This window comes from Thiobacillus sp. (genome assembly GCA_024235835.1).
Lineage (GTDB): Bacteria > Pseudomonadota > Gammaproteobacteria > Burkholderiales > Thiobacillaceae > PFJX01.
Genome location: JACKLQ010000002.1, coordinates 987,501 through 1,196,634, shown reverse-complemented (window position 1 = coordinate 1,196,634; position 209,134 = coordinate 987,501). Strand labels below are relative to the sequence as shown.

The following is a 209,134-nucleotide window of genomic DNA, read 5'->3' as shown; positions in this document are numbered from 1 at the left end:
CGATAAGGTGTTAAGCAGTGCGGAGGCCGAGGACCTGCTATCGGGGCCTGTGGTAGTGGAGGAGAAGCTGGACGGGGCTAACCTTGGTTTTTCGGTTTCGCCCGAAGGAATATTGCGCACCCAGAATCGCGGCCAATATCTGCACACCCCCCATGCCGGTCAGTTTTCCCGCCTAAACGATTGGCTCGAATCACGAGAAGAGGTGTTGTTCGATGCCCTGGGAAGGGATTTGATGGCATTCGGCGAATGGTGCGCCGCCCGTCACTCCCTGGATTACACGGGTCTGCCGGACTGGTGGTTGCTGTTCGATGTTTACGACCGACGGGCGGAACGTTTCTGGAGCACCGCCCGGCGAGATGCCTGGGCGGTAGACTTGGGCCTGACGACTGTGCCCCGCCTGGCGGAAGGTAGGTTCGATCTGGATACGCTACTGACCTGGATTTCCACCCGGGGAAGCGCATTTCGGGATGGTCCCCTAGAGGGCTTGGTCATCCGTCGCGAGGACGAGAAGTGGCTGATGCAACGTGCAAAACTCGTCCGTTCGGATTTTACCCAGCAGATGCAAACCCATTGGCGGCGCCATGCGCTGACATGGAATCGTTTAAATCACACCAGTCATTGATATGACCGACACCCTCTTCAAGGAAGTCCACTACACCCTCGGTGGCCTCATCCACGACATTGGCCTTGGACGCATCGGTCTGCCCGACATCCAGCGCCTCTTTGTCTGGTCCAATGCCAAGGTGCGGGACTTGTTCGACTCCATGTGCAAGGGATACGAACAGCTGGTTGATGATTCGGTGTAGTTGGTGATGCCCATGTCTCCCCTGGACCGCGCCCGCCTGGAAAAGGCCCTGAACGACCACGGTTTCGACCTGACGCCGACCATGGAAGGCGATTGGCTGGTCGGCCGCTCCACCCAGCATCCCATTGAGGCGCGCCTTTTTCAGCATAAAGATGGCGCTATCGCTCTGTCGGCGGATGACCCGACGCTCGCCGCTGCCATGGCGCGGGACGAAGGCTTGAAGATGCTCAAGTCGCCCGCCGGCCCCGGCTGGCAGATCCACTGTCCTGATTTCGAGTCCTTCCATCGCATCCTGGGCCGCTTCGCTGCCCTGGCGCGTAGTCTGCCGAACAGGGTGGCGGAGCGCTTCGCCAAGGCTACCGTTGACTTGCCGAAGAGCACTGAGGCTGAGCGCCTCGTCATTCAGCGCGTGGGTCAAAACCTGTTTCGCGATGCCCTTGTAGATTACTGGCAGGGACGCTGTGCCATGACCGGTCTGGAACTGACGCCCCTGCTGCGGGCTTCCCACATCAAACCTTGGGCCGCCTGCGAGAACGATGAGGAACGGTTGGATGTGTTCAATGGCCTCCTGCTGGCTCCCCAGTTGGATGCATTGTTCGACGGGGGGTGGATTACGTTTCTGGATGATGGGACGATGGTGCCATGCTCGGAGCTGAACCTGGACCATATGCGGCTGCTGGGCGTCCATCTGGACATGCGGCTGGATGGGCTGACAGACCGACACCGTCAGTACATGGCTTATCACCGGAGTACAGTCTTCAGGGGGGGGCGGGACACAATAACCGCCTAAGGGCGAGGTCTGCGAAGCCAGGCGCGGAACAAGGAGGAACTAGTGCTTCGATTTTTCGTGACGATTGCGATGGGCATGGGTGTCCTTGCGATGTCCTCGGCCTGGGCAGATCAGACCCAAGTCGAGGTCGCCGCCTGTAAGCTCTCCCTCCAGGACATGCTGCGCCAGCCCAAGGAAAAGCCCCTCGTGCTGACCGAGACCTTGATGAACTGCGGCAAACATGGCCAGCATTCCCTGGAGGCGTTCTACGGACAGGGCTGGCGGCTGATTCAGATGGTCAACGATGAGGGTGCGGGTGCCCGTGTCGCCATCTTCGAGCGCACCCGACAGTAGTAATACGAGGAATTGAGATCATGACCTTCAAACCGATTACCGTGGCCAGCCTGGTCGCCCTGGTATGGATCGCCCTGGTGGCCTTCTATGTGTTCAATGGTCTGGGCCCTCACGGTTATATCGATGGCGTTGCCGATGCGGTGTGGACGGCACTCGTCTGGCTTGTGGCCGGGGGCTTCGTCCTGGGCTGGCTCGTTCGCCGGCTCCTTCCTGACACCGGAACGCTGCGTGCTGTCGGTCGGGTGAGTGGCCCTGATAAGGAAGCTACGGCGCAAGGCGATGCCGCATCGGCTGACGGGTGGCCCGGCGGACGGGATGAAGCCGGCCAGGAGGAGGATCCCTACTGGAATCCCACCTATGCCACCTCGGTCAACAACGCCTGGCGGCATGGCCACTGAAGGGTGATTACCGTTCCGTGGCTGCTGCCCGGGCCTCGATGTATTCGGCCACACCCTTGATCTGACGCGCGCTTGGCTGCTGTGTGGCCCCCAGGTGCTCGATCTGGGCGCGGACAGTGGGATCGGCGGCCGACAGATGATGGATGCGCTCCATCACTTCCTCCGGGCTCTTGGGGGCCAGGATACTCAGGGCGGTTCGCAACGGCGCCAGGGGACCGTGTTCATCCTTCACCGCCTGGCTGGCCAGAATGGCGACGCCGGCTTGGTATTTCTGCCCCGCCTCGCTGGACTGGTACTGCCTGAAGGCCGCCTGTTCATCGGCGCTCACCCGGGCAATGGTGGGTTTGAGATCTGGAGCGGATCCGGGCGATGCCGGTTGCCGTCCCCGCACATATTGCCCATGGGCGGCGTGCCGGGTATCCAGTTCGGACCCCCCCTCGGTCAGCAACCGATTGCGATCCCCGACCCCCTGACCGAAGACTTCATCCGGCGCACGCGGAGCGCCGATGGCGCCGTCCTGGGTGAGGTGGGCCGAACCCTCCCCACTTGCGGTCCAGGCGGTATGGGCCTCGTTCACCAGGGCGCGGAAGCGGGCGGGGTCGGTCTGGCGGATATCTGCCAGGGCGGCAGGGCTGATGCCCTGGCTGGCCGCGTAGGCCTGCACCCAGGTGTCCAGGTCGTGGCGGGACTGGTCCTGGGCGGATAGGGAGCGTTCCCGCGACTCCGATGCCGCGTCCCGCAAACCCGCTTCCATGCTGCGTGCCTCCTGCACCGTGAAGCCCCGGTCCAGGCGGGCGGTGAAATCCTCGGCCGCCGCTTTCACGCCACGGTCGCCCGACTGGGCCGAAATCGAGCGGGAAGCCTGGCGCAGCACCTCGGCCGCCTGCTCCCGATTGAGGCCGAATCGATTGTTGGCTCCGATGGCCGCCGTGTAGGCCAGCTCCGCCACGCCCGCTGCGTCGATGCCGATCCCCGCCCTGGGCCCGAAGGCCCCTCGGGTGCCCACTGATGTGACCGGTTCGGGCTGAAGTCCAGCCGGCACGCCCTGGGCTGGCAAGGTACTGCCGGGCTTGGGTACCAGGTTGGGGTTGTGGGTCTGGCTTTGGCTGCCCACCGTGCCGGCCTGGGCATCGAACCCGGCCCGGCTGGTCACCTGTCCCCGTTCCGCTTGCCGCGTCAGTTCTTCCGCCCTCATTTCCGCGCCGGCCTGCCCTTGGCTGCCGGCGCCCCAGGTCTGGCCATATCCGGACCGGGTCTGCCAATCCCGGTTCACCGCCTGGGTCAGCTCGCGCATGAAGCGGGCGCTGGCCGACTCGCTGTAGTGGCTGGCATCAGCCTTCGTGATGCTGCCCCCGTAGACCTGGCCGGCCGTGGCGCCATGTTCGCTGCGGCTAGTACTCGCCGCGCCGGTGCCGGCGCTCGCGGACAGCACCCCGCCCAGGCTGGTGGGGGTGGCCTGGACGACGGGCGTGCCGGCGGCGAGGGTGTCGGCGTCCTGGCGCACCGACCCGGTGGCCTTGGTGGCCTCGCGCAGGCTGGGGTCGGTGTGCCGGTAGCCACCCGCGGCCCCGCTGTCGATGCTCGGCCGGGTGCTCCAGCTGTTGGCCATCGAGGTGCGGGCCGCGAAGGTGTCGTAACGCACGTTGCCCATGGCCAGGTTGCCCAGTCCCGCCTCGCCGCCGGCCTTCTGGGCAGCGCTGGTGGCCGGGGCCATGAGCTGGCTGGCCAGGCCCGACATGGCCACCTCGCCGCCCTTGAGGATGGCGTAGGCCATCACCGGGATGAGGAGGGAGAACATCCCGGCCACCGCCTCATCGCGAAGCAGGGTGTCCTCGATGTTGATGCTGTTGAGCAGGCTCAGCCCCGGTCCCGCCGGCACGCCGGCCAGGCCGCCGATGAGACCCGCCGACACCCCTGGCGCGGCGGCCAGGTGGGCGACGTAGGAGGTCACCGCGTACAGCACTGGCCACAGCTCGATCCACACCATGGCCATGACGTAGGACTTGAGTACGATGCCGCCCTTGTGGCCGGCCATCAGCACCAGGATCAGCACGATGGGGAAGATGGCGATGACGATGATCTGCACGACGTTGCGGATCTTGGGCAGCGCCCCTTCGGCCACCGCCGCCATGGTCAGGTAGGCCGAGTTGGCCGAGGCCTGGGCCTGGCTCTGGGCGATGGCCAGTTGCGCTGCCGAGGTGTTCTCCACAGCAGCGGCCAGGGACCCCGGCGCGTCCCGCCAGAAGTTGACCATGATGGCCTGGCGCACGAAGTCCACGGAGTTGGCGGTGGCCACCCGCATCAGCACGTCGGCCGCGGCCGGGATCTGGGCGGCCAGGAGCCCGTTGAGGACGGCCGGTGCGGCGGTGGTCGCCGCCTCGGGGTTGATCAGCCGCGCCATGTTAAGGTGGGCAGCCTGTAGGGCGGCGGGCAGCCGGGTGTTCAGGTTCGTGTAGCCGTCCGGACAGGTCATGGTGCCGCCGTCGATCCACACCGCCCGGGCGGGGTTGGTGTCGCCCATCTCGCCCCAGATGTCCTCGGTCTTCATGAGGGTTTCCAGGCTCTTGTAGCCGGTGAGCAGGTCCGGGGCGACGCAGGTCTTCACGTACTCCATGAGGTCGTTGTTGAAGCCCACGTCCAGCAGGTGGGAGGCCATGGCACCCCGAATGATGCGGCTGCCGAACAGCATGCCGTTGCCGGTGAAGCGCACCTCCTGGGGCAGGGCGAACACCGTCTCGAAACTGCGGGTGAGCCAGTCCCCCACCTTGCTGGTGGCATGGGCGAAGAAGGCCAGGCCCAGGGGCACGTTGGCCACCACCCGGGGGGCGCCGGCCACGGCGGTGCGGTCCACGATGACCACGTCGTCCTTGGGCAGGAACAGCACGCCGTAGAAGAAGGTGAGGAAGAAGATCCAGACCATGGGCTCCTCCGCCCGCAACCGGGCCACGGCCGTGCCCATGACCACGATGAAGCCCAGCAGGACCAGGGTGAAGGTGAGTGTTGCGTAGGCGCCGGCGCCGGAGATGGCGGCCACGCCGTTGAAGATGGCCTCCAGTTGCTCGGCGTTCCAGTAGGCGTAGACCTCCCACATCCCCGATGCCTCACTTCATCTTGCGCAGGGCGTGGGCGAAGCGCAGATTGGCGGCCACGCTGTCGGAGAGGTTGCCGAACAGGGATTTCTCCAAGAACTGGATCTCCGCCATCAGGTTGTAGATGCCGGCGGCCTTGGCGGTGAGCACGGACTTCTCGCTGTAGACGTTGCGGCGCCAGTCCCGGGCCTTGTCGATGAGGATGCGCAGCTCCCGTGCCTCCGCCTCGGTAGCCACCTTGGAGCGGGTTTCCAGGGCCTTCTCCACCTCGTCCAGGGCCTTGAGCATGAAGGTGGCGGCCAGCTCCGCGCCGATCACGTCGGCGTTCTTGACGATCTGCTCATGGGCCACCGACTCCGTGGGCAGCGAGGCGGCACTGGCCAGGATCTTGTAAACCGGCACGCTGGTGGCGTTGATGAAGTCGATCTCGCCGGCATTCAGGGCCGGGCCCCGGTCGCGGATCTTCTCGTAGATGGCGAGCATGTGGTCATAGGCCAGTTTGGAGAAAGGTTCGCTCTCGAAGGCTTCCGTGCCCAGCACCGTGCACTCGTCGGCGCCGGTGCCATCGTTGCAGGTAAAGATTTGGGGCTTGGTGTTGGCGTCGCTGCCGTCCACGTTGCCCAGCAGGCGTTTGAAGCTGATCACCGGCTCGTAGAAGCCCGGGTCCGGGGTGCCGTCGTCATGCTTCCGCACCACCACCGCTCCCAGGGCGGACATGACCATGCGCCGCTCCTTTTCGTTGAGGTAGCCGGGCAGGCTGCCCCGGCTGAGGGCCTTCCACACCAAGTTGCCCTCGATGTACTTCAAGGCCAACTCCTGGTCGGTGGCTTTCAAAGCATCTGCCTTGGCGGCCACCTGGTTGCTGTCCCCGAACATCTTGGTGCGCACCTGGGACCAGTCGTCGTAGAGACCAGCGGCGGCCGCGCCCAGACCGGTGTTCACCTTGTTGGCCTCCATCCACTTCTCAACGCCGCTGGCCGCCATCAGGCCCTTGGCCGCCTCGCAGGAGTTGATGCCCATGGCATTGACGTCCTGGGCGATCTTGTTGAGGTACTTGATGGCCTCCATGATGTCCGGTGCCATGGACTGGAGCGCGGTCATGAAGAACAACCCCAGGGCGTTCTGGCCGATGTTGCGCAGCATGGCCACGAACTGGTCCACGTTGATGAAGGAGAAGGCCCCGGCGAAGGCGTCGATGCCGCCGCAGCCGCCGCGCAGGCTGGGCGCGGCCGCCGAGAGCAGCTGGTAGTTGCGGCTGGGGGTGCGCAGGAACAGGCTGCCGCCGGTGTAGAGGTTCATGGTCTGACCCTCGTAGGCCGCCGGACCGGTGACGTTGTTGTAGGCGGAGACCGAGTCGTAGAAGTCCTCCAGGCCGCCGCCGGTGGCGGCGGGGGCTGCCAGCCCCAAGGTCAGCAGGCAGACGACGGTGATCCGGTTCAGTCGCGGGATGGGAAGACGGGTCATGGCCTACTCCTCAAAAGCTGTCCCCCGGCCGGGTGCGGGTCAGCACGTAAATGCGCTGGACGATCTCGTCCGCCGAGAGCATCCCCTGGCCCAGGGGGATGGGCACGTTGCCGGTGGTGGCGTCACGGGGCATCAGATACAGGGCGGGCACGGTTGATACCCCAAGCAGCCGGGCAATGCCGTTGTCCGGCCTGGGCGTGGGATAGCCGGGCAGCCCGCCCCCATCCAGGCTGATCGGGAAGACCTCCATCCCGTAGGCCGATTCCAGATACTTGAGCACCGGCGCCAGCTGGTGGCAGTAGGGACAGTCACCGCGCAGGAAGAAGTAGAGCCCATGGCTGCGCATGGCCGCCGCCACCGCTTCCACCTCATCGGCCTGGTTTCGGACCTTCCAGGTCTGGATGGCGGCGTTGTGGGTGGGCCTGCGCAGGCTGTAATCGAGCTCGGGACTGGCCCAGACCACCCGGCGAGCCACGTCGGCGAACACGGCGCCCTTCTCCATGACGAACTGCTGGGCGTCCAGGAAACGGTGCACGTTCTCGGGCGTGGGAGTCATCACCGCCACGTCCTTGAGCCGTTCCAGTTCCTCGCGGATCGCCCGGACGGTCTTCAGCTCGCGGATGTCCCGGGGTTCGGGCCTTGCTGGGGGCGAGTGGATGTCCTGCTCTGGTGGCGAATCCGGTGGATACCACTGGTAGGTGCGATCCGGATCAGTCCAGATGGAACGCTCCCACCAGAGAGCGGTGTCGTTACTTTCCTGCGCCCAGGCGCCGGCGGACACCGCCGACAGCAGGCAGACGAGGCTCCATCTCATGACGATGGACATCATCGCCGGCCTTCGCCTTCCGCAGGCCGGGTGCCCTCCCCGGAGGCGGGGGGCCTTCCGCTCTCGCACCAGTTCATGGCGAACTCCGCATGCCGGTCCCTGGGGTGGGTCTCGCCGGGGAGCATCACGCCACGCTGGTCGAGGGAGACCCGGATCCGCGCGCAGCCTGCATCCCGCAGCTGGTAGAGACGTTGCACGGTCACCTCGACCGGCTCGTCGATTCCCACGCCGCTCAGGGTGCCGGAGGCCCGGCCCTCGACCCTGGCAGTCTCCATGAGCGGGGCGAGTTCGCCAGAGGCCCCCGGACCGCGGGCGGATGCCAAGGGCGACAGCATCAGGAGCAGCGCCAGTAGCAAAGTTGGTGTGGAGCGTTTCATGGGTTTGCCGGGTAGTAGCCGCGGGTGGGATCGCTGACGATCCGGTTCTCGATGGCGGTCTGGATGGCGGCGGTGTCTAGGGGGGTGGCCTGGATCTCGGCGTAGAACTCGGAGAGGTCCATTTGCCCGAAGTCCAGGGCCTGCAGTTGCTCCGGTGTGAAGCCCGTGCAATCGGGCGCCTTGGCGCTGCCGAAGCCCTTGCCGATCTGGCCGCGGCCCTGTTCGTTGATGATGCGGGCGAGCCGGGAGTTGAAGCAGCAGTAGCTCTCCCGCTTGCTCAGACACGCCCCCAGAAACTTCTTGGAGCAGTAACTGCCCAGGTAGGTGCACAGCCGGTTTGACTTGCGCATGGCCACCATCTGGTCGGACTCGTCGCAGGACAGCAGCGCGTCCATCACGAACTGGATGGCGATACCCACGGCGAAGCTCACCGGGTCGAAGGCCACCACGAAGTTGCCCGTATCCAGCAGGGTAACGGCGGTGGAGGACAGCGAGGCGGCGTTGAAGGTGCCGGTGAAGCCGTAGTAGCTGAAGCTGGGATTCAGCGACAGGCCGGCGTCCGAGCCGTAGAGTCCCTTCATCACCCAGTCCGCCGCATCGCTGTTGAACAGGGCGTCGTACATGTAGGTGGAACGGGCGTAGTCGTAGCCGGTACCGGCGGCCTGGGCCAGCACGTTGAACGCCTGGGCATTGGTGGGCGCGCCGCCCGCCTTGGCCTTGCAGCAGTTCACCAGGCCGAAGAGCTTGTGGGAACAGGTGCCGGCGCGGCCGTTGAACAAGGTCAGCGCGCCCTCGTCCAGGTACATGCCGGCCTCGCGCATCGCCTCCATGGAGGCCACCACCCGGGCAAAGTCGGCATCGTTGGCATGGCCGGCATCGAAACAGTTGCCGTCCAGGCAGAAGGTCTGTGTGCCGCAATCGGCCACGGTCGAGGTCTCGGCCGGGGTCACCACGCACTGGAAGCGGTTCTCGTAGTAGGAGCAGCCGGTGTCAGAGGTCTCCACGCAGGTGGAGGAGATTTGGCCGCAGCCCCGTGCGCGCAGTGCGTCGCATTCGCTGGTGTCCAGGGCACCGGAGAGGCAGGTGTAGCGGGCCTCGAAGCGCCAGCATTCCCGATTGACCGGATGGCCGGAGATGGTCTTGGTGGACGGGCCGTCGATGCAGACCTCGGAGAGCTTCTGGCATTCGGCCGCCTGCACGGCGACCTGCACGCAGCAGGCGAGCAGCGGCAGAAGCAGACGCAGGAGCCGCCTCATTGAGTCCTGGCCTCCAGCAGCACGCACGGGTTGTCCCAGCTGTCCGCTTCCGTGACGATGCGCCTCGCTTCGGGGAAGGGGTTGGTGGGCAGCACCCAGTGGTGCCCCCAGCGGTAGTCCTGGTACTCGAAGATGTAGGTGCAGGTGCCACCCGTGCAGCCGTGGCTGCCGACCCCGTAGCCGATGTCCACCGGTACGGTGCACGCACCCTTCCAGTGGTTGATCGCTGTGGTCAACAGGTTGTGCTTGACGTATCCGGGACAGTAAAACTCGTCGCAGATCCATTCGAACCAGAAATCCTGGCCGGTCACGATTTGGAACGGCGCCTTGGGAACGGTGACATAGCCGTACTGGCATACCCCATGCAGTCCGTTGGGCGTGAAGCGCAGCTGGAGCTTGCCGTCCATGCGGTCCGGCTCGCAGTAGGCGTCGACCAGGGTGAACAGGCCCGAGCCCACTGCGTACCAGGTGCCGGGGGTGCAGGTCTCACTCACCGTGACGGTCACCGACAGGGTCTTCTGGCACACCTCCTCGCCCACCGTCTTGTACTCGTTGCAGAGCTCCTCCTCGTAGACCGCCGGCCGGGTGACGGTGGTGGTGGTGCACGCCCCGTAGGTGCCGCCGAAGGCGCCGGCCACGCTGGCGGGGTCCGCCTTGACGGCCGCGCCCCTGACCAGGATGGGATCGGCGGGAACGATGGCCAGGGGCGGCCGGGCCGCGCGGTTATTGGCCAGGTCGTTGATGGCATCGCATTCTGCCTGCTGTTTCGGATCGGCGTAGAGGGCTGTGGCGCACTCGGTCACCCGGGCGCCGCCCGGCGTGCGCGGGTCGCCTTCGCCGCCGCCGTAATGGGCGGAGTGGGCGTGGCTCGTTCCGTAGTGGGGCACGCTGTCGGTGGCGCCGGCGCCGGATATCGCTCCCTTCACCGCAGCGGCACCCTGGGGAGACTGGCCGAAGGCCTTGCCCGCGTCGAAGGCCTGGGCGGGGGTCATGTCCGCCCAGGCATGAGGGACGGTGAGCAGCAGGGCCCAGAGGAAAAATCCTGCCCTCATGGCTTCCCCCTCAATCGTGCCAGGCGTGCCTCCGCCGCTCCCGCAAGGGGATGGTCCGTCCGGGCCATGCGTTCCAAGACGAAATCCAGGCTCGCGTCGCCGCTGACGCGCAGACCGTCCGTGCAGGATGTGGCGTCATCGCAGCCGCCGGCCCGGCCCAGCAGGTACACCGGCACCGCCTCCACCCGGTGGCGGCTGAAGGCCTCGGGGTGGAGGATGGCCTTGGCGCCCCGCCGGGCCAGGGGCTCGAAGGCCTGCAGGGTCTTCCTGAGCGAGCCGTCCTTCGGTCCGCGGAAGACCAGCACTGCATCTGCCCTGGATGCCTCCACCGCCAGACGTTCCAGGCTGGCTCGGGGCATGGCGAAGGAGACGAAGACCAGCAGGTCCGGCCCCGTCTCCGCCTGGCCCCTTGTACCTTGCACCTGCCGGTAGCGTTCCGCCAGTGCCAGGGGATCGGCCCCCGCAGTGGGTATCACCACCTGCGGTGCGGACTGCACCGGTCGGCCTGGGTCGGCTTGGAAACTCTCCTCGGCTCGCCGCAGGAGCAGCTCGCCGCGCGCCTTCTGTCGGGCCATCTCCGCCCGGAGCGCCGCCTCGTCCGGCAGGCCCGGGGGCGCACCCCAGGCGGCCAGGCTAAGGAGCCAGGCTGGCAGGAGAGAACACCGACGCACAGCAGTTCCTCTTTCGGTAAATCAGATAGGCGAAGTCCTCGCCCCGGTAGGGAAATTCCTTCCCCGCCCCCCAGATCGCCGTGGTCCGCCCGTAGGGCTGGCAGCACCTGCCGTCGATCTTCTCGGTCTGGGGCACGGGATGGAGCATGGCCATCTTGTAGTTGCGCTTGTCCATCAGCGGCTGGGGGTAGTAGCCGCACTGGCCGGCATTTCCCGCCGCGCCCCAGACCAGCAGCTCGCGATGCATCTTGGCGGTCATGCGCTGGGCGATCAGGGTGGAGGCCTGCACGCCGCCGATATGGGCCGCCACGTTGCCGTTGAGGGGGTACATGGAGCCCTGGCAGCCCGCGCACCAGTACAGCTCGGAGAGGGGGAAGCCCGCCGTGGCCGCCACGCAGTCGGCGGCGCACACCGCCTGGGCGGCGGGGTTGGCGAACAGGGCCACGTCCGGGTTGAGAATGAACGTGAGCTCCGACTCGTTCCACAACGGGTCCACCTCGGTGATGTAGGCGATGTCGAATCCACCCGGCTCCAGGCAGTCGGATTCCAGCAGTACCTCCAGCAGGGTGAGCACCGGGAAGGTGTACCAGTGGGCCTGGTAGAAGCTGGAGCCGTGCGAGTCGTGGGTGCCCTTGCCGCGCCCGTGGGCCGGGGCGTGGATGCCCAGGTCCAGGGACAGGCCGCCCAGGCTGGGGAAACAGTAGGGATGGCGCACCACCTCGGCAATGCGCACCGGCTCCCAGAATCCGATGGAGATGCCAATGCGGGGTGGATTGGCGCAGCCGCAGATCGCGTCCCCCGGGTTGTTGCCATTATCTTCCTGGTCCATGGAGAACAGCGTCGCGCCCCCCAGGGTCATTGGCAGCATGCACGACCAGCAGATATCCGTGATGGGGTTGGGAAACTTGCCCGGACAGGTGGGGCCGGCCCAGGCGGGAATGGCCAGCATGCAACCCGCCAGCAGACGGGTCATGCGGCGAAGCCAACCAAGCCGGTTCATCACGCCCCCGCCTTCAGCTCGTCGATGCGCAGCATCCGGCCCTCCTGGGTCACCAGGGCCGGCACCTGGCGGATGCCAAGGCGACGCACCAACAGGCCCTGCTGGTCGTAATACACGCGCATGTCATGACGCCGCATGAAGTCGATGTAGCTGCCGCCGGTGAGGATCAGATGCGCCCGGCTCTGGTGGCGCCGGCGCAGGGCCAGGGCGGCACTGACCTGACCCTGGTCGCGGGCGTCAAAGAAGATGAGCGGCCGGGACAGGGAGACGTAGTCCAGGGGATTGACCCGGGTGCTGGCCTCCACCAGCACACGGCCCTCGTGGTCGCGTACCGGTTCCGTAGCAGTGACCGTGGGATCGAACAGGAAACTCCGTGGCGTGCGGGTCCGGACCAGGCCCGCCACCGGCGCAGGCGATTCCAGGGTCCGGCGTGAACGGGCCTCGAACTCGGCCTGGATGCGGGCCAGTTCGCCACTTCTCTGCTTCGCCTCCAGCCGGGACTGGATGAGGGCCAACAGGTCCGGCTCGGCGACCGGCCAGACCGGGCCCACCCGGCCCAGGTCCAGGGCGTGCACGGGCGCGGCGAGCAGCAAGGCAATGAACGCCACCCGGATCGGGAACGACCGCTCAGAAGAGGCCATAGGCCCTGCCCAGGATGCGTTCATGGGCCACGTAGCCCGTGGCCGCGTAGCGGGAATCCAGGGAATCCCGGTGGGGGGCGTACAGGTAGTAGTGTCCCGCCGGCACCACGCCGGGCTGGTTGGCCGTCAGCGTTTGCCCCAGCCGGGACACCGCCTTGGCCCGGCCCACGTACTCGCCGTGGACAAAGAAGTCCCGGCCAACGACGCTCACCCGGTCCCCCGGCAGGCCCTTCACCACCTTCAGGAACACCGCCCCCTCCGGGTAGATGAGCCCACCCGGCCAACGCCAGGCCACCAAATCGCCCCGCTTCAGGCTGCCCGGCGCCGGTAGAGCCTTCTCCACCAGCACCAGGTGCCAGGGCATGCTCTCGGTGAGGGTGAAGCGCAGCCAGTAGTAGTGGCTGAAGACGAAGCCGGCGCAGGCGACGAGGACGAAGGTGGCCCAGGCCAGGGGATGGCGCCGGATCGCGGTCCAGACCAGGCCGGCATACGCCTTCAGGCCCACCCTGGGCCGCAGGGCGAAGATCAGGCGTTCAATCCGTGGCATGGAGGAGCTCCCTGAGTCGGGGTGTCAGATCCTTGGCGCCGGCCACCACGGCGTCGGCCACCAGGATGACGCAATCGCATTCCCGAGCCAGGCGTTGTACTGCTCGGTTCAGGCCCTGTCCGGCGCGGGCGGCTTCGTCCAGGGCCGCCTGGGTTTCCCCCTTGGCCACCCGATCGGCGAAACCGCGCTGGGTTTCCGCCACCACGCTGGCCAGGTCTACCCGGCCGAAGTGGGGACCCGGGGGCGGCAGGAGGAAGTGATAGCCGGCGATGAGCGCGGCGCTGACGGTGAAGGCCAGGGCAGTGGCCAGTCCCCAGCCGATGCCCGGGCTCCCGTCTCCAAACGGAGGCCCATCCGTTACGGCTTCCTGGACCATCGCCTTGTCCTCAGCCATGGGCCAGCCCCCGTTCCTTCAGCACCGCCCGGATGGCCTGGTCCACGGTGAGCCCCGCGCCGGTCTTCTCCCGGACAGCATTGAAATCCTCGGCCCGGGTGGAGGCCAGCAGGAGGGAATAGGGGTCCAGCACCAGGCGGCCGATGCCGTGGCCCACCGGGCTGTGCACGAAGACCTCGGAATAGGCCCCCGCCTCGGTGTGCAGGGACTCCAGCAGGTAGCGCAGGCCCGCGCTCACCGCCAGGCGGCTGTTCTTCTCCAGGGCCAGCAGGGATTCAGGCTTCTGGCGCAGCATGAACATCCAGTCGGCGTTGTTGAGTGCCGCCGTGGCCGCCTCGTTGCGGTAGTAGTCGTCCACCCCCTGGGTGCCGGTGACGAAGGCGCCGTTGTACTTGCGCGCCCGCCGGTAGCCCGCCTCGATGAAGCCGCCACTGGTGCCCATCATCAGGCTCCAGGCCTCGTCGATGATGACCAGCTTCCGCCGCCCGTCGGCCCGGTTGAGGGTGATCTCGTTGGTGATGAGGTACATGAGCAGGAGCAGGATCACCCCCTGCAGGTCCTTCTTCGCCTCCAGTTCGTCCAGCTCCAGCACCACCAGGTCGGCGTCGAAGCGCACATTGGCCGGTCCCTCGAACCAGCGGCCATGGGCGCCGTCCTGGGTGTAGGGGAAGAGCTGGATGCCCATGTTGCGCACCCGCACGTCGCACTTGCCCTCGTCATCCTTGCAGGCGGTCTTCAGGTGCTCGGCCAGTTCCGTCAGGGTGGGCAGCCGGGACTGGCTACTCGCCTGGTACCAGACCTGACGCAGGGCGATGTCCAGTTGGGACATCTCGTACTGGGGCAGGGGCTCCTGGGGAGAGATCATCTGGGCGATGACGGGCTTCAGCATTTCCATGTCCTCGTCCAGGTCCGTCACCAGGGAGAAGGGATTCAGGGACAGGTCGGAGGTGGGGGTGAACTCCAGGTACTGCCCGCCCAGGCGCCGGCACAGGTTCTCGTAGGATCGTCCAGCGTCGATCACCCAGACCCGGGCGCCGGTGCCCAGGTAGCCCAGGGCCAGTTCGTTCATGAACACCGACTTGCCCGAGCCCGAGGTGCCCACCACGCAGGCGTTGAAGTTGCCGGATGGGTTGGCGAACAGGTCCACCCCCAGTGCCTGGCCGCGCCGGCCGAAGAGGGCGATCACCGGCTCCCCCAGGCCCGCCCATTCGCCGATGATAGGGGCGAGGTGGATGGCGTTGGCCGAGGTCTTCAGGCTCTCCCGCCCCGCCCGCCTCGCCTCCTGTTGGAGCGAGGGCATATAGGCCATGGGCAAGCCCAACATCAGGCTTTGCAGGTTGAGGTAGGTGTCGGATTGCAGGTCGAAGCCCAGGCCGCGCCACACCCCCCGCGCCGCAAGTTCGTCCCTGGCAGCGTGAGTCGGCAGGGAGAAGAGGGTCAGCTGGTGATACAGGTACACCAGGGCGCCGGCCTCGGAATAGGCGGCCATGGCCGTGTCCCAGTCCAGCTTTTGCTCCTGCCAGTCCGGCATGAAGGCGGCCAGCTTGCTCTGGGCCGCCTGGGTGGCCCGGGCCGACTTCAGGGTGGCGAAGGAACGGGTGGATTCGTAGTCCGGGATGCGCAGCCCCAGGGTGATGAGGAAGGGGCAGGAATAGGCCTGGGCGCCCTGGATGAAGTCGCCGATCAGTCCCCCCATGGCGGCCAGCTCCATGGCCTTGGGATAGTTGCGCACCGACAGGCAGCGCACCACCGCTTCGGCGCTGTCGGCGGGGCTGCCCACCACCAGGCCGTCTCGGGTGACCCGGGTGAGGGTGTCCAGGGCCAGGATCTGGTCGCGGATCAGCCGTCCGTCGTCGTAGGCCGGGCGCTGGGCCTCGCCCTTCAGCAGCCGGTTGGCGTTCAGCACCTGGGCGCACCAGTGGATCAGCTCGTCCGGCCCCCACTCCCCAGCGAACAGGTAGGCCCCCTTCAGCACCGTGGCCAGCGCCTCGCGCAGGGTCTGGGCGCTTTCCATGGCATCCCGGTCGGCCATGCCCTCGGCGGGCAGGGTCACCGACAGGGCGGCCAGGAAGTGGCGCGGCATCCAGGGCAGGCCCGGGAAAGGCGGATGGATTGCGGCCCGGGCCAGATGATCGGCCCGGCGCCGGGCGGCTTCGGTGTGGAGCCCGCCGACCGTGCGCAGTCCCCGGTAGCGGTCGAGGAAGGCGTGGATGTCCGGCGTGCCCAGGAGATGGAATTGCAGGCTCGCGCCGGTGGGCAGGCCGTTGAAGATGGACTTGAGCACCGAGGCCATGCGCGCATCGGCGCCGGTCTGGGGATGCAGGGCCAGCACGAAGCCCACCGCCTCCACCGGATCCTGGCCGTTGCGGCGTGATCCCGGCGGACGTTCCAGCAGGAAGAGCCGCTCCTCCGGCAGCCAGCCGGAATAAGGCAGCCAGTCGGCCAAGCGGTCGAAGACGGGCATGGGCGAGGGCTCTGCCAGGGTCGAGGGCAGGTAGGCCGAATCGGTGAAATCGGTCCGCGCCGGCCGCCAGAGATTGCGCAGGAAGGACAAGGCGTCAGCGCTCATCGTCCTCTGCCTGACGGGGGACGCGGGTCGCATCCAGCACCGTTTCGCGGGCGTCCTGGCGGGTGGCCTCGCGATGAGTTGCGGGGTCGGGAATCCGGACGCCGGCCGGTGCGGTCACGGGGGCGGCGCCTATGGGTGTAATCGGCCCGAATTGCCGCCGGATGTCAGCTTCGGTATGACCGAGCTGCCACGCACCCCGGTGCCACATCACATAGAGGTAGGCCTGGTCATGCAGATCCCCATCCTCGTCCACCCAGGGGGCGATCCACAGGCGCAGCACCCGAGGCGGAGACAAGAGGGGCGTGCCGGCGGCCGGCGCGGTGCTGGCGGGAGGCGTCGCACCGTAAGGCCTGGGGGTATCAACCCGACCCTTCGGCTGGTTCTCGGCGGCCGATTCGGGCACCACGCCTTGTGGGGGGTCAGCCTGCCGGGCCGGCAGCGTCCCGGCCAGAGTATTGGCATAGACGCCGGAAACGGAAGTGCAGACCACGCCATCCGGCGCCTTGCAGGCGAATTCGCTCTTGCCGTCCAGGCCGGCCATGTTGGCGCAGGCCGACAGGGCGGGAAACAGCAGCAGGACGGCCCGTTTCATGGCTGCATCCCTTCAGTGGATGGTTTCCGTTCCCCCTCCGCCAGGAAGGCCTCGATGCGCTGCGCCGGGGCCGCCCCCGCCAGATGCTGGCCCCGGACATCGAACAGGGCGGGCGTGCCCTCCACGCCCAGCTTGCGGGCCAGTGCGATGTTCCGGTCGATGGGGTGGGCGCACTCGGCGGATGGCGGTGCCTTGCCGTTCACCATCAGGGCCTGCCAGGCGGTAGCCCGGTCCGGCGCGCACCAGACGGCGATGGCCCGCTGGCGCGCCTCGGGATGCAGTTCCGCCAGGGGATAGAGGAAGGTGTGGACCGTGACGTTGTCCAGCCGGGCCAACTCCTGCTCCAGCCTGCGGCAGTAGGGACAGTCCGGGTCTGAGAACACGGCCAGCACACGGGCACCGTCGCCGCGCACGATGGTGATGGCATCCGCCAGTGGCAGGCTGGCGAAGTCGATGCGCCGGGCCGCCTCCAGGCGGTCCGCCGTCAGGTCGCGCTGCTCCCGCATGTCATAGAGGTGGCCGAACAGGAAATACCGCGCATCGCTGCCCACATAGGCCAGGTTGCGGCCCATGCTGACCTCGTAGATGCCGGGCAGCGGCGTCGGGCGGATGTCCCGGAAGCTCGTGGCGGGATAGGCCGCCTTGAGGGCAGCCTCGATGTGGGCAATCGAATCCGGATCGCCGGCCCGGGCCAGACTGGTTACGGCGATGCCGGCGAGTAGTGTCAGGGTTGCGGGTTTCATGGTTTAGCGCGCTCCGTAGCGTTTGCCGGTTTCAAAGGGGCCCTCTGGAGAGGCCTCGCCCATGGGCAGCATGGCGCCCTTGGTGATGACCACGTCCACCAGCCGGCCGGCGTCCACTTCCACCACCGGGTAGAGTTTCTCGGCCAGGGAGATGTAGTACTGGGCCAGGCGGTCCATGGCCTTCCCCACCCCGGAGGAGATGCCGGCCTTGAACTCCTCCCCCGACTTGACAGTGCTGGTGGACCCCAGGGGCGAGGTGGAGGTGGTGGTGGCGCTCTGCTGGAAGGCCTGGCCCAGGCCGGAGCCGATGCCGGCGATGAGTGCGTTGGCCAGCACCTGGCCCTGCTTGGTGATGAGCCGGCCCATCACCCCCGCCTTGCCATCCTCCCCGGCCACATAACCCTTGATGGGCAGGTCCAGGGACTCGCCCCGGGGCGAGACGCAGGACAGGGACTCGGTGCGGATGTAGGCCCGCTCCGAGGAGAGGTCGCCATAGCCGGAACCGACGATGAGGCAATCCTTGGCCTTGAGCCGGAACCGGTTGGGCAGCTGGGCGTGGTCCACCAGGCGCAGCAGGACGGGATGGGGGTTGCTCTGGGCCTGGCCTCCGGTGGGGGCGTTGAGACCCGCCAGCAGCACCGCACGGACGAAGGAGCCGGACGGCAGGTAGGTGCCGGGGGTCTTGGCCGCTGGCTTCTTCTTGCTGGCGTCCGGCGCGGATGCCAGGCGGATATCCGGCCCCGTCCCCATCTCGCCGGACTCGATTCCCCGCTCCGGCATGGTGGGCGGAACGCCCACGGGGGCCGGCTGCCCCGGCACCGAGGTGGGGGGCGGCAGGGGCACCACCGTGGCCGGCTTGACGGCCGGAGGCGGCGGCAAAGAAGGCAACCCCGAGGGCAGGCCTGGTGGAAAGCCGGGTAACCGGGCCTCGGCCTGCTTGGCCGCCTCCTGGCGCTTCATCAGGTCGTTGAGCTCCGAGACCGAGCGTTCCAGGCGGTCGATGCGGGTGCCTTCCTGGCCGCGCCAGGCGTCCCTGGGGTCCACCCCGGCTCCGGCCGGCGCCACCGCCAGGGGGACGGGCTTCTCCGGCAGGCCGGCGCCGGTCTGGGATTTGCCCGCGCGCATGAAGGCCACCAGGCTGATGAGCCCCAGGCCCACCACGATCAACACCCCGCCCGCTATCAGGGCCTGCCGGCGCCGGATGGCCGCAGCGGCAGCAGATAGCATGGGTCTGGCGCCCCTTCCGCCTGGGCCGTTCTTGCCACCTAGGATCATTCGTCGCCCTCCCGCTGGCGGATCACGAACACCCGGGTGGTCTCCCCGGGATTCAGGGCATGGCTCTCCACCCCCACGGCCAGTACGCCGGGGCGGAAGAGCTCCGGCTCCGCCACGCGCAGCTCGGCAGTGCCCGTGTTGGTGAGCTGGAACAGGTCGGCCACCACCGCCGCCCCTAGCCAGGAGCGCTGATGCACGAAGCGGCTGTCCTGCCACAGGCGCAGGATCTCGCCCCGCTCCCGCACCTCCATGTCAGCGGGTAGGCGGTCTGCGGCCATCATCAGGGCCAGTTCCTTGACCATCCTCTGACGGGAGTCGGCCTGCTCGACTGTGGAGGGTTTCGTCGCCCGCCGCGTCGGGTCCTTCAGGATCAGGCTCTCGGCTGGGGCGTCCACCGGCTGTAGGGTGAGCGCATAGGTGGCGCCGGATTCGGCGGTCAGGAACAGGGAAGCGGGCTCGCCCCGGTCCAGGGGGCGCACGTAGAGCTGGCCGGTGCGGGGGTTCTTCTCAATGGCCAGCCGGCCCTTGAGGGCATGCCAGGACTGGATGCGGCCCTCTGACAGGGCAATGCGGGTCAGGTCGTCGGCCGCGATACGGGCGAAGGCGGTCTCGCCGTCGCGCACCGGAATGACCTGGAGCGCCCAGGCCGGCGGCGTCAGGCCGCCGAGCACGAGAAGGCTAGTGGCCAGCAGCCGCGGCCTGATCACCGAAGGGATCATCTTGCGTAGTCTCCTTGAGGGTGGTGACGACGGTGCGCCCGCCGTCGTAGCGGAAGGCCACCAGCACGGTGATGGCCCGGGGTGGCGAGGCCTTGTCGGTCACGTAGGTCGTGAGCTCTCCTGTGACGGCCACACGCAGGGCGTCCACCTGGTCGTGCAGGACGCTTCGCGGGGAAAACAGGGTGGTGACCTGGTCACGCTTCACCCGCTCGGCCGCGAGCCGGCCGGCCTTCTCCAGGGCACCGTGGGCCTCGGGGGCGGCATACTTGAGCAGGGCCGCATTCTGGAAATCGACGGAGGAGGGCGTGACGTTGTAGGCCAGTTGCAGGACGAACAGGGCCATCTGGTCCAGGTAGTCCCGGGACACCCGGTCGGCCTCCACCCAGAAGCCCCGCTCAATCTGGGGCGGCAGGAAGGTGACCCGGTCCCGGTCCTGATGCAGGAAAACGTGCAGGGCCAGCAGCAGGCTGGCCAGTGCCAGGACCGCCACCAGCAACTGCATCGCACGACCGATGCCGATGCGGGCCTCCAGGTCGGCGCTGATCTTGAGCGGGTTCATCCGATGAACTCCCGCAGGTGGGAAGGGGGCGTGCGGTTGAACCCCGAGCCGAAGGGCAGATGCCAGTAGGTCCAGTGCAGCAGGAAGCGCCGGTGCCGCCCGCCCGTGAATTTGCCCAGGACATGGGCCAGGGCCAGGCCGGCGGCAATCCAGGTGAGGGGGTCCTTGAGCAGGATGCCCAGGAAGACGAAGGCCACGAGCAACCCTACCTGGCTTGCGTCCCACATGAGGATGCGGGCCGGTTCGTCCAGGCGGGTGGGGATGCGGGTGTCGACCATGGCCTTCGCGGTGCTCAGTCGCGCGTCAGATGACTGCGCCGATGATGCCGGTGATGAGGCCCGCACCCAGGGAGAACAGGATGGCGAACACGATGGAGGTCAGGGCCGGCATGGCGGTCACCCGGGCCAGGCCCACCACGGCGCCGATGATCAGCGCGCCGATTGAGATGGTGATGGCCAGGTTGCCGGTCGCCCAGTTGGTGACCCGGGCGGACAAGGCGGCGAACTCCGGGTCAGCGGGCACGCCGGCCAGGGCCGGGCCGGCGCCGAGAACCAGGCCGCCCAGGAGCAATGCGAGTTTGTGGGTGAGTTTCATGAATGGAATTCCTATGTAAATGAAGGAGTGGTCTCGTCGTCTCGATATCAGCCGGTTTCCAGGTCCAGGCGCACGATGTCCTTCACCAGGGCCAGAAAACCCGCCCGGGCCACCGCGTCGGTGAGGCAGTATTCGATGGCCGCCGTGGCCAGGCGCCTTTCCTGGTTGAGGTCCCGCTCCGGCAGGGCCTTGCGCAGCGCCTGTAGGCGCCGCTTGGTCTCTTCGCGGATCAGCACGGCCTTGTAGCCGGGCTCCCAGTCGCGCTCGCTCATGGGGACGGCCTCACGATCAGGATGTCCAGGTCGGTGCGACGCGCGGGGGGATGAACCGGGGGTGGGTCCTCGATGCAGCACTCGGCCTCCACCCGGACGATCCGGTCCTCCGGGATACCCAGGCCCAGCAGGGCCTGGCGGACGGTCTCGGCGCGGCGCAGGGCCAGCCGATGGTTGAAGGCAGGATTCCCCACCCGGTCGGTGTGGCCGGTCAGGGCGATGGATTTGGCCTCAATGAGCAGGGGACGCAGGCTGTCGAGGGCCTGCCGCGCCCCGACGGTCAGCCGTGACGAGGCGAAGGGGAAGTGGACCGCGCGGGTGATACGTTCCTCCCGCGGGGGTGGCACCAGCTTCGGCTTGGGGACCTCGGCGATCCGGATGGGCGGCGGCACGGTCGCCAGGACCTTGCGGGTAGGCGCCGGGCAATCGGCGCACAACATGAACACCGCCTCCCGGCCGTGGCCGGCCTGTGCGATGCCCAGGGGCTCGCGAGCGGGCACGGCCGACAGGCTGGCCACCGGTTCCGCCGGCTGCACGGTGCATCCGGTGAGTAGGGCGCAGCAGACCAGTTCGGCTCTCACCGCAGCGCCCTTCCGATGGCCTGGTATACCTTCCAGGCGTAATCCATGCGGGCCTTTCGGCAGGCCGGCCCCTTCAGCCGGGTGCATGCGGCGTTATAGGCGCCCACGGCTTCCCAGGTATCACCGTAGCGGTCGAGCTTCTCGCGCAGGATGCGCGCGCCCACCTGCACGCTGGTGCAGGGGTCCCACAGATACTCGGGCGCGACCCCCAGTTCCGCCAGGGCCGGCAGGTTGCGCGAGTTGATCTGCATGAGCCCGATGTCGTAGGAGCCCGTGCGCTGAAGATGGCCCAGGTTCAGGGCGTGGGGATCCAGCCCCGACTCCACCGAGGCGATGCCATAGAGCAGCCACGGGTCCACCCCATGAGCCCGGGCGGCCTCGTCCCAGCAGGCAGACGCCCCGGTCGACAGGGCCAGGGTCATGACCGCAGCCATGCGGACGAAGGGGTCCATATTGTGAAAAGCGGTATTTGCACTCGGGTCTTCCTTGCCGCCGGCAAAAAGAACCCCCCGAAGGGGGCGCGAAGGAGGAGGTGTCAGCGGGAGTGAAGACTAGAGACAGGGGGTCAGTCCGTCGCCCCGAAAAGGGAAATCGATTTGTCGCTTATTGCCGCGACGAAACGGTGGGACTGTGCTGATCCGCGGCCATGCCTCGGTCTCGACGTGGAAGCTCACTCGGCTAACAGCGAAAGGGCCTGCAAAGGCCGCCAAACGACAAGGGGAAGGGCCCTACCCAAAGGGCCTGCCCTCGTGGCCGGGCAGGGGCAAGGGATTAATGGGCAAGGGGAGGCCATGCAATGGGAATGGTAAAAGGCCAGCTGCGCAAAGGGTTGCAGCAACCGGACTTCTGGCACTGGGATCGGGATATGGCGCCATGCGCCCATGAATTTGTCCGTGGAACCCGAGCATCGGGCAGCTGCATGGCTGACAGCAGGCGCTTGTTTTTATCGTTCGCCGTGCAGGGGGCCAGCGGCAGGTTAGTGGGATGGAACAGTCATACAGCGCTGTGAAGGGCAGACGGCAGGTCGGCCAATCCGGTCATTGAGGTGCCACCGCCTGTGGGGCAGCAGTGGCTCGGTTATCTGCCGTTCAACCTTGCACCTGGGGGAACGGCAGCTTTCCCATCCCAGTGAACTCACACTCCCGCCTCAATCCGGTCAATCAAAGCAGAGATGTTTCAGCGGCAGGGAACGAATTCACGGCAGCCTTTGCTCTCATCCAAGCGGAAACGGCATCACATCGAAACAATGGTGGTGCGTAAGCCCAGCAAAGCCTTGACGTGAGCTTTGCAATATATAAGCTAGTAATCAATTACTTTCTTTGTTCCCTTGTCATGGTCACCCACCCAAAGCACCTCCCCGCCGAAGAACGTCGCGCCGTCACGGTTGAAGCCGTGGTGGAACTTGCGGCACAGCAGAATCCGAGCGAGATCACGACCGCAGCCATCGCCAAACACATGGGTGTCACCCAGGGGGCGCTGTTCAAGCACTTTCCCACCAAGGAGGCCATCTTGCAGGCAGTCATGGAGTGGGTGGCCGAACGCCTGCTCGCGCGCATGGAAATGGCTGCGCGCGCTGCCTCTTCGCCGCTCGCGGCCATCGAGGCCATGTTCATGGCGAACGTCGAGTTCGTCACGGAGCACCCGGGTGTCCCGCGCATGCTGTTCGGCGAACTGCAACGCGCCCAGCAAACGGCACCCAAACGCATGGCCCAGACCCTCATCCGACGCTATGGCGAGCGTCTGCAAGCGCTGCTCGAGCAAGGCAAGGCGGCGGGGGAACTGTCGGCCACACTGGATACCGAAGCCGCCGCCACTCTCCTGATCGGCATGGTCCAGGGCCTGGTCATGCAATCGCTGCTGGCCGATGACGTCCAGCGCATACGCCGTGATGCGCCAGCGCTTTTCGCGATCTATCGGCGTGGGATTGAACATGGCATTGGGAGCGGGAAATGAAGATACAGCCTATGCAACGCCGAACCCTGGCGCTCGTCGCGGTGATCGTTCCGCTCCTGGCGCTTCTGATCTATGTCGCGCTGCGCTCCGGGCCCCTGGCCCCCGTGGCGGTGACCGAGGTCGAGGTGGAGTCGCGCGCGATCACCCCCGCCCTGTTCGGCATCGGTACGGTCGAGGCGCGCTACACTTACAAGATCGGGCCCACCCTTGCCGGGCGCCTCAAACGGCTGGATGTTCATGTCGGCGACCGGGTCGAGGCAGGACAGGTGCTGGGCGAGATGGATCCGATTGATCTCGATGACCGGATGCGCTCCCAGGAAGCCGCCATCAAACGGATCGAGGCGACCATCGGCGAGGCGACGGCCAGGCTCAGCTTCGCTAAAACCCAGGCATCGCGCTACGAGCAGTTGTTCACCGTCCGCTCCACTAGCGAGGAAATCCTGCTGGGCAAGCGGCAGGAGTTGCAGATCGCCGAGTCGGTACTGGCGGCGGCGCGCGAAGACCTGACCCGGGCCCGCTCCGACCTTCAGGCCCTGCGCGCCCAGCGCGGCAACCTGAATCTGGTGGCGCCCATGGCCGGCATCGTCACGGTGCGCGATGCCGACCCGGGCACGACTTTGGTGGCGGGCCAGGCCGTGGTGGAGTTGATCGACCCCCACAGCCTGTGGATCAACGTGCGCTTCGACCAGATCAGCGCGGCGGGGCTGGCGGCCGACCTGTCCGCGCGCGTCACGCTGCGTTCCAGCAACGGCGCGGCCCTGAACGGCCGGGTGCTGCGCCTGGAGCCCATGGCGGATGCCATCACGGAGGAAATCCTGGCCAAGGTGGTTTTCGACAAAGTGCCCGCGCCCCTGCCACCCATCGGCGAGCTGGCCGAGGTGACCGTCGATCTGCCCGCATTGGCCGCGATGCCCGCGATCCCCAATGCTGCCGTGCAACGCCAAGGCGATCGGCCGGGCGTATGGCGGATCAAGGATGGTGGGCTGGAGTTCGCTCCCGTCAGGCTGGGGCGTTCTGACCTGGACGGCCGGGTGCAGGTGGCCGAAGGCCTTAAGGCCGGCGAACGCATCGTGGTCTACAGCGAAAAGGCCCTCGGCCCGAAGAGCCGCATCCGTGTGGTGGAAAGCATCCCCGGAGCCCGCAAGTGATCAGCCTGGCCGGCCGCGACATCCTCCACGCCTGGGGCAAGTTCGTCTTCACCGGCGTGGGGCTGGGCCTGCTCATCGGCGTGACGCTGGTGATGGCCGGTGTCTACCGGGGCATGGTGGACGACGGCAAGGCGCTTCTGGACAACAGCGGCGCCGATCTCTGGGTGGTGCAGCAGGACACCCTGGGCCCCTACGCCGAATCCTCCAGCCTCAACGACGACCTGTATCGCGCCATCCTGGCCATGCCCGGCGTGGACCGGGCCGCCAACGTCACCTATCTGACCATGCAGGTGAGGCAGGGTGAACGCGATGCGCGCGATGTGCGCGCCATGGTGGTGGGTGTCGCGGCCGGCGCGCCGGCGGGCACGCCCGGCACGCCGCCCTACCTGGTGGCGGGGCGCCAGATCACCCGGGGGCACTACGAGGCGGTCGCCGACGTGGCCACCGGTTTCAGGCTCGGCGATACGATAAAAATCCGCCGCAACCAGTACACCGTGGTCGGGCTCACCCGCCGGATGGTCTCCTCCAGCGGCGATCCCATGGTGTTCGTCCCCCTCAAGGACGCCCAGGAGGCCCAGTTCCTCAAGGACAACGACGCCATCTGGCAGAGCCGCCGCCGCACCGGCGAAAATCCGGCGTTCAACCGGCCCGGCGCGCCGGGTGTGCTGGACGCCGTGATCGCATCCCAGTCCAGCAACAACTTCGTCAACGCCATCCTGGTGCGCCTCGAACCGGGCGCCGACCCCGATGAGACGGCCCGCAGCATCCACCGCTGGAAGCGGCTGACGGTGTACACCCGCGCGCAAATGGAGGGCATCCTGGTCGGCAAGCTGATCGCTACCTCGGCCAAGCAGATTGGCATGTTCCTGGTCATCCTGGCCGTCGTCAGCGCGGCCATCGTCGCCTTCATCATCTACACCCTGACCATGGACAAGATTCGCGAGATCGCGGTGCTGAAACTCATCGGCACGCGCAACCGCACCATCGCCGCCATGATCATGCAGCAGGCCCTCGCGCTCGGCGTGATCGGTTTCGCGGTGGGCAAGATCACCGCTACCTTCGCCGCCCCCCTGTTCCCCAAATACGTGCTGCTGATGCCCCAGGATTCCATCGTCGGCTTCTTCGCCGTCATGGCGATCTGCGCCCTGGCCAGCATCGTCGCCATCCGCATGGCGCTCAAGGTCGATCCGGCGGAAGCGATCGGAGGCTGAACATGACGACCAAGGGCATACGCATCGAAGGGCTGAGGAAGCGCTACGGCAGCGGCGACACGGCGGTCGATGCACTCAAGGGCGTGGACATGCACGTGGGGCCGGGCGAGGTGGTGGGGCTGATCGGGCCGTCCGGCTCGGGCAAGAGCACCCTGCTGAAATCCCTGGGCGCGGTGATCGACCCCACCGCCGGGCGCATGACACTGGGCGACGAGGTGATCTACGACGAGGGCTGGAAGGTGCCCGATCTGCGCGCCCTGCGCCGGGACAGGATCGGTTTCGTGTTCCAGGCGCCGTACCTCATCCCCTTCCTCGACGTCACTGACAACGTGGCGCTGCCGCCCATGCTGGCCGGCGTATCCAACACCGAGGCGCGCAGGCGGGCGCTGGACCTGCTCACGGCACTCGACGTGCAGCAACGCGCCCAGGCCATGCCCTCACAGCTCTCCGGCGGCGAGCAACAGCGCGTGGCCATCGCCCGGGGCCTGGTCAACCGCCCGCCGGTGATCCTGGCCGACGAGCCCACGGCGCCCCTGGATTCACAACGCGCCATGGCGGTCATCCGCATCCTCAACGACATGGCGAAGAAGTATGAAACCGCCATCATCGTCGTCACCCACGACGAGAAGATCATCCCCACCTTCAAGCGCATCTATCACATCCGCGATGGCGTGACCCATGAGGAAGCCGGTGAAGGACGAGGATTTGATTGACCATGAAAGTAAAGGAGCGGTCACCATGACGAGCGACAGCATGAATCGGTTCGATCAGGAGCACCTCGAGCGATGGTGGGAAACCACGCGCTACTACCTGTTCGCGGACATGGAAAGCCTGCACGGGGCTGTCGCCGAGGCCAAGGATGGATGGTCGCCGCCGCAGACGGACAGCCACGGTGGCCGGAAAAGGTTCATTGCCAGGGTGAGAGGCCGGCTCTTGCGCTCAGTCAAGCGCGGGTGGAAGGATGATCCGCTGCGGGAACTGGAGAGCGTGTTCCAACGGCAGATCACGTTCATCGCCAGGCACCCCGACGTCCCCAGGCGCCTGCTGTCGTGGTTGGCTCACGACGACGATCCCGGCCTTCAGCGGCACGTGCGGATGCTCATCGCTTACTACGCCACCCGCCTGGCGCAAATCATCGCGCGCGCCAAACAGCAGGGCCTGGTCAGAGCTGACATCAAACCGGATGCCGCGGCAATTTCCCTTGTCGGCATCATCCAGAAACTGGTGCTCGAAACCCCTGCCGCCCCGAGGTGGGGGGAATCGTTCCTGCGGAAGGCTGCCGAGGCTTTCGCCCTGTACCGGGCCGCATTGGCTGTTCCTTCGAAATGAAGGCAGGCGGGAAATTTCCGGGGGATGGGAAAAACGTGAGGATATCCATGCAAAGAAACGGATTCCGTATCTGGGCAATGTCCCTGGTCGCTGTCGGCTTCGGCTTGCTGACGATCAAGGAAGGCGGCGCGATCCTGTTCGGTGGCGAAGCGGCTCAAGCCTCTGCCGGGAACTACGTGCCGTTTGTGCTCTGGTTCAACTTCCTGGCCGGCTTCGCCTACGTCATCGCTGGTGCTGGACTGTGGCTGCGGCATCGCTGGGCAGTGTGGCTGGCCGTCGTCATCGCCGCAGCGACTGCGTTTGCCTTTGCGGCATTTGGCGCGCACGTCCATGCCGGCGGGACCTATGAAATGCGCACGGTCATCGCGATGAGCTTCCGAACGCTGGTGTGGGGGGCGATCGCAGCCATTTCCTGGCGTGCTCTGCCGCGCGGAAAGCCCGCCATAACGGCGGGAGATATGAAATGAACCTGAAGAAGCATTTCGCCACCGTGCTGTGGCTCGGTTTGGCATTGGCGGCCGGCGCCACGGGGGCGGCACAGGGGGATGGGGACGCATCCGCGACTCAGGCGATCTGTGACGCGGAATCGCCAAGCGAGTCGGCTGGTGCGGCGCACTGGGCGCTGTATCAGTGTCTTGGAGATCGGCGTGCGCCTGCATCGCCGCCCAGGCCGGATTTCTCCGGCGACTGGGTCCTCAACGCCAAGGCCAGCGACGACCCGCGGGAAAAGGCCAAGGAGGCCATGCAGGCGTCGAGACAGGCCATGGGCGGCCCGGCCGGGAAGGGCCGGGGTGGCGGCATGGGGCGAGGCGGCGGCATGGGCGACGGCGGCCGGGGCCGCGGGGGCGGCATGGGTGGAAGCGGCGGCTTGTCCTCCGGAGAACTGTCCGCGCTGCTGGCTCCTGCGCAAGAACTCCACATCACCCATCAGGACCCCACGCTGCTGATCGCGGACGAAAACGATCAGCACCAGCGCCTCTTCACCGATTTTCGCGGTGCCAGCGTCTCCGCCAGCGGCGGGCTGCAGCAGCGCGTGTCCGTCGCGGGCTGGGAAGGCGAGGCGCTGGTGGTCGAGACGACGATGCTGGGGAAGAAAATGACCCAGAACTACCAGATCGATGGCGGGAATGGACAACTCGTCATCTCCTCCGTGGCGCAGATTTCGGAAGGGCCGCCGGTTTCCTATCGCCTCGTCTATGCCCGGCGCAAGCCCGAGGCAGAGAGAAACCCGGCACAGCAGAATGTCAGCACCGCACCAGAAGATGTGCGATGAAGGGCCATTATCTGCCGCACACGCCGTTCCCCTGCTTCTCCATCCTTTCGATGCTGGCGCTGGCGATGAGTGCTCTCCTTCCCTCGCCGGCCTTGGCGCAAGCCGTCAACGAAGGCGCGGTCGGCGCCGGGGATTGCGCCGTGGACGAAACACTCCGATTCCGCGGCGGCACGGCGAGGCTGGAAAACGACCTATTCACCGGCACCGACCAGAACTACACCAATGGCGTGGCGTTCACCCTGATTTCCCACGACATCCCGGGCAGGCCGAGGCCCGAGTGCTTCCCGGCGCCGATCCGGCTGCACGCGCAACTCATCCAGTTCATGAACCCCGGATTCTGGGCCGATGCGAAGGATGCCGCGGCCACGCAGAACGTGGTGGTCCGATTCGGCCAGTCCATGTACACCCCGGAGGATTACACCCGAACCGACCTGATCCCCGACGATCGGCCCTACGCGGGCCTGCTCTACATGGGATTGGCATGGAACCGGCGAAAACACAAACCCGCGTTGAATCAGGAAATGCTCGACACGCGCGAGGTCACGCTCGGCGTGATCGGCCCTTGGTCGCTCGCGGAGCAAACCCAGAACCTGGTGCACGATGCGCGGAACATCGACAGGTTCCTCGGCTGGGACCATCAGTTGGAAAACGAGCCTGCCTTTCAGGTAGCGATGGACCGCAAATTCAGGGCATTTCGTGGGGCCGGGGCAATCATTCCAGGCTTCTCCGCTGATTCGATACGTTCGGTGGGGCTCAGGCTCGGCAACATCGAGACCTCGGCCACGTTGGGCATCGAGGGTCGCCTCGGCTGGAATCTGCCGAATGATTTCGGAAGCTATCCCATCCGGCCGGGCGCCGAGAACCGCCCGCCATCGGCCGCCTCCATCCACGGCAAGCCCAGCGATTCCGTCCCGGCCGCCAGTCGGCCGCGCCCCGGCGTTCACCTCTTCGGGATCGTGGAAGCGAAGGCTGTCGCCTACGATTTTTCCCTCGACGGCAACCTCTTTCGGTCCAGCCACAGTGTCACGCGCCAGCCGTGGGTTGCCCAGGTGGCGGTGGGTGTCAGCGCTCAGGGCATTCTGGCAGGGCATGGCGTCAGGTTGGCCGTGATGCGCGTTTACCGCACGCGCGAGTTTGAGGAGCAAGGCACGAATCAGGCTTACGGCTCCGTCGCCCTGAGCGTCGAGTTCTAAGGGCAATGCCTGACCATGCGACAAGCCGTTTTACCGAAACAGGACCTGGAGGTTTTCATGCAACACAAACTCATACACGGGAATATCGTCGCTACCGCGATCTTTGGCGCGACCATGGCAACGATCGGCGCACAGGCCTGGGCTGACGGGAATACCACGGCTGAGCCGATGGAACTGCGCCGGATCATGCGGGAACTCGGGAAGAACATGCAGGTGGTAATCGATGCCATCTCCCGCGAGGATTAGGTGCGGGTTACCGATACCGCGCCGCACATCGCCGAGCATCCGCAACCGCCCTTGGGGGAGAAAATGCGCATTCTCGGCTTCGTCGGGAGCGACGCCGGCCGGTTCAAGCGATTCGACGAACAGACCCACCAAGCAGCAAGGGCCTTGGAACAGGCGGCCAAGCGCGGTGACGGTCAATCCGTCATTGCTTCCTTCGCGGCGCTACAGAACAGTTGCCTGGCCTGTCATCAAAACTTCCGCAAGCCGTTCATGGAGCACTTTTATGGCAAACCTTGAGACGAAACCCGGCCCGGGTGCCGATCCCATCGAAACCGGCCGGCCCCATCTCCGGACAGTCGCGACATGGGCCCTGATCTTGGGGCTCGCCGGCTGTGCCGCGGGACCGGACTTCAAGCGTCCGTCCGCGCCGGAGGTGGCGGGTTACACGGCGACGCCGGTCGCCGCCCAGACCGAATCCGCCGCTGTGCGGCTGGGCGAGGCCCAGCGCCTGGTCGATGGCATGGCGGCCGATGCCCAGTGGTGGCGAAACCTGAAATCCGCGGAGCTCGATGCGCTGATCGAATCGGCGCTCAATGCCAACCCCTCGCTTGCCGCCGCGCAGGCCGCCCTGCGCCAGGCGCGGGAGCTCCATGCCGCGCAGGCCGGATCGACGCAATATCCGCAGGTGGATGCGGGGCTCGGCGCCCAGCGCCAGCGCATGAGTCCGAGCGCCCAGGGCCTTGCGGGCGATGCGCGCGAATTCAGCCTCTTCAACGCCAGCGTCGGCGTGCATTACAACCTTGATCTCGCTGGCGGCAACCGCCGCGCCCTGGAGGCCCTGGCCGCCCGCTCCGACTTCCGCCGCTTTGAGTTGGAGTCTGCCCGCCTGACCCTGGCCGGCAACATCGCCACGGCCGCCATCACCCGGGCCAGGCTCGCCGACCAGATCGAGGCCACCGCCGCCATCCTGAAGGTCCAGGAGGAACAGGTGCATCTGGCCCGCGAGCGTGCGCGCCTCGGCCAGGCGACGCCGGACGAGGCGCTGGCGTTGCAGACCCAAGCAGAGCAGACGCGGGCGCAGTTGCCTGCATTGCGCAAACAGATGCAGCAGGCCGAGCATCTGCTCGCCGTACTCGCCGGCCGCGCGCCGGGCGCGGGCGGAATACCTGCATTCACCCTGGCGGACTTCTCCCTGCCGGTTGAACTGCCACTCGTCGTGCCTTCCGAGCTGGCGCGCCGACGCCCCGACATCCAGGCCGCCGAGGCCCTGCTGCACGCGGCCAACGCCGACTATGGCGTGGCCGTGGCCAGGCTTTATCCGCAGATCAACCTGAGCGCCAGCCTCGGCAGCCAGGCGCTCACCAGCGGCGCCCTGTTCGGCAGCGGGTCGGCGGTGTGGAGCCTGCTCGGGCAACTGACCCAGCCGTTATTCAATCCGGGGCTGCCCGCGGAAAAGCGCGCCGCGCTGGCCGCCTTCGACGCGGCCGCCGCCAACTACCAGGGCGTGGTGCTGGGGGCGCTACGCGATGTGGCCGATGCGCTGCGCGCCGTGGAAAACGACGCCCAGACGCTGGCCGCGCTAGCCGCCGCCGACGCCGCCGCGCGGGATTCCCTGCACTCGATGGAGCGGCAATACCAGTTCGGCGCGGCCAGCTACCTACAACTACTCGTCGCCCAGCAACAGGCCCAGCAGACCCGTATTGGCCTGGCCGCCGCTCAAGCCCAGCGTTTAGCCGATAGTGTGGCTTTGTATCAGGCTATAGGCACTACATGACCTGCCAGCAAGAACACGCTGGCCCAGATGGCAACAATGGCCGAGTGAGGTTTTTTGTACTGCCCCTCCACGCCCTTGTTTATTCCTTGCCTAAGCTCAAGCGGAGGGTGGCAGCTCGACCGGAAGGGCTATGTATGCCGTACCTACAAGGTGGTATCGGCCTGGCCGGGAGCAGCATGTAGATTCTCCGGCCATGTTTTCCCTTCCCGACCGCACTCCCGACCGCGCCATCTGCGACTGGCTGCGCAGCGGCATCACCGCCCAGCCCAAGACCGCCCCGCCTTCCCCGAGCAGTCCGACTCGCCGCCGCGGACCCCGCCGCGGCCCGTTCCTGTTTCCGGAGTAAGGCATGTCCACCCAAACCATCCATTTCGCGCCGTCCGTCCCCATTACCGCCCCCGTTTCCGACCCCGACCCCATCGTCGGCGACCGCGTTGAGCTGCAACTGCTCACCACTCTCAAGTGCAACCTCAAGTGCACCTACTGCTCGCTGGGGGTGGGCGAGGTGCTCGGCTCGCAGACCGAACTCGGCTACGACATCGACCAACTCGCCGCCTTCATCGACAGCCACCTGAAGGGCAAGGAGATCTACGTCACCTTCTACGGCGGCGAGCCGACCCTGAACCAGGACATGATGCGGGCGGTGATGGCCCGCTTCCCGGCATTCCGCTACCAGCTCCAGACCAACGGCACGCTGCTCGACGACCTGCCGGGCTGGGTTCTGGCGAAGCTCTCCAACATCCTGGTCTCCATCGACGGCGGCGAGGCCATCACCGACGGCTACCGGGGGCGCGGCATCTGGCGCCAGGTCATCCGCAACCTGAACCACGTCCACGAGCGCGTCGGCGGCACGATCACCGCGCGGGTCACCTGGGGCAACGCCGACACCACCTTCGAGGAGCTCGACGAACTGGCCAGCGCCATCGAGGCCATCGACTACGTCTACTGGCAGTTCGTCGCCGACGAGATGTACGGCGGCGATGCGGTGGAAAAGCGCAAGGCCGTGCTGGTCAAGCTGATCGACCGCTTCTTCGCGCGCGGCGACCGCCTCTACCCACTGGTGCCGATCATGGGCATCGTGCGCAACAAGGTGCTGCCCAACCGCGGCCGCGAGTTGTACGCCGGCCTCACCCAGTGCCGCGTCTCCACCCACCTGATCAACGTCATGCCCAACGGCCAGATCTACCCCTGCCCGGACATGATGTACGCCCACGCCATGCAGATGGGCGAGATCCAGGGCAACTGGCTGAAGCGGAGCCCCTTGCAGCCCACGCCGGAGATGCCCTGCGAAGGCTGCGAGGCCTTCTCCTGGTGCCGCCGCAACTGCATGAAGAACCTCTGGCTGGGCTACGTGAAGAACGACCTGCGCTACCGCGCCAACGTGGTGGAGCCGATCTGCGAGCTGATCCGCTTCATGGGGCGAGAGATTGACCGCCACGACCCCCACGCCTGGTTCGCGAACCTTTCCGTGCCGGCGCGCCAGCGGCTGCTGGGCGCGGAGGTCTATGAATATGTGGAAATCATGCCCTGAAGGACGCAGCAAAACGCCCGCAACACCCGAATAGGAGCGCACCCATGCAAGCCACCCCCCGCCGCGTCGAAATCATCCGCCACCTGGCCTTCGAGGACCTGGGCCTGTTCGCCGAGCCCCTGTCCGGACCGGACTGGACCCTCCGCTACCACGAGGCCGGCCTCGAGGATCTCGCTGCGCCCCTGCGCGACGCCGACCTGGCCGTGGTGCTGGGCGGCCCCATCGGCGTCTACGAGACCGACCGCTATCCCTTCCTGGAAACCGAGCTGGCCGCGCTGAAGGAACGCCTGGCCGCAGGCCGGCCCACCCTGGGCATCTGCCTGGGCGCCCAGCTCATGGCCGCCGCCCTGGGGGCGCGGGTCTACCCGGGCGGGCGCAAGGAGCTCGGCTGGGGCGGGGTGCGCCTGACCGAGGCCGGCCACGCCTCCTGTCTCGGACGCCTCGACGGCCTGCCGGTGCTGCACTGGCACGGCGACACCTTCGACCTGCCCGCGGGCGCCACCCTGCTTGCCAGCACCGATGTCTACGCAAACCAGGCCTTCGCCCTGGGGCGCAACGCCCTGGCCCTGCAATTCCACGCCGAGGCCGACAGCCGCCGCATCGAGCAATGGCTGATCGGCCACACTGGCGAGCTCTCCGCCGCCGGCATCGACATCCCCGCCCTGCGGGCGCGCAGCCAGGCGCTCGGGCCGGGCCTGCGTGCAGCCAGCGCGGGCCTTCTGGCCGACTGGCTGGAACAGCTGTCCTGGTAGGCGGGCGGAGAGGATCGCACCATGACGCCATTCAAACGTTCCCTGATTCTCGTGGCCGTGCTCGGCACAGTTCTGGCGGTCTACGCCGGGTGGCACCTGCATGGCGGGCCGGCCGGCCACGCGGACCACGCCGGGCACGCCGCCCTGAGCCTGGACGACGGCCGCAAATGGGCCACCGACGCCGAGCTGCGCCAAGGCATGACGCGCATCCAGGCCCTGGTGGCGGCACCCGGCGACCCCGGCCGGACCGCCGAGGCCATCCACGGGGAGGTGGCCGCCCTGGTGGCGAACTGCCGCCTGGAGCCCAGGGCGGATACCGTGCTCCATGCCCTGATCGGCGAGCTGCTGGCGGGCGCCGAGGCCATGGCCAGGCCCGAGACCGCAACCGCCGGTCTGGCCGGGGTTCGTGCGGCCCTGGCGCGATACCCTGTCTACTTCGACCATCCGGGCTGGCGGCCGGACACGCCCTGAACCTGTTCAACCCTCCAGGCCGTATTGCTTGAGCTTCTTCCACAGGGTGGTGCGCGACATGCCCAGTCGGCGGGCGGCGGCGGCGCGGTTGCCTGCGCTTTCCCGCAGGGCCGTGGCGAGCAGCGTCTTTTCGTCCTCCACCCTGTCGGCGGGAGGGCGGTAGTAGCGCTGGACCAGGCCGGGCACCGTCTCGGCGGTCGGCCGGGCGACGGCGGCCTGGCGCACCTCCGGCGGCAGATGGCGCGGCAGCAGGACGTCGCCCTCGGCATGCACCAGGGCGTACTCCAGGGCGTTGGACAGTTCCCGCACGTTGCCGGGCCAGGCATAGGCCTGCATGGTGTCCAGGGCTGCGGTGGAAACCTGGAGGTCGCGCCCGCGGTGGCGGTCGCGCAGGTGCGCCAGCAGGCTGTCCGCCAGCAGGGGGATGTCCTCGCGGCGCTCGCGCAGGGCCGGCAGATGCAGGGGCAGCACCCTCAGGCGGTAATACAGGTCGGCGCGGAATTCCCCATTGCGCACCAGGGCGGGCAGGTCGCGGTGGGTGGCGGCGAGGATGCGCACGTCCACCTTGCGCGGCCGGTTTTCACCCAGGCGCTCGATCTCCCGCTCCTGCAGCACGCGCAGAAGCTTCACCTGTACGCTCAGGGGCACCTCGCCGATCTCGTCGAGCAGCAGGGTGCCGCCGTGGGCCGCCTCGAAGCGGCCCTCGCGGGCCGACTCGGCGCCGGTGAAGGCGCCCCGGGCGTGGCCGAACAGCTCGTCCTCCAGCAGCTGTTCCGGGAAGGCGGCGCAATGCACCCGGATATAGGGTCCGTTGGCCCGGCTGGAGTTGTCGTGCAGGGCGCGCGCCACCAGCTCCTTGCCGGTGCCGCTCTCGCCGGTGATGAGGACGCTGGCCTCGCTGGCCGCCACCCGCAGGATCTGGCGGAACAGCTCGCGCATGGGCGCGGCCTGGCCCACCAGGCCGCCCAGCTGCAGGCGCTCGCTGGCCGCCTCCTCCAGGCGCACCTCGCGGCTGCGGTCGCGCAGCACCACCGCGTAGTAGGCCAGGCCCGCGTCGCGGGGCAGCTTCATGGCCCACATGCGCAAGGACACCAGGTCGCCACCGGGCTGCTGCACGGTCAGGTCCTGGGTCAGCCGTTCCCGGTCCGAGGCGGAGCGCAGGGCGCAGCCGCCGCCCTGCTGGCAGTGGCGCGCACAGGGCGTGCCTTGGAACAGGCTGGGACAGAACCGGTCCAGCACCTCCTCCTCGCCCCGCCCGAGCAGGCGCCGGGCGGCGGCGTTCGCCGCCACGACGTGGCGGCGGTGGTCGAGAAACAGGATGCCTTCCTCCAGGTTGTCGAGAAAGCCGGTCAGGCCGGTCAGGGTAATCATTCGGGGGTGTCAATGTGTTAAAGCGAACGCAATGTTAACGTTCAATGTGGACACCTTCAACCCGTTGGTTGGGGCCGCAAGCGGCTGAATCAGGGGGGATTCATGGATGGCACGGTACGTGCTTAGTCAGCCTTGCCTGTTCACCCATTGTTTTCTTACCGGAGACCCCGCATGAAACTCATCCTTGCCCTCACTGCCGCCCTTCTGCCCGCCCTGGCCACCGCCGCCGATAACCAGGATCCCCTGCAATTGAGCTTCGAACGAGACCTGGTGCGCGAACCCGCCGTTCAGGCGATCCGTCCGGCCCTGGCCGAGGAAGACGCCCTGGCCGATGCCATCCAGGCCGCCCTGTACGGCACGGGAAGCACGGACAGGCTGGCGAGCCTGACGCCACGCCCCGGCGCCGCCGCCCACGTGCGCCGGGTTGATTGATGTCAACCCGCGGCCGGCGCTCGCCGGTCACGGGCGGATGCACGCCCAAGGCGAGCGGCGGCGCTTGTCCTTGATCAATGAGCGCGCCAGGGCGAGCCCCTAGACTGCCGGGCTGGCAAACCGCCTCGCATCCATCCCTTCGCCGGAGTCCGCCCATGAACCAGCCGCTGCAGCAATCCAGAGCCATTCCCAGCCCCTTCGACCTCGACGACAACGCCCTCTATCAGCGCTGGCGCGACGCCAAGCTGAAGGACTACCCCGCCGACCTGGTGGTGGAGATCGACGACCCCCGCAAACTCAGCCAGCGCGAGCACGACGCCCTGCTGGCGCGCTGCCGCAAGGCCAACATGGCGCTCTACGCCGGCAAGACCGGCGCCGACCCGGACCCGGAGATCCCCCTCTCCCTCGGGCGCCGCTTCGGCTTGCAGGACATCAACAAGAACTGGCTGGCCGACGAAACCGGCCTCACCTCGCTGACGGTTCGGGACGAGGGCGTCCGCCAGCACTACATCCCCTACACCAACCGCGCCATCAACTGGCACACCGACGGCTACTACAACACCGCGGCCAAGCAGATCCACGCCCTCAACCTGCATGTGGTGCAGCAGGCCGCCAGCGGCGGCGAGAACGCCCTGATGGATCATGAGATCGCCTATATCCTCCTGCGCGAAAAGAACCCGGATTACATCCGCGCCCTCATGGCGCCCAAGGCCATGACCATCCCGGCGCGCATCGACGAGGGTGGCACGGTGGCCCGGCAAGAAGAAGCCGGCCCGGTGTTCGGCATCACCCCGGCCGGCAACCTGCACATGCGCTACACCATCCGCGTCAACAACGTCATCTGGGCCGACGACCCGCTCAGCCGGGAGGCCCTGGCCTGCCTGCAAGGGCTGTTCGACGGCGGCTCGCCCTACCTCTACCGCGGCCGCCTGGAATCCGGCATGGGCCTGGTGAGCAACAACGTGCTGCACGACCGCGCCGCCTTCACCGATGACGCCGGCCACAAGCGCCACTACTACCGCGCCCGCTATTTCGACCGCCTGGCGGGCACCGACGTGGCCGAGGTCTACGGCCTGTAACGCCACGATGTCCGGGGCGCCGGGCGTGAGCATCGAACTGCGCCGGGGCTACTGCGCCCTGTGCGTCTCCCGCTGCGGCTGCGTAGGCCGGGTGGAGGACGGCGTGCTGACCCGGATCGACCCCGACCCCGGCCACCCGACCGGCCAGGCCCTGTGCGTCAAGGCCCGGACCGCGCCGGAATCGGTCTACGCCCCGGAACGCATCCTGCGGCCCCTGGTCCGCACCCGGCCCAAGGGCGACCCCGATCCGGGCTGGCAGCCCCTCTCCTGGGACGCGGCCCTGGACCTGATGGCTGACAAGATGCGCGCCGCCATGGCGGACGGTCCCCAGGCCCTGGCCTTCGGCGTCGCCACTCCGAGCGGCACGGCGGTGGCGGACAGCTTCGCCTGGATCCACCGCCTCGCCCACGCCTGCGCCAGCCCCAACCTGGTGTTCGCCACCGAGAACTGCAACTGGCACAAGGACTTCGCCCCGGCCTACACCTGGGGTGGCGGCATCGGCATGCCGGACTACGAGAACACCGGATGCATCCTGCTTTGGGGTTTCAACCCGGCCACTTCCTGGTTGTCCCAGGCCACGGCGGTCAAGCGGGCGCGCCAGCGCGGCGCGAAGCTGATCGTGGTGGACCCGCGCCGGGCCGGCCTGGCGGCGGGCGCCGACCTCTGGCTGCGGCCAAAACCCGGCACCGACGCCGCCCTGGCCCTGGGCCTGGCCCATGTCCTCATCGACTCGGGCCGCTTCGACCGGGAATTCCTCGTCCGCTGGAGCGACGCCCCCTTCCTGGTGGCGGAGACGGATGGCCGCGTGCTGACCGAGGCCGACCTGCGGCCGGGCGGCGATGCCGGCCGTCCCCTGGCCTGGGACGTGGTGGCGGCCGCCCCGCTGGCCTGTCCGGCCCGGCCGCCCAATGCCGGCGTGGCCGGTCGGCTCGCCCTGACGGGGCGTTTCCGGATCGCCACGCCGGCCGGTCCGGTCGCCTGCCGGCCGGTGTTCGACCGCCTCGCCGAACGCTGCGCCGCCTGGCCGGCGGCGCGGGTCGAGGCGGTGACCGGCATCCCGGCCGACCAGGTGGCGAAGGCGGCGGACCTGATCGCTGGCAGCCTGCCCCTGTCCCTGTTCACCTGGACCGGTACCTGCCAACACGGCAACGCCACCCAGACCGGTCGTTCGATCGCCGCCCTCTACGGCCTCACCGGCTGCCTGGACGCGCCGGGCGGCAACGTCTGGTTCACCAGACCGCCGGTCGCCGACGTGGCCGGCTTCGACTGGGTGGACCCCGCCACCCGGCGCCTCACCCTGGGCCACGCCGAGCGGCCCCACGGACCGCCGCAGAAGGGCTGGATCACCACCCGGGACCTGTTCCGCGCCATCGTCGACGATCAGCCCTATCCGGTGCGCGCCTTCGTGTCCTTCGGCGGCAACTTCCTGCTCTCCAAGCCGAACACGCCGCTGTGCGACGAGGCCTTGCGCAAGCTGGACTTCTTCGCCCTCGCCGAATTGGTGGAGACCCCGACCGCCCGCCACGCCGACCTGCTGCTGCCGGTCTGTAGCGCCTGGGAAAGGGAAGGGCTCCAGGCCGGCTTCCAGGTCGGCGCGGCGGCCGAAGCGCACGTCCAGTTGCGCCCCGCCTTCGTGCCGCCCCGGGGCGAGAGCCGCCCGGACACCTGGATCGTGTTCGAGCTGGCCCGGCACCTGGGCCTGGCGGACCGCTTCTTCGGCGGCGATCCGGAAGCCGCCCTGGCGGCCACCCTGGCCCCCACCGGCCTGACGCCCGAGGCGCTGCGCGCTGCCCCCGGCGGTCTCGCCCTGCCGCTCAAGACACGCTATTGCAAGTACCGAGAGCACGGCTTCGCCACCCCCGGCGGCCGCTTCGAATTTCATAGCGCGCGCCTGGCAGAGGCTGGCCTGGACCCGCTGGCGGACGCCCTCCCCGCCGGCTTTCCGCCGGACCCGCGCTACCCGCTCATCCTGACCACCGCCAAGTGGCCCCAGTACTGCCACAGCCAGCAGCGCCACCTGCCTTCCCTGCGCCGGCGCATGCCGGAGCCGCTGGTGGAACTGCACCCGGGCACGGCGGCGGCCCGGGGCATTGCCGAAGGCGACTGGGTCCAGGTGGCGACCCGCCTGGGTGCCATGCGCGCCCGCGCCCGCCTGGACACCTACCTGGCCCCGGACGTGGTGTGCGCCCAATACGGCTGGTGGCAGTACCCGGATGGCGCTGGCGACGCCAACCGGCTCATGGACGGGGAGTGCTTCGACCCGGTGGCGGGATCGAACTGCCTGCGCCATTTCCCCTGCGAGGTCCGGCCGGCGTCGGGCGAGGCTCAGCCTTCCGCCACGGCGAATTCCCGCAGCAGCTGATACAGCTCGTCCTGGTGCAGCCGGGCGACGCGGTCCAGCCTCTCTTCGCCGGCCGGCAGCAGATGGATCTCCACCACCCGCCGGTCCAGGAGCCCGGGCCGGCGCTCCACCAGACCGAGCCTTTCACATCGGTCGATCAGGGTCACCACGCCATGGTGCTGGGCCTGGAGGCGCTCGGCCAGTTCGCCGATGCTGGCCCAGTCCCGCTCAGGGTTGCCGCGCACATGCAGCAGCAAATGGTATTGCGGGGGGTGAGGCCCTGGTCCTGGCAGATGCGCTCACTGACACGCAGGAACCGGCGCTGGCGATGGCGGAAGCGGGCCAGGCGAACGTAGTCGGCCTTGTCCAGCGGCATCATCTACCACGGCATAGAAGGCTTGTGCCACACCCGTGAAGACATGACCGCGGCGAGCATCGTGCGGACGGTGATCGGCGCCGGCCTCATCGCCTGGGCCCTGCTGCTGATGCTGGTGGTGTCGCTGTAGGCGCCGCATCGTCGCCGCGCGACCGCTCCTCGGCGCCCAGGTCACGCAACGCGTCCAGGGCCGCCGAGAGCGTGTCCTCGCTCCGCCCCATGGGAAACACCATGTAGGCCGGCAGCGTGAAAGCCGGCCGATCTTCCATCAGCCACAATTCCCCCGCCTCCACCAGTTCGCGGGTGATGCGCCAGGGGAAGTAGCCGCTGCCCCCGCAGTGCAGGATTTGCTGCATCACCAGCCAGCCGATGTTGGCGGTGATGGCCGGGGGGGCCAGATCGGGGAAGGCGGTGCCGAACTGGGCGTGGAATTCGACTCCCCAGTCCATGTGGATATAACCCGGGTCCGGCCAGGGTCGGGCCGGGTCTGTCGCCACCAACACCAGTTTTTCCTCGAACAGGCGTTCGATGCCCAGGCCCGGCCGGTTTTCCGGCGTGTACAGCACGCCCACATCCACCGTGCCCTGCACCAGGCCCCGCATGATGTCGTCCTCGAAGCCCACCTCCAGGTGCAGGGAGATGTCCGGATGGGTGGCCCGCATGCGCGCCACCCACTGGGGCAGGAAACCGTCCCACAGGGCTATGCGGCCACGCAGGGTGAGGCTGCCCCTGAAGCCCGCCGGCAAGCCCACCTCGTGGCGCGCCTGTTCCAGGGTGCGCACCAGGGTGTTGGCGTGACGCAGGAAGCGCCGTCCGGCGGGGGTGAGATGGGCGCCACCCCGTCCCCTCTCGAACAGCGAGGCGCCAAGCCGGCTCTCCAGGGCCTGGATACGCATGCTCACCGTGGACTGGGTGACATGGAGGCGCTGGGCCGCGCCGACGAAATTGCCGGCGGCGGCCACGGCGAGAAAGGTCCGGGCGAATTCGATATCCATGGGTGACAGGCCCTATACATCAAGAAAACGAATATTAGAGTTCAATTAATATCGTTTGCCAGATGGAAGGGGGTGGAAATAGCCTGACGTCATGAATTTGTCAGGTAATCCTTGACGCAACCAGGAGCGACGAAATGACCATGACGCAAAACCCCATTTCCAACAAAACCCCGTTGCAGACCCCCAAGGGCAACTACCTCGAGGAGGCCATGGACAGCACCAACCCCTACGCCATCTACACCAGGTCCGTAACGGTGGATGGCAAGGAAATCCTCACCGACCCGGAGGGTTACATCCTGAACATGGACGAATGGAGCCCGGGCTTCGCCCAGGCCCAGGCGGGAAGGGAAGGGCTGACGCTCACCCACGAACACTGGGAAGTCATCCGCTTCATCCGCGACTACTACGAGCGCCACGGCGTGCAGGCCCAGGTGCGCGACATGATCCGGTATTTCCGTGAAGTGTGGGGTCCGGAAAGGGGCAACAACCGCTACCTGCACGACATCTTCCCCATGGGCGGGCCGCAGAAGCAGGGCAACCGGGTCGCGGGCATCCGCAAGACTAAGGGCGAGCATTGATGGCGCCGGGCGGCCGCGACGAGAACGACCTACCGGAACAAGGACAACCATGACGGCTTTCGACAGCTCCCTCCACGCCCTACCCCAGCCCGCCGGCAATGCCCGCGTCCTGTGGATATCGTTCCTGGCGTTTTCACTCGGCTTCGCCATCTGGGGCATGTTTTCCGCCCTCGGCCCCTTTCTCATCAAGTGGTATGCCTTCAGCCCTACCCAGGCCCTCATCCTGGCGGCGATGCCGGCCTTCTTCGCCACCGTGGTCAGCATCCCGCTCGGCATCGTGACGGACAAGTTCGGCGGCCGGCTGGTGTTCACCCTCCTGCTGCTCAGCCTGACCATCCCGCTGTTCACCGGCCTGTTCGTCGACAGCTACCTGTCGTTCCTGTTGCTCGGCATGCTGCTCGGCCTGGGCGGCGCCAGTTTCGTGGTGGGCAACGCCCATGTCTCGTCCTGGTACCCGAAGTCGAAACAGGGCACGGCGCTGGGCCTTTTCGGCCTGGGCAACATCGGCATCAGCCTCGGCATGATCGCCGTCGCCTTCCTGATCACCCAGGTGCTGGGCGGGCCGGCCGGCTACGGCCCGTTGCCGGCCAAGTTCGCCCTCGGCCACTTTTCCGGCTGGCGCCTGGTGTTCCTGATCTTCGCCATCCCCACCCTGCTGATGGCGCTGGTCTACTGGTTCTTCACCTCCGATCCGCCGCATCGGCAGCACAAGGGCGTTTCCCTGCGCGAGGTTGCCGCCGTGTACCGCTCGGGCGCGCTGGTCTGGCTGGTGACTTATCTCTACTGGACGGCCTTCGGCACCCTGACCTTCTTCGCCGCCACCATGCCGACCTATCTGGTCGACCAGTGGCGCGTGGATACCACCCAGGCCTCCATGGTCTACACCGCGCTGCTGGTTGCTTGCGTCGCCGTCACCCGGCCGCTCGGCGGCTGGCTGGCCGACCGCTTCGACACCCTGAAAATCCTGGCCTGGATGTTCGGGCTGGCCAGCGTCCTGGCCCTGCTGCTGGTGTTGCAGATATCCCTGCGGGTCCAGCTGGGCGCCATCTATGCCCTGGCCCTGCTGTCCGGCGCCTCCGCGGCCGCGGTGATCAAGCTGATCCCGACCTACTTCAAGCATGTGGGCGCGGTCAGTGGGCTGGCCAAGGCCGCAGGCGCGGCCTGCGGCTTCACCATGACGGTCACCCTGGCAGCCAGCAAGCACATGCTGGGCGGCTATGCGTTGGGCTTCATCATCTGGGCGCTGATGAACGTGGCCGCCTTCTACGTCGTGTTTTCACGGGCCGGTTTCCGGCACGCCAAGCCCCTGAATTGAGGGCACCAGGCCGTATCACCCCTCTGCCAGGAGGAATTCCCGCAGCGCCCGCGCGTTGTTGTGGGCCTCGTCCTTCGCTGCGTAGAGCAGCGTCACCCGCCCTCGCGCGGCGAGGACGCGCAGGCGGGCCACCGCCACGGACGCCGGCTGGGCCCCCAGCTCGGCCACATAGCGGCGCCGGAATTCGGCCCAGCGCGCCGGATCGTGGCCGAACCACTGCCGCAGTGGGGCCGACGGCGCCGCCTCGCGCAGCCATTCGTCCACCCCGGCGCGTGCCTTGCTCAGGCCGCGCGGCCACAGCCGATCGACCAGCACACGCAGGCCGTCGTCCGGCCCCGCGGGGTCATAGACGCGGCGCAGGGCCAAGTCCATTTCGTGCCCCGTTGCCGGGGGGCATCAGGTGGCGCCGCCACACTCAAAGACCCCCGCCTGGGCGCGCTCCAGTTCCTGCGCGAAGCTGAAATGCCGCGTCGAGGCCTCGACCTCGATGGCCGCCGGGCTGGCATGCCCGTCCTGGAGCAGCAGGGACTTGATGACCGCGTTCGCATCGCTGAGTGGGGGGGCCATGAGCAATTGCAGACGCTGGTAAACGTCGCGGTCAATGGTGATCTGGACGGAGTCGTTCATGATGGCCTCCTGAAAGCGGGAGAGTAGATTCAACCCGGAAACCGCGGCTGGGGATGAACCACGCATCCAAAACCACTTCCAAGCGCGGCTTCCTGAATTCAATGTAGGCGGTATGCCCGACCATTCAAGTCGGGTATGGCGCCTGCTTGCCCGGAGCGCGAGCCCGGCTACGGCGTGGGGACCGGTTGCCGGGACCGGGGTGCAAGCCCAAGACAGCCAGGAGGATGGTTACCCGCCAGATGCGTTCGGCCTCGGCGGCGGAAAAGTCGCGTCGTTCCAGCCTCTTCACCCCGAGGCTGGCCGATGTGCTGGGCGCCTGGATGCTCTCCATCCTCTCGGACTACAAGCGCTACGCCCATGTGGCCGCCATGCGCTGCGATGGCGTCAATTCCTGCCTCCTGGGATGCAAGGCCATATCCGAAGACGTCCTGCGGCGGGCGCTGCCCCGTATTCCCGAGACGGAAGGCGTCGCCTGGCTGGACGGCAACCTGGGCCAAAGTGCCACGTATCTTCTGGACGCCCCCTGGATTCTCGATATCGACACCACCATCAAGCCGCTCCGCGGCCGGCAGGAAGGAGCCGTCGTATCCTAATAACCCACACAAACCGGGTCGTCCCTCGCACAGCTACCACACCTACCTCATGGCCAGCCTGCGTCTGGCGCCGGAGATCGTGGCGGCGATCCTGGACGAGACGTTGCCGGAGGAGGTGACGCTGGGGGCTTTGAGTGTGAATCCGGCTGTGGGATGGGAGGAGCAGCGGCGGGAGATGGCAATGGAAATCCCAGATCCGTAAAACAACTCCCTCTCTGGATGACCGCTTCACCTGACAGGACATCAGGGGCAGCCCACTGAGTTCCAGTGAGACAGATATGCATAGAGTCAGCGCGTCATATCGAATAACTTGTGGAAGTTGGCCACCTCCAGCACCTGGAGTGCCAGGCCTCGCGCCCCAAGGATTCGAACTGCCTTGCCCTGTGCCTGTCCGCGCTCTCTCAACAGGAGCAGCATACCCAGGGCAGAACTATCCAGATACTCCAGCTTGCCCATGTCCAGCTGGATGCAAAGCGTCTCGCTCCGCGCCAGGGCCTGCTCGTAGACTTGCCGGAAATCCCGGTGGTCGTGGAACACGAAACGCCCATCAAGATGGATGACGGAAATATCCCCCTGATGCCGAATCCTGCAGTTCAGCCGGGTTTGATCAGACGGTGTCATGGATGTCCACAGTGGAACTTGCCATCGCCAGCCAGGCAGGTACGGCCCCGACCAGCCTGTTTGGCGGCATAAAGTGCCTGGTCGGCTGCGTTGACCAGCGAGCATGCGTCGCTCACCCCGGTTCCTTTGCAGGCCACGCCTACGCTGAGGGTGACACGCAACATTTCCACGCCTGCCTCGACGCGCAGCAAATCGATGCCTTGGCGCAGGCGCTCCGCGAACTGGTGGGCGGTCTTGAGATCGGCATTGGGACAGATCACCAGGAATTCCTCGCCCCCCACACGGCAGACATCATCTTCCCTGCGAACGGCGGCGCGCAGCGCATGCGCCACCTGCCGTAGCACGGCATCGCCGGCCGCATGGCCATGCTCATCGTTGATGCGCTTGAAATGGTCGATGTCCGCCATCATGACGGCCAGCGGCGTGCCCGAACGGCTGGAGGAACTCCAGGCCTGATCCAGAAACATCATGGCCGCCCGCCGGTTGGGCAGGTCCGTGAGCGCGTCGGTCAGGGCAGCGTGCTCCAGTTTCCTGTTCGAGATGGCCAATTCGGCGGCGAACCGCTTGCGTTGCATGCGGTCCCTGGACCACTCCTCTTGCAGCTTCACCTGTCGCCTCGCGGCCCTCAGGCGCAGATGCAGGTCGCGGCTGATCACCGGCTTGAGGAGATAATCGTCCACGCCGGCATCGAAGGCTTTGTTCAATTGGCTGACGGTCACCACATCGGTCAGGATCAGCACATAAGGGGTTTGCCCCCATTCCGTGCCTCGCAGTGTCCGACAGAACTCCAGGCCATCCATGCCCGGCATGAGCCAGTCCGTGATGACCACTTGGGGCATGACCTCCAGGGCAAGGGCAAGGGCCTCCCTGCCGTTGGCGGCCGTATACACCTTGTGCCCACATTCCTCGCCCAGCCTTTTTTCCAGCGGAAAGCGGGAGGAGTCCTTGCCGTCCACCAACAGGATGCACAGGGGCGCCTCGCCGGTGTTCTCCCTCTGGCTGCAAGCGGGGCAGTCTTCTTTGGCGGCGAGCGAGGGTGGTTGGAATTCCTCTCCCGCGGCAGGACGGGTTTGGGTTTGCTTAGGGGGGCGGGTCTCTTCCTCTCCCCCATTTCCTCCCACGCCTGCGTAGGAAGGGCGTTTTATCAGTTCGCCCCATGAATTCCACTGGTGGATTGCACTCTCGGCCAGCGCGTTGAATTCGTCCGCATCCAAGCCGAGAGCACTCCCCGAGTGCAGGAGTTCCGCATCCAGCTCCTCGCGATCGGATTTGATCGTGTGCCCCCAATCGGCCAGATGTCCAGCCAGGTTGAGGAGCTTGGTCAACAGGTCGGGCCGTGATCCGGGCGTAAAGCCGGATGCCTCTGGCGACTCGTGATGAAAAACCGCCTCCACCAGTCCATGGGGAATTCCCCAGTCGAGCAATAGGGCGGCGGTCAGCTCATTGTGGTCGGTGCCCAGGCCCTGGCGCTCCTGGCCCGTGGGGCTAATCGATGCGGTGGCGGTTTCCAGCAGGGTGTCGTACTCATCCGGATAAGCCGTGGCAAGACCAAGGCAGCCGATCCTGGCCAGGAGCCCGCAGGCGAAGAGATCATCCGGCGCGCCAACCCGGATACGCGCGCCCAATTCCTGCATGACCACAGCCATGAGAAGGGAGTGGGACCAAAAGCGTGCATAACCGAATCGCTTGCAGGCGCCATCGGCATAGTTGTCCAGCAACGAAAATCCCAAGGCCAGCTGGCGTACCGTGCCCAGGCCGATATGCTGGATCGCCTCGGGCACGGAAGCCACCGGCCTCCCCACACGAGCCGCGCTGTTCGCCTGTCTGATCAGGCGCCCGGAGAGGGCCGGATCAGTCTGCACCACGCGGGCCACTTCGGCCAGGCTGGCATCCTCCCGGCGGCAGATTTCCAGAATGGCCAGTGCTATGCCCTTGGGGCTGGGCAGCTCGCCCTGGATATTGAGTTGCTGGAGGGTTCTGATTGTTGCCATGCGGGGTCGATTGGTGTGATCGATCATGGCTGCGGCTTGGCATGGGGGCTGCGGGATCAGCCCCCATGCCAATATCCGCTCGCCCCACCTGCCTACTTGCCCGCGCCGAAGGTGTTATCCACCAACACACCGACCCCCGCCTGGGGAACGTGGCACAGTGTGCAGAAGTGCCGGCGGCCCGACATGGCCATGTCCTTGCCATCCTTGACGTAGTGTGACTCGGGCATGGGCGTGGGTTCGCCCTTCACCTTGTCGCCGATGTCGTCGGGCTCGTCGTGGCATTCCAGACACTTGTTGAGCTTGGCGGTGATGGGAATGAGCTTGTCCACCTTGTGCGGAATCTGCGGCGGGGCGTCTTCCCAGAAGCGCGGCAGTACGCCGGATTTCTTGGGTGGAAGATCGGAGTAGGCGAACTCCGGCGGGGTCGGGTCTTCAAACACACTGGTTTTCGATAAGCCCAGGCTTTCGTCCGGCAGGCTGTCGGCCTGAAGCCAGCCAGCCGCCAGTGTCAGCGCGGCAATGAATGCGATTTTGAATTTCATGGCGTCTCCTTGTCGCTTCAGGCCCGATAGACCTTGACCGCGCATTTCTTGAAGTCGTTTTCACGCGAGATGGGGCAATTGGCATCCAGCGTGACCCGGTTGATGAGCACGCCTTCGTCGAAGAAGGGCACGAACGCATAGCCTTTGGGCATGCGGTTGCGTCCCCCCGTCTCCACCCGGACCCGCACCTTGCCGCGCCGCGATTCCACCCACACCACGTCGTTGCGCTTGAGGTCGCGTTTTTGCGCGTCATCCGGGTGCAGCCACAACACCGCGGCCGGCACGGCGCGGTGCAGTTCGGGCACGCGCCGGGTCATGGTGCCGGTGTGCCAATGCTCGATGACCCGGCCGGTGCATAGCCACAGGTCGTACTGGCTATCGGGCCGTTCCACCGGGGCAGCGTAGGGGCGGAAGAAGATCTTGGCCTTGCCGGGCAGCGGGGTGGGGTTCGGGTCGGTGACGCCGTCCAGGTTGCCCGTTGGGATGGCCTTGGCGAAGTCGCCGTAGAAGTCGAAGCCGCTGCCCTTCTTGGCGTAGGGGTCGTACTGCTCGTTGAAGCGCCACAGGGTTTCCACCCACTTGCCGTCCTTCTCCACTACCGGCCAGCGCAGGCCTCGCACGTCGTCGTGGTGATAGACGTCGAACGGCGCCAGGTCGTGGCCATGGCCCGCGCCGAAGGTGCGGTATTCCTCGAAGATGGCTTTCTCGGGGAACCAGCCGTCGCCCAGCAGATCGGCCACGTGGTTGCCATGGCCCTTGGCCACGGGGTCGGGCCAGGCATGCTTGCGGTTGGCGGGGGTGACGAAGAGGGCTTCATACAACGTGGTGTCGGGGCTGAGGTGATGTTTGGCGGCTTCGTCCAGCACGCTGGGCAGCTTGCCTTCGGGGAAGCCTTCCACCTTCAGGCCGGGCAGGCGCTGCTCGCCCCACACGTCCTTGAGCTTGAAGCGTTTGGCGAAGGCCATCATCTGCCAGATGTCGGCGCGGGCCTGGCCGGGGGGCTGCACCTGCTGGCGCCAGTGCTGGGTGCGGCGTTCGGCGTTACCGTAGGCGCCCCATTTCTCGAAGATCATGGCGGCGGGCAGGATCAGGTCGGCCACCTTGGCCGAGACGCTGGGATAGGCGTCGGAGACGACGATGAAGTTGTCGCCCTTGCGCGCCGCGTTGATGGCGTGGTTGATGTTGGGATGATGCTGGAACGGGTTGTTGACCAGGATCCAGCACCACTTGATGGCCCCGTCTTCCAGGCCGCGCATGATGTCGGTGATGTGGGCGCCCGGCTTGGGGTTCAGGGTTTTCGCGGGCACGTGCCAGAGATGCTCGGTATGCTCGCGGTGCTTGGGATTACCCACCACCATGTCGGCGGGCAGGCGGTGGGAGAATACGCCCACCTCCCGCGCGGTGCCGCAGGCGGAAGGCTGGCCGGTGAGGGAGAAGGCGCCATTGCCGGGCTGGGCGTGCTTGCCCAGGAGCAGGTGGTTCATGTAGCACTGTTCGTTGACCCAGGTGCCGCGCTGGTGCTGGTTGAAGCCCATGGTCCAGAACGATATGGTCTTGCGCGCGGGGTCGATGAACAGGTCGGCCAGTTTGACCAGCTTGGCCTTGAAGGCGTCGAGGCTTTCCTCGGCATCGCCCTTGGCCACCTCGGCCACGAAGTCCAGGGTGTAGGGCTCCAGCGCGGCCTTGAAGTCTTCAAAGCTGATCTTCCAGTGCTGGGCGGCGGCGGCGGCATGCTTCTGTTCCACCGCTTCGCCTGCCTTGCGCCGCTGGGCGACGGCCTCCTGCGCGTCCAGGACATGGCGTTTCTGGTTGCCGACCACGTCCTGTTCGGCGGCATAGGCGTACTTCTCCGCGTTGGCGGTGCGGAAGCCGTAGCCGATGTCATTGTGGCCGGTGCTGAAGATGCAGTGCTTGTTGACGAAGTCCCAGTTCACCACGTTGCGGACGATGATCTCCCGTGCCAGCCAGTTCTGGATGGCCAGGTCGCCGTTGGGCGACATGATGATCTCCAGGTCGGCCAGGTCGGACGAGGCGTTGTGGTAAGTGGTCAGGTTGACCACACGGCAGGCCTTGTGGGTCAGCCGCCGGTCGGTGATGCGCGACCACATGATGGGGTGGCATTCGGCCATGTTGGCGCCCCACAGCACCATGGTGTCGGTGTGCTCGACGTCATCGTAGTTGCCCGCCGGCTCGTCGATGCCGAAGGTCTGCATGAAGGCGGCTACGGCCGAGGCCATGCAGTTGCGGGCGTTGTTGTCCAGGTTGTTGGAGCGGAACCCGGCCTTCATCAGCTTGCTGGAGACGTAGCCTTCCATCACCGTCTGCTGGCCGGAGCCGATCATGGAAACCCCGGCCGGGCCGAGTTCCGCGTAGGTTTTGCGGAACTGCCGTTCCATCACGTCAAGGGCCTGCTCCCACGACACGGGCGCGAACTTTCCGGCCTTGTCGTATTTGCCGTCGGTCATGCGCAGCAGGGGTTGGATCAGCCGGTCCTGGCCGTACATGATCTTGCCGTTGAAGTAGCCCTTGACGCAGTTGAGACCGCGGTTGACCGGGGCCTTGGGGTCGCCCTTGGTGGCCACCACGCGGCCGTCCTTGGTGGCGATCATGATGCCGCAGCCCACGCCACAGAAGCGGCATACTCCCTTGTCCCACTGCCAGTCCTTTTCACCTTCTCTGATCGCAGCCTGGGCCTGTTCCGAAACGGACATGCCCACCGTCGCCGCCGTGCTGGCGGCGATGCTGGATTTCAGGAAATCACGTCGATTGATACCCATGGATGACAGCCTCCTCAAATGAACGCATCGGCCATGACGTTGCGCAGCCAGCCGTCGGCGTATTCCGCCTCCAGCTTGCGGTAGATGGCGGGCACGGGGGACTTGTCCGGCATGGCCATGGGGGACACGCCACTGCCTTCCTTGATGTACTTGAAGGTGCCGCCTTCCACCCGGTACAGGTGCGCCACCGAGATGCCGTAGTCATCGCCCACCACGCTGTAACAGGTGTTTGCGTAGATCGGGTCGACCGGCGCCAGGCCGTTGACCTTGGCCACGATCGCCGCCGCCGCCACCTTGGCCTGGGTCATGGCGATGTGGGCCGACTTGGGCATGTCGAAGGCAGCGTTGGGGTTGCCATAGGTGGACATCTCCCCCGCCACGCAGGCATCGCCAATGGTATAGATGCTGGGGTCCACGGCGCTGGCCATGGTCATGGGCTCCACCTTGCACCAGCCCTGCTCGAAGTTGTTGCCCGTGGCACCGGTCAACCCGGCAACAACGGCGATCTTGCCCGCCTTGTGCGGGGGGATGATGTTGAGCACGTCCGCCTTCACATCGACGAAGTCCGAAGACACGGTCTTGGTCTTGGCGTCCAGCTTGGTGACGTTGCCGCCTTCCGCGCCTTTGACCCATTCGATCATGCCGTTGGGGTTGGCGCCCAGGCCTTCCTTCTCCCAGCCATACATCTTGGCCCAGGCCTGGTTGAACAGACCCTTCTTGGAGTGGGAGTCGTTGGCATCCAGGATGATGACCTTGGATTTCTTCTTGCCGTGGTGCTGGAAGTAGTTGGCCACCAGGGAGGCCCGCTCGTAGGGGCCGGGGGGGCAGCGGAAGGGGCCTTTGGGCACGACGATGACGAACTTGCCGCCATCAGGCATGACTTCCAGCTGCTTCTTCAGGAGCAGGGTCTGGGGGCCGGCCTTCCAGGCATGGGGGATGTCGTTGATCATCGACTCGTTGTAGCCCTCGATGCCGGTGTAGTGGAACTCGATGCCGGGCGACATGACCAGGGCGTCGTAGGGCAGGTTCTTGCCTCCCTGGGTGGTGACCACCTTGCGGGCCCGGTCCACCGCGGTGACGTAGTCGTGCAGCACGTTCACACCGCGCTTCTTCAGCCCGTCGTAACCGACGGAGAGCGTGCCGATGTCCCGGTGGCCGACGATCACCTCATTGGACAGCGGGCAGGACACATAGATGGAGTTGGGTTCGATGAGGGTGACCTCGATGTTGGCGTCCATCAGCCTGACGTACTTGGCCGCGGTGGCGCCGGCATAGCCGCCGCCGATGACTACCACCTTGGCCTTGGCGCCGGCGCGGGCGATGGAGGGAAAACTCAGGGCTGCGGCGGAAGAGGCCGCTGCGGTGAATTGGATGAATTGACGGCGATTGATCTGGTTCATGTTGATTCCTCTGGTCACTTGCTCTGGGCGCCATAGAACTGTGCAGCGGTGGCGACGCCGTCCTCTTCCATCTTGCGGGCGTTTTTGGTCATCTTCTTGTGGGTCATCTGGAAGCTCTCATCGCGGTACTTCATGAGTTCCAACTCCATGTATTTGGCCCACTGGCCGGCAAGCATGGGGGTGTCCTTGTCGTCGGGCTGGCCGCCGCTGGCGCCGTGGCAGGTCTCGCAACGCTCGGTGGCCTCCTTGCCCTTGGCCAGCACGTCGGCGCCCACGCTTTGAGGCGCGGGCTTCCAGGGCAGCTTGCCGTAGTAGGCGGCGATGCCGGCGATCTCGTCGTCCGTGTAGCCTTTGATCAGGCGAGTCATGTTGGCGGAGGCGCGCGCGCCGCTCTTCCACTCCATCATGATGTTCTTGAGGTAGCTCTCGGACAGGCCCGCAATGCTGGGCATGGAATGGCCCACGCTCACTCCGCCGGTACCGTGGCAGTTGTTGCAGTTGAAGACGATCGTTTCAATTTTGGGGTCGGCGTGGGCGGCGCCGGTCAGGGTCAGGCTGAGGATGGCCAACCTAAGGGTGCGTTGCTTCATGTGTGATTCCTCCAGATGGGATTACTTGGCGGGCGCCTGGGCGCCCGGGATGGGCAGCATTTTCATGAGCGCGGCGGGATCCAGCGGGTTGGCCGCCGCGCCCGGAGCAGGGGTGGGAACGGTGGCGCCGACCGCCTGGGCCGGTGCCGCCATCATCTGGCCCCATGAGCCATAGGTGGCGGGATTCATGCCGGCGCCCATCCAGTTCATGTACAGGTTGGGGTTCATGGGGGCCATCATGGTGTTGACCGCCTGGGGGCTCAGAGGCGCGGCCATCCAGTTGGCATACATGGCGGGGTTGAGCGCCTGCATGCCCATTCCCAGCGCCTGAGGGTTGATTGGCAGAGTCATCCAGTTCAGGTAATTGGCGGGGTTCAGGCCCTGGGCCATGAGGGCGGTGTAGAAGTTGGGATTCATGCCCGCGGCCATCCACTTCATGGCCACGGCCGGGTCGGTGAACTGCATGTAGTTCTGCAGGGCGGCCGGGTTCATCATGCCGGTGGCCATCTGGGTCAGGGTATTGGGATCCATGCCCTTTTGCGCCAGAGCCAGGCTGGTGGCGGGGTTCATCATGTCCGCCGTCCACTGTGCGAACGCGGCGGGGTCCTTGAAGGCGGCGGCGTTGCGGGTGGGATCGAGCATGCGCTCGGCCACGGCCTGGGGGGTGTCCGCCGCAAGGCAGGCCTGGGTCAGGCCGAGCGTGGCCAGCAGGATGAGGGTTCGCTTCATGGGAGACTCCTTCGTGGTATCAGAGGTACAGCGGATTACAGATCGCCGTTGGCGGCGGCCTGCATGATGTTGTCCATCTTGTCGCGGATGTCTTTCGCGAACTTCGACAACTCGGCATCGATGCCCATCTTGCCGTTCACGGTGTCCAGCCAGGCCAGGTCCCAGTCCAGGGTGATGACCCAGAGCTGCTTGTTGGCGTCTTCCATGATGGCGATGCGGCAAGGCAGGTAGGCGATGGCCTCGGGCGAGGCCTTGAGCACGGCGCGGCCGGCGGCAATGTCGCAGTAGTGGTAGACCTCCATGCGCGGCGCGTCCATGTCGCCGAGCACGGCCTGGAAGTCCTTCCACATCGGGCTCTCGCCGACCTTCTTGAAGTTCAGCTGGTTGGCGCGCAGTTCCATGGACTGCTTGACGTCGTCGAAGGTGAGCCCGTCCTTGGCCTTGTACTTGGTGGACATGAAACTCATGGCGTCGCGGATGCCCATGCTGGGCATGAGGCCCATCATGGCCTGCATCAGTGCCAGCTTCTGGTCGCGCGGCAGGCTGGCGGCCATGCTGTAGGGCTTGGCGGCCAGGGAGGGTTTGAAGGTGGCCATGGAGCCGATCAGGCCCAGGTAGGCCGGGACGTTCGGTAGGGAAATGCCTGGGACATTCACCAGGTAGGGATTGGCGGGAGGCGTTTGCGCGTGCGCCACGGAAGCGGACAGCAACAGGGCGAGCGCGAGGGCGTTCTTGTTCAAGGGTTGATCTCCTCAGTGAGCCGGATGGGCGTGGGTCGTGGTGGTGTCGGGCGCGGTCGCGGGCGCGACAGTGGTCAGCCCAAGCATCTTCCAGTCCTGCATGCCGCCCCGGTACCACTTGAGCTTGTGGGCCGGGTAGCCCAGGGCCAGCAGTTGCTTGATGTTGGTGGGCGACTGGCCGCACCAGGGGCCGTTGCAGTAGAACACCAGGGTCCTGGCGCTCTCGAAGTTCCACAGGCCGTCCTGGCGCGCCGCGCCGAAGCGCAACAGGAGCAGGTCGGCGATCTCGGCCGCGCTGGCGTGGGCCGGGTGCAGGCGCTGCCAGGGGATGAGCACGGCACCGGGAATCACCCCGGAGCGCAACGGCCAGTCGCTGTCGCGCGAGTCGATGACCAGCACGGCATCATCCCGGCCCACGCGGCGCAGATAATCGATCAGTTCCAACTCGCCAAGGGTCTCCACGCCCGAGGCCAGCCGCATGGGCTGGATGCAGTACGGCGGGCAGGGGCGGGAGGTCAGGGAGAAATCCGGATCCAGTAGGTTTTCCGTATCCGGGTTGCGCTCGATGCGCGCGGCCTTGCCCTCGTGCAATACCTCCACGTGGGGCAGATCATGGGTGATGCGAACCTCGCCGGCGCGGACCGCCCCGCACGCCAGAACGGCTGGCACGCAAAGCAGAGCCAGGAATCTTGAAGCGGGCGCAATTGCAGGCATCGTCTCTACACCTCGATATAGATCGAGCCACACATAAAGCAATAGTCATGCCAGAGACGGAGAGGCCATAACCTGCTGTTTTATTGAAGATTACTATGCGCTTATTGGCTTCAGAGCAGAGCTGGTCTGGTCGTTGTCATGACGTGACGTCATGACGGGGAGAGGTTCAGTGGCCCGCCGGTAATACCAGTGACGCATGGCCCACAAAGGCCTTGCACGACCGGGAATGCGTCAGAAATGGTCCGTTGCCGTCAGGCGGATTTCTTCTTCGAACAAATCCAAAGCCGCCAGCAAGGAGTGAGAAATGCCTACCAGTTGCTCCATGATCCGTGCGGCACGGGCATGGTCGCCCTCTGCCTGCGCATGGTGCAACATCTGGTAGACCTCATGCAGTAGCTCATGGCTGTATTCCACGTCCTGATATATTTGCCAGTGACCAAAGGTCTTGAACCCCTCACCGTAAAACCACTGGCCGAAGTCGCAATCCTTGTGGTGCACGGGCGCGCGTTTCTCCTCGATTTCCAGACCGGCCACCATGGCCTGGACATAGGCGCGCCAGCGGATATGCGCGGACTTGGCATGGCGCAATTGGCTCAAGGCTTCAATCTTGGTCATGGTTCCCTCGCGTATGCATATCCCGTTGTTAGATGAGCCCCCGTGCCTTGAGACGGCGATACAGGGTGCGCTCGGTGATGCCGAGTTCCTGGGCGGCCAGGCGCCGGTTGCCTCGGTGTTTGTGCAGCACTTCGCGCAGATGTTCGCCCTCGGATAGCTCATGCTCCGTGCATTCGACGAAATCGGTTTCCGCGTGCACTGGATGGACCGCCAGTGCGCGTTCCGGGCGCGTGACCTCGGCCGGCAGGTGTTCGATGTCCAGCCGCTCGCCCCTGGCCAGGGCCATGGCCCGGTCCAGGACGTTGCGCAGCTCGCGCATATTGCCCGGGAATGGGTAAGCCAGCAGTGCCTCGTAGGCCGCATCGCTGATGCCGTGGCGGTGCCCGGCGCGATCGAGGAAGTAATTGACCAGCTCGGGCAGGTCGCCCTTGCGGTGCCGCAGCGGCGGCAGTTCGACCTGCATGCAGTTGATGCGGTAATACAGGTCGGCACGGAATTCGCCGAGCTTGACCATGGCCTGAATATCGCGATTGGTGGCGCAGACCAGCCGCACGTCCGCCCGCCGTTCGCGGGTTTCGCCCATTCTGCGGAACTTGCCGGTCTCCAGGGCGCGCAGCAGCTTAGCCTGGCTGACCAGGGGCAACTCGCCGATCTCGTCCAGGAACAGGGTGCCCCGGTCGGCGAGTTCGAACAGGCCCATCTTGTTTTCCACCGCGCCGGTGAAAGCGCCGCGGATGTGGCCGAACAGCTCGCTGACGAACCGTTCCTCGGTGAATTGGGTGCAGTCTATGGTGACGAATTCCCGCTCGGCGCGGCGGGACTTGCGGTGGATGAGTTGAGCAGCCATCTCCTTGCCACTGCCAGTCTCACCCAGAATCAGCACGGGGAAGTCGGTCTCGGCCACGGAGGTCAGATTTTCCAGTACGCGCATGAACGAAGGACAACAACCGCTCACCATCCGCTCCGCGTCGAAGCAGAGATCGCGACCGTGGCTGATGGAGGTCATGCCCTCCCCCATCAAAACCACCTTACCTGCCGCGTTAAAAATCGGCGTGGCATGCACGGTCACATAGTCGGGTTCGTGGTATTGGTCGAAATGGCGGTGCACCACCTGAAAGGGATGGCCCTGGTCAAAGGCCTGACGCAACGGGCACTCTTCATGCACGTCGCAGGGCAGGTCCGAGTCGTGGGAAATCTCGTGACACTTGCGCCCCACCACGGTTTGCTTGTCCAGGCCGGCATACATCTCGGCGTAGCGCTGATTGGCGGCCACGATTCGGTATTGTTCGTCGACCAGGCAGTATGGCTCCTGATGGGCGTCCACCAGGCTTTGCAGGAAGGCTTGTTCGGGAAGTTCGCTGTCTTTCGTCATGTCATGGGGCTGCGGGGACCGGCACGAATGTTGCCGATCCCCGGCGGCGGAATCAACCGACGCTGGCCTCGGTGGAGGTCTTGTCGCCTGTATTGTCCACCCAGCTTACCACCACCTTGTCGCCCACTTTGGCACCCTTGACGCGGATGGCCAAGTAGGGGTTCTTGGAGATGCCGCCGCCCCATTGGGCATCCATCACCTGCTTGCCACCCACTTCGCAGGTGACGTTGGTGATGTGATGAGCCGGCACCACTTGTCCAGACTTTGCGTCCTTGCGAAGGCCGGTCTCCATGACGTGGTTCATCAGACACTTCACTTCCGCCACATCCCCCTTCAGGGTGGCGCGGATCTTCATCGGTTCAGCCATGTCGTTTCTCCAGTAGTCGGTTCGATATCCAGGATAGGGTCGGGGTGGGTGATTAACCGCCGCAGCCGCCGATGGTCACCTTGACCTCCTTGTGCGCCTTGAAGGTCTTGCCTCCGGCTTTGACCACCGCCACCACGTTGGACGTGGCGCCCATCTTGATACGCGTGGAGACATACCCCTCCGCCCCGTTCATCATGTTGAATACCGCGATCAGTGGCAGCGCGTTCTTTTCGCCGATGATGGCAATGGACTCGGTGCCCGCGATGCTGGAGACGATTTCCACTGGCACCACGGCGCCATTTTCGGCGATGTCCGGCGCCTTGACGCTGATGTCACTGGATGGCGAGGCAGCACCGGCGCCAATGGCATTCATGGCACCTGCCAAATCCTTTGATTCAAAACCGGCCTTGTTCCAGGTGGCCGCATGGGCGGCAGAGGGTTTCAGAATGCCAGCCGCTATCGCGATGCTCACGATGCCAGCCCCGCCGGCGCCTTTCAGTAGGTTCCTACGCATTGAGTTCATACAATCTCCAGTTACTTGTGTTGAAATGGAGGCGTCTCTTGCCACACCTTCGCGTCATGTCTTCTGTCAACGACACGGCGCCAACGTGCAGCAACATTCGCGCCAATACGCACAATTACTTTAACGTGCTGTTTCTATTCATGTATTGTGGTGTCGCATACGGCGCAGTTGCAAACAAACAGGCCTGCGGATAGGGCGTCGGTCATGACATGTCATGACATTCCGCAAAGGTGGTCTCGGCCTTGAACGGCGTCTTTTTCGCTCCAGGACGCCGAAGTGGTCACCCTGCCGAGTAAGGCGGTGGGCACTCAAGGGCTATCCCAGTGTGGATCGGGAGGCGAAGCTGAAAGCCGCGGGGCACCGCAACCACATTCAGCGCAAGGGGCACCGGAACCAACCGCTGTCGGCATGCCAGGAGCGGCGCAACCGGCGCATTGCCAAGATGCGGGCGCGTATGGAGCATGTGTTCGGTGCCATCGCGCAGATGGGCGGCAAGTTGCTCCGCATCATCGGCCAGACCCGGGCGACCTTTGCCATGACGATGATGGCGGTCTGCTACAACCTAAAGCGGCTGACCTATCTCAAGAGAGCGGGAATTGAAGCCTCTGACGCCCAAAATGGGCCGGATTGCCCAAGAGATAGGTAATCCAGAGAGGAAATGGGGCGATGTCGCTCGGCAACACCGGCACTGGCCGAAGAAACTGAGGCGGATTCGATTGCGCTCATCGTTTCGTCGCCGGATTCACCGAAAGTGTCGAGTTATTCGAGGTGCCCATTATTGACAGTTCCGAACGGGTTGGTGGCGGGGGCAAATGGAACCTGCCCGCAGGTCAATACTCACTAAACTGGGGGTAGCGCCTTGTATGGACAATCAGGGATCGGAAGCATGGACAAACCCAACGCCCCCGCCTGCGAGCGAAACCGGGAACCCATCCTGGCGGTGCTGGCCGAGCACTTCACCGACCGCCGGCGGGTGCTGGAGATCGGCAGTGGCACCGGTCAGCATGCCGTCTATTTCGCCGCCGCCCTGCCCGGGTTGAACTGGCAGGCCTCGGACCAGGCGGCCAACCAGCCGGGCATCCGCGCCTGGCTGGACGAGGCACCTCTAGCCAACGCCCCGCCGCCCCTGGAACTGGACGTCAACGACCCCTGGTCGGCGGGCCCGTTCGATGCGGTAATCAGCGCCAACACCCTGCACATCATGACTTGGCCGGAAGTGGTGCGGCTGTTCGCCCACCTGCCCGACCTCCTGGCGGCCGATGCCAGGCTGGTGGTCTATGGACCATTCAACTGCGGCGGCCAATACACCAGCGACAGCAACGCCGCCTTCGACGTCTGGCTGACGGAGCGGGGTGCCCACCAAGGCATCCGGGATTTCGAGGCTGTGGATGACCTGGCCCGGCGAGCCGGCCTGCGCTTGGTGGAAGACCGGGCCATGCCGGCCAACAACCGTTGCCTGGTATGGCAACGCGGTTCAACGTCCAGCCAGGGGGCGGTCTGAGCATGTCGGCCGCACACATCACGCTCACGCTGCTGTTCGGTTTGGCTGCTGGCGACGTATCGGCCGACTGCCCGCCCACGCCGACGGATTTCGCGCCGCCCTCGGCTGAGCGCCAGCCGGTGGATTTGGAGCAGGCCTTGGATGCATCTTGGCAGGCCGGGGGCGAGATCGTCCTGACCTGCGCCCCGAACGGCACGCCCCGGGCGGGGCGCCTAACCCGGCCGCCCCGGGACGCGGCCGAGGAACAGGCGCGCCGGGCCGAGCACTTTGCCCTGGCGCGCAAGGTCAACATGGCCGGCAAGGGCGAGGCCCACCCCCTGGGGCTGCCCCTAGCCGCCGAGCCCATGGCCCTGCTGGAGCGTTTTGCCCTGAGTGACGCCGGGGCGGTCTGGCTGCGGGCCGTGGCCGACGACACCCTGCGCCTGTTCAATCAGGGCTATCTGGAATATGACAAGGCCGCGTGGTCCCGGGCGGTGGCCCGGGGTGCGCTGCCACGTCTGTCAGTATTGCTCACCGGCCGGCTGACCGAGGCGGCCAAGTTCGCCGGTGACGTGCAGCCGTTCAAGTTCTCCGGCTATGCCGGACCCGGCGCCATGGCCCATCCCGGAGCCATCGGCCTGGGCGACCAGGGCATGCGCTGCCGCTTTCCCACCAGCGACGAACTGGTGGACCCCTACGCCATCATTTCCCACGAATTCGGTCATACCCGCTACGGCGACCCGGCCAGCGCCGGCACCCTGCTGGGCGAGGCGCGCACGGTGGAGCGCTACGAAAACCCGGTGCGGGTGCGCAATGGTTACGAGCCCCGGGCGGTCTATTTCGAGCGACTGAACCAGGGTCCCCTGGAGGCCAGGAAAGACAGCCTGGTACAGCGCCTGATGGGGCTGGAGCGGGAGCGGGGCATCGCGGTGAAGGAGCAGTCGCCGGTGGACAAGTACTACTGCGACTGCCCCGGGCCCCTGCCCATCATCCTGGATTGCGTGGTGCGCCCGCAGGTAGGGGCACAGGACGCTTCGGCACCAGCGACGGAATGGGACTGCAACCTGAACTGGAAGCACGACAGCTTCAAGGGGACGCTGCCCTCGCTATTGCGCCCGCCTGGTCAGTAACTGCCATGCCCAATGGCCTTGGGTTGGAGATCCGTTCCGGGGCCGAGGCCTTTGCTGACGCCGACTGGCAGGGGCTAGACACAGGGGGCGCCCCCTTCGTCAGCCGGGCGTTCCTCGCACCGCCGAGGCGACCGGCGCCGCCGGCCCGGACCTGGGCTGGCGGGCCATGCACCCGGCTTTACGGGATGGCTGGGGCGACCTGGCCGGCTTCCTGCCTCTATACCTGCGCCATCATTCCTTCGGTGATTTTTCCTACGACTGGAGTTGGGCCCAGGTCTGGCGGCAATTGGGCCTGGACTTCAACTTCTTCGTTTAGGTGGAAGTGTGAATTCGCCGGTTGGGTGGGTAAGCTGCCGTTCGTCCCTGAGCTAGGCTGAGCGGCAGGTAACCGCAGCACTGCGGCCCCAGACGGCCCGACCAGCGACAGTCCGTTCTGGCCGAACAGCACGCCTACGGTGTCTGGCAGGTATCAGATGTAGTCCGGCCGTTTGAATGACCGACTGAAGTAGCCCGCGAGCTTAGACGGGAGCGAATCAAGCCACGTACGGGCGCTGCCCTTTCCTGCATATCCAAGGTGCGGCCAGAGGTGTTCGCCAAGAAGGGGGGGTGAGGCAGCAGACTCGCGGAAGAGGGGAAACAAGTGGACCTGCGGCGCCCCCTCAACTGCCTACGGTGCACTATGAAAATCGGAAGCACGAACTGCTTGGCGGCCACGTCATGGATCCAGGTTTCGAGTCTATTCGGCGAATGCCCGAGGGTCTTGGGGAAAACGACGGTCTGAATCTCTGATTTCTCGCTGTCATGGGATGGCGGCGATCGTTACGGTATCTGCCCACCCCATCGAGCAGCGAGCTTGTGCATGAAGCCGCCTCAGGAATCCGTATTGACGAGGCCACACCCATTCCGGACAGCCAATACCGTCCGTGTGCCCCAACACCGTTTGGGTAGGGTCTTCTCAGCGAAATCCGCAGGTCCCGGTCTGTATGGCCGCAATGGGCAATGATGGAGACAGTCGCCGCCTTGCTCGGTGCCGCCAGCCTGGCAGCAGGGGTGGCCGTGACCTTCACCACGAGAGGCCCGCAAACCCGGCAGAAGCAGGAGACAGAAATCCCGCCGGGCTGGATGCCTGTCCTGCCCGAAGAGGATTTGAAACGGCATCTGGACGCAGGTTCCCTCCTCACCTCCATTCGCGTGAAGACCGGTCTTGCACCGGCCAACTTCGAGCGGGACTATGGCCAGACCATCAGCCGGTTCATGACTTTTGCCCAGTTGCTGCCGGCCTCGGAATCCCACCACCATGCCCAGCCCGGGGGCCTGCTGCTGCATGCCCTGGAGACGGCGAACATCGCCCTGCATCTGCGGCGTGCCCGGGTCCTGCCCCCCGGCGTGGCGCCCGAGGACATCCAGCGCCGGGAACACCGCTGGTCCTTCGGGGTGTTCCTGGCAGCACTCATCCATGACGTGGGCAAGCCCCTCACGGATCTGCATGTGGTCATCGCCAAGCCGCGTGGGGAGGGGCCCTGGTCGCCCCTGGCCGGTGCCATGGCCGAGTGCGGGGCGGTCCGTTACCGCGTGCTGTTCGAAGCCTCGTGCGCCTCTCCGGCCGGCCTGTCGGGTGTGCGGGACTACGCCGCCCATCAGCGCATGAGCATCTTCCTGATGCAGCGGATAGTCTCCCAGACTACCCTCGCCTGGCTGTCGGAGGATGCAGAATTGCTGACCCAGCTCACCGCGTTTCTCTCGGGCGAGGACAAGGCCAGTGCCCTGGCCCGGATCGTGATCGAGGCGGACCGGGAATCGGTGCGCCGCAATCTGCTGGAGGGACCACGTACCCGCTTCGCCAACGCCAGGGCGGTGCCTCTTGTCGAACGCCTGATGGAGGCCCTGCGCCGGATGCTGGCCGAGGGAGGGCGCCTGCCCCTGAACCGGCCGGGCGCAGCGGGGTTCGTCGCGAATGGATGCGTCTGGTTCGTGTCCAAACGTCTGGCGGACGAGGTGCGGGACTATCTCGCCGCCCATGAGTCCGCCAGCGGCATACCCGGGCCGGAGAAGAACGATCGGTTGTTCGACGTCTGGCAGGAATACGGTGCCCTGATCCCCAACCCGGAGACCGGCGGGGCGATCTGGCGGATGCGGGTGCGCATGGAGGGATTCGACCAGGTGCTGACCCTGCTGTGCTTCCCTATCGTGAAGCTCTATCCTGATCCGGAGCATTACCCGGCAGACTTCGTGGGCCAGGTCATTCCTCTGACCGGTGATGCGGAAGCGGCCGGAGAGCCGCTCCAGCAGGGGGCCGGGAACGTCTCCGTCATAGTCCCCACCGACGATGGGGGGCCTAAGGACCGGGCAGGTCCCGTGCCGGAAGGGGGCGACACAATACCTGCCAGCGTCATGCCTTCCCGTCTGCAGTCCATGTCGACCCCCGACCCGGACACGGCACAGGTGCCCATGCAGGAGGAGGAATTCCTGGAATACGAGGATGACGCCACCACCTTCTTGCCCAGGCCACCGGAGGCTCGCCGCATCGCGCCCATGCGCCTGCCGGACAAGCCGGATAATCCAATTACGGCAGCCAAGGCCCGGGAGAAGCAGATGGGGCGGAATGTTCCTCAGCCGCCCTCCGAGGCCGCCCTGCGCTTCATGGCCTGGCTGCAGCAGGGTCTGGCGGGGGGCGCCATCGCCTACAACGAAACCGGCGCGATGGTGCACTTTGTGCCCGAGGGCATGCTGCTGGTCTCGCCGCGCATCTTCCGCCACTTCGCCGAGCGCTTTGGCGAGAAGGGGGACGGCAGCCCCTCCACCCTGGCGGAGGACAAGGTCGGCACCGGTATCCAGCGGGAGGTGATCAAGGCTGGCTGGCATGTGCTCGGCCCACGCAAGACCAACGTACACCGCTACCAGGTGGTACGCCGCAACGGCCGGGGCGGGAGCCCGCTCTCCGTGATGATCATCCGCGAGCCCCGGCGCTTCGTCGAGCCCGTTCCTCCGGCCAATCCCCACCTCATCAAGGTGAATCCCGAACCTGCCCAGGATGCCCTGTCATGACCTCCATTCCCACCCCACTCCAATCCCTGCTGGATCGTATCCTGGCCGGCGACCGGCCGCGCGCGGTGTTCCTGCTCGACGGCGAGATCGTCTCGTGTCCCGCCGATGGGCAGCTGGAAGCCCGCTGGCTGCAACGCCCCGAGGCCGTCTTCGTGGGTACCTATGACTGCGAGGTCAGCGCGGCCATGCTGCTGGAGGATCTGCAGGCGGCGGGGGTGCAGTAGTCATCCATGGCCTATCCCGTAGAGAACCTCCTGCGCCGGCCGGTGGAGTTCATTCCCGTCGGGGTGTTCTTCCTGGCTGCCCTGGGGATCGTCCTCAGCCCGGAGACCTTTATGCTGCCTCCCATCATGGCCTATCTGATTGCTGCCGGCCTGTTCGCCCATGCCGGCTGGCGCCTGGTCCAAGGTAGTAGTCTGTTGCGCTACCAGGCCAATCTGCGACGCCTGCCCCGCTACCGCCTGGCCGCGGAAGCGATCCCCTGGTCGGAGCGGGCGCTGTTCCTGGGCATGGGCTTCGCCTGGGATCGACGCCATTCCCAGCGGCTGCATGACACCCGCAACCCGGCGTACCGGGAGCTACTGAGACCCGGGCTGCTGTACCGGGCGACCCGGCGCCTGGAACGAGGCGTGGAGGGTACGCTGTTCGACTGGCTGGGCCGGCTCACTCGCAGCGAGGCCTGGTGGAACCCAGTCGCCCCCCTGCCGCCCGTGGGGGGCGACCCGGCCATTCACGGCGTGGAACCGGACGAGGACGCGGTCTGGATGGACCTGGGCGAGCGGGTGGGCCACATGCTGGTGCTGGGCACCACCCGGGTGGGCAAGACCCGGCTGGCCGAGCTCCTCATCACCCAGGACATCCGGCGCGGCGACGTGGTGATCGTGTTCGACCCCAAGGGGGACGCCGACCTGTTGAAGCGCATGTACGCCGAGGCCCGGCGTGCCGGACGAGCGGGGGAGTTCCACTTCTTCCACCTGGGCTACCCGGAGCTCTCGGCCCGCTACAACCCGGTGGGCAGCTTCTCCCGGGTGACCGAGGTGGCCACCCGCATCACCAACCAGTTGCCCAAGGAGGGGGAGGGGGCCAACTTCGCTCAGTTCGTCTGGGGCTTCGTGAACGCCATGTCCAAGGCCATGACCGCCCTGGGGCGCACGCCCTCCTACCAGGACATCTACCGCTACGCCAACGACATCGAACCCCTGGTGCTGGACTACTGCCGCTTCTGGCTGGACCGGGAACCGCGGGCGGCGGGCTGGCGCGATGAGGTGGAAGCCCTGGAGGTGGACCCCAAGAGTCTGGACCGGGCCATGAAGAACCGGAATATGGACGTAGTGAAGTTGCTGGAATACATCCGCGCCAACAATCTCCACGACGACTCGGCGGCGAGCCTGATGAAGATCATCAGCTACGAGCAGAGCTACTTCAACAAACTGGTGGCATCCCTGATCCCGCTCCTGGAGAAGCTCACCACCGGCAAGGTGGCAGAGCTGGTCTCGCCGGACATGAGCAATCTGGACGATACCCGACCCCTGTTCGACTGGATGGGGGTGATCAACCGGGGCGGCATCGTCTACGTGGGCCTGGATGCCCTGAGCGACTACGAAGTGGCGGGCGCGGTGGGCAACTCCATGTTCTCCGATCTCACCTCCACAGCCGGGCGCATCTACAAGCACGGGGAGACCTATGGCCAGTCAGGGTCGGCGCCGAAGCGGCGCATCTCCATCCATGCCGACGAGTTCAACGAGCTGATCGGTGACGAGTTCATCCCACTGCTCAACAAGGCCGGCGGTGCGGGTTACCAGGTGACGGTCTACACCCAGACCTGGTCCGACGTGGAGGCGCGCATCGGTTCCCGGGCCAAGGCCCAGCAGATCGGCGGCAACCTGAACACCCTGATCATGCTGCGGGTGAAGAACGCGGACACGGCCAAGATCCTCACCGACCAGCTGGACGAGGTGGAGCTGGTGACCACCATGAGCGCCAGCCAGGCCTCGGACAGCAACGATCCCCTGGATTTCTCTGACTTCACCAGCCGAAACGAGGACCGCTTGAGCGCCCGTGTCGCCCCCATGATCGGACCGGCCGACCTCACCCGCCTGCCCAAGGGCCAGGCCTTTGCCCTGATCGAGGGCGGCCGGCTCTACAAGCTGCGCCTGCCCCTGCCGGATGCTGAGCACGACCCCATGATGCCGGAGGACCTGGAGGCCGTGGCGGAGGACATGCGGGGGCGGTATGTGCGGGTGACGCCGGGGGAGTTTGCGTCGGGGGCCGGCTGGATCACCGGGGAAACGCCCCCTTTCGACGGTCCGGACTGGTTGCGTCCCGTGGTGGTGGAGGGCAAGGGCAGTGGCTTCTAGGCGGGGCGAGGGTCTGGCGGCCCACAACGTGTTCCTGTGGCCGCTGAAGCTGGTCTTCTATGCCTGGCTCACCCTGGCGCTGATGGCCCTGGCGGCTATGGGGATGGAAGTTATCCTGGCCAAGCAGGTGTGGGGCGAGGCTGAGGGATTGGCACAGGCGCAGCAGACCCTGAGTCTCGACCTGGCGCTGACCCACGACCTGCGCCCGGACGCGCCCCTGACCGGACTGGCCCGGACCTGTGCCAGGGGAGTGTACGGATTCTTCTTCCAACTGATCCCCATCGAACGCTGGATGACCAACGCGGCCCTGCTGCCGGCCCAGCCCGACGTCACCTACTATGGTGGTGACATCATCGCCCGGAAGGACTTCGTGTATCCCCTGCAGGACGAGCTCTACCTGGCCATGGTCCGGGCCCAGATCTTCGGTGTCCGGCTGGCCATCCTGATGGGGGCGGCGCCCCTGTTCCTGCTGGTCTGGGCATTAGGACTCGTGGACGGACTGGCCCAGCGCCACATCCGGCGCGCCTGCGCGGGGCGGGAATCCTCCTCCATGTACCACCGGGCCAAGTTCTTCCAGTTCGCGGGCCTGGCCATGGGGGCGATGGTCTACCTCATGTGGCCGGTCAGCATCCGGCCGGAGTGGATTGTGCTGCCCCTGGCGCTGCTCACGGGCTTGCTGGCGCGGGTGCAGTGGACGTATCTGAAGAAGTATCTGTGAGGATCGCGATGACGGTGCGGGTTGTTGTTCTATTCCCTGCACGGTTTCACACGCATCCTCTTCATCAGCGGCTGAAGTATGGGTACATGAGGATAGAGGCGAAAAAAAATCTAGCAGCCTATCCGGACATTAGCCCGGCATTAGCCCGCTAGATTTTTGGATAGGCCACACAATGGTAACCTATTGTATTTATTGGCGCGCCCGGCAGGATTCGAACCCACGACCCCCTGGTTCGTAGCCAGGTACTCTATCCAACTGAGCTACGGGCGCTCAAAGAGGCGCGGATTATATAGCAATCCGGCCTTCTGGCAATGCTCTTGAGTTCAATCGATCAAACAAGAGACTCAACAAGAATTGGCGGAGACGCAGGGATTCGAACCCTGGATCCAGCTTTTGACCGGATGCACCCTTAGCAGGGGTGTGCCTTCGACCACTCGGCCACGTCTCCTGTTTCCGGACAGACCGGAAAAGCCGCGCAAGAATACCCGCGCAGCCCGGCAAAAGCAATTTTGCCTCGACTTCAGGCGGAGGCGGGGGCCTGGTCCAGTTCGAAGGTCTGGTGCAGGGCGCGTACCGCCAACTCCATGTACTTGTCTTCCACCACGACGGAGATCTTGATCTCGGAGGTGGAGATCATCTGCATATTGATGTTCTCGGCAGCCAGGCAGCGGAACATCTTGCTGGCCACGCCGGCATGGGTGCGCATGCCGACGCCGACGATGGAGACCTTGGCGATCTTGTCGTCGCCGGTGACTTCCCGGGCGCCGATGGCGCTCTTCACCATGTCCAGGACGACCATGGCCTTTTTCAGGTCGTTGCGATGCACGGTGAAGGTGAAGTCGGTGGTGTTATTGGCGCCCACGTTCTGCACGATCATGTCCACCTCGATGTTGGCGTCGGCGATGGGCCCCAGGATGCTGGCAGCAATGCCGGGCTTGTCGGGCACGCCCAGGATGGTGCACTTGGCTTCGTCGCGGTTGAAGGCGATGCCGGAGATGATGGGTTGTTCCATGGATTCGTCCTCGAATGTAATCAGCGTGCCTTCGCCTTCGCTGGTGTTGAGTTCATCGAAGCTGGACAGCACGCGCAATTTGACCTTGTACTTGCCGGCGAACTCCACCGAGCGGATCTGCAGCACCTTGGAGCCCAGGCTGGCCAGTTCCAGCATCTCCTCGAAGGTGATGGTGTCCAGCTTGCGGGCCTCGGGCACGATGCGGGGGTCGGTGGTGTAGACGCCGTCCACGTCGGTGTAGATCTGGCACTCATCCGCCTTCAGGGCCGCCGCCAGGGCCACGCCCGTGGTGTCGGAGCCGCCTCGTCCCAGGGTGGTGATGTTGTTGTCGGCGTCCACGCCCTGGAAGCCCGCCACCACCACCACGTGCCCGGAATCCAGGTCGGCGCGCATGGCCTTGTCGTCGATGTCCTCGATACGGGCCTTGGTGAAGGCGTTGTCGGTACGGATGGGCACTTGCCAGCCGGTGTAGCTCCGGGCCTTCAGGCCCAGGTCCTTGAGGGCCATGGCCAGCAGGGCGATGGTGACCTGCTCGCCGGTGGACACCAGCACATCCATCTCCCGGGGGTCCGGCTCCTTGTTGATTTCCTTGGCCAGGGCGATAAGACGGTTGGTCTCGCCGGACATGGCGGAGACCACGACGACGACCTGGTGCCCCAGCATCTTGAATTTGGCCACCCGCTCCGCCACGTTACGGATGCGGTCGATGGAGCCCACAGAGGTGCCACCGTACTTCTGAACGATCAGAGCCATGATGAGGTTGTGATTCGAATTGCCTAAAAGGCAGGCATTCTACAAGTTTCCGACCCAATTCGTATGGGGACCAGAAGAGAAGATTGAAACTCTTTCCGGCTGTTGCTAGTCTCATTCCTCGTTGCCAACCATGGAGTCATCCAACAATGCGATTCGACAACGTTGTCCGCATGGACACCACCACCGTTTCCGTTGAGCAGACCAACAAGGTCCTGCGCAATACTTACATGATGCTCGGCCTGACCATGATCCCCACGGTCATCGGCGCCTTCTTCGGCATGAGCATGAACTTTTCCTTCATGGCCCAGCACCCCATCATGGGTACCCTGGGCATGCTGGCGGTCATGTTCGGCCTGTTCTTCGGCATCTCCGCCACCCGCAACAGCGGCATGGGCGTGGTGCTGCTGCTGGTGCTCACCGGCTTCATGGGCCTGATGCTGGGCCCCATCCTGCAAGTGGCCCTGAACCTGCGCAACGGCGCCGAGATCGTGGGCCTGGCAGCCGGCGGCACGGGCGCCATCTTCCTGACCCTGGCCGGCATCGCCACCACCACCAAGAAGGATTTCAGCTTCCTGGGCAAATTCCTGCTGGTGGGCATCGTCCTGCTGATCCTGGCTTCCCTGGCCAACATGTTCTTCCAGATCCCCGCCCTGGCGCTGACCCTGTCCGCGGTGGCCGTGCTGTTGTTCTCCGGCTTCCTGCTGTACGACGTGAGCCGGGTGGTGAATGGCGGCGAGACCAACTACGTCATGGCGACCCTGGCCATTTATCTGGACATCTACAACATCTTCGTGAACCTGCTGCAACTGCTCATGGCCTTCATGGGCGAGCGGGATTGACGACAAGCCCTGACCTGAGGGGCGGCTTCTGCCGCCCCTTTTTATTTGCATGACCGCCCCCCTCGTCCTCACCGCCGGCGAACCGGCCGGCATCGGCCCGGACCTATGCGTCCTGCTGGCCCAGAACCCGCCTGAATGCCCCCTGGTCCTGATCGCGGACCGTAAGGTTCTTGCAGATCGGGCCGCCCGGTTGGGCCTGGGATTCACTGTGCCGGATTATCAGCAGGGACACGCCAACTCCCTGAGCATCCTGCATATGTCCGCCCCGAGCCCGGTCACCGCAGGCCATCTGGATATAGGCAATGGCGCCTATGTGCTGGATACCCTGCGACGCGCCATTGAAGGCTGCCAGTCGGGCGAGTTCGCCGGCCTGGTCACCGGCCCCGTGCACAAGGGCGTGATCAACGAAGCGGGCATCCCCTTCACCGGGCACACGGAATTCCTGGCGGAAATGACCCACACCCCCAGGGTGGTGATGATGCTGGCGGGCGGCGGGCTACGGGTGGCCCTGGTGACCACCCATCTGCCCATCCGGGAGGTGGCCGACGCCATCACCCCCGCAGCCGTGGAGGAGACCCTGCGCATCCTCCATGCCTCACTGAAACGGGATTTCGGCATCGCCGCGCCCCGCATCCTGGTGGCCGGCCTGAACCCCCACGCGGGGGAAGGGGGCCACCTGGGCCGGGAGGAGATCGAGGTAATCGAGCCCGTGCTGGCCCGCCTCCGGTCCCAGGGCATCGATCTCATGGGCCCCCTCCCCGCCGACACCCTGTTCCAGCGCAAGCATCTGGAGGCCTGTGACGCGGTGCTGGCCATGTACCACGACCAGGGCCTGCCGGTGCTGAAACACGCCAGCTTCGGGGAAGGCGTGAACGTGACCCTGGGCCTGCCCATCATCCGCACCTCCGTGGACCACGGCACGGCCCTGGACCTTGCAGGCCAGGGCCGGGTTAACGACGGCAGCCTGCGGGTAGCCATCGCCACCGCCCTGGAGATGGCCAGACACCGAGCCAGGCAAGCATGAACCCCCCCCTTCCCCGCGCCAAGAAACACCTGGGCCAGCACTTCCTGGTGGACCAGCACTACATCGCCCGCATCGTGGCCGCCATCCGTCCAGAGCCGGACGACCTGATGGTTGAGATCGGCCCCGGCCCCGGTGCCCTGACCCGGCCCCTGCTGGACGCCCTGAGGCACCTGCACGTGGTGGAGTTCGACCGGGACATGGTTGCGCGTCTTCAGGCCGAGTTGCCCGCTGAGCGACTGGCCATCCACCAGACAGACGCCCTGAACTTCGACTTCGGTGCCCTGGGCAACGATTTAAGGGTGGTCGGCAACCTGCCCTACAACATCTCCTCGCCCCTGCTCTTCCATCTGGCGGACTATGCGGCCGGCATTCGCGACATGACCTTCATGCTGCAAAAGGAGGTGGTGGACCGCATGGCCGCCGCCCCGGATACCCCGGACTATGGCCGCCTGTCGGTGATGCTCCAGGCCCGCTTCGCCGTCACCCGGCTGTTCATCGTGCCGCCCGGCGCCTTCCAGCCGCCGCCCAAGGTGGATTCGGCCATCGTGCGCCTGGTGCCCTTGCCTGCCGAAGCCGTGCCCTGCACAAACCACAAGGTCTTCGCCGACGTGGTGGCCCGGGCCTTCGGCCAGCGCCGCAAGACCCTGCGCAACACCCTGAAAGGCGTGGCGGACGACACCGCCTTCGCCGCAGTGGGCATTGATCCGGCGCGGCGGGGGGAGACCCTGTCTGTCGCGGAGTTCGCCGCCCTGGCCAACCATCTGACAAACTGAACTCTGGACCGCCCCAGACAAGACCATCCCCCCATGGAGAACGGAGCCGACCAAGAGTCGGCCCCGGGGGCGCGGTGATCCCCGGCCGGGTAGAATCCGCCGCCATGCCCGACGCAAACGACTTCCCCGCTTCATCCGCCATCTGTTTCCATTGCGGCGAGCCCGTACCCCGGGGCACAAGCTACGTCATCAATTACCAGGGCACTGCAAGGCCCGCGTGCTGCCTGGGTTGCAAGGCCGTGGCCCAAACCATCATCGACTCGGGCAACGCGGATTATTACCGTCTGCGCACCGACATGCCTCCCACGCCGGAAGCGGCCCTGGAGGAACTCAAGAACCTCAAGCTCTATGACATTCCGGAGGTGCAGGCCAGCTTTGTCAGCAGCGCCGGGGAGGACGCGAACCTGCGCGAGGCCAACCTGATCCTGGAGGGCATCGTCTGCGCCGCCTGTGTATGGTTGAACGAGCGCCATCTGCTCCAGCTGCCCGGGGTGCTGGGGGTGGACATCAACTTCTCCACCCGTCGCGCCCGGGTGCGCTGGGACAACGGCAGGATCCGGCTCTCCGACATCCTGAAGAGCATTCAGGAGATCGGCTACCTGGCCTATCCCTTCGACACCAATCGCCAGGAAGAACTATTCCGTAAGGAGCGCAATACCGCCATCCGCCGGCTGGCCATCGCCGGCCTGGGCATGATGCAGGTCATGATGTACGCCGTGCCCGTGTACATGGCCGAAGGCGACACCATGGCGGCAGATATCGAGGCCCTGATGCGCTTCGCCAGCCTGCTGCTCACCACGCCCGTGGTGTTCTATTCCGCCTGGCCCTTCTTTCAGGGCGCCTGGCGGGACCTGCGGCTGTTCCGGGCCGGCATGGACGTGCCCGTGGCCCTGGGCGTTGGCCTGGCCTATGCCGCCAGCATATACGGCACCTTCACCGGCAGCGAGGACGTGTATTTCGATTCGGTTGTTATGTTCGTGTTCTTCCTGCTCACCGGACGTTTCCTGGAAATGAACGCACGCAAGAAATCAGCGGAGGCGGCGGAAAGCCTGGTCAAGCTCATTCCCGCAGCAGCAGTGCGACTGCCAGCCTTTCCCGCCCGCCGGGAGGAGGAAACCGTGGCCGCCGTGAAACTGGTGCCCGGCGACCATGTCCTGGTGGGCCCGGGGGAGAGCTTCCCCGCCGACGGCGCTGTCGCCGAAGGCGTATCCAACGTGGACGAGTCCCTGTTGACTGGAGAGTCCCATCCCGTGGGCAAGCAGGCTGGCAGTCCTGTCATCGGGGGCACCCTCAACCTGGAAAGCCCCTTGGTGGTGAAGGTGGAGAAGGTGGGCGCCGACACGGTGCTCTCCGGCATCGTGCGCCTGCTGGACCGGGCCCTGGCTGAGAAGCCCCACCTAGCCCTCATCGCCGATCGGGTAGCGGCCTGGTTCGTGCTGGCTCTGCTGCTCATCGCCGCCGCAGTGGCCACCGCCTGGTACTTCACCGATCCCTCCAAGGCCTTCTGGATCACCGTCTCGGTGCTGGTGGTGTCCTGCCCCTGCGCCCTGGGCCTGGCCACCCCTGCTGCCCTCACCGCCGCCCTTGGGCGCCTGACCCGCCTGGGCCTGCTTTCCACCCGGGGCCATGCCCTGGAAACCCTGGCCCGGGCCACGGATTTCGTCTTCGACAAGACGGGCACCCTGACCACGGGCGAATTCAGCCTGCGGGATGTGCATGTGCAGCGAGGCGAGAAGAACCAGGCCATGGCCATTGCCCGGGCACTGGAGCAGGGCGCCACCCACCCTGTGGCCGCCGCCCTGCGCGCCGCGATTCCGGGCAACGTCAACCTGGAAGCCGAAGAACTACGCTACATCCCCGGCAAGGGCGTCAGCGGCCGCGTGACCGGCCGGGACTATCGCCTGGGCACACCGGATTTCATTGGCGCCGTACCGGAAGACATTCACGCCCCGGGCCTCACCCTGGTGGGGCTTGCGGACCAGGAAGGCGTACTGGCCTGGTTCGCCCTTGGGGACGCCTTGAGGCCCCAGGCTCGCCAGCTCATCGCCGAACTGAAGACCCTGGGCGTGCGCCTGCACCTTTATTCCGGCGACCGTGGCGAGAACGTGCAGGCCCTGGCCCGGGAACTGGACATCGAGGATGCCCGTGGAGACATGCTGCCCCAGGACAAGCTGGAAGCGGTACGTACCCTGCAACAGGCCGGCGCGGTGGTGGCCATGACCGGAGATGGAGTAAACGACGCACCTGTGCTGGCTCAGGCCCAGGTATCCGTGGCCGTGGACCAGGGGGCCGAAGCGGCCCAGGCAGCAGCGGACATGGTGCTGCTATCCAGCGAGATTGGCCGCCTGGCCGACGGCGTGGTCCTGGCCCGCAAGACCCAGAAGATCATCCGTGAGAACCTGGCCTGGGCCGCCCTCTACAACCTGCTGGCCATTCCTGCCGCCGCCCTGGGTTACATCACTCCATGGATGGCAGGCATAGGCATGTCCCTTTCCTCCCTGTTGGTGGTCCTGAATGCCATGCGCCTGTCCCGCATTGCTTCCCATGACGCTATCAGGGGCGTGGAGCCATAAAGTTTTTTGATTGCATGTTTCCTGAGGCAAGAAATACCATGCGCGGCGACCAATAAAAAAACCTCATGGATATCCTCTATCTCCTTATCCCGCTCAGCCTGGTTTTCGTGGCGGTCATTGCCCTGGTTTTCCTTTGGGCAGTGAAAAGCGGCCAGTTCGAGGACATGGAAGGTCCCGCCCACCGCATCCTCATGGACGACGATTTGCCTGGCCCGTCGCCCAAGGAACCACGTGGAACGCCACATTGACTTGGATCAACTAGTTATTTAGGATTTGAATGTCGTTTTTTGACATTCATTTTTTTGTGACCCAGCCTTAACTGCTAAGGAGACCCGTATGGAAGCAACATACAACTATAAGGTCGTCCGACAGTTCGCCATCATGACGGTTGTGTGGGGAATTGTTGGTATGCTGGTCGGCGTCATCATCGCCACCCAGCTGATCTGGCCGGACATTACCAAGGATCTCGGTCCGCTCTCTGCCATCTTGTCCTATGGCCGACTGCGCCCCCTGCATACCAATGCGGTGATCTTTGCCTTCGGCGGTTCCGCGCTCTTCGCCACCTCCCTCTATGTAGTTCAGCGTACCTGCCAGGCCCGCTTGTTGTCCGACGGTTTGGCCGCCTTCGTGTTCTGGGGCTGGCAGCTCATCATCGTTCTCGCAGCGGTGTCCCTGCCCCTGGGCTACACCACCAGCAAGGAATACGCTGAGTTGGAATGGCCCATCGACATCCTGATCACCGTGGTGTGGGTAGCCTATGCGGTGCTGTTCTTCGGCACCATCATGAAGCGCAAGACCAAGCACATCTATGTGGCCAACTGGTTCTTCGGCGCCTACATCGTCACTATCGCCTTGCTGCATATTGTCAACAGTGCCGAACTGCCCGTGACCCTTACCAAGTCGTACTCAGCCTACGCCGGCGTGCAGGATGCCATGGTGCAGTGGTGGTATGGCCACAACGCCGTGGGCTTCTTCCTGACCACCGCCTTCCTGGGCATGATGTACTACTTCATCCCCAAACAGGCCGGTCGGCCCATCTTCTCCTACCGCCTGTCCATCGTGCACTTCTGGGCCCTGAACTTCATCTACATGTGGGCCGGTCCTCACCACCTGCTGTACACCGCCTTGCCTGACTGGGCCCAGTCCCTGGGCATGGTCTTCTCCCTGATGCTGATCGCGCCCTCCTGGGGCGGCATGATGAACGGCATCATGACCCTGTCCGGCGCCTGGCATAAGCTGCGCACCGATCCCATCCTGAAGTTCCTGATCACCGCCATGTCCTTCTACGGTATGTCCACCTTCGAAGGCCCCATGATGTCCGTGAAGACCGTGAACGCCCTGTCCCACTACACCGAGTGGACCATCGGCCACGTGCACTCCGGCGCCCTGGGCTGGGTGGCCATGATCTCCATCGGCTCCCTGTACCACCTCATCCCGCGCCTCTTCGGCCGCGAGGAGATGTACAGCACCCGGCTGATCAACGTGCACTTCTGGTGGTCCACCATCGGCGTGGTCCTATACATCGCTTCGCTGTGGATTGCCGGTGTGGCCCAGGGCCTGATGTGGCGTGCCACCAATGCCGACGGCACGCTGACCTACAGCTTTGCCCAGTCCGTGAACGCCATGTATCCGTTCTACGCGATCCGTCTGATCGGTGGCTTCATGTTCTTCGCCGGCATGCTGCTGATGGCCTACAACGTGTGGAAGACCATCGCCGCCGGCAAGGCTGTGAACGACGCCCGCATCCCCGAAGCTGTCGCGGCCTAACGGACAAGGAGACTACACATGTCTGCACACAAGGTTCTTGAAAAGAACATCGGCCTGCTCATGATCTTGACCTTCATCGTCGTGTCCATCGGCGGACTGGTCCAGATCGTGCCCCTGTTCTTCCAGAAATCCACCACCCAGCCGATCGAGGGCCTCAAGCCCTATAACGCCCTGCAACTGGCGGGCCGGGACATTTACATCCGGGAAGGCTGCGTAGGCTGCCACTCCCAGATGGTGCGTCCATTCCGCGCGGAAACGGAACGCTACGGCCACTTCTCCGTGGCCGGAGAGTTCGTCTACGACCGGCCCTTCTTGTGGGGTTCCAAGCGCACTGGTCCCGATCTGCATCGTCTTGGGGGTCGTTATTCCGACGATTGGCATTACGCCCACTTGATGGATCCCCGCTCCGTGGTGCCCGAGTCCAACATGCCGGCCTATGCATGGCTGGCTGATGCCCCGGCCGATGCCTCCGATATCCAGGCGAAGATGAAGACCCTCAACATCGTCGGTCACGGCTACACAGACGCGGAAATTGCCGAAGCCCCTGCCATGCTAGACGGCAAGACCGAAATGGACGCCCTCATCGCCTATCTGCAGGTGCTCGGCACCTACGGTCCCAAGGTTAACTGACATGGACGCTGGTCTCTTCGGTTCCATCGCCACCGTGCTGTTCTTCCTGGTGTTCATCGGCATCGTCTGGTGGGCCTTTCACCGGCAGAACAAACAGAAATTCGACGATGCTGCCCAGCTCCCCTTCCAGGAAGACGCTGGCGATGACCATGGGACCGGCAAAGCGCCTAATTGATTAGGAGACACTCATGATTGCTGGATATGCTATTCCCGACTTTGTCAGCGACTTCTGGCATTACTACGTTGCCGTGTTGAGCATCGCAGGCATTCTCTTTTCGCTGTACGTGCTCCAAAGCCAGACCACCCAAAAACTGGCCCCAGGAGAGCAGGCTGAACTGATGGCCCCCACATGGGATGGCGACCTGCAGGAACTCAACAATCCCTTGCCCCGCTGGTGGATGTGGATGTTCTATGGCCTGATTTTCTTCGGCATCATCTATCTGGTCCTGTATCCCGGCATGGGTAAGTTTGAGGGTGTATGGAACTGGTCTTCCGCCAAGGAGTACCAGATTGAGAAGGAACGCGTGGATGCCAAGTTCAATGCCGTGCTGCAGCCCTTCATGGGCCAGGACGTCATGACGGTGGCAGCCAACCCCGACGCCAGAAGCATGGGAGAGAACCTGTTCCTGACCTACTGCTCCCAGTGCCACGGCTCCGACGCCCAGGGCGCCAGGGGCTTCCCCAATCTGGCCGACAACCAGTGGCTGTTCGGCGGCACGCCCGACGACATCAAGGCCAGCCTCACTGGTGGCCGCATTGCCGAAATGCCTGGCGGCATGGCTGGTGACGAGCAGAGCGCCAAGGAAATCGCCAACTATGTCCTGTCCATGGGCGGCAAGCCCCATGACGCTGCCCTGGCCGCCGTCGGCAAGGACAAGTACGCGGTGTGCGCCGGCTGCCACGGCGAGGATGGCAAGGGCATGCCCGCCGCCAGCTTTCCCAACATCGTGGACGACGCCTGGCAGTACGGTGGCAGCGAGGCAGCCATCATCGAGACCATCGTCAAGGGCCGCAAGGGTGGCATGCCCGCCCAGGCCCATCTTGGCGAGGCCAAGATTCACCTCCTGACCGCCTACGTATGGGGTCTGGGTGGTGGCCAGAAACCCGTGGTTGACGCCCCGGTCGCCGAAGCCATGCCTGCCGACGCGGCAACCCCCGCTGACGGCGCCGCGCCCGCAGCGGCAAACTAAGCGGTTCATCCCGGTGGGCCGGTCTACCGGCCCCCGGAAAGCAGGCCGTTCCCCGAGCGGCCTGCTTTCCGGGATCCGCCAAAGCAGTGGATACCCTAAGGATGGATCGGAGAAAAAGACCGCCAATCCGATTGGCGGCTAACGATCTGACTTGAGAGGAAGAGAAATTGACTGATCCCAAGCCCACCGACAGCATCCCCATCATCAAAAAGGGCGAAGAGGAACAATCCCTGTACGCAGTGCACCAGAAGATTTACCCCCGTGCCGTGCACGGCTGGTACAACTGGTGGCGTATCGGCCTGGTGGTGCTGACCCAGGCCCTCTATTACGGCCTGCCCTGGCTGCAATGGAATGACCGGCAGGCAATCCTCTTTGACCTGGGTGCCCGCAAGTTCTATCTGTTTGATCTGGTGTTCTGGCCCCAGGACTTCATCTGGCTGGCCGTGCTACTGATCATATCCGCCCTGGGCCTGTTCCTGTTCACCGCCATCGCCGGCCGCCTCTGGTGCGGCTATGCCTGCCCCCAGACGGTCTATACCGAACTCTTCATGTGGGTGGAAGGCTGGATCGAGGGTGACTACAAGAAGCAGCAAAAGCTCAACACCATGCCCTGGAGCGGGGAAAAGATTCTGCGACGGGGCGGCAAGCACTTGGCCTGGATCATCCTGGCACTGTGGACCGGCTTCACCTTCGTGGCCTACTTCACCCCCGCCACTGAACTGTGGCAGGAACTGCTGACCTGGAACCTGGGCCCCTGGGAGACTTTCTGGATCTTCTTTTACGCCTTCGCCACCTGGGGCTTCGCCGGCTTCATGCGGGAACAGGTATGCAAGTACATGTGCCCCTATGCCCGCTTCCAGAGCGTGATGTTCGACCAGGACACCCTCATCATCACCTACGATTACCGACGTGGCGAGGGGCGTGGCTCCCGTAAGAAGGGATCGGACTACAAGGCCCAAGGCCTGGGGGATTGCGTGGACTGCGGCATCTGCGTGCAGGTCTGCCCCACCGGCATCGATATCCGTAACGGGCTGCAGTACATGTGCATCGGCTGCGCCGCCTGCATAGACGCCTGCGACCAGGTGATGGAAAAGATGGAATATCCCAAGGGCCTCATCCGCTACTCCACCCAGAACGCCATCGAAGGTAAATACGGGGACAAGAGCATCATTTCCCATGTATTCCGCCCCCGCACGATTTTCTACACAGTTGTGCTTTCAGCCATCATCGTTGCCTTCCTGGTTACCTTGGCAGCCCGTGTCCCCCTGCGCGCCGACGTCATCCGCGACCGCATAACCCTGTCCAGGGAAGTGGAAAACGGCCAGATCGAGAACGTGTACCGCCTGCAGATCATCAACATGGACGCCAAGGCCCACCGCTACACCATCAAGGCCACGGGCATCAAGGGCCTGACGGTGCATTCCGGCGCCGAGGTGGATATCCCTGCCCTGGGCACCGCCAACGTCAATGTATCCCTGCGCACCGATCGCCTTAACCTGCAACGCCCCAGCCATCCTGTGTTGTTCAGCATCCAGGCGGAGGACGACGCTTCCATCGCCCGGGAAGCCAAGTCCAGCTTCCTGAGATGAGGTCACGCCATGAATAGCGCAGCGCCCGGCAAACACAACCTGCCCTGGTGGAAGGAGCGCATGGTCTGGCTGATCATCGCCCTGCCGCTGAGCGCCGTGGTGGCGGGCCTCACCACGGTCTACATCGCTGCCAGGGATCCGGATGACCTGGTCAAGGCGGATTACGTCAAGACGGGCATGGCCGTGGTGGCGCCCCGGGAAGCTCTGGCGTCGGCGGCACGCCTGGGCATTTCCGCCCGGCTGGCCCATGAGGAAGGCACCTTGCTTCTGAATGTGGAAAATCTGCCAGCAGATGGTGAAGCGCTCCAACTGACGCTGGTGCACCCGACCAAGGTGGAACTGGATCAAATAATCCCCCTGCAGGTTGTAGGACAGGGGAAATATCAAGCCCAGGTGGCATTAACGGGCCAGGGCAAGCGCCATCTCATCCTGGAACCGGCGGGTAACCGCTGGCGTCTGGAAGGTGATTGGCAGGCGCCCTTTACTGAAGAGACGAGCCTGCACGCAGGTGCACACAATCCATCAACGCACCCTTAAGGGGCCTAAAAAGGAGCTTGTAAATGGACGCCGTGATGAAAGAACTCTTTGGCAGCGACATCGGCCTGCTGAGCCTGTTTACCATCGGATTTCTCATCGCCATGGGCCTGTTTATCTGGACCCGTCTGGCGAGCAAGTCCCGGGACGAAAACGGCTGACGTGCGATTGACCATGCGGGGGCCGGCCCCTGTGCCCGGCTCTCGTTGTGTTTCGCCTCTTCAACTCCTGGCCAGCAAGGCTTCCAGTTGCTCCCGGCTGGGCAAATAGGCTTCCTTGTCCAGGAAGTCCTGAACAAGAAATTGCTCCATCCTTGGATATAAGGCGATCGCCTCATCCAATTGGGGATCATTTCCCTTGCTGTAGGCACCGATGGTTATCAGATCCCGGCTGCGTTGATAACGGGCATAGTGGGCCTTGAACCGCCGCACCCGATCCATGTCCTGGCGTGACAACAATTCAGTGATGGCACGGGAAATGGAGGCCTCTATATCGATGGCGGGGTAATGCCCCTGGTCTGCCAATTGGCGTGACAGCACGATGTGTCCGTCAAGGATGGCCCGGGCGGCGTCAGCCACCGGATCCTGCTGATCGTCCCCTTCCATGAGCACGGTGTAGAAGGCGGTGATCGAGCCGCCGCCCTTGCGTCCATTGCCGGCCCGTTCCACCAGTTGGGGCATCTTGGCGAAGACCGACGGCGGGTAGCCCTTGGTGGCCGGAGGTTCACCAACGGCCAGGGCGATCTCCCGCTGGGCCTGGGCATAGCGGGTCAGGGAATCCATGATCAGCAGTACGTTCATGCCCTGGTCGCGGAAGTACTCGGCGATGGCCGTGGCGTAGGCCGCGCCATGCAGACGCAGCAGGGGTGGCGAGTCGGCGGGGGCGGCCACGACCGCAGCCCGACGCAGGCCTTCCTCGCCGAGGATGTTCTCGATGAAGTCCTTCACCTCCCGGCCCCGCTCGCCGATGAGTCCCACCACCACCACGTCCGCGGCGGTATAGCGGGCCATCATGCCCAGCAACATGGACTTGCCCACGCCGCTGCCGGCGAACAGGCCCATGCGCTGGCCCCGCCCCACGGTCAGCAGGGCATTGATGGCCCTGACCCCCACGTCCAGCACATCCTTGATGGGCTCCCGCTCCATGGGGTTGAAGGGTCGGGCATACAGGGGCACCCGCCTGGGCGCCTCCACGGCGCCCAGGCGGTCCAGGGGGCGGCCCGCGCCGTCGATGACCCGCCCCAGCAGTTCCGGGCCCACCGCCACCTGGCGTATGCGGTCCTCGATACGGCGGCGCCGGACGAAGGGCTTGCTGATGAGGGGCGGTTCGAAGGAACAGGAACCGGACAATTCCACATGGGCCCCGGGTGCCAGACCATATACGTCGGTGGATGGCATCAGGAACAGGCGCTCGCCGGAAAACCCCACCACCTCCGCGTCCACCTGCTGGCCACCGGGCATGACTACACGGCAGGACACCCCCGTGGCCAGCTTGAGGCCAGAAGCCTCCATGACCAGCCCAGCCACCCGGGTGAGGCGACCACTGGTACGCCAGGGCATGATCTGACCCACCGCCTCCTGACAGTCCCGAAGATAGCCGACGAGGTTGGCGGCGCGGCTCAGTCCAGCCACTCGGTGCTCGCCCCCAGGCATTCGGAAATCTCCCGCCAGCGGACCTGCATCGAACCGTCCAACTCGCTGTGGGCACTCTCGAAACGAAAGCCGCCCGGCTCCATCTGCTCGTCCTCCACCAGTTTCCATGACAGGTGGTTGTGTTCCTGGGCCAGCCAGTCCCTGACCACCTGGGCACTGTCAGGATGCACGAAGACACGATAGTGGCCACTGAGCGAGGGGAGCGACAGCAGGGCCTGGCGCATGGTGTCCAGCAACAGTTCCGGCTTCACGCGCAGACTGGTTCCCACCACCTGCCGTGCCACGACGAGGGCCAGGGTCAGGATTTCCTGGGCCACTTCCCCATCCTGGCGCAGGCGCTCGGACTCCAGGGATTCGGTCAGGAGCCGCAGTTGGCGGGCATATTTCTCCCCCTCCTGGCGTCCCGTCTCGAATCCTGCCTTGCGGCCTTCCTCCAGGCCCAGGTTGTAGCCCTCCTGCCAGGCTGCCTGTTGAATGTGCTCCAGATCCTCAGCGGTGGGTAGATTCAGACGCAGGTCTGTGTCCTCATCGAACCCGTCCTGGACATGGCCCGCGGGAGAGCCAGCCGCTCCGGTTCGAGGCGGGGTTTCGCTTTCCTCGAACGCCGCCAATTCCCAGCGCTGGTATGCGGTGAGTTGTTCCTTTGGTATGACTTTGGACATGGTGGCTGCGGGTTGCTGTCAGGAGGCGAGATGGAATTATTCCACCAAACCCTCTTCGCCCCCCTTGCCGCCCAGCACGATCTGGCCTTCGTCCACCAGCTTGCGCACAATCTTGAGGATTTCCTTCTGTTCCGCCTCCACCTCGGAGAGCCGCACGGGCCCCTTGGCCTCCAGATCTTCCTTGAGGGCCTCGGCGGCACGGCTGGACATGTTCTTGAAGATCTTGTCCTTGAGATCCTGGGACGTGCCCTTGAGGGCGATGATGAGGGTCTCGGACTGGACCTCCCGCAACAACAACTGCACGGAACGGTCGTCCAGTTCCAGGATGTTGTCGAAGGTGAACATCTGGTCCTGGATCTTCTGGGCCAGATCCGCGTCGTGCTCGCGGATATTGGCCAGTACCGAGGCCTCGATGGCGCCCCCCATGTAGTTGAGGATGTCGGCCGCAGTCTTCACGCCCCCCAGGGAACTCTTCTTGGTAACCTCGCCGCCCGAAAGCAGTTGGGTCAGGACTTCGTTGAGTTCCCGCATGGCCAGGGGCTGGACCCCTTCCAGGGTGGCGATGCGCAGCATCACGTCGTTGCGCAGACGCTCCGGCAACATGTTGAGGATCTCGCTGGCATGGTCCCGGTCCAGGTGCACCATGATGGTGGCGATGATCTGGGGATGCTCGTTGCGGATCATTTCCGCCACGCTGGCGGAATCCATCCACTTCAGGCTCTCGATGCCCGCGCTTTCGTTCCCCTGAAGGATGCGGTCGATGAGATGCCCGGCCTTGTCGTCTCCCAGGGCCTTCTTGAGCACGGAGCGGATGTACTCGCTGGAGTCCCCCAGGCTGACGCGGCCTTCGGTCTCGTCATGGAAGGACCGCAGCACCACATCCATCTGCTCCCGGCTGACGTTGCCCACGGTGGTCATGGCGGTGCCCAGCTTCTGCACCTCCTTGGGGCCCAGATACTTGAATACCTCGGCGGCCTCTTCATGCCCCAGGGCGAGCATCAGGATGGCGCACTCCTTGATGCTTTGCTCGCTCATTCCTTGGCCATCCATTCCTTGATGATGTCAGCCGTGAGCTGGGGGTTGGTCTTGGCGAACTCCTTGACCTTCACAAGGGTCTCCCCGTAGGTATCACCACGCCCGGCCCCGGAAGCGCCCTCCATTCCCGCCGCACCGCGCTCGCTGCCGTCGAGCCCAATGCCCTCGGGCGTTACCGCAACCGGCGCCTTGAGCAGATCCCGCAACAGGGGGCGCAGAACCCCGAAGACCAGATAGAAGGCCAGGCCGAATACGACGAGGTTCTTGAGCAGGGATTTGGCCATGGAAACGTTATCCGGATCCTTCCAGAGGGGAATGTCCATTTCGACCTTGGCCTCCGTGAAGGCCGCATTCACCACGTTGACCGTGTCGCCACGCTCCTGGCTGAAGCCCATGGACTCTTTCACCAGATTGTTGATCTGCTCCAGTTCCTGGGCTGTCAGGGGCGTGGGCTTGCCGGGCTCACCTTCCGGGCCCGGAATCGCCGCCCGGTAGTTCACCACCACGGCCACGGAGAGGCGCTTGACCCGGCCCACCGGGTCCTTAACGTGGCGTATGGTCTTGTCCAGCTCGAAATTGACCGTGCTTTCCTTGCGGCTCGAACCGCCCCCACCACCCTGCCCAGCCGTAGTGGGGTTGGACCCCGCGTTGGCGCCTGCCGGGGCAGTGGTGGGCGCAGTGGCGGGACCGGGAGGCTGGTTGGTCAGGGCTCCCGGCACACCCTGGGCCTGGTTTCCGGTGGCGTTGATGTCCTCCACGGACTGTTGGCTGCGGATGGCCTGGGCCTCCGGCGTGGGGTTGGGCTTGTAGGTCTCGCTGGTGGCCTCTGACTGGGAGAAGTCCAGGTCGGCCCGCACCTCCGCCTTGACGTTGCCCTGGCCCACGATGGGCGAGACGATGGCCTCGATGCGCTGGGCATAGTAGGACTCCATCTGGCGCAGGTAATCCAGCTGGCTGGCATCCAGACCCTGGATGGCACCACCGTCGTTCCTGGCCGTCATCAGATTGCCGGCCTGGTCCACCACGGTCACGTTCTTGGGCGAGAGTTCCGGAACGCTGCTGGAGACCAGATGCACGATGGCCTGGACCTGGCCCGCATCCAGTGCCCGCCCGGCATGCATGTTTACCAGCACGGACGCCGAAGGCGCCTGCCTGTCTCGGATGAAGACGGAAGGCTTGGGGATGGCCAGGTGAACCCGGGCGGATTCAACGGGAGACAGGGACTGGATGGAACGGGCCAGTTCACCTTCCAGGCCCCGCTGGTAGGTGACCTGTTCCTGGAACTGGGTCATGCCCAGCTTGGCGGCGTCCATCAGCTCGAAGCCCACGGCCCCACCCTTGGGCAAGCCCTGGGCTGCCAGCTTGAAGCGCAGGTCGTAGACCTGGTCCGAGGGCACCAGCAGTGTTCCCCCCGCCTCGGTCTTGTAGGCCACGTTCATCTGCTGCAGGGTCGCGGTGACCGCCCCCGCGTCCTTCTCCGACAGGTTGGAGAACAGTACGCGGTAGTCCGGGCTGCTGGACCACAGGAACAACCCCACGACCAGGGCGATGGACGCCGCCACGGCTGCCGCAATCCCCATTTTTCTGGAGGCGGGCAGTTGATTGAAGCGCAGGGAAAAGTTGTTGAGAAGGTTCTGTGCCGGAATGGCCATCCGTCAACCGTGTCCCGATCAGACCTGCATGTTCATGATTTCCTGGTAGGCCGATACCAGTTTATTGCGTACCTGCACCATGGTCTGGAAGGACAGACTGGCCTTCTGCAAGGAGAGGACCACATCCTGTAGGTTGACATCGGGGTCGCCGGCTTCGAACTGTCGTGTCAGCTGCTTTGCGTCCATCTGGGCGCTATTGACCTCGTCCACCGCCGATTTCAACAAGGCCGCGAAGTCCTGTCCGGAGTCGACAGCCAGGGCTGACTGAGGCGCGGATCCACCCGCTGCCTGCACCGCCACGGCGCGCAACTGGTTCACCATCTGATCGATATTGCTCATCGCCCTACCTCCTGAAGCCCATTATAGGAGGTCATCTCCATCCAGAAATCCTGCCTCGCGGTACTGCTTGAGCTTGTGACGCAGGGTCCGCTCGCTCATGTTCAAGGCTTCCGCCGTGCGTCGCCTGGAACCACCCATACGGCGCAGGGTATCCAGGATTGTCTCCCGCTCCACGTCCTTGAGCCCCATTTCGCTCGAGCTTGCCGAGGCAGAAACTGTTCGGCCCGTGGCAGACTGGCGCGGCAGCATCAAGTGCTCGGGAAGGATCTCCGCCCCGGGGGCCAGCACCATGGCCCGCTGTACCACGTTACATAGCTCACGGATGTTACCGGGCCAGTCATACCCAGTCAATTCAGTCAAGGCCGCATCGGAGAGCAGAAAGCCACGCCGTCCGATCACGTCCTCGAAGCGCTTCAGGAAATGCCTCGCCAGCGCAGGTATGTCTCCCCGCCTTTGCCGCAACGGCATGATCTCCAGGGGGAAAACATTCAGCCGGTAGTACAGGTCCTCGCGGAAGCGTCCTTCCCGCACGCAAGTGGCCAGGTCCCGGTTGGTGGCGGCGATCACCCTCACATCAAGGGGTACGGGCTGGCGCCCGCCCACCCGCTCCACCTCACGTTCCTGCAGCACCCTGAGCAGCTTGGCCTGGAGATTGAGGGGGAGTTCTGCCATCTCGTCCAGCATCAGTATGCCGCCGTTGGCCTGCTCGAACTTGCCGGCCTGAGCCGTGGCAGCGCCGGTGAACGACCCCTTTTCGTGGCCGAACAGCACGGATTCCAGCAGGCTTTCCGGGATGGCCGCGCAGTTCACCGCCACGAAGGGCCCCGGATGCCGGGCGGAATGGCGGTGGATATAGCGGGCGAACACCTCCTTGCCCACGCCGGATTCCCCCGTCAGGAGCACCGTGGTATCCGTGCCGGCCACGCGCCGGGCCAGGTCCAGCAAGGCCTGGGTGGCGGCATCCTCGGCCACCACGCCCGACTCGTCCGATGCACTTTCCTGACGGTAGTAACGCGCCACCGCAGCCAGCAGGCGCTCGGGTTCGAAAGGCTTGGGCAGGTAATCGGACGCGCCATCCCGCATGGCCTCCACCGCCCGCTCGATCTGGCCGTAGGCGGTCATGATCAACACGGGGATATCGGGATGTCTGGCCTTGATGGCGCGCAACAAGGCATGGCCATCCATGCCCGGCATCTGCACGTCCGAAAGCACCAGGCCAGGCGATCCCTTGTCCAGCCAGGCCAGGGCCTGTTCCGCGTCGTCCGCGGACATGACCGAATAGCCTGCCAACTCCAGGGTATCGGCCAGGGCCTCCCGCAGGGGGGCATCGTCCTCCACCACCAACACCGGCAGGGTTTCAGCCATGGGCATGCTCCTGGGGCGCGAAGGGCAGGTAGAGGGTGAACCGACTGCCCCCCGCCTCCCGTGGCGCCCACTCCACCCAGCCGCCGTGTGCATCCGCCACCTGGCGCACGATGGCCAGGCCCAGGCCGCTGCCTTCCCCCCGGGTGGTAAAGAAGGGCTCGAACAGGCGCTCCCGGGCCCCCTCCGGGATGCCCGCGCCATCATCCTCCACACGGAACGCGGCAAACGGGCTCCCCTCTCCCGCCACGGACAAATGCACCTGTCCTCCGGGGACGCAGGCCTGCAGGGCATTCTCCACGAGGTTGATCAGCGCTCCGGCGATGGCCTGCCGGTCGCCCTGCAGGACAGCGCTGCCCTGCCAGGGCTGGACGGACAAGTCCACGCCACTGGCGGCAGCGTGGGGCTCCAGGGTCTGTACCAATTCGTCCAGCAGGGGCGACACCGGGAACACTTCACCGGACACCTGGGCGCCCTTGACGAACAGGAGCATGTCCTGGATCAGCCGTTCCAGATAACGGAGGCGACCCAGTGTTTTCTCGGCGAAGCGGATGCGATCGGCATCCTTGACCTGGGTCCGCGCCAGATGGCCGGTGTAAAGCAAGGCCGTTGCCAGGGGGGTGCGCAGCTGGTGGGCCACCTGGGCCGCCATCTCGCCCAGGGCGGACAATCGTTCACGTCGTGCCAACTCGCCGTTGGCCGCGGCCAGCTCACTGGTCAGGCGCCCCACCTGGGACTGGAGTTCCAGATAGGTCTCGGCCAATTTCTCCGAGGTTTGGCTGAACAGCGCGAAGGCCTGTCTGAGCTCCGCGTCGTCAGGGGCATGTATGGACATGGCATTGGTAACCAGCATGAATGGTTGATATTAAACCATCGCCCAGGGCTGACTTTCGTATGCTCTCCCTAAAGTTTTTAGCCAATAGGCCGATGATTGGAAGGAAGATTCCCAGCCAGAGGAGTCTGGATACTTTGCACATGAGGCCGCCATGTCGGATTTGTTAAGACGCATTGATGCCCGCACCCGTCTTGCAGGGGCGAACAAGCTGGAGATCCTGCTGTTTACCCTGGGTACGGACACGAACACCGGTCGCAAGGAAACCTTCGGCATCAACGTGTTCAAGGTGCGGGAAGTCATGCGCATCCCAGAAATCACCCGAGCGCCGGACATGCCGCCCGCGGTGGAAGGCATGGTCAGCCTGCGGGGGGTACTGGTGCCCGTGGTGGATCTGGCCAAGTACATTGGCATTTCGACTGATGCGCCGCCTTCCATCATGATCGTCACCGAGTATAACGGCCATACACAAGGGTTCCTGGTGGGCGAAGTGGACACCATCCTGCGCCTGGACTGGGCCGAGATGAAAGTTCCGCCCAGCATGCTGGTGGCCCGCATGGGCGGGCTCGTCACGGCGGTAACCGAGTTGCCCGACCGGCGCCTCGTCATGATGCTGGACGTGGAGAAAATCCTTGCCGACACCTCCCAGGAAGACGACAGCCATCTGTTCGCCAGCCTCGAGCCCCTGGACAAGCCCAACCGCACCGTTTTCTACGCCGATGACTCCTCAGTGGCCCGCAAACAGGTGGAACGCACCCTGGAGGCCCTCGGCATCCATGGCATTCCCAGCATCAACGGCCGCCAGGCCTGGGATGAGCTGCAGAAGATTGCGGCTCAGGCCGAGATCTCCGGCAAGCCGGTGAACGAACTGGTGCAACTGATCCTGACGGACGTAGAAATGCCCGAGATGGACGGTTACGTCCTAACAAAGAACATCAAGGGCGACCCTCGCTTCGCCGGCATCCCCGTGCTCATGCACTCCTCACTTTCCTCCGACGCCAACAAGCAGTTGGGGTTCTCGGTGGGCGTGGACGAGTACGTGCCAAAATTCGAGCCCCATCGCCTGGCCGAAGTGCTCAACCGCCTGCTCAAGTAATCGGAGATAGCAACCATGAATCCTTTGGAACCGGCCAAGCTTCTGGAGGCCGTGGATGCCCGGACCAAACTTGCCGGCTCCAACAAGATGGAACTGCTCATGTTTTCCCTGGGTACCCACGAAACCTTTGGTATCAACGTCTTCAAGGTTCGGGAGGTCTCCCCCACGCCCCCCATCACGCTTACGCCCAACATGCCCGACGGCGTGGAGGGTGTGATCTCCCTGCGGGGCAGCATCATTCCGGTCATTTCCCTTGCCCGCTTCATCCGCCTTGAGGGGGCTCCCGAAGGCATCGGCGAAACCCTCATCGTCACGGAGTTCTCCCGTCACACCCAAGGTTTCCTGGTCCAGGACGTGGACCGCATCATCCGGGTGGACTGGGACAAGGTTAAACCCCCGGAGAACAACCTGGCCGGCCAGGACGGCATGATCACGGCCATCACCGAACTGGATGATGGCCGATTGGTCTCCATCCTGGACGTGGAACGGGTACTGGTGGAGGTGCTGGGTGAAAAAGCCATGCCGAGTCTGCCCAAGGTGGAAAGCGTCCGGGATGCCACCGTGTTTTTCGCGGACGATTCTTCCGTGGCCCGCAAGGAGATCGTTTCCGTGCTGGACCAGCTGGGCGTCAAATACATTCAATCCAACGATGGCCGCGAGGCCTGGAACAAGCTGGTCAACATGGCGGACAGGAGCGCGGCCGAACGCAAGCCGGTCAAGAACACGGTCCAGCTCATCCTGGTGGACGCGGAAATGCCCGAAATGGACGGCTACGTGCTCACCAAGAACATAAAGTCCGATCAGCGCTTTGCCGGCATCCCCGTCATCATGCATTCCTCCCTCTCCTCGGAAGCCAATCGGACCATGGGACAGAAAGTAGGGGTGGACGCCTATGTGGCCAAGTTCGACCCGGCGGTATTGGCCGAGACTTTGCTGGCTTTTCTAAAACGCTAGGACCCCACGCTAAAATGTCCCGCCACATGCCCCTAGCATGCATGGAACAAAGGTATTGAGAGGACCGCGATGGCCGACAAGAACATGAAATTTCTGGTGGTAGACGATTTCTCCACCATGCGCCGGATCGTGCGCAATTTGCTCAAGGAATTGGGATACACCAACGTGGACGAAGCCGAGGACGGCGTTGCCGCACTTCAGAAACTGCACGGGGGCAACTTCCAGTTCGTGGTCACGGACTGGAACATGCCCAACATGACAGGCATAGAACTGCTCAAGGCCATTCGCGCCGACGCCACCCTTAAGCACCTGCCCGTGCTCATGATCACAGCCGAGGCGAAAAAGGAAAACATCATCGAAGCTGCCCAGAGCGGGGCCTCCGGTTACATCGTCAAGCCCTTCACGGCTGCCACCCTGGAAGAAAAGATGGGCAAGATCTTCGAAAAGTACGGCATGTAATCCAGGTTGCATGGGCCACTGAACTGAACAAGGAACAGCAATGAGCGGCGACTCTGCAGAACTCGAAGCCCTGTTCGACAGCATAGCTGAGGCCACGGCACCCGCGCCGGCCCCTGTGCCCGAGGCAAATTCCCCGGACGCTGACACGCCCGAACTGGAAGCGCTCTTTGACAGCATTGCCGTGGCGGTCAGCCATGAAGAGATGGGTGGAAGCGCGGACGAAAATGTTTGCCCGGAACGGGTTTTCGCCCAGATCGGCCACATGACCCGGGGACTGCACAACCTGCTGCGGGAACTGGGGCTGGACAAGACCCTGGAAAAGGTGGCGAGCGACCTGCCCGACAACCGGGACCGCCTGAACTACATCGCCTCCATGACCGCCCAGGCGGCGGAGCGGACCCTGAACGCCGCAGAAAACGCCCAACCCATACAGGAGCAAATGGGCCTGACCGCCCAGAATCTGTCCGGGCAATGGGACAAGCTGTTCAGCAAGCAACTGGGTGTCAACGAATTCAAGGCCCTGGTTCAGGACACCCGCGCCTATCTGGCCCAGGTACCCCAGCAGACCGCCTCCACCAACGCCCAACTCATGGAAATCATCATGGCCCAGGATTTCCAGGACCTCACCGGCCAGGTCATCAAGAAAATCCTGGAGGCGGCCCAGCAACTGGAAAGCCAGCTGCTGGGGCTACTCATCGAAACCACCCCCCAGGAAAAACGCCAATCCGTGTCGCCTGGCCTGCTCAACGGGCCTGTCATCAACTCAGCGGGGCGCAGTGATGTAGTGACTAGCCAGGCCCAGGTAGACGATCTGCTGGAAAGCCTGGGTTTTTGATGGTGCAAGGCGAATGGTCCGGACAATGAACATGGCGGGCTCGTCTGTGGCCCCTCGCCGCCCTAGAAGGAGACAACGATGAGCGATTTCGCTGGAATGGAAGAACTACTCCAGGATTTCCTGCTGGAAGCGGGAGAGTTGTTGTCCCAGGTGGATAACAAGCTGGTCGAGTTGGAAAAACGGCCTGATGACAAGAATCTCCTCAACGATATCTTCCGGGGCTTCCACACCATCAAGGGCGGCGCGGGCTTTCTGAACGTCGAGCACCTGGTGGCCTTGTGCCATCGTACGGAGAACCTGTTCGACAAGCTCCGCAACGGGGAACTGGCCCTGAGCCCGGAACTCATGGACACCATACTGGCGGCCACGGGCACCGTTCGGCACATGTTTGGCGACCTGTCCCAAAGTGTTCAGCCAGGCCCTGCCGAAGCTGGTTTGTTGGCCAACCTGGAGGCAGCGCTGGCCGGCCAGCCCGTGCGGGCGCCCGCCAGCCCCGCCGTGTCCACCGCCCCTGCCGCCCCTGCCGCCCCTGCCTCGGTGCCTGCCGAGGTGCCATCCCAGGCGGGGGATGACGACATCAACTGGGATGTGCTCCATGCAGCCCTGACCGGCGCTCCCATCCCTTCCGCTGCGCCAGCTGCCGCGCCGACCATTGAAGTGGCTAAGGCCGTCAGCGAGGCTGTTGCCAACGCACCCCAGCCGGAGCCCGTGCCCCGTTCCGCCCCACCCCAGGACCTCCCCACGCCCAGCGCACGACCTGTAAGCGCTGGGGCCGCGCCACCCCAGAACCTGCAGAAGGAAACCACCATACGCGTGGATACGGCACGTCTGGACCAGGTGCTCAACCTGTCCGGCGAGATCGGCCTGACCAAGAACCGCATCGCCAACCTCAAGAGCCAGATCCTCCATGGCAAGACAGACCAGGAAACCCTGAAGTCACTGGATATCGCCGTGAGCCAGTTGGATCTCCTGGTCTCGGACCTGCAGAACGCGGTCATGAAAACCCGGATGCAGCCCATCGGCCGCCTGTTCCAGAAATACCCGCGCCTCGCCCGGGACCTGGCCCGCCAATTGGGCAAGGACGTGGAACTGGTGCTCTCCGGCGAGGAAACCGAGCTGGACAAGACCATGATCGAGGACCTGAACGACCCCCTGGTCCATCTGGTCCGCAACGCGGTGGACCATGGCGTGGAATCCCCCGAGGAGCGCCAGTCGGCCAACAAGTCCCCCAAGGCCATCGTCACCTTGTCCGCGAGCCAGGTGGGAGACCACATCTACATCGAGATTTCCGACGACGGCAAGGGCATGCGTCCCGACGTCATCCGCAACAAGGCCATCCAGAAGGGGCTCATCGACAACGAAACCGCCAACAGCCTGGATGATCGCCAGAGCCTGCATCTGGTTTTCCTGCCGGGATTTTCCACCAAGGACGAAATCTCCAGCGTATCGGGCCGGGGCGTGGGCATGGACGTGGTGAAGACCAACATCACCAAGCTCAATGGCAAGATCGATGTACTGTCCGTGCCGGGCCAGGGGTCCACCTTCACCATCTCCCTGCCCCTCACCCTTGCCATCCTGCCCGTTCTGGTGGTGCGCCTGAACAACCAGTCCTTCGCCGTACCCCTGTCCATGGTGCGGGAGATCATCCCCATCAAGCAGCAGGAGGTCCAGCGGGTATCCGGCCGCGCGACCATGGTGGTGCGCGACGAGGTGCTTCCGGTACGGAGCCTCGCCAGGCTTATCGGCTGGGAAGCCCGGAAGGCGCCTTCCTTCGGCGTCCTCATGCACGCCGCCGATTCCACCTTCATCCTCGCGGTGGACGGCTTCGTGGGCCGGGACGATGTGGTGATCAAACCCCTGTCCGACATCAAGCCCAAGGGCATCGCCGGCGCCACCCTCTCCGGTGACGGCTCCATCGTGCTGGTGCTGGACATGGAGGAACTGCTCACCGACGTGCAAACCGACACACCGAACAGCCTCTTCTCGCGAGGCTGACAACAACCCAAGGGACTTATGAGCAACAACGCCTTCATCGCCCGGCAGCCCATCGTCAATGCCGGACACACCATCATCGCCTACGAACTGTTGTTCCGTCACTCGGCCCATGCCCAAAGCGCCCGCTTAACCTCCGACGTGGACGCCGGCATCACCATCATCGCCAATGCCCTGTGCAACATGGGTACGGAATGGTTGCTGAAGGGCAAGAAGGCCTTCATCAACATGGAAGTCCCCATGCTGATGTCCAGTTTCTCCTCCTTGCTCCCCAAGGAAAACGTGGTGATCGAGGTCCTGGAAACCGTCCAGGTCACCGACGAGGTACTGGAACGGTTGCGTGAGTTGAAACAGGAGGGTTACCGCTTCGCCCTGGACGATTTCCACTACATTCCGGAAGCGGAGCCCCTGCTGCCCCTGGCCGATTACGTCAAACTGGACGTACTGGCCCATACACCGGAGGAGTTGAGCAGGCTGGTCAAAACAGTGCGGCGCCACCCGGTCAAACTGGTGGCAGAGAAGGTGGAAACCCTGGAGCAATTCAAGCACTGTCAGGAACTGGGTTTCGATTTCTTCCAGGGCTATTACTTTGCCCGCCCCGAAACGCTGGTGGAACGGGTCATCAATCCCGTGCATGCCACCGTCCTCCAGTTGCTGGAAAAGGTGCGCCAGGGTGCTGAAGTCAAGGACCTGGAAGCCCTCTTCAAGAAGGATGTGGCCCTCACCTTCAAGCTCATGCGCTACATCAATTCGGCGGGCTTCGGGCTATCCTGCGAGGTCCAGTCCATCCGCCATGCAGTCAGCATCCTGGGCATGCAACCCCTCTACCGGTGGCTCACCCTGCTACTTGTGACGGCGGGCTCCAACGCCACTTCCCCCGCCCAGGCACGCACCGCCATCACCCGGGGCCGCCTGTGCGAACTGCTGGGCAAGACCGAGCTGCCCCGGAGCGACCAGGACAACCTGTTCATCGTCGGCGTGTTTTCCCTTCTGCCCGCCATGCTGGAAATGACCATGGAGCAGGTTCTGGAACGCCTGGTCATCCCGGAGAAGATCGCCGATGCCCTGACGGACCGCAGCGGACTGTACGGGCCGTTCCTGGCCCTGACCGAAGCCGTGGAAAGCGGCGACGTGGACCGCCTTGAGGAACTCACCACGGCCCTGATGCTGTCCCCAGACCAGGTCAGCGAGGCCCATCTGAAGGCCCTGGCCTGGGTGGAGCAACTGGGCCTGGAGTAATTTGCGCTAAAGCAGATCCGTGGTCATGGCGGCCTTCAGCAGGGTCTGGGGCATCTCGCCCCGTACCCGGTTGGTGAGCCAGACCACGCCGCTTTTCTTGATGCTCATCCCAACGGCCTCGCCGAACAGCAAGAGGCTGGCTGACTCCCCCAGGGTGGGCTGGTGGCCCACCACCAACACCGTCCCCTTGGCGTCAGGCCAGCCTGCGGCGTGCAGCAGGTGGGCGGCATCCGCTCCTGGCGCCAGATCCTGCACCACGTCATATTTGCGCTCCAGGGCGTCTGCGGTCTGAAGGGTTCGCAGCGAGGGGCTCACCAGGACGCGGGCCCCTTCGGGCAGTTGCTGGTTCAACCAGGACGCCATCTTCCTGGCCTGGCCCCGCCCCTTGGCCGTCAAAGGCCTGTCCATGTCCGGAGTGCCGTCCTGGGCGTCGGCATGGCGCCAAAGTATCAAGTCCATGGTTCCCCGGATGCTCCTGGCAAAACGGTGGAGGCTAATCCACCAATATGACGTCGCCGTGACGCTTCAGCTGTTGTCTCCGTCCAACAGGCCGCCGAACCCCCCCAGCACCGAACCCTCGCCCACCTGCCTGCCGCCCGTCTGTGGTGCGGCGGCAATGATGCGATTGGCCAGCCGCGAGAACGGCAGGGTCTGCAACCACACCTTGCCGGGACCGGTAAGGCGCGTGAAGAACAACCCCTCGCCGCCAAACAGGGCCGTCTTGATCTTGCCCACATACTGGATGTCGAAGTCCACCGAGGGTTGCATGGCCGCGATGCAGCCGGTATCCACGCGGATGGTTTCCCCCGGAGCCAGGTTCTTTTCAGCGATGGTGCCGCCAGCGTGGAAGAACACCATGCCATCCCCTTCCAGCTTCTGCAGGATGAACCCTTCGCCACCGAAGAAGCCGGCCCCCAGCCGCTGCTGGAAGGCGATGCCAAGGCTGACCCCCTTGGCGGCGCAGAGGAATGAATCCTTCTGGCAAATGAGGGTGCCGCCGATCTGGGTCAGGTCTATGGGGATGATCTTCCCCGGGTAAGGGGCAGCGAAGGCCACCCGACGCTTGCCCGTGGCCGTGTTGGCGTAGATGGTGGTGAACAGGGACTCACCCGTGAGCAGGCGCTTGCCCGCCCCCATCAACTTGCCCAGGAAGCCGGACTGGGAGGCGGAGCCGTCGCCGAACACGGTCTCCATCTCGATGCCGTCCTGCATGAACATCATCATGCCGGCCTCCCCCACGGCAGCCTCGCCCGGGTCCAGTTCCACCTCCACGTACTGCATGTCGTCGCCGAAGATGTCGTAGTCGATGACGTCCATGGCCATATCAGGATTCCTTTCAGTTCAGATGGGCAGGAAGCGGAACGCCGCGGCGTTCTGGATGGCCCGGGTGATGGCACGGTTGCTGCGGTCCTCGATGATCAGGGCCAGCATGTCCTGCTGGGCTATGACCTTGCCGAATTCCCGCTCGAAGCTCAGGTTCTGCATATCCCCCTCGATGCTGTTGGTGACCAGCGCCTTGTTGCCGTTGGGCAACTTGGCGCTGGACAACTTCCACACCGCCACTTCTATGTTGCGGGCGCAGTTGTAGAGTTTCTGGGGGTCCAGCCGGTCCGTCAGGTAGAAGGCGGTCTTGTGGTCGTAGGACGCCATGACCATGCCTGTCAAGGCCGCCATGAAGGCGAACACCCGGTCGCCACTGTAGGCCTCCTGGAAGGCCACGCCGAAGTTATCCTGCCAGTTCATTAGGGCAATGGGAGATTCCTTGCCCTTGTCCAGGTGGTCGAAGATGCGGGCCATGGCCGCCTCCACAGACTCCAGGCCCGCCTTCTTGTATTCCTGGGGGTTGCGCCTGTAAAGCTTCTCGGTCACCACCCTAAGGCTTTTTATCACCTCTCTCTGGGCCAACTCGCTGATCATGTCCACATCGGACTTGGCCAGACTCGACACCGAGAACTCCCGTTCCGAGGTACTGCCGTCCTTGCGCTGAATTTGCTGCCCGGCACAACCGGCCATCAATAAAACCGCCACGATTACCACCCCGCTCAGGCTGCGCATGAAAGCTCCGCGTTTCTGGAAATGCCGGGAATTGTAGCCCCCAGGCCAGGGGCCCTACACATACGGCAAGCACCTAATCGGATAACGCCGTCCCCAAAAAAAATTTATTTGCAAAGAAATAAGTCTGATTAGAGGGGTGGATGGGGGGGTGTTATTCTCGCCGCCCATTCGGCTTATCAGCCTATTCTAATCAACCTACCTAGGAGTCCCCATGTCCCATCTCGTGAAGCCCCATGGTGGTGGTGACCTCAAGCCCCTGATGCTTGAGGGCGCCGCGCGCGAAGCCGAACTGGCCCGTGCCCAGTCCCTGCCCAAGATCAAGATGTCCTCCCGCGAGACCGGCGACCTCATCATGATGGGCATCGGCGGCTTTACCCCCCTGGAAGGCTTCATGACCCATGGAGACTGGCAGGGCGTGTGCGATGGTTACAAGATGGCCAACGGCCTGTTCTGGCCCATCCCCGTCACCCTGTCCACCGACATGAAGACCGCCGAGACCCTGAGCCTGGGCCAGGACGTGGCCCTGATCAACGCCGACAGCGACGAGATCATGGGCACCATGAAGGTCACCGAGATCTACGGCATCGACAAGGGCCACGAGTGCATGATGGTCTACAAGACCACCGATGTCGCCCACCCTGGCGTGAAGATGGTCATGGACCAGGGCCCCATCAACCTGGCCGGCCCCGTCAAGGTTCTGTCCACCGGCGGCTTCAAGGAGCAGTACGGCGACCAGTTCATGACCCCCGCCGAGACCCGCGCTGCCTTCGAGAAGGCCGGCTGGTCCAAGATCGCGGCGTTCCAGACCCGCAACCCCATGCACCGCTCCCACGAGTACCTGGCCAAGATCGCTATCGAAACCATGGACGGCGTGCTGATCCACTCCCTGCTGGGCGCCCTGAAGCCGGGCGACATCCCCGCCGAAGTGCGTTCCGAGGCCATCAGCACCCTGGTGGACAACTACTTCGCCCCCAACACCGTGATCCAGGCCGGCTATCCCCTGGACATGCGCTATGCCGGTCCCCGCGAGGCCCTGCTGCACGCCCTGTTCCGCCAGAACTACGGCTGCTCCCACCTGATCGTCGGCCGCGACCACGCCGGCGTGGGCGACTACTACGGCCCCTTCGACGCCCAGCACATCTTCGACGAGATTCCCAAGGGCTCCCTCGAAACCACCAACATGAACATCGACTGGACCTTCTGGTGCAAGAAGTGCGGCGGCATGGCCTCCCAGCGCACCTGCCCCCACACCAAGGACGACCGCATCCTGCTGTCCGGCACCAAGGTGCGCGCCATGCTGTCCGAAGGCCAGGACCTGCCGGTGGAGTTCAGCCGTCCCGAGGTGGCCAAGGTGCTGCAGAAGTACTACGCCAGCCTGAGCGCCGAGCAGAACGTCAAGGTCGAACTTAAAGGCCATTCTGCTGCCTAAGTCAATTTAAGTAATTCGGTACCGGGCCCGCCGGAAGCGGATTCGCGATACGCCCCGGCCAAGGACGGGCTCGGTTTTTCTGAATGGGCCGCGTGAGAGACCACGCGGATTGTTAGCTAACAAGGAGTGTAATCAATGCCTACCTTCGTCCGTACCGACAAGTGCGACGGCTGCAAAGGTCAAGACAAGACCGCCTGCATGTACATCTGCCCGCACGACCTGATGAAGTTGGACCGCGATGGTTCCGAGACCGGCCACGCCATGAAGTCCTTCAACCAGGAACCCGAGCAGTGCTGGGAGTGCTACAGCTGCGTGAAAATCTGTCCCCAACAGGCTATCGAAGCCCGCCATTACGCTGACGTGGTGCCCCTGGGCGGTTCCGTTCAGCCCCTGCGCGGTTCCGATTCCATCATGTGGACCATCAAGTTCCGTAACGGCGTGCTGAAGCGCTTCAAGTTCCCCATCCGCACCACCCCGGAAGGCTCCATCGACCCGTTCGGTGGCAAGCCCGTGCCCACCCTGGCCGACATCGAGGCCGTGGGCAACTTCACCGCTGGCGTGATGGGCGGTTTCCGCGCTGGTAACCCCGCCGAACTGATCCGCAAGTAATCGAGAAGAGGTAATAGAAATGGCTGAATTTGGAAATCCCGACGTCATCCAGGAAGAAGTTGATGTCCTGCTGATCGGTGGCGGCATGGCCTGTTGCGGCGCCGCCTACGAAATCATGCGCTGGGCTGAAGTGGCCAAGGCCGAAGCCGGCGTGGACCTGAAGATCAAGCTGGTCGACAAGGCCGCCATGGACCGTTCCGGTGCCGTGGCCCAGGGTCTGTCCGCCATCAACACCTACATCGGTGATACGCAGGACCCCGCTGACTATGCCCGTATGGTCTCCAACGACCTGATGGGTATCACCCGTGACGACCTGGCCTACGACGTGGGCCGCAACGTTGACGACTCCGTGCACCTGTTCGAAGAGTGGGGCCTGCCCATCTGGAAAACCGATGCCAACGGCGAGCGTCACGACGGCGCTGCCGCCATCGGCGAAGGCCTGCCCTCCCTGAAGGACGGCGGCAAACCCGTGCGTTCCGGCAAGTGGCAGATCATGATCAACGGCGAATCCTACAAGTGGATCGTCGCTGAAGCCGCCAAGAAGGCCCTGGGCATGGACCGCATCCAGGAGCGCGTGTTCATCGTCAAGCTGGTGAACGACGCCAACGACAAGAACCGCATCGCCGGTGCTGTCGGCTTCTCCACCCGCGAGCACAAGCTGTTCGTGTACAAGGCCAAGACCATCCTGCTGGCCGCCGGTGGCTGCGTGAACATCTTCCGTCCCCGCTCCGTGGGTGAAGGTACCGGCCGCGCCTGGTACCCCGTGTGGAACTCCGGCTCCACCTACTCCATGGCCGCCGAAGCCGGCGCCGAGCTGACCATGATGGAAAACCGCTTCGTGCCCTGCCGCTTCAAGGACGGCTACGGCCCGGTCGGTGCCTGGTTCCTGCTGTTCAAGGCCAAGGCCACCAACGGCTACGGCGAAGACTACCTGGCCAAGAACAAGGCCATGCTGGACCAGTACCCCCCCTACGGCCAGGCTGCCGTTCCCGCTTCCTGCCTGCGTAACCACGTTATGCTGAAGGAAATGAAGGAAGGCCGCGGCCCGATCTGGATGGACACCGTGACTGCTCTGGGCAACCTGCGCAACACCCTGTCCCCCCGTGAGGTGAAGCACCTGGAAGCCGAAGCCTGGGAAGACTTCCTGGACATGTGCGTCGGCCAGTGCGGCATCTGGGTTGGCGAGAACGTCGAGCCCGAGAAGAAGAACTCCGAGCTGATGCCCACCGAGCCCTACCTGCTGGGTAGCCACTCCGGCTGCTGCGGCATCTGGGTTTCCGGCCCCACCGACCTGGGCGCCCCCACCGACGAGGCCCTGCCTGGCGTTCCCGAGCACCTGCCCAAGGGCTGGAGCTGGGGCTACCGTGGCATGACCACCGTCAAGGGTCTGTTCACCGCCGGTGACGGCGTTGGCGCTTCCGGCCACAAGTTCTCCTCCGGTTCCCACACGGAAGGCCGCCTGGCTGCCCGTGCCATGGTCAAGTACTGCCTGGACAACAAGGATCTGAAGGTCGAGCTGGACACCCCCGTGGACCAGCTTGTGGACGAGATCTACAAGCCCGTGCGTACCTTCCTGGAGTTCAAGGACTACTCCACCGCCATCGACGTCAACCCCAACTACATCACCCCCAAGATGCTGCAGTTCCGTCTGCAGAAGATCATGGACGAGTACGTTGCCGGTGTGGCCACCTACTACAACACCAACGACAAGATGCTGGAAGTGGCCGAGCAGAAGCTGGAAATGCTCAAGGAAGACGCCGAGAAGATGCGTGCCAAGGACCTGCACGAACTGCTGCGCGCCTGGGAAAACTACCACCGCATCCTGACCGCCGAAGCCCACATGAAGCACATCCAGTTCCGCGAAGAGAGCCGTTACCCCGGCTTCTACTACCGCACCGACAAGAACTTCGTCGATGAGGAAAACTGGAAAGTCTTCGGCAACTCCATCTACGACAAGAGCACCAAGAAGTGGACCAACTTCAAGCGTGCTCACGTGGATCTGGTTGACAAGTCCAAGCTGTTCAAGCCCGCCGCCCACTAAGCGTTAGCTGGCTCATGAACCGGGCGCTCACAAGGCGCCCGGTTTTTTTTCCAGGGTCAAAAAACCCCATTCGCAAGGGTGGTCCCTTGCGAATTGTGCTTTAAACCCCATATAAATTTTTCTTCTGCAAAGCATTTTTCGAGGTTGATCATGGAAGACACCCCCTTCAAGAACCTGGCCGCGGACGCCCCCTTCGAACTGAGCCCGGTCATGCCCACCATGCTGGGGGGCGAAAAGGTCATCCAGTTCCGCTGCCACAAGGACGTGGGCTGCTGGAACGCCTGCTGCTCCAACATCGACATCACCCTCACCCCCTATGACATCATCCGCCTGAAGAACCGGCTGGACATGTCCTCCGGCGACTTCCTCAAGGCCTACACCGTGCCCTACGAGATGGACCAGGACGGCACCCCCGGCGTGAAATTTCGTCCGGTGGAAGGCGGCACCGCCTGCCAGTTCATGAAGCCCGAAGGCTGCGCCGTTTACGAGGACCGCCCCACCGCCTGCCGCTACTATCCGGTGGCCCTGCTGTCCATGCGCAACCAGGACGAATACACCGACCGCGCCGCCTACGCCTTCGTGCAGGAGAAGCACTGCCTGGGCCACCAGGAACCCCGCTCCCTCACCATCGACGAGTACCGCCAGGAACAGGGCGTGGACGTCTACGACGAGAAGGGCCGCGGCTGGCGCCAGCTGGTGCTGAAAAAGAAGTCCGCCGGCCCCGCCATCGGCAAGCCCCCCGCCATCTCCAACCAGCTGTTCTTCATGGCCAGCTACGACATGGATCGCTTCCGGGCCTTCGTTTCCAGCGACTCCTTCAACAAGACCTACGACATCCCCCTGGAAGTCATGGCCACCCTGCTGGCCGACGACGAAGCCCTCATGGAGTTCGGCTACAACTTCCTCAAGCACACCCTGTTCGGCGAGCGTTTCCTGGAAGAGCGGGAAGGCGCCTACGAGGAGCGCATGGAGCGACTCAAGTCCCGGGCGGAGGCAATCCGCTCAGAATATGAGGCCAACAGGGAAAAGCTCGAGGACGAGAAATACGCGGATCCGGGACGTCCCGGCGACCTGAGCTGCGGCACCAAGGACTGTGGCTGAGCGAAACAGCCACTTGCTCTCCCAATGGACAAGGCCGCCCGAGGGCGGCCTTGTTGTTTCCCTGGGCTACTCAACGGCGCCAGCCGTCATGGCGGGCATTGAATCCGGCACGATCGTAGTCATGCTTTTCCCAGAAGATGTTGCTGCTGGCATGGTCCAGGCGACGATCCAGATCGAAGAGCTCCCGGGGGCCCAGGCGGCCGTCGCGCAGGAACTGGCGCTCCAGGGCGCTGATGGCCTGATGTTCCTGCAGCAGGCGGATGGCTTCCTTCATGGTGAGCTTCCCTGATTCCATGCCGTGGAGGATGCGCTGGAGCTGGTTGTCCATGCGGGCGTCAAACTGGTCCAGCTGCCCCTTGAATCCAGCGTTGTAGTGGGCCTGGGGTGCGGGCTGGTAGGGGTTGCCGCGGTAGCCATCGTAATCAGCCTGGCTGGCCCCCGCGTACAGGCCAAGGGAGGTCACGCCAACGACACAAAGGGTTTTCACGGTTTTTGCGATGTTCATCTCTTTACTCCTGGTTTCGGTTGGTTACCGTCGCGAACGATTCCGCGTCGGACGGTTCCCACTCTAGAGGCGTCCTGTAAGCGAGCTGTGTCGCCGCTGTTGTGAAGATGTAAGCAGCTGTTACTGCGGCCGCCAGAGTCCTTGGCGCCTGGGAGACCAGGGCAAAAGCCGATAAAATTTGTCGCCTATTAATCCAAATCGCAATTGCTAGAAAGGTCTCGCGTGGACGCTCACAGCCTCGCCCCGGAAGAACACTTCATCCAGAAGGAGCCCTACTACGAACCCGTCGGCAACGAGATCGCCATTTTCGAAGCCGCCTGGCGCCACAGGCTGCCCGTACTGCTCAAGGGCCCCACGGGCTGCGGCAAGACCCGCTTCATGGAGTACATGGCCTGGCGCCTCAAGCTGCCCCTCATCACCGTGTCCTGCCATGACGACCTCACCGCCTCGGACCTGGTGGGCCGCTACCTGGTGAAGGGCGGCGAGACCACCTGGGTGGACGGCCCCCTCACCCGGGCCGTGCGGGTGGGCGGCATCTGTTACCTGGACGAGGTGGTGGAGGCCCGCAAGGACACCATGGTGGTGATCCACCCCCTGGCGGACGACCGCCGCACCCTGCCCATGGAAAAGCTGGGCCAGCTGCTGGAGGCCCCCGACGGCTTCTGCCTGGCCATCTCCTACAACCCGGGCTACCAGAGCGTGCTCAAGGACCTGAAGCAATCTACCCGCCAGCGCTTCGTGGCCCTGGAGTTCGACTATCCGGCGGCGGATCTGGAGCGCAGGATCGTGGCCAGCGAATCCGGCGTGGAGCCGGCCATGGCCGAGCGCCTGGTCAAGTTCGCCCAGATGACCCGTAACCTGAAGGGCAGCGGCCTGGAGGAAGGGGCCTCCACCCGCCTGCTGGTGCACGCGGGCAAGCTCATCGCCGGGGGCATCGACCCCGTCACCGCCTGCCGCAGCGCCGTGGCCCAGGCCGTCACCGACGACGGCGACATGCTGGCCGCCATCCAGGAACTGTCGTCTTCAATATTCTGACGCCCGCCGGTAAGCCAAGTTGAACGCCGAGGAAATCACCCAACTGCTGGAAGGCTGGCTGGAGGCGGACTTCAGCTTCCGCAAGGTGGGGCCCACCGCGGCCAAGATCGCCGCCCTCCCCGATAGGGACCAGGATTTCATTCTGGAGTGGACCAAACGGGTGGCCAGTTCCAACCTGGAAGTGGCCTGGCAGTTCGCCCGCCGGGCCCCTGCCCTCATGGGCACCATGGACCGCCGTCTCATGGAGGCCTGGCTGCTGGGGGCCTGCGACGTCTACGACCGCCAGGGCCTGCGCCACGCCCTCACGGTCATGGAGGAAGCGGACCACTTCGAGGAACGCCAGCTGGAGATGACCGCCGGGGTGCTGTTCGAGGACGTGGCCGGCGTGCTGGGCAACTTCGTGCGGGGCTTGTCCGGCCGCCGCCTCACCCTGGAGCCTGGCAAGCACGTCCACACCGACACGGAGAGAATCTTCCTGCCCGGCGTGCTGGCCCGCTTTCCCGACACGGCGGACAACTTCAAGCTGGCCAAGGCCATGGTTGCCATGCTCTGGGCCCAGACCCGGTTCGGCACCTTCCGTGCCGACCTGTCGGTGGCCTGCGCGGGCTTTTCCGACCCTGATCGAGCTCTACGACAACTTCACGGACTGGAAACCCTGCGCCTGTCCGCCTGCATCAGCCGGGAACTGCCGGGCCTCTATCGGGAGATGGAACGGCTCAAGGCCGCCCTGGGCGAAGGCCCGCCCCTCGGCTGGGAGCCCCTGGCCCAGCGCCTGGCCCAGCCCGAGGCCAACCTGGAGGACAGCCTGGCTCTGCTGGGGGATGCCTATGCCTTGGCGGATTTCCAGCCCTGGTGCTATCAGGGTGCCCTCAAACCTGACGCCGTGGCTGCCGCCTTCGAAGCCCGCCGGGAAAAGGAAAAGACCCGGCTGCGGGTGAAGCTGGCGGAATTGCTGGAGGAACACACCCGCCACGAGGACGGGCAGGCCAAAGACTCGGGCAAGCCCAGGCAACGGCCAGAATTCGAGGCCGAGGCCAGGGACGAGGAAGGTCGCCTGGACCTGGAACTCACCCTGGACGGCCTGCCCGTGGCGCCGCCGGAAGACGTGAAGGCCCTGCTCTCCTCCATCTACCTGGATTTCGGCGAGATTCCCCCCGACTATCTGGTGCCGGCGGGCGACGGCGATTACGACCCAAGCCTGCTGGGAGAACAGGCCCTGGACCCGGACGCGGTCTGGCAGGGCACCTACCATGAAGAAGGCGCCACCTTCTATCACGAGTGGGACATGGGCCGGGAGCATTACCGCAAGAACTGGTGCGTGATGCGGGAGAAGGAGGTGCCCCCCGTGGAGGACAACTTCCACCGCATCACCCTGGACAAGTACGCCGGCCTGGTGAAACACCTGCGCAAAAGCTTCGAGGCCATGCGGGACGAGAACCGGGTGGAGAAGCGCCAGGCCTACGGCGACGACGTGGACATCGACGCCCTGGTGGAGGCCCTGGCCGACGCCCGGGACGGCAGCGAGATGAGCGACCGCCTGTTCGTGCGCCTGCACCGGGCGGAGCGCAACATCGCCGTGGCCTTCATGGTGGACATGTCCGGCTCCACCCGGGGCTGGATCAACGAGGCGGAGCGGGAGGCCCTGATCCTCCTGTGCGAGGCCCTGGAACTGCTGGGGGACCGCTACGCCATCTACGGCTTCTCCGGCATCACCCGCAAGCGTTGTGAGCTGTTCCGCATCAAGACCTTCGACGAGCCCTACTCGGACGAGGTGAAGGCCCGCATCTCCGGCATCCGGGCCCAGGAATACACCCGCATGGGCTTCGCCATCCGCCACCTCTCCGAATTGCTCAAGGGCGTGGAGGCCAGGACCAAGGTCCTGATCACCCTCTCCGACGGCCGCCCCGACGACTACTTCGACGGCTACCGGGGCCCCTATGGCATCGAGGACACCCGCATGGCCCTGCTGGAGGCCCGGCGGGCTGGCATCCACCCCTTCTGCATCACCATCGACAGGGAAGCCCGGGACTACCTGCCCCACATGTACGGCGCCGCCCGCTACATCATCCTGGACGACGTGCGGCAACTGCCCATGAAGGTGTCGGACATCTACCGGCGCCTGACCAGCTGACCCAGGGCCGCGGCAGGCAGCTTGCCGCTAGTCCACGGGACGCAAGGGTACCTGCACGCGGAATTCGCTCCCCTGGCCCGGCATGCTCTCCAGGCCCAGCTGCCCCCCCAGGGACTGGACCAGGGCCCGGGCCACGGCCAGGCCCATGCCCGTTCCCCCGTGTTTTCGGGTGACCGCTCCGTCCTGTTGGGTAAATGCCTGGAACACCCGGGCCTGGGCCTCCTCCGGTATGCCGATGCCGGTATCCCGCACCGACATGCGCAGCTGCAACTTGTCCTCGGCGTCCGCCACGACATCCATGGCCAAGGTGACGCTCCCCTGGGAGGTGAATTTCACCGCGTTGTCCAGCAACAGCTTCAGGCACTTGCTCAGGGCCTCCATGTCGCCCATGGCAATGTCGCCCATGTCGCCCAGTTCCATATGCCAGGCCAGGCCCTTCTCGAGGCAGCGCCCCTCGAAGCGGGCCTGCATTTCCTCCACCAGCATGTACGGGCTGAATTCCACCGCCCTGACCTTGTAGTTGCCCGATTCCAGATCCGAGTAATCCAGGATGTCGGTCAGGATGCCGAGCAGGCCTTTGGCCGAGTCCATCATGGTCTGGGCAAAGTCCCGCTGCTCCTCGTCCAGGGCGGTTTCCAGGAGCAGTTCGCCCAGCCCGATGATGCCGTTCATGGGGGTGCGCAGTTCATGGCTCATGTTGCCCATGAACTGGCTCTTGAGCCTGCTGGCCTCCTCCGCCTTGGCCTTGGCATCCAACAGGCCAGCCTCATAGGCCTTGCGGCCACTGATGTCATGGATCATGGCCATGACGGCATCCTGGCCAAAATACACCGTGTGATAGAGGTACAACTCAGCATGGAACTGCTTGCCGCCCCGGCCCTTGGAAAGGTATTCAAGCCGCTGGTCCTGCTGCAGCTCGAACACCTTCTCCAGCGCCTCCTCCAGGCCCGACAGCCCGCCATCCGCCGCCAACCCCTCCAGACGCTTGCCGATGAATGCACTGGGCTCGAGGCCGAACATGCGCTGGGCCCCCGTGTTCGCATCCAGCACCCTGCCGCCCTTGCCAAGAAAGAATATGGCGCTGCTCGCGCCGTCAAAGAGGCTGCGAAAGCTGCGCACGCTGGCATGGAAGGCCTTGGACTGGCGACTGATCTCGGTGAGGTCCCGCAGTTGCACCAACCAGCAAGGCGCGTTGCCTTCGGGCAGGACATGGATGGAGACCTGGGCGGGGAAGCTGGCGCCATCCCCTCGCACCAGTTTCTCCTGTTCGGAGGCCATGGGCTGCCTTGTCTCCCGCAGGCGAATGATCACCTCGTCCCAGGCCGGAAGCTGGTGCCTGCTCTCTCGCCGCAGGACGTCATGCACCGGGGCACCCAGCACCTCGTCAGGTGGCAAACGCAGCAGAGCCAGCAGCGCGGCACTGGCGTAAGTGCATGTACCTTGGGCGTCCAGCCCCAGCAGGCAAGCGCCCAGCAAATCCGGCAGCGCCTCAACCTGCTGCTGGCCCAAATCAAGGGTTCCGACCATGATGGAATCCATTTCTGCACTCAGGGTGGTTTTATCGGCCCGGATGACAAAAAATTAACACCTTCACGGAACGCATCCTCCAACCATGCAGAAGATCTTCGACATCCGCGCGGGCGCCTATTACAGCAATGGGGCCTATGGCCGCTCCTGGGGCGTACGCCAGGCCCTGGAATTCGGGATGGATCCGGAGTGCGGCGAGGAGATGATTCGCTTTCGCGGCATGGCCGGCACCTGCCGGCGCAAGGCGGGAGAATGCACCCTGGACGAATTCCGTAGCTGGGCCCGCTACGAGGTGGCCCTGAATGAAAACTCCTGGCAGCGGGTAGGCTACTTCGAGGAAGAATTCCCCGAGGCAGAAGACCCGGCCGACTGACCCAGGCCTTGAGGAAACGGCATCACCTTCAAACGATCAGTCAGGACTTTTTCGGGCAGGAGTTTGGTTGAGCCGTCATCCCAAACTCCCGATAACGGACCTTCACTAACGTCAGCCCCTCGTAGCTGACCTTGGGGACGCCGCCTGTGGCAGGCTGGTCTGGGTCAACTCCGGTCACTAGAGAAAGGCCTCGCAGCTCACTCGAATGTCGGCAATGGTGGGCCATCCGCGTTGGCCAGGGTGTTGGCCAATACTTTGCGCAGCCCAGCATGACGCGGGCGCTGGGCAACCGTTCCTGGTCCTTGATGTTCTCAACCACACAACCAGCGCAGCCCGTTTACACGCGCAAGTCTTCCAGAAACTCCGAAGCCGGTTCGACGCTGGTGACGAGCAGATGATCCCGTGCCCGAGTGCAGGCAACGTAGAGCAGATGCCGCTCCGTGTTGTAGACCTCTTCCAGGTCCGAGTCATCAGCGGCGGTTTCGATGCGCGATTGCAGGGGAATGACCTCGTCGTCGCAAGCCATTACCGCCACGGCCCGGAACTCCAGGCCTTTGGCCAAGTGCATGGTGCAGATCGACACTTGGCCGGTGACGGTTTCCACGTGCTCATCGAGCACCTTGAAGGGCAACCCGGCCTTGGCAACGGCGGCGCGGGCGCGCTCCAACTCGGCATCGGAGCGAACAAATACGCCGATTTCATGGGGCGCCACACCCTCCCGACTGCGCTCTGCCACCCAAGCGCCAACAGCATCAATCTCCGCTGCCTCACTATCGAATGCACGAACGACAGGGGGCGGCCCGTTGAATACGGAAACCGTGCCGCGCCGCTCTTCCTTGTTGCCGTCCACATCCGACACTTCCGGCCCCAGCAGCCGGTCGGCCTGCATCCTGATCTGGTGCGAGGTCCGGTAGTTGATGTGCAGGGTGCGCGAACGCCCGCGTATATCCACGCCTAGCGATTTCCAGGAGAAGGGCTGCTGGAATATCCGCTGGCCCAGGTCGCCAGCAAAGAAAAGGCTGTTCGGCCGATCCACCCCCGCCGTGGCGCCCATGGCCGCCAGAAAGCGCAACTGCGCGACGCTGACATCCTGGGCCTCATCGACCACGACATACTCGAAGGGGGGGTGTTTGCGCTCCGCCAAGTGGGCAGCCAGCTTGCTGAACAGGCCTGAATAGGTGATCAGCCCCTCCGCCTTCAGGCGGGCACGAACCGCATCGAAGATGGACCAGAGGGCGGCGCGTTGCTGTTCCGGCAAGCGTGTTTTTCTACCCAGCCGTTTGACGTCGCGGTAGGACTCCCAACTATCCAGTTGCCAGGCATCGACCAGGTCCTCCCACTCCGTCAGGAGGAAATTCATGCTGAATTTCTGACCAGCCGAGGCTTCTGCCATGAACTGCTTGATCGCCTCACGGGAAGCGATCTGCGGGCGCCCGAACTGCTGTTCATAGAGCCGCTCGCCGATCGCATTCATGGCATGCACTTCCAGGCGTTCCGCCAATCGGGGCTCATTGCTGATCAGACGGCGGAGCTTGGTTCGCAACGCATTCGCCAGGGTGTCGGAGAAGGTGGCCAGCAGCACCCGGCAATCGGGCTGGCTGCGCGCCAGAAACACGGCCCTGTGCAGCGCGACGATGGTCTTGCCCGTGCCCGCCGAGCCGGAAACCCGCGCCGGCCCACTGTAGTCGCGCTCCACCCATTGCCGTTGGGCAGGGTGCAGGAAGATCGTCCACTTCTCCCACGGAAACTCCAGGGCGCGTTCCAGTTCCGCCACATCGTTCATGACCCGGAAGCGGCGCTGGGCGTCGGGATGACTGTAGGGGTCAGACCCAGCGGTGGGTAGGCTGATCTGCGGCTTGCCACCCGTAGCGAGTTCCAGCAAGGCCTCGGCAGCCTCGGCCGGCAGATGGTCGGCCAGGTCCAGCAAGCTGTCCTCGTCGGCCTGGCGGACGTCGGCCAGCCACTCCGCCGGCACACCGTAGCCGAGCAATTCGTCGTCGGAACGCCCAGAGAAAAGGGGTGGCTTCACGCGACTGGTTGGGGTCGCCGGAACAGATACTTCCGTCCCGGCGTGATAGGGAACCCGGACCTCCTCCACCCGCTCGCGGATTTCCACCCACTGGGCCGCGCCGGTCTTGGGGTGGGTTTCCAGCTTACGGCGGTTGGCCCACTCGTAGGCCGGGTCGTGATGATCCACGTAGCACAACAACAGGCTGGATGCCGTCTTGTGCACGATCAGCCGGATGTCGCTGTTCACCCGCACCGACCAGAAATGCTTATCCCGCGCCTTGTCCAGCTTGTGGAAACTCAACCCCGGATTGGCTGGGTTCAGTTGCAGGTCGAAAGCAGTGGTCTTGACGGCCTTCTGCTCGTCGCCAGTCAGCCGGGCGAGGCTGTCGGTGAAGGTGTCGGCGATGCGCAAATCCATTTGCTGTTATCCATCGGCACTCAGAGGTGCACTATCTCAACGTCACCCCAATGCTGCTTCAGATATTCAGCCACCAATCGTCTGTGACAATGATGGGGCTTATCCTCGCTACACAATAAACAACCACCATCGAGCAATTTCCTGTCAAGATTTTCGATCTGCCGAGACCTCATCAATTCCAAGAATTTACTTTCGTATACAGACCAGTCACCTTTGGCCTTCTTGTATTGGTCAAGGATGTCTTTGGTAGGGGCGAGGCTTGGGATATGTCGGTAGTCAATACCGCAAACCGTGCGCGCGAAGTATTTCAAATCGTCTCGCTTAGCAAAGCCGGCAAGCTGAGAAACGTTATTCAATCGGACGTCAATGATTGACTTGGCGCCCGAATGTTTTAACCTCTCAAAAAAACCTTCAGCACTTGTCTTCGTAAAACCGATGGTAAATAGCTTCATTCGGTGGCCTTTAGATCATCATGTTGAGTTTCGTGGGTGTTTTCAGTCGTTCGCCGTTCACTCTGGTCATAAGCAATTCTTCTCGCTTGGCAAGCATAGGCATCGTCGTAAATTTCCCGCTCCGATCGAAACATGTCATCCAGCGACATTCCTAGTGCACTGACCAGGCGCTTGATGGATTCTTCATGTGCCTCGCAGGTGCCGTTTTCCAAGATATGTGTCACCGAGCAACCTCGATTTACCAATTCTCTAGCCACCAAGATAGTTCGATGGCAATCGAGTGGGTCTTTCTCGGCACACATCAGTGCCACTCGAAATTTACCGGCCCCTTCTATGACCCGATCTATTCCCGCCTGGAATAGCTTTGTCTTTGCCAGGCGGTCATATTGCACTTTATCTCCCTTATAACACGAAGGATCCTCGCTCCTGGCACCCAGCTCTTTACCAAGATAGACATAGCGAATTCCCGCCTGTTTGAGGCTAGACTGAAGTTCCTCGCGATTGAATTGCGGATTAAATCGGCTAAACGGCGATGATCGAACATCAGCAATAACCTGAATTGAGTTCTTTATGAGTAAGTCGATGAAACGCTCACTTGAATGAGTGGAGTGCCCTATGGTGAAAACCTCTCGATTCATGGTCAATCCTCGAATAGGTCAGGAGTGATTACAGAAGCAACAAGCCGAAATGCGTATCCGTTCCACACACCGGCAAGACTGATGCAAAGCACTGCATTCTCAATTTCATAGGTTCCCTCGTTACGGGTAAGATAGTCATCCTCCACCCAAGGGTCGGTAACGGATAGAATATAGAAGCGTCCATGATAGTTGAACCTACCACGAACCCGTTTTCTTGACGGGCGCCCTTCGTAGCCTTCCTCACGCTGCACAACAAGGAAAAAACTCTCTGGTCGAATCAGTTTCAACGAACTGGTTATTGAAGGCGTAATAAATTCGCTGATCTTGTCATGAACTCCGTGGTGCGTACTTTCCCCGGGCTGCCAGAAATTCGCGTCGTAGGGATCTATCAACGCAATTACCTGTGCCCAAGTGGCCCTACCGATTGGCTCCCAGTAGTAATCGGAATCGAGAATGTGATTCTCGACCTGATGACCGGTTGGTTGATGGCTAATTAATGGTACGTTAATAATATCGAGCAACTGCGCTCTACGCCCGTTCTCGTAACGCCGTTCATCTTCAGAAACCTCTTGCCCCTCTCTTGCGCTTACTGGGCGAACCCAGTGACCCTCTCTGGGATCGTCAAGCTCCTTTCCCGCCACGCACCGACCTGAAGGCGGTTTTTTGGAGTTTGCTAGGCAGACGATTGTGCGCAGGTACATGACACCCTCCTTCTCTCGTTAGACCCTAAAAACCTTCATCACCTCATCCCCCAGGTGATTGATTACTTTCACCGCGATGCGCCCGGACTTGGGTTTGTCGAACGGCCGGGAGGTGTCGCTGTTCAGGGTGGCCCAGGCTTCTTCGTTGATTTCGGCTTTCAGCGTGTTCTTCAGCGCTTTGTAGGGGTCGTTGGCGCCGAGGAAGTAGGCGTGGCGGACGAAGAAGGATTCCATGTTGTAGTCGGTGTCGATGAACCAGCAGGCGATGCCTTCGGCGCCGTCGCTGCGGACTTCGCCGGTGTTGGGGTGGAAGACATCGACGCCGTTTACTTTCACCCGTACCTGGCCGCGATTTTGCGTCCCCTCGACTTCCAGGATGTCGATGTCGGGCTCGCCGAAGATGACGAACAGGTTGCCCTTACCGGTGTTTTTGAGGTCTTCGGCCATGTGCAGGTCGGCGTTCATGCGGGCCTTGAGCACCGGGATGCGGCCGAGTTTGTCGAACTCGGAGGAATGGGCGTCGTAGTTGAAGGCGCAGGCGATGAGCACGTCGAAATCGGCGTCGCCGGCCTCGCGGGCGGCTTCCACCAGGTCGGGGCGGGAGACGGTGCCGAATTCGGGGCCGATGAAGATGGCGGCACGGCGTTCAACTCCACCCTCAACCCCGCCCTCACCCTGCCCTCTCCCAGAGGGAGAGGGTTCCAGATACCGGCCTTCGGCGCAGACCAGGTTGCCGGGCCAGGGGGTCAGCGCGGTGAAGCTGATCTTGTCTTCCTTGTGGGCCTGCTGGACGCCGGCGGTCTTGAGATTTTCCAGGATCATCTGGACGAAGCCGCGTTCCTCGCCGTAGCCGGTTTCCGGTTCGGCCACCTTGTCGATCAGTTCATCGTTTTCATCGACGGCCAGGACGCGGTGGGGCGACAGGCTTTCCACGGTGAAGGGGCCGGCGACACGGACCTTCTTTTTGTCTTCGTAGGGCTTGTCGTAGAGGTATTCGAACTCGGCCTTGGCGGCGATGGAGGCGTCGATTTCCTTTTGGCGGGCGATGCGGGCTTGCCACCAGTCGGCGTGGAGTTTCTTGGCAGCATCCGACCATTTGGTGTCAGCGTCGCGGGGGATTTCCCATTCCTGCCAAGCGGGTAGGAGCGGGCTTGCCCGCGATGCAACGGTGTCAATCGCGGGCAAGCCCGCTCCTACAGAACCCCGTCCCAGCGCCTGGTTGAGTTGTTCGCGCAGCGGTTCCAGCTTCGCCTGCCACTTGTCCCAGATGACGTCGATCTCGGTGTTGTTGGCGATGGATTTCAGGGTGATGTGCGGCACGCGCTCATAGACGAAGCCGTGGCGGAGGTTGCCGCGGGTGGGTTGGCTGGAGGGGACGGTGCGGGTGACTTCGGCTTCCTTGATCTGGCCGTCGCGGCTGTCGGCGAGCAGGTAGTAGGGATAGCGGGCGCCCATAATGCGGGCGCGAGCCAGGGCCAGGGCGACGCGGGAGGTGTCGAGGGTGATCCAGCGGCGGCCCCATTGTTCGGCGACATAGGCGGTGGTGCCAGAGCCGCAGGTGGGATCGAGCACGAGGTCACCGGGGTCGGTGGACATCAGAAGGCAGCGCTCGATAACCTTTGGATTAGTCTGGACGATGTATGCCTTATCCGATCCGAAGGCAGTAAATACGGTATCTGTCCAAATATTGGTCATCTGGATTGAGGGATTGTCGGCATCACATAGTCGGTACGCTACTGAGGCTCCTCGCGCCATCAGACGAGCGGCCTTAGAAGCTCGTTCGAAACCGACCAGAGTCGTTCGCCAACCACCTGACTTTGGCGGGAAGAAACTCTTGCCCTCAAACTCGATAACGAAGGACGACGACTTGCCTCCTGTCTGGCTTTGGGTCTGACCGGGCCGAAATCGCCTTACCCCTTTAGGCAATGACTCAGCATCTTCACGTTCGCCCCTCGTCATAGGACGAAAGGTCCCATCTTCCATCTGTAGATACGTGTAGGCGGTATCGAGTTGTTCAGCAGTCCTTTCCTTCTTTAGCCGTCTGAATTTAGCTAGAGAGCGGTCCTTTGCGTACCAAACAATTACGTCATAAACGCCATCAAGTCCTTCAGATACCCGGCCACTTGAAGTTTGAAAAATTATCTGGTCAACAAAGTTCTCATCCCCAAACACCTCATCCATCACCGCCCGAACCCGGTGCACATTCTCATCCCCGATCTGCACGAAGATCGACCCGGAATCCGTCAATAAATCCCGCGCCACGGTCAGCCGGTCGCGCAGATAGGTGAGGTAGGAGTGAATGCCGTCGCGCCAGGTGTCGCGGAAGGCCTTGACCTGTTCCGGCTCGCGGGTGATGTGGTCGGTGTTGCCGTCCTTGACGTCGCGGCTGGTGGTGGACCACTGGAAGTTGCTGTTGAATTTGATGCCGTAGGGCGGATCGAAGTAGATGCACTGCACCTGGCCGCGCAGGCCTTCGCGCTCGGCGAGGGAGGCCATCACTTGCAGGCTGTCCCCCAGGATCATGCGGTTGGCCCAGTGGGCGTCGTGCTGATAGAACTCGGTCTTGGCGCTGTCGCCGGGCAGGCCGTTGAAGTCGGCGAAGAGGTCGATCTGTTCGGGGGCCTTGTCTGGCCGGGCTCCCTCACCCCCGGCCCCTCTCCCGGGGGGAGAGGGGAGGAAACGCTTGAGGTCGTCGATCAACACCTTGGGGTGAACCTTTTCCTGGATGTAGAGCGGCGGGGCGTGGACGACGAGGTCGGACCAGTCCTGCTGGTCCTTGCCGCGCCAGACCAGTTGCGGGTCCAGGTCGCGGTTGCGGCGCTCGTAGGCGATGCGGACGGGCGATTGCTCGTTCTTCTGCATCACCGACTGGTATTCGGCGGTGGGGATGTTCTTGCGGGTGGCGTCGTCGTGCTTGAGGGCTTCGACGCTGAGCGGGGTCTTGGGCGGTTTAGCCATGTATGTGTTCTGTCCTGTATAGCCTTGGCCGGATTCGTTTACTTGTTGGTCATTTAAGTTAACGAAAACGCGATTCCGTTAACCAACAAACAATTTAAGGTAAGGATCAAAGGCATAGAGCCGGTCCCGCATCTGTCCCGTGGTTTCGGTCAGTACGCCCAGGCGTTCGAAGTCGCGCACCAGGGCGTGGGCGGTGGGTTTGGATACGCCCAGGGCGTGCTCCAGGTCGTTGGCGGCGATCAGGGGTTGCCGATAGAGCACGTCGAGGGCGGCGCGGGCATTGGGTATGCGCTTGCCGAGGCTGAGGATGCGCTGTTCGACATCGGTGCGCAGGGTGAGGATCTGGCGGAAGACATCGCGGCCTTTGCTGGCGGTTTCCGCGACGCCTTGCAGGAAGAAGCGCACCCAGTGGATCAGGTCGTTGGACACGCGCACGCGCATGAGGGCGTCGTAATAGCTGGCGCGGTGTCGTTCGAAGAAATCCGACAGGTAGAGCGAGGGCTTGGCCAATAGCCCGTGGCTGACCAGATAGAGCGGCACGAGCAGCCGCCCGATGCGGCCATTGCCATCCAGAAAGGGGTGGATGGTCTCGAACTGGTAGTGGCTGATGGCGATTCGGATCAGGTGCGGCACGGTGATCCGGTCGTTGTGCCAGAACTGTTCCAGGTCGCTCATGTAGTCGGCCACGCCTTCGTGGTGGGGTGGGATGAACGCGGCGTCTTGCAGGCTGGAGCCGCCGATCCAGTTCTGGCTGCTGCGGAAGTCGCCCGGTTGTTTGTGTTCGCCCCGGACGCCGCGCATCAGCGTGGCGTGGGTATCGCGCAGGAGTCGGTTGGATAGCGGCAGGGTGGAGAGTTGGGCGATGGCGGTGTTGACCGCGTCGATGTAGTTGCGGACTTCGCGCCAGTCGTCGCGTTTTTCCGGCGGGATGTGCTCTTCCGACAACAGGGCTTCGTCGATGCCGGTCTGCGTGCCTTCGATGCGGCTGGAGGTCTGCGCTTCCTTGACCACGTGCATCTGGATGAACAGGTCGATGTCGGGAACGATCAGCGAGAAGGCGTTGAGCTCGCCCAGGGCGCGGTTGGCGGATTCGAGCAGTAGATGGATACGCGGGTCTTCCCAGGTCCAGTCATGATTGACCAGGGTAGGCTCGAAGCTCTGATAGTGGTAACGCTGCTGCAGGCGCCCGGCCTGGAAGGTCTCGAACTTCATGCGCAGGCGGCCTCGATCATCTTGTTGAACTCGGCTTCGACCTTGGCTTCGAACTCGTGCTGCATCTGGTACACCTCGGTGAATTCGGCGAAGGCCCAGCGGCCGTATTGCTTGAGGTTGTTCACGCCGGGCACCCAGTAGGTTTCCATCGTGGCCTTCTTCTCCTTGGCGTCTTCGCGGCGGTAGCCCTTGATTTCGACGATGAGGTGGAGCAGGTCCTCTTCGCCGTGGCCGTCGTCTACCAGAACGATGAAGTCGGGCAGGTAGGTGCGCATTTCGGAACCGTAGCGGTAAGGCACTTCCAGGCCGAGGTTGTGGTTCTTCACATAGGCCTTCACGTGCGGGTGGGCTTCTGCCACGCGGCAGAATTCGCCCTCCCAGCCGCTATCCAGGATCACCCAGTTGAGGTGGCAGCGGCGGGTGTCGGTTTCCCAGCGGTCCTTCTTGGAGGTGTTGAAGCTGACATGGGCAGTGGTGCCGGTGGGGTTGTAGGGGTCGAGCACCGCCTTGATGGGGCGTTCGCCGATGAGGGCGCGGGTGATGCCGGCGGTGATGCGTTCGCAGGCCATGTCGGCCAGGGATTGGTACATGAGCTGGGCGGGGTAGGTGCCGCCTTTGCAGACCAGGCAGGTATCGAGCCATTGCTTGGCGATGCGCTTCAACTGGCCGAACAGGTAGAGCTTGGGTTCTTCGCCGGGGTCGCGCCACTTGGTGTAGATCAGGCGCTGGGTGAGGTGGAACAGCAGGGTGGAGTGGCGCATGTCGCCGGTGTGGACCAGGTTGAGGTCCACACCTTCACCAATGATGCCTTCAGTGCGTGTTGTTGAAGGGCCGACCAGTTCTGGCGTCAGTTCAAGGATGGAGTCTTCGTTGAACTCGGCGGTCAGGCGCTCTTCCGGCAGTTCCACCCGGTAACCCTGGACGCGGGGGAAGCGAATTTCCAGTTCGTCCCGCTCGGGGCGGATGGCCTTGACCTGGATGGTTTCGCGCGGCGGCTGCGGCGGGGCCACCACGGGTTTGGCGGTGAAGTCGAAGGGGATGCCGAGGACATCGGCGTATTCGACGTTGAACAGGCCGTCCTCGTTGAGCTCGTAGGACTGGCGGCGCAAGGCGCGGCCGATGACCTGTTCGCACAGCAACTGGGTGCCAAAGGCGCGCACGCCGAGGACGTGGGTCACGGTGCTGGCGTCCCAGCCCTCGGTAAGCATGGACACCGACACCACGCAGCGGATGGAGTCGCCCAGGCGGCCCGCCTTGCCGACGGTGTTCATAACCTCACGCAGCAAGTCCTGGTCGGTGATGTTGTCGGCGGCGCGGGGGTCGCCGGTGCGCTCGATGATCTCGCGGCGGAAGCGCTCGATTTCATCGGCGGCCATGCCCCGGAAGTTGTCGTCCAGGGCTTCGCCGGATTCGAGTTGCTCGCTGTCGATGAGCAGGGTCTTGGGGCGGCCGAGCGGGTTGCCGTGTTCGTCGAAGTTGCGGAACAGCTCCAATCGCCCATGCTCCAGCGTGCTCGAACCATCGCCTTTGGGACGCTGGAAGCCGGAGATGTAGTCGTAAACCAGCTTGGAGGTGGCGGTGTTGTTGCAGACCACGATGAAACAGGGCGGCACTTTGATGCCTGCCTGCTCCCACAGGTCGTAGGTTTTCTTGTAGTGGCCGTAGAGGGCTTCGAGGGCAGTTTGCAGGCGGGTCGGCAGCTTGAGCGGGTCCAGCCCCTCGGCTTTGCCGCGTCCCTTCTTCGGCATGTCCTTGCGGATGTGATCCCACAGGTTGCGGAACACAGGTACTTCGGCGCCGGGAATGTTGTCGGCCACCGGCACGCGCGGCAGTTTGACGATGCCGCACTCGATGGCGTCCATCAGCGAGAAATCGCTTAGGGTCCAGGGAAACAGGGTGCCTTCTGCGTAGCCGGAGCCGCGCAGGAAGAAGGGGGTGGCGGACAGGTCAATGACCCGCGTCAGGCCGAGCTTGCGGTTGACGGCTTCCAGGCCAGAAATCCACAGACGGGCGGCTTCGTTGTTCTGCTCGGCTTCCTTCTTTTCGTCGCCTTTCAGGTCTTCGGCTTCATCAGCAGCCTGTTCCGGCTTTTCCCGGTAGCAGTGGTGGGCCTCGTCGTTGATGACCAGGATGTTCTTCAGGCCCATCAGGTCGGGCATGACCCGCTGGATCATCTGGCCTTCGGATTCCAGCGTGTCGAGTGCTTCGCCGCCGCGCCCTTGCAGCAACAGCCGGCCGCCCTTGGACAGGGGAATGCGCTCGCGCAGTTTGAAGGCGTGGTAGTTGGTGATGACGATCTTGGCCCGTTCCAGGTCGCCCATCATGTCGCCCGGCACCAGTTCGCGGCTCAGGTAGTAGCTGTCCGGGTCGTTGGGCTGAAGCACACGTAGGCGGTCCTTGATGGTCAGGCCGGGGGCGACAATCAGGAAACCACGGGTGAATTTCTTGCTGCCGGGCCGGCGCACCGCGTTGATGGTCTGCCAGGCGATGAGCATGGCCATGACCGTGGTCTTGCCGGCGCCGGTGGCCAGTTTGAGGGCCAGGCGCATCAGTTCCGGGTTGGCGTCGTTGTTGGCGTTGGACAGGTGCTCAAGAAACCTCTCGCCGGCCTTACCCAGTTGCGGCGCGACCTCGGTCAGCCAGATCGCGGTCTCAACCGCTTCGACCTGGCAGAAAAACGGACGGATGCCGCTGAACTTGTGATGCCGCCAGTGTTGCAGCAGGCGCGCGGTTTCTGGTGTGACGCGCCAGTCGTTGGGGCTCTGGATGCCGCGCCACTTGTCCACCTCCTGGCGGACGGCGTTGATCATGGACGCGGTTTTTTCGTATTCCTGGGCCTGGGTGGAGAGGCCGTCACCGCCATCCAGCAGAAGTGAGGCTTGTGTCGACTGGCCCTTGCGCTTCTTGGGCTTGGGGATGGGGGTGATGAACTCTGCCCGACGGCGTCGATCAAGAATTTGCTGGGTAGGCTGGCCCTGCGCATCGAGCTCCCAGTGACGCGCCGGGTAGTCGTAGGGCGAATTGAGGATGGGGTGCTCGAAGAATTGGTTGTTCACTATTTTTTAGGTGGTTAAGGCCTTGCTCCCAGATCCGCCTGTCAACGTCGGACAGGGGGATACGATGTGGCTGGGATTATGTTCCAGGCGGTTTCCGACAGCCACCCCACGGGTTCGCGAATGGAGTAAAGGGGCGCGAGCAATAAATCCACCCGAGTTCCATAAAACGTTGATGAACTGAAAGTGGTGGAGTTGGCATTGCTAACGGAGCGCTACTTCTCCGTCGAAGCCGAGGAAAGCAGTCATTGGAGAAAGACCGGGATCAGGTTGGGGTGACCGTCGGCTTAGGCCGACTTCGAGACGGTCAGCAGCATCCAACTGACCGGCGGCTCCAGGTTCTTTGCAGTCATGCACACAAGTTCAGGTGACATTCCCATGGGCAGTTCAGACCGAATTTCAGAAGCACTTGGATTTGGGCCGCAATGAGGGCGAAGTGGTGTAGCTCTGGCTGTCCGTGGGCTTTCAGCATTCCCACGTGAACGCATCATGGAAGTTGGGGGGCGAATGACTCGACGTCAAACCCCGGATACAAAAAAGCCGCCCGAGGGCGGCCTTTTCATGAGAGAAGTCCTGATTACTTGGACTTGGCGACGATCTCGATTTCCACGCGACGGTTGGGGGCGTGACACTCCCGGAGCTGTTCCTTGGGCAGATCGGCCGCGCATTGCACCACGGGCTGGGTGTCACCCATGCCGCTGGTGATGATCACGTTGGGTTTCACGCCCTTGGCGATCAGGTAGGACTTGATGGACTTGGCCCGGGCCTCGGACAGGCGCAGGTTGGCCTTGGCTTTGCCGGTAGGATCAGCGTGACCCACCACCTTGATCTGGTCAATCTCGCCCATGCCTTTCAGCTTGGCCACCACCTCGTCCAGCTTGGCCTTGCCGTCCTTTGACAGGTCCTTGATGCCTGACTTGCCCAGCTTGAACAGGGCATCTCCGGCCAGCACCACCTTGTTGGCGGCGGGGGCTGCAGGCGTGGCCTGGGGCGCCGGCACCGGGGCAACCACGGCCGGAGCAGCCACGACCGGGGCCGCCACCACCACTGGAGCGGCAGCAGGCTTGGCGGCGGGCGCAGGGGCCGCTGCGGGCTTGTCTACAGGCGCGGTGGCTACGGGCGCTGGGGTGGCTACGGGCGCTGGGGTGGCTACGGGCGCCGGAGTGGCGGCGGGTGCCGGAGTGGCTGCGGGGACCGTGAAGGAAGGCAGGCCGATCTGGGGCAACTGGGGCAGGGTGAAGCCCTGCATGCCGGGGATGAACCCGGTCAGGTTACCCAGCATGGCCACCGGGTCCCACATGGCGAAGCTGCCAGCACCCTGGACTGGAGGTGCCGGGGTCCAGGTCAGCCAGCTGCTGGTTCCCTGACCGTAGCCATAAGGGTTAACCACGGCGCCGGCCATGCCGGTGTAGAGGGCAGGGTTGGCCAGGGTGCCTGCCAGGTTCCAGGCCCTGGGGTCCAGGGGCGCCATGCCCCAGCGGATGTAGGTGTTGGGGTTCAGGGTGTTGAGCAGCAGGTTCCACAGCTTGGGGTCCGCCGGCACCATGGCCCAGCGCATGAGCTTGCCCGGGTCGGACAACTGGGTCAGCAGGGCGGTGTAGAAGTTGGGGTCCAGGCTGGCGGCACCCCAGCGCAGGTAGATGTTGGGGTCGGCGAACTGTACGTAGTTACGCACGGCATCGGGATGGGCCATGCTGTTCATCATGGTGAGCCAGCCGCCCGGATCCATCATGCCGTTCATCATGGCCACGTAGAACCCGGGCTCGGTCACCGCACTGGCCCAGGGCAGGAAGACCTTGGGGTCCTTGAAGGCGGAGGTGTTGCGGGTGAAGTCGCTCATGCGGGCGACCCAGCCCTCGGCAGTGGTGGGCACGGCGCTCTTGGCCGCTTCGGCAGCCGCTGCCTGACCGGCGAAGGTGGGGATCTCGGTGGTGCCCATGGCGGCGTAGGCGGGTGCTGCGGCAAAGGCCAGAGCCAGGGTGACAAGCTTCAGTTTCATGACGATCCCTTTCGTGAATATGCGGTGGAAACAGCTATATCAGAAAACCGTGAAATTCTAGTCGTGCCGCCTTTTGGTGGTAAACCATTGCACCGTGGCGGCGATGAATCCGTACTGCGGTTGTTGCATGTTTGTGCCCGCCAAACAAAACGGGCCGGATGTACCGGCCCGTTTCCTGGTCAAGCCTTGGTCACAAGGCGATCAGAGGCACGATCAGCAGGGCCACGATGTTGATGATCTTGATGAGGGGGTTCACGGCGGGGCCGGCGGTGTCCTTGTAGGGGTCGCCCACGGTGTCGCCGGTCACGGCCGCCTTGTGGGCTTCGGAACCCTTGCCGCCGTGGTTGCCTTCCTCGATGTACTTCTTGGCGTTGTCCCAGGCACCACCGCCGGTGGTCATGGAGATGGCCACGAAGATGCCGGTGATGATGGTGCCGATCAACACGCCGCCCAGGGCTTGCGCACCCAGGGTCAGGCCGACGATGAGGGGCACGGCCACGGGCAGCAGGGAGGGGATGATCATCTCCTTGATGGCGGCCTTGGTCAGCATGTCCACGCAGGTGCCGTATTCGGGCTTGGCCTTGCCTTCCATGATGCCGGGGATCTCGCGGAACTGGCGACGCACTTCCACCACGATGGAGCCGGCGGCGCGGCCCACGGCTTCCATGCCCATGGCGCCGAACAGGTAGGGCACCATGCCGCCGATGAACAGGCCGATGATGACCATGTGGTTGGACAGGTCGAAGCTGACGCCGCCGCCCAGCGCATGGGTGTAGTCGGCGAACAGCACCAGGGCGGCGAGACCGGCGGAGCCGATGGCGTAGCCCTTGGTCACGGCCTTGGTGGTGTTGCCCACGGCGTCCAGGGGGTCGGTGATGTTACGGATCTCATCCGGCAACTCGGCCATTTCGGCAATACCGCCGGCGTTGTCGGTGATGGGGCCGTAGGCGTCCAGGGCAACGATGATGCCGGCCATGGACAGCATGGAGGTGGCGGCGATGGCGATACCGTAGAGGCCACCCAGGTCGTAGGCGGCCCAGATGGCGGCGCACACGGCCAGCACGGGGGCCGCGGTGGACTTCATGGAGACGCCCAGGCCGGCGATCACGTTGGTGCCATGGCCGGTGGTGGAGGCTTCGGCGATGTGACGCACCGGGCTGAACTCGGTGGCGGTGTAGTACTCGGTGATCCACACCATGGCTGCCGTCAGGGCCAGGCCGATGAGTGAAGCCAGGTACAGGTTCATGGAAGACACCAGTTGCCCGTCGATCATCACGCCTTCACCCAGGATCCAGGTGGTGACCGGGTAGAACGCCACCACGGCGATGATGCCGGAGACGATCAGGCCCTTGTACAGGGCGTTCATGATCTTGGCGCCCGGCTGGGTCTTGACGAAGAAGGTGCCGATGATCGAAGCGATGATGGACACGCCGCCCAGCACCAGGGGATACACCACGGCTTCAGGCGAGCCGGCGATCATCAGCCCACCCAAAACCATGGTGGCGATGATGGTCACGGCGTAGGTTTCGAACAGGTCAGCGGCCATGCCGGCGCAGTCGCCCACGTTGTCGCCCACGTTGTCGGCGATGACGGCCGGGTTGCGGGGGTCGTCCTCGGGGATGCCGGCTTCGACCTTGCCCACCAGGTCGGCGCCCACGTCAGCGCCCTTGGTGAAGATGCCGCCGCCCAGACGGGCGAAGATGGAGATCAGGGAACTGCCGAAGGCCAGGCCCACCAGGGCGTGGGTGGCGTCCTTGGATTCCATGCCCATGTTGATCAGCACCGCGTAGTAGCCGGCCACGCCGAGCAGGCCCAGGCCCACCACCAGCAGGCCGGTGATGGCGCCGCCCCGGAAGGCGACGTTGAGGGCGGCGTTGATGCCGTCCTTGGCCGCTTCGGCGGTGCGCACGTTGGCGCGCACGGAGACGTTCATGCCGATGAAGCCGGTCACGCCGGAAAGGATGGCGCCCAGGGCGAAGCCCACGGCGGTCTGCCAGCCCAGGGCCAGGAAGATGGCAATCAGCAACACGACGCCGACTAGGCCGATGGTGGTGTACTGACGGTTCAGGTAGGCCTTGGCGCCCTCCTGCACGGCTGCGGCGATTTCCCGCATTCGGTCATTGCCGGTTGGCAGGCCGTTGATCCACTTGATGGACATGACCCCGTAAACCAGGGCCAGCGCTCCCGCCACGAGGGCGAACATCAGTCCTTCATTCATCACCTATCTCCTTGAATACAGCCACATGAATGGGTTGCACCGCACAGCCTCCTCCGGCTGCCTTATGTCTTGTTTTCTGGCCCGTCCCGTTCGCTTCGATTGCCTAGGACTTGCCCATCGCCAGACCGCCTTCGAAACGGGTGCCCGGTTCGAAACCGAAGATCTCGTCCAGCCGCAACTCCCGGATGAAGGCATCCACCGCGGCCTGGCCATGCTCCTTCTGCACCTCGGAAAGGATGAGCTTGGCCGAATTGCCGTTGTAGAAACCACCGAAGTCCGCCTGCACCTTCAACAGCTGCCTGGCGCGATCGAGAGTCATGGGGAGTGAGAATAGACAAGGGCACCCACGGCGCCCTTGATCTTGGTTAAAGCTTGAACTCGGGCAGCTTCTTGGCCACCGCCACGTTCTTCAACGTGACGTAGACCGGCAAGCCGTCCGCGTACTTGGGATAGTCCTCACCCTGGATCAGCGGCGTCAGATAGCGCTTGCACTTCTCGGTGATGCCGTAGCCGTCCTTGCTGATGAAGTCCCGGGGCATGAATTTCTCCACGTTGGCCACCTTGGACAGGGGGGCCATGCCGATCTTGTACTTGTAAGGCGCGTCGGAGAGGCGGTCCACGGTGGGCATCACGGAGTTGTGGCCCTTCACGGCCAGCTCCACGGCCTTCCTGCCCAGCTCGTAGGCCTGCTTCACGTCGGTCTTGGAAGCGATGTGACGGGCGGCCCGCTGCAGGTAGTCGGCCACGGCCCAGTGGAACTTGTAGCCCAGGGCGTCCTTGATCATGTTGGCCACCACGGGGGCGGCACCGCCCAGCTGGGCGTGGCCGAAGGCGTCCCGGGTACCCTGCTCGGCCAGGAACTTGCCGTCGGGGTAGTGGCAGCCCTCGGACACGACGATGGTGCAGTAGCCGTGCTCGGCCACCTTCTGCTTCACGGCGGCGAGGAATTTCTTCTGGTCGAACTCGATCTCGGGGAACAGGATCACCACGGGGATGCCCTGGTCGGCCACCAGGCCCCCGGCGGCGGCGATCCAGCCGGCGTGGCGTCCCATCACTTCCACCACGAAGATCTTGGTGGAGGTCTTGGCCATGGAACGCACGTCGTAGGAGGCTTCCAGGGTGGACACGGCGATGTACTTGGCCACGGAACCGAAGCCGGGGCAGCAGTCGGTGATGGGCAGGTCGTTGTCCACTGTCTTGGGCACGTGGATGGCCTGGATGGGGTAGCCCATGGATTCGGACAACTGGCTCACCTTGAAGCAGGTGTCGGCGGAGTCGCCGCCGCCGTTGTAGAAGAAGTAGCCGATGTTGTGGGCCTTGAACACCTCGATCAGGCGCTCGTACTCGCGCTTGTTGGCTTCCAGGGACTTCATCTTGTAGCGGCAGGAGCCGAAGGCGCCGGAGGGGGTTGAACGCAGGGCGGCAATGGCGGCATCGCTTTCCTTGCTGGTGTCGATCAGATCCTCGGTAAGGGCGCCGATGATGCCGTTGCGGCCGGCGTAGACCTTGCCGATGACGTCCTTGTGCTTGCGGGCGGTCTCGATGACGCCGCAGGCGGAGGCATTGATGACGGCGGTCACGCCGCCGGACTGGGCGTAGAACGCGTTCTTTTTCTTGGCCATGTTGTGTCTCTCCTAAGCAAAAGGCGCGGTCGCCCGCGCCTTGTCTTCACAAATTCATTGGATGCCGGTCTCGCCCCGGCGCTTGGCGTCTTCCTCTTCCTGGACCTTGAACAGGCTGATGACGCAGTCCCCCAGGTTGTCGTACGTCTCCTTGCCGGTACCGAAACGGTCCTTCACGGAGTAGTAGAACATGGCCCGGTACTCGGCCGGGCCGGTGCGGGACAGGACGAAGGCGCAATCGCCCACGATCCAGAACAGTGCGGGGCAAACGGTGAGTTCCCGGTCACCGGGGGAGAGACGGATTTCCGTCTCCGCCTCCTTGATCTCCACACCTTCGGCCACCTGGGCGCCAAAGCGCTCCTTGAGGGTGGCCTGCACCAGCTTGATGTCGGCTGCGGAGAACTCCGGGATATCACTCATGCCGGATTACTTCTTGACGGCGTCCAGGCCGGCGAACACGGCGCCGGTGATGCTGTCCACGGAGCCAACGCCGGAGACCTTGATGTACTTGGGCGCGTCGGCGGCACCGGTGTTGCCCCAGTCGCCGTAGAACTTCACCAGGGGCTCGGTCTGGGCGTGGTAAACGTCCAGGCGCTTCTTCACGGTTTCTTCCTTGTCGTCGTCACGCTGGATCAGGTCCTCGCCGGTGACGTCGTCCTTGCCCGCTTCCTTGGGGGGGTTGAACACCACGTGGTAGGTGCGGCCGGAAGCCACGTGCACCCGGCGGCCGGACATGCGCTTGATGATCTCCTCGTCGGGCACGTCGATTTCCACCACGGCATCCAGGGGCACGCCGGCAGCCTTCAGGGCCTCGGCCTGGGGGATGGTGCGGGGGAAACCGTCGAACAGGTAGCCGGACTTGCAGTCGTCCTGGGTCAGGCGCTCCTTAACCATGCCGATGATGATGTCGTCGGACACCAGGCCGCCGGCATCCATGATCTTCTTGGCGGCAACGCCCAACTCGGTGCCGGCCTTCACGTGGGCACGCAGCATGTCGCCGGTGGAAATCTGGGGAATGCCGTACTTTTCCTTGATGAAGTTTGCCTGGGTGCCTTTGCCCGCGCCGGGGCCGCCGAGAAGAATCAGTCGCATGGAAAAACCTCTTTGAATCAACCCCTTGCGGGGATGTGGTTGGAACGAAGAAAAAATGGAGGGGAAACTACAGGCGGCCAGTAGGGTATTCGCGTGACCTGCCAGAAGACAGTCAATTTTTTATATTTGCATATAAGAACAGGTTATTGATCGCCTGGAGTTTGGCCATCACGTGGCAGTCCGATCAATCAGGCATCGCGAAATAAACGGCGCACCGTTTCCAGGTCTTCGGCGGTATCCACCCCGGGCGGGCTGGGCTGTTCGCTGACGGTGACCGCGATGCGGTGGCCATGCCACAAGGCGCGCAGCTGCTCCAGGGATTCGAAGGACTCCAGGGCGGGGCGGGCCAGGTCCGGATAGGCCTTGAGGAAGCCCACCCGGTAGGCATAGAGGCCGATGTGGCGCATCACCGGCAGACCGGCGGGAATGGCTGTTGCCTGGTCCCCCGTCCAGGCATCCCGGGCCCAGGGAATCGGCGCGCGGGAGAAATACAGGGCATAACCGTCCTGGTCCGTCACCACTTTCACCACGTTGGGATTGAAGACCTCGTTGACGTCGTGGATAGGATGGCAGACCGTAGCCATGTCTGCGGCGGCATGCTCGAACAGGGCCCGGGCGGTGGCCTGGATGAGGGCAGGGTCGACGAGGGGCTCGTCCCCCTGCACATTGACCACCACCGTGTCGTCGCTCCAGCCCATCCGCGTGGCCACCTCCGCCAGGCGGTCCGTCCCCGAGGCGCAGTCCGGCGAAGTCATCACGGCCTGGTAGCCGTGGGTCTCGACCGCCGCATGGACCTCCTCGTGGTCCGTGGCCGCCCATACTCCTGCCGCGCCGCTGCGAAGCGCCCGCTCCAGCACCCTCACCACCATGGGCCTGCCGGCGATGTCCGCCAGGGGCTTGCCAGGCAGGCGGGAAGAGGCGTAGCGGGCGGGCACGACGACCAGAAATGGGTTCATGGGACTGTTCCGAGGCCAGGTAAACGTCGCCTATTGTATGAGTCAAGGGCGCACAAAGACCCTTCAGAAATCAGGCTCAATGACGATAAGCCCATCCATGACTTCAAGCAATCACCTGCGCAACGAACGGCAACACCGCTTCGCCCGGGGGCTCAGCGTACCCCTGGCCTGGGGTTTCGCCGTCCTGCTGACCCTCATGGCGGCCCTGGTGGCCCACGCGGTGTGGAACATCAGCGCCCTGGAAGACCGCATGCAGGAGATCGTGGAGACCCTGAACCGCAAGATCCAGCTGGCCACGGACCTGCAGGAGGCGGCCTACAACCGCCACGCCGCCCTGGTCTACCAGACCCTGGCGGAGGATCCCTTCGAACGGGACGACAGCTTCCAGCTTTTCATCAAGTGGGGTTACCACGTGGGCAAGGCCCGCAACGACCTCAAGGCCATGCCCCTGGACGAATTCGAGCGGGAAAATCTCGCCCGCCAGGACGGCCTGGTCAGCCGCATCAGCGCCCTTCACGACGAACTGGCTGACCTTGCGGCCCGGGGACTCGGCACCCAGGCCCACGCCCTCATGGCCACGGACCTGCGCCCCTTGAACATTGAGTTCACCGAGACGGTGGAGCAATTGCGCCGCCACGAGCGGGACCACATCCGGGAAGCCCTGCTGGCCACCCAGGACGCCACCCGCCAGGCCGTGCGCCTGCACTTGGTCCTGGGGGGCACCCTGCTGCTCCTGGCCACCCTCATCGGCCTGGCCACACGCCGCCTGCTGGCCAGGCACGCCATCACCATCTGCCGCCAGATGACCGACCTGGAACAGGCCGGCCACCGCCTGGAACACGAGGCCACCCATGACCACCTCACCGGCCTGGCCAACCGTGCCCTTTTCCAGCGACGCATGGCGGAAGGCATCGCCCACGCCCAGGAGGACGGCTATCTCATGGGCGTCATGTACCTGGACCTGGACGACTTCAAGCAGGTCAACGACACCCACGGCCACGGAGTGGGGGACGCCCTGCTGCAGGAGATCGCCCGCCGCCTGCGCCAGGTGGTGCGGGCCTCGGATACCGTGGCCCGGCTGGGCGGCGATGAGTTCGCCTTGGTCCTGCCCGGCCTGGCCAACCCCGGCCAGTGCGGGGACCTGAAGAAAAAGATCGAAAGCGAGATCATGCGCCCGGCGAGGCTGGTGGACATCCACCTGACCCCCGGAGGCAGCGTGGGTTGCGTCCTCTATCCTCAGGACGGCCGGACCCTGGAAGGCCTGCTCAAGGTCGCCGACGAACGCATGTACGCCGCCAAGCGGGAGCGCAAGGCGCGGGGCTGAAGCCTCGTTTCAGGCCAGGGCCGCCAGCACTCCCGCCAGCAGCAGGGCGCTTTCCGACACTTCCACCCCCGCCCCCAGGGCATCGCCGGTCATGCCTCCCAGGCGTGCGGCCAGATAGCGGTGCCAGGTCAGGATCACCATCGGTGCCCCCAAAAGGACGGGGCAGGTCAGCCCGGCGGCGGCCAGCAGGAACAGCCAGCCCCAGGGAATCCAGGCCGGGGCCCGCCAGGCGAAGCGCTCCCCCAGGCCCGGCTTGATGGCGGGCAGCCGCGCCCACCACAGCACGCCCAGGCGGGCCCAGGCTGGCACCAGGAGGAGCAGCCAGTACAAGTCCAGCCGCGCGGCCAGCATCAGCAACACCAGCTTGACCGCCAGCTGGAGCACCAGGGCCACCACCCCGAACACCCCCACGTGGGGGTCCGCCAGCACCGCCAGCAGCCGCACCGGATTGCCGTGGGCAGCCCCCAGGGCATCCGCCAGGTCGGACAGGCCGTCCAGGTGCAGGGCCCCCGTCACCCCCACCCAGGCCACCAGGCCCAGCAGGGCCCCCAGCCAGGGATCGAAGCGGGCGCCCAGCCAAACAGCCCCCGCCAGGATGGCCCCCAGCAGCAGGCCCACCAGGGGAAACCAGGCCACGGAACGGGCCTGGGCCTCCGGCGTGAAATCCTTGATGGCCGGCGTGGGCAGCCGGGTCAGGAACTGGAGGGCCAGGATCAGGCCGTGCATGGGTTCAGGTGCAACAGCACGGGGGGATGACCCGCCAGGACGGAGACCTGGAAATGGGCCGCCTCCGGCAGGGCGATGCGCCAGGCATGGGTGGTGGGCAGGCCCAGCAGGTCCATGAGCAGGACCCGCATGACGCCGGCATGGGTCACCAGCAGGCGATGCCCGCCGGCGGCATCTCCCAGCCAGGCCTCCCAGGCGGCGCGGACCCGCCGGACCAGGGCCTCCATGTCCTCTCCCCCCGGGGGGGCCGTCACGCCGCCGGAGGCCTGGTAAAGACGGAATTCCTCCGGGTCCAGCCGGGCGGCGTCCTCCCCGCGCAGGCCTTCCCAGGCCCCGAAGGCCCGTTCGCGAAAGCCGTCCAGAAGGGCCAGGGGCAGGCCCCGGTCCCGGGCCCAGGCCGTGGCGAACTCCGCGCAGCGGCCCAGGGGGGAGGCGGCCACGGCGACCACGGCCACCGCGGGCGCCGCCTCCAGGCGCGCCAGCACCGTCTCCATCTGCGCCCACCCACGGGGCGAAAGGGGATCGTCCCGCTGGCCCCGCATCACATGGGCCGGTCCCCGGACCGCGCCGTGGCGCAACACGGTCACCCGGGTCGCCCCGGGCGGGAGTTCAATCCCCTGCACGGATGCCCGCCTCGGCGAAGGTGGCCATGCCGGCGTGAAGGGCGCAGGCCAGGCGCAGCAGGGGCAGGGCCACCGCCGCGCCGCTGCCCTCTCCCAGGCGCAGGCCCAGGTCCAGCAGGGGGCGGGCCTCCAGGGCGGCCAGCAGGGCGCCATGTCCGGGTTCCGCCGAGGCGTGGCTGAACAGCAGCCAGTCCCGCGTGCCTGGAAGCAGGCGGCAGGCGGACAGGGCCGCGCCGGTGGCGATGAAGCCATCCACCAGGACTGCCAGGCCGGCCTGGGCGCACGCGATGTAAGCGCCCACCAACGCCGCGATCTCGAAGCCACCCAGGCGCCGCAGGACTTCTTCGGGCTGCATGGCGGTCCTGGGCAGGCCATGCAGGGCCAGGGCCCGGTCGATGACACTCGCCTTGCGGGCCACGCCGGCAACGTCCAGGCCCGTGCCCGGCCCGGCCAGGTCCCGGCCCGCCCGCCCCAGCAGGCCGCAGGCCAGGGCCGCCGCCACGGTGGAATTGCCGATGCCCATCTCGCCGCCGATGAACAGGTCGGCGCCGGCGGCCTGGGCCCGGACCACGGCCTGGCGCCCGGCGTCCAGGGCCAGTTCCAGTTGCCCCGGGGACATGGCGGGTGCCCGGGCCAGGTTGGCGGTGCCCCGGCCGGCCCGGGCGACGATGACGCCGGGCAGCTCACCTTCAGCCAGGGTGCCCGCGTCCACCACCTCCAGGTGAGCGCCCACTTCTCTGGCCAGCACGGACACGGCTGCACCGCCCTTGACGAAGTTGGCCAGCATCAGGCGCGTGACCTCCTTGGGGTAGGCGGAGACGCCCTCCTCCACCACGCCGTGGTCGCCGGCGAAGACCGTGATCCAGGGCCGCTCCAGCCGGGGCCGCGCCACCCCCTGGAGGGCGGCCAGCCGGATGGCCGCCTCTTCCAGCCGGCCCAGGCTGCCCGGGGGCTTGGTGAGCTGTGACTGGCGCTGTCGGGCGGCCAGGGCCATGGCCGGGTCCGGCATTCGGGCGGGCGCCCGCCACCAGGGCCCGTTCACGGACCGCCCCCTTTCAGGTCCAGGGGCAGGCCGGCGGCTACCAGGGTCACCCGGTCCACCAGGCGGGCCAGGTCCTGGTTGAGTCGGCCCGCCTCGTCCACGAATCGGCGACTCAGTTCCCCCAGGGGCACCACCCCCAGGCCCACCTCGTTGGCCACGAAGATCACCCGGCCCGGCAGGCGGGGCACCAGGGCCAGGAGCCCCGCCCGCTCCGCCGCGAAAATGTCCTCCCCCGACTCCAGCAGGTTCATGAGCCACAGGGTGAGGCAGTCCACCACCAAGCAGCGATCCGCCCGGGCGGTGGCCGCCAGGGTCTCCGCCAGATGCAGGGGGACTTCCAGGGTTTGCCAGGCGGCGGGTCGGTCGGCCTGGTGGCGGGCGATGCGCGCCGCCATCTCCGGATCCCTTGCCTGGCCCGTGGCGATGACGGTCACGGCCAGGCCGGAGGCCTGGGCCCGTTCCTGGGCATGGCGGCTCTTGCCGGAGCGGGCCCCGCCGATCACCAGAGAATGCATGCGCTCACTTTCCCGGCAGGGGCGCCAGCAGGGCGCGGATATCATCTTCACCGAACTTGACCAGGGCACCGGCATCCTCGGAAAGCACCCCTTCGGCCAGGGCGGCCTTCTTTTCCTGGAGGGCGACGATGCGCTCCTCGATGCTGCCCGCCACCACCAGCTTGTAGACGAAGACCCGGTTCTTCTGGCCGATGCGGTGGGCCCGGTCGGTGGCCTGGTTTTCCGCCGCGGGGTTCCACCAGGGGTCGAAGTGGATCACGGTATCGGCGGTGGTGAGGTTGAGGCCCACGCCCCCCGCCTTGAGGCTGATGAGGAACACCGGGGCCAGGCCGGCCTGGAATTCGGCGATGACCTTCTCCCGCGCCAGGGTCTGCCCGGTGAGGCTCACGTGGGCGATGCCCGCCTCGTCCAGGGCCCGGGCGATGAGGTCCAGCATGGACGTGAACTGGGAAAACACCAGCACCTTGCGCCCTTCCTCCACCAGTTCCGGCAGCATGTCCATGAGCAGGCCCAGCTTGGCCCGCTCCTTCACCTTCTCCGCCGCCTGCACGGTCTTCAGCAGGCGGGGATCGCAGCACACCTGGCGCAGCTTCAGGAGGGCGTCCAGGATGACGATCTGGCTTCGGTTGAAGCCCTTGCTGGCGATCTCCTCCCGCACCTTCACATCCATGGCGGCGCGCACGGTCTCGTACAGGTCCCGCTGCCCTCCCACCAGCTCCACCGTGCGCAGGATCACGGTCTTCTCCGGCAATTCCCTGGCCACCTCTTCCTTCTTGCGGCGCAGGATGAAGGGGGCCAGGCGGCGGGCCAGCAGGTCCCGGCGCAGGGTGTCGCCATGCTTTTCGATGGGGGTGCGCCAGGTCCTGGCGAACTGCTTGCCATCCCCCAGAAAGCCGGGCAGGAGAAAGTCGAACTGGGCCCACAGTTCCCCCAGGTGGTTTTCCAGGGGGGTGCCGGTGAGGCACAGGCGATGCCGGGCCCGGAGCTTGCGCACCACGGCGGCCGCCCGGGCCTGGGCGTTCTTCACCGTCTGGGCCTCGTCCAGGATGAGGGTGCTGAATTCATGCCTGGCCAGTTCCGCCTCGTCCCGCCACAGCAGTGGGTAGGTGGTGAGGCACACGTCATGGTCGGGAATGCGGGCAAAGGCGGCGGCCCGGGCCTTGCCGTGCAGGGACAACACCTTCAGGGCGGGGGCGCAGCGTTCCGCCTCCCGCTGCCAGTTGAAGACCAGGGAGGTGGGCAGCACCACCAGGGCGGGCTTGTCCAGGCGGCCCGCCTGCTTCTCGGTGAGCAGGTGGGCCAGGGTCTGGGCGGTCTTGCCCAGGCCCATGTCGTCCGCCAGGATGCCCCCCAGGCCCTGGGCGCGGAGATATTGCAGCCAGGCCAGGCCTTCCTGCTGGTAGGGCCGCAGGGCGAAGGCGAAGCCGGGCGGCGCGGGCACCGGCTTGACCCCCTGGCCGTCCTGGAGCCTGCGGGCCATGTCCCTCACCGCATCCGCGCCCTTGAACTGCCAGCGTTTCGCATCGGTGAGGTCCTCCAGGCGGGGGGCGTCCAGTTTCGACACCCGCAGTTCACCGCTGGCGGGCACCTGGTCGAAGAGGTCGATGAGGGTGGCGGCCAGGGGCTTGATGCGCCCGGCGGGTACCCGCACCCGGCGCCCGCCGGGCAGGGCCAGCTGCACCGGCTCTTCGTTCTTGATGCGCTTGAGCCTGGCCGGCTCCAGCCAGCGGGCATCGGTGCGGAACAGATCCGCCAGCAGTGGGGCCAGGGGCAGGCGTTCCCCCTCCACCACGATGCCCATACTGAGGCTGAACCAGCCGTTCTCCGCCTCCTCCAGTTCCGCGTCCCAGGACTCGGGCTCCAGGATGTAGTGGCGGAAGCCCTCGGGCACTTCGATGGACCAGCCCCGGGCCCTGAGGGCGGGGGCCACGTCTTGGAAGAAATGGGTCCAGCGCTCTTCGCTTTCCAGCCCCCACAGGCCGGGTGGCGGCTCGCCGAAGAACGCCTGGCGGGGAATGGGCTTGAAGCCCGCCTCGCCCAGCCTGTCCAGGCGTTCCGCCTCGACGGCCTCCTGGCGGCGCAGGCGCAGCACCTCGCCATCGGCCCGGACATGGAATTCCGTGGCCGCGCCCGGGGGAACCTCCAACTGCGAGTCGCCGTCGCCGTACCGGAACACCGGCGTGGCGTAGTCCAGCAGGGACTGGCCATAGGTATGGGCCTTGTACCCCCGGTAGGCCTTCATGCCCCAGACCCGCAGGGTATTGAGGCGCAGCAGGGCCCGGGGCTCCCCCCCCACCTCCACCAGCGCGCGCCCTTGCGCCGCGTCAGGCTGGGGCAGCTCCGGGGCCAGGTCCGCCAGCAGGCCGGACACCACTGGCACATCCACTTCCTCCAGGGGGGGCAACAGCAGCAGCTGGCGCAACAGGCCCTGGTGGGGGCCGCACTCCAGGGGCCCCGCCTCGCCCCGGCCGACATCCACATACCAGGGCGGGTCGCAGGGCAGGGCCAGGGTGGCGGCGGGGTCGGCGGCCAGAGCCGGGTAGAGGCGCCGCTGCGCGTCCGTGCGCCAGGCCAGGCCGCCCGGGCGCGGACCGCCCGCCTTCAGGGACGTGAAGCGCCAGGTGGCCGTGGGGGCATGGGCATGCTCGGTCTCCACACACCAGAGGCGGCCCGTGGGCAACATCAATTCCAGGGCCTGGGCAACAAAGGCCCCCTCCAGGGGCAAGTCATGCCAATAGGAGGAGGGCAACCGCCGGACCAGCTGCAGCAGGGGCCGAAATATGGCGAGATCCGCCTCGTCCACGAACTGGGGCGGCTGGAGCATGGCCCGCTCCATGTTGGTCCAGGGCTGGCCCCGGCTCCCTCCCTGGGGCCGCACCACCCCCTTGAAGAGCATCAGGCGAGGCTCGTCCCCTTCCCGGGCTGGACGAAAGATCAGGTAATGCAGCTGGCTCCCCGGCCTGGCGGGTGACTTGGGCCGCCCCCCACGGGCCTGGCTCTCGCGCACCTGGGCGGCCCAGTCCAGCACCAGTGGATTTACCCGGGCCCTCTGGCCACGCTGGCTCTGGGCCGCCACCAGGGCCGCCACCACGTGCTTGCAATTGGCCCCCACCGGGCAGGTGCAGACCCCCATGGCCGTGATCACGCCATCCTGCCTGGCGAAACGCACCAGCACCTCGTAGGGCTTGGGGCGGCTGCCTTTCACCATCGCGGCCAGCATGTCCGGCAGATAGCGCAGGTTGGACACCCGGTGCCCGTACCCCGCCGCCTTGCGCAGGGTGTGCAAATCGAACCAGCGGGCGATGTCCGCCTGGGTGTAGGCGGTGCTGAGCTTTTCGGTCATGGGGGCCATGGCAAATCAAAAGCCCCGGACCGGGGCCGGGGCTTGGAGAAAGGTGGACCGGGATATCAGGCCCGGCGCATCCGTCGTGTGGAAATGGCGAGCGCCTCATGGACCAGGGCGGCCAGGCCCACGTACAGGGCCATGACCCCCAGGTAGGCCGGTGCGTAGTCCACCCAGGTCTGGAGGAACTGAGGCAAGTTGGGCTCCGTCACCCGACCGCCCAACCAGTAGAATGCACCATTGGAGAGTGCGAAGGCCGCCAGGGCGGAGACGATCACCGTCACCGCCAGGGTGGGCAGGCCCGCCAGGCCCAGGACGCCATGGACCCGCAGCCACCGGCCCCCCTGCCACAGCACGCCGTAGGCCAGCAGCAGGGCGCCATATGCGGTGGTCAGGCAATAGCCGGGCACCCCCATCCAGCCCACGGCGGCCACATCGATGGCCACGGCCTGGAGCATGAGGGCGCCTATCCATGGGGGACTCAGGTAAAGGCCCGCCAGGAAGAAGATGGCCCAGGAGGCGTCCGGCAGGTGCAGGGCGTCGCCGAAATGATGGAAGCGGGTGGCCAGCATGAAGGCCATGAGGAAGAGACCTATGAAGGTCTGGGTACGTGGGGTGCAGTGGTAGCAGGTGTTCATGTCTTTCTCCTTACGCCATGGATGCGCCATGGGCTCCATGGCGCGAGTTTATCCGGAAATCCGTGCCGGCCCTCACCCCTGGGGCTGATAGCGCACGCCGACGAACAGGCTTCGGCCCGGGGTGTTGTAGCCGTAGGCCTGCTCGTAGGCCTTGTCCAGCACATTGTCCAGCCGGGCCTCCAGCCGCCAGTCTCTGGCCGTGCGATGAGACAGGGACAGGTTCAGGAGGCCGTAGCCGGCAAGTGCCCTGCTGTTGGCCAGATCGTCATGCCGTGGCCCGGTGAGCAGCCATTCCCCCCGCCAGGACCAGGCGCCAAGTTCCCGCGCCAGACTGAGGGCTCCGGACCTTCTGGCCCGACGTGGCAGGGCCAGGCCACTGCCGCTGTCCTCGGCGGCCTGGAAGGTGGCATGACCACCCAGGGCCCAGGGGCCCCAGTCTCGCTGCCAGGCCAGTTCCAGACCGTCGATGCTGGCCGTGCCCACGTTGACGGGGAAGTCGTTGGACGTGCCATTGCTGGCCACGATGAGGTCGGAAATTCGCTGCCGGTAGAGGGTGGCGCGCAGGCTCTGCTTGCCTTCCTGCCATGTGAGCCCCAGCTCTCCATTCCTGGAGCGCTCGGGCAGCAGGCCGGGGTTGCCGGAATAGGTGTAGGTGAAGACACCGGGAATGCTGTAATCCGTGAACGGGAAATATAGGTCGTTGAAGGTGGGTGCCTTGAAGGCGGTAGCCAGGGTGGCATGCAGCCTCAGGCCCCGACGCGGTTCAAAACCGTAGCTCATGGCTCCCGTTGTCCTGGAGCCGAACTGGTTGTTGTGGTCATTGCGGGCATTGACCTGCAGCAGATGCCTGCCCCAGTGGCCGCCGTAACCGGCGAACAGCGAGCGGATGCGCCGGGCGTCCACGCTGAAGGCCGTGGTGGAATCCACCTCCTGCTGCAGGTATTCCGCCCCCAGCAGCACCTTGCCACCCCATGCATCCAGGCCGTTCTCCCACGTGAACTGGTCCTGGCTGGTCTGGAAGCGGCTGGGCGCGCCGCCGAATGTACGCATGTTGTCCTTGCCGCGGCCGAGCCGCACGGTAGCGTCCCATGCCGGCAGCAATCGCTGGCTGAGCTGGAGGCTCTGGCTGGCCAGGGCCTGTCTGGAGTAGTCATTTCCCGGAGTGCCCATGTCGAACTCGGTGCGCGTTTCCACGTCCATCAGGCCCAGGGAAAGTTCGCCATCGGACCACCGGCGGGCCAGGCGAGCCTGGGCGGATTGGTTGCGGTAGCCGTCCCGGTCCGGATTAAAGGCCCCGAACAGGGCCTTGGGGTTGGTGGCGGAGAAACCCTCGTTCTGGGCATGTCCCAGGCTCACATCCAGGCGCCAGGGACCGTCTCCGACGCCGAGGCCCACATCCGCATGGCGCAAGCCATGGGCACCCAGGCCTGCGGAGAACCCCGTCAACCCCGTGCCCTTGCCGCCGCCACGGGTGAATATCTGCAGGACGCCGCCCACTGCATCCATGCCATAGAGGCTGCTGGCCGGCGCGCGCAGCAGTTCGATGCGCTCCACGGCATGCAGGGGCAGGTGCTCCAGGGCGGTACTGCCCAGGGTGGCGGAACCGATGCGCTGGCCATCCACCAGCACGAGCAGATGGTTGGCATTGGTGCCCCGCACATGGACGTTCAACTGGCCGCCGAGGCCGCCACTGGCGTTCAGCTCAAGGCCGGGGACCGCACGCAGCAAATCTGCCATGGTTGCATGGCCATAGGCGTCGATCTGCTCCTCCGTGATGACGGTGACGTCCGCGAGCAATTCACGGGCGGGCGTTGGTATGCGCGTGGCGGTGACAACGATCTCACCAAGGAGAGGTGCTTCCTGGGCCCAGGCGGGCAGGGAAAACAGGCCGGCGATCAGCGCGGCCAGGACGGTGCGTTGCATGGAGATGTTCCTTTTCCGGCTCCCAGCATCCCCGCTGGGAATACTCAAAAGCGGGCCGATAAAGGGTCTTGACCGGACGGGTCGTTGCACCGATGTCGCCGAATCCGCCTCCCGCGGCCCGCACCTGCTTCAGGCCGGTCTCCGGGCTCGCGCCTTGGGTTCAATACCCTGGCATTCCGCCTTCCCGTCCGGGGACAGTGGCGTGAGGAATGCCGTGAAGCGCTTACCGTTGCGGGGGCAGCACAGGACTTGGCGGGGCCTGAGCCCCGGGACCGCACCTGTTTCCCGTTTCACCCATCTCGCGATGGACACCAGAAGCGGAGCGGAGTCTAGCCGCGCAGGCGGGGAAAAGACCATCCCCCCTGTGGGTAGGACCGGATCACTCGCCCCGCCTTACGCCGCCATGCTTCACGGCATAGCGGATCTTCTTCAGGTCACCGGCGGTATCCACGGTGCAAAGGTAATGAAAGAACAGTTCCCGCTGGTGGCTGGCGGCCTGGCGGGCGGGAATGAGCTCCCACTTGGCGTAGCGGTTGCGGGACCACTCTCCCGTGGAGCGCCCGAAGGCGTAGAGCTTGCGTTCGCCGGTCTCGCAACGCATGCCCTCGAAATTCACCGTTTCCGCGCCGGCGGGACTGCGGATCAGCACGCTGTAGCGCACCACGCCGTCCTCGCCCACGTTGATGGAGTTGTAGTCGATGTAAAAGCGGTTGCTGGTGGTGGCGCTTACCGTGAACTCCACCAGGTTCCCTGCCTTGGGGTAAGGCGGCAACTGGGCCTGGATCTCTTTCCAGGACTTGGCGTTCTCGTCGAAATCGTGTTCGAAGCTGCCCAGGCCATAACTGTCTCCCCATACGGTGGCTTCACGATCAGCTGATGCGGGGGCGGCCAGCAGGCCGAGCAGGAAGACGACGATGATGCGCATGAGGGTTTCCGTGGCAGGTGTTTCCGTTTCAGACCGCCATGTTAACGCCACTGGCCGAATCCGGCTGACAGGCTCAGACCAGATCCGCGGCCAGGGCATCCCGCACGCCTGGGGCAACGTCCACCGATACGGCCATTTTTGGGTGGTCGATGCCGGCAGAGATGGACGCCCCCGCCCTGACGGCCGCGCACATCTCCGGGGTAAGCTCGAAGCGCATGAAATGGATGGAGGCGGTCTTGTCCGGGGCGCTGCGGTCCAGGTCCTCGTTGGAAATGGGGTGGATCTTGTCGAACCCCGCCACCTTGACCCAGACCGTGTCCTCGATGCCGATCAAGCGTGCCAGGGCGTCACGACGCTCCTGCTCGTCCGGGTATTCCACCATGAAGGTGGCCTTCCAGTTGCTGCCGTCCGGGATTAGGGGGTTATAGACGTCCAGTTCATCCTGGATGAGTTCCGGCTCGAAGATACGTTCCAGGCGCAGCATCTCCTGGACCTGGTATTGCATGGTGAGGGCGTCCTCGAAGTACAGCGCGGCGTGGCTCCCCAGGGCCACGCGCCGGTTCTTCTTGTGGGCGATGACCTTGGCGCGGAACTCGGGCCGGGCACGGGCATATTGCTCCAGGCTGTACAGGTTTTCGTGGGTGAGTTTATGCATGGTGGGCTCCTGTCTGCCTTCCCCGCCCAGGCGGGAACCCAGAAAAAACCTGGATTCCCGCCTACGCGGGAATGACGCTCATTTAATTCCGTAGGCCTTGCGGATCAGGGTGATGGGGTGCTCGGGCGCGCTGCCGTCCGCCCGGGCATGGGCGATATGGTGCCCGGCCATGGCGCAATCGCTGCCATAGTGGTCCGGCCTGGCCTGATTTACCCGGTTCACCACGGGTTTGACGATCTTCATGGCGAACTGGTGGAACTCCTTCTTCACCGCGTAGGTGCCGTCGTGGCCGGAGCAGCGCTCGATGAACTCGATCTCCGTGCCGGGCACCAGGGCCAGGGCCTCCCTGGTCTTGGGGCCGATGTTCTGCACCCGCTGGTGGCAGGCCGCGTGGTAGGCCACCTTGCCCAGTTGCAGCTGGAAATCAGTCTTCAACTTGCCAGCCTTGTGGCGCAGCATGAGGTACTCGAAGGGGTCGTAGAAGGCGTTCTTCACCTTCCGCACGTCCGGGTCGTGGGGGAACATGAGGGGCAGTTCCTGCTTGAACATGAGTACGCAGGAGGGGATCAGCGCCGTCAAATCCCAACCCTCATCCACCATCCTGGCCAGTACCGGGATGTTGACCTCCTTAGCGGCCTTCACGGATTCCAGGTCACCCAGTTCCAGCTTGGGCATGCCGCAGCAGCGCTCCTTCTCGGCCAGGGTGACGGGGATGCCGTTGTGCTCGAACACCGCCGCCAGATCCTCGCCGGGGCCGGGCTCGTTGCGGTTCATGTAGCAGGTGGCGAACAGGGCGATCTTGCCTCGGGTCTCGCCGGCGGGCTCACCGGGGGTGCCGGCAGGCAGTTTCTTCAGGCGGGAGCGCAGCGGCTTGCAGGAGAACTCGGGCAGCCAGGCGTCGGCAGAGATCTCGGCCACCGCCTCCAGGGCCTTCCGCGCCGGGCCGACCTTGTTCACCGCGTTGACCACCTGGGCCACCACCGGGATGCCGGCGAAGCTGCCCACCAAGTCCGTACTGGTGAGCACCTTGTCCCGCAGCCTGGTGTCACGGTTCTTGAAGTGCCAGGCCTTGGCCCGCAGCATGAGGTGGGGGAAGTCCAGGTTCCATTCGTGGGGCGGCACGTAGGGACACTTGGTCATGTAGCACAGGTCGCACAGGTAGCAGTGTTCCACCACCTTCCAGTAGTCCTCCTTCTTCACGCCATCCACTTCCATGGATTCGGACTCGTCCACCAGGTCGAACAGGGTGGGGAAGGACTGGCACAGGGACACGCAACGGCGGCAGCCGTGGCAGATGTCGAACACCCGTTCCATTTCCTTGAACAGGGATGCCTCGTCGTAGAAGTCGGGGTTCTGCCAATCCAGCGGATGTCGCGTGGGGGCTTCCAGGTTGCCTTCACGAATGGGGGCGGCCATGGCTGATCCTCAAGGTGTAACGGGGGGAAAAGTACTGCCAAGACTCCTGTGGGGCTGGGGAGAGGATGGACGGCGCCGACCCTCTCCCCAACCCTCCCCTTCCGGGGAGGAGACTGCGATCAGGAGCCCAGTTCGTTCAGGGCCTTCTGATAGCGGTTGGCGTGGGAACGCTCGGCCTTGGCCAGGGTTTCAAACCAGTCGGCGATCTCGTCGAAACCTTCCTCCCGGGCGTCCTTGGCCATACCCGGGTACATATCGGTGTACTCGTGGGTCTCGCCGGCCACGGCGGTCTTCAGGTTGTCGGCGGTGGGGCCGAAAGGCAGGCCGGTGGCGGGGTCGCCACACTGCTCCAGGTACTCCAGGTGGCCGTGGGCATGGCCGGTTTCGCCTTCTGCAGTGGAGCGGAAGAGGGCAGCCACGTCGTTGTAGCCTTCCACGTCAGCCTTGGATGCGAAATACAGGTAGCGACGGTTGGCCTGGGATTCGCCGGCGAAGGCATCCTTCAGATGCTGCTCGGTCTTGGAACCTTTCAGTTGCATGTTGAACTCCTCTTGTGCGGATAGTCGGTCACCCCACTGGGGTCTTTCCATTCTTGGAGGAGGCGCTCTCTTTGTGAAATATATTTTTGCTATGAGCCCGATAGACAAAAACTAACACCCGGGCGGGACGTCATCATGCGGTTTTGGAACGCCGGTGACGCAGGAATTCCAGGATGCCCGGCATTACGGAGAACACGATGATCAGCATGATGACCGCCGTCAGGTTGTTCTTGACGATGGGCAGGTTGCCGAAGAAGTAGCCCGCAGGCACCAGCAACCCGACCCAGAGCAGGGCACCGAGGACGGAAAACCCCAGGAAGCGGGCATAGGTCAGCCGGCCGATGCCGCAGACGAAAGGCACGAAGGTGCGCACCACGGGCACGAAGCGGGCGATGATGATGGCCTTGGGGCCATGGCGCTCCATGAAGGCATGGGTACGGTCCAGGTTCTCCCGCTTGAGGAAACGGCTGCCCTCGAACTTGAACATCCTGGGCCCCAGGAAACGGCCCACCCAGTAATTCACGTTGTCGCCGCACAGGGCCGCGACGATGAGGGTGCCTGATACCAGTAACGGGTCCATGCCCCCCGCCGCCGCCACGGCCCCCGCAACGAACAGCAGGGAGTCCCCCGGGAGGAAGGGCGTCACCACGAACCCGGTCTCCATGAAGACGATGGCGAACAGGATGCCGTACACCCACACCCCATACTCCTGCACCAACAGCACCAGGTGCTTGTCCAGGTGCAGGACGATGTCGATCAACTGGCCCAGCAATTCCATGGCAAGAAAGGCGCCCGTATCAGCGGCGCAAAGTCATGCGGTAGACCTTGCCTTCCATCATGCCCGGCACCCATAGCTTGCCCTGGTCGTCCAGGAACATGTCGGCGGGACCGGCGATGGGGGTCATACCGCTGGCCACGCTGATCTGGCCCGTGCGGGTGTCCACCAGCTGCAGCAGGCCGGCAGGCTCGAACCTGACCCAGTTGGACACCAGCCAGCGGTGGGCGCCCATGTCCACCACGCCGTCGAAAAGGCCGGCGGGCTCCGGCTTGAACTCCTTGTCCATCCTGGCGGAAAGGCCGTCCAGGCGGTAGGTCTTCACCGAACCGTTGGCCTGTCCATCCGTCCCCCACTCCACCACAACCAGGCGGTTGCCGGCTTTCTTCAGGCCATTGGGGCCCTTGGGAGGCGTGTCGAAGGCCATCTCGCTGAAGGCGCGCCTGCCCAGGTCGATGACGAACACCTTGCCCAGGTCCGTGGAGGACACCAGGATGTGGCGATTGTCGAAGCGGGCCAGGGCGTTGAGGAAGCGGGCCCCCGTGGCCCCCATGTCCAGGTCGAACACCCGCTTGCCGTCGGAAACCCGGAAGCCCAGCACCCGGTCGATGTCGGCCACGTAGACCACGCCATCCATGGCCAGAAGCCCCTTGGGCCCGTTGAGCTTGTCCGCCCAGCGCAAGGCCTTGATGTTGCCCTGGCGATCCAGCCTGGAGATGAAGCCGTCGCCATCCTTCTCCATGGGCTCCAGCTTGACGCCCAGGTTGGAGACGAAGACATCATTCCCTGCCACCACCACGCTTTCCGGCGAGGCGAAACCGGCGATGGTCTTGTCCACCAGCACGGTGGCCGCGGGTGTGGCGGTGCTGAAGCCCAGGGCACCCAGGACGATCAGAAACGCGGCTCGCATACTTACTCCTTTGATATTGTCCAATCGGGCAGTACGCCCCCTCCTCGCTACTCGCTACTCGCTACTCGCTACTCGCCAACCATCAGACCATGGCCCCCGACTCGGGCTTCACCGGTTTGATGAAGTCTTCCCGGGACACGCCCAGCCACATGGTGATGGGGCTGGCCACCAGGACGGAGGAGTAGGTGCCGACGATAATGCCGATGGCCAGGCACAGGGCGAAGCCGTACAGTACCTCGCCCCCCAGCAACAGCATGGCCAGTACCATCAACAGGGTGGTGCCGCTGGTGATGATGGTGCGGGACAGGGTGGCGGTCTTGGCGTTGTCCATGATGGCCGCCACGTCGGTCATGCGGGTCTTCTTGAAGTTTTCCCGGATGCGGTCGAACACCACCACGGTGTCGTTCACCGAGTAGCCCAGGATGGCCAGTACCGCCGCCAGCACCGTGAGGGAGAACTCCCACTGGAACAGGGACCACACCCCCAGGACGATGAAGATGTCATGGGCGGTGGCGAAGATGGCGCCCACGGCCATGCGCCATTCGAAGCGCAGGGCCAGGTACAGGACGATGCCAATGGACACCACCAGCAGGGCCAGGGAGCCGTCCTCGAGCAATTCCTTGCCCACCTGGGGCCCCACGAACTCCACCCGCCGCAACTCCACGTTGGCATCCCCTTGCTTGAGCACTACCAGCACCTTTTCCGACAACTGGGCGGAGGTGGTGCCAGCCTTTACCGGCAAGCGGATGAGCACATCGGTGGAGGTGCCGAAGGTTTGCACCTGGGCATCGCCATGGCCGTTCTGGGTCAGCAGCGCACGTACCGCCGGCAGGTTGGCTGCCTGGGCATAGCCCACTTCCATGACGGTGCCGCCGGTGAAGTCCACCCCCAGGTTCAGACCCTTGGTGGCCAGAAGGCCGATGGCGGCGAGGATGAAGGCCACTGAAAAAAAGATGGTGCTGCGCGCCCACCGCATGAAGGGGATGTCGCGCTTGAGATGGAACAGTTCGATCATGCCGCAATCCTCAAATGGAAACCTTGGTCAGGCGCTTGGCCCGGCCATAGGTGAGGTTGACCATGCCTCGGGAGACCACCACCGCGCTGAACATGGAAGTGAGGATGCCCAGGCAGAGCACCACCGCGAAGCCCCGCACGGGGCCGGAGCCCAGCCAGAACAGGGCGATGCCGGCGATGAGGGTGGTGATGTTGGAGTCCAGGATGGTGTCCCAGGCCCGGTCGTAGCCCGCGTGGATCGCCGCCTGGGGCGACATGCCGTTGCGCAGTTCCTCGCGGATGCGCTCGGCGATGATGACGTTGGCGTCGATGGCCATGCCCAGGGTGAGGGCGATACCGGCGATACCCGGCAGGGTCAGGGTGGCCTGGAGCATGGACAGCAGGGCCACCAGCAGGAACATGTTGGTGGCCAGGGCCAGGATGGAGACCAGGCCGAAACCCCGGTAGTAGAACGCCATGAAGGCGGCGATGAGGGCGAAGCCCACCAGGGTGGAATTGAAGCCCTTCTCGATGTTCTCCTTGCCCAGGCTGGGACCCACGGTGCGCTCTTCCACGATCTCCATGGGGGCCGCCAGGGCGCCGGCCCTGAGCAGCAGGGACACGTCGGAGGCCTCCTGGGGGGAGTCCATGCCCGTGATCTGCACCCGTCCGCCGCCGATCTCCTCCCGGATCACCGGGGCGGTGACCACCTCGGTCTTGCCCTTCTCGATGAGCAGGATGGCCATGCGCTTGCCCACGTTCTCCCGGGTGACGTTCTTGAAGATGCGGGCGCCCCGGCCGTCCAGGTTCACATGCACGGCGGCCTGGCTGGTCTGGTTGTCAAAGCCGGGCTGGGCGTCGGTGATGTACTCGCCCGTGAGTTCCACCTGGCGCTTCACCAGCAGGGGACGGCCATCCCGCTCGTAATAGAGTTCCGTGCCGAAGGGGACCTGGCCCGAGGCGGCGGACTGCACCATGGCCGGGTCCTGCATGCGATCCTCGTCCACCAGGCGGATCTCCAGGGTGGCGGTGCGGCCCAGGATCTCCTTGGCCTTGGCCGTGTCCTGCACGCCGGGCAGCTGCACCACCACCCGGTCGATGCCCTGCTGCTGGATGACGGGTTCCGCCACGCCCAGCTCGTTCACCCGGTTGCGCAGGGTGGTGAGGTTCTGCTGCAGGGCGAATTCCTGGGTCTTGGCCTGGGCCGGCTTGGACAGGGTGGCGTTGATGCTGTACTCCTCGCCGCTCTGGCCATCCGCCAGCACCAGTTCCGGATAGGCCCCCTCGATGGCCTTGCGGGCCTCGTCACGCTGGGCCGCATCGCGGAACTTCACGTAGATCTCCGCCCCTTCCCGGCCGATGCCCACATAGCGCGCCTTCTTCTCCCTGAGCACGGTGCGAATGTCACCCTGGTAACGTTCCGCCGTCTTCTCCAGGGCCTTGGGCATGTCCACCTGGAGCAGGAAGTGCACGCCGCCCCGCAGGTCCAGGCCCAGGTACATGGGCAGGGCGCCGATGGAGGTCAGCCATTCGGGAGACGCCGCCAGCAGGTTCAGGGCCACGGTGTAGCCCTGGCCCAGGCCGTTCTGGAGCGCGTCCTTGGCCTTCAGCTGGGTGTCCGTGTCGGGGAAACGGGCCTTGATGCCGCGGGGGTCCATGGCCACCCCCAGGGGTTTGATGCCCGCTGCGCCCAGGGTGGCCTCCACCCGCTGCATGAGGGCCACGTCCACCTTCTCCGTGGTGCGCACCGGCGTCACCTGCACCGCAGGCACCTCGCCGAAGAAGTTGGGCAGGGTGTACAGGAAAGCGATGACCAGGGCCACGCCGACGATGACGTATTTCCAGAGGGGGTAGCGGTTCATGAGTTGGGGCCGTGAAATGTGAAACGTGAAGCGTGAAATGTGATGCGGGCGGAAGGTAGGCACCTTTCACTTGAGCCGCGCGGCGGCAAGTCACCTTTCACTTTTCACAAGTCCTTGATGGTGCCCTTGGGCAATACGGCCTGGACGGTGGCGCGCTGGAAGATGCTCTCGGTGCCGCCGCCGATGTCCAGGGTGATGTACTGGTCGGTGATCTTCACTACCTTGCCCAGTTGGCCGCCCATGGTGACCACCTCATCTCCTTTCTGGATGGCTTCCTGCATCTTCTTGGTGTCCTTCGCCCGTTTCATCTGGGGACGGATGATGAGGAAATAGAACAGCACGAAGAGGATGACCAGGGGCAGAAAGCTCATGATCGGGTCCGGCTGGGCGGGGTCGGCGGCGTAGGCGGGAGAAATCAGCATGGTTGTCAAGACATCGGGTTGAAAGAACGGCGCATTCTACACTGGCCCGTGTTACCGGATCTTATGCGGGGCCCAGGCGGCGTTTTTCCAGGAATTCCCGGGCCCAGGCCTGGTATCCGCCTCTTTCCAGGGCTTCCCGCAGCCGGGCGGTGAAGTCCTGGTAGAAACGCAGGTTGTGAATGGAGTTCAGCCGCGCCCCCAGCATCTCGCCAGAGCGCTGTAGATGGTGCAGGTAGCCCCGGCTGTAGTGCTGGCAGGTATAGCAACCGCATTCCGGGTCGATGGGGCCGGTGTCCGCCTTGAAACGGGCGTTCTTGATGCGCAGGTCGCCCCGCCAGGTGAACAGCAGGCCGTGGCGGGCGTTGCGGGTGGGCATGACGCAATCGAACATGTCGATGCCCCGGGACACGGCGAAGACGATGTCCTCCGGCGTACCGACCCCCATGAGGTAGCGGGGCCTGTCGGCGGGCAGGCGGTGGCCCATGTGGTTGAGGATGCGTTCCATGTCCTCCTTGGGCTCCCCCACGGACAGGCCGCCCAGGGCATAGCCGTCGAAGCCGATCTCCACCAGCTTTTCCAGGGAGCGCTCCCGCAGATCCTCGTACATGCCCCCCTGGACGATGGCGAACAGGGCGTTGGGGTTGCCCTCGTGGGCAGCCTTGGAGCGGGCCGCCCAGCGCAGGGACAGTTCCATGGATTGCCCGGCCGTGTCCCAGTCCGCCGGATAGGGGGTGCACTCGTCGAAGATCATGACGATGTCCGAGTTGAGGACTTTCTGGATCTGCATGCTCTTCTCCGGCGAGAGCATCAACCGCTGCCCATCCAGGGGGGAGGCGAACTTCACTCCCTGTTCCGTGATCTTGCGCAGATGGGTCAGACTCCACACCTGGAACCCCCCCGAATCGGTGAGGATGGGGCCATGCCAGTTCATGAAGCCATGCAGGCCGCCGTGGGCGGTGATCACGTCCAGGCCGGGCCGCAGCCAGAGATGGAAGGTGTTGCCCAGGACGATCTGGGCCCCCAGGTCGATGAGCTCGTGGGGCGTGACGCCCTTTACCGTGCCCACGGTGCCCACGGGCATGAACACCGGCGTCTGCACGGTGCCGTGGGCGGTTTCCAGCACGCCGCGGCGGGCGTGTCCTTCGGTATGGGTGACGGTGAAGCGCATGGGGGATGAATGAAAAAAGCGATGGCCGGGTTCGTGTGGGGCGTCATTCTACTGGCGACAGGCCCGGAACTGGCCTTGGCCGCGCCACCATGCCCGCCCCAGCAGGCCCGGGAAGTGCGCATCGGCCACCAGGCCTGGCGGGTGGAGGTGGCCCACACGGAGCAGGAACGGGAACAGGGCCTGGCCGGCCGGACCGGCATCGCCCCCGGCCGGGCCATGTGGTTCGTGTTTCCCGAACCCGGCATTTACGGCTTCTGGATGAAAGGCATGGCCTTTGCACTGGACCTGGCCTGGATCACGCCCCAGGGCCGGATGCTCGGCGTGGAATCCCTGCTCCCCTGCAAGACAGAACCCTGTCCCATCCATTACCCGCCCGAACCCGTGGCCTTCGTGCTGGAAGCCGCCGCGGGCAGTGTTCCGGCCGTGCAGGACGCCCCGGCCTCATGGCATTGCGAACCGGATTGAGGAACCATCCTCGCGAACCCCTCTCCGCTATATTCAATCGCATTGTTCGTTAATTCACCGGAGAGCCCCATGCTGGATACCTTCCTGGCACACCTGGGAGGCGAACGCCTCACCGTCCTGATGCAGATCTACCAGACCGGCCTGCGCATAGCCGTCATCCTGGTGCTGGCCTGGGTGCTGCTGCGCCTTTCCAAGCGCGGCATCCGCCTGCTGCGGGAATACATGTCCGAACGGGCGGGCAACGACACGGAGGAGGTCAAGCGGATAGAAACCCTGGGCCGGGTGTTCCGCTACACCACGTCGGTGCTCATCATCCTGGTGGCAGGCATGGTGGTACTCTCCGAACTTGGCATCTCCATCGGCCCCATCCTGGCCACCGCCGGCGTGGTGGGCATCGCCGTGGGCTTCGGCGCCCAGAGCCTCATCAAGGACTACTTCAACGGTTTCTTCATGCTGCTGGAGAACCAGGTACGCCAGGGGGATGTGATCCAGGTGGCGGACAAGTCCGGCCTGGTGGAAGAGGTCACACTGCGCTACATCAAGCTGCGCAACTACGAAGGCCAGGTGCACTACATTCCAAACGGCAACATCACCACCATCACCAACATGAGCCGGGAGTACTCCTATGCGGTCATCGACGTGGGCGTGGCGTACCGGGAGGACATCGACCAGGTCATGGCCCTCATGGAACAGGTAGGCGCGGAGATGCGCACCGATCCGAACTGCGCGGATGAAATCCTGGAAGACATGGAGATGGCCGGGGTGGACCAGTGGGCGGATTCCGCCGTGGTCATCCGCTGCCGCTTCAAGGTGAAGCCCCTGGAGCAATGGGGCGTGCGCCGGGAGTTCCTGCGCCGTCTAAAACACGCCTTCGACGCCCATGGCGTGGAAATCCCCTATCCCCACCTGACCATCTACCCGGGTCAGGCCAAGGATGGCACCGCGCCGGCCCTGCGAGTCATCGCGGACACCGGCGCGAGCCAATAAGATCACCAGTCCTTGTTGGTCCGCTTGGGGCCGCTGTGGCTACGCTCGCCCCAGCTGTTGCCCTTCTTCCAGGCCGGCTTGTCGGTCTTGCTCCAGGTGCTGGCGGCAGCCTCGGTGCGGGGACGCTCGGGCTTGGCCCAGGTGTTGCCGTCGACGTCGGGACGGGCCCGTTCCGGCTTGCCCAAGGTATTGCCATTCACTTCGCCCCGGGGACGATCGGCACGCTGACCTTCGGGCTTGCTCCAGCTGTTGGCGAAGCCGCGCTCGTTCCGGCCCCAGCTGCCGCTGTCACGATTTCCATCGCGGGCAGCATCCCGGTTGCCGTCACGGGCGGGACGGGATTCACCCCTCCAGCCGCCACCATTGCCATAACCACCACCATAACCGGAGCCCTCGGGCTTGCGCCCAAAGGAGGGCTGGCCGGCGCGGGGCTTGCCCTGCCATTCGCCACGGGGCTTGGCCTTCCAGTCGGAGCTGGATTTGCGGCGGGGCTCGTGGTCGATGCGGGCCCTGGGCTCCAGGCCCGGGATCACGTCGATCCGCACCTTCTCGCCGGTGAAGCGCTCGATGTCACGCACCAGGCCCCGTTCCCGGCCGTTCACCATGGTGAAGGCCATGCCGGCACGGCCGGCACGACCGGTACGGCCGATGCGGTGGACATAGTCCTCGGCCTGGCGGGGGGCGTCGAAGTTGATGACGTGGCTGATGCCGGCCACGTCGATGCCCCGGGCGGCCACATCGGTGGCCACCAGGACCCGGGTCTGGCCGTCCCGCAAGCGCTGCAGCGTACGGTTGCGCTTGTGCTGGGGCATGTCGCCGTGGAGGGCGGAGGCGGAGAAACCTTTTTCCAGCAGGTCCTCGGAGAGTTCCTCGGCGCTGCGCTTGGTGGAGGTGAAGATCACCGCCTGGGTCAGATCGGCATCGCGCAGCAGGTGATCCAGCAGGCGATGCTTGTGGCTCAGGTCGTCCACGAACAGCAGTCGCTGGTCGATGTTGGCCTTGTGCTCCGGCTGGGTAGCCACTTCGATGCGCTGGGGAGTGCGGGTCATCTCCCGGGCGATGCGGCCCACGTTGCCGTCCAGGGTGGCGGAGAACAGCAGGGTCTGGCGGGTTTCCGGGGTGCGGGACACGATGTTCTCGATGTCCTCCACGAAGCCCATGTCCAGCATGCGGTCGGCCTCGTCCAGCACCAGCACCTCCAGGCGGGAGAAATCGATGCGGCCCCGCTCCAGGTGGTCGATGAGGCGGCCGGGAGTGGCGATCATCACCTCCGGGTTGGCCTTCAGGGCCTGGAACTGGGGACCGAAGGGTGCGCCGCCCACCAGGCAGACGGTGCGCAGGCGCTTGAGACCCTTGCCGTAGATCATGGCCTGCTTCTGCACCTGCAGGGCCAGTTCACGGGTGGGGCAAAGCACCAGCAGACGGGGACCGTTGCCAGGCAGGGTGGAAGGCTCGGCCAGCTTGTGCAGGCTGGGCAGCAGGAAGGCGGCGGTCTTGCCGCTTCCGGTGTGGCTGGAAACCAGCAGGTCGTGGCCGGCGATGGCGGCGGGGATGGCCTCACTCTGGACCTGGGTGGGGTTCTCATAGCCGGTGGCGGTGAGACAAGAGAGTACGAGGGGATTCAACCCCAGTTCAGCAAAAGACATGCAATACCTTTCCTTCAGGCAAGCCGGCGCGTAAACGCACGGGTATGCCTAGCCAGCGCCCATCGACAAAGGGCCCCCAGGCATCCGCTACGCGGATTCCGCCCCCCGAGGGGGACGAGAAAACTTGGGGCGGCCCTACGTTTTCATGGGCACAAAAATGAGGCTCGCTGGGGATAGATATAAGGCTAACCGCCGCGGCACTCGCGAAACATCGGCGCCAACCGAATATCGCGATACCGGAACAACAGGATCAGGAGAGGTCGGGGACGATGGGGCTGTGAAGACAGTCCCGAGGGCTTATTGAGTATCGGCCAGGTCGCGATGTAACCCGCAAACCCGCCGAAAAGCCAACCACTGCGTTGCACAACTGGCGCGCATTCTACCTGAAGCCATTTATAAGCGTTTGATTATTTTCACCATTACTTTGTACTACCGGTCACGCTCGATGAGCATGGCGTCACCGTAGCTGAAGAAGCGATAACGGGAAGCCACCGCATGGGCATAGGCCCGGCGCAGCAGATCCGTGCCGCCAAAGGCGGACACCAGCATGAGCAGGGTGGACCTGGGCAGGTGGAAGTTGGTGACCAGTCGTTCCACCACCCGGAAACGGTAGCCCGGCGTGATGAAGATGTCCGTCTCCCCCTCCCCGGCGAGAAGCTCACCGGCCTGGGCAGCGGATTCCAGGGCCCGCAGGGAGGTGGTACCCACGGCGCAGACGCGCCCTCCGCTGGTCTGGGCTGTCTTGACCGCCGCCACCGTATCCGCCGGGATCACATAACGCTCCGTATGCATCCGGTGGTCCGCCACCGCCTCCACCCGCACGGGCTGGAACGTACCTGCGCCCACGTGCAGGGTAACGAAGGCTGTCGCCACCCCCGCCCTGGCCAGCCCCTCGAGCATGGCCTCATCGAAGTGCAGGCCGGCGGTGGGGGCCGCCACGGCCCCCGGGTCCCGGGCATAGACGGTCTGGTAGCGGTCGTCGTCGGAGGCCTCGGCGGCGCGCTCCATGTAGGGCGGCAAGGGCACTTCGCCGACGCGCTCCAGCCATTCCAGCACCGTGTGGGCAGGGTCGAAGGAAAGATGGAAGAGATCATCCTGGCGGTCCAGAACCCGGGCCTCCAGGATGCCGGCGAAACGCACCGTGGAACCGGGCTTGGGAGACTTGCTGGCGCGGATGAACAGCAGGGCCTCGTGTTCGGACAGCACGCGCTCCACCAATGCCTCCACCTTGCCCCCCGTGGCCTTCTCGCCGTGGAGCCGGGCCTTGATCACCCGGGTGTCGTTGAACACCAGCAGGTCGCCCGGGCGGAACAAGCCCGGCAGGTCCGCAAAAAGTCTATCCTCGAAGGCACCGGACTTGCCGTCCACGTGCAGCAAGCGGCTGGCCGTGCGCACGGCCAATGGGTAGCGGGCAATCAGTTCGTCCGGCAGGAAGAAATCGAATTCACTGGTCTTCATGGCAGGCGATGTTGCCCGGTTTTGGCGTAATCCGCGATAATGTCGAGCTGCGTTTGCCCGGGTGGCGGAATCGGTAGACGCAGTGGATTCAAAATCCACCGCCGCAAGGCGTGCCGGTTCGAGTCCGGCCCCGGGCACCAAAATTCCTTTACTCATTCCCCTTGCGGGTCAATCTACGGTTCCAGCTCACTGTGTTCATTCACATGGAACAAGCCCCATGGTACCGCCCCGACTGAAAACCGGTCTGCGCCTGCTGGCCGGCCTAGGCTGCCTTCAGGCCCTGCTGGCAGCCCCCTGCCAGGCAGCCGACTGGAGCGCCACGGACATCCAGTACCTGCACGGTTCCGGCTACGAACCGGCGGATACCGACATGCATATCGTCACCCTCAATCATGCCCGGGGCTACGACTGGGGGCGTGTCTTCGCCTTTGTGGATTACACCAAGCTGGGCAGGCAGGCAGGCCGTGACGAGGGCATCTACGGCGAGCTTTACGGCACCTTCAGCCTGTCCAGCCTGACGGGCCATGACTTCCATTCCGGCCTGTTGAAGGATGTGAACCTGACCCTGGGCGTGAACTACGGTGACAACACCGACGGTTCCAACCCCCGGGTGATCCTGCCGGGCCTGACCTTCGACCTGGACCTGCCGGGCTTCGCGTTTTTCAACGTGGACGTGCTGGGCTACATCGACCGGGGCCGCTTCAATGGGGCCGCCACCACCTGCAACGCCGAGACCTACCAGGTCACGCCTGCCTGGAAGCTGCCATTCAGCCTGGGCCGTCTGCGCATGAGCTTCGAAGGTTTTGCCGACATCATCGGCGCCCACGGCACTTGTGTACGGCAAACGCTGGCCCAGCCCCAGGTGCGCGTGGATGTGGGGGACATGTTCGGCCGGCCGGACAGGCTCTACATGGGCCTGGAATACCAATACTGGGACAACAAGTTCGGCGTCCGGGGCTGGAATGAACGCGTCCCCCAGGCCCTGATACTGTTGAGCTTCTGATGCACCCTGGGGCCACCTTCCTGCCATGGCTGCGCTGGTTCGTCGTCCTGTCGTCCCTGTTCTGGGGATGCAGCACCTGGAGCGCCGACGCACCGGGCCTGGAAAAGGCAGCCATCCAGCTCAACTGGAAATTCCAGTTCGAATTCGCCGCACCCATCGCGGCCCTGGAAATGGGCTATTACCGGGAAGCGGGACTGGACGTCCAGTTGATCGAGGGCGGCCCCAGCATCGACCCTGTTTCCCCCGTCGCCGACGGCCGCATCCCCTTCGGCATTGCAGGCTCCTCCCTGGTGGTGAATCGGGCCCAGGGCCAGCCGGTGGTGGCCCTGGCCGCTCTCATGCAGCATTCCGCCGTGGGCCTGCTGGCCTGGAGGCAGGCGGGCATCGACAGCGTCCACGACCTGGCGGGCAAGCGCCTGGCCATCAGTTTCGACACGGCGGACGAATTGCAGGCCTATCTCCAGTCCCAGGGCCTGCCGCCCACGGCCTACACCCGCCTGGAAAAGCACATGGGCCTGCAGAACCTGAGGGAGGGCAACGCGGAAGCGGTTTCTGTCTACATCAGCAACGAGCTCTACCTGGCCCAGGACCATATCAATGACTACGTGCTGCTGTCTCCCAGGTCGGCGGGCATCGACCTTTTCGGCAACGTACTCTTCACCAACGAGTCCACCCTGAAGAACAAGCCCAAGCTGGTGAAGGCTTTCCGCCTGGCCACCCTCAAGGGCTGGGAATACGCCCTGACCCATCCCGAGGAGATCGCCGACATCATCCTGGCCCGATACAACAGCCAGGGGAAAAGCCGTGACCACCTGCTGTTCGAGGCCGCCAGGCTCAAGGAATTGACGCGCCCAGACATCGTTGAGCCCGGCTACATGAGTCCCGGTCGGTGGCGCCACGTGGCCGAGGTCTATGCCGGCCAGGGCAGGATGCCCGCCAGTCTCGATCTCACGGGCTTCATCTACGATCCCGACGCCAAGCCGGACCATACCTGGCTGCACCTGAGCCTGATCGGCGCCCTGCTGGCCCTTGGGATCACTGGCGGCATACTGCTGCAGTTCCAGCGCCTGAACACCCGCCTGCGAGCAGAGGTCGAGGAACGGCGGCGGGCGGAGGCCGCCCTGCTGGAAGCCAAGCAGGCAGCCGAGTCCGCCAACCGGGCCAAGTCGGAATTCCTGTCGACCATGAGCCACGAGATCCGCACCCCCATGAACGGGGTGCTGGGCATGCTGCAGATCCTTCAGGATTCTGGCCTGGATGCGGAACAGCAGGATTGCGTGGACGTTGCCCTGACGTCCGCCAAGGGTCTGCTGGCCATCCTCAACGACATCCTTGACCTGTCCAAGATCGAGGCGGGCCGCATGGATATCCAGGCCATCCCCTTCAGCCTTTCCCATGTAATAGGCGAATGCGTCCGTGCCCTCGCTCACCGGGCAACGGAAAAGGGGGTCGCCCTGGAAACCCGCATCGCGCCGGACATCCCGTTGGAAATGCTCGGCGACCCGCTGCGGGTGCGCCAGGTGCTGCTCAACCTGGTGGGCAACGCCATCAAGTTCACGGAGCAGGGTCGCATCACCATTACTGCCGCCCAGACTGGTGGGTACCCTGACGACTTGACCATACAACTCGCGGTCGCCGACACGGGCATCGGCATTCCGCCGGAGAAGCAGGCCCAGGTCTTCGACTCCTTCGTCCAGGCGGACGCGTCCCATACCCGCAAGTACGGCGGGACAGGCCTGGGCCTGGCCATCGTGCGCAAGCTGGTGGAACTCATGGGAGGGCGCATCTGGCTGGAAAGCACGGTGAACCAGGGCAGCACCTTCCACTTCACCCTGCGTCTCCAGGCCGCTCCCCCGGAGCAAGCGGCGGGCATCACCACCGAAGCCCCGCGCCAGGGAAAAGCTCCCGGGGCAAGGGTCCTGCTGGTGGAAGACAACCCCGTCAACCAGAAAGTGGCGGCGGCCCTGCTGGGCAAGCTGGGCCTGGACACCGACATCGCCGAGAACGGCCAGCAGGCCCTGGACATGGAAGCCTCCGAAGGTCCGTACGACGTGATCCTAATGGATCTGGAAATGCCGGTCTTGGATGGCTTCCAGGCCACCCAGGCCCTGCGCGCCAGGGGCGTGAAGACCCCCATCATCGCCCTCACGGCCCATGCCCTGGAGAGCTACCGGGCACGCTGCATGGAGGCTGGAATGGACAACTTCCTCACCAAGCCCCTGAAGCTCGAGGACCTCCAGGCCGCCCTGGCCCAGCCCTGACACCTGAGGAACCCGGCGCCCCGGCCTCCAGGGGCCGATATAATCGCTGCAAATCATGGACACAGTGCTCATGGCCCTAACCCGGGCCGCCAAGGACATCCTCTCGCCGCGCATGCTTTCCCTCGTGCTGTGGCCCATGGGCCTTGCCTTGCTGGCATGGGGGCTGCTGGCCTTCTGGTTCGGCGCGGGCTGGAAGCTGGAAATCCTGGAATTCCTGGCCACCACCCCCATCCAGGGCTGGATGGAGTGGGCCGGTGCCGATTGGCTGCTGGCCTACGCCGCTCTTTTTCTCATCGTCCTGCTATGGCTGCCCGCGGTGTATGTCACTGCCCTCCTCATCACCTCCCTGGCCCTCATGCCCATCATCGTCAAGCACGTGGAAACCAGGCATTACCCGGCCCTGCAGCGCCACCAGGGCGGCACCGTGACGGGCAGCGTGTTCAACGGCCTGGCCGCCACGGCCGTCTATGTCCTGGCCTGGCTGGTGCTTCTTCCGTTGTGGCTGTTTGCCCCCTTCGGCGCCCTGGTGTCGATACTGCTCAACGCCTGGCTGAACCAGCGCATGTTCATGTACGACGCCCTGGCCGAGCACGCCGACCGGGAGGAACTGAAGGCCCTGCGCAAGGGTGACGCCGGCCCCCTCTATTTGATGAGCATCCTGTTGGGACTGCTGGTGTTCGTGCCCGTGCTCAACCTGATGGCGCCGGTCTACATGGGCCTGGCCTTCACCCATTACGGCCTGGATGGGCTGGCACGACAACGACAGGCGGCGGCGGCATGATCCACGGCATCGGCACGGACATCGTTTCCATCAGGCGCATGGATGAGCTCCATGCCCGCTTCGGTGGCAGGCTGGCGGAGCGCATCCTGGCCCCCGAGGAACTGGAGGAGTATGCCGGGGCCACGGACAAGAACATCTTCCTGGCCAAGCGCTTCGCCGCCAAGGAGGCCTTCGCCAAGGCCGCGGGCACGGGCATGCGATCCCCCGTGCACTTCGGCGCCGTCCACGTAACCCACGACGCCCTCGGCCGGCCGGGCCTGGCATGGAACCCGGGGCTGTCGGCCTGGCTGGCAAGCCAGGGCGTCTCCGCGGCCCACCTCAGCCTGAGCGACGAAAGGGAATACGCCGTGGCCTTCGTCGTACTGGAGCGATCATGACCTACGCCCCCGACCATCCGCACCGCCCCCAGTCCAATAACCAGCCCTTCAGCCACCACCTCCCACTGGGGCCTGTGATGGCCGACGTGGCAGGCCTGGCCCTGACCCAGGAGGAACGGGACAGGTTGCTGCACCCCATGGTGGGAGGCGTCATCCTGTTCAAGCGAAACTACGAAAGCCCGGAGCAGGTGGCCGCCCTGTGCCGTGAAATCCACGCGCTTCGCAGTCCACACCTGCTCATCGGCGTGGACCACGAAGGCGGTCGGGTGCAACGCTTCCGGGAAGGCTTCACCCCCATACCCGCCATGGGCGCCATCGGCGAAGTATGGGATGGCCACCCCCAGCGAGCCCGCCGCCTGGCCCGGGACGCGGGCTACGTCATGGGCGCCGAACTACGGGCCGCGGGCGTGGACTTCAGCTTCGCTCCGGTGCTGGACCTGGACTACGGCAGCAGCGGCGTCATCGGCAGCAGGGCCTTCCACCGCAACGCCCAGGCCGTGGCCGAACTGGGCCACGCCGTGGCGCTGGGCCTCCAGGAGGCAGGCATGAGCGCCGTGGGCAAGCACTTCCCCGGCCACGGCTTCGTGGCGGCGGACTCCCATCTGGCCGTGCCCGTGGATGAACGAGGTCTGGCGGACATGGAATTCGCCGACATCCTGCCCTTCCGCCAGCTCATTGACCTGGGCCTGGCGGGCATCATGCCCGCCCATGTCATCTACCCCCGGGTGGACCCGCTGCCCGCCGGGTTCTCCCGGCGCTGGCTCAAGGAGATCCTGCGGGGACAGTATGGCTTCGAAGGCGTGATCTTCAGCGACGACCTGACCATGGAGGGAGCCAGCGTGGCCGGAGGTATCACTGAACGGGCCCTGGCGGCCCTGAACGCGGGCTGCGACATGGTGCTGGTGTGCAACCGGCCAGACCTGGCGGACACACTGCTGGAACGGCTCCAATGGAACCTGCCGCCGGTCTCGCTCATCCGCCTGGCGCGCATGCACGGCCGCCCCCATCCCCCGTCGCGCACTACCCTGCACGAAAGTCCCCGCTTCGCGGCCGCCCTGCGCCACCTGGATGGGATAGGCCAGACCGACACGAATCTGGCACTCTCGGATACCACCAACACCTGCGGAAAACAGTAATGGCCCTCTCCGTCGACCGGGGCACCACCCACATCCAGCATCACGTCGGCCACGACCAGGGCGGCGAACCCCTGTTCAAGGCTCTGTTCTTCACCCTGGGCTTCGCCGTGGTGGAGGCCGTGGCCGGCGTCCTCTCCGGCTCCCTGGCCCTGTTCTCCGACGCGGGCCACATGCTCACCGACAGCATGGCCCTGGGCCTCGCCAGCCTGGCTGCATGGCTGGCGCGCAAGCCACCTTCCCGGCGGCACACCTATGGCCTGGTGCGCCTGGAAGTCCTGGCGGCCCTGGTGAACAGCCTGGTCATGCTGGGCCTCATCGCCTACATCGTCTCCGAGGCCATCCAGCGCCTTCAGGAACCCCAGCCCGTGATGGGCGGAGCCGTCATGGTGGTGGCGGCCATCGGCCTGGTGGTGAATATCATCGTTGCCTGGATGCTGCACCATGGCGGCGACAACCTGAACACCCGGGCCGCCTTCCTCCACGTGCTGGGGGACATGCTGGGTTCCGTGGCCGCCCTGGTGGCAGGCGGGGTGATCTGGTACACGGGCTATACCCCCATAGACCCCATCCTTTCCATGGTGGTGGCCTTGCTCATCCTGGTGTCCGCGTGGCGCCTGCTTTGGGAAAGCATCCACGTGCTGCTGGAGGCGGTGCCGGCCCATATCAACATCGACACCGTGGCCCACGACATGGCGGACATTCCCGGCGTGCAGGTGGTCCACGACCTGCACATCTGGACCTTGTCCTCGGGCCAGATCGCCCTGTCCGCCCACATGGAGCTGGCTTCCTTCGACGACTGGGACCGCATCCTGCGGGCCACCCGCCATCGCCTGGACGAACGCCACGGCATCCGGCACGTCACATTGCAACCCGAATTGAGGGCACGCCCATGAAGCGCCGACGCACTTATGGTCGCCATCGCCTTTCCCGGGATGCAGAGCGCCTGACCTGGCTGGCCCAGGGCCTGGCCGACTCCGGCAGTCGCCTGGAGGACGCCTGGTGGGAGGCCGAGCTCACCACCCTCATCGACAAGCTGCTGAAGCAGGGGGACGACGAAGCCCTGAACCAGGCCCTGGACCGGCTGCATGAAGCCAACGCCCCCAGCCCCAGCCAGGCACGGGCCTACGAAGAACTAGCGGACCTGATCGAAGCAGGCTGCGAAGTCCGCCGGACTGGTGGCACCTCCCGCCTGCTCGTCGCCCTGCCGGTGCTGGCCTGGTCACGCTACGCCATCCCCGCCCGCAACATCCCCGCCGACATCCTGGCCACCCTGAAGGCCCAGCTGGGTGCCCACGTTCTTGCGGCGGAAGCCAAGGTCCATTTCGCCGACTTCCTGTTCAGCCCGGACCAGCTGCCCCAGGGCTACAGCCAGACCCGGGCCTTTGCCGACGAGCTGTGGCAGGCCGCCGAGCGGGGCCAGGACCTGAAGGTGGCGGCCGAAACCCTGCCCGAGAGCCAGGCCTTCATTTCCGACGTGCGCTACCTGCTGGCCGCCGTGGATGTCCCTGCCTACAGCCCCGTGTTTCGCTGGAATGAACCTGACGGCTCCCGGGATGGCGCCCTGGCCGCCTGGCGGGAACAGGGCAGCCCCAATCTCCAGCACGCCCTGGCGGGCTGCACCTACGAGTTCCTGTTGCCGGATGCCTATTTCGCCGCCTGGCGCCGGGCGGACCAGGAGAACCGCCCCTTCGCCCTCAAGGCGGCCGTGGCCTACCTGCAGACCCTGTTCAACGTCCCTGCCACAGGGCTGCGTGCCATCGTCGCCCCCTACTTCGACCGCTGGCTGGAGGAATGGCGCATCGGCTTCACCCTCCACGAGGCGGACCAGGTGGTGCACGGTGTCACCTGGCCCCTGCTGGGCCAGGAGGACGAGGGCGCGGACATACCCGGCCAGGTCGAGGCCGTGCTGCGTGCCGCCGGCATGACGGACATCCAGGTCATGGACACCCGCATGCCCCTGGAATACTGCGACGATTGCGGCGCCCCCCTCTTCCCCAATCCGGAGGGAGAGAACGTACACACGGAATTGCCGGAGGACGTGCAGGAATACCCGCCGGCCAGGCTGCACTAAATACAGTCGGCAGTCTTCAGTTTGAAGTATTTAGAAGAACTCATGACTAACAAGCCTCTGCCGACTGCCAACAGCGAACTGACCGCTTGTGAAGCCTGCCCCCGCCTGGCCGGTTTCCTGGCCCAGGCCCGCGCCACCCATCCGGGCTACTTCTGCCGCCCGGTTCCGCCCTTCGGCAACCCGGATCCCAGGCTGCTGATCGTCGGCCTGGCACCGGGCTTCCACGGCGCCAACCGCACCGGGCGCCCCTTCACCGGAGACTATGCCGGCGTGCTGCTGTACGAGACCCTGCACGCCTTCGGCTATGCCAGCCGGCCCGTGTCGGAATCCGCCGACGACGGCCTGGAATTGATCGGCTGCCGCATCACCAACGCGGTGAAGTGCGTGCCCCCGGAGAACAAGCCGGAGACCACCGAGATCCGCCAGTGCAACGGCTACCTCAAAGCCGAGTTGCAGGCCCTGCTTCCAGGCACCGACATCCTGGCCCTGGGCCTCATCGCCCACAAGGCCGTGCTCATGGCCCTGGGCCTGAAGCAGAGCGCCTACGCCTTCGGCCACGGCGCAGAACATGCACTGCCTTCAGGCCATAGGCTGTTCGACAGCTACCACTGCTCCCGCTACAACACCCAGACCAATCGCCTCACGCCGGAGATGTTCCGCGCCGTGTTTTCACGCATTCAACAGGAGATCTGACATGGCTCAACCCCCACGTTCGCTTCGTTCACTTCCCCCCGATGGGGCTACGGCGTCCTTTGGGACGGCCCGGCAGGAGGCCTGACATGCCCGTCGTCACCATCAAGCTGGCCGGTTCCCTTACCCGGGAGCAAAAGCGGAAGATCGCCGAGGAAGTCACCGATTCCCTGGAGCGCCACACCGGAAAACCCCGCTCCTATACCTACATCGCCTTCGAAGCCATGCCGGAAGAAGACTGGGCCATCGGCGGCCAGTTGCTGGACGAGGAAGACTGACCCCACCCATGGGCGAGGCGGCATTCGACGCCAAGGCCGTGCTGGCCTCGCTGCCCAATCTGCCCGGCGTGTACCGCATGCTGGGGGAGGACGGCACGGTGCTTTACGTGGGCAAGGCCAGGGACCTGAAGAAGCGGGTCTCCAGCTACTTCCAGAAATCGGATCTCTCGCCCCGCATCCGCCACATGGTGGCGCGCATCCGGGACATCCAGACCACTGTCACCCGCACCGAGGCCGAGGCCCTGCTGCTGGAGAACAACCTCATCAAGGGCCTGGCACCCAGGTACAACATTCTCTTCCGGGACGACAAGTCCTATCCCTACCTGCTGCTGTCGGGCCATGCCTATCCCCGCCTGGGCTTCTTCCGGGGCACGCCGGACAAGAAGCACCGGGTGTTCGGCCCCTTTCCCAATTCCCTGGCGGTGAGGGAAAGCATCCAGATCCTGCAGAAGGTTTTCCGCCTGCGCACCTGCGAGGACACGGTATTTTCAAACCGCTCCCGCCCCTGCCTGCTGCACCAGATCAAGCGCTGCAGTGGCCCCTGCGTGGGCCTGGTGAGCAATCTGGACTACGCCCGGGACGTGGAGGACGCCCTGCTCTTCCTGCAGGGCAAGGACGGTGAGGTCATCTCATCCCTCACCCACCGCATGAACGCCGCCGCCGAGGCCTGGAAGTTCGAGGAGGCGGCCTTCTGGCGGGACCAGATCAACGCCCTTTCCAAGGTGCGGGCCCAGCAGTTCGTGGAAAGCCGATCAAACCAGGATACGGACATCATTGCCGCCGTGCTGTCGGGTGGCGTGTCCTGCGTGTACCTGGTGATGGTGCGGGGCGGGCGCAACCTGGGAGGCCGGGCCTTCTTTCCCAGCCATGCGCAGGGCGTGGAGGAAGCGGATGCCGCCAGCCTGCTGGAAGCCTTCGCGGGGCAGCACTACGAGGGCCATCCGATCCCCACCACCCTGATCCTCAGCGACGAGGTTGAGGGCCTGGCGGACTGGCTGTCGGATCAGGCTGAGCGAAAGGTACAGGTCATCATCCGGCCCCAGGGGGAACGGCGCGTGTGGCTGGAGATGGCGGAGAAGAACGCCCAGTTGGCCCTGGCGGTCCGGGAAGGCCAGCGGGAGAATCAGAGCGCCCGCCTGGCTGCGCTGAACGAAGCCCTGGGGGAGGAAGGCATCGCCCGCATCGAGTGCTTCGACGTGAGCCACACCATGGGGGAAGCCACGGTGGTGTCCTGCGTGGTGTTCGACCAGGGCGCCATGCAGCCTTCGGAATACCGCCGCTACAACATTTCCGGCATTACCCCCGGTGACGACTACGCCGCCATGCGGGATGCCCTCTCCCGCCGCTACGGCAAGCTGGCGGCGGGGGAAGGCAAGCTGCCGGACCTGCTCCTCATCGACGGCGGCAAGGGCCAGCTGCACATGGCCGTGGACGTGCTCTCGGAACTGGGCCTGGGGGACCTGCCCATGGTGGGCGTGGCCAAGGGGGTGGAACGCAAGCCGGGCATGGAACAGCTCTTTCTCCCCGGGGAGGTCGAACCGTTGCGACTGACCCCGGACAACCCGGCTCTGCATCTGATCCAGCAGGTGCGGGACGAGGCTCACCGCTTTGCCATTACAGGTCACCGGGCAAGGCGGGGCAAGGCCCGCACCCAGTCCAGCCTGGAGGACATTCCCGGCATTGGCGCCAAGCGGCGGCAGAAACTGCTGCAAACCTTCGGTGGCCTTCGGGGCGTAGTGGACGCCGGTGTGAAGGAATTGGCACAGGTGGAAGGCATCAGCCGGGATCTTGCAGAGCGCATCTATCGGGAGCTGCACTAACCGCTTTAACATCGCGGCATGCCCTTCAACCTGCCCAATTCCCTCACCTGGCTGCGCATCGGACTTATTCCGCTGTTCGTGGCAGTGTTCTACCTGCCCGATGGCTGGGTGCCGAAGCACGCCATCAATCTCACCGCCACGGCGCTGTTCCTGCTGGCCTCCGTCACCGACTGGCTCGACGGCTGGCTGGCCCGGCGCCTCAACCAGATGTCCGCCTTCGGCGCCTTCCTGGACCCGGTGGCGGACAAGCTCATGGTGGCCGCCGCCCTCATCGTGCTGGTGGACCTGGACCGGGCAGGCATCGCCGCATCCCTCATCATCATCGGCCGGGAGATCGCCATCAGTGCCCTGCGGGAATGGATGGCCAAGGAAGGCCAGTCCAAGAGCGTGGCCGTGTCCTACATAGGCAAACTCAAGACCACGGTCCAGATGATCGCCATCTCCCTGCTGCTTTATCACGACCTGCTGTTGGGCTTGAACACCCAATGGCTGGGACGCTGGCTGCTGGACATCGCCGCCTTCCTCACCCTGTGGTCCATGGCCCACTACCTGCTCATGGCCTGGCGTTCCATGAAGAACCAACCCGCCAGCAGTTGACATGCCCCGAGGGGCTGGTCATAATCCGCCCCCACTTCGACGCGGGAATAGCTCAGTTGGTAGAGCGCAACCTTGCCAAGGTTGAGGTCGCGAGTTCGAGCCTCGTTTCCCGCTCCAGATACTTGGGGAAAGCCAAAAGCTTTCCCCAAATGCTTTCAGGGCACCGATTCCACACGGCGCGTTAGCAAAGCGGTTATGCAGCGGATTGCAAATCCGTTTAGATCGGTTCGACTCCGGTACGCGCCTCCAAGACATTCCAAAAGCCCGCTCCTGCGGGCTTTTTTCTTTTCCGCACTTGAAAACGTCATGGGCCGTCCCTACCATTAGCACTCGCCTGGGATGAGTGCTAACACCCCATCCCAATCGACACCCCCTGTTTCCACACGGATTTCTTATGGAGGAAAACAATGAAAATCCGTCCGTTGCATGACCGCGTTATCGTCAAGCGCATGGAAGAAGAGCGCAAGACTGCTTCCGGCATCGTCATTCCCGACACCGCTGCCGAAAAGCCCGATCAGGGCGAGATTGTTGCCGTGGGCCCCGGCAAGCGCGACGACAGCGGCAAGCTGATCGCCATGGATGTCAAAGTGGGCGACCGAGTGCTGTTCGGCAAGTACGCCGGCCAAAGCGTGAAGGTCGAGGGCCAGGAGCTCCTGGTCATGCGTGAAGAAGACATCATGGGCGTCGTCGAGAAGTAACGTGTTTGTTTGCGCTTCAGCGCGAGCACGCGCGCGACATCCCCGCGCAGGCGGGGATCCAGCCCGAAAACACCAGATTTCCGCCTTGGCGGGAATGTCGTTCAAGAATCAAGGAGTAAACGAATATGGCAGCTAAAGACGTACGTTTCGGCGACGCCGCCCGTCACCGCATGGTGGCTGGCGTCAACATCCTGGCCAACGCCGTAAAAGTGACCCTGGGCCCCAAGGGCCGCAACGTGGTGCTGGACCGCAGCTTCGGCGCCCCCACCGTGACCAAGGACGGTGTTTCCGTCGCCAAGGAGATCGAACTGAAGGACAAGTTCGAGAACATGGGTGCCCAGATGGTGAAGGAAGTCGCCTCCAAGACCTCCGACGTGGCCGGTGACGGCACCACCACCGCAACCGTGCTGGCCCAGTCCATCCTGGCCGAAGGCATGAAGTTCGTGGCCGCAGGCATGAACCCCATGGATCTGAAGCGCGGCATCGACAAGGCCGTCATTACCCTGACGGAAGAGCTGAAGAACATCTCCAAACCCTGCACCACCTCAAAGGAAATCGCCCAGGTGGGTTCCATTTCCGCCAACTCCGATTCCAGCATCGGCCAGATCATCGCCGACGCCATGGACAAGGTGGGCAAGGAAGGCGTCATCACCGTCGAGGACGGCTCCGGTCTGGAGAATGAGCTGGACGTGGTGGAGGGCATGCAGTTTGACCGCGGCTACCTGTCCCCCTACTTCATCAACAACGCCGAGAAACAGATGGCGGTGATGGAAGAACCTTACATCCTGCTGCACGACAAGAAGATCTCCAACATCCGCGACCTGCTGCCCGTGCTGGAGCAGGTGGCCAAGGCCGGCAAGCCCCTCTTGATCATCGCCGAGGACATCGAGGGAGAGGCGCTGGCCACCCTGGTGGTAAACAACATCCGTGGCATCCTGAAGACCGTGGCCGTCAAGGCCCCCGGTTTCGGAGACCGTCGCAAGGCCATGCTGGAAGACATGGCTATTCTCACCGGCGGCACCGTGATCGCCGAGGAAGTGGGCCTGTCCCTGGAGAAGGCCACCCTGAATGACCTGGGTCGTGCCAAGCGCGTCGAGGTAGGCAAGGAGAACTCCACCATCATCGACGGCGCCGGATCCGCTGACGCCATCAAGGACCGCATCACCCAGATCAACAAACAGATCGAAACAGTCACCTCCGACTACGACAAGGAGAAGCTGCAGGAGCGCAAGGCCAAGCTGGCCGGCGGTGTTGCGGTGATCAAGGTGGGTGCAGCCACCGAAGTCGAGATGAAGGAGAAGAAGGCTCGCGTGGAAGACGCCCTGCACGCCACCCGCGCTGCCGTTGAAGAAGGCATCGTCCCCGGCGGCGGGGTGGCCCTCCTGCGCGCCCGTTCCAAGATCGTGAAGCTGAAAGGTGACAACCACGATCAGGACGCCGGCATCAAGATCGTGCTGCGCGCCATCGAGCAGCCCTTGCGCGAAATAGTGCGCAACTGCGGCGAGGAAGATTCCGTGGTGGTGAACAAGGTGCTGGGCGGCAAAGGCAACTACGGCTACAACGCCGCCACCGGCGAATACGGCGACATGATGGAAATGGGCGTGCTGGATCCCACCAAGGTGACCCGCACCGCGCTCCAGAACGCCTCCTCCGTGGCCGGTCTGATGCTGACCACCGACTGCATGGTCTCTGAAATGCCCGAGGACAAGAAGGTCGGCGCCCCCGACATGAACCCCGGCATGGGCGGCATGGGCGACATGGGCTTTTAACCCTGATGCAGGTTGGGCTCCCCGCCCGACCCAGCCGACAAAAACCCCGCCGCGGCGGGGTTTTTTATTGGGCCAGGGGGGCGAACTTCAACACCCTGGCCACGCCAGCCGGCGGTGCCAGCTCGGCCCAGTCATGGGGGTAATGCCCCTCCGCCATGCGCTTGGCCAGGCTGGACCATCGATAATCCCCTGCCCGCTCCACGTGGCCATGCCGCACGGGGTCGTAGTGGATGAAATCCAGATGGTCTCGCAACTCCTCCTTGCTCATGAGGGTACGTACCTTCAAGCCGTGTTCCCAGACCTGGGTCTGGGTATCCTCGACGGAGCTTCCGCCCTTGCGCAATTCGCGCTGGAAAGAGGCCCGCAGGGAATTGACGATGGCGCTGCACTCGTTGCCGGGGGGCGAGGTGAACAGCAGGTGCACATGGTCGTCCAGCACCACATAGGCCGCGATGACCAGATGGAACTGCTTCTTGGTCTCCCCGAGTTTTTCCAAGAGCAGGCGCTTGGCATCCTCGCCTTTCAGCAAGGGCTCCCTGTGCCGGGTATACAGGGAAACAAACATGTACTCGTCGGTTGGACCTTCCATGGCGTGATCGGGTGATGACACGTGGCGTGATTGTGGCATCCATATATGCAGCCCGCTATGGATAATAGTTATATATACGTATATCAAAAGCCCTACTTCCCCGGGAACAGCTTGCGGGAGGGGGCCGGTATAATTCCACAGATATTTCAGCCAGCATGCCATGACAGCCTACTTCGCCCCCAAGTCCCTGCTCATTTCCCTGTTTCAAGCCGCCGTAAAGCAAGTGGCCCCGGACATGTCGGTGGAGGTGGAACTGGACCGCCCCAAACAGGCCAGCCATGGTGATTTCGCCTGCAACGTGGCCATGCAGCTGGCCAAGCCCCTGAAGCGCAACCCCAGGGAACTGGCCCAGGCCCTGCTGGCGGCCTTGCCACCCTCCGGTCTGGTGGAGAAGACCGAGATTGCCGGTCCCGGCTTCATTAACGTCTTCATGAAACCCGCTGCCTGGCAGGGCCTTGCGCCCCATATCCTGCGAACAGGCCGCACCTATGGTCGCGGAGAACTGGGCAAGGGAGAGAAGATCCAGGTGGAATTCGTTTCCGCCAACCCCACTGGTCCCCTGCACGTGGGTCATGGGCGGGGCGCGGCCTTCGGCGCCAGTCTCTCCAACGTACTGGCCTTCGCCGGCTATGACGTGCACCGGGAGTACTACGTCAACGACGCCGGCCGGCAGATGGACATCCTTGCCCTCTCCACCTGGCTGCGCTACCTGGAGCTGTGCAGCGAATTCGTGCCCTTCCCGGGCAACGCCTACCAGGGCGGTTACGTGCGCACCATGGCGGACAGCATCTTCGCCCTCCATGCTGACCGCTACAAACGCCCCGCCACCGAAGTGATATCCAAGGTACCCGAAGCGGCCGACGACCCCGAGGGACACCTGGACGCCCTCATCGCCAACGCCAAGCACCTGCTGGGCGCGGACTACGGATATATCCACGGCTTCGCCCTGGAAGAGCAACTGGGGGACGGACGCAACGACCTGACCGAATTCGGCGTCACCTTCGATACCTGGTTCTCGGAAAGGACCCTGCACGAATCCGGTCTCATAGACCGTGCCGTGGAGGCCCTGCGCAAGCATGGACACCTCTATGAGCAGGATGGCGCCCTCTGGTTCCGTTCCACCCACTTCGGTGACGAAAAGGACCGGGTGGTGCGTCGGGACAACGGCATCTACACCTACTTCGCCGCCGACATCGCCTACCACCTGAACAAGTTCGAGCGGGGCTTCTCCCGAGTTATCGACGTGTGGGGCGCGGATCACCACGGCTACATCCCCCGGGTAAAGGGTGCCCTTACCGCCGCCGGCCTGGACGCGGAGCGTCTCCAGGTTGCCCTGGTGCAGTTCGCCGTGCTCTACCGCAACGGGCAGAAGGCCTCCATGTCCACCCGGTCCGGGGAATACGTGACCCTGCGGGACCTGCGTGCCGAGGTGGGCAATGACGCTGCCCGTTTCTTCTACGTGCTGCGCAAGTCCGACCAACACCTGGATTTCGACCTGGACCTGGCCAAGAGCCAGAGCAACGACAACCCGGTCTACTACATCCAGTATGCCCACGCCCGGGTCTGCAGCGTGCTGAGCAGCTGGGGCGGCCTGGAGGCCGACCTGGCGGACGCCAACGTCGCCCGCCTGGAACACCCCCAGGAAATCGCCCTGCTGCGGCGCCTGGCGGAATTCCCCGAGATCATGGCCAACGCCGCCCGGGAATTCTCTCCCCACATCATCGCCTACTACCTCAAGGACCTGGCCGCAGATCTCCATGGCCTGTACGTGGCCTGCCAGTTCCTGGTGGAGGACGAGGAGCTGAAGCAGGCCCGCCTGGTGCTCGTCGCCGCCACCCGCCTGGTGCTGCGCAACGGCCTTGCCATCCTGGGCGTGTCCGCGCCGGAGAAAATGTAAGCCCATGGCGAGACGGGAGGGCAGGGGTACCCGGCGAGAGGAAAGCCAGAAGCAGACCCGCAAGGGTGGCGGCCTGTTCGCCGGCCTGCTGATCGGCCTGACCCTGGGCCTGGCCGTGGCTGCGGGAGTGGTCTGGTACCTGAACATGAACCCCAGCCCCATGAAGGACGAGCTCCCCCTGGCGCCCCTGCCCACCAAGGCCGCCCGCCCCTCCGAGGCAACCGGAGACGAACCTCACGCCCCCCCCCTGCCTCCGTCTCCCGAACCGGCGGCGGAAAAGCCGCCGGCCGCCAAGGCGGAGGTCAAGCCCCAGCCTGCCTCCAAGAAAGAGACCGCACCGCCCCCCCGGTCCAAGGTCAACTACACCTTCTACGGCATCCTGCCCGGCGACAAGCCCGCCCGGCCCATGGACCCACCTGCCTCCAAGGACACATGGTGGCTACAGATCGCCGCCCTGAGCGACGCCAAGAAGGCAGACCAGATCCGGGCCAAGCTGGTCATGCTGAACCTGCGGGCCAGCACCCAGAAAATCGAGAGCAACGGTCAACCCCTCTACCGTATCCGCGTTGGACCCTACAAGCGCGAGGACGACGCCTTCGGTGACCTGGACGTCCTCACGGAGAACGATTTCCACGCCCGGCTGCTCAAAGACCCCGTGAATCCCAAATAGGAGTTTTCATGAACAAGATTCTTGCCACCCTGATGCTGGCCCTGCCCCTGGCCTTTGCAACCCCCGCAGCCCTGGCCGTGGACGCGGGCATCGACTATGCCGTGCTGTCGCCCCCCCAGCGCACCGATGTGAAGCCCGGCCAGGTGGAAGTACTGGAGTTCTTCTGGTACCGCTGCCCCCACTGCTACAACATGGAACCCGAGGTGGAGGCCTGGAAGAAAAAGCTGCCCAGGAACGTCGTGTTCAAGCGCGTACCGGGCATCCTCAGCGACGGCTGGGTGCCCCTGACCCGGGCCTACTACGCCCTGGAAGCCCTGGACCTGGTCAACAAGCTACACAACGATGTCTTCAAGGCCATCCACAGCCAGGGCGTGGACCTGAACAACCCGGAAACCTTTTTCGACTGGGTCGCCGCCAAGGGCGTGGATCGCAAGCAGCTGGTCGCCGCCTACAACTCCTTCGGTGTCAACAGCAAGGTCATGCGCGCCAAGCAGATGACCCAGGCCTACAAGCTCACCGGCGTCCCCGCCTTCGCCGTCAACGGCAAGTACACCACCTCCGCCTACATGACCGGCAGCCACGCCAAGCTGTTCGAGGCCCTGGACGAACTGGTGGACATGGAACTCCAGGCCAAGGGCGGCAAGCGCTGAAGATCATCCAGCCCGGATGGTGAAATTGGTAGACACAAGGGACTTAAAATCCCTCGGCCGCAAGGCTGTGCGGGTTCGATTCCCGCTCCGGGCACCAGCACAGAGGGCTGCCTGTCATTCAGGCAGACGCACAAGGCCTAGCCGAGTCCGCAGGGTCGTTATTCCCTGGGGTTGTGCCTCCCAAACCGGCTGCGGGTCGAAATGCCTTACTGCAGGGACATCTGCATCGCGTGGGTGCACAGCGCGATGAGGAACTGGGGCGCGATGCCCAGGGCCAGCACGGCCAGCCCGTTGACGGACAGCAGGGCCTGGATGTCGCCCACGGGGGTGACAACGGGGGCGTCGGCCCGGGGGTTGTCGAAGTACAGGACCTTGATCACCCGCAGGTAGTAGAAAGCGCCGATGAGGGAGAACACCACCGCCACCACGGCCAGCCAGGTCCAGCCGGCCCCCACCAGGGCCTGAAGCACGGACAGCTTGGCGTAGAAGCCCACGAAGGGAGGCAGGCCGGCCATGGAGAACATGAGCATGGCCATGATGGCGGCCAGCCAGGGATGGCGCTGGTTGAGTCCCTTGAAATCTTCCAGGCTCACGGCCTCGTAGTCCTTCTGGGACAGGTATACCACCATGCCGAAGGCACCCAGGCTCATGAGCACGTAGGTGATGGCGTAGAACAGGCCGGCGGTATAGCCGGCGAAGGTGCCCGCCAGCACCCCCAGGAGCAGGAAACCCATGTGTGAGATGGTGGAATAGGCCAGCATGCGCTTGATGTTGGTCTGCATGATGGCGGCAAGGTTGCCGATGGCCAGGGACAGCACGGCCATCACCGCCAGCATGCCCTGCCAGTCGCCGATGGCGGGCTGCAGGCCGTCCACCAGCAGGCGGATGGTGAAGGCGAAGGCGGCCAGCTTGGGGGCTGAGGCGATGAACAGGGTCACTGCGGAAGGCGCTCCCTGGTATATGTCCGGCACCCACATGTGGAAGGGGGCCACGCCCAGCTTGAAGCCCAGGCCCGCCACCAGGAACACCAGTCCGAAGGCCAGGATCATGTTGTCTTGCACGCCCTCTTGGAGCACTTCCGCCATCCCCGGCAGTGCCAGGGTGCCGGTGAGGCCGTAGATGAGGGACATGCCGTAGAGCAGCAGGCCCGAGGCCAGGGCGCCCAGCACGAAGTACTTCATGGCCGCTTCCGTGGCGACGGCGGAATCCCGCTGGAAGGCCACCATGGCGTAGAGGGACAGGGACAGCAGTTCCAGGCCCACGTACAGCACCAGGAAGTGGTTGGCGGAAATCATCACCATCATGCCCAGCAGGGCGAACAGGGCCAGCACGAAGAACTCGCCCCGCAGCATCCCCCGATCCGCCAGGTAGGCGCGGGAATAGACCACCACCGCCAGGGTGGCGAAATAGCCCATGAGCTTGAGCACATCCCCCATGGCATCGTCCACGAACTGGCCGCTGAAGGTGAATTGCGTCTCGCCCGAGGCGGTGAAGGCGGTGATGACCGCGGCGCCCACCAGGGTGATGAGGGTCAGGACGTAGGAGAGCTTGCTGTCCTTGGTAATTACGTCGATGAGCAGGATGGCGCAGGCCATGGCCAGGACGAAGATCTCCGGCAGGGCGGGGGCCAGGTCAGGCGTGGAAAAGATCATGGTGTCCATCTCTTTAGTAGGCCAGCTTGCTGTGGGCCACGTGTTCCAGCAGGTTGTTCACCGAGGCGTGCATGACCTCGGTGAGGGGCGCGGGGTAGAGGCCCATACCCAGCACACACAGGGCCAGCAGCAGCAGCACCAGGAATTCCCGGGAATTGATATCGGTGAGCTCGGCCACCTTCTCGTTGCGTACAGGCCCGAACACCACGCGCTTGTACATCCACAAGGTGTAGGCCGCGCCGAAGATCAGGGTGGTGGCGGCCAGGGCGGCCCACCAGAAATTCACCTGCACGGCGCCCAGCACCACCATGAACTCGCCCACGAAGCCGGATGTTGCAGGTAATCCAGCATTCGCCATGGCGAACAGCATGAAGAAGGCGGCGAACCTGGGCATGGTGTTCACCACGCCGCCGTAGTCGCTGATCTGGCGGGAGTGGAGACGGTCGTACATCACGCCCACGCACAGAAACATGGCGGCGGAGATGAAGCCGTGGGAGATCATCTGGATCAGGCCGCCCTCGATGCCCAGGGGATTGAACAGGAAGAAACCCAGGGTGACGAAGCCCATGTGGGCGATGGACGAATAGGCGATGAGCTTCTTCATGTCGCTCTGCACCAGGGCCACCAGGCCGATATACACCACGGCGATGAGGGACAGGGTGACGATGAGCCAGGTCAGCTCATGGGCGGCGTCCGGCACGATGGGCAGGATGAAGCGCAGGAAGCCGTAGGCACCGACTTTGAGCGTAATCGCCGCCAGCACAACGGACCCCCCCGTGGGGGCTTCCACGTGGGCGTCCGGCAACCAGGTGTGCACCGGCCACATGGGCACCTTAACGGCGAAGGCGAAGAAGAAGGCCACGAACAGCAGGATCTGGGCGCTCATGGCCAGAGGCACACGGTGCCAGGCCAGGATCTCGAAACTGCCTCCGCTCTGGAAGAACAGGTAGATCAGGGCCACCAGCATGAGCAGGGAGCCCAGCAGGGTGTAGAGGAAGAACTTGATGGCCGCGTAGACCCGGTTGGGGCCGCCCCACATGCCGATGATCAGGTACAGGGGGATCAGCATGGCCTCGAAGAACACATAGAACAGCACCCCGTCCATGGCGGCGAACACGCCATTGAGCAGGCCGGACTGGATGAGGAAGGCGGCCATGTACTGGCCCACCCGCTCCTTGATCACCTCCCAGCCCGCCAGCACCACCAGCAGGGTGGTGAAGCTGTTGAGGATGACGAAGGGCATGGAGATGCCATCCACCCCCAAGTGGTACTGGATGTTGAAGGCCGGGACCCAGGGAGCCAGTTCCTCGAACTGCAGGTTGGCGGTGGAAACGTCGAAGCCCGTCCACAGGGGCAGGGTCACCAGGAAGCCCAGGGCGGCACCCAGCAGGGCCAGGGTGCGCTGGCCATCCCTGTTGCCGTCGCCACCGGTGGCCAGGATGAGCACCCCCGCCACGATGGGCACCCATATGGCGAGGCTGAGCAGTCCTATCCCAGAAAACGTCGCGTCCATCATGCGTATTTCACTTTCGTATGTTTATGCACGGGCGAACCAGGTGGCCAGCAGCAACACCCCCACCAGCATGGCGAAGGCGTAGTGGTAGATGAAGCCGGATTGCAGGTGGCGCACCACGTTGGCGATGCGGCCCACCAGGCGGGCGCTGCCGTTCACCAGGGCCCCGTCGATGGCCATCACGTCGCCCCAGCGCCACAGGCGGCCACCCAGCATGCGGGCGCCGCCGGCGAAGAACCAGTCATTGAAGTCGTCGAAGCCGTACTTCTTCTCCAGGATCACGTACAGGATGTTGAAGCGCTCGCGGATCTTCTGGGGCAGGGCCGGATTCACCATGTACAGATAGTAGGCGGACCCCACGCCGGCCACGGCCAGCCAGAAGGGCAGGGTCTGCAGCGCATGGAGACCCATGGCGGCGGCGCCATGGAACATGTTGGCCAACTCGGTCATGGCGGGATGGGCCTGGGCATCAACGCTGATGGCATGACCGAACCAGCCACCGAACAGCATGGGCTCGATGGCCAGGTAGCCGATGATCACGGACGGGATGGCCAGCAGGATCAGGGGCAGGGTCACCACCCAGGACGACTCATGGGGCTCGTGGTGATGCCCGTGGGATTCGCCTTCCTCGTCATGGCCATGGTGGGCATGGGCGTTGCGGAAACGCTCCTTGCCATGGAACACCAGGAAGTACATGCGGAAGGAGTAGAAGGCGGTGACGAACACCCCGGCGGTCACGGCCAGCCAGGCGAAGCCCGCCCCCGGCAGATTGGAGAAGTGCACCGCTTCGATGATGGAATCCTTGGAGTAGAAGCCGGACAGGAAGGGCGTGCCGATGAGGGCCAGGGAACCGATGAGGGAAGTGATCCAGGTGATGGGCATGTACTTGCGCAGGCCACCCATGTTGCGGATGTCCTGGTCGTGGTGCATGCCGATGATCACCGAGCCGGCGGCCAGGAACAGCAGGGCCTTGAAGAAGGCGTGGGTCATCAGGTGGAAGATGGCCACCCCGTAGGCGGAGACCCCCAGGGCCACGGTCATGTAGCCCAGCTGGGAAAGCGTCGAGTAGGCCACCACCCGCTTGATGTCGTTCTGGATCACGCCCAGGAAACCCATGAACAGGGCGGTGATGGCACCGATGACCATGACGAAGTTGAGGGCGATGTCCGACAACTCGAACAGGGGCGACATGCGCGCCACCATGAAGATGCCGGCGGTCACCATGGTTGCGGCGTGGATCAGGGCGGAGATGGGGGTGGGGCCTTCCATGGAGTCCGGCAGCCACACATGCAGGGGGAACTGGGCCGACTTGCCCATGGCGCCGATGAACAGCAGGATGCAGATCACCGCCATGAGGGGCCAGGTGTGGCCGTCGATGATGGAGATGGTGTGATTGGCCAAGTGGGGCGCCATCTGGAACACCTGCTGGTAGTCCAGGCTGCCGGTGTAGGCCAGCACCAGGCCGATACCCAGCAGGAAGCCGAAGTCACCCACCCGGTTTACAAGAAACGCCTTCAGGTTGGCGTAGATGGCCGTCTCCCGGGTGTACCAGAAGCCGATCAGCAGATAGGACACCAGGCCCACCGCCTCCCAGCCGAAGAACAGCTGCAGGAAGTTGTTGCTCATCACCAGCATGAGCATGGAGAAGGTGAACAGGGAGATGTAGCTGAAGAATCGCTGGTAGCCCGGGTCGTCGTGCATGTAGCCGATGGTGTAGATGTGCACGCACAGGGACACGAAGGTCACCACCAGCATCATCATCACCGTCAGGCGGTCAATGAGGAAACCCACTTCCATGGACACGTCGCCCACGGTCAGCCAGGTGTAGAGGGCGCCGTTGAAGGTGTTGCCCGCCTGCACGTCCTGGAACACCAGTAAGGAGGCCAGGAAGGAGATGAGCACGCCCAGGATGGTGACCACGTGGGCGCCGGTACGGCCGATGGCCTTGCCGAACAGGCCGGCGATGACGGCACCCACCAGGGGGGCCATCGGCACGATGAGGTAGAGGGTCTTCATGTCCATGATTTCCATGCCGTCAGCCCTTCAGGGAATCCAGGTCTTCCACGTTGATGCTGCGCAGATTGCGGAACAGCACCACCAGGATGGCCAGGCCGATGGCGGACTCCGCCGCGGCCACGGTGAGGATGAAGAACACAAACACCTGGCCCGCCATGTCGTTCAAGTAGGCGGAGAAGGCGACGAAGTTGATGTTCACCGCCAGCAGCATCAGTTCGATGGCCATGAGCAGGATGAGCACATTCTTGCGGTTCAGGAAGATGCCCACCACGCTGATGGCGAACAGGATGGAACCGAGGATGAGGTAATGGGAGAGTCCGACGTCCATCTGCTTAATCCTCTTCCTTTCGCGCTTCCGGCTTCTGGGGTTTCACGTTCACCAGGCGGACGCGATCGGCCCGTTTCACCTTCACCTGGATGGCCGGATCGATGGACTTGTTGCCCGGCCGCTTGCGGTGGGTCAGGACGATGGCGGCGATCATGGCCACCACCAGCAGCACGGCGGCCAGTTCGAAGGGATAGACATATTCGGTATAGAGCAGGCGCCCCAGCTCCTTGGTGTTGCTGTAGTCGGCGGCCTTGGCCAGGGGCGCCACCATGCCGAAGTCCTTGCCCTTCAGCACCATCACCATCTCCACCACCATGAGGCCGCCCACCAGCAGGCCCGCCGGCAGGTAGCTCCAGAAGCCCTTGCGCAGTTCCTCCAGGTTGATGTCCAGCATCATCACCACGAACAGGAACAGCACCATGACCGCGCCGATGTAGACCAGCACCAGGGTGATGGCCAGGAATTCCGCCTGGAGCAGCATCCACAGGCCGGCGGCGCTGAAGAAGGCCAGCACCAGGGCCAGCGCCGCGTGCACCGGGTTGCGCGCGGTGATGACGCGCAGGCCCGCCAGCAACAGGATGGCGGAGAGGAAATAGAAGATGACGGAGGTGAATTCCATGTTCAGTTCTGTGAAATGTGAAAAGTGAAATGTGAAACGTGACGTTTCGCTGCGGTTTTACATTTCACTTTTCACCTTTCACTTTGCACATGTTTACCGGTAACGGGCGTCCTGGGCACGGTCCTTGGCGATCTGCTCTTCGTATTTGTCCCCCACCGCCAGGAGCATGTCCTTGGTGTAGTAGAGGTCGCCCCGCTTCTCGCCGTGGTACTCCAGTACGCGGGTCTCGACGATGGCATCCACCGGGCAGGCTTCCTCGCAGAAGCCGCAGAATATGCACTTGGTCAGGTCGATGTCGTACACCGTGGTGCGGCGCGTGCCATCCGCCCGCTGCTCCGACTCGATCTTGATGGCCAGGGCCGGGCACACGGCCTCGCACAGCTTGCAGGCGATGCAGCGTTCCTCGCCGTTGGGATAGCGGCGCTGGGCATGGAGTCCCCGGAAGCGGAAGGACTGGGGCGTCTTCTCCTCCGGAAACTGTACCGTGATCTTGCGAGCGAACAGGTGGCGGCCCGTGAGGGCCATTCCCTTCACCAGCTCGGTGAGCAGGAAGGTGTCGAAGAAGTACTTGATCCGGTTCAGCATGTCAGGCCTCCCGACGGGCCGCCCCGAGGGAGGCCAGGCTCCCCCTTGGGGGAGACGCGAACGAAGTGAGCTAGAGGGCTGCACATATATTCCCCTCAATGGAACAGGTAGCCCCAGGGGGTCTGCATGGCGGCGCCCACCACCAGGATCCACACCAGGGTCACGGGGATGAACACCTTCCAGCCCAGGCGCATGATCTGGTCATAGCGGTAGCGGGGGAAGGTGGCGCGGAACCACAGGAACAGGAAGAGCACGAAGCTCATCTTGGCGAACATCCAGAGGATGCCGTCCGGCAGGAAAGGCAGCGGCGACAGCCAGCCCCCCAGGAACATGACGCTGGTAAGGCCGGCAATGAGGATCATGTTGGCGTATTCCGCCAGGAAGAACACGGCGAAGGCCATGCCCGAATATTCCACATGAAAGCCGGCCACGATCTCCGATTCCCCTTCCGCCACGTCGAAGGGCGCCCGGTTGGTCTCCGCCACGCCGGAGATCAGGTACACCATGAACAGGGGGAACAGGGGCAGCCAGTACCAGTGCCAGAAACCGCCCGCCTGTCCCTGGACGATGTCGATGAGATTCAGGCTCTGGGAAGCCATCAGCACCCCGACCAATGCAAATCCCATGGCGATTTCATAGGACACGATCTGGGCCGATGAACGCATGGCTCCCAGAAAGGCGTACTTGGAGTTGGAGGCCCAGCCGGCGATGACCACGCCATACACGCCCATGGAGGTGATGGCCATGATGTACAACAGGCCGGCGTTGACGTTGGCCAGCACCAGATGGTCGGTGAAGGGGAACACGGCCCAGGCCGCCAGGGCGGGGGCGATGGCCAGCACCGGCCCCAGCAGGAAGAGGCCCTTGTTGGCGCCGCTGGGTATGACGATCTCCTTCATCAGCAGCTTGATACCGTCGGCCAGGGGCTGCAGCAGGCCGAAGTAACCGACGCGGTTGGGGCCGATGCGCACCTGCATGTAGCCGATGACCTTGCGCTCGGCGTAGGTCAGATAGGCCACGCCGATCATCAGGGGCGCGACGATGACCATGATCTTCACCAGGGTCCAGAGGGGCAGCCAGGCCGGCCCAAGCAGATCAGAGGCGGTCACCAGCAAGGGTGCTAGCAGGGCATCCATCAGGCACGCTCCACGGTAATGGCACCGAACCGGGCACCCAGGCAGGCCTTCGTGACACCGCCAGCGGAAACACGCAACACGTCGTCGGCCAGGCGGTCATCCTGGCGCAGGGTCAGCACGGCGGCGGCGTCCCCCTGCTTCACCCGTACGCTGACACCGGCCTCCAGTCCCAGGCCAGCCAGCAGGCGGCCGTTGGCGAAGACCTCGCCATCCGCCCCGGCAGTGGCCTGGAGGGCGGGCGCCCGGCGCGTCAGGGGATCCAGTTGGTAGATGGGGGTCTCGCCCAGGCGGCGGATGCCGGCTTCGCCACTGAGATCGCCCAAGACGACGCCGGCGATGGTGTTGTCCAGATGGGCGGAGATATTGCCCTGGCCCCGGGGCAGGGCATCGGCCCCCACGGACTCCACGCTGTCGTAGTCGAAGCCATTCAGGGACAACAGGTTGCCCAATACCCGCAACACCTTCCAGGCGGGCCGTGCCTCGCCCAGGGGCTTCACGGCGCCGTGGAAGGACTGCGCGCGGCCTTCCATGTTCACGTAGGTGCCGGCCGTCTCGGTGAAGGGCGCGATGGGCAGCAGCACGTTGCAATCTTCCAGGGCCGGGCTCCTGAAGGCCGTCAGGGCCACGGAGAAGTCGGCGGCCTTGATGGCGGCCCGGGCAGCGGCGGCATCGAAGGCGTCCAGCTCCGGCTCCACGCCCATCAAGACATAAGCGCGAATTGACGATCCCTCGGGCTGGGCCAGCATGGCGGTGGCATTGAGGCCGTTCGGTCCCGGCAGGGCGCCGGCCAGCTGGGCGCCCACGGAATCGGCGGCCACGGAAAGGAAGCCCAGGGTTGCGCCGGAGGCCTGGGCGATGGCCTGGGCCAGGGCATGGATGCGGTCCGCGTCGGGATGGTTCTGGGCCAGGGCGCCCAGCAGCACGGCCTTCTGCTCGCCACCCATCAGGCTGTCGGCGATGGCGCGGGCGGCATCGGACACATCCACATGCCCTACATCCACATGCATGGCCTTGGCCACCTGGGCCAGGGCATTCACCCAGGCACCGGGACTGGCGATGAGCTTGCCGTGAACTTTGCACAGCAGGTTGTCGTCTGCGGCATGGATGACGTTGAGCTGGCCCTTGTTCTTCACGGCCTGGCGGATGCGCCGGGCCACCAGGGGCTGCTCCTGGCGCAGGGTGGAGCCCACCAGCAGGATGCGCTCCAGATTGTCGAGTTGTTCGATGGGCAAGCCCAGCCATCGGGCACCCTGCCCCACCATGGCACCGGCCTGGGCCAGACGGTGGTCGATGTTCTCGCTGCCCAGGCCCCGCAGCACCTTGGTGAAGAGATACAGCTCTTCCACGGTCTGGTGGGCAGAAACCAGGCCACCGATGGCGGCGACGCCCTTGGTCTCGCGGACATGCACCAGGTTGGCAGCCACCCGCTCCAGGGCGTCCTGCCAGCCGATCTCCATCCACTGACCACCTTCCTTCACCAAAGGCTTGGTAAGGCGTTCGGCACTGTTCAGAGCCTCGTAGCTGTAGCGGTCACGGTCGGCGATCCAGCATTCGTTGACGGGCTCGTTCTCCTGGGGCACCACGCGGAAAACCTTGCCGTTCTTCACGTGAACCTGGAGGTTGGCGCCCAGGCCGTCGTGGGGACTCACCGCCTTGCGGCGGGACAGTTCCCAGGACCGGGCGGCGAAGCGGAAAGGCTTGGAGGTCAGGGCGCCCACGGGGCACAGCTCGATGACGTTGCCTGACAGCTCGTGGGTGACCTGGGCCTCCAGGAAGGGCATCACCTCGCTGTGCTCGCCGCGACCGGCCATGCCCAGCTCCATCAGGCCAGCAACTTCCTGGCCGAAGCGCACGCAGCGGCTGCAGTGGATGCAGCGGGTCATGTCGGTGGCGATGAGGGGACCCAAGTCCTTTTCCTTCACCACCCGCTTGGGTTCGCTGTAGCTGGAGGCGGAGCCGCCGTAGCCCACGGCCATATCCTGCAGCATGCACTCTCCGCCCTGGTCGCAGATGGGGCAATCCAGTGGGTGGTTGATGAGCAGGAACTCCATCACGCCCTTCTGGGCCTCGATGGCCTTGGGGGAATGGGTCTTCACCTTCATGCCGTCGGTGACGGGGGTGGCGCAGGCCGGCAGGGGCTTGGGCGCCTTCTCCACCTCCACCAGGCACATGCGGCAGTTGGCGGCGATGGACAGCTTCTTGTGGTAGCAGAAATGGGGAATGGCGATGCCGGCCTGATGGGCGGCGTCCATCACCGTCGCGCCCGGCGCGACTTCCATTTCCTGGCCGTCGATTTCGATCAGTGGCATGTCAGGACTCCCGGCGGGCCGCCCCGAGGGAGGCCATGCTCCCCCTTGGGGGGACGCGAACGGAGTGAGGTAGGGGGTTATTCATGTCAGGCGCCCACCATGCAGCGCTTGTTCTCGATGTGGTACTCGAATTCCTGGCGGAAGTGCTTGACGAAGCTCACCACCGGGCCCACGGCGGCATCGCCCAAGGCACAGATGGTGCGGCCGCCGATGTTGCCGCCGATGCGCACCAGCTCGTCCAGATCCTCGGGCCGGCCCTTGCCGTGCTCGATGCGGTGCACGATGCGGTACATCCAGCCCGTGCCCTCGCGGCAGGGCGTGCACTGGCCGCAGGATTCCTCGAAGTAGAAATAGGACAGGCGCTCCAGGGCCTTCACCATGCACACCGTCTCGTCCATGACGATGACCGCGCCGGAACCCAGCATGGAGCCCGCCTTGGCGATGGCATCGAAGTCCAGGGTGCAGCCCATCATCACGTCGCCTGGCAACACGGGAGCGGAGGAACCGCCGGGGATGACGGCCTTCAGCTTGTGCCCGTCGCGCACGCCACCGGCCATTTCCAGGAGGTCGGCGAAAGGCGTTCCCAGGGGGATCTCGTAGTTGCCCGGCTTGTTCACGTGGCCGGAGATGGAAAAGATCTTGGAGCCGCCGTTGTTGGGCTTGCCCAGTTCCAGGAAGGCCTGGCCGCCGTGGCGCATGATCCAGGGAATGCTGGCCAGGGTCTCGGTGTTGTTGATGGTGGTGGGCTTGCCGTACAGGCCGAAGCTGGCGGGGAACGGGGGCTTGAAGCGGGGCTGCCCCTTCTTGCCTTCGATGGACTCCAGCAGGGCGGTTTCCTCGCCGCAGATGTAGGCGCCGTAGCCGTGGTGGGCGTGGAGGTCGAAGTCCCAGCCGGAGCCCAGGATGTTCCTGCCCAGGAAGCCGGCGGCCCGGGCCTCATCCAGGGCTTTTTCCCAGGAGGCGTACTGCTCGAAGATCTCGCCGTGGATGTAGTTGTAGCCGGCCCTGGCCCCCAGGGTGTAGCCGGCGATGACCATGCCCTCGATGAGCTGGTGGGGGTTGAACTGGACGATGTCCCGGTCCTTGAAGGTGCCCGGCTCGCCCTCGTCCGTGTTGCAGACCACGTACTTGTCCCCGGGGAAGCTGCGGGGCATGAAGCTCCACTTCAGGCCCGTGGGGAAGCCGGCGCCGCCCCGGCCCCGCAGGGCGGAGATCTTCACCTGCTCGATGATCTGCTCGGCGGGCGTCTTCTCCACCAGTATCTTCTTCAGGGCCTCGTAGCCGCCGTTGGCCGTGTAGGTGGCCAGGCTGGCGGGGTTGTCGTAGCCCAGGGTCCAGAGGCAGACCTGGGTGTCAGGCGTGTTCAAACTCATAGACCATCCCCGCGCTTGCATGCAGGAACGAACACGCAAGCCCGCCCCCCGAGGGCATTTACTCGGCCCCCGTGCTTGTAGATACAAGCACACCCCCCAAGGGGGTTAAGACCTGACTTGAGGCGGCTCCGCGTCATGCTCATTTCATGTCATCCAGGAGTTTTTCCACCGACTCGGGGGTCAGATGGGTGTGCATCTTGTGGTTGTTGTGCAGGCACAGGGGGCCGTGGCCGCAAGTGCCCATGCACTCGCCTTCCTTCAGGGTGTAGCGCCCGTCCGCCGTGGTCTCGCCGAAGCCGATGCCCAGCTTGGCCTGCATGCGCTCGGCAATCTTGTCCGCCCCCTGCAGCTGGCAGGGCAGGTTGGTGCACAGGGTCACCTTGTTGCGACCCACAGGCTCCAGGTCATACATGTTGTAGAACGTGGCCACCTCGTACACGGCGATGGCGGGCATGTCCAGGTAGTCGGCCACGTAGGCGATGGTGTCCCTGGACAGCCAGCCCAGTTCGGTCTGGGCGATGCGCAGGGCGCCCATCACCGCCGACTGCTTCTGGTCAGCCGGGTATTTGGCGCATTCCTTGTCGATCTGGGCGAGGGATTCAGCAGTCAGCATGGTCGGGTTCTGGGGTCAGCGGTCGATGTCGCCGAAGACGATGTCTAGGGTGCCGATGATGGCCACCGCGTCGGCGATCATGTGGCCGCGGGAGAGTTCATCCATGGCGGCGAGGTGGGAGAAGCCGGGGGCGCGCAGCTTGAGGCGGTAAGGCTTGTTGGCGCCATCCGACACCAGATACACGCCGAACTCGCCCTTGGAGTGCTCCACCGCCGCGTAGGCCTCGCCCTCGGGCACGTGCATGCCCTCGGTGAAGAGCTTGAAATGGTGGATAAGCTCTTCCATGTTGGACTTCATGGCCTCTCGGGAAGGCGGCGCCACCTTGTGGTTGTCGGTGATCACAGGACCCGCTCCTTTGGCTTCATCCTTGCGCAACCAGTCCACGCACTGCTTGATGATGCGGTTGGACTGGCGCATCTCCTCCATGCGCACCAGGTAACGGTCGTAGCAGTCGCCGTTGCGGCCCACGGGGATCTCGAAGTCCATATGCTCGTAGGCGGCATAGGGCTGCATCTTGCGCAAATCCCAGGCAATGCCGGAACCCCGCACCATGGGGCCGGTGCAACCCAGGGCCTTGGCCCGGTCCGGGTCCAGCACGCCGATGCCCACGGTACGCTGCTTCCAGATGCGGTTATCCGTGAGCAGGGTCTCGTACTCGTCCACATACCTGGGGAAACGGCGGGTGAAGTCCTCGATGAAATCCAGTACGGAGCCCTGGCGGTTGGCGTTCATATCCGCCATGGCGGCGGCATTGCGGGTGTGCTGGGCGGCGTACTGGGGCATACTGTCCGGCAGGTCGCGATACACGCCGCCAGGCCGATAGTAGGCCGCGTGCATGCGGGCGCCGGACACGGCCTCGTACACGTCCATGAGATCCTCCCGCTCACGGAAGGCATACAGGAAGACAGTCATGGCGCCCACGTCCAGGGCGTGGGTACCCAGCCACAGCAGGTGGTTCAGGATACGGGTGATCTCGTCGAACATCACGCGGATGTACTGGGCCCGCTCCGGCACCGGCAACCGCAGCAACTTCTCGATGGCCATGCAGTAGGCATGCTCGTTCTGCATCATGGACATGTAGTCCAGGCGGTCCATGTAGGGTACGCACTGGAGGAAAGTCTTGTGTTCGGCCAACTTCTCGGTGCCGCGATGCAGCAGGCCGACATGGGGATCGGCCCGCTCGATGACCTCGCCATCAAGTTCCAGCACCAGGCGCAATACGCCATGGGCAGCGGGGTGTTGCGGTCCGAAGTTCAGGGTGTAATTGCGGATCTCAGCCACGGCTGCTCTCCACGTTGGTGTCGCCGTAGTTTTCCTCGCGCAGGATGCGGGGCGTGATCTCCCGGGGCTCCACGGTGACAGGCTGATAGACCACCCGCTTGAGGTCAGGATCGTAGCGCATCTCCACATGGCCGGAGAGGGGAAAGTCCTTGCGGAACGGGTGGCCGATGAAGCCATAGTCGGTAAGGATGCGACGCAGATCCGGGTGCCCATCGAAGACGATGCCGAACAGGTCGAAAGCCTCCCGCTCGAACCAGTTCACCGCGGGCCAGACATCCACCAGGGAGCCCACCACGGGGAGGTCGTCATCGGTGCAAAAGGCGCGCACCCGCACGCGCTGATTCTTCTTCACGGAAAGCAGGTGCGCCACCACGGCGAAGCGGCGACCGCCCCACGCCCCCTCCTTGTAGGCGGAGAAGTCCACGCCGCACAGGTCGATAAGGGTATCGAACCCCAGGCCGGGTTCGTCCCGCAGGCGCGTACACACGTCCACCCAGTTTTCCTGGGCCACTTCCAGGGTTACCTCTCCGAGGGCCAGGTTGGCCTTGAGGAGATCATCCCCCAGGGTCTCCTCAAGGCGCGCGAACAGGGCTTCCGGGGTCAACGGCATGTCATAAGTCCTTTATCAGCGCGCGATGGTGCTGGTACGCCGGATTTTCTTCTGCAACTGCACCAGCCCATAAAGCAGCGCCTCCGCGGTGGGCGGGCAACCGGGGACATAGATGTCCACGGGCACGATGCGGTCGCAACCACGCACGACGGAATAGGAATAGTGGTAATAGCCACCACCATTGGCGCAGGACCCCATGGAGATGACCCATCGGGGCTCGGCCATCTGGTCATATACCTTGCGCAGGGCCGGGGCCATCTTGTTGCAGAGGGTGCCAGCCACGATCATCAGGTCCGACTGGCGAGGGCTCGGACGGAAAACGATGCCGAAACGGTCCAGGTCATAGCGGGAGGCGCCCGCCTGCATCATCTCGATGGCGCAACAGGCCAGGCCAAAGGTCATGGGCCACAGAGAGCCGGTACGGGTGTAGTTCACCACCGCGTCCACAGTGGTGGTGACAAAGCCTTTTTCCAGGATGCCTTCGATGCTCATTTACGCCCGCTCCGACAAGCCAATTCCATACCCACCCGCATCATTTCGCAGGCAGGCCTTTGCACCGGTTCGATCCCCATTGCAAGCACGGAGCGCTTCGCCCAACGGTTCCAAAGCCTTACTCCCAATCCAGCGCTCCCTTCATCCACTCGTAGACGAAGCCCACCACGAGGATGCCCAGGAAGATCACCATGGCGACGAAACCGAACAAGCCGATTTCCTCCAGCACCACGGCCCAGGGGAAAAGGAAGGCGATCTCCAGGTCGAACAGGATGAACAGGATGGCCACCAGGTAGTAGCGCACGTCGAACTTCATGCGCGCGTCCTCGAAGGCCTCGAAACCGCACTCGTAGGGGGAAAGCTTTTCCGCATCTGGACGATTGGGGGCCAGTAGCCACCCCGCCAGCATGGGAACCACGCCTATTGCCAGCCCCACCAGTATGAACATCAGAACCGGAAAATAATTTTCGAGCATTTTTTCGCGCGTTGCGTCCGATCGGCTGAGCCACTAGACCGCGCCGAAGCGCAGCAGGAAAGGCGCGAGTTTAGGGGGTAAGCGGAAAAGCTGTCAAGGAAAGCAATTCCAAAAAACCCATATACATCAATGGCTTAATAAATTTATTAAGGGGGCGATAAGGAAATTTGATGTCATCTCCCTGCCCTATTGTTTCGTGTCCGGCCATCGGTTGCCGTCCTTGATTCAAGGAGATCGGGCGTGGATCCATTCAACAAACTGCTGTGGAGACATGGGCCGCGCATGAAAATAGCCTTGTGACTCATCGCAATCCACGCTTCGCACGAAGGCAAGCTCAGCGTCGCTTTCCACCCCTTCCGCCACGACTTCCATGGAAAGACTGCGAGCCAAGGCCACGATGGCGCGGATGATGGACGCATTGACCGGCATGCGATCCACCTCCCGCACAAAGGACTGATCGATCTTCAGCCGATGGATGGGAAAACGCTGCAGATAGCCCAGGCTGGAAAACCCGGTACCGAAGTCGTCCAGCGCCAGATGCACGCCTAGTGTCTGGAGCGCCTGAAGGGTTTCCATGACGTGGGTCGCGTCACTCATCACCATGCCCTCGGTCAATTCCAGTTCCAGCATGCTGTAGTCAGCACAGTTGTTACCCAGCAATTCCCTTACCCGGGTGGTGAAATTTGGCTGCCTGAACTGAAGCGGCGAGATGTTTACCGACATGCGCATCGGTGGCAGCCCCTGGTCCCGCCAGGCCCGCTGCTGCAGACAGGCCTCAGCCAGCACCCATTCCCCAATAGGCACAATCTGGCCCGAATCCTCGGCGATACCGATGAACGCACCCGGCGACAACACGCCACGCTGTGGGTGCAGCCACCGCACCAAGGCTTCCACGCCCACGACCCGGCCGTCACGCAGGCTGACTTGGGGTTGGTACGCCAGAAAGAACTCCTTGTTCTCCAAGGCACGCTTGAGATCCGTCTCCAGTTGAAGACGTTCCTGGGAATAGGTGGTCATGCCGGGTTCAAAGCGGCGGAAACCGTTGCGGCCATTCAGTTTTGCGTCATACATGGCAGCGTCGGCCTTGCTGAGCAGCACCCCCACGTCCCGATCGTCTCGGGGAAACAGCGCTATGCCAATGCTCAAAGTGACCCGAATTTCTCGATCCAGGATCGTGAAGGGCTTCCGCATGGCTTCCATGAAACGGCGCGCCAGAATTTCGATGTCGTCCACCGTGCGCAGCCCATCCACCAGGACCGCGAATTCATCCCCACCCAGGCGGGCCAGGGTGTCGCAGTCGCGTATGCAGGCTTGCAGGCGCTTCACCACGCCCTGCAGCAACAGATCCCCCACGCCGTGGCCCATGGAGTCGTTGATTTGCTTGAAGCGGTCCACGTCGATGAACATCAGCCCCAACTCCGCACCGCTGCGCTGGGCTTCCCGGCATGCCTGGTTGAGGCGGTCCGTGAACAGCATGCGATTGGGAATTTGCGTAAGGGAATCGTAATGGGCCAGGTAATAGAGATCGGCCTGCTTGCGTTGCGTGATCTCCTCCAGCAGGTCGTTGCCGCTGGCGATACCTGCGTAGCGCCCTCCCCGGGTCACGATGAACCCGCTCACCATGTGGCGCATGCCCTCGCCCACGATGATCCGCGCCACATCGTCAACACTGGTTTGCTCGTCCACGACCACCGGCGCTCCACCACCAAACACCTCCGGTCTGGTTTTTCGCAGGTCTTCCAGCCTGCTCTTGCCAAACAGATCCCTGGAATAGAGCCTGCTCAGAAACTCAACGAAGCTGGCCCGGTCGATCAGTGCCACAGGCCGATTTTCCTGGTCGACTACAGGCAGTGCCCAAAGCCAGGTCTCGGCGTGGAACCTTGCCAAGGCTTCCAGGCAGCCGGCTGAGTCCCGGATGGACGGCACCGAACGCATCAACTGGGCAACGACCGGGCTTTCCAGCCTTAGCCCCTGCCCTCCCTGGAATGGAGGGGGCCCAAGACGGTCCGGACCTGTCATGGGTGGGCGATTTTTTGCTTGCGGATCCATCAGGTGAGGAACTTTTCGAATGCCCGGGTGGATTGCTGGGCCTGCTGACCCCGATCGACGAACCCCATGCTGTTTCCCAATAGGGCACGCTGCTGGGAGAACGCACATCCCAGCGCCAGGACAAGGTTCAGGCGAGCCGGAGCTACTGTTCCAGCGACCCTGGCTCCGCCACTATTCTTAATCGCGATGCGCCCCAATTGAAGTATGAGCACGGGACAAAACACTGAGTGGATGGACAAAGGCAAGCTCCCACTGAGATTCCAGCGAGAAAAGCCTATGAAAGAAATATGACAACACATGCATTTCCCGGTGTTCGCCGGGGAAAAAAACAAATACAGCCATATCAGTGCAGGCACCAGAAGGTGCGGCAGAAAAAACAAAGCCCGCTAAAAAGCAGGCTTTAAAGCTGTTTGCAGATGCTTGCTGCAAATGCTTGCTGCAAATGCTTGCTAAGTTGTACTGGTGCCGACGGCGAGACTCGAACTCGCACGACTTTCGTCACTGCCCCCTCAAGACAGCGTGTCTACCAATTTCACCACGTCGGCATGATCGGACACCCAAATAGGTGTGCCCGACATGTATTACTTGGGAATGTCTCCCGATTTGTCCACTCCACCCGCGGGTGCCGCAGGCGCTTGCTGGGGTACTGCAGGCGCGGCGGGCACGTTCAAGGGCTGTTCCACCTTGTGCCTGGTGCCGGAAAAATAAGCCAAGCCCAGGCTGGTGATGAAGAACACCGTAGCCAGGAGGGCCGTGGTCCGGGACAGGAAGTTGGCGGAGCCGCTGGCGCCGAACAGGCTGCCAGAGGATCCGCTGCCGAAGGCAGCACCCATGTCTGCACCCTTGCCGTGCTGCAGCAATACAAGTCCCACTACGCTGGCAGCCACCAGCAGATGAAGGACCCAGACGATGAATTCCATTTTCTTTCCTTAATTTTTGCCTCAGCCGGCCCGGCAGATGGCCAGGAACTCTTCGGGGTTCAGGGAGGCGCCACCAATGAGGCCGCCATCAATATCGGGCTGGCCCATCAATTCCGCAGCATTCCCCGGCTTCATGCTGCCACCGTACTGGATGACGAGACCCTCCGCCACGGCGGCGTCCAAGGCACGAATCTTGCCGCGGATGAAGGCGTGCACGGCCTGTGCCTGCTCGGGGGTGGCGGTCTTGCCGGTGCCAATGGCCCACACGGGCTCGTAGGCCACCACGGCCTTGGCCAGGGCAGCCACACCGCTCTTGGCAACAACTGCATCCAGTTGGCGCCCAACCACCTGCTCGGTGACGCCATTTTCCCGCTCGTCCAGGGTCTCGCCCACGCAAAGGATGGGAGTCAGGCCGGCGGACTGGGCCGCGGCGAATTTCTCGGCCACCACCTCGTCGCTCTCGCCGTAAAGGGCGCGGCGCTCGGAGTGGCCGACGATGACGTAGGCGCAGCCGAAGTCCTTGAGCATGGGGGCGGACACCTCACCGGTGTAGGCACCCTTGGCATGCTGGCTCATGTTTTGGGCTCCCCAGGCGACCGCACTGCCGGACAGCTTGGCCTGGACCTGGGCCAGATAGGGGAAGGGCACGCAAACCGCCATGTCGGCCTTCACGCCCCCCATGCCAGCCAGGATGCCAGATAGCAGGGCATCGTTCTCGGCCAGGGTGCCGTGCATTTTCCAGTTGCCGGCCACGAGTTTGCGACGCATGGGTTCCCCTCCTAAAAAGACCGCGCATGTTAATCAGTATGTGCCGGCTGGTCAATGCGGCATGCCCGATTGCACCATCGCAACAGGGCGCAAGGCCGCTGGCAGCTGGGCCAGGCTGTCACCGGAGCGTCACAATGGGCTGGCAAAGTGGCCTGCCATGCCAGACGTACGCGCCATCTTCATCTCGGATGTCCACCTGGGCACCCGCGCCTGCCAGGCGGACAGGCTGCTCGATTTCCTCAGGGAACACCCTTCCCAACACCTGTTCCTGGTGGGCGACATCATCGACTTCTGGAGCATGAGCCGTTCCATCCACTGGAACACGGCCCAGAACACCGTCGTGCAGAAGGTGCTGCGTCGGGCCCGCCACGGCGAGAAGATCATCCTGGTGCCTGGCAACCACGACGAAGCTCTGCGGGACTACTGCGAGTCGGCCTTCGGCGACATCCACATCGCCAGCGAATACGTGCACGAGACCGCCGACGGGCGCCGCTTCCTGCTCATCCATGGCGACGATTTCGACCAGGTCACCCGCTACCACAAGTGGGTGGCGGTGCTGGGGGACATGTCCTACAACCTGCTGGTACGGGCCAACGTCTGGCTGTCCCGGCTACGTCGCCTGCTGGGTATCGCCGGCTACTGGTCCCTGGCGGGCTATGCCAAGCGCAAGGTCAAGACCGCCCTGCAGTTCATCTTCGACTTCGAGGATTCCGTCATGCGCCACGTAAGGGAACGTGGCATGGACGGGGTGATCTGCGGCCACATCCACTGGGCCGCCCTGAAGGAAGTGGACGGCCTGGTCTATGCCAACTGCGGTGACTGGGTGGATTCCTGCACAGCCATAGTCGAGCACCACGACGGCCGCCTGGAACTGGTGGACTGGGGTGTCGTCACCCGTACCCGCCCCGCTGAAATCCAGTTGCTGCCCGCCGCCAAAGAGGCCGCATGAACGGCTTCCTGGGTGTCCTCATGGTGTCGGACGTGTTCTTTCCGCGCATCAATGGCGTTTCCACCTCCATAGAGACCTTCCGCTCTGCTCTTTGGGAACATGATGTTCACGTGGGCGTGGTGGCGCCCCGCTATGCCGACGAGCCGGACACCGGCGACATCATCCGGGTGCCAGGCAGGCGTCTGCCACGGGACCCGGAAGACCGCCTCATGCAATACCGGCCCCTGCGGCAGACGGTACTGGAGGCCGCCCGGGGCTACGACCTCATCCACGTCCAGACCCCTTTCGCCGCCCACTACGCCGGCCTCCATGCCGCAAGGAAGCTGGGCAAGCCGGTGCTGGCCACCTACCACACCCTGTTCGAGGAATACCTCCAGCACTACATACCCTTCCTGCCCGCCAGGAGCCTGAAATCCCTGGCCAGGCGCTTCTCCCGGGGGCAGTGCAATGAACTGGATGCGGTGGTGGTGCCCTCCACGGCCATGCGTGACCGGTTGCATGCCTATGGTGTGGAGACCGCCATGCACGTCCTGCCCACGGGCCTGCCCGAAGACGCATTCCGCCCCGGGGACAGGGCGCGCTTCCGCGCCCGCCACGACATCGGAACGGATACTCCCGTGGCCCTTTTCGTCGGCCGGGTGGCCCACGAAAAGAACATCGCATTTCTTCTGGCAGCCCTGGCCCACGCCCGGCGGGAAATGCCGGAACTGCTGTTGCTGATCACGGGTGAAGGGCCCGCCCTGCCCGACCTGCGCCGCCAGGCCGCGCGCCTTGGCCTTAACGATGCCGTACGCTTTCTGGGCTACCTGGACCGGCGCCATGAACTGCCGGACGCCTACGCGGCGGCGGATGCCTTCGTCTTCGCCTCCCGCACCGAGACCCAGGGCCTGGTGCTGCTGGAGGCCATGGCCCAGAGCTGCCCCGTGGTGGCCCAGTCTGTCATGGGCACGGCGGACATCCTGTCGCCAGGCCGGGGTTGCCTGGTAGCGCCAGACGATGCGCGGGAATTTGCCCAGACCATGCTGCGACTGCTGGGGGACCCGGACCTTCGCGCCGGACTAGCCGCGGAGGCCAGGACCTATGCCCAGGAATGGTCTGACAGCGCCCTGGCCCAACGCATGGCCCGGCTTTACGCACAACTGACGGCCTGACCCGGGCTCGATAAACGCATGCGTCTCCTGGTCGTCACCGAAACCTATCCGCCGGAGATCAACGGCGTGGCCATGACCACCGGCCGCATGGTGGCCGGCCTGCGGGATCGGGGCCATTGGGTGGGCCTGGTGCGCCCCCGGCGGCACCCGACGGACGTGGGGAACGAGGCGGAATGGACCGTGCCCGGCATCACCCTGCCCAATTATCCAGGCATTAAACTGGGCCTGCCTGTCTGGCACCGCCTGAGTCGCCTGATGCGCACACATTTTCCGGACGTGGTGCATGTGGTCACCGAGGGCCCCCTGGGCTGGGCCGCGGTTCTGACGGCTCGCAGCTTGGGCCTGCCCGTTACCTCCGGTTACCACACCCACTTCGATCAATACAGCGGCCACTATGGCCTGCGCTGGCTTTCGCCCCTGGTGACCCACTCCCTGGATGCTCTGCACCGTCGCTGCAGCGCCACCCTGGTGCCGGCGCCGGAACTGGCCACGACTCTAGCCGCCCGGGGCATTCCCAACGTGGAGGTGGTGGGCCGGGGGGTGGATACCACCCTGTACCATCCCGGGCGCAGAAGCCCTTCCCTGCGCCTGGCATGGGGCCTGGAGGAACAGGATCTGGCTTGCCTGTATGTGGGTCGCCTGGCGCCGGAAAAAAACCTGGAGTTGGTGGCGAGGGCCTTCGATGCCATTTTCGCCATTCATCCCAAGGCCCGCATGATATGGGTAGGAGACGGCCCCGCCCGGGTTCAGCTCCAGGAGAATTACCCCCATCACATCTTTTCCGGCTCCCGCACGGGAGATGAACTGGCAAGGCATTACGCCAGTGCCGACTTGTTCATATTCGGCAGTCTTTCTGAGACCTGGGGCAACGTCATCGCCGAGGCCATGGCCAGCGGCCTAGGGGTGGTGGCCTACGCCAGGGCCGCCGGCGCGGCCCTCATCCAGCACGGTCGAAACGGTCTTACGGTACTGCCCGGGGATTCATCAGCCTTTGTCCAAGCTGTCCTCACCCTGGCACAGGACGAGGCCTTGCGCAGGGAACTGGGTGATCAGGCCGCGAAGGACATGGCCGACAATGCCTGGAGTGGGGTCATCGGCCAACTGGAGTCGGCCCTGGCCCGGGCCATCAAGGCACCGGCCTGATCCCGCAAAGGATCAGGACTCGTCGTCCTTCTGGTCCATGTACTTCTGCAGGCGGCGTTCCACCACGTGACGGTCGAAACGCCACTCTTCCAGCAGGTCCAAGGCCATCTCGAACACTTTCTTGTCCAAGTCGTAGATGCGGTGGATCTCAAAGGATTCCTGGGTTTCCAGTGCTGCACAAAGCCCCCGCAGGATTTCCTCTGCACTGGAGCCCGGGTTGTTGCGAATGTACTTGGCGATGGTTTTCACTGCGTTTGCCATGGGATGCTTCCTTATTTCCTGACTACCAATGCAAAGCCCGCAAGCGGGCGCTTTTCTTCAACTGATGGCCCTGCATGCGGCCGGCAATATCGTCCAGCAGGGCGATGGCGTCCAGCACGAAAGGCCCCTTGTTCAGCATGACGCACTCCGCCCGCTGGGACATGGCCGCGTCTGTCATTTCCGCCCGGGTAGGCTGGTTCACCCGGATCATCTGCTCGAACACCTGGGTGGCCCAGATCACCGGCACCCGGGCCGATTCCGCCAGCCACAGGATTTCCTCCTGGATTTCCGCCAGCCGTGCCCAGCCCAGTTCCACCGCCAAGTCGCCCCGGGCGATCATGAGCCCAAAGGGGGCCGAGGCCGCACCATGCACGATGATTTCCGGCAGGTGGGCCACCGCCTGCCGATTCTCGATCTTGGCAATGCGGCCCATGTGCCCGGCACCCCTGGCCGTCAGTTCATCGCCCAGCCGGTCCATGTCCGTGGCGTCACGCAGGAAAGAATAGCCCACCAGGTCAGCTTCGCCAGCGACAAAATCCAGATCGCGCAAATCCTTGTCCGTCAGGGACGGCAACGCCAGGTCGCTATCGGGAAAGTTCAGTCCCTTGGCGGAATGGATCTTGTCCCCTTCCGGCGCGGCCCGGGTGATGCGCAGCCAGGCACCCGCCTCGTCCACGCTTTCCACCTCGGCGGTGATGCGGCCATCATCGATGAACACCCGTTCCCCGGCCTTGAGGAAATCCAGAACCTCCGGCTGGGCGCAGGGCACCTGGCCCACGCAAACACCTCCACCACCGGGGGCGCAGGCGGCCACCAGATCAGTATCCTCCCGGGTGAGCAATATCCGATCCCCCATGGCCACCCTGATCGCCCCCGCCTGGGGCTCCATGGGCCCCACCACAGTCTCGGCCCCGCCCGTCCCGCGACGATTGGCCCGATGCCGCAAGGCCAGGCCCGGCGTCACCAACACCGTCTCGGTGACGCAGGCCAGCAGGTGGTAATCGCTGAGCCGGTCCAGCACCAGGATGCGCCGCTTGCGTCCACGCGCATCAGTCAGTTCCACCGCATCCCCCGGCCGTACCCGACGCAGCCACTCACGCGCCACGGCAATGCGGGGGTAGCGCGCCATGCCCGCCACCTGGCCCAGGCCAGGCCCGCCCAACTCGCCGCTGGCATCCAGGAGGAAATAGGCTGGCGTACGCGCTTCGCCGCCGTCATCCCGCTTGGGCTTGAGGCGCAGGGAAGGAGATTTCGCGCCGATATCCCCCGTACGTAACTTGGGCCCGGCCAGATCCATGAGCACCCGGCAAGGCCTTCCCCCGGAGGCGGAGGCCCCACGCACGTGGCTGATCATGGCCTTCCAGGCATCCGCATCGTCATGGGCGCAATTGATGCGGGCCAGGTCCATGCCACGCCGCGCCAGGTCGGTGACCAGTCGCTTGTCGTCAGCGGCCAGGGAAGGCAGGGTCACCATGATGCGCATGTCCCGATTGGCGGGGGCCTTGCCCAACAGGATGTCACTGTGCTTGAGTAGACGCCGACCACCCTCCTGGCTGGCGCGGGCCATCTTCCTTACTCGCTTCTCGTCGGGCGGCATGCCCAGCATGGCGTCCAGTGCCATGCCTACCGATTCCAGGGTAGGCAGCACGTGCGCCTCGCAACGCCCAAGGGATGACAGGCCCAACTCCAGCAACCTGTCCTGTAGCTTGCGCAGGTCCTGGCGTCGGAAGGCCACGTAGGACGCCAGGTTCGCCGCGTCCGGGGAGAAACCTTTCCCCGCGACGACGGGCCGCCAACATTGCAACAATGCCCTTTGGCCGTCCAGCACCGAGGCATGCAGTTGTTCGAGTTCGAGGCGTATTTGGGAAAGCGACTTCATGGCGGCACCGGCTTGGACTGCCAACATACAGTGCTGCCAATCAAAACTTGATTAAATTTTTATGACACCCACCTTAACACCGCCCTCCCTGGCCGTGCTTAGTCCCGAACCACACCATTCGGGCGTCAGTACCGCCCAACCGATATAGGCTGCCCGATCATCCGAATCTGCCCGTGATGTAGTCTTCCGTCTGCTTGACCTGTGGCTTCACGAACAGCACGTCCGTGGCGCTGAACTCGATCAGTTCCCCCAGGTACATGAAGGCGGTGTAATCGGATATCCGCGCCGCCTGCTGCATGTTGTGGGTCACGATGGCGATGGTGTACTCGGTCTTCAACTCGTTGATGAGTTCCTCGATCTTGGCGGTGGATATCGGGTCCAGGGCCGAAGTGGGCTCATCCAGCAACACGATTTCTGGCTTCACCGCGATGGTGCGGGCGATACACAGACGCTGCTGCTGCCCCCCCGAAAGGGACAGGCCGCTGCGTTGCAGGATGTCCTTGGTTTCTTCCCAGATTGCCGCCTTGCGCAAGGCCCACTCGACACGATCGTCCATTTCAGACTTGGAGAGTTTCTCGTACAGACGCACCCCAAAGGCGATGTTCTCGTAGATGGTCATGGGGAAGGGCGTGGGTTTCTGGAACACCATGCCGATCTTTGCACGCACCAGGTTGACGTCCTGTTTCTTGTCCAGCAGGTTCTTGCCGTGGAAATTGATCTGTCCTTCGGCACGCTGACCGGGATACAGGTCGTACATGCGGTTGAAGGTACGCAACAGGGTGGACTTGCCGCAACCGGAAGGCCCGATGAATGCCGTCACCTTGTGCTTCGCGATATCCATGGACACTTTCTTCAGCCCCTGGAAATCACCGTAATAGAAATTCAGGTCCCGGATGGACAAGACAACTTCTTCGCCATCGGCAAAATGAGGGTGGGCGGACATGGAGGACTCCGGCATCAGTCTGAGGATTTCTTGCGGAACAGCACGCGGGCCAGGACATTGACGCCCAGCACGAACAAGGCGATCAGCAGGGCACCGCCCCAGGCCAGGCTGACCCAGTTGTCATATGGGCTCATGGCGAACTGGAAGATCACCACCGGCAGGTTACCCATGGGCTGGGACATGTCGGTGCTGTAGAACTGGTTGTTCAAGGCAGTGAACAACAGGGGTGCCGTCTCGCCGGTGACCCGAGCGATGGCCAGCAGAATACCCGTTACCACGCCAGCCTTGACCGCCCGCAACGTGACCTTGAGCGATACCTGCCAGCGGGGTGCCCCTACTGCGAAAGCTGCTTCCCGCAGGCTGGTGGGCACCAGTAAAAGCATGTTTTCCGTGGTGCGCACCACTACGGGAATGGCAATAAGGGAAAGGGCCACGGAACCCGCCCAACCGGAGAAGCCGCCCAGGGTGGCCACCATCAGGGCGTAGACGAACAGGCCGATGACGATGGAAGGCGCCGACAGCATGATGTCCGTGACGAAGCGGGTGGCGGCGGCGAATTTGGACTTGCTACCGAATTCGGCCAGATAAATACCCGCCAGGATGCCGATGGGAGTGGACACCACGGTGGTCACCACCACGATCATCAGGCTTCCGATGATGGCGTTCCGCAGGCCACCACCCTCGGTTCCCGGCGCAGGGGTGTCCTGGGTAAAGAAGTCCCAGCTCAGGGCTGCAAAACCGTTGTAGAAGAGGGTCCAGAGGATCCACAGCAGGGCAGCAAGGCCGAAGGACATGGCCACCATGGACAAGGCGATGCCCAGGCGGTTGGTCCAGATGCGGCGTGAATACAGGTTCATGGCTTGATGTCTCCGCTCACTTGCCTTGTTTGGCCACACCGCGCTTTATCAGCCATTGCGATACGGCCAGCACGATGAATGTGATGATGAACAGCACCAGGCCCAGTGCGAAGAGGGCGGAGATGTGCAGCCCCGGGTCAGCTTCGCCAAACTCGTTGGCCAGCGTGGAAGCTATGGAGGTGCCTGGTGCGAACAGGCTGCCAACAATGCGGTTGGCGTTGCCGATGACGAAGGTCACCGCCATGGTCTCGCCCAGCGCGCGCCCCAGGCCGAGCATGATGCCGCCGATGACGCCCACCCGTGTATAGGGAAGGACCACGTTGGTGACCACCTCCCAAGTGGTGCAACCCACGCCGTAGGCGGATTCTTTCAGAGGAGGAGGCACTGTTTCGAAAACATCCCGCATCACCGAGGCTACGAAGGGGATCACCATCAGGGACAGAACGATGCCGGCAGTAAGGATGCCGATGCCGATGGGGGGACCCGCGAACCAGCCGCCAATCACGGGCACATCGCCCAGGGCAGCCTGCAGATGGGGCTGCACATGCTCCGCGAACAGCGGTGCGAACACGAACAGGCCCCAGATCCCGTAGATGATGGAAGGCACGCCCGCCAGCAGTTCGATGGCGGTGCCCAGGGGTCGACGTAGCCATACCGGGCAGGTCTCGGTCAAAAACAGAGCGATGCCGAAGCTGACAGGAACGGCGATCACCAGGGCGATGACGGACGTAACCACCGTACCGTAAATGGCGGAGAGGGCGCCATACTGGTCTTCAGGAACGTTCCAGACGTTGGTCCACAGGAAAGCGGGACCGAACTCCTTCAGCACCGGCATGGCCTCGATGGCCAGGGAAATCAGGATGCCCGCCAGGGCGGCGAGCACGATGAAGGCAAACACCATAGTGACCTGATGGAACATCAGGTCCTGCAACTGGAATTTCTTCACTTGCGCGGCGTGCACGTCTATGGGTGTCGTCACTTCGCTCATTCGGATCTGTCCTGATTCATTTACGCATTCTTCGCAAATTCCTTCGAGCCGTGAGGGGGCTTGCGAAGAAAGTTTGGGCGCGGCATGTTATCCGCGCCCAAACCGGTGCATCAAGGCAATTACTTGATGTTCTTCATCTCGGCTTCGACCATCTTGACGACGTTGGCCGGCAGAGCGACAAAGCCCAGTTCCTCGGCCATTTTCTGGCCGTTGTTCAGGGACCAGGTGAAGAACTCCACCACACCCTTTTGACGAGTAGCGTCAGCACCCTTTTCGTAGGCCAGGGCATAGGTGGCGGAAGTGATGGGCCAGGCATTCTTGTGGGTCTGATCCAGCAGGTCCGGGGCCATGCCCTTCACCTTGAAGTTGGCGCCAGCGGCGGCATCGGCCACGGAGTCCTGGCTCGGCACGATGTAGTTGCCAGCCTTGTTCTTCAGGGCCACGAAGGTCATCTTGTTCTTCATGGCGTCGGCGATGTCCACGTAGCCGATGGCGCCGGCGATCTTCTGCACGTTGGCGGCCACGCCGGGGTTACCCTTGCCGCCCACGCCGTTGGCGGGCCAGTTCACGGTGGTGCCGGCGCCTACGTCGCGCTTGAAGGCCATGGATTGCTTGGCCAGGTAATGGCTGAAGGCATAGGTTGTGCCGGAGCCGTCGGAACGGTGGGACACGGTGACGGGGGTATCAGGCAATTTCACGCCGGGGTTGAGTTTGGCAATGGCGGGATCGTTCCACTTCTTGATGGCGCCGCGGAAAAGATCCGCCGCGGTGGCACCGTCCAGCTTGATGCCGCCGGACTGGATGCCAGGCAGGTTCACAACAATGGTCACACCCCCCATCACGGTGGGAATCTGGATCAGCCCGACCTTGTCCAGTTCGGCTTCCTTCAGGGGCGCATCGGTACCACCGAAGTCCACGGTCTTGGCCTTGATCTGCTTGATGCCGCCGGAAGAACCGATACCCTGGTAGTTCACCTGGTTGCCGGTGGCACCTTTGTAGGCTTCGGCCCATTTGGTGTAGACAGCGTAGGGAAAGGTGGCGCCAGCGCCGGTGATGTCGGCGGCCAGAGCGGAGAGGCTCAGGGACATGGCGGCGGCCAGTCCAGACAGCTTGAGGAGGGTACGGTTTGCAGTCATGTAAGGCTCCATTTGGGTGACTGGTGAACAACACCCAGAATCCTATCGGTGAAATATTACAAGTTCGTGAATGCCCTGGATCATGGCATTTGCCCCACCACAATCTGTCACCATTTCTTCACCAAGCCGTCACAGCCTAGTAACGCCAGGTTTCTACCTTTGCTCCCAACGTGCTAAAGGAGAACCCGTACATGTTGCAGGAACACGTTGCCGCCAAGGAACGGCTGAAAAAATCCTTCCATGTATCCATGGCCCGTCACGAGGATGAGTTGCGTGAGGCACAGCGCCTGCGCTGGAAGGTGTTCGCCGAAGAGATGGGGGCACGCCTGAACAGCCCCGAGGATGGGATTGACTTGGACTTGTACGACCCCTACTGCGAACACCTGCTGGTCAGGGATGCGGATAACGGGGAAGTGGTGGGAACCTACCGTATCCTGACCCATGCCGCCGCCAAGCGTGTGGGCAGCTACTACTCTGAAAATGAGTTCGACCTGACCCGCCTGCAGAACCTGAAAAGCCGCATGGTGGAGGTGGGGCGTTCCTGTGTGCACGCGGACTACCGCAGCGGTGGTGTCATCACCCACCTGTGGGCTGGCCTGGCGGATTACATGATGAAGAGCGGCTATGACTACATGATCGGTTGCGCCAGCATCGGCATGCAGGACGGCGGGCATAACGCGGCGGGCATCTGGCACGCAGTGCGGGAAAAACACCAGGCTCCGGTGGAATGGCGAGTCTTTCCCCGCTGCCCTCTGCCCCTGGAAGAACTCACGGCCACACCTTCACCCTCGGTTCCTCCCCTGGTGAAGGGTTATCTGCGCCTGGGTGCCTATGTTGGCGGTGCGCCGGCCTGGGACCCCGATTTCAACACCGCCGACCTGTTCATCCTGTTGCCCATGAGCCGGCTAAACCCGGTGTATGCCCGGCACTTCCTGAAATAAGGGTCACACCCCGGCGGCCACCTTCACCGCGTCGGCGATTCGCTCGGCGCAGCGGTGCACCTGGGGCTCGTCCCGCCCCTCCACCATGACCCGGATGAGGGGCTCGGTGCCTGAGGGGCGCAGCACCACCCGGCCTGTGTCCCCCAGTTCCTGTTCAACCGCCTGGACAGCATGGACCACGGGCTCCTGCCCGTCCAGCTTGAAGCCCTTGGCCACCCGCACGTTGATGAGCAACTGGGGATATACGGGGCAATCCCGGGTGTAGTCCGCCAGGGACTGGCCGGATCGACGCAGGGCTGCCAGCACCTGGAGGGCGGAGACAATGCCATCACCGGTGGTGTGCTTGTCCAGGCAGAGGATGTGGCCGGAGCTTTCGCCGCCCACCTGCCAGCCCTGTTCCTGCAGAACCTCCAACACGTAGCGGTCCCCCACCTTGGCGCGCCGGAAATCGCAACCGAGCTTTCTCAGGGCCAGCTCGGTACCCAGGTTGGTCATCAAGGTGCCCACCACCCCGCCTTTCAACTCGCCGTTCTCCATGCGGTGGCGGGCGATAGCGTACATGAGCTTGTCGCCGTCCATGATCTCGCCGGAGATGTCCGCCATCATCAGGCGATCCCCATCCCCGTCCAGGGCGACGCCCACGTCGGCCCGGTGCTGGCGCACGGCCCGGCTGAGGGTCTCGGTATGGGTGGCGCCGCAATGCTTGTTGATGTTGAGGCCGTCTGGCTCGTTGGCGATGGCGATGACGTCAGCACCCAGCTCGTGGAACACGTGGGGGGCGATGTCATAGGCCGCCCCATTGGCGCAATCCACCACGATGCGCATGCCGCGCAGGTCCAGGTCGTTGGGGAAGGTGCTCTTGCAGAACTCGATATATCGGCCAGCGGCGTCGTCCACCCGCTTCACCCTGCCCAGTCCCTTGGAGGACTCGGCCTTGATGGGGGACTCCATGGCCTCCTCGATGGCCAGTTCAACCTCGTCCGGCAGCTTGGTGCCCTGGGCGGAGAAGAACTTGATGCCGTTGTCCTCGTAGGGGTTGTGGGAGGCGGAGATCACCACCCCGGCCTGAAGGCGCAGGGCCCGGGTCAGGTAGGCAACCCCCGGCGTGGGCATGGGACCGGTGAGGCGCACGTCCACCCCTGCGGCGGTCAACCCGGCCTCCAGGGCCGATTCCAGCATGTAGCCCGAGACCCGGGTGTCCTTGCCGATGAGGACGGTAGGCCGCTCTCCGAACAGGGAGTCATGGCGACCGGAGGCCAGGACGCGGCCCGCGGCATAGCCCAGGCGCATCACCATGCCCGGAGTGATGGGGTCCTCCCCCACCCGGCCCCGCACGCCATCCGTACCGAAAAACCTTCTGCTCATTGCTGTGCTCCCAAAGCTTGCCAAATCTTGATGGCGTCCACGGTCTGCGCCACGTCGTGCACACGCAGCATGGCGGCCCCTTGCGACGCGGCCAGCAATGCAGCGGCAACACTGCCCGACATGCGATCCTGCACGGGCTGGCCTGTGATCAGTCCGATCATGGACTTACGGGACACCCCCACCAATACGGGAGCCATATCGGCCAGGATGCGGATTTTCTTGAACAACGCGATGTTGTGCTCCAGGGTCTTGCCGAAGCCGAAGCCCGGGTCGATGACGATGCGGTCAGGGGAAATGCCCGCCTGGATGCAGGCAGTCCGACGCCGATCCAGGTAGGCCGCGACTTCCGCCACCACATCCTCGTACTGGGGATCTTCCTGCATGGTGCGGGGTGCGCCCCGCATGTGCATCAGGCAGACGCCGCACCCACTGGCCGCCATCACCTCCAGGGCACCCTGGCTTTCCAGCGCCTTCACATCGTTGATCATGTCCGCCCCGGCTGCCAGGGCGGCGGCCATGACCCGGGGCTTCATGGTGTCCACGGACAGGGCCGCGCCACAGTTCCGCAATCCTTCCAATACGGGCTGGACGCGATCCAGTTCCTCCTCCACGGATACGGGCCGGGCCCCGGGCCGGGTGGATTCGCCGCCGATGTCCAGCAGGTCTGCCCCCGCCTCCTTCAGGCGGAGGCCTTGCTCGATGGCTTGCAGAGGGTCAAGAAAGGCGCCACCGTCGGAGAAGGAGTCCGGCGTGACGTTGACGATGCCCATGACCAAGGGCCGATCCAGAGCAAAGGAGAAACGGCCGCAGCGGAACATCGGGGAGGGGGGAAGGGGGAGGGGGGAAGGGGGAAGGGGGATGAGCGGGGCTTCACCCCATCACTCACCCCCACCCAATCCCTGCCTCAGGCTTCTTCCGCTGGCGTAGCCGTGGGTGCGGGGGCGCTGGGTGTGCTGCTGTTGCCAGAGGAACTGGAGGGCGGGGTCACCGGCTTGGGCGGGCGCGGCTCGTTGCCGGCCATGATGTCGTCGATCTGCTCGGCGTCGATGGTTTCCCATTCCAGCAGTGCCCGGGTCATGCGTTCCACCTTGTCCCGGTTCTCCTCCAGGATCTTGCGGGCCAGGGCGTACTGCCCGTCGATGATGCGGCGCACCTCCTTGTCCACCTGCTGCATGGTGGCCTCGGACACGCTCTTGTGAGTGGTGACGGAACGGCCCAGGAACACCTCGCCCTCCTCCTCGCCATAGACCATGGTGCCCAGGGCATCGGACATGCCCCACTGGGTCACCATGCGCCGGGCCAGGTCCGTGGCCCGCTGGAAGTCGTTGGAGGCGCCGGTGGTCATCTGGTTCATGAAGATTTCCTCGGCGATGCGGCCACCGAACAGCACGGCGATGGTGGACAAGAGACGTATCCGGTCCTGGCTGTAGCGGTCCTCCGTGGGCAACTGCATGGTCACACCCAGGGCCCGGCCCCGGGGAATGATGGTGACCTTGTGCACCGGATCGGTCTTGGGCATGAGTTTGGCCACCACGGCGTGGCCGGACTCGTGGTAGGCGGTGTTGCGGCGCTCTTCCTCGGGCATGATCATGGAACGGCGCTCGGCCCCCATCATGATCTTGTCCTTGGCCCGCTCGAAGTCGTCCATGTCCACCACCCGCTTGTTCGACCGGGCGGCGAACAGGGCGGCCTCGTTCACCAGGTTGGCCAGGTCGGCACCGGAGAAGCCGGGGGTGCCCCGGGCGATGATGTCCGCCTTCACGTCCTGGCTCACTGGCACCTTGCGCATGTGCACCAGCAGGATCTGCTCCCGGCCGCGGATGTCGGGCAGGGGCACCACCACCTGGCGGTCGAAGCGACCCGGACGCATGAGGGCCGGGTCCAGCACGTCGGGACGGTTGGTGGCGGCGATGACGATGACGCCGGCAGTGGCCTCGAAGCCATCCATCTCCACCAGCAACTGGTTCAGGGTCTGCTCCCGCTCGTCGTTGCCGCCACCCAGGCCAGCACCGCGCTGGCGGCCCACGGCGTCGATCTCATCGATGAAAATGATGCAGGGCGCGTGCTTCTTGGCCTGCTCGAACATGTCCCGGACCCGGGCCGCACCCACGCCGACGAACATTTCCACGAAGTCTGAACCGGAGATGCTGAAGAAGGGCACCTTGGCCTCGCCGGCGATGGCCTTGGCCAGCAGGGTCTTGCCGGTGCCAGGGGAGCCCACCATGAGCACGCCCCGGGGGATGCGGCCGCCCAGCTTCTGGAACTTGGAGGGATCCCGCAGGAATTCCACCAGTTCGCCCACTTCTTCCTTGGCCTCATCGCAGCCGGCCACGTCGGCGAAGGTGATGGCGTTGGTTTCCTGATCCAGCATGCGGGCCTTGGACTTGCCGAAGGAGAACGCACCGCCCCGGCCACCGCCCTGCATCTGGCGCATGAAGAACACCCAGACGCCGATGAGCAGCAGCATGGGGAACCAGGAGATGAAGATGCTCATGAGCATGGAGGGCTCGTCCTCCGGCTTGGCCTCCACCTGCACGCCGTACTTCAGCAGATCCGAGACCATCCAGGGGTCGGACGGCGCGTAGGTGCTGAAGCGACGGCCATCAGAACGGACTCCTCGCAGTACGTGGCCGTCGATAGTCACCTTGGCTACCTGGCCGCTGCGGACTTCCTCGATGAACTGGGAATAGTCCACCTGGGACTGGGTGACCCCCGGCCGAGTATTGAACTGGTTGAACACCGTCATCAGCACCAGCGCGATGACCAGCCAGATGGCGACGTTCTTGAACAGATTATTCAACTTTCACTCCTTCGCGGCGAATCCGCGTACTGTACTGCGCGCGCACTTTGCTTCGCATACCGCATTCTAACGGCGCTTCAGCCCGATTGCTTGAGCCCGCGTCCCAATAGGTAACACTCCCGACTGCGATCCCGCGAGGCATCCGGATTGCGGGTGGCAACGCTCTTGAACACCCCCCGCATGGACTTCACGAACGCCTCGAAGCCTGCACCCTGAAAAACTTTGATGAGAAAAGCTCCCTCGGGTTCAAGATGATGTACCGCGAAATCCAGAGCCAGGTCCGCCAAGGCGTACACCCGGGCCTGGTCAGAGACCACTACGCCGGTTATGTTTGGGGCCATATCCGAAAGTACAAGATTGACCTTTTTCCCGCTCAAGGCCGATTCAAGCTCGGCCAAGGCCCCGTACTCAGTGAAGTCCCCCTGGATGAAGGTCACGCCGTTGATGCCCGTCATGTCCAGCAGGTCGATGCCGATGATGCGGCCCTGGCCCTTCATGCGACTGGCCGCCACCTGGCACCAGCCACCGGGGGCGCAACCCAGGTCCACCACGATCTGGCCGGGCTTCAACAGGCGGTCCTTGTCGTCGATCTCCAGGAGTTTGAAGGCGGCCCGGGAACGCCACCCTTGTTCCGTGGCCTGCCTCACGTAGAAATCGTGGACATGGCGATGGTGCCATTCACGGGTTTTGGCTTGTCTTTTCATAGTGTTGAAGTCTACCGCCGTGGGGCCGAACTAAGGGTGCCTGGCGTGCTCGGTGATAATATCGCCGCCCATCCTGGAGATATTCATGCAGCAACTCAGCACCGAACAACGCAAATTCCTCAAGGCCCAGGCCCACAACCTCAAACCCGTGGTCATGATCGGCAACGCCGGTCTGACCGAGGCCGTGAAGTTGGAGGCGAACCGGGCCTTGACAGCCCATGAACTCATCAAGATCAGGGTGCTGGGTGATGACCGGGAAGCGCGGGAGGCATGGTTCATGGAATTGTGCGAGGCCCTGGGCGCTGCGCCGGTGCAGCATATCGGAAAGCTCCTGCTGCTTTACCGCCCGGCCGACAAGCCCAAACTGAAACTGCCCTGAGCCTTATTTAGCCCCTTGTTTCGCCACGAGGGCCAGTCCCAGCAGGCTCTGGATTAGGTAGACCCCACTGGAAATGCCATGCCAGGTCTGGAAACGGTCCCGGAACAGGCTTTCCATCACGTCCTTGGGCATGGCCATGTCCTTGAGTTCCTGCAGCAGGGGCCGGATGCCGAAGTGCTGGGCGATGGTCAACAGGAACATGGCCACCACGATCCAGAAGAAGGGCTGCCTCAGCACCGCGCCGGCATAACGGCCCAGGCGGAACACCAGCAGCCATCCACCGCACACCATGCCTACCCAGGCCATCCAGCCGAACATCTTGCCGGCAAGGTAGCCCGCCATCATGCGATCTTCCAGGTTGTAAAAGAGGGCGGGAGCGGCCAGATAGCCGATGGCCCAGAGGCCTCCCACCCACAGGGCGACGGACCAGGCGGCCAGCAGATCGGGCAAGCGTTTCAATTGGCAGCTCAGACGTAGTGGACGTCGACGATTTCGTAATGGCGCAGGCCACCCGGTGCATGGACGTCCGCCACGTCGCCGGCATACTTGCCGATGAGGGCCCGGGCGATTGGGGAACTGACGGAAATCTTGCCCGCCTTGATGTCGGCCTCGTCGTCGCCCACGATCTGGTATTTCACCTCGTCGCCGGACTCGGCATCCACCAGTTCCACGGTGGCGCCAAAGACGATGCGGCCGTCCGCGTCCAGATGGCGGGGGTCGATGATCTGGGCGTTGGACAGCTTGCCCTCCAGCTCCTTGATGCGGCCTTCGATGAAACCCTGCTTTTCCTTTGCGGCATCGTATTCCGCGTTTTCCGACAGGTCACCGTGGGAACGGGCCTCGGCAATGGCCTCGATGACGCTGGGCCGTTCCACGGTCTTCAGGCGGTGCAGTTCATTGCGGAGCTTTTCCGCACCCACCACGGTGAGGGGGACTTTATTCATGGGTACCTTTGGCGATTCTTCAGTGCAGGCGCGTCAATTTAGACGCTTGTGCAGTTCCTGCAACGGGTAAACAGTAATGTCGCGCCGGTCCTTCATACCCAGGCAGGCCGCCTTGGCACCGGCCAGGGTGGTGAAGTAGGGGATGTTCTGGGCCAGGGCCGCTGCACGGATGGCGAAGGAGTCCACCACGGCGCGCTTGTCTTCCACCACGTTGATGATCAACTGGATGTCCTTGTTCTTGATCATGTCGACGATGTGAGGCCGGCCTTCCGCCACCTTGTTGACCCGGGTCACGGGCACGCCGGCGGCATTGATGATGCGGGAAGTTCCGCTAGTGGCGAACACCTTGAAGCCCAGTTCGTGGAGGTAGGCGGCGATCTCCGCGACCTGGGGATGCTCCGGGTCCCGCACGGAGATGAAGGCATTGCCGGATCGGGGCAGCTTTACGCTGGAACCGTACTGGGCCTTCAGGAATGCCTCGCCGAAGCTGTCGCCCACGCCCATGACCTCGCCGGTGGACTTCATTTCAGGACCCAGGATGGGGTCAACGCCCGGGAACTTGCGGAAAGGAAACACCGCCTCCTTCACCGAGTAATATGGCGGAATCACCTCGAGCTCGGCATTCTGTTCCTTCAGGGTCTTGCCGGCCATGCAGCGGGCGGCGATCTTGGCCAGTTGCCGGCCCGTGGCCTTGGAGACGAAGGGCACGGTGCGGGAGGCCCGGGGGTTCACTTCCAGCACATAGACGGTGTCGCCCTTGATGGCGAATTGCACGTTCATGAGGCCCACCACGTTGAGGGCCTTGGCCATGGCCACGGTCTGGCGGCGCAACTCGTCCTGAATAGCAGAGGACAGACTGTAAGGCGGCAGGGAACAGGCGGAATCACCGGAGTGCACGCCGGCCTGCTCGATGTGTTCCATGATGCCGCCGATGAGCACCTGCTCGCCATCGGACAGGGCATCCACGTCCACCTCGATGGCATCGTTCAGGAAGCGGTCCAGCAGCACGGGGGAATCATTGGAGACCTTCACGGCCTCACGCATGTAGCGTTGCAGATCCGCCTCCTCCCGCACGATTTCCATGGCCCGACCACCCAGCACGTAGGAGGGCCGCACCACCAGGGGGTAGCCGATCTCCGCCGCCAGGCGGATGGCTTCGTCCTCGGCCCGGGCGGTGCGGTTGGGCGGCTGCAGCAGGCCCAGCTTATGCAGCATCTTCTGGAAGCGCTCCCGGTCCTCCGCGGCATCGATCATGTCCGGCGTGGTGCCGATGATGGGCACACCATTGGCTTCCAGGTCCCGGGCCAGCTTCAGGGGTGTCTGGCCCCCATATTGGACGATGACGCCGAAGGGCTTCTCGATGCGCACGATCTCGAGCACATCTTCCAGGGTCAGGGGCTCGAAGTAGAGGCGGTCGGAGGTGTCGTAGTCCGTGGACACGGTCTCCGGGTTGCAGTTGACCATGATGGTCTCGTAGCCGTCTTCCCGCATGGCCAGCGCAGCATGCACGCAGCAGTAGTCGAATTCGATACCCTGGCCAATGCGGTTGGGGCCACCACCCAGGACCAAGATCTTCTTGCGGTCCGTGGGCTGGGCCTCGCACTCCTCCTCGTAGGTTGAGTACAGATAGGCGGTGGAGGTGGCGAACTCGGCGGCGCAGGTATCCACCCGCTTGTACACGGGGTTGATGCCCTGGGCCCAGCGGCGGGCACGCACTTCGTGTTGTGTGCAGTTCAACAGGTTGGCCAGGCGGCGGTCGGAAAAACCGCTGCGCTTCAAGGTAAATAGTTCATCCCGGGTCAAGTCGATGAGGCTGCGGCCCTTGATGGCGTTTTCCTGCCGTACCAGATCCTCGATCTGGGCCAGGAACCAGGGGTCGATATGACTGATGTCATGGACCTCATCCAGGCTCATCCCCACACGGAAGGCATCGGCCACGTAGAACAGCCGCTCGGCGCCGGGGTTGCCCATCTCGGCCTTGATCCTGGATTCGTCGGTGGACTTTTCGTCCAGTCCGTCGGCGCCGGTTTCCAGACCGCGCAAGGCCTTCTGCAGGGACTCCTGCTGGGTGCGGCCAATGGCCATGACCTCGCCCACGGACTTCATCTGGGTGGTGAGGCGGTCGTTGGCCTGGGGGAATTTCTCGAAGGCAAACCGCGGGATCTTGGTTACCACGTAATCAATGGAAGGCTCAAAGGAGGCCGGGGTCAGGCCGCCGGTAATGTCGTTCTTCAACTCGTCCAGGGTGTAGCCCACCGCCAGCTTGGCCGCCACCTTGGCGATGGGGAAGCCCGTCGCCTTGGAGGCCAGGGCTGAGGAGCGGGACACCCGGGGGTTCATCTCGATGACCACCATGCGGCCGTCCGCCGGGTTGATGGCGAACTGCACGTTGGAACCGCCGGTGTCCACGCCGATCTCCCGCAACACCGCTATGGAGGCGTTGCGCATGATCTGGTATTCCCGGTCCGTCAGGGTCTGTGCCGGCGCCACGGTGATGGAATCGCCGGTATGCACCCCCATGGCGTCCAGGTTCTCGATGGAACAGACGATGATGCAGTTGTCCGCCTTGTCGCGGACCACCTCCATCTCGAACTCCTTCCAGCCGATGAGGGATTCCTCGATGAGGAGTTCGTGGGTGGGAGAGGCCTCCAGGCCACCATCACAGATCCGCACGAACTCCTCCATGTTGTAGGCGATGCCGCCACCGGTCCCACCCAGGGTGAAGGAGGGGCGGATGATGACCGGGAAGCCAATTCCAGCCTGAACCTGCATGGCTTCTTCCATGCTATGGGCAATACTGGATCGCGCGGAGCCCAGCCCGATCCGGGTCATGGCCTGCTTGAACTTCTCTCGGTCCTCGGCCTTGTCGATGGCTTCCTTCTTGGCGCCGATGAGCTCGACACCATATTTGTCCAAGACGCCGTGCCTGGCCAGGTCCAGGGCACAGTTCAGGCCCGTCTGACCACCCATGGTGGGCAGGATGGCATCCGGCCGTTCCTTGTCGATGATGCGCTCCACCGTCTGCCAGTTGATGGGCTCGATGTAGGTGGCATCCGCGGTTTCCGGGTCTGTCATGATGGTGGCCGGGTTTGAGTTCACCAGGATGACCCGATACCCCTCCTGCCGTAGGGCCTTGCAAGCCTGCGCGCCGGAATAATCGAACTCACAGGCTTGGCCGATGACGATGGGTCCCGCACCGATGATGAGGATGGAATGGATGTCCGTGCGCTTAGGCATTCTTCTTCTCTCGCATCAGACCGATGAAGCGGTCGAACAGATAGCTGACGTCATGGGGCCCGGGGCTGGCCTCGGGATGCCCCTGGAAACTGAAGGCCGGCACGTCGGTGCGAGCAATACCCTGCAGGGAACCGTCGAACAGGGAAACGTGGGTCGCACGCAAGTTTGCAGGCAGGCTCTGTGCGTCCACAGCGAAGCCATGGTTCTGGCTGGTGATCATGACCCGCTTGGTATCCAAGTCCTGCACCGGGTGGTTGGCACCGTGGTGACCGAACTTCATCTTGATGGTCTTTGCACCGGAAGCCAGGGCCAGCAGCTGATGACCCAGGCAGATTCCATAGGTAGGCACACCAGCCGCCAGGATGTCCTGGATGGCCCGGATGGCGTAAGCGCAGGGCTCCGGATCGCCGGGGCCGTTGGATAGGAACACGCCATCCGGATGCATGGCCAGCACATCCGTTGCAGGAGTTTGGGCCGGCACCAAGGTCACCTGACAACCGCGCTCGGTCAGCATGCGCAGGATGTTGCGCTTAACGCCGTAGTCATAGGCAACGACCTTGTAGGTCGCATTGGCGGGCCGGATGAAACCGTTGCCAAGCCGCCACTCACCTTCTGTCCATTCGCCCTTCTGGCCGCAGGTCACCACCACGGCCAAGTCCTGACCTGCCATGCTGGGACAGGCCTGTGCCTTGGCGATGGCTTCGGCCTCATTGATCTGGCCTGCCATGATGCAACCGTTCTGTGCTCCCTTTTCACGCAGCAACCTGGTTAGCTTGCGCGTATCGATACCTGCGATACCCACCACGGCGTGCCGTTTCAGGTAAGAAGTCAGGGGTTCCGCCATTCGGAAATTGCTGGGCAGCAGAGGCAGGTCGCGGATAATCAAGCCGGAAGCATGCACCTGGGCAGATTCCTCGTCCTCAGGGTTCACGCCCACATTACCGATATGAGGATAGGTAAGCGTGACGATCTGACGGCAATAGGATGGATCTGTCAGGATCTCCTGATACCCGGTCATGGAGGTATTGAACACCACCTCGCCAATACCCGCGCCCTGGGCGCCGATGCCGTAACCGCGGAACACTGTTCCATCGGCCAAGGCCAGAATTGCAGGCTCGAAAGCAGACAAGATAAACCCCGGCTACACGTGACAAGCGGGACAGGTTTGCACCTATCCCGCCCGGTTGATTTGCTTATGAATTATACGTTCGCCATCCCATCCAGCCAAGTCAGCGCGGTAATGGGAGGAGGAGATTCATAAAAGCGAACGCCCACCGTGGAGGTGGGCGTTTTGAGGGGGAGTCTGGCGATGACCTACTTTCGCGAGCGCGGGGCTCACTATCATTGGCGCTGGGGCGTTTCACGGTCCTGTTCGGGAAGGGAAGGGGTGGGACCGCCCCGCTATGGTCGCCAGACATAACTGGAAGTGGTGTCGCTTATGCGGCATCACGGAGTTGGGTCTGAACGGTGGTTCAGGCAAAGGGAAGAAGAGGTTTGGATGGGGAAGGGGTTCTTCCCACCTGGATTTGGTTGCCCTTGAGTGTGTATTCAAGGTTATAGGGTCAAGCCTTACGGGCAATTAGTACTGGTTAGCTTAACGCATTGCTGCGCTTCCACACCCAGCCTATCAACGTCGTGGTCTTCGACGACCCTTCAAGGAGGTCAAGCCTCCGGGAGATCTCATCTTCAGGCGAGTTTCACGCTTAGATGCTTTCAGCGTTTATCTCTTCCGCACTTAGCTACCCGGCGATACCACTGGCGTGATAACCGGTACACCAGAGGTGCGTCCACTCCGGTCCTCTCGTACTAGGAGCAGCCCCCGTCAAATCTCCAGCGCCCACGGCAGATAGGGACCAAACTGTCTCACGACGTTTTGAACCCAGCTCACGTACCTCTTTAAATGGCGAACAGCCATACCCTTGGGACCGGCTACAGCCCCAGGATGAGATGAGCCGACATCGAGGTGCCAAACTCCGCCGTCGATGTGAACTCTTGGGCGGAATCAGCCTGTTATCCCCAGAGTACCTTTTATCCGTTGAGCGATGGCCCTTCCATACAGAACCACCGGATCACTAGGACCTGCTTTCGCATCTGCTCGACTTGTGGGTCTCGCAGTTAAGCTGGCTTATGCCCTTGCACTATCAACACGATTTCCGACCGTGTCTAGCCAACCTTCGTGCTCCTCCGTTACCTTTTGGGAGGAGACCGCCCCAGTCAAACTGCCTACCATGCACGGTCCCCGACCCCGATAAGGGGCCCAGGTTAGAACCTCAACGACACAAGGGTGGTATTTCAAGGTTGGCTCCACGAGAACTAGCGTTCCCGCTTCACAGCCTCCCACCTATCCTACACATGTCCCGTCAAAGTCCAATGCAAAGCTGCAGTAAAGGTTCATGGGGTCTTTCCGTCTAGCCGCGGGGAGATTGCATCTTCACAAACACTTCAATTTCGCTGAGTCTCTGGAGGAGACAGTGTGGCCATCGTTACGCCATTCGTGCGGGTCGGAACTTACCCGACAAGGAATTTCGCTACCTTAGGACCGTTATAGTTACGGCCGCCGTTTACCGGGGCTTCGATCAAGAGCTTGCACCCCATCACTTAACCTTCCGGCACCGGGCAGGCGTCACACCCTATACGTCCACTTTCGTGTTTGCAGAGTGCTGTGTTTTTGTTAAACAGTCGCAGCCACCATTTCACTGCAACCCCATCGTGCTTCGACCGCGAGGATCTACACACTACCGGGGCACACCTTCTCCCGAAGTTACGGTGTCAATTTGCCGAGTTCCTTCTCCAGAGTTCTCTCAAGCGCCTTAGGATTCTCACCCTGCCCACCTGTGTCGGTTTGCGGTACGGTCACTATCCAACTGAAGCTTAGAGGCTTTTCTTGGAAGCTTAGGATCAACCACTTCGGAACCGTAGTTCCTCGTCATCACGCCTCAGCTAAGCCCTCCGGATTTGCCTAGAGGGCACGCCTACACGCTTAAACCAGGACATCCAACACCTGGCTGGCCTACCTTTCTCCGTCCCCCCATCGCATTGGATAGCGGTACAGGAATATTGACCTGTTTCCCATCAGCTACGCTTCTCAGCCTCGCCTTAGGGGCCGACTCACCCTGCGCCGATGAACGTTGCGCAGGAAACCTTGGGCTTCCGGCGAATGGGACTTTCACCCATTTTATCGCTACTCATGTCAGCATTCGCACTTCCGATACCTCCAGCATCCCTCACAGGACACCTTCGCAGGCCTACGGAACGCTCCTCTACCACGCATACATAGTATGCATCCCAAGCTTCGGTTACGTGCTTAGCCCCGTTACATCTTCCGCGCAGGACGACTCGACCAGTGAGCTATTACGCTTTCTTTGAAGGATGGCTGCTTCTAAGCCAACTTCCTGGCTGTCTGTGCCTTCCCACTTCGTTTACCACTTAGCACGTCATTTGGGACCTTAGCTGTGGGTCTGGGTTGTTTCCCTCTTGACTCAGGACGTTAGCACCCCAAGTCTGTCTCCCGTGCTCGCACTTCTCGGTATTCGGAGTTTGCTATCGCGGGGTAGATCTAGACGACCCCCCCAACGATTACAGTGCTCTACCCCCGAGAGTGATACACGAGGCGCTACCTAAATAGCTTTCGAGGAGAACCAGCTATCTCCGGATTTGTTTAGCCTTTCACCCCTATCCACAGCTCATCCCCTAGTTTTGCAACACTAGTGGGTTCGGTCCTCCAGTGCGTGTTACCGCACCTTCAACCTGGCCATGGATAGATCATCCGGTTTCGGGTCTACGCCCAGCTACTGAACGCCCTGTTCAGACTCGCTTTCGCTGCGCCTCCCCTATTCGGTTAAGCTCGCAACTGAACGTAAGTCGCTGACCCATTATACAAAAGGTACGCAGTCACCCCAGCACGATGGACTCTCGACGAGTCCACCGTGCTGGGGCGCCTTTCGTCTCGCTTCGCGATCCGAAGTCACCTTCACTCGATGTACTCATCAGAATCTATTTCTTCTTTAGTTCTTTTGAGTCGCGCTACGCGCTCCTCGAAAGAACCGAAAGCCCATTGTGCTGGGGCTCCCACTGTTTGTATGCATGCGGTTTCAGGATCTATTTCACTCCCCTCCCGGGGTTCTTTTCGCCTTTCCCTCACGGTACTGGTTCACTATCGGTCGATCACGAGTATTTAGCCTTGGAGGATGGTCCCCCCATCTTCAGACAGGATTTCTCGTGTCCCGCCCTACTTTTCGCACGCTCAGTTCCACAAACTTGTTTTCAAATACGGGGCTATCACCCTCTATGGCCGGAGTTTCCAATCCGTTCTCTTAACAAGTC

198 protein-coding genes, 7 tRNA genes, 2 rRNA genes, 4 pseudogenes and 1 riboswitch (1 of these 212 running past the window's edge) are annotated in these 209,134 nt (G+C 64.3%); of the genes and pseudogenes, 87 read left to right on the top strand and 124 right to left on the bottom strand.

The features are described 5' to 3' along the window. Positions 1-7 precede the first annotated feature (7 nt). From H6935_14010 to H6935_13990, 5 genes are all read left to right on the top strand, one after another. Positions 8-622, top strand: coding sequence for an RNA ligase family protein (locus H6935_14010; protein MCP5279451.1), 615 nt, complete (start codon positions 8-10; stop codon positions 620-622). Position 623: 1 nt separating this feature from the next. Further along, the gene (locus H6935_14005; protein MCP5279450.1) at positions 624-806 is read left to right on the top strand and encodes a hypothetical protein; all 183 of its coding nucleotides are present in this window, start codon (positions 624-626) and stop codon (positions 804-806) included. A 12-nt stretch (positions 807-818) separates the two neighbouring features. Next, a complete protein-coding gene (locus H6935_14000) occupies positions 819-1,595 on the top strand; it encodes an HNH endonuclease (protein MCP5279449.1) in 777 nt (258 codons plus the stop codon). Positions 1,596-1,670: 75 nt separating this feature from the next. After that, positions 1,671-1,928 carry a hypothetical protein gene (locus H6935_13995; GenBank protein MCP5279448.1) on the top strand — a complete coding sequence of 86 codons (258 nt, stop codon included), beginning with the start codon at positions 1,671-1,673 and terminating at the stop codon, positions 1,926-1,928. 20 nt (positions 1,929-1,948) lie between these two features. Beyond that, positions 1,949-2,326: a hypothetical protein gene (locus H6935_13990; protein MCP5279447.1), complete on the top strand. Its 378-nt coding sequence runs from the start codon at positions 1,949-1,951 to the stop codon at positions 2,324-2,326. A gap of 7 nt (positions 2,327-2,333) precedes the next feature. Here the strand turns inward: H6935_13990 and H6935_13985 are convergent, their stop codons facing one another. From H6935_13985 to H6935_13880, 22 genes are all read right to left on the bottom strand, one after another. Beyond that, complete coding sequence (locus H6935_13985; GenBank protein MCP5279446.1) at positions 2,334-5,417, bottom strand: conjugal transfer protein TraG N-terminal domain-containing protein; 3,084 nt, start codon at positions 5,415-5,417, stop codon at positions 2,334-2,336. Between the two features lie 10 nt (positions 5,418-5,427). Then, a complete protein-coding gene (locus H6935_13980) occupies positions 5,428-6,879 on the bottom strand; it encodes a conjugal transfer protein TraH (protein ID MCP5279445.1) in 1,452 nt (483 codons plus the stop codon). Between the two features lie 10 nt (positions 6,880-6,889). Then, positions 6,890-7,693 carry a conjugal transfer protein TraF gene (traF, locus tag H6935_13975; protein ID MCP5279444.1) on the bottom strand — a complete coding sequence of 268 codons (804 nt, stop codon included), beginning with the start codon at positions 7,691-7,693 and terminating at the stop codon, positions 6,890-6,892. An 11-nt stretch (positions 7,694-7,704) separates the two neighbouring features. After that, the gene (locus H6935_13970) at positions 7,705-7,980 is read right to left on the bottom strand and encodes a hypothetical protein (protein ID MCP5279443.1); all 276 of its coding nucleotides are present in this window, start codon (positions 7,978-7,980) and stop codon (positions 7,705-7,707) included. 98 nt (positions 7,981-8,078) lie between these two features. Continuing rightward, positions 8,079-9,338: a conjugal transfer protein TraN gene (locus H6935_13965; protein MCP5279442.1), complete on the bottom strand. Its 1,260-nt coding sequence runs from the start codon at positions 9,336-9,338 to the stop codon at positions 8,079-8,081. Then, on the bottom strand, positions 9,335-10,390 hold the full coding sequence (locus H6935_13960; GenBank protein ID MCP5279441.1) for a hypothetical protein: 1,056 nt from the start codon (positions 10,388-10,390) through the stop codon (positions 9,335-9,337). Before H6935_13960 ends, H6935_13965 begins: the two co-directional genes overlap by 4 nt. Beyond that, on the bottom strand, positions 10,387-11,061 hold the full coding sequence (gene trbC / locus H6935_13955; GenBank protein MCP5279440.1) for a type-F conjugative transfer system pilin assembly protein TrbC: 675 nt from the start codon (positions 11,059-11,061) through the stop codon (positions 10,387-10,389). The genes H6935_13960 and trbC overlap by 4 nt, the downstream gene beginning before the upstream one ends. Next, complete coding sequence (locus H6935_13950) at positions 11,024-12,061, bottom strand: TraU family protein (protein ID MCP5279439.1); 1,038 nt, start codon at positions 12,059-12,061, stop codon at positions 11,024-11,026. The genes trbC and H6935_13950 overlap by 38 nt, the downstream gene beginning before the upstream one ends. Further along, positions 12,061-12,702, bottom strand: a complete 642-nt coding sequence (gene traW / locus H6935_13945) for a type-F conjugative transfer system protein TraW (GenBank protein ID MCP5279438.1) — start codon at positions 12,700-12,702, stop codon at positions 12,061-12,063. The genes H6935_13950 and traW overlap by 1 nt, the downstream gene beginning before the upstream one ends. After that, positions 12,689-13,249: a S26 family signal peptidase gene (locus H6935_13940; protein ID MCP5279437.1), complete on the bottom strand. Its 561-nt coding sequence runs from the start codon at positions 13,247-13,249 to the stop codon at positions 12,689-12,691. The genes traW and H6935_13940 overlap by 14 nt, the downstream gene beginning before the upstream one ends. Next, complete coding sequence (locus H6935_13935) at positions 13,236-13,643, bottom strand: TrbI F-type domain-containing protein (GenBank protein ID MCP5279436.1); 408 nt, start codon at positions 13,641-13,643, stop codon at positions 13,236-13,238. Before H6935_13935 ends, H6935_13940 begins: the two co-directional genes overlap by 14 nt. Next, positions 13,636-16,212, bottom strand: a complete 2,577-nt coding sequence (gene traC / locus H6935_13930) for a type IV secretion system protein TraC (protein ID MCP5279435.1) — start codon at positions 16,210-16,212, stop codon at positions 13,636-13,638. Before traC ends, H6935_13935 begins: the two co-directional genes overlap by 8 nt. Beyond that, entirely contained in the window at positions 16,202-16,804 is a 603-nt protein-coding gene (gene traV, locus H6935_13925; GenBank protein MCP5279434.1) for a type IV conjugative transfer system lipoprotein TraV, read from the bottom strand. The genes traC and traV overlap by 11 nt, the downstream gene beginning before the upstream one ends. Further along, on the bottom strand, positions 16,801-17,547 hold the full coding sequence (locus H6935_13920; GenBank protein MCP5279433.1) for a DsbC family protein: 747 nt from the start codon (positions 17,545-17,547) through the stop codon (positions 16,801-16,803). Before H6935_13920 ends, traV begins: the two co-directional genes overlap by 4 nt. 3 nt (positions 17,548-17,550) lie before the next feature. After that, positions 17,551-18,774, bottom strand: a complete 1,224-nt coding sequence (locus H6935_13915) for a conjugal transfer protein TraB (GenBank protein ID MCP5279432.1) — start codon at positions 18,772-18,774, stop codon at positions 17,551-17,553. Between the two features lie 44 nt (positions 18,775-18,818). Next, entirely contained in the window at positions 18,819-19,541 is a 723-nt protein-coding gene (locus tag H6935_13910; GenBank protein MCP5279431.1) for a type-F conjugative transfer system secretin TraK, read from the bottom strand. After that, positions 19,501-20,100 carry a type IV conjugative transfer system protein TraE gene (traE, locus tag H6935_13905; GenBank protein ID MCP5279430.1) on the bottom strand — a complete coding sequence of 200 codons (600 nt, stop codon included), beginning with the start codon at positions 20,098-20,100 and terminating at the stop codon, positions 19,501-19,503. The genes H6935_13910 and traE overlap by 41 nt, the downstream gene beginning before the upstream one ends. Next, positions 20,097-20,378 (bottom strand): type IV conjugative transfer system protein TraL, encoded by a 282-nt coding sequence (gene traL, locus H6935_13900; GenBank protein ID MCP5279429.1) that lies wholly within the window; start codon positions 20,376-20,378, stop codon positions 20,097-20,099. The genes traE and traL overlap by 4 nt, the downstream gene beginning before the upstream one ends. Positions 20,379-20,403: 25 nt before the next feature. Then, positions 20,404-20,694: a hypothetical protein gene (locus H6935_13895; GenBank protein ID MCP5279428.1), complete on the bottom strand. Its 291-nt coding sequence runs from the start codon at positions 20,692-20,694 to the stop codon at positions 20,404-20,406. A 47-nt stretch (positions 20,695-20,741) separates the two neighbouring features. Next, a complete protein-coding gene (locus H6935_13890; GenBank protein MCP5279427.1) occupies positions 20,742-20,966 on the bottom strand; it encodes a hypothetical protein in 225 nt (74 codons plus the stop codon). Continuing rightward, complete coding sequence (locus H6935_13885) at positions 20,963-21,406, bottom strand: OmpA family protein (protein ID MCP5279426.1); 444 nt, start codon at positions 21,404-21,406, stop codon at positions 20,963-20,965. The genes H6935_13890 and H6935_13885 overlap by 4 nt, the downstream gene beginning before the upstream one ends. A 137-nt stretch (positions 21,407-21,543) precedes the next feature. Beyond that, complete coding sequence (locus tag H6935_13880; protein ID MCP5279425.1) at positions 21,544-21,999, bottom strand: lytic transglycosylase domain-containing protein; 456 nt, start codon at positions 21,997-21,999, stop codon at positions 21,544-21,546. Between the two features lie 880 nt (positions 22,000-22,879). Here H6935_13880 and H6935_13875 point away from each other — a divergent pair. The 13 genes and pseudogenes from H6935_13875 (at position 22,880) to H6935_13815 (ending at position 34,407) form a co-directional block, all read left to right on the top strand. After that, the gene (locus H6935_13875) at positions 22,880-23,500 is read left to right on the top strand and encodes a TetR/AcrR family transcriptional regulator (GenBank protein MCP5279424.1); all 621 of its coding nucleotides are present in this window, start codon (positions 22,880-22,882) and stop codon (positions 23,498-23,500) included. Continuing rightward, a complete protein-coding gene (locus H6935_13870) occupies positions 23,497-24,648 on the top strand; it encodes an efflux RND transporter periplasmic adaptor subunit (protein ID MCP5279423.1) in 1,152 nt (383 codons plus the stop codon). Before H6935_13875 ends, H6935_13870 begins: the two co-directional genes overlap by 4 nt. Continuing rightward, positions 24,645-25,859 carry an ABC transporter permease gene (locus H6935_13865; GenBank protein MCP5279422.1) on the top strand — a complete coding sequence of 405 codons (1,215 nt, stop codon included), beginning with the start codon at positions 24,645-24,647 and terminating at the stop codon, positions 25,857-25,859. The genes H6935_13870 and H6935_13865 overlap by 4 nt, the downstream gene beginning before the upstream one ends. Before the next feature lie 2 nt (positions 25,860-25,861). After that, complete coding sequence (locus H6935_13860; protein MCP5279421.1) at positions 25,862-26,572, top strand: ABC transporter ATP-binding protein; 711 nt, start codon at positions 25,862-25,864, stop codon at positions 26,570-26,572. 25 nt (positions 26,573-26,597) lie between these two features. Then, positions 26,598-27,188, top strand: a complete 591-nt coding sequence (locus H6935_13855; protein ID MCP5279420.1) for a hypothetical protein — start codon at positions 26,598-26,600, stop codon at positions 27,186-27,188. Positions 27,189-27,235: 47 nt separating this feature from the next. Continuing rightward, on the top strand, positions 27,236-27,655 hold the full coding sequence (locus H6935_13850) for a hypothetical protein (protein ID MCP5279419.1): 420 nt from the start codon (positions 27,236-27,238) through the stop codon (positions 27,653-27,655). Beyond that, positions 27,652-27,960 (top strand): annotated as a pseudogene (locus tag H6935_13845) (hypothetical protein). The gene H6935_13850 and the pseudogene H6935_13845 overlap by 4 nt, the downstream one beginning before the upstream one ends. A gap of 497 nt (positions 27,961-28,457) precedes the next feature. Continuing rightward, complete coding sequence (locus H6935_13840) at positions 28,458-29,654, top strand: lipid A deacylase LpxR family protein (GenBank protein ID MCP5279418.1); 1,197 nt, start codon at positions 28,458-28,460, stop codon at positions 29,652-29,654. A 168-nt stretch (positions 29,655-29,822) separates the two neighbouring features. Further along, a pseudogene (locus tag H6935_13835) lies at positions 29,823-30,176 on the top strand (cytochrome c). Then, entirely contained in the window at positions 30,163-31,653 is a 1,491-nt protein-coding gene (locus H6935_13830) for an efflux transporter outer membrane subunit (GenBank protein MCP5279417.1), read from the top strand. Before H6935_13835 ends, H6935_13830 begins: the two are co-directional and overlap by 14 nt. 349 nt (positions 31,654-32,002) lie before the next feature. Then, entirely contained in the window at positions 32,003-33,184 is a 1,182-nt protein-coding gene (locus H6935_13825) for an SPASM domain-containing protein (GenBank protein ID MCP5279416.1), read from the top strand. A 44-nt stretch (positions 33,185-33,228) separates the two neighbouring features. After that, positions 33,229-33,936, top strand: coding sequence for a glutamine amidotransferase (locus H6935_13820; protein ID MCP5279415.1), 708 nt, complete (start codon positions 33,229-33,231; stop codon positions 33,934-33,936). Positions 33,937-33,957: 21 nt separating this feature from the next. After that, entirely contained in the window at positions 33,958-34,407 is a 450-nt protein-coding gene (locus tag H6935_13815; protein ID MCP5279414.1) for a hypothetical protein, read from the top strand. A 6-nt stretch (positions 34,408-34,413) separates the two neighbouring features. On the opposite strand, the gene H6935_13810 is transcribed toward H6935_13815, so the two are convergent. Next, positions 34,414-35,778 carry a sigma-54-dependent Fis family transcriptional regulator gene (locus H6935_13810; protein ID MCP5279413.1) on the bottom strand — a complete coding sequence of 455 codons (1,365 nt, stop codon included), beginning with the start codon at positions 35,776-35,778 and terminating at the stop codon, positions 34,414-34,416. A 171-nt stretch (positions 35,779-35,949) separates the two neighbouring features. Here H6935_13810 and H6935_13805 point away from each other — a divergent pair, with 171 nt between their 5' ends. The 3 genes from H6935_13805 (at position 35,950) to H6935_13795 (ending at position 39,651) form a co-directional block, all read left to right on the top strand. Further along, positions 35,950-36,210 carry a hypothetical protein gene (locus H6935_13805; GenBank protein ID MCP5279412.1) on the top strand — a complete coding sequence of 87 codons (261 nt, stop codon included), beginning with the start codon at positions 35,950-35,952 and terminating at the stop codon, positions 36,208-36,210. 155 nt (positions 36,211-36,365) lie between these two features. Continuing rightward, a complete protein-coding gene (locus tag H6935_13800; protein ID MCP5279411.1) occupies positions 36,366-37,289 on the top strand; it encodes a TauD/TfdA family dioxygenase in 924 nt (307 codons plus the stop codon). Beyond that, complete coding sequence (locus H6935_13795; GenBank protein ID MCP5279410.1) at positions 37,201-39,651, top strand: molybdopterin-dependent oxidoreductase; 2,451 nt, start codon at positions 37,201-37,203, stop codon at positions 39,649-39,651. The genes H6935_13800 and H6935_13795 overlap by 89 nt, the downstream gene beginning before the upstream one ends. On the opposite strand, the pseudogene H6935_13790 reads toward H6935_13795, so the two are convergent. Beyond that, positions 39,615-40,009, bottom strand: a pseudogene (locus tag H6935_13790) (MarR family transcriptional regulator). The gene H6935_13795 and the pseudogene H6935_13790 overlap by 37 nt on opposite strands. Between H6935_13790 and H6935_13785 the strand changes: the two are divergent. Continuing rightward, entirely contained in the window at positions 39,993-40,136 is a 144-nt protein-coding gene (locus H6935_13785) for a hypothetical protein (protein ID MCP5279409.1), read from the top strand. The pseudogene H6935_13790 and the gene H6935_13785 sit on opposite strands and share 17 nt — an antisense overlap. Here H6935_13785 and H6935_13780 read toward each other — a convergent pair. Further along, complete coding sequence (locus H6935_13780; protein MCP5279408.1) at positions 40,093-41,001, bottom strand: LysR family transcriptional regulator; 909 nt, start codon at positions 40,999-41,001, stop codon at positions 40,093-40,095. The genes H6935_13785 and H6935_13780 overlap by 44 nt on opposite strands. A gap of 209 nt (positions 41,002-41,210) precedes the next feature. Here H6935_13780 and H6935_13775 point away from each other — a divergent pair, with 209 nt between their 5' ends. Continuing rightward, positions 41,211-41,579, top strand: coding sequence for a TusE/DsrC/DsvC family sulfur relay protein (locus H6935_13775; GenBank protein ID MCP5279407.1), 369 nt, complete (start codon positions 41,211-41,213; stop codon positions 41,577-41,579). A 49-nt stretch (positions 41,580-41,628) separates the two neighbouring features. After that, entirely contained in the window at positions 41,629-42,894 is a 1,266-nt protein-coding gene (locus tag H6935_13770) for an MFS transporter (protein MCP5279406.1), read from the top strand. A gap of 15 nt (positions 42,895-42,909) precedes the next feature. Here the strand turns inward: H6935_13770 and H6935_13765 are convergent, their stop codons facing one another. Both H6935_13765 and H6935_13760 read right to left on the bottom strand, forming a co-directional pair. Next, a complete protein-coding gene (locus tag H6935_13765) occupies positions 42,910-43,266 on the bottom strand; it encodes a DUF488 domain-containing protein (GenBank protein ID MCP5279405.1) in 357 nt (118 codons plus the stop codon). Between the two features lie 24 nt (positions 43,267-43,290). Next, positions 43,291-43,521 carry a hypothetical protein gene (locus tag H6935_13760; GenBank protein ID MCP5279404.1) on the bottom strand — a complete coding sequence of 77 codons (231 nt, stop codon included), beginning with the start codon at positions 43,519-43,521 and terminating at the stop codon, positions 43,291-43,293. Between the two features lie 224 nt (positions 43,522-43,745). On the opposite strand from H6935_13760, the gene H6935_13755 reads away from it, so the two are divergent. Then, on the top strand, positions 43,746-44,114 hold the full coding sequence (locus tag H6935_13755; GenBank protein MCP5279403.1) for a hypothetical protein: 369 nt from the start codon (positions 43,746-43,748) through the stop codon (positions 44,112-44,114). 49 nt (positions 44,115-44,163) lie between these two features. After that, positions 44,164-44,316 (top strand): hypothetical protein, encoded by a 153-nt coding sequence (locus H6935_13750; GenBank protein MCP5279402.1) that lies wholly within the window; start codon positions 44,164-44,166, stop codon positions 44,314-44,316. A gap of 86 nt (positions 44,317-44,402) precedes the next feature. On the opposite strand, the gene H6935_13745 is transcribed toward H6935_13750, so the two are convergent. The 13 genes from H6935_13745 to soxY all read right to left on the bottom strand — a co-directional run bounded on the left by H6935_13745 (position 44,403) and on the right by soxY (position 57,095). Then, positions 44,403-44,735: an STAS domain-containing protein gene (locus tag H6935_13745; GenBank protein ID MCP5279401.1), complete on the bottom strand. Its 333-nt coding sequence runs from the start codon at positions 44,733-44,735 to the stop codon at positions 44,403-44,405. Beyond that, positions 44,732-46,717 (bottom strand): diguanylate cyclase, encoded by a 1,986-nt coding sequence (locus H6935_13740; GenBank protein MCP5279400.1) that lies wholly within the window; start codon positions 46,715-46,717, stop codon positions 44,732-44,734. Before H6935_13740 ends, H6935_13745 begins: the two co-directional genes overlap by 4 nt. 101 nt (positions 46,718-46,818) lie before the next feature. After that, a complete protein-coding gene (locus H6935_13735; GenBank protein ID MCP5279399.1) occupies positions 46,819-47,268 on the bottom strand; it encodes a nitrate reductase cytochrome c-type subunit in 450 nt (149 codons plus the stop codon). A 17-nt stretch (positions 47,269-47,285) separates the two neighbouring features. Then, on the bottom strand, positions 47,286-50,045 hold the full coding sequence (gene napA / locus H6935_13730; GenBank protein ID MCP5279398.1) for a nitrate reductase catalytic subunit NapA: 2,760 nt from the start codon (positions 50,043-50,045) through the stop codon (positions 47,286-47,288). A gap of 14 nt (positions 50,046-50,059) precedes the next feature. After that, a complete protein-coding gene (locus H6935_13725) occupies positions 50,060-51,445 on the bottom strand; it encodes an FAD-dependent oxidoreductase (GenBank protein ID MCP5279397.1) in 1,386 nt (461 codons plus the stop codon). A 14-nt stretch (positions 51,446-51,459) separates the two neighbouring features. Then, the gene (locus H6935_13720; GenBank protein MCP5279396.1) at positions 51,460-52,035 is read right to left on the bottom strand and encodes a hypothetical protein; all 576 of its coding nucleotides are present in this window, start codon (positions 52,033-52,035) and stop codon (positions 51,460-51,462) included. 21 nt (positions 52,036-52,056) lie between these two features. Continuing rightward, positions 52,057-52,764, bottom strand: coding sequence for a hypothetical protein (locus H6935_13715; GenBank protein ID MCP5279395.1), 708 nt, complete (start codon positions 52,762-52,764; stop codon positions 52,057-52,059). 35 nt (positions 52,765-52,799) lie between these two features. Then, entirely contained in the window at positions 52,800-53,504 is a 705-nt protein-coding gene (locus H6935_13710) for a DUF302 domain-containing protein (GenBank protein ID MCP5279394.1), read from the bottom strand. A gap of 12 nt (positions 53,505-53,516) precedes the next feature. Continuing rightward, entirely contained in the window at positions 53,517-54,218 is a 702-nt protein-coding gene (locus H6935_13705; GenBank protein MCP5279393.1) for a rhodanese-like domain-containing protein, read from the bottom strand. A 231-nt stretch (positions 54,219-54,449) separates the two neighbouring features. Continuing rightward, entirely contained in the window at positions 54,450-54,833 is a 384-nt protein-coding gene (locus tag H6935_13700) for a CZB domain-containing protein (protein ID MCP5279392.1), read from the bottom strand. A gap of 28 nt (positions 54,834-54,861) precedes the next feature. Continuing rightward, positions 54,862-56,205, bottom strand: coding sequence for a sigma 54-interacting transcriptional regulator (locus H6935_13695; GenBank protein ID MCP5279391.1), 1,344 nt, complete (start codon positions 56,203-56,205; stop codon positions 54,862-54,864). A 52-nt stretch (positions 56,206-56,257) separates the two neighbouring features. Continuing rightward, complete coding sequence (soxZ, locus tag H6935_13690) at positions 56,258-56,572, bottom strand: thiosulfate oxidation carrier complex protein SoxZ (GenBank protein ID MCP5279390.1); 315 nt, start codon at positions 56,570-56,572, stop codon at positions 56,258-56,260. Between the two features lie 52 nt (positions 56,573-56,624). Further along, positions 56,625-57,095, bottom strand: coding sequence for a thiosulfate oxidation carrier protein SoxY (soxY, locus tag H6935_13685; GenBank protein ID MCP5279389.1), 471 nt, complete (start codon positions 57,093-57,095; stop codon positions 56,625-56,627). A 301-nt stretch (positions 57,096-57,396) separates the two neighbouring features. Here soxY and H6935_13680 point away from each other — a divergent pair. The 8 genes and pseudogenes from H6935_13680 to H6935_13645 all read left to right on the top strand — a co-directional run bounded on the left by H6935_13680 (position 57,397) and on the right by H6935_13645 (position 65,825). Continuing rightward, positions 57,397-57,741 (top strand): annotated as a pseudogene (locus H6935_13680) (transposase). A 240-nt stretch (positions 57,742-57,981) separates the two neighbouring features. Beyond that, positions 57,982-58,596, top strand: a complete 615-nt coding sequence (locus H6935_13675) for a DUF938 domain-containing protein (GenBank protein MCP5279388.1) — start codon at positions 57,982-57,984, stop codon at positions 58,594-58,596. Positions 58,597-58,598: 2 nt separating this feature from the next. Beyond that, complete coding sequence (locus H6935_13670; protein MCP5279387.1) at positions 58,599-59,705, top strand: hypothetical protein; 1,107 nt, start codon at positions 58,599-58,601, stop codon at positions 59,703-59,705. Positions 59,706-59,871: 166 nt separating this feature from the next. Continuing rightward, on the top strand, positions 59,872-60,021 hold the full coding sequence (locus H6935_13665; GenBank protein MCP5279386.1) for an N-acetyltransferase: 150 nt from the start codon (positions 59,872-59,874) through the stop codon (positions 60,019-60,021). 683 nt (positions 60,022-60,704) lie between these two features. Continuing rightward, positions 60,705-62,750, top strand: a complete 2,046-nt coding sequence (locus H6935_13660; GenBank protein ID MCP5279385.1) for a TraI domain-containing protein — start codon at positions 60,705-60,707, stop codon at positions 62,748-62,750. Beyond that, the gene (locus tag H6935_13655) at positions 62,747-62,974 is read left to right on the top strand and encodes a hypothetical protein (protein MCP5279384.1); all 228 of its coding nucleotides are present in this window, start codon (positions 62,747-62,749) and stop codon (positions 62,972-62,974) included. Before H6935_13660 ends, H6935_13655 begins: the two co-directional genes overlap by 4 nt. Positions 62,975-62,980: 6 nt before the next feature. Continuing rightward, positions 62,981-65,107, top strand: coding sequence for a type IV conjugative transfer system coupling protein TraD (gene traD / locus H6935_13650; GenBank protein MCP5279383.1), 2,127 nt, complete (start codon positions 62,981-62,983; stop codon positions 65,105-65,107). Continuing rightward, positions 65,097-65,825, top strand: a complete 729-nt coding sequence (locus H6935_13645) for a DUF4400 domain-containing protein (GenBank protein ID MCP5279382.1) — start codon at positions 65,097-65,099, stop codon at positions 65,823-65,825. The genes traD and H6935_13645 overlap by 11 nt, the downstream gene beginning before the upstream one ends. A gap of 193 nt (positions 65,826-66,018) precedes the next feature. On the opposite strand, the gene H6935_13640 is transcribed toward H6935_13645, so the two are convergent. The 3 genes from H6935_13640 to H6935_13630 all read right to left on the bottom strand — a co-directional run bounded on the left by H6935_13640 (position 66,019) and on the right by H6935_13630 (position 67,590). Continuing rightward, positions 66,019-66,095 (bottom strand) — tRNA-Arg (locus H6935_13640). An 85-nt stretch (positions 66,096-66,180) separates the two neighbouring features. Next, positions 66,181-66,273 (bottom strand) — tRNA-Ser (locus H6935_13635). Between the two features lie 72 nt (positions 66,274-66,345). Beyond that, a complete protein-coding gene (locus H6935_13630) occupies positions 66,346-67,590 on the bottom strand; it encodes an aspartate kinase (protein ID MCP5279381.1) in 1,245 nt (414 codons plus the stop codon). A 146-nt stretch (positions 67,591-67,736) separates the two neighbouring features. Between H6935_13630 and H6935_13625 the strand changes: the two genes are divergently transcribed. From H6935_13625 to H6935_13570, 12 genes are all read left to right on the top strand, one after another. Then, the gene (locus H6935_13625) at positions 67,737-68,429 is read left to right on the top strand and encodes a Bax inhibitor-1/YccA family protein (protein MCP5279380.1); all 693 of its coding nucleotides are present in this window, start codon (positions 67,737-67,739) and stop codon (positions 68,427-68,429) included. Positions 68,430-68,478: 49 nt separating this feature from the next. Continuing rightward, positions 68,479-69,453, top strand: a complete 975-nt coding sequence (pdxA, locus tag H6935_13620; protein ID MCP5279379.1) for a 4-hydroxythreonine-4-phosphate dehydrogenase PdxA — start codon at positions 68,479-68,481, stop codon at positions 69,451-69,453. Continuing rightward, positions 69,450-70,226 carry a 16S rRNA (adenine(1518)-N(6)/adenine(1519)-N(6))-dimethyltransferase RsmA gene (gene rsmA, locus H6935_13615; GenBank protein MCP5279378.1) on the top strand — a complete coding sequence of 259 codons (777 nt, stop codon included), beginning with the start codon at positions 69,450-69,452 and terminating at the stop codon, positions 70,224-70,226. The genes pdxA and rsmA overlap by 4 nt, the downstream gene beginning before the upstream one ends. Positions 70,227-70,330: 104 nt before the next feature. Continuing rightward, positions 70,331-72,799, top strand: a complete 2,469-nt coding sequence (gene cadA, locus H6935_13610) for a cadmium-translocating P-type ATPase (protein ID MCP5279377.1) — start codon at positions 70,331-70,333, stop codon at positions 72,797-72,799. A 65-nt stretch (positions 72,800-72,864) separates the two neighbouring features. Continuing rightward, positions 72,865-73,047: a cbb3-type cytochrome oxidase assembly protein CcoS gene (gene ccoS, locus H6935_13605; protein MCP5279376.1), complete on the top strand. Its 183-nt coding sequence runs from the start codon at positions 72,865-72,867 to the stop codon at positions 73,045-73,047. Between the two features lie 88 nt (positions 73,048-73,135). Next, complete coding sequence (gene ccoN / locus H6935_13600; protein MCP5279375.1) at positions 73,136-74,566, top strand: cytochrome-c oxidase, cbb3-type subunit I; 1,431 nt, start codon at positions 73,136-73,138, stop codon at positions 74,564-74,566. An 18-nt stretch (positions 74,567-74,584) separates the two neighbouring features. Further along, positions 74,585-75,196, top strand: a complete 612-nt coding sequence (gene ccoO / locus H6935_13595; GenBank protein MCP5279374.1) for a cytochrome-c oxidase, cbb3-type subunit II — start codon at positions 74,585-74,587, stop codon at positions 75,194-75,196. A 1-nt stretch (position 75,197) separates the two neighbouring features. Then, on the top strand, positions 75,198-75,371 hold the full coding sequence (locus H6935_13590; protein ID MCP5279373.1) for a cbb3-type cytochrome c oxidase subunit 3: 174 nt from the start codon (positions 75,198-75,200) through the stop codon (positions 75,369-75,371). 31 nt (positions 75,372-75,402) lie between these two features. Further along, the gene (ccoP, locus tag H6935_13585) at positions 75,403-76,386 is read left to right on the top strand and encodes a cytochrome-c oxidase, cbb3-type subunit III (protein ID MCP5279372.1); all 984 of its coding nucleotides are present in this window, start codon (positions 75,403-75,405) and stop codon (positions 76,384-76,386) included. Positions 76,387-76,553: 167 nt separating this feature from the next. Continuing rightward, positions 76,554-77,975, top strand: a complete 1,422-nt coding sequence (gene ccoG / locus H6935_13580; GenBank protein ID MCP5279371.1) for a cytochrome c oxidase accessory protein CcoG — start codon at positions 76,554-76,556, stop codon at positions 77,973-77,975. A 9-nt stretch (positions 77,976-77,984) separates the two neighbouring features. Continuing rightward, a complete protein-coding gene (locus H6935_13575) occupies positions 77,985-78,512 on the top strand; it encodes a FixH family protein (GenBank protein ID MCP5279370.1) in 528 nt (175 codons plus the stop codon). A gap of 35 nt (positions 78,513-78,547) precedes the next feature. After that, positions 78,548-78,670, top strand: a complete 123-nt coding sequence (locus tag H6935_13570) for a DUF3149 domain-containing protein (GenBank protein MCP5279369.1) — start codon at positions 78,548-78,550, stop codon at positions 78,668-78,670. 60 nt (positions 78,671-78,730) lie between these two features. On the opposite strand, the gene fliI is transcribed toward H6935_13570, so the two are convergent. The 7 genes from fliI to H6935_13535 are packed head-to-tail and all read right to left on the bottom strand — an operon-like array spanning position 78,731 to position 86,064. Further along, positions 78,731-80,068 carry a flagellar protein export ATPase FliI gene (fliI, locus tag H6935_13565; protein ID MCP5279368.1) on the bottom strand — a complete coding sequence of 446 codons (1,338 nt, stop codon included), beginning with the start codon at positions 80,066-80,068 and terminating at the stop codon, positions 78,731-78,733. A gap of 59 nt (positions 80,069-80,127) precedes the next feature. Beyond that, a complete protein-coding gene (locus tag H6935_13560) occupies positions 80,128-80,823 on the bottom strand; it encodes a flagellar assembly protein FliH (protein MCP5279367.1) in 696 nt (231 codons plus the stop codon). A 36-nt stretch (positions 80,824-80,859) separates the two neighbouring features. Beyond that, the gene (fliG, locus tag H6935_13555) at positions 80,860-81,858 is read right to left on the bottom strand and encodes a flagellar motor switch protein FliG (GenBank protein MCP5279366.1); all 999 of its coding nucleotides are present in this window, start codon (positions 81,856-81,858) and stop codon (positions 80,860-80,862) included. Then, positions 81,855-83,510, bottom strand: coding sequence for a flagellar M-ring protein FliF (gene fliF / locus H6935_13550; GenBank protein MCP5279365.1), 1,656 nt, complete (start codon positions 83,508-83,510; stop codon positions 81,855-81,857). Before fliF ends, fliG begins: the two co-directional genes overlap by 4 nt. An 18-nt stretch (positions 83,511-83,528) precedes the next feature. Then, a complete protein-coding gene (gene fliE / locus H6935_13545; protein MCP5279364.1) occupies positions 83,529-83,849 on the bottom strand; it encodes a flagellar hook-basal body complex protein FliE in 321 nt (106 codons plus the stop codon). Positions 83,850-83,870: 21 nt separating this feature from the next. Continuing rightward, complete coding sequence (locus tag H6935_13540) at positions 83,871-85,214, bottom strand: sigma-54-dependent Fis family transcriptional regulator (GenBank protein ID MCP5279363.1); 1,344 nt, start codon at positions 85,212-85,214, stop codon at positions 83,871-83,873. Further along, complete coding sequence (locus H6935_13535) at positions 85,207-86,064, bottom strand: HAMP domain-containing histidine kinase (GenBank protein ID MCP5279362.1); 858 nt, start codon at positions 86,062-86,064, stop codon at positions 85,207-85,209. Before H6935_13535 ends, H6935_13540 begins: the two co-directional genes overlap by 8 nt. A 133-nt stretch (positions 86,065-86,197) precedes the next feature. Here H6935_13535 and H6935_13530 point away from each other — a divergent pair, with 133 nt between their 5' ends. The 6 genes from H6935_13530 (at position 86,198) to H6935_13505 (ending at position 92,618) form a co-directional block, all read left to right on the top strand. Further along, on the top strand, positions 86,198-87,139 hold the full coding sequence (locus H6935_13530; protein MCP5279361.1) for a chemotaxis protein CheV: 942 nt from the start codon (positions 86,198-86,200) through the stop codon (positions 87,137-87,139). Positions 87,140-87,154: 15 nt separating this feature from the next. After that, on the top strand, positions 87,155-88,093 hold the full coding sequence (locus tag H6935_13525) for a chemotaxis protein CheV (protein ID MCP5279360.1): 939 nt from the start codon (positions 87,155-87,157) through the stop codon (positions 88,091-88,093). A 69-nt stretch (positions 88,094-88,162) separates the two neighbouring features. Next, positions 88,163-88,552, top strand: coding sequence for a chemotaxis response regulator CheY (cheY, locus tag H6935_13520; GenBank protein MCP5279359.1), 390 nt, complete (start codon positions 88,163-88,165; stop codon positions 88,550-88,552). Positions 88,553-88,592: 40 nt separating this feature from the next. Next, positions 88,593-89,387: a protein phosphatase CheZ gene (gene cheZ, locus H6935_13515; GenBank protein ID MCP5279358.1), complete on the top strand. Its 795-nt coding sequence runs from the start codon at positions 88,593-88,595 to the stop codon at positions 89,385-89,387. A gap of 78 nt (positions 89,388-89,465) precedes the next feature. After that, positions 89,466-91,382 carry a chemotaxis protein CheA gene (locus H6935_13510; protein ID MCP5279357.1) on the top strand — a complete coding sequence of 639 codons (1,917 nt, stop codon included), beginning with the start codon at positions 89,466-89,468 and terminating at the stop codon, positions 91,380-91,382. A gap of 18 nt (positions 91,383-91,400) precedes the next feature. After that, positions 91,401-92,618 carry an EAL domain-containing protein gene (locus H6935_13505; GenBank protein MCP5279356.1) on the top strand — a complete coding sequence of 406 codons (1,218 nt, stop codon included), beginning with the start codon at positions 91,401-91,403 and terminating at the stop codon, positions 92,616-92,618. A 6-nt stretch (positions 92,619-92,624) separates the two neighbouring features. On the opposite strand, the gene sixA is transcribed toward H6935_13505, so the two are convergent. The 3 genes from sixA to H6935_13490 all read right to left on the bottom strand — a co-directional run bounded on the left by sixA (position 92,625) and on the right by H6935_13490 (position 94,673). Further along, positions 92,625-93,077 carry a phosphohistidine phosphatase SixA gene (sixA, locus tag H6935_13500; GenBank protein MCP5279355.1) on the bottom strand — a complete coding sequence of 151 codons (453 nt, stop codon included), beginning with the start codon at positions 93,075-93,077 and terminating at the stop codon, positions 92,625-92,627. Positions 93,078-93,143: 66 nt separating this feature from the next. Beyond that, entirely contained in the window at positions 93,144-93,941 is a 798-nt protein-coding gene (locus tag H6935_13495) for a TIGR00266 family protein (GenBank protein ID MCP5279354.1), read from the bottom strand. An 18-nt stretch (positions 93,942-93,959) separates the two neighbouring features. Further along, positions 93,960-94,673: a hypothetical protein gene (locus H6935_13490; GenBank protein ID MCP5279353.1), complete on the bottom strand. Its 714-nt coding sequence runs from the start codon at positions 94,671-94,673 to the stop codon at positions 93,960-93,962. A gap of 211 nt (positions 94,674-94,884) precedes the next feature. Here H6935_13490 and sat point away from each other — a divergent pair, with 211 nt between their 5' ends. From sat to H6935_13470, 4 genes are all read left to right on the top strand, one after another. Further along, entirely contained in the window at positions 94,885-96,102 is a 1,218-nt protein-coding gene (sat, locus tag H6935_13485; GenBank protein MCP5279352.1) for a sulfate adenylyltransferase, read from the top strand. A 135-nt stretch (positions 96,103-96,237) separates the two neighbouring features. Continuing rightward, on the top strand, positions 96,238-96,711 hold the full coding sequence (gene aprB, locus H6935_13480; protein MCP5279351.1) for an adenylyl-sulfate reductase subunit beta: 474 nt from the start codon (positions 96,238-96,240) through the stop codon (positions 96,709-96,711). A 19-nt stretch (positions 96,712-96,730) separates the two neighbouring features. Beyond that, entirely contained in the window at positions 96,731-98,752 is a 2,022-nt protein-coding gene (locus tag H6935_13475) for an adenylyl-sulfate reductase subunit alpha (protein ID MCP5279350.1), read from the top strand. A gap of 150 nt (positions 98,753-98,902) precedes the next feature. Further along, on the top strand, positions 98,903-99,853 hold the full coding sequence (locus tag H6935_13470) for a YkgJ family cysteine cluster protein (GenBank protein ID MCP5279349.1): 951 nt from the start codon (positions 98,903-98,905) through the stop codon (positions 99,851-99,853). 70 nt (positions 99,854-99,923) lie between these two features. On the opposite strand, the gene H6935_13465 is transcribed toward H6935_13470, so the two are convergent. Further along, positions 99,924-100,358: a hypothetical protein gene (locus H6935_13465; protein ID MCP5279348.1), complete on the bottom strand. Its 435-nt coding sequence runs from the start codon at positions 100,356-100,358 to the stop codon at positions 99,924-99,926. A gap of 222 nt (positions 100,359-100,580) precedes the next feature. On the opposite strand from H6935_13465, the gene H6935_13460 reads away from it, so the two are divergent. Together H6935_13460 and H6935_13455 are read left to right on the top strand one after the other, a co-directional pair. Then, positions 100,581-101,393, top strand: coding sequence for a CbbQ/NirQ/NorQ/GpvN family protein (locus tag H6935_13460; GenBank protein MCP5279347.1), 813 nt, complete (start codon positions 100,581-100,583; stop codon positions 101,391-101,393). Positions 101,394-101,412: 19 nt separating this feature from the next. Further along, positions 101,413-103,524: a nitric oxide reductase activation protein gene (locus H6935_13455; GenBank protein MCP5279346.1), complete on the top strand. Its 2,112-nt coding sequence runs from the start codon at positions 101,413-101,415 to the stop codon at positions 103,522-103,524. 27 nt (positions 103,525-103,551) lie between these two features. Here H6935_13455 and H6935_13450 read toward each other — a convergent pair whose 3' ends face one another. Further along, positions 103,552-105,051, bottom strand: coding sequence for a PAS domain S-box protein (locus H6935_13450; protein MCP5279345.1), 1,500 nt, complete (start codon positions 105,049-105,051; stop codon positions 103,552-103,554). 85 nt (positions 105,052-105,136) lie between these two features. Here H6935_13450 and H6935_13445 point away from each other — a divergent pair, with 85 nt between their 5' ends. Continuing rightward, a complete protein-coding gene (locus H6935_13445) occupies positions 105,137-105,424 on the top strand; it encodes a hypothetical protein (GenBank protein ID MCP5279344.1) in 288 nt (95 codons plus the stop codon). Between the two features lie 337 nt (positions 105,425-105,761). Here the strand turns inward: H6935_13445 and H6935_13440 are convergent, their stop codons facing one another. From H6935_13440 to kdsB, 14 genes are all read right to left on the bottom strand, one after another. Beyond that, on the bottom strand, positions 105,762-107,852 hold the full coding sequence (locus H6935_13440; GenBank protein ID MCP5279343.1) for a UvrD-helicase domain-containing protein: 2,091 nt from the start codon (positions 107,850-107,852) through the stop codon (positions 105,762-105,764). A 20-nt stretch (positions 107,853-107,872) separates the two neighbouring features. After that, positions 107,873-108,304 carry a DUF488 domain-containing protein gene (locus H6935_13435; protein MCP5279342.1) on the bottom strand — a complete coding sequence of 144 codons (432 nt, stop codon included), beginning with the start codon at positions 108,302-108,304 and terminating at the stop codon, positions 107,873-107,875. Beyond that, the gene (locus H6935_13430; GenBank protein MCP5279341.1) at positions 108,301-108,942 is read right to left on the bottom strand and encodes a DUF488 domain-containing protein; all 642 of its coding nucleotides are present in this window, start codon (positions 108,940-108,942) and stop codon (positions 108,301-108,303) included. The genes H6935_13435 and H6935_13430 overlap by 4 nt, the downstream gene beginning before the upstream one ends. A gap of 2 nt (positions 108,943-108,944) precedes the next feature. Then, positions 108,945-109,643, bottom strand: coding sequence for a hypothetical protein (locus tag H6935_13425; protein MCP5279340.1), 699 nt, complete (start codon positions 109,641-109,643; stop codon positions 108,945-108,947). Between the two features lie 18 nt (positions 109,644-109,661). Further along, the gene (locus H6935_13420; GenBank protein MCP5279339.1) at positions 109,662-112,601 is read right to left on the bottom strand and encodes a site-specific DNA-methyltransferase; all 2,940 of its coding nucleotides are present in this window, start codon (positions 112,599-112,601) and stop codon (positions 109,662-109,664) included. Positions 112,602-112,679: 78 nt separating this feature from the next. Beyond that, the gene (locus H6935_13415) at positions 112,680-113,813 is read right to left on the bottom strand and encodes a Fic family protein (protein ID MCP5279338.1); all 1,134 of its coding nucleotides are present in this window, start codon (positions 113,811-113,813) and stop codon (positions 112,680-112,682) included. Continuing rightward, entirely contained in the window at positions 113,810-116,869 is a 3,060-nt protein-coding gene (locus H6935_13410; GenBank protein MCP5279337.1) for a DEAD/DEAH box helicase family protein, read from the bottom strand. The genes H6935_13415 and H6935_13410 overlap by 4 nt, the downstream gene beginning before the upstream one ends. A gap of 574 nt (positions 116,870-117,443) precedes the next feature. Further along, entirely contained in the window at positions 117,444-118,865 is a 1,422-nt protein-coding gene (locus H6935_13405; GenBank protein ID MCP5279336.1) for an OmpA family protein, read from the bottom strand. 190 nt (positions 118,866-119,055) lie between these two features. Continuing rightward, on the bottom strand, positions 119,056-121,083 hold the full coding sequence (locus H6935_13400) for a sodium-translocating pyrophosphatase (GenBank protein ID MCP5279335.1): 2,028 nt from the start codon (positions 121,081-121,083) through the stop codon (positions 119,056-119,058). 103 nt (positions 121,084-121,186) lie between these two features. After that, positions 121,187-121,402 (bottom strand): hypothetical protein, encoded by a 216-nt coding sequence (locus tag H6935_13395; GenBank protein ID MCP5279334.1) that lies wholly within the window; start codon positions 121,400-121,402, stop codon positions 121,187-121,189. Between the two features lie 46 nt (positions 121,403-121,448). Next, positions 121,449-122,705 carry a 6-phosphofructokinase gene (locus H6935_13390; protein ID MCP5279333.1) on the bottom strand — a complete coding sequence of 419 codons (1,257 nt, stop codon included), beginning with the start codon at positions 122,703-122,705 and terminating at the stop codon, positions 121,449-121,451. Between the two features lie 54 nt (positions 122,706-122,759). Further along, positions 122,760-123,125, bottom strand: a complete 366-nt coding sequence (locus tag H6935_13385; protein MCP5279332.1) for a hypothetical protein — start codon at positions 123,123-123,125, stop codon at positions 122,760-122,762. Positions 123,126-123,131: 6 nt separating this feature from the next. Then, positions 123,132-123,797: an adenylate kinase gene (adk, locus tag H6935_13380; GenBank protein MCP5279331.1), complete on the bottom strand. Its 666-nt coding sequence runs from the start codon at positions 123,795-123,797 to the stop codon at positions 123,132-123,134. Between the two features lie 188 nt (positions 123,798-123,985). Next, a complete protein-coding gene (gene kdsB / locus H6935_13375) occupies positions 123,986-124,753 on the bottom strand; it encodes a 3-deoxy-manno-octulosonate cytidylyltransferase (protein MCP5279330.1) in 768 nt (255 codons plus the stop codon). 97 nt (positions 124,754-124,850) lie between these two features. Between kdsB and H6935_13370 the strand changes: the two genes are divergently transcribed. Continuing rightward, positions 124,851-126,077 (top strand): diguanylate cyclase, encoded by a 1,227-nt coding sequence (locus H6935_13370; protein MCP5279329.1) that lies wholly within the window; start codon positions 124,851-124,853, stop codon positions 126,075-126,077. 9 nt (positions 126,078-126,086) lie between these two features. Here H6935_13370 and H6935_13365 read toward each other — a convergent pair whose 3' ends face one another. The 17 genes from H6935_13365 to tgt form a co-directional block, all read right to left on the bottom strand. Continuing rightward, positions 126,087-126,803, bottom strand: a complete 717-nt coding sequence (locus H6935_13365; GenBank protein ID MCP5279328.1) for an adenosylcobinamide-GDP ribazoletransferase — start codon at positions 126,801-126,803, stop codon at positions 126,087-126,089. Continuing rightward, the gene (locus tag H6935_13360; GenBank protein MCP5279327.1) at positions 126,791-127,426 is read right to left on the bottom strand and encodes a histidine phosphatase family protein; all 636 of its coding nucleotides are present in this window, start codon (positions 127,424-127,426) and stop codon (positions 126,791-126,793) included. Before H6935_13360 ends, H6935_13365 begins: the two co-directional genes overlap by 13 nt. Then, positions 127,413-128,435 carry a nicotinate-nucleotide--dimethylbenzimidazole phosphoribosyltransferase gene (gene cobT, locus H6935_13355; protein MCP5279326.1) on the bottom strand — a complete coding sequence of 341 codons (1,023 nt, stop codon included), beginning with the start codon at positions 128,433-128,435 and terminating at the stop codon, positions 127,413-127,415. The genes H6935_13360 and cobT overlap by 14 nt, the downstream gene beginning before the upstream one ends. A 29-nt stretch (positions 128,436-128,464) precedes the next feature. After that, a complete protein-coding gene (cobU, locus tag H6935_13350) occupies positions 128,465-128,983 on the bottom strand; it encodes a bifunctional adenosylcobinamide kinase/adenosylcobinamide-phosphate guanylyltransferase (GenBank protein MCP5279325.1) in 519 nt (172 codons plus the stop codon). 4 nt (positions 128,984-128,987) lie between these two features. Beyond that, positions 128,988-132,335, bottom strand: coding sequence for a DEAD/DEAH box helicase (locus tag H6935_13345; GenBank protein MCP5279324.1), 3,348 nt, complete (start codon positions 132,333-132,335; stop codon positions 128,988-128,990). A 56-nt stretch (positions 132,336-132,391) separates the two neighbouring features. Next, positions 132,392-132,964 carry a hypothetical protein gene (locus H6935_13340; GenBank protein MCP5279323.1) on the bottom strand — a complete coding sequence of 191 codons (573 nt, stop codon included), beginning with the start codon at positions 132,962-132,964 and terminating at the stop codon, positions 132,392-132,394. Between the two features lie 72 nt (positions 132,965-133,036). Then, a complete protein-coding gene (locus H6935_13335) occupies positions 133,037-134,887 on the bottom strand; it encodes a TonB-dependent receptor (GenBank protein MCP5279322.1) in 1,851 nt (616 codons plus the stop codon). Between the two features lie 114 nt (positions 134,888-135,001). Next, positions 135,002-135,218, bottom strand: a riboswitch (cobalamin riboswitch). 48 nt (positions 135,219-135,266) lie between these two features. Further along, entirely contained in the window at positions 135,267-135,812 is a 546-nt protein-coding gene (locus H6935_13330; protein ID MCP5279321.1) for a CNP1-like family protein, read from the bottom strand. 73 nt (positions 135,813-135,885) lie between these two features. Then, entirely contained in the window at positions 135,886-136,467 is a 582-nt protein-coding gene (locus H6935_13325; GenBank protein ID MCP5279320.1) for a DUF3501 family protein, read from the bottom strand. Positions 136,468-136,545: 78 nt separating this feature from the next. Continuing rightward, positions 136,546-137,883, bottom strand: a complete 1,338-nt coding sequence (locus H6935_13320; GenBank protein ID MCP5279319.1) for a Fe-S oxidoreductase — start codon at positions 137,881-137,883, stop codon at positions 136,546-136,548. A gap of 119 nt (positions 137,884-138,002) precedes the next feature. Next, positions 138,003-138,422 (bottom strand): rubrerythrin, encoded by a 420-nt coding sequence (locus H6935_13315; GenBank protein ID MCP5279318.1) that lies wholly within the window; start codon positions 138,420-138,422, stop codon positions 138,003-138,005. A 133-nt stretch (positions 138,423-138,555) separates the two neighbouring features. Continuing rightward, on the bottom strand, positions 138,556-139,200 hold the full coding sequence (locus H6935_13310) for a DedA family protein (GenBank protein MCP5279317.1): 645 nt from the start codon (positions 139,198-139,200) through the stop codon (positions 138,556-138,558). Positions 139,201-139,219: 19 nt separating this feature from the next. Continuing rightward, positions 139,220-140,107 carry a hypothetical protein gene (locus H6935_13305; protein MCP5279316.1) on the bottom strand — a complete coding sequence of 296 codons (888 nt, stop codon included), beginning with the start codon at positions 140,105-140,107 and terminating at the stop codon, positions 139,220-139,222. A gap of 82 nt (positions 140,108-140,189) precedes the next feature. Continuing rightward, the gene (gene secF, locus H6935_13300; protein MCP5279315.1) at positions 140,190-141,119 is read right to left on the bottom strand and encodes a protein translocase subunit SecF; all 930 of its coding nucleotides are present in this window, start codon (positions 141,117-141,119) and stop codon (positions 140,190-140,192) included. 13 nt (positions 141,120-141,132) lie between these two features. After that, the gene (gene secD, locus H6935_13295) at positions 141,133-142,962 is read right to left on the bottom strand and encodes a protein translocase subunit SecD (GenBank protein ID MCP5279314.1); all 1,830 of its coding nucleotides are present in this window, start codon (positions 142,960-142,962) and stop codon (positions 141,133-141,135) included. A 104-nt stretch (positions 142,963-143,066) separates the two neighbouring features. Continuing rightward, positions 143,067-143,384 carry a preprotein translocase subunit YajC gene (gene yajC, locus H6935_13290; GenBank protein MCP5279313.1) on the bottom strand — a complete coding sequence of 106 codons (318 nt, stop codon included), beginning with the start codon at positions 143,382-143,384 and terminating at the stop codon, positions 143,067-143,069. Between the two features lie 61 nt (positions 143,385-143,445). After that, positions 143,446-144,552 (bottom strand): tRNA guanosine(34) transglycosylase Tgt, encoded by a 1,107-nt coding sequence (gene tgt / locus H6935_13285; GenBank protein MCP5279312.1) that lies wholly within the window; start codon positions 144,550-144,552, stop codon positions 143,446-143,448. Between the two features lie 21 nt (positions 144,553-144,573). On the opposite strand from tgt, the gene H6935_13280 reads away from it, so the two are divergent. Next, complete coding sequence (locus H6935_13280; GenBank protein MCP5279311.1) at positions 144,574-145,017, top strand: DUF192 domain-containing protein; 444 nt, start codon at positions 144,574-144,576, stop codon at positions 145,015-145,017. A 69-nt stretch (positions 145,018-145,086) separates the two neighbouring features. Continuing rightward, complete coding sequence (locus H6935_13275; GenBank protein ID MCP5279310.1) at positions 145,087-146,004, top strand: mechanosensitive ion channel family protein; 918 nt, start codon at positions 145,087-145,089, stop codon at positions 146,002-146,004. A gap of 2 nt (positions 146,005-146,006) precedes the next feature. Here H6935_13275 and H6935_13270 read toward each other — a convergent pair whose 3' ends face one another. Beyond that, positions 146,007-147,650: a DEAD/DEAH box helicase gene (locus tag H6935_13270; GenBank protein ID MCP5279309.1), complete on the bottom strand. Its 1,644-nt coding sequence runs from the start codon at positions 147,648-147,650 to the stop codon at positions 146,007-146,009. Between the two features lie 429 nt (positions 147,651-148,079). After that, positions 148,080-149,108 (bottom strand): tRNA preQ1(34) S-adenosylmethionine ribosyltransferase-isomerase QueA, encoded by a 1,029-nt coding sequence (gene queA, locus H6935_13265; GenBank protein ID MCP5279308.1) that lies wholly within the window; start codon positions 149,106-149,108, stop codon positions 148,080-148,082. Positions 149,109-149,163: 55 nt separating this feature from the next. On the opposite strand from queA, the gene H6935_13260 reads away from it, so the two are divergent. The 16 genes from H6935_13260 to groL all read left to right on the top strand — a co-directional run bounded on the left by H6935_13260 (position 149,164) and on the right by groL (position 162,589). Then, positions 149,164-149,248, top strand: a tRNA-Leu gene (locus H6935_13260). Positions 149,249-149,325: 77 nt separating this feature from the next. After that, complete coding sequence (locus H6935_13255; GenBank protein MCP5279307.1) at positions 149,326-150,111, top strand: hypothetical protein; 786 nt, start codon at positions 149,326-149,328, stop codon at positions 150,109-150,111. After that, the gene (locus tag H6935_13250; protein MCP5279306.1) at positions 150,111-152,372 is read left to right on the top strand and encodes an ABC transporter substrate-binding protein; all 2,262 of its coding nucleotides are present in this window, start codon (positions 150,111-150,113) and stop codon (positions 152,370-152,372) included. The genes H6935_13255 and H6935_13250 overlap by 1 nt, the downstream gene beginning before the upstream one ends. A gap of 55 nt (positions 152,373-152,427) precedes the next feature. Next, entirely contained in the window at positions 152,428-153,153 is a 726-nt protein-coding gene (locus tag H6935_13245; GenBank protein ID MCP5279305.1) for an EI24 domain-containing protein, read from the top strand. Then, positions 153,150-153,530: a holo-ACP synthase gene (locus H6935_13240; protein ID MCP5279304.1), complete on the top strand. Its 381-nt coding sequence runs from the start codon at positions 153,150-153,152 to the stop codon at positions 153,528-153,530. The genes H6935_13245 and H6935_13240 overlap by 4 nt, the downstream gene beginning before the upstream one ends. After that, positions 153,527-154,666, top strand: coding sequence for a beta-N-acetylhexosaminidase (gene nagZ, locus H6935_13235; GenBank protein ID MCP5279303.1), 1,140 nt, complete (start codon positions 153,527-153,529; stop codon positions 154,664-154,666). The genes H6935_13240 and nagZ overlap by 4 nt, the downstream gene beginning before the upstream one ends. Continuing rightward, positions 154,666-155,559 (top strand): cation transporter, encoded by an 894-nt coding sequence (locus H6935_13230; GenBank protein MCP5279302.1) that lies wholly within the window; start codon positions 154,666-154,668, stop codon positions 155,557-155,559. The genes nagZ and H6935_13230 overlap by 1 nt, the downstream gene beginning before the upstream one ends. Next, the gene (locus H6935_13225) at positions 155,556-156,737 is read left to right on the top strand and encodes a DUF2863 family protein (protein ID MCP5279301.1); all 1,182 of its coding nucleotides are present in this window, start codon (positions 155,556-155,558) and stop codon (positions 156,735-156,737) included. The genes H6935_13230 and H6935_13225 overlap by 4 nt, the downstream gene beginning before the upstream one ends. Positions 156,738-156,779: 42 nt before the next feature. Further along, positions 156,780-157,430 (top strand): uracil-DNA glycosylase, encoded by a 651-nt coding sequence (locus H6935_13220; protein MCP5279300.1) that lies wholly within the window; start codon positions 156,780-156,782, stop codon positions 157,428-157,430. 86 nt (positions 157,431-157,516) lie between these two features. Beyond that, positions 157,517-157,705, top strand: coding sequence for a 4-oxalocrotonate tautomerase family protein (locus tag H6935_13215; protein ID MCP5279299.1), 189 nt, complete (start codon positions 157,517-157,519; stop codon positions 157,703-157,705). Between the two features lie 8 nt (positions 157,706-157,713). Further along, entirely contained in the window at positions 157,714-159,525 is a 1,812-nt protein-coding gene (gene uvrC, locus H6935_13210; protein ID MCP5279298.1) for an excinuclease ABC subunit UvrC, read from the top strand. An 18-nt stretch (positions 159,526-159,543) separates the two neighbouring features. Further along, positions 159,544-160,122 (top strand): CDP-diacylglycerol--glycerol-3-phosphate 3-phosphatidyltransferase, encoded by a 579-nt coding sequence (gene pgsA, locus H6935_13205; GenBank protein MCP5279297.1) that lies wholly within the window; start codon positions 159,544-159,546, stop codon positions 160,120-160,122. 41 nt (positions 160,123-160,163) lie between these two features. Beyond that, positions 160,164-160,239: transfer RNA gene (locus H6935_13200), tRNA-Gly, on the top strand. A 58-nt stretch (positions 160,240-160,297) separates the two neighbouring features. Beyond that, positions 160,298-160,371: transfer RNA gene (locus tag H6935_13195), tRNA-Cys, on the top strand. A 158-nt stretch (positions 160,372-160,529) separates the two neighbouring features. After that, a complete protein-coding gene (gene groES / locus H6935_13190) occupies positions 160,530-160,820 on the top strand; it encodes a co-chaperone GroES (GenBank protein MCP5279296.1) in 291 nt (96 codons plus the stop codon). 125 nt (positions 160,821-160,945) lie between these two features. Next, complete coding sequence (groL, locus tag H6935_13185) at positions 160,946-162,589, top strand: chaperonin GroEL (protein MCP5279295.1); 1,644 nt, start codon at positions 160,946-160,948, stop codon at positions 162,587-162,589. A gap of 64 nt (positions 162,590-162,653) precedes the next feature. On the opposite strand, the gene H6935_13180 is transcribed toward groL, so the two are convergent. Continuing rightward, positions 162,654-163,178, bottom strand: a complete 525-nt coding sequence (locus H6935_13180; GenBank protein MCP5279294.1) for a transposase — start codon at positions 163,176-163,178, stop codon at positions 162,654-162,656. A gap of 160 nt (positions 163,179-163,338) precedes the next feature. On the opposite strand from H6935_13180, the gene H6935_13175 reads away from it, so the two are divergent. From H6935_13175 to H6935_13160, 4 genes are all read left to right on the top strand, one after another. Beyond that, positions 163,339-165,075: an arginine--tRNA ligase gene (locus H6935_13175; protein ID MCP5279293.1), complete on the top strand. Its 1,737-nt coding sequence runs from the start codon at positions 163,339-163,341 to the stop codon at positions 165,073-165,075. 4 nt (positions 165,076-165,079) lie between these two features. Continuing rightward, positions 165,080-165,745, top strand: coding sequence for an SPOR domain-containing protein (locus H6935_13170; GenBank protein ID MCP5279292.1), 666 nt, complete (start codon positions 165,080-165,082; stop codon positions 165,743-165,745). 8 nt (positions 165,746-165,753) lie between these two features. Then, positions 165,754-166,395, top strand: a complete 642-nt coding sequence (locus H6935_13165) for a thiol:disulfide interchange protein DsbA/DsbL (protein MCP5279291.1) — start codon at positions 165,754-165,756, stop codon at positions 166,393-166,395. Between the two features lie 10 nt (positions 166,396-166,405). After that, positions 166,406-166,492 (top strand) — tRNA-Leu (locus tag H6935_13160). Positions 166,493-166,601: 109 nt separating this feature from the next. On the opposite strand, the gene nuoN is transcribed toward H6935_13160, so the two are convergent. The 19 genes from nuoN to H6935_13065 form a co-directional block, all read right to left on the bottom strand. Then, a complete protein-coding gene (nuoN, locus tag H6935_13155; protein ID MCP5279290.1) occupies positions 166,602-168,047 on the bottom strand; it encodes an NADH-quinone oxidoreductase subunit NuoN in 1,446 nt (481 codons plus the stop codon). Between the two features lie 13 nt (positions 168,048-168,060). Further along, complete coding sequence (locus H6935_13150; GenBank protein ID MCP5279289.1) at positions 168,061-169,560, bottom strand: NADH-quinone oxidoreductase subunit M; 1,500 nt, start codon at positions 169,558-169,560, stop codon at positions 168,061-168,063. A 24-nt stretch (positions 169,561-169,584) separates the two neighbouring features. Continuing rightward, a complete protein-coding gene (nuoL, locus tag H6935_13145) occupies positions 169,585-171,582 on the bottom strand; it encodes an NADH-quinone oxidoreductase subunit L (protein ID MCP5279288.1) in 1,998 nt (665 codons plus the stop codon). A gap of 13 nt (positions 171,583-171,595) precedes the next feature. After that, positions 171,596-171,904, bottom strand: a complete 309-nt coding sequence (gene nuoK, locus H6935_13140; GenBank protein MCP5279287.1) for an NADH-quinone oxidoreductase subunit NuoK — start codon at positions 171,902-171,904, stop codon at positions 171,596-171,598. Positions 171,905-171,908: 4 nt separating this feature from the next. After that, positions 171,909-172,523 (bottom strand): NADH-quinone oxidoreductase subunit J, encoded by a 615-nt coding sequence (locus H6935_13135; GenBank protein ID MCP5279286.1) that lies wholly within the window; start codon positions 172,521-172,523, stop codon positions 171,909-171,911. Positions 172,524-172,616: 93 nt separating this feature from the next. Further along, the gene (gene nuoI / locus H6935_13130) at positions 172,617-173,105 is read right to left on the bottom strand and encodes an NADH-quinone oxidoreductase subunit NuoI (GenBank protein ID MCP5279285.1); all 489 of its coding nucleotides are present in this window, start codon (positions 173,103-173,105) and stop codon (positions 172,617-172,619) included. Between the two features lie 98 nt (positions 173,106-173,203). Then, on the bottom strand, positions 173,204-174,244 hold the full coding sequence (gene nuoH, locus H6935_13125; GenBank protein ID MCP5279284.1) for an NADH-quinone oxidoreductase subunit NuoH: 1,041 nt from the start codon (positions 174,242-174,244) through the stop codon (positions 173,204-173,206). Next, positions 174,244-176,553, bottom strand: a complete 2,310-nt coding sequence (locus H6935_13120; protein ID MCP5279283.1) for an NADH-quinone oxidoreductase subunit G — start codon at positions 176,551-176,553, stop codon at positions 174,244-174,246. Before H6935_13120 ends, nuoH begins: the two co-directional genes overlap by 1 nt. 86 nt (positions 176,554-176,639) lie before the next feature. After that, positions 176,640-177,926 (bottom strand): NADH-quinone oxidoreductase subunit NuoF, encoded by a 1,287-nt coding sequence (gene nuoF, locus H6935_13115; protein ID MCP5279282.1) that lies wholly within the window; start codon positions 177,924-177,926, stop codon positions 176,640-176,642. A gap of 139 nt (positions 177,927-178,065) precedes the next feature. Further along, complete coding sequence (gene nuoE / locus H6935_13110) at positions 178,066-178,539, bottom strand: NADH-quinone oxidoreductase subunit NuoE (protein ID MCP5279281.1); 474 nt, start codon at positions 178,537-178,539, stop codon at positions 178,066-178,068. A gap of 15 nt (positions 178,540-178,554) precedes the next feature. After that, positions 178,555-179,820 (bottom strand): NADH-quinone oxidoreductase subunit D, encoded by a 1,266-nt coding sequence (locus tag H6935_13105; protein ID MCP5279280.1) that lies wholly within the window; start codon positions 179,818-179,820, stop codon positions 178,555-178,557. Continuing rightward, positions 179,813-180,430, bottom strand: a complete 618-nt coding sequence (locus tag H6935_13100; protein MCP5279279.1) for an NADH-quinone oxidoreductase subunit C — start codon at positions 180,428-180,430, stop codon at positions 179,813-179,815. The genes H6935_13105 and H6935_13100 overlap by 8 nt, the downstream gene beginning before the upstream one ends. A gap of 15 nt (positions 180,431-180,445) precedes the next feature. Beyond that, positions 180,446-180,922 (bottom strand): NADH-quinone oxidoreductase subunit B, encoded by a 477-nt coding sequence (locus H6935_13095; GenBank protein MCP5279278.1) that lies wholly within the window; start codon positions 180,920-180,922, stop codon positions 180,446-180,448. Positions 180,923-181,040: 118 nt separating this feature from the next. Beyond that, positions 181,041-181,397, bottom strand: a complete 357-nt coding sequence (locus tag H6935_13090; protein MCP5279277.1) for an NADH-quinone oxidoreductase subunit A — start codon at positions 181,395-181,397, stop codon at positions 181,041-181,043. Between the two features lie 225 nt (positions 181,398-181,622). Beyond that, positions 181,623-183,218, bottom strand: a complete 1,596-nt coding sequence (locus H6935_13085) for an EAL domain-containing protein (GenBank protein ID MCP5279276.1) — start codon at positions 183,216-183,218, stop codon at positions 181,623-181,625. A gap of 405 nt (positions 183,219-183,623) precedes the next feature. Beyond that, entirely contained in the window at positions 183,624-183,875 is a 252-nt protein-coding gene (locus H6935_13080; GenBank protein MCP5279275.1) for a hypothetical protein, read from the bottom strand. 31 nt (positions 183,876-183,906) lie between these two features. Then, positions 183,907-183,991 (bottom strand) — tRNA-Leu (locus H6935_13075). A gap of 36 nt (positions 183,992-184,027) precedes the next feature. Next, positions 184,028-184,366, bottom strand: a complete 339-nt coding sequence (gene secG, locus H6935_13070) for a preprotein translocase subunit SecG (GenBank protein ID MCP5279274.1) — start codon at positions 184,364-184,366, stop codon at positions 184,028-184,030. A gap of 21 nt (positions 184,367-184,387) precedes the next feature. Beyond that, a complete protein-coding gene (locus H6935_13065) occupies positions 184,388-185,134 on the bottom strand; it encodes a triose-phosphate isomerase (GenBank protein ID MCP5279273.1) in 747 nt (248 codons plus the stop codon). Between the two features lie 157 nt (positions 185,135-185,291). Between H6935_13065 and H6935_13060 the strand changes: the two genes are divergently transcribed. Genes H6935_13060 through H6935_13050 form a run of 3 tightly spaced genes read left to right on the top strand, consistent with a single transcriptional unit; the run spans position 185,292 to position 188,377 of the window. Next, entirely contained in the window at positions 185,292-186,083 is a 792-nt protein-coding gene (locus H6935_13060) for a UDP-2,3-diacylglucosamine diphosphatase (protein MCP5279272.1), read from the top strand. 8 nt (positions 186,084-186,091) lie between these two features. After that, complete coding sequence (locus tag H6935_13055) at positions 186,092-187,234, top strand: glycosyltransferase (GenBank protein ID MCP5279271.1); 1,143 nt, start codon at positions 186,092-186,094, stop codon at positions 187,232-187,234. Positions 187,235-187,252: 18 nt separating this feature from the next. After that, the gene (locus H6935_13050; GenBank protein ID MCP5279270.1) at positions 187,253-188,377 is read left to right on the top strand and encodes a glycosyltransferase family 1 protein; all 1,125 of its coding nucleotides are present in this window, start codon (positions 187,253-187,255) and stop codon (positions 188,375-188,377) included. Between the two features lie 12 nt (positions 188,378-188,389). Here the strand turns inward: H6935_13050 and H6935_13045 are convergent, their stop codons facing one another. From H6935_13045 to pstS, 6 genes are all read right to left on the bottom strand, one after another. Next, a complete protein-coding gene (locus H6935_13045; protein ID MCP5279269.1) occupies positions 188,390-188,638 on the bottom strand; it encodes a hypothetical protein in 249 nt (82 codons plus the stop codon). Positions 188,639-188,660: 22 nt separating this feature from the next. Then, entirely contained in the window at positions 188,661-190,544 is a 1,884-nt protein-coding gene (locus H6935_13040; GenBank protein ID MCP5279268.1) for a pyruvate kinase, read from the bottom strand. Positions 190,545-190,674: 130 nt separating this feature from the next. Next, on the bottom strand, positions 190,675-191,475 hold the full coding sequence (pstB, locus tag H6935_13035; protein MCP5279267.1) for a phosphate ABC transporter ATP-binding protein PstB: 801 nt from the start codon (positions 191,473-191,475) through the stop codon (positions 190,675-190,677). Then, entirely contained in the window at positions 191,475-192,317 is an 843-nt protein-coding gene (gene pstA / locus H6935_13030) for a phosphate ABC transporter permease PstA (protein MCP5279266.1), read from the bottom strand. The genes pstB and pstA overlap by 1 nt, the downstream gene beginning before the upstream one ends. 16 nt (positions 192,318-192,333) lie before the next feature. Beyond that, the gene (gene pstC, locus H6935_13025; protein MCP5279265.1) at positions 192,334-193,305 is read right to left on the bottom strand and encodes a phosphate ABC transporter permease subunit PstC; all 972 of its coding nucleotides are present in this window, start codon (positions 193,303-193,305) and stop codon (positions 192,334-192,336) included. 119 nt (positions 193,306-193,424) lie between these two features. Continuing rightward, positions 193,425-194,441 (bottom strand): phosphate ABC transporter substrate-binding protein PstS, encoded by a 1,017-nt coding sequence (pstS, locus tag H6935_13020; protein ID MCP5279264.1) that lies wholly within the window; start codon positions 194,439-194,441, stop codon positions 193,425-193,427. 191 nt (positions 194,442-194,632) lie between these two features. Here pstS and H6935_13015 point away from each other — a divergent pair, with 191 nt between their 5' ends. Beyond that, entirely contained in the window at positions 194,633-195,382 is a 750-nt protein-coding gene (locus tag H6935_13015) for a GNAT family N-acetyltransferase (GenBank protein MCP5279263.1), read from the top strand. Positions 195,383-195,385: 3 nt separating this feature from the next. Here the strand turns inward: H6935_13015 and glmM are convergent, their stop codons facing one another. From glmM to H6935_12995, 4 genes are all read right to left on the bottom strand, one after another. Then, on the bottom strand, positions 195,386-196,747 hold the full coding sequence (gene glmM / locus H6935_13010; protein ID MCP5279262.1) for a phosphoglucosamine mutase: 1,362 nt from the start codon (positions 196,745-196,747) through the stop codon (positions 195,386-195,388). Then, positions 196,744-197,565 carry a dihydropteroate synthase gene (gene folP / locus H6935_13005; protein ID MCP5279261.1) on the bottom strand — a complete coding sequence of 274 codons (822 nt, stop codon included), beginning with the start codon at positions 197,563-197,565 and terminating at the stop codon, positions 196,744-196,746. Before folP ends, glmM begins: the two co-directional genes overlap by 4 nt. 86 nt (positions 197,566-197,651) lie before the next feature. Then, positions 197,652-199,547: an ATP-dependent metallopeptidase FtsH/Yme1/Tma family protein gene (locus tag H6935_13000; GenBank protein MCP5279260.1), complete on the bottom strand. Its 1,896-nt coding sequence runs from the start codon at positions 199,545-199,547 to the stop codon at positions 197,652-197,654. 77 nt (positions 199,548-199,624) lie between these two features. Beyond that, a complete protein-coding gene (locus tag H6935_12995) occupies positions 199,625-200,251 on the bottom strand; it encodes an RlmE family RNA methyltransferase (GenBank protein MCP5279259.1) in 627 nt (208 codons plus the stop codon). An 85-nt stretch (positions 200,252-200,336) separates the two neighbouring features. Between H6935_12995 and H6935_12990 the strand changes: the two genes are divergently transcribed. Next, positions 200,337-200,630, top strand: coding sequence for a YhbY family RNA-binding protein (locus H6935_12990; GenBank protein MCP5279258.1), 294 nt, complete (start codon positions 200,337-200,339; stop codon positions 200,628-200,630). A gap of 3 nt (positions 200,631-200,633) precedes the next feature. Here the strand turns inward: H6935_12990 and H6935_12985 are convergent, their stop codons facing one another. The 6 genes from H6935_12985 to H6935_12960 form a co-directional block, all read right to left on the bottom strand. Continuing rightward, complete coding sequence (locus H6935_12985; GenBank protein ID MCP5279257.1) at positions 200,634-201,089, bottom strand: DUF4149 domain-containing protein; 456 nt, start codon at positions 201,087-201,089, stop codon at positions 200,634-200,636. Between the two features lie 8 nt (positions 201,090-201,097). Beyond that, positions 201,098-201,574: a transcription elongation factor GreA gene (gene greA / locus H6935_12980; protein ID MCP5279256.1), complete on the bottom strand. Its 477-nt coding sequence runs from the start codon at positions 201,572-201,574 to the stop codon at positions 201,098-201,100. 33 nt (positions 201,575-201,607) lie between these two features. Continuing rightward, positions 201,608-204,811, bottom strand: a complete 3,204-nt coding sequence (gene carB / locus H6935_12975; protein ID MCP5279255.1) for a carbamoyl-phosphate synthase large subunit — start codon at positions 204,809-204,811, stop codon at positions 201,608-201,610. Beyond that, positions 204,804-205,940 (bottom strand): glutamine-hydrolyzing carbamoyl-phosphate synthase small subunit, encoded by a 1,137-nt coding sequence (gene carA, locus H6935_12970; GenBank protein ID MCP5279254.1) that lies wholly within the window; start codon positions 205,938-205,940, stop codon positions 204,804-204,806. The genes carB and carA overlap by 8 nt, the downstream gene beginning before the upstream one ends. Before the next feature lie 172 nt (positions 205,941-206,112). Further along, a 5S ribosomal RNA gene (rrf, locus tag H6935_12965) occupies positions 206,113-206,226 on the bottom strand. 135 nt (positions 206,227-206,361) lie between these two features. Further along, positions 206,362-209,134, bottom strand: a 23S ribosomal RNA gene (locus H6935_12960) (it continues 284 nt past the right edge of the window).

Bases quoted from the DNA above. Each gene is read 5' to 3' on its own strand.
- H6935_14005 (MCP5279450.1), top strand. From the start codon at position 624: ATGACCGACACCCTCTTCAAGGAAGTCCACTACACCCTCGGTGGCCTC.
- H6935_14000 (MCP5279449.1), top strand. From the start codon at position 819: ATGTCTCCCCTGGACCGCGCCCGCCTGGAAAAGGCCCTGAACGACCAC.
- H6935_13995 (MCP5279448.1), top strand. From the start codon at position 1,671: ATGGGTGTCCTTGCGATGTCCTCGGCCTGGGCAGATCAGACCCAAGTC.
- H6935_13990 (MCP5279447.1), top strand. From the start codon at position 1,949: ATGACCTTCAAACCGATTACCGTGGCCAGCCTGGTCGCCCTGGTATGG.
- H6935_13985 (MCP5279446.1), bottom strand. From the start codon at position 5,417: ATGTGGGAGGTCTACGCCTACTGGAACGCCGAGCAACTGGAGGCCATC.
- H6935_13980 (MCP5279445.1), bottom strand. From the start codon at position 6,879: ATGACCCGTCTTCCCATCCCGCGACTGAACCGGATCACCGTCGTCTGC.
- traF (MCP5279444.1), bottom strand. From the start codon at position 7,693: ATGAGATGGAGCCTCGTCTGCCTGCTGTCGGCGGTGTCCGCCGGCGCC.
- H6935_13970 (MCP5279443.1), bottom strand. From the start codon at position 7,980: ATGGAGACTGCCAGGGTCGAGGGCCGGGCCTCCGGCACCCTGAGCGGC.
- H6935_13965 (MCP5279442.1), bottom strand. From the start codon at position 9,338: ATGAGGCGGCTCCTGCGTCTGCTTCTGCCGCTGCTCGCCTGCTGCGTG.
- H6935_13960 (MCP5279441.1), bottom strand. From the start codon at position 10,390: ATGAGGGCAGGATTTTTCCTCTGGGCCCTGCTGCTCACCGTCCCTCAT.
- H6935_13950 (MCP5279439.1), bottom strand. From the start codon at position 12,061: ATGAACCGGCTTGGTTGGCTTCGCCGCATGACCCGTCTGCTGGCGGGT.
- traW (MCP5279438.1), bottom strand. From the start codon at position 12,702: ATGGCCTCTTCTGAGCGGTCGTTCCCGATCCGGGTGGCGTTCATTGCC.
- H6935_13940 (MCP5279437.1), bottom strand. From the start codon at position 13,249: ATGCCACGGATTGAACGCCTGATCTTCGCCCTGCGGCCCAGGGTGGGC.
- H6935_13935 (MCP5279436.1), bottom strand. From the start codon at position 13,643: ATGGCTGAGGACAAGGCGATGGTCCAGGAAGCCGTAACGGATGGGCCT.
- traC (MCP5279435.1), bottom strand. From the start codon at position 16,212: ATGAGCGCTGACGCCTTGTCCTTCCTGCGCAATCTCTGGCGGCCGGCG.
- traV (MCP5279434.1), bottom strand. From the start codon at position 16,804: ATGAAACGGGCCGTCCTGCTGCTGTTTCCCGCCCTGTCGGCCTGCGCC.
- H6935_13920 (MCP5279433.1), bottom strand. From the start codon at position 17,547: ATGAAACCCGCAACCCTGACACTACTCGCCGGCATCGCCGTAACCAGT.
- H6935_13915 (MCP5279432.1), bottom strand. From the start codon at position 18,774: ATGCTATCTGCTGCCGCTGCGGCCATCCGGCGCCGGCAGGCCCTGATA.
- H6935_13910 (MCP5279431.1), bottom strand. From the start codon at position 19,541: ATGATCCCTTCGGTGATCAGGCCGCGGCTGCTGGCCACTAGCCTTCTC.
- traE (MCP5279430.1), bottom strand. From the start codon at position 20,100: ATGAACCCGCTCAAGATCAGCGCCGACCTGGAGGCCCGCATCGGCATC.
- traL (MCP5279429.1), bottom strand. From the start codon at position 20,378: ATGGTCGACACCCGCATCCCCACCCGCCTGGACGAACCGGCCCGCATC.
- H6935_13895 (MCP5279428.1), bottom strand. From the start codon at position 20,694: ATGAAACTCACCCACAAACTCGCATTGCTCCTGGGCGGCCTGGTTCTC.
- H6935_13890 (MCP5279427.1), bottom strand. From the start codon at position 20,966: ATGAGCGAGCGCGACTGGGAGCCCGGCTACAAGGCCGTGCTGATCCGC.
- H6935_13885 (MCP5279426.1), bottom strand. From the start codon at position 21,406: ATGTTGTGCGCCGATTGCCCGGCGCCTACCCGCAAGGTCCTGGCGACC.
- H6935_13880 (MCP5279425.1), bottom strand. From the start codon at position 21,999: ATGGACCCCTTCGTCCGCATGGCTGCGGTCATGACCCTGGCCCTGTCG.
- H6935_13875 (MCP5279424.1), top strand. From the start codon at position 22,880: ATGGTCACCCACCCAAAGCACCTCCCCGCCGAAGAACGTCGCGCCGTC.
- H6935_13870 (MCP5279423.1), top strand. From the start codon at position 23,497: ATGAAGATACAGCCTATGCAACGCCGAACCCTGGCGCTCGTCGCGGTG.
- H6935_13860 (MCP5279421.1), top strand. From the start codon at position 25,862: ATGACGACCAAGGGCATACGCATCGAAGGGCTGAGGAAGCGCTACGGC.
- H6935_13855 (MCP5279420.1), top strand. From the start codon at position 26,598: ATGACGAGCGACAGCATGAATCGGTTCGATCAGGAGCACCTCGAGCGA.
- H6935_13850 (MCP5279419.1), top strand. From the start codon at position 27,236: ATGCAAAGAAACGGATTCCGTATCTGGGCAATGTCCCTGGTCGCTGTC.
- H6935_13840 (MCP5279418.1), top strand. From the start codon at position 28,458: ATGAAGGGCCATTATCTGCCGCACACGCCGTTCCCCTGCTTCTCCATC.
- H6935_13830 (MCP5279417.1), top strand. From the start codon at position 30,163: ATGGCAAACCTTGAGACGAAACCCGGCCCGGGTGCCGATCCCATCGAA.
- H6935_13825 (MCP5279416.1), top strand. From the start codon at position 32,003: ATGTCCACCCAAACCATCCATTTCGCGCCGTCCGTCCCCATTACCGCC.
- H6935_13820 (MCP5279415.1), top strand. From the start codon at position 33,229: ATGCAAGCCACCCCCCGCCGCGTCGAAATCATCCGCCACCTGGCCTTC.
- H6935_13815 (MCP5279414.1), top strand. From the start codon at position 33,958: ATGACGCCATTCAAACGTTCCCTGATTCTCGTGGCCGTGCTCGGCACA.
- H6935_13810 (MCP5279413.1), bottom strand. From the start codon at position 35,778: ATGATTACCCTGACCGGCCTGACCGGCTTTCTCGACAACCTGGAGGAA.
- H6935_13805 (MCP5279412.1), top strand. From the start codon at position 35,950: ATGAAACTCATCCTTGCCCTCACTGCCGCCCTTCTGCCCGCCCTGGCC.
- H6935_13800 (MCP5279411.1), top strand. From the start codon at position 36,366: ATGAACCAGCCGCTGCAGCAATCCAGAGCCATTCCCAGCCCCTTCGAC.
- H6935_13795 (MCP5279410.1), top strand. From the start codon at position 37,201: ATGACGCCGGCCACAAGCGCCACTACTACCGCGCCCGCTATTTCGACC.
- H6935_13780 (MCP5279408.1), bottom strand. From the start codon at position 41,001: ATGGATATCGAATTCGCCCGGACCTTTCTCGCCGTGGCCGCCGCCGGC.
- H6935_13775 (MCP5279407.1), top strand. From the start codon at position 41,211: ATGGACAGCACCAACCCCTACGCCATCTACACCAGGTCCGTAACGGTG.
- H6935_13770 (MCP5279406.1), top strand. From the start codon at position 41,629: ATGACGGCTTTCGACAGCTCCCTCCACGCCCTACCCCAGCCCGCCGGC.
- H6935_13765 (MCP5279405.1), bottom strand. From the start codon at position 43,266: ATGGACTTGGCCCTGCGCCGCGTCTATGACCCCGCGGGGCCGGACGAC.
- H6935_13760 (MCP5279404.1), bottom strand. From the start codon at position 43,521: ATGAACGACTCCGTCCAGATCACCATTGACCGCGACGTTTACCAGCGT.
- H6935_13755 (MCP5279403.1), top strand. From the start codon at position 43,746: ATGGTTACCCGCCAGATGCGTTCGGCCTCGGCGGCGGAAAAGTCGCGT.
- H6935_13750 (MCP5279402.1), top strand. From the start codon at position 44,164: ATGGCCAGCCTGCGTCTGGCGCCGGAGATCGTGGCGGCGATCCTGGAC.
- H6935_13745 (MCP5279401.1), bottom strand. From the start codon at position 44,735: ATGACACCGTCTGATCAAACCCGGCTGAACTGCAGGATTCGGCATCAG.
- H6935_13735 (MCP5279399.1), bottom strand. From the start codon at position 47,268: ATGAAATTCAAAATCGCATTCATTGCCGCGCTGACACTGGCGGCTGGC.
- napA (MCP5279398.1), bottom strand. From the start codon at position 50,045: ATGGGTATCAATCGACGTGATTTCCTGAAATCCAGCATCGCCGCCAGC.
- H6935_13725 (MCP5279397.1), bottom strand. From the start codon at position 51,445: ATGAACCAGATCAATCGCCGTCAATTCATCCAATTCACCGCAGCGGCC.
- H6935_13720 (MCP5279396.1), bottom strand. From the start codon at position 52,035: ATGAAGCAACGCACCCTTAGGTTGGCCATCCTCAGCCTGACCCTGACC.
- H6935_13715 (MCP5279395.1), bottom strand. From the start codon at position 52,764: ATGAAGCGAACCCTCATCCTGCTGGCCACGCTCGGCCTGACCCAGGCC.
- H6935_13705 (MCP5279393.1), bottom strand. From the start codon at position 54,218: ATGCCTGCAATTGCGCCCGCTTCAAGATTCCTGGCTCTGCTTTGCGTG.
- H6935_13700 (MCP5279392.1), bottom strand. From the start codon at position 54,833: ATGACCAAGATTGAAGCCTTGAGCCAATTGCGCCATGCCAAGTCCGCG.
- H6935_13695 (MCP5279391.1), bottom strand. From the start codon at position 56,205: ATGACGAAAGACAGCGAACTTCCCGAACAAGCCTTCCTGCAAAGCCTG.
- soxZ (MCP5279390.1), bottom strand. From the start codon at position 56,572: ATGGCTGAACCGATGAAGATCCGCGCCACCCTGAAGGGGGATGTGGCG.
- soxY (MCP5279389.1), bottom strand. From the start codon at position 57,095: ATGAACTCAATGCGTAGGAACCTACTGAAAGGCGCCGGCGGGGCTGGC.
- H6935_13675 (MCP5279388.1), top strand. From the start codon at position 57,982: ATGGACAAACCCAACGCCCCCGCCTGCGAGCGAAACCGGGAACCCATC.
- H6935_13670 (MCP5279387.1), top strand. From the start codon at position 58,599: ATGTCGGCCGCACACATCACGCTCACGCTGCTGTTCGGTTTGGCTGCT.
- H6935_13665 (MCP5279386.1), top strand. From the start codon at position 59,872: ATGCACCCGGCTTTACGGGATGGCTGGGGCGACCTGGCCGGCTTCCTG.
- H6935_13660 (MCP5279385.1), top strand. From the start codon at position 60,705: ATGATGGAGACAGTCGCCGCCTTGCTCGGTGCCGCCAGCCTGGCAGCA.
- H6935_13655 (MCP5279384.1), top strand. From the start codon at position 62,747: ATGACCTCCATTCCCACCCCACTCCAATCCCTGCTGGATCGTATCCTG.
- traD (MCP5279383.1), top strand. From the start codon at position 62,981: ATGGCCTATCCCGTAGAGAACCTCCTGCGCCGGCCGGTGGAGTTCATT.
- H6935_13630 (MCP5279381.1), bottom strand. From the start codon at position 67,590: ATGGCTCTGATCGTTCAGAAGTACGGTGGCACCTCTGTGGGCTCCATC.
- H6935_13625 (MCP5279380.1), top strand. From the start codon at position 67,737: ATGCGATTCGACAACGTTGTCCGCATGGACACCACCACCGTTTCCGTT.
- pdxA (MCP5279379.1), top strand. From the start codon at position 68,479: ATGACCGCCCCCCTCGTCCTCACCGCCGGCGAACCGGCCGGCATCGGC.
- rsmA (MCP5279378.1), top strand. From the start codon at position 69,450: ATGAACCCCCCCCTTCCCCGCGCCAAGAAACACCTGGGCCAGCACTTC.
- cadA (MCP5279377.1), top strand. From the start codon at position 70,331: ATGCCCGACGCAAACGACTTCCCCGCTTCATCCGCCATCTGTTTCCAT.
- ccoS (MCP5279376.1), top strand. From the start codon at position 72,865: ATGGATATCCTCTATCTCCTTATCCCGCTCAGCCTGGTTTTCGTGGCG.
- ccoN (MCP5279375.1), top strand. From the start codon at position 73,136: ATGGAAGCAACATACAACTATAAGGTCGTCCGACAGTTCGCCATCATG.
- ccoO (MCP5279374.1), top strand. From the start codon at position 74,585: ATGTCTGCACACAAGGTTCTTGAAAAGAACATCGGCCTGCTCATGATC.
- H6935_13590 (MCP5279373.1), top strand. From the start codon at position 75,198: ATGGACGCTGGTCTCTTCGGTTCCATCGCCACCGTGCTGTTCTTCCTG.
- H6935_13575 (MCP5279370.1), top strand. From the start codon at position 77,985: ATGAATAGCGCAGCGCCCGGCAAACACAACCTGCCCTGGTGGAAGGAG.
- H6935_13570 (MCP5279369.1), top strand. From the start codon at position 78,548: ATGAAAGAACTCTTTGGCAGCGACATCGGCCTGCTGAGCCTGTTTACC.
- fliI (MCP5279368.1), bottom strand. From the start codon at position 80,068: ATGCCCTGGCGTACCAGTGGTCGCCTCACCCGGGTGGCTGGGCTGGTC.
- H6935_13560 (MCP5279367.1), bottom strand. From the start codon at position 80,823: ATGTCCAAAGTCATACCAAAGGAACAACTCACCGCATACCAGCGCTGG.
- fliG (MCP5279366.1), bottom strand. From the start codon at position 81,858: ATGAGCGAGCAAAGCATCAAGGAGTGCGCCATCCTGATGCTCGCCCTG.
- fliF (MCP5279365.1), bottom strand. From the start codon at position 83,510: ATGGCCATTCCGGCACAGAACCTTCTCAACAACTTTTCCCTGCGCTTC.
- fliE (MCP5279364.1), bottom strand. From the start codon at position 83,849: ATGAGCAATATCGATCAGATGGTGAACCAGTTGCGCGCCGTGGCGGTG.
- H6935_13540 (MCP5279363.1), bottom strand. From the start codon at position 85,214: ATGGCTGAAACCCTGCCGGTGTTGGTGGTGGAGGACGATGCCCCCCTG.
- H6935_13535 (MCP5279362.1), bottom strand. From the start codon at position 86,064: ATGCTGGTTACCAATGCCATGTCCATACATGCCCCTGACGACGCGGAG.
- H6935_13530 (MCP5279361.1), top strand. From the start codon at position 86,198: ATGTCGGATTTGTTAAGACGCATTGATGCCCGCACCCGTCTTGCAGGG.
- H6935_13525 (MCP5279360.1), top strand. From the start codon at position 87,155: ATGAATCCTTTGGAACCGGCCAAGCTTCTGGAGGCCGTGGATGCCCGG.
- cheY (MCP5279359.1), top strand. From the start codon at position 88,163: ATGGCCGACAAGAACATGAAATTTCTGGTGGTAGACGATTTCTCCACC.
- cheZ (MCP5279358.1), top strand. From the start codon at position 88,593: ATGAGCGGCGACTCTGCAGAACTCGAAGCCCTGTTCGACAGCATAGCT.
- H6935_13510 (MCP5279357.1), top strand. From the start codon at position 89,466: ATGAGCGATTTCGCTGGAATGGAAGAACTACTCCAGGATTTCCTGCTG.
- H6935_13505 (MCP5279356.1), top strand. From the start codon at position 91,401: ATGAGCAACAACGCCTTCATCGCCCGGCAGCCCATCGTCAATGCCGGA.
- sixA (MCP5279355.1), bottom strand. From the start codon at position 93,077: ATGGACTTGATACTTTGGCGCCATGCCGACGCCCAGGACGGCACTCCG.
- H6935_13495 (MCP5279354.1), bottom strand. From the start codon at position 93,941: ATGGCCATGGACGTCATCGACTACGACATCTTCGGCGACGACATGCAG.
- H6935_13490 (MCP5279353.1), bottom strand. From the start codon at position 94,673: ATGCGCAGCCTGAGCGGGGTGGTAATCGTGGCGGTTTTATTGATGGCC.
- sat (MCP5279352.1), top strand. From the start codon at position 94,885: ATGTCCCATCTCGTGAAGCCCCATGGTGGTGGTGACCTCAAGCCCCTG.
- aprB (MCP5279351.1), top strand. From the start codon at position 96,238: ATGCCTACCTTCGTCCGTACCGACAAGTGCGACGGCTGCAAAGGTCAA.
- H6935_13475 (MCP5279350.1), top strand. From the start codon at position 96,731: ATGGCTGAATTTGGAAATCCCGACGTCATCCAGGAAGAAGTTGATGTC.
- H6935_13470 (MCP5279349.1), top strand. From the start codon at position 98,903: ATGGAAGACACCCCCTTCAAGAACCTGGCCGCGGACGCCCCCTTCGAA.
- H6935_13465 (MCP5279348.1), bottom strand. From the start codon at position 100,358: ATGAACATCGCAAAAACCGTGAAAACCCTTTGTGTCGTTGGCGTGACC.
- H6935_13450 (MCP5279345.1), bottom strand. From the start codon at position 105,051: ATGGTCGGAACCCTTGATTTGGGCCAGCAGCAGGTTGAGGCGCTGCCG.
- H6935_13445 (MCP5279344.1), top strand. From the start codon at position 105,137: ATGCAGAAGATCTTCGACATCCGCGCGGGCGCCTATTACAGCAATGGG.
- H6935_13440 (MCP5279343.1), bottom strand. From the start codon at position 107,852: ATGGATTTGCGCATCGCCGACACCTTCACCGACAGCCTCGCCCGGCTG.
- H6935_13435 (MCP5279342.1), bottom strand. From the start codon at position 108,304: ATGAAGCTATTTACCATCGGTTTTACGAAGACAAGTGCTGAAGGTTTT.
- H6935_13430 (MCP5279341.1), bottom strand. From the start codon at position 108,942: ATGAATCGAGAGGTTTTCACCATAGGGCACTCCACTCATTCAAGTGAG.
- H6935_13425 (MCP5279340.1), bottom strand. From the start codon at position 109,643: ATGTACCTGCGCACAATCGTCTGCCTAGCAAACTCCAAAAAACCGCCT.
- H6935_13420 (MCP5279339.1), bottom strand. From the start codon at position 112,601: ATGGCTAAACCGCCCAAGACCCCGCTCAGCGTCGAAGCCCTCAAGCAC.
- H6935_13415 (MCP5279338.1), bottom strand. From the start codon at position 113,813: ATGAAGTTCGAGACCTTCCAGGCCGGGCGCCTGCAGCAGCGTTACCAC.
- H6935_13405 (MCP5279336.1), bottom strand. From the start codon at position 118,865: ATGAAACTGAAGCTTGTCACCCTGGCTCTGGCCTTTGCCGCAGCACCC.
- H6935_13400 (MCP5279335.1), bottom strand. From the start codon at position 121,083: ATGAATGAAGGACTGATGTTCGCCCTCGTGGCGGGAGCGCTGGCCCTG.
- H6935_13395 (MCP5279334.1), bottom strand. From the start codon at position 121,402: ATGACTCTCGATCGCGCCAGGCAGCTGTTGAAGGTGCAGGCGGACTTC.
- H6935_13390 (MCP5279333.1), bottom strand. From the start codon at position 122,705: ATGGCCAAGAAAAAGAACGCGTTCTACGCCCAGTCCGGCGGCGTGACC.
- H6935_13385 (MCP5279332.1), bottom strand. From the start codon at position 123,125: ATGAGTGATATCCCGGAGTTCTCCGCAGCCGACATCAAGCTGGTGCAG.
- adk (MCP5279331.1), bottom strand. From the start codon at position 123,797: ATGCGACTGATTCTTCTCGGCGGCCCCGGCGCGGGCAAAGGCACCCAG.
- kdsB (MCP5279330.1), bottom strand. From the start codon at position 124,753: ATGAACCCATTTCTGGTCGTCGTGCCCGCCCGCTACGCCTCTTCCCGC.
- H6935_13370 (MCP5279329.1), top strand. From the start codon at position 124,851: ATGACTTCAAGCAATCACCTGCGCAACGAACGGCAACACCGCTTCGCC.
- H6935_13365 (MCP5279328.1), bottom strand. From the start codon at position 126,803: ATGCACGGCCTGATCCTGGCCCTCCAGTTCCTGACCCGGCTGCCCACG.
- cobT (MCP5279326.1), bottom strand. From the start codon at position 128,435: ATGCCGGACCCGGCCATGGCCCTGGCCGCCCGACAGCGCCAGTCACAG.
- cobU (MCP5279325.1), bottom strand. From the start codon at position 128,983: ATGCATTCTCTGGTGATCGGCGGGGCCCGCTCCGGCAAGAGCCGCCAT.
- H6935_13345 (MCP5279324.1), bottom strand. From the start codon at position 132,335: ATGGCCCCCATGACCGAAAAGCTCAGCACCGCCTACACCCAGGCGGAC.
- H6935_13340 (MCP5279323.1), bottom strand. From the start codon at position 132,964: ATGAACACCTGCTACCACTGCACCCCACGTACCCAGACCTTCATAGGT.
- H6935_13335 (MCP5279322.1), bottom strand. From the start codon at position 134,887: ATGCAACGCACCGTCCTGGCCGCGCTGATCGCCGGCCTGTTTTCCCTG.
- H6935_13330 (MCP5279321.1), bottom strand. From the start codon at position 135,812: ATGCGCATCATCGTCGTCTTCCTGCTCGGCCTGCTGGCCGCCCCCGCA.
- H6935_13325 (MCP5279320.1), bottom strand. From the start codon at position 136,467: ATGCATAAACTCACCCACGAAAACCTGTACAGCCTGGAGCAATATGCC.
- H6935_13320 (MCP5279319.1), bottom strand. From the start codon at position 137,883: ATGGCCGCCCCCATTCGTGAAGGCAACCTGGAAGCCCCCACGCGACAT.
- H6935_13315 (MCP5279318.1), bottom strand. From the start codon at position 138,422: ATGCAACTGAAAGGTTCCAAGACCGAGCAGCATCTGAAGGATGCCTTC.
- H6935_13310 (MCP5279317.1), bottom strand. From the start codon at position 139,200: ATGGAATTGCTGGGCCAGTTGATCGACATCGTCCTGCACCTGGACAAG.
- H6935_13305 (MCP5279316.1), bottom strand. From the start codon at position 140,107: ATGCGAGCCGCGTTTCTGATCGTCCTGGGTGCCCTGGGCTTCAGCACC.
- secD (MCP5279314.1), bottom strand. From the start codon at position 142,962: ATGAACCGCTACCCCCTCTGGAAATACGTCATCGTCGGCGTGGCCCTG.
- yajC (MCP5279313.1), bottom strand. From the start codon at position 143,384: ATGCTGATTTCTCCCGCCTACGCCGCCGACCCCGCCCAGCCGGACCCG.
- tgt (MCP5279312.1), bottom strand. From the start codon at position 144,552: ATGCGCTTCACCGTCACCCATACCGAAGGACACGCCCGCCGCGGCGTG.
- H6935_13280 (MCP5279311.1), top strand. From the start codon at position 144,574: ATGGCCGGGTTCGTGTGGGGCGTCATTCTACTGGCGACAGGCCCGGAA.
- H6935_13275 (MCP5279310.1), top strand. From the start codon at position 145,087: ATGCTGGATACCTTCCTGGCACACCTGGGAGGCGAACGCCTCACCGTC.
- H6935_13270 (MCP5279309.1), bottom strand. From the start codon at position 147,650: ATGTCTTTTGCTGAACTGGGGTTGAATCCCCTCGTACTCTCTTGTCTC.
- queA (MCP5279308.1), bottom strand. From the start codon at position 149,108: ATGAAGACCAGTGAATTCGATTTCTTCCTGCCGGACGAACTGATTGCC.
- H6935_13255 (MCP5279307.1), top strand. From the start codon at position 149,326: ATGGTACCGCCCCGACTGAAAACCGGTCTGCGCCTGCTGGCCGGCCTA.
- H6935_13250 (MCP5279306.1), top strand. From the start codon at position 150,111: ATGCACCCTGGGGCCACCTTCCTGCCATGGCTGCGCTGGTTCGTCGTC.
- H6935_13245 (MCP5279305.1), top strand. From the start codon at position 152,428: ATGGACACAGTGCTCATGGCCCTAACCCGGGCCGCCAAGGACATCCTC.
- H6935_13240 (MCP5279304.1), top strand. From the start codon at position 153,150: ATGATCCACGGCATCGGCACGGACATCGTTTCCATCAGGCGCATGGAT.
- nagZ (MCP5279303.1), top strand. From the start codon at position 153,527: ATGACCTACGCCCCCGACCATCCGCACCGCCCCCAGTCCAATAACCAG.
- H6935_13230 (MCP5279302.1), top strand. From the start codon at position 154,666: ATGGCCCTCTCCGTCGACCGGGGCACCACCCACATCCAGCATCACGTC.
- H6935_13225 (MCP5279301.1), top strand. From the start codon at position 155,556: ATGAAGCGCCGACGCACTTATGGTCGCCATCGCCTTTCCCGGGATGCA.
- H6935_13220 (MCP5279300.1), top strand. From the start codon at position 156,780: ATGACTAACAAGCCTCTGCCGACTGCCAACAGCGAACTGACCGCTTGT.
- H6935_13215 (MCP5279299.1), top strand. From the start codon at position 157,517: ATGCCCGTCGTCACCATCAAGCTGGCCGGTTCCCTTACCCGGGAGCAA.
- uvrC (MCP5279298.1), top strand. From the start codon at position 157,714: ATGGGCGAGGCGGCATTCGACGCCAAGGCCGTGCTGGCCTCGCTGCCC.
- pgsA (MCP5279297.1), top strand. From the start codon at position 159,544: ATGCCCTTCAACCTGCCCAATTCCCTCACCTGGCTGCGCATCGGACTT.
- groES (MCP5279296.1), top strand. From the start codon at position 160,530: ATGAAAATCCGTCCGTTGCATGACCGCGTTATCGTCAAGCGCATGGAA.
- groL (MCP5279295.1), top strand. From the start codon at position 160,946: ATGGCAGCTAAAGACGTACGTTTCGGCGACGCCGCCCGTCACCGCATG.
- H6935_13180 (MCP5279294.1), bottom strand. From the start codon at position 163,178: ATGGAAGGTCCAACCGACGAGTACATGTTTGTTTCCCTGTATACCCGG.
- H6935_13175 (MCP5279293.1), top strand. From the start codon at position 163,339: ATGACAGCCTACTTCGCCCCCAAGTCCCTGCTCATTTCCCTGTTTCAA.
- H6935_13170 (MCP5279292.1), top strand. From the start codon at position 165,080: ATGGCGAGACGGGAGGGCAGGGGTACCCGGCGAGAGGAAAGCCAGAAG.
- H6935_13165 (MCP5279291.1), top strand. From the start codon at position 165,754: ATGAACAAGATTCTTGCCACCCTGATGCTGGCCCTGCCCCTGGCCTTT.
- nuoN (MCP5279290.1), bottom strand. From the start codon at position 168,047: ATGATCTTTTCCACGCCTGACCTGGCCCCCGCCCTGCCGGAGATCTTC.
- H6935_13150 (MCP5279289.1), bottom strand. From the start codon at position 169,560: ATGGACGCGACGTTTTCTGGGATAGGACTGCTCAGCCTCGCCATATGG.
- nuoL (MCP5279288.1), bottom strand. From the start codon at position 171,582: ATGGACATGAAGACCCTCTACCTCATCGTGCCGATGGCCCCCCTGGTG.
- nuoK (MCP5279287.1), bottom strand. From the start codon at position 171,904: ATGGACGTCGGACTCTCCCATTACCTCATCCTCGGTTCCATCCTGTTC.
- H6935_13135 (MCP5279286.1), bottom strand. From the start codon at position 172,523: ATGGAATTCACCTCCGTCATCTTCTATTTCCTCTCCGCCATCCTGTTG.
- nuoH (MCP5279284.1), bottom strand. From the start codon at position 174,244: ATGGATGCCCTGCTAGCACCCTTGCTGGTGACCGCCTCTGATCTGCTT.
- H6935_13120 (MCP5279283.1), bottom strand. From the start codon at position 176,553: ATGCCACTGATCGAAATCGACGGCCAGGAAATGGAAGTCGCGCCGGGC.
- nuoF (MCP5279282.1), bottom strand. From the start codon at position 177,926: ATGAGTTTGAACACGCCTGACACCCAGGTCTGCCTCTGGACCCTGGGC.
- nuoE (MCP5279281.1), bottom strand. From the start codon at position 178,539: ATGCTGACTGCTGAATCCCTCGCCCAGATCGACAAGGAATGCGCCAAA.
- H6935_13100 (MCP5279279.1), bottom strand. From the start codon at position 180,430: ATGCCGTTGACCCCGGAAGCCCTGTTCGCGCGCCTTGAGGAGACCCTG.
- H6935_13095 (MCP5279278.1), bottom strand. From the start codon at position 180,922: ATGAGCATCGAAGGCATCCTGGAAAAAGGCTTTGTCACCACCACTGTG.
- H6935_13090 (MCP5279277.1), bottom strand. From the start codon at position 181,397: ATGCTCGAAAATTATTTTCCGGTTCTGATGTTCATACTGGTGGGGCTG.
- secG (MCP5279274.1), bottom strand. From the start codon at position 184,366: ATGGAATTCATCGTCTGGGTCCTTCATCTGCTGGTGGCTGCCAGCGTA.
- H6935_13065 (MCP5279273.1), bottom strand. From the start codon at position 185,134: ATGCGTCGCAAACTCGTGGCCGGCAACTGGAAAATGCACGGCACCCTG.
- H6935_13060 (MCP5279272.1), top strand. From the start codon at position 185,292: ATGCCAGACGTACGCGCCATCTTCATCTCGGATGTCCACCTGGGCACC.
- H6935_13050 (MCP5279270.1), top strand. From the start codon at position 187,253: ATGCGTCTCCTGGTCGTCACCGAAACCTATCCGCCGGAGATCAACGGC.
- H6935_13045 (MCP5279269.1), bottom strand. From the start codon at position 188,638: ATGGCAAACGCAGTGAAAACCATCGCCAAGTACATTCGCAACAACCCG.
- H6935_13040 (MCP5279268.1), bottom strand. From the start codon at position 190,544: ATGTTGGCAGTCCAAGCCGGTGCCGCCATGAAGTCGCTTTCCCAAATA.
- pstB (MCP5279267.1), bottom strand. From the start codon at position 191,475: ATGCCGGAGTCCTCCATGTCCGCCCACCCTCATTTTGCCGATGGCGAA.
- pstA (MCP5279266.1), bottom strand. From the start codon at position 192,317: ATGAACCTGTATTCACGCCGCATCTGGACCAACCGCCTGGGCATCGCC.
- pstC (MCP5279265.1), bottom strand. From the start codon at position 193,305: ATGAGCGAAGTGACGACACCCATAGACGTGCACGCCGCGCAAGTGAAG.
- pstS (MCP5279264.1), bottom strand. From the start codon at position 194,441: ATGACTGCAAACCGTACCCTCCTCAAGCTGTCTGGACTGGCCGCCGCC.
- H6935_13015 (MCP5279263.1), top strand. From the start codon at position 194,633: ATGTTGCAGGAACACGTTGCCGCCAAGGAACGGCTGAAAAAATCCTTC.
- glmM (MCP5279262.1), bottom strand. From the start codon at position 196,747: ATGAGCAGAAGGTTTTTCGGTACGGATGGCGTGCGGGGCCGGGTGGGG.
- folP (MCP5279261.1), bottom strand. From the start codon at position 197,565: ATGTTCCGCTGCGGCCGTTTCTCCTTTGCTCTGGATCGGCCCTTGGTC.
- H6935_12995 (MCP5279259.1), bottom strand. From the start codon at position 200,251: ATGAAAAGACAAGCCAAAACCCGTGAATGGCACCATCGCCATGTCCAC.
- H6935_12990 (MCP5279258.1), top strand. From the start codon at position 200,337: ATGCAGCAACTCAGCACCGAACAACGCAAATTCCTCAAGGCCCAGGCC.
- greA (MCP5279256.1), bottom strand. From the start codon at position 201,574: ATGAATAAAGTCCCCCTCACCGTGGTGGGTGCGGAAAAGCTCCGCAAT.
- carB (MCP5279255.1), bottom strand. From the start codon at position 204,811: ATGCCTAAGCGCACGGACATCCATTCCATCCTCATCATCGGTGCGGGA.